Genomic DNA, 227305 nt, shown 5'->3' on the forward strand with positions numbered 1-227305 from the left:
AAAGTCATGAACCGGACCCTGACAAGGAGAAAAGCACGCGGGAAAACACTGCCCGCCCACTCGGATGAACCAAGGGGGCGGGCCGTCCGCGGAGGATACGAGATTCGAACTCGTGAGGGCGTGAACCCAACCCGCTTTCCAAGCGAGCGCCATAGGCCTCTAGGCGAATCCTCCGCGGAGTAACATACATGGACTTCGCGCGCGGCGCCAATCCGGGGAGCGGGGTGGCCCTAGTAGTGAGAGTCACGGCCTCGAAGCCGATCAATCTGGCGACGGTCCTTCTTGGTGGGTCGTCCAGCTCCACGGTCACGACGAGCGAGGGGAGCGGACAGGTAGGCGGGCCGAGGAACTGACAAGTCCTCGTAGGCCTCGACGGCCAGCTTCGCGCCGACGCGCTTCGAGATCGGGTCAACGACCTTGAGCACCCGATCCCATCCTGGGGTGCGGATCGTGACGACGTCACCAGGCTTGACGTCATGGGAAGGCTTGACCGGATCGCCGTTGAGACGGATGTGTCCTCCTTTGACGGCGTCGGTGGCCAGCGACCTCGACTTGTACGCGCGCACCGACCACAGCCAGACGTCGATCCTCGTCATGATGCCTCCTTGTGATCCGATACCGTCGTTGCCCAGGGTCGAGGTCCTCGTCGGGAGATCTGGGTGGAAAAGGTGGTGGCAATGCTATGACCCGTCATCGGTCCTTGCAGCCGGTGCCGTCCGACGCGATCCCACCACACCGTGGACTGCGGTTCGGAGCCGGGGCCAGTTGTCCCTGCAGCCAGTCGTTGGTTAGACTTGAACTTGGTTCCCCGTGCGGCGGCACCTGACTGAACTCCCCCAGGACCGAGAGGTAGCAAGGGTAGGTTGGCTCTACCGGGTGCGCGGGGAGCCCTTTTCATGTCCGCGGCAGCCGCGCCCCCGTCAGGCGTTCGTCAATGTCCGGAAGGAGGGTCGTCATGAACGATCAGCAACGCATCATCACGACCGACCGAGCCGGCTCCATTTGGGCAGGCATCACCTGGTGCTCGCTACTGCTGTTCATCGTTGCGGGCATCGTGGGGATGATGGCCCAGACGATGCTGCCAGCCAATCTCGGTTACCCCCAACTCCACGACAGCGGGGTCCCGGCATGGCTGACCTGGACAGTTATCGGGCTGTACATTGTCGCCTTCTTTATCCCTCCGCTGGTGACGACCTCGTGCGGCCGCAAGGCCAAGCGGTTGGGGCATCCGGTGCGCTCTGCGGTGCAGATCGCGTGGACCACCTTCGCCGTCGTCACGGTCATCAGCCTCCTGCTGGTCTTCTTCGGCTGAAGGCTGTTCCACGCAGAGCTCGTCGGACTGATGAGACTGTGTCGCGGTCGTCAACTAGGGTTCTTCCCGTGGATGAGAGGGTGCCTGAACCGGGCATGGAGGACGAGGTCGTCGAGCCTGAAGCCTTCGAACAGGACGGTCCGGATCTTTTCGGCGACGAGGAGCCGCCGCGCCCCGTCATGCCCCCTGACGAAGCCACCCCTGACGACGACCTTCCCCCGGATTCGCGTGATCCGGGTCTGCTGGACGGTCCTGAGACTCCCGACGAGCCCGACGGTCTGGAGACCGACGAGGACGAGGGTGACGTCGACGATGCCGACACCATCGAACGGATTCAGGAGTTGACCGTGGAGGACCCCGACATCGACATCCTCGACAGCCGTCCTGACGACGATCCGCTCGAACCTCCGTTGGCCCTCTATCGGCGTTACCGCCCGGAGACCTTCGATGAGGTCATCGGTGAGGACCATGTCATCGAGCCGCTCAAGCGGGCCATCCTCAACAACCGCGTCAACCACGCCTACCTCTTCTCCGGGCCGCGCGGCTGCGGCAAGACGACGACCGCCCGCATTCTGGCCCGAGCGCTCAACTGCGAGCAGGGCCCCACGCCAACCCCGTGCGGGAAGTGCCAGTCATGTCGCGACCTGGCCTGCGGCGGCCCCGGATCGATCGACGTCATCGAGATTGACGCGGCCTCCCACGGTGGCGTGGATGACGCTCGGGACCTGAGGGAGCGCGCCTTTTTCGCCCCAGTGCATTCGCGCTACAAGATTTACATCATCGACGAGGCCCACATGGTCACCCCGCAGGGCTTCAACGCCCTGCTGAAACTCGTGGAGGAGCCCCCGCCGCACGTCAAGTTCATCTTCGCGACGACCGAGCCGGAGAAGGTCATCGGGACGATCCGTTCCCGGACCCACCACTATCCCTTCCGCCTGGTGCCGCCGAAGGTTGTCGTCGATTACTTGGCTGAGCTGTGCGTCAAGGAGGGGATCGACGTCGACCACGCCGTCCTGCCCCTCGTGGTGCGCGCTGGTGGCGGATCGGTGCGAGACAGCCTGTCGGTGCTGGATCAGTTACTCGGCGGCGCCGCCGATGGCCACGTCAGCTACGAGCAGGCGGCAGCCCTGCTCGGTTACACCCCCGAAGCCCTCCTCGACGAGATCGTTGACGCCTTCGCAGCCGGGGACGCCCACGAGGTCTTCGCCACCATTGACAAGATCATCGAGGTGGGGCAAGATCCGCGCCGCTTTGCCGAGGACCTGCTGCGCCGGATGCGTGATCTCGTCATCATCTCGGCCGTCCCAGACGCGTGCCGGACCGGCCTCATCGACGTCTCTCCTGAGCAGGCCACCCGGTTGACCCACCAGGTAGCCGGCTTCGGCGCCGGCGAGCTCACCCGTGCCGCGGAGGTTCTGGCCACCGGGCTGACGAACATGCGCGGCACCACTGCTCCCAGGCTTCACCTGGAGCTGATGTGCTCGCGGATCCTGCTCCCTGCGGCTGACACCGGCGGCCGCGGCATCCATGCCCGTCTGGAGCGCTTGGAGCGCAGGATCGGCGTCTCGGGTCCTGTGGACGAGGCCGACCGCGTCGAGAGCCCTACCGCCAGCCAGCCTGTCTCCCGCCCCGCCGAACGTCCTCAGCAGTTCGGACCTCCCCAACAGTCGGTCGCGCCTCGTGGCGGTTCCCAGCCGGCACAGCGTTCGTCCGGGCGCCCGCGCCCCAGCCGTAGGGATTACCAACCCGGCAACGAACCGGGCGGTCAGCCATACCCCGCCCAGAAAGGCCCCCAAAGTCATGTCCAGGGACCGCAGGGGACGGCTGATGGCGGCCCGGCGACCGAACAGCGCCAACAGCCCAGGTCTCAGGACCAGCAGACCTCTGACCAGACCCGCCGTGATCGTCCCTCCCCGGCTGCGCCGCAGCAGCCCGCTGGGGGTCAGAGTGATCGTGCCGAGGGTGCCATCGACATCACGACCTTGCGTCGCGAGTGGCCGCAGGTGCTCGAGGCCGTGAAGGACGGCGGACGTGTCGCGTGGATGGTCCTCAGCAGCTACGCCCAGGTACTGGAGGTCCACGGGAACCAAGCCACCCTGGGGTTCTCCAACCTTGGAGCGCGGGAACGGTTCGCCAACGGCAACTACCCCAAGATCCTCCACGACGCCGTCGTCAAGGTGCTGGGAGCGGACCTGACCTTCACCGCAGTGATCGGGGAACCTCCGGCGGCGGTACGTCCTCAGTTCCATGAGGAACCGGGTGCCCAGGAACCCCCGACGGAGGATTCCTGGGCTCCGGAACCTCCCGATCATGGGGCCACCCGTGAGAGTCCGACACATCAGGGCCCGGGGCGGGGTGACGGTCAGCCGGACCCTACTCGTCCCGGTCGGGCTCCCCGGGACCGACCGGGTGACCGTCAGTCGAGTTTCGTTGATGCCTCGGAGGAGCCCTCGAACTCGCCGATCGACAGTTCCCATCCCACCGACTCGGGTGACGACAACTCGGCCCCGGGTTCCACCGCCGAGGATCAGTCCGGAGACGTCCGCGATGAGATCGTCGAGTCCGGCCCGGTGGCGGGCGCTCCCAATCCCGACAGTGGTGAGGCCGCCGATCCCGAGCCTGACCTCGTGCCCGCCGAGGATCACGTCGAGGCAGCACAGGGCGGTGAGTCCCATGACGCAGGCCGGGGGCAGAACACCTCCACGGCATCCTCACAGGACGCTGCAGCGCAGGCGCCCCACAGCCTCACCCACCGCTGGAGTGAGCGTGCCAAGGGGAGTGTGCGCCCCCTCGAGACAGCTCATCATCGTCCAGCTCAGATCGAGGAGCCTCCTGAGGAGGATGGCGTGTGGGACGACACCGTCCTGGAGGAGTCCAACGAGAGCCCGGTGGACCTCATCATGCGTGAGCTGGGCGGGATCGTCATCGACACCTCGGACGACCGTGACTCAGCTGCCAGGTGATTGCGCTCACGGCACGTACTGACTCGCGAACTCGTCGTTATCAGCGGCTACTGTGGTTGACGACACCAGGCCGCCCCACCGACGAGGATCAGGGGCCACACACATGGGAGACATCATGACCACTGGAGGATTCGACCTCAGCGGAATCGACATGGGCGCCTTGCTCGCCCAGGCCCAGTCCGTCCAGGGCCAGCTCGAGGCGGCCCAGAACCAGCTCGCGGAGAGCAGCTTCGAGGGTACTGCCGGCGGCGGACTTGTCCGTGCCACCGTCACCGGAACTGGCGATCTCGATGCCCTGACGATCACTCCCGAGGCCCTCGAGGGCACCGATGCCGAGACCCTCGCCGATCTCGTCGTGGCTGCCGTCAAGGACGCCACCGAGCAGGCCCACACCATGCAGCAGTCCCTTATGCCACAGATGCCGGGCCTCGGGCTCTGATCCACCCCCACATGTCAGACAGGAGAATTGATGTACGACGGTCCGCTGCAGGAACTCATTGACGCCCTTTCCCGGCTGCCCGGGATTGGGCCGAAGGGTGCACAGCGGATTGCCTTCCACATCCTCGACGCCCCGGCAGAGGAGGTCAACGAACTGGCCGACGCCCTGCGCGAGGTCAAGGAGAAGGCCAAGTTCTGCAAGATCTGCTTCAACGTCTCCTCCGACGAGGTGTGCCAGTACTGCCGCGACCCGCGCCGGGACCAGGCAATGATCTGCGTCGTCGAGGAGTCCAAGGACGTCATCGCGGTGGAGCGCACCCGGCAGTTCCGTGGCCTCTATCACGTCCTGGGTGGGGCCATCTCCCCGCTGGACGGCAAGGGTCCTGCTGATCTTCACATCCGCGAGCTGTGCCAACGTCTGGCCGACGAGGCGGTGACCGAGGTCATCCTGGCCACGAACCCGAACCTCGAGGGGGAGGCGACGGCGACCTACCTGTCCCGTCTCATCAGCCCCATGGGTGTGACGGTGTCGCGTCTGGCCTCCGGTCTGCCCGTCGGCGGCGACCTGGAGTACGCCGATGAGGTGACCTTGGGGCGCGCTTTCGAGGGGCGTCTCCACGTCGGTGTCGGCGCCTGATCTGCACTATGTCTCACTATGTGGTCAAAACCGATGATTCCTTGACTGGTGGATATCGCGTATGCGAGTCTTGGCCAAGATTCCACCACGGCACCCGGAGGTCACATGTCCATAAGGTTCGCCATCCTCGCATTGCTGGCTGAGAAGCCCCGTCATGGGTATGAGATCAAAAATGAGTTTGATCGCCGCACAAATCACACCTGGCCCCTAAATATTGGACAGGTTTACACAACGTTGGACCGCCTCGAGCGTGATCGGCTGTGCTTCCGGGGCGACGAGACCCCCGATGGTCGGGTCATCGCCACCATCACCCCCGAGGGCCGCGAAGAGGTGCGCAAGTGGTTCGCCACCCCGATCACCCCGGCAAATCCGCCGCGTAACGAGCTGGCCATCAAGATTGCCCTTGCGGCCACCTCGAAGGAGGTCGACGTCGCTGCCCTCATCCAGGATCAGCGCCGCGCCACCATGCACCAGTTGCAGGAATACCGTCAGGCCCGCCGTGGTGTCGCCGAGGAAGACCTCGCCGGTCAGCTCCTCGTTGAGGGAATGATCTTCGTCGCCGAGGCCGAGATCCGCTGGCTCGACCACTGTGAGTCCAAGGCCATCCAGACCTCTCGCCGTCGCCGTGACGAGTCCGTGACGGAGGAGTCCAAGGTCGCCCAGGAGGCCTGAACCGCATGACGTCGACCCCGCCGCGCGCCGCTGACGAGATCACCCTTCCGACGCCTCGTACCGTCCTGTCCCTAGATCACGTGAGTCGCTCCTTCGGTGATGGCGAGCGACGGGTCGACGCCATCAAAGACGTCAGTCTGGGCGTCAATCCCGGTATCTTCGCAGCCGTCATGGGGCCATCAGGTTCGGGCAAGTCCACCCTGCTCGGCCTCGCCGGAGGGCTGGATCAGCCCACCTCCGGCACGGTCTCCGTGTGCGGAGAGCCGCTGGGGGGCATGTCCCGTGACGACCTGGCACGAGTCCGACGCCGTCAGCTCGGCTTCGTCTTCCAGGACTACAACCTCGTCCCCACCCTCACCGCGGTCGAGAACGTCTCCCTGCCCCTTGAACTCGACGGGGTCTCCGCCAAGCGTGCCCGCAATGCGGCCGAGATCGCCCTGGAACGTGTCGGTCTGCCCGGACTTGCCGATCGTCACATTGAGAAGATGTCGGGGGGACAACGTCAGCGGGTCGCCATCGCGCGCGGCATCGTCGGGGACCGCCGGGTCCTCCTCGCCGACGAGCCCACCGGTGCCCTTGATTCTGCGACGGGTGACGACATCATGACCCTTATCCGGGCACTTGCTGACGAGGGGGTTGCCGTCGTCCTGGTGACCCATGAGGCACGCCACGCAGCCTGGGCAGACCGCGTGGTCTTCCTGCGTGACGGCAAGATTGTCGACGAGTCCCAGGTCGTCAGCGACCCCATGGAACTCCTCAGCGACAACCCGAAGCGCGGGGAGTGGTGATGGGATCCGGGAACACCCCCGACAGCCCTTTCGGCGGTGCCGTCGTCCGACTCTCCGGAGAGGCTGTCGCACGTGGACGATCCCACCGCCGGCTCATCACCCGGCTGGCTGCCCGGGACATCCGCAGACACAAGGCGCGTTCCCTGCTCATCGTGCTGCTGATAGCTCTGCCCGTGGCCATCATGTCCGGGCTGGGCACGATCCTCGACGCCGACGGAACCACTACGGACAGTGAGACCGTCTCGAAGTATGGCGACGCCGACATGCTCATCATGCCGATTGAGGACTGGGATGGTCACTGCTCCCAGGACAGTCCGGATTTCGCTTACTGCGACATCCAGGGATCGCCGACTCCCGAGCTGCGCGCCCGCCAGCGGCAGGCCATGGAGAACCTCCACGTCGCGGGTCACGAGCTGTATCCGCTGCGGGTCAGGACTGTTGACGTGGCATGGCGATCCGCCACCCTCGAGGGCGCTGTCAAGGGGATTGACCTGACAGCCGTGCGCCCTGATCGTATGGAACTCCCGAGTGGACCGATGCCTCGTGGCAACAATGTCTGGGCCTCCGGGAGCGCTGCAAAGAAGTATGGCTGGTCAACCGGCTCACACGTCACCATCGACGGCCGTCAACGCACCATCACAGGGCTGACGCGAGAGCGGTCGTCCAGCTACGAACCGACTTTCTGGGTGGGCCCCGAGGACCCACTCGTCATGAATGGGGATCTCATCTATTACGTCAGAGGTCCGCAGCTCGCCAAGGAACAGATCGCGAAACTCAACGCGTCGGGCCTGGGCGTCGAGGAGCGGCAACTCGACAGTGATTCTGACAATGCCGGTGTCGTCGCGGGCCAGATGTTCGCCCTGGTTCTGGCCGCTGTCGTTCTCTCCTCGGTCGTCACCGCCACCATCGCCTCCGCCGCCTTCTCCATCGGGGCTCGCCAGCAGCGGCGCATGCTCGCTCTGCTGGGAACCACGGGTGCCGCCCGCCGGGACCTCATGGGTGTGATGATCGGTCAAGGACTGTTGCTCGGTTCGACCGGCGCGGTGCTAGGAGTGGTGCTCGGCATCGGAGCGGCCAATGTCTTCGTGGTCATCGGACGTCGCGCCAATCCCGGATACCTCCTGACCTACAGTGTCAACTGGGAGTACGCCATCGTCGGTCTGGTCATCGGTCTGTTGGCGGCGGTGGTCGCATGTTGGCTCCCGGCGCGGGAGGTGGCTCGCCAGGACGTCCTCATGGGGGTTCGACACGCTGAGGCAGCGGCCTCACCAGTGCGTCGTCCCATGGCAGCCATCGTCGTGGCGATCATCGGGGCACTCGTCGGGATCGGGTGGGTCGTCCTCGACCGTGTCAACACGTCCGACCCCTACGACGTCGTTCCTCTCAACATCGGCATTGTCGTCACCATCGTCATCTTGTACCTGGCTGCCGTCCTGGCTCTGCCATGGCTCGTCAACAAAGCGTCCATACCACCGTCGTCGCGGCTGGCGATCCGCTTTGCGCTGCGCGATCTCAACCGGAACCGGGGGAGAGCAGTCGCGGGAGCCGCGGCGTCCATGGCCATCACCGTCTTGGCCGGTGTCTTCGTGACCCTGGCGGATGGCAGCGCGATACAGGATCGAAACAGCTACCAGCCCAGCTACGCCGCCAACGTGGCGAGGTTGACCGGGGATGACGGTCACGACCACCTTGCTTCTGAAAAACGCATGAGCAAGGAGGTCGAGCAGGTTGAGGCAGTCTTTGGGCCATCCGTGAAGTACCAGCGTGCGCTGGAACCCGTCACCTGCGACAAGGACGGACAGAACTGCAAGAACGGTCTCAGTGTGGATGCGCCGAGTTCTGCTCCTCGTGACAACGAGATGGCGCGCAGCCTGTCCGTCCCCTCGGCGGTCATTGACGATGGCACCCTCTACGAGCTACTGACCGGTCAGAAGGCAGATGGCAAGGTCATGAAGGCCCTTGACAAGGGCATCATCCTCTTCCAGCCCGATGCACGGGGACGATCCCAGGTATCAGTCTTCCGGGACGACGAACCGAATGGGTCCCATGAGCTCGAGGTGACGGCGATCAAGGCCCCTGATAGCTCTCTCGGTCTCCAAATGCCAGCCCTCATCGGGCGCAACACCGCTGCCAAGGCGCTGGGAGTCGGTCCCGACGCCATGAAGACCCAGACGACGGACATGTGGCTTCGTCTGCCACACCCCCCGACCTCGGAAGAGGGAGACCGTCTGCAGAACTCCCTCATGGACATCACCGGAAGCACCTCCGACTTCCAGTGGGAAGAGGGGTTCTCGGACTCCTCGGGAACCGTCGTGCGCTGGGCGGCGATCATTGGGGCACTCCTGGCCACCTTCGTGGGTGCCGTGGTACTTGCCCTGACCTTGTCGGACTCGAACGCCTCGCGTACTGCCATCGCATCGGTGGGAGCATCCACCGCGACGCTGCGACGCATCGTTGCGGCTCAGGCCTTCGTCACGACAGGTATCGGCCAGGTGCTCGGATTGATCGTGGGATTCGTGCCCGTCGTCATCATGATTGGGTGTGCCGACACGATGCAGCCTGTTCCGTGGCCAGTTGGCTGGCTGGCACTCATCGTGGTCGCCCCGCCGGTACTGCTGGCCATCGTGGCCAGGTGGTGTGTCCCGGTGCCCAAGGCCCGGATGACCCGGGTGGACTGACGACGGCACCCGCGGGGGCGCGCTACCGCGCCCAGGTTCCCGTCATGGACGGGTCGTTGTCGGGATTGTTGAGGGCCGGATGATGCGGATCAGCCGGGGGCTGGGACCGACGACGGCGCCGCTCGCGCGGGACGGCCTGGCCAGCACCCCAGGAGGCCAGGGTCGCCAGCCGGGAGCGCAGATCCTTCGGCAAGGTGAACGGGCGAGCGATGAGGGCTCCGAAGCTGCCGCCCACGGCCAGCGCCACTCCCACCAGCAGGGCCTCCAGGAAGAGGGTCCAGCCGTCGCCCGTGGCGACGCCGGTCCCGTTCTGGGCGTTGACGATCATGTACAGCGCTCGGTACATCATGACGCCAGGCATCAGGGGGACGATGGCGATCGTCACCAGACCGAGTTGCGGCACCCTCCAACGTCGGGCACCCAGGGCGGCGATGATGCCAGCGACCATGGCGCCGAGTCCCGAGGCAGCAGACACCGATCCCGTCAGCTGCATGCCAATGATGTAGCCGCCCCACGCGGCAGCTCCCAGTACCGCGCAGATGGCCAGGGTGCGGTAACCAGCGTGGGAGGAGATACCGAAGGTGACGGCGATGACAGCTGCGCAGACCATCTGCAGGATGGGATCGGTCGAGAATCCCAGGGATGGCGAGATGTATCCCGGTACGCCTAGTCGCAGTCCGACCCACATGACGGTGATGACACCGAGGATGATCCCGCCGGTCTGCACGAACCCCTCCAGGAATCGTCCCGAACTGGTGACGACGTAGCCATCGAGAGCGTCCTGGGAAGCAGCGACGAAGGAACCTCCCGCCAGCAGGGAGACCATTCCGGATGCGACGATGAGAGAGGGGGACAGCGGAATGGTGTGGTGGGAGGCCGCCATGTACACCATGACGAGCAGGGCGAAAGCAGTGGCGATGCCCGCGCCGGCAGCTTGGGTGAAGAAGTTGGTGATCCTCCTGCGCGCCATGGCCTGCACGGTGGCGTCGACGATGCACGTGGAGAAGAAGCTCAGTACACCGTCCATCGGGGCGCCACCGAAGAGAGTCGACAACCCGGCCCCCATGAGGCCCACATTCAGGGTGACGAACCACTGCCGGTACAGACGCGGGCTGCGGGTGATGGCGGCAAGGCGATCAGCGGCCTCCTCCAGCCCGACGGTCCTGGCGCAGATGTCGTCGACGAGGAGTTGGAGCTCACCGAGGCGCTGGTAGTCGTTGCTGCGGGAACGCACGACCCGCAGCGCGGTGATGGGGTCCTCCTCCAGGCCGCGATGCTGGGTGACGATGACGGAGGTGTTGGTGATGTCGATGTGAACCGTCACCCCGTAGGTCGCGGTGATGCGCAGGGCCATCGCGATGGCCTCCGAGACCGAACCTCCGACCGAGATCGCCATGACGGAGACCCTCGTCACGAGATCGACGACCCGTCGAGCCTGCCGCGTCGCCATATCGGAGTTGCCCGGGTTGAGGGCGAGGGTGGTCTCCATCGGGGTCGCGGCTCGAAAGAACCGCTCCAGGGGGACGCGACGGGCACGGTGAACCTTGGGAGGCCCGGATCGACGGCTCTGCGGAGCGGTCGTCTCCGGCGAGGTCGTCGCCGACGGCGGCAGGGTCCACGACGTCGAGGCGGTGCGCACCGGGCCGAGCCGGGTCGGGCTGTCATCCTCGACCGGAGGTTCCGGCGGAGTCGGATGGGTTTGGGACGTCGGCTGAGCGGATGCCTGGCCGGGGCGGAAGATGCGAGCGTCGATACCGTCAGCGGTGAGCGGGATGGGCTCGTCCCCGTGCCAACGACGAGACGACGCGGACCCGCTACGAGCGCCCTCCTGCTTCCTCGCCATCGGCCAGTACCCCCTCCGCACAAAACGCCCCGCAGAAACCATTGTGATGGTCCCCACCGACGGTACCCAAACCGTGCGGGTGACCGGGCGGGTTCAGCACGGGCAGATAGGGTTGGGAATGTGCTCATCGCCACTGATCTCGACGGAACATTCTTACGCCCGGACGCCACCGTTTCTGCCCGGAATCTCGCGGCTCTCGAGGCTGCCGAAGCAGCCGGGGTCCACGTCGTCCCGGTGACGGGGCGAGCCATCGGCGGGCTACGAATCCTCGGTCCGGTTTTCCGTCAGTACGCCTTGGTCAGCAACGGTGCCGTTGGGGTGGACCTGTCCACCGGTGCGACCCTCTTCACCAAGACGATGTCGGCCTCGACCGTCAGGGCTTACGTCGATCGGCTCACCGCCGAGATCCCGGGTACAGTCTTCTGCGCGGAGATCGGGGACTCCTCGGTCTTCCTCGTTGAGGACGGGTATGACGACATCGTCCCGCCGTTCGAGTCCAAGAACGACCCCGCCGAGCATGTCCTCGTCAGTCGCGACGAGCTGTGTTCCACCGAGGCCGTCAAGCTCATGATCGTGCACCCGAGCGTCCCCGCAGCCGAGGTCTACGAGCGGTCCAGGCTCCTCGACACCCTTGGAGTCCACTCCACCTGGGCGGGATTCACGGTGACCGAGGCCGGACCCGCCGGCGTCACCAAAGCCAGTGGCCTGGAGCACATCTGCAAGGTCCTCGGACAGGACCGCGCCGACGTCGTCGCCCTGGGCGATGGTGCCAATGATGTCGAGATGCTGCAGTGGGCTGGGACTTCCTACGCGATGGGTGGTGCGAAGCCGGAGGCCGTCGCCGTTGCCGATCTGCGGGCACCTTCGTGCGTCGACGACGGATTCGCCGTTGTCGTCGAGAAGATCTTGGCATCCCGATAACCTCGCAGTGTGTTCATCGCGACAGATCTCGACGGGACCCTGCTGACCCCTGAGGGCACCATCAGCCCTCGTACCCGTGATGCCATCCGTGCTGCCGAGAAGGTCGGGGTGCCGGTGGTGCCGGTCACCGCCCGGCAGATCTACGGCATTGAGAAATGGCGGGACGACCTGGGCCGGTGGGCACTGTGCTCCAACGGCGCCATTTGTTGGGATCTCCAGGCCCACACGGTGCTCTTCCGCCAGCTGATGTCGGCTGCCGTGGCGAATGAGTTTGCCCACCGTCTCCTTGCTGCTGCTCCCGGCACCCGCTTCTTGACGATTAAGGACGACGGTCTCACATTTGCGTCCCAGCGTGGCTACGCAGAGTTGACGACCTTCGCCGACCACTCTCGCGACCCCTCCGACATGCCGGCCCTGGACCTCGACGAGGTCCTCGACGGGGACTGCCTCAAGATGGTGGCTCGTCACCCCAGCCTGCCCATTGAGGAGCTTGCCGCCCGTGCCACCGGTGTCGGGATGACCGACGAGGTCCACGTCACCACCTCCGGCAAGCCGATGCTGGAGATCAGTGCCAAGGGGGTCACCAAGGACTCTGGTCTGGCGATGCTGTGCGATCACCTGGGAATCGATCAGCGCGATACCGTCGCCTTCGGGGATGGGGCCAACGACGTCGAGATGCTGGAGTGGGCAGGAGACTCCTACGCGATGGCCAACGCGGTCCCGCTCGCGGCCGCAGCAGCGCGTCACCAGGCGCCCTCGAACGCCGAGGATGGGGTTGCCCAGGTCGTCGAGGAGCTGCTGGCGGTGAGAGAACAGTCACCGACCCTCCATCGTGGCTGACCTACACCGTTTCGCGGGGAAAATGAGGTGAGGCACGGTCCCTCGTACGCGGAAACCCATGAGCGTCGTCATCGTCTTGACCGCAACCAAAATCTGCAAATACGCTGACCCGGCGATGACCCCCCCGAGTGGCGGCGGGCACTGGGCTACGAGGCTAGCCTCATGAAGAATCGAACGGTTGCAGGCGTGACACTAGCGGCTACTTGTCGCGGTGTAATTGGGTGCGCCACGGCACGGGGCTTCAAACCAAACGTAAACTTCGGTGAAAGGATGCTGTCGTGCGCGAAGACAGGTTCCACTTACTATCGGCGCATGCCTGCCGGAACTTACAGATTCCGGCTAGTTGGCCCGATGAAGGATCAACTATGTGGTTGAAGCTTTCTGTTCGTGATTTCCGGATCCGATGATGACCCGGACCCTACAGCTTGAAGGGGTTCATTTCTCCTATCCGCGACGCAGATCCCGGCTTTTTACTGAACTGAACTTGATTCTGGGTGATATGGGGCCGACGGTTCTCTTGGACCTTAATGGAGCGGGGAAGACCACCCTGCTGCGGTTATGTGCGGGCGAACTTCGGCCCTCTGCGGGGTTAATTGCTGTGGATGGAGGCAAGGATCCCCGCTCCGTTGTGTCTCTGATGCCCCAGCAGATCAGGCCAATTCCTGGATTCCGGGTGGTTGAGCAAGTCGCATATTCAGCTTGGCTTGGCGGGTGTAGTTCATCCCAGAGCGAGAAGCGGGCAGTTATGGCGCTAGAGGCAGTCCAATTGGAGACTGCCTGAAGGACAAGCCCAATCAGTTGTCCGGAGGACAGCTGCGTCGAGTTGGTCTGGCTTAAGCCCTGGTAGGAGGACAGCCGATTGTATTGCTCGATGAGCCGACCGCTGGCCTTGATCCAGCGCAGAAACACGTATTTCGGAATCTGCTCACGGAACTCGGCGCTACTCGTAGTTTTGTGGTGTCCACTCACGATTCTTCCGACATTGACTCAATGTACAACAGGGTCGTGATATTGCATGAGGGGCATATTGTCTACGACGGATCGACCGATGAGTTCCTGATGCATGGTGCGGGATCTTCTCATGCAGCAGAGGCGGCGTTTCTTGGTGTCGTGGGTGCATCGGAGCAGACATCATGACGTGGTGTCTCCTGCTCCGGCGATCTTATGGTGTGCGTCTTTTGCCGGTAATGCTGATCATGTGGTGGTATGGAGCATTTGGGAATCTTCCGGCACACTCAACTATTGAGCGAGCTTCCAGCATACTTTACGCATTCATGATGATTGCGGAGCCCTTCGCACTGAGCGCTTGCTTGGAAATTCGAAGATTTACCGAAGGCCAGATTTTAAAGAGACTATACAAGCGGTCTCGGTTGAGAATTGTGGCGCCGTGGTGGGCAATTGCTGTTGTTCCCTCCGCAATGGCTGTAGGTGTTTCAGTTCTGCTTTCAGGATCTGGGGATCAAATTGTAAGAATGTCATTGATTGGTGTTGTCTGGATGTTCGCGTAGGGCGTCTTTGGCGCCGTGATCAGAATGTCATGGCCATTGGCATTGGCAGCACCGACAGCTCTTGTGGTCCCATTTGTGCTCGTTTTTTATGGCCCGGCCGTATCGGTACTGGAATTGAGGTATCTGGTTGGCTATTACATGAGCTGCTGCAATGTGGGGGAGATGCTAGATCCGCGAGTCCTTGTGGCCGATATGACGATGGCATGCGGCGTTCTTGTCGTGTCGATGATGGCGCTCATTGCGAGTAGAGAGCGCCGTCACCCAAATGCCATCGTGACCGGGTCTTGATTATCGGGTTGGTCTCAACAGTGTTAATTGGGTTCCGTGAGGTGGAGGGTGTGGGCGCTCTCCCTGCCGTGCCTCGAACTGGAACACAGACGTGTTTGAAGGATCCCATGGTGTGTACCTGGGGGCCGCAGGACCTCCAACTCCTGGGTCCCATAGTGCAGAAGGCAGATGCTGCGTGGAGGGCTAACGGGATTCATGTTCCAAGGGAATATCGGCAGGGCACTGGACAATCGACTCAAACAACCGTTTGGTGGTCGGCGTCAGCAGAGAATGCGTCTGAATCGGCAGGACCCACACTGTCAGCAGTCGCAGATGGCATGGCTGTTGCTCCATGCCAAGCTCGTAAAGACCAAGTGGAGATCTGGGTGGAAGATATCCAGGAGCGTGTTGTCGCTTGGTTGGTGGAACATTCCGGCATCGAGGCGCGAGACGCGACATTGTCCCCAGAGGCTCGTGAGTGGTTGAAATCCATCGATCGATTGCCGATCGAGAAACAGGCCAGCATTCTTGAACAAGATCGAGCCCGGCTTCGGACATGTTGAGCCGTAATGTGGTGCTGGGCTGGAGGGCATGGGCGCGAAATCGGTCCCTGTTATCTTTGCTTGCAGCTACTGTGGTTTGTTGTGTCCTCATCGGGCTCACTTCCGAGGTCATGGTCGCGATCCCCCCGTTTTTGACCGGGAGGGGTGTTGACGTTCCTAATGCCGCCGTAGTTCCCTTGTGCGTGGTCATCGTGCAAGGTTGGTGTCTTTCGCGGCGTGACACGCGGCTGGAAGTAGGATCGGGGCGGCGGACTGCACTTGCCGATTGTCTCTTGTCAATGACGTCGGCCGTGCTTCTTGGAACCGTGGCATATGTGGGAGATCTTCCCGTCGGAATGGTTGCCACGCGAAATATTGTCGGATTGTCTGGGGTGACCCTTTTCGCCAACGCACTTGGTGTCAAGAGGCTGTCAGCCCTACCTGCCACTATCTGGGTCCTCATGAGTCTTGTGGCGGGGAGCACCACGAGTCTCGAAGCTCTGTGGTCTTGGCCGGTGAAGGATCGCACAGATGCATTGTCTGCAGTGTTCTCAGGGACCCTTTGCCTTCTGGGGATCTCTACTTCGCTGGTGAGGTCTCGCCATGTGGTGTAGCCGTGGGTGATCCGCTTGGACGGGGCCAACTGGCCGGTATGGGCAGGTGGGGTTCCTCCGGGGTCCGTGGCTGACTCTGAAACCTGCGTGCCACCGGCGCTTGTGGTACGACGCCTCGATCACGTGTCTACGTGCGGGCAGGCGGATATCCCGGGTGTGTGGCATTTCGGTACATGATGGTCGTTCGTGGCGTCGGTGGTGGCAAAGACGCCGTGGAGCGACGTCATTGCCACCGTGCCCGGAGACCCGCCACAATTCTCTCCAGTTGGAGTAGGATGCTTGCGACCGCAAGGCAGTGATGGGGCGATCACCCCGGAGCCGCCGGAAGAACGGGTACGTGCACACACCACCTCAGTAGAACCGGCAGCGGTCGACGAACCGAGAGGCCGACGTCGTCGACGTCGCGCAAGGAGGGTGGTACCGCGGGTACCCGGAGAATCCGGTGTGCTCGTCCCTCGGTGACCCGAGACGAAGGATCCACCCACCGCGATGACCGATGTGAACTCAGTCCGCCCTGACGACTGCCGGCAGTACAACAGCGTGCCGCCGCAGATTGACCTTCCCGCGATGGACCACGAGATCATGGATCTGTGGGCCCGGGAACACACTTTCGAGAAGACCCTGGAGGCCACCAAGGACGGCCAGCCGTGGACCTTCTTCGAGGGTCCACCGACCGCCAACGGTCAGCCTGGTACCCACCACGTCGAGGCTCGCGTCTTCAAGGACGTCTTCCCCCGCTTCAAGACCATGCAGGGATTCCGCGTCGACCGCAAGGCCGGCTGGGATTGCCACGGCCTACCGGTCGAGCTGGCCGTCGAGAAGGAGCTGGGGTTCTCCGGCAAGCCCGACATCGAGAAGTACGGCGTCGAGCCCTTCAACGCCAAGTGCCGTGAATCCGTCACCCGCCACGTCGACGCCTTCAGCGAGCTCACCGAGCGAATGGGCTACTGGGTCAACATGGACGAGGCGTACTGGACGATGAACCCGTCCTACGTCGAGTCGGTGTGGTGGGGCCTCAAGCGGATCTGGGACAAGGGTCTGCTCGGCGAGGACCACCGCGTCGCACCGTACTGCCCGCGGTGTGGCACGACCCTGTCCGACCACGAGCTGGCCCAGGGCTACCAGGACGACCGCGACCCGTCGATCTTCGTCCGCTTCCCGGTGACCTCGGGCCCACTGGCCGGTCGCGCCAAGCTGCTGGTGTGGACGACCACCCCGTGGACCCTCATCTCGAACACCGCCGTCGCGGTGCATCCCGAGGTGCGTTACGTCGTCGCCCACCAGAATCCGGTTCCCGAAGGTTCCGACGCCGTCGCCACCACCTCCGGGGACGACCCGGTCTCCGAGGACCTCGTCATCGCCGAGCCGCTTTTTGAGAAGGTGCTGGGTGAGGGGTGGAGCCTGACCGGCGAGTCCTTCATGGGTACCGAGATGGAGTTCTGGGCCTATGAGCGTCCCTATGACTTCCTGGAGTGGCCCAGGACCGAGCGCGTCACCACCGACGGTCGTCCAACCCCTGCTGACGCCAACTTCGTCGTCCTCGCCGACTACGTCACCACCGAGGACGGTACCGGTCTGGTCCACCAGGCCCCGGCCTTCGGTGCCGACGACCTGCTGACCTGCCGTCGCTACGGCCTGCCGCTGGTCAACCCGATCCGTCCCGACGGCACCTTCGACGAGTCGGTCCCGATGGTTGGTGGGCAGTTCTTCAAGACTGCTGACAAGCCGCTGTGCGACGACCTCGACAAGCGCGGAATCCTGTTCCGACTCGAGATGCACTGGCACTCCTATCCGCACTGCTGGCGCTGTGACACCCACCTCATCTATTACGCCCAACCGTCGTGGTACATCCGCACCACCCGCGTCAAGGAGCAGCTGCTCGAGCAGAACGAGGGCACCACCTGGTACCCCGAGACGATCAAGCACGGCCGCTTCGGCGACTGGCTCGAGAACAACATCGACTGGGCCGTCAGCCGCTCGCGTTACTGGGGCACCCCGCTGCCACTGTGGCGCAACGACGACGATCCCTCCGACGTCATCTGCGTTGAGTCCCTGGCTGAACTGTCCCAGTACGCCGGACGCGACCTCACCGGAATGGACCCGCACCGTCCGTTCATCGACGAGGTGACCCTCACTCGTGACGGTCACACCTACCACCGCGTCCCCGAGGTGGCCGACGCCTGGCTGGACTCGGGCTCGATGCCCTTCGCCCAGTGGGGTTACCCGCACGTTCCCGGTTCCAAGGAGAAGTTCGAGGCCCACTACCCGGGCGACTTCATCTGTGAGGCCATCGACCAGACCCGTGGCTGGTTCTACACCATGATGGCCGTCGGAACCCTCGTCCTTGACGAGTCCTCGTATCGCAACGTGCTGTGCCTGGGCCACATCCTCGCCGAGGACGGCCGCAAGATGAGCAAGCACCTGGGCAACATCCTGCTGCCCATCCCTCTCATGGACAAGCACGGTGCCGACGCGGTGCGCTGGTTCATGGCCGCTGACGGTTCCCCATGGAGCGCTCGTCGCGTCGGTGACGAGACCATCCAGGAGACAGTCCGCAAGGTCCTGCTGACCTACTGGAACACCGTCAGCTTCCATGCCCTGTACGCCCGCGCCAATGGCTGGTCCCCGGCCACCGCTCCCGCGGCTCCGGCCGTCGCCGGGCGCCACGTTCTGGACCGCTGGCTGGTTAGCGCCACCAACGTCCTCGTCCGTGAGGTCACCGAAGCACTGAACAACTTCGACACTCAGCGCACCGGAACCCTCATCGCCCAGTTCGTCGCCGAGATGTCCAACTGGTATGTGCGTCGCTCCCGGCGTCGCTTCTGGGACGGCGATCAGAGCGCCCTGTGGACCTTGCACGAGACCCTCGAGACGCTCACCCGTCTGATGGCCCCGATGGTCCCGTTCATCACTGAGCGCGTCTGGCAGGACCTCTTCGTGACGACGAATCCTGGGGGCCCGACGTCGGTGCACCTGTCGACCTGGCCGGTTGCCGACGAGTCCGTCATCGACGAGTCCTTGACCGAGTCGATGGATCTGGCCCGACGTATCGTCGAGTTGGGTCGTGGCGCTCGTGCCGAGGCCAGGGCCAAGATTCGTCAACCGCTGTCGCGTGCCCTCATCTCGGGTGCTGCCCTGGCCAAGCTGGATGAGGATCTGCAGGCCGAGATCCGTTCCGAGCTCAACGTCATGGCCTTGGATTCCTTCACCGCGGCCGGCGACCTCGTCGACCACTCCGCGAAGGGCAACTTCCGGGCACTCGGCAAGAAGTACGCCAAGGCCACCCCGAAGGTCGCTGCCGCCATCGCCGCTGCCGATCCAGAATGGCTGACCTCCGAGCTGGCCTCCCACGGCTCGGTCGAGCTGGAGGTGCCCGAGGTCGAGGGCGGCAGGGCGGTCGTGACTGCTGACGAGGTCATTGTCTCCGAGCGTCCGCGTGAGGGGTGGAGCGTCCTCAACGAGCAGGGTGAGACGGTGGCCCTGGATCTGGAGATCACCCCGGAGCTGGCCCGCGCCGGTCAGGCTCGTGAGGTCATCCGGTTCATCCAGGACAGCCGCAAGAAGGCCGGCCTGGACGTCTCCGACCGCATCTGCCTGTCCTGGCAGGCTGACGGTGAGCTGGCGGTGGCAATCGAGGAGCACCTCGACGAGATCACCGGCGAGGTGCTGGCCACCTCGGCCAACCGCGGCGAGGCTGACGAGCAGTGGTCCCGCGACGAGGAGCTCGGCCTCGCCGTGAAGGTCGAGAAGGTTTGATGGACCCATAACATCGGGCGGCCACCCTTCAAAGGTGGCCGCCCGATGCACGTTGTCAGGGGGAGAATCGGGGTCAGGATCAGGACGGCAACTCGGTGTCGTCGTGATTCTCGACGCCGAGCTGGTCGAGGATGTTGGCCATCGTGCGAGCCACTGCCAGGGTGGCATTCAGCGGCATCGTCTGGCTCTCGGTACGCCCAGCCCGCAGGCATTCGCAGACCTCGATGAGCTCGTGGGCATAACCACGTCCCAGGGCAGGAGTGTTGTGGACCTCCGGGATGACCCCGCGACGATGGATGAGGATGCGGCTGGGATGGTGGAACCGGGGCTCCACCTCGATCCATCCGTCAGTGCCCTGGATCGTCATGCGTCCCGGGCCGTCGGAGGTCAGGGAGATCGCCAGTGTGGCGAACTTGTCCTTCGGGAAGGTCAGCAGCATGGAGGCATCGGAGTCGACGCCATTCGGGAAGTGCTTGCCACGAGCGATGACCTCGGTGGGTTCACCGAGGAGCCGGATGGCGAAATCGAGGGCGTAGACACCGAGGTCGAGGGTCACTCCGCCACCCAGCGCAGGCGAGAAGAGACGGTCCTCCGGGTCATAATCGCGCAGGGCGAACAAGTCCCCCTGAACACCTGTCGGCTCCCCGATCGCACCGCTGTTGACGGCGTCGATCATCTCGGTGACGACGGGGAGGAATCGGGTCCACATCCCCTCCATCGCGAAGACCTCGTGGGCCCGAGCAGCCTCGGCCATTTCGGTCGCTGCCTCGGCGGTGGCGGCGAAGGACTTCTCGACCAGAACGGCCTTGCCTGCCTCGATGGCAGCCAGGGCGATCGGGCGGTGCTGAGGGTGTGGAGTTGCCACATAAATGACGTCAACGGCGGGGTTGGCGATCATTTCGGCATACGAGTCATGGGCGTTGGGACGTGGTGTGCCGAGGCTCTGGGAGACCAGATCGGCGAAGGCATCGGCGCGCGCGATCGACCTCGACGCGACGGCGGAAATGCGTGCTCCAGGGACGTGTGCGAAGTCGTCGAGAACCGTGCGGGCGATGCGTCCAGTGCCCGCGATTCCCCAACCAATGGTGGCCGTGGTGTCCATGACACAACTCTAGACGTCGGCGTGAGCAGTACCACGATTTGTCCCGATGCGCAGTCGATTCGTAGGCGCCGTGCCTTGTCAAAAGGCATCCGTACCGCGTACCGTGAGGCTCGTGGGAAGCAACGAAGCTGACGATTGGACACTCCTCGCGAACTGCCGCGGTATGGCAGATGCCCTCTTCCCGGACGGGAAGGAGCAGCGCCGAGCCAGGCGGATCTGCACTGGTTGCCGCGTGCGTCCCGAGTGCCTTGCCGAAGCCCTGGACAACCGCCTCGAGTGGGGAGTTTGGGGAGGCATGACCGAGCGCGAGAGGCGACGCCTGTTGCGCGAGCGTCCGGACGTGACGAGCTGGCGCGACGTGTTGCTCGCCGATCAGGGCTCTCAACCGAAAACCGCTAGGGTGAAGTTATGACTCGATGGGAGTACTTCACGGCACCGATTCTGGTGCACACCTCGCAGCAGATCCTCAACAACTTCGGAGCCGACGGCTGGGAACTCGTCCAGATCGTCGCCGGCCCCAATCCGGAATCACTGGTGGGCTACTTCAAGCGCCCGCTGCCTGACCAGGAGCAGTCCCGATGAGTGCCACGACGAAGTGCGCTGAACTGGGAATCACCCTCCCGTCGGTTGCGGCTCCGGTGGCCGACTACGTGCCGGCCATCCAGACTGGGTCACAGATCCTGACCTCTGGTCAGCTGCCCTTCGTCGACGGCGAGCTCACCGCCGTCGGCAAGGTGGGGGACACCGTCTCCGCGGAGCAGGCCACCGAGGCTGCACGTACTGCGGTCCTCAACGCGATCGCGGCTGCCGCTGACGTTGCCGGTGGGCTCGATGCCATCAAGCGCGTCGTCCGGGTTGTCGTCTTCGTCAACTCCGCTTCGGACTTCACCGGCCAGGCCGGTGTCGCCAACGGCGCCTCCCAGCTGCTCGGACAGATCTTCGGTGAGCACGGCCGTCACGCCCGCAGCGCCGTCGGTGTGGCCACCCTGCCGCTCGGATCGGCCGTCGAGGTTGAGCTGACCGTCGAGGTCTGATCGCCCAAGGATCACCACAGCGTCCGGGTCCAGGTTTCGTACTTGGCCCCGGACGTTTTTCGTCGGTCTGGGATCCTCTTGGGGTGCGGCCTTTTTGGGACTCAGTTGGCGCGCGCCGCGAGCTTCTCCGGCTCCATGATCGTGACGACCTTGGGACGTGCGGCGATCCAGCCGTGAGCGGTGAAGTCGGTGAGAGCCTTGTTGACGGTCTCACGGGAGGAACCAACGGCCTGGGCGAGCTCGTGCTGGGTGAGGTCATGACGGACCACGATGTGACCTGTCGACGGGTTCGCGGTGCCGAACCGGCGTGCCAGGTCGAGCAAGGTGTAGGCCAGACGGCTGGGAACGTCACCGGAGACGAAGTGGGCGGTGTTGTCGTCGGCCCGACGCAGTCGCTCCGAGAGTCGACCCAGCATGGCCAGGGCGACATCGTGGCGGGTCTCGACGAGTTCGCGCATCTGCATGCCAGGTGCCTTGAGCAAGCTGCAGCGGGTGAGGGTGGTGGCCGTCGTGGAGCGCATGCCGCCGTCGACCAGTGACAGTTCCCCGAACATGTCACCGGGGCCCATGAGCCACAGCAGCGAGTCTCGAGGGGTGAGGTCTTCGGCAGTGGTGGAACGGGTGAGTTTCACCTTGCCCTCGACGACGAGGTAGAGGTTGTCGGCTGGGTCGCCGGCCTCGAAGATCACCGTATTTCGCGGACAGACCAAGGCCTCACACATCGCCATGATCCGGGCGGCCGAGGCGGGGCCGAGAGCTGCGAAGAACGGTTGGGTCGCCGCTGTTGCCACCACATTTGCCATCCGAACATCTCCCCTCATGAGCACCTGCATCGTCCGACCATCGACGGTCGAGTCACCGTATGCATATCCCCATATTGTGGCAGGTGTCACATTTTGTGATGGCACGGGGGTTATTTTCTCCTTCTATGCTTGGAATCATGGCAGCCACATCCACCACCTCAGTGCGTCGGGATCAGTGTAGGGAGCACGCTGACGAGGTGGCCAGGTTGCTGGCCGAGGCCTATCCGGATGCGCGCTGCGAATTGGACCACGACGGCCCCTATCAGCTCCTCGTCGCCACCGTGCTGTCAGCCCAGACGACCGACCGACGGGTGAACACCGTCACTCCCACCTTGTTCTCCCGCTGGCCCGACCCACAGACCCTCGCGAACGCTGACGTCAGCGAGGTCGAGACGGTCGTGGCACCCCTGGGATTCGGGCCGACCCGAGCGGTGCGGCTGGTCTCGATGGCCGCAAAACTCGTTGACGAGTTCGACGGCGACGTCCCGGAAGGCCTCGACTCCCTGGTGACCCTGCCAGGCGTCGGCCGCAAGACCGCCAATGTCGTCCTCGGCAATGCCTTCGGAGTCCCCGGGATCACCCCGGACACCCACGTCATGAGGGTGTCGCGCCGGCTCGGCTGGACCGACGCGACCACCCCGGCGAAGGTGGAAACCGATCTCGCCGACCTCTTCGACCCGAACGACTGGGTGATGCTGTGCCACCGCCTCATCTGGCACGGTCGTCGTCGCTGCCATTCCCGACGCCCAGCATGTGGGGTCTGCCCAGTGGCCGAATGGTGTCCCTCCTATGGTGAGGGACCGACCGACCCCGAGGAGGCCGCCACCCTCGTCAGGGAGCCGCGACGATGAAGAAGACGGTCACTCTCGGCGCGGTGATGGCCGTCGCCATGCTGGCTGGTTGCGGTGGAGACGCCGATATGGCCCATCAACGCAACAAGGTCGGCGTCCCAGACTGCTCCCATCTGTCCTCAGGGCCCATCTCCAAGACCTCGGGGACGGCCGCGGAAGGTCGGCCGATGCCTGACGTCGGCCTGCAATGCCTCGGCGAGGGACCGACGGTCTCGATGGCCAGGGCAACCTCCAAGGGAGTAACCCTGGTGACGGTGTGGGCGTCGTGGTGCCGACCCTGCCGCAGCGAGTCCCCTCTCATCGCAGACGCCTACCGTCGTTATCACGACCGGGTCGCCTTCCTCGGGGTCGACTACGCCGAGTCCGACGCATCCGAGGCCATCTCCTTCGCCGGCGAGGTCGGCCTGGCCTTCCCGCAGCTTCAAGATCCTGACAGCACCATCCGAGGCGCATGGCAGGTCAGCGGGGTCCCCGTCACCTTCATCGTCAGGGACGGCACCATCGTCACCCGCCACAGCGGTCAGTGGCGCTCCCAGCAGGAGCTCAACTCCGCGATCGACAAGGCTCTCGAAAGGCCGTCATGAGTCATCTGAGTACCCTCATCGCCAGCCTGGGCCGCAACGATCCCGATTTCTCGGTGGGACGTCGTCCTGGTGGTGGACAGTCCTCAGCAGTACTCGCCCTCATCAGCGAGACCGACAATGACATCATCCTGACGCGACGCCCGCTGTCCTTGCGTCACCACGCCGGCCAAGTCGCCCTGCCGGGGGGACGCGCGGAGGAGACTGATGACACCATCGTCGACACAGCTCTGCGGGAGGCTCGTGAGGAGGTCGGGCTGGACCGAGGCCTCGTCACCGTCAGGGGAGTGCTCCCGACGGCCCACGTAGCAGCCAGCCAGTCCGACGTCGCCACCGTTGTGGCGACCTGGGGAGGAGAAGGGGCCGTCGGGGTCGTCGATCCCGCCGAGGTCGCCCTGGTGCAGCGCGTCAGGCTGGCAGACCTGGCCAATCCGGCCGCTCGGGCCACGACCCGTCACCCGTCGGGGTATCGCGGGCCGGCTTTCGTGCTGCCGGACCTCTTCGTCTGGGGATTCACCGCTCACGTCCTCGAGTCCTTGCTCGACCGCGGTGGCTGGTCGCGTCCGTGGGACCGAGAGCGCGTGGTGGAGATTCCGGAGGGCTATCTGGGGGCTCGTCGTCTGCCGGAGGGCACCACTCCCGACGACATCCCCTGATCCTCGAGGTCAGAGCACGAGATCAAGGTGCACAAAACGACGCTGGCCCTCCCACAGTGCCGTGGGAGGGCCAGCGTCAAACTTTGAGTTCAGTGGCGGGTAGCCGTGGCGCCGCTGGCGCGGCGAGGAGCGGCAACACCAGTGGCTGCCGACGCGGCATGCGAGGACACCTCGCTGGCATCAACACTGCTGCGAGCAGTGGCGTTGTACTTGCCACGGGCAACGGCCGACTTGACAGCCGCGAGGGTCGACTTGGCCTCGTCGACGACGCCGGTAGGGGCCTTGACCTGGGAGATCTGGCCCTTGCCGACCAGGGCAAGGATGCCGGCCAGGATGAACATGACGACGGCCATTGTCGCGAAACCAACGACCAGGGACAGCAGGATGCTCCAGTCACCGATGTGCTGCCACATGAGGGAGAAGGCGAAGGCGCCGCACAGCCAGAGCAGCAGTGCGCCGACGATGCCGAAGTAGCCAGCACCGCCGAACATGCCGGCACCAATCCCGGCGTGCTTGGCTGCAGGCTTGATCTCCGCCGTCACCAAGGCCTTGGAGTCCTGGACGAACTTCTGGCCGTCCGTCTTGAGGTTGTCGATCGTGTCGCCAACCGGGAGCTTGTCTGCCATGGGATGCCTCCGCGTCATGAATATGGTGATCTCAGCCTAACGGGAATCGGTTCGATCTGCTGTATTCGGGTCGAGTTGTCGTCGAGGGAACAGGGTCAGTCGGTGTTGTTCGAGGTACCGGCAGCCACCGGAACCTCGTGAGGATGCTTCTCCTCCCACAAGCTGTGCCTCTTGCCGCGATGATGGAGCAGGGCACCTCCGAGGATGGCTGCCAGGAAGGAGGCCACGAGCACGGAGGCCTTGGCCTCGTCGGCGAAATTGTGGTTCTTCGGGAAGGACAGGTCGGTCATGAGCATCGAGACGGTGAATCCGATGCCGGCCAGCATGGCGACCGCGATGATATCGCGCCACACGACGCCTCGACCCAGCTCGGCAGAGGTGAATCGGGCAGTCAGCCAGGAGCCCAACGTGATGCCGATGACCTTGCCGCCGATGAGGCCGCAGATGATGCCCAGGGAGATGGGGTGGGCCCACAGACCGAGGAAGGTCTCCTTGTTAACCTGCACTCCGGCGCTCATGAGGGCGAAGAAGGGGACGACGGCACCAGCGGACCACGGCTCAACCTTGTGCTGCCAACGGTCGACGGGGTCGTCGAGGACGTCCTCCTCGGTGCGGGTGAGCAGACCGAAAGCGACACCGGCGATGGTGGCGTGGACACCGGAGTGCAGCATGCACCACCACCCGACGATGAAGATCGGGACGTACCACCAGCCGTTGTCGACGTGGAAGCGCTGCATGACTCCCCACAGGGCGATACAGACGATCGCGCCCAGGAGCCACCAGATGTCGATTCCGTTGGAGAAGAAGACCGCGATGACGATGATGGAACCGAGGTCGTCGGCGATGGCCAGTGTGAGTAGGAATGCTCGCACGGCCTGTGGTAGTCCAGATCCCACGATGGCCAGTACTGCCAGGGCGAAGGCGATGTCAGTGGCCATCGGGATGGCCCAACCTGCTGGATGTCCCTCGGCGGACAGTAGGTTGAACAACGTGTAGATGCCGGCCGGGAACACCATTCCGCAGACGGCGGCGACGATGGGAACCAGGGCGTCGGCGGGTCGTGACAGTGAACCCTCGACGAACTCTCGTTTGAGTTCGAGGCCTGCGATGAAGAAAAAGATCGTCAGCAGACCGTCAGCTGCCCACCCCTCGATCGTGAGAGGACCAACGGTCAACTCGCGGAAGAAGTGGTACGAATGCTGACCGAAATTGGCCCACAAGAGGGCTGCGACCGTGGCTGCCAGCATGAGCATGCCGCCGGTGGTCTCGTTTCGGAAGATGTCGGACAGGTGAAGGGCGTTGGGGCCCGTCACTGGCCGCAGGATGCTCATGTGAGGTCGCTTGTTCTTGTGGGAATCTGTCATAAATGCCTTTCGCGTACCCGCGCCACAGGCTCAGCGGGGATAGGGGACAGGGTCACGCCGACCAGACTTCCCGGCACACCTCGTTGAAAATGGTACCAAGTGGGTGTGACGTCACCCATCGATGTTCATTTCGTGGACTGACGGTGTCGTTACGCCATGGGCCGGCGTCAGAGAGTGATGGTGAGCCCGTTGTCGTCAGGACGGATGGGGGTGGTGAGTTCGTCGTGATCGACCCAAGCCCGCCAGCATTCCAGCTGGTAGGGCAATCTCAGACCACTCATGCCGGCGGAATCGTCAGCAAGGGCAGCGACCTTGGTCAGCAGCTCGGAGCGAGAGTCGGTGTCGAGGTCCTGGACAGCAGGAAGATTGGCCGCCATGGCGATGAGGGAATCCCGATCGACCGGAACCCAGAGGCGCTTCGTGGTGTGCTCGTCGTCGGGGAAGTACTTGCTGGAGACGAGTTCCTGTACCGACTCAGTGCCGTAATCGCCACTCATGGCGCTTTCGTCAACAGTGCGCAACAGGGCTGCCAGCCTCTTGACCCACGGGACGGTGTCGTCACGCACCAGCCAGGAGACACCGAGGACGCTACTGGGTCGCAGGACGCGGGCGACCTCGGGCAGCACGAGTCCGGGAGCGAGCTCGTGGAATCGCTGATGTACCAGGACGGCGTCGAAGCTACAGGGGTTGAGGGGTAAGGACTCGGGCGATCCGCAGACAGCCATGACGCCGGGAGTCCGGTTGAGCTTTGCTGCCGTCTCAGGGTCGCGATGGACGGCCAGCACGTCGACCCCGTGAGAGGCCACGGCCCGGCAATAGGTGACAGTCGGGCACAGCACGATGACCCGACTACCCGGCTCCAGGCGCCCAGCAGTCAGCCATTCGAGCGTGCCGCTGGGGAAACGCGGGGTGGAGGTGACTGCCATGGGCCCGATTGTAGGGGGAACTGCTGAGGCCGGGTTGCCCACAGGGGTTCCTCGGCGGTTCGCCACGGTTTTCCACAGAACCAGGATTCGGTGACAGATTTCGCGTCCTGTGACGACAACTGAAGGTATGAGGATTCTTGGAGAAAGACGGGACCTGGCGCCGCGCCAGCCCGCCGAGGACGCTGCCCCGGACGCCAACTCCGTGGCCTTGGTGAGTCGAGACAGCCGGTTGTCCGAAGTCGTCGGGTCGGTGGCGGCCAGTGGCGGGGTGGTCGTCGAGGTCGTGGCAGATCGGGACGCCGTGGCGCGGGCATGGTCGCGTCACGGCCCCCTGCTCGTGGGTGCCGACATGGCCGGGACAGTGATGGCCTGGGGCCTGTCGGCTCGGCCGGGAACCCATGTCGTCGGTTTCGACGCCGAGGAGGCTGCACGGTGGTCGGCAGGACTGTCGGCCAGCGTCATCGTCGTGCCGCGGGCCAACCAGGTGCTCACCGAGATCCTCCATGACGAAATGGCCGCGACCGCGAAGGCCACGGTGGTGCAGGTGGACTCGAGTGGTGGCGGCACCGGGGTGAGCACCCTGGCGGTCGGACTGGCATGGGCTGCCGCGAGATCAGGGATGAAGGTCGGGCTGGTCGAGCTCGATCCTCACGCCGGCGGGATCGATCTGTTGTTGGGTATCGAGAGGACGGACGGGTGGCGGTGGCCTGAGTTGGCCTCGGCGCGTGGAGTGACCACCGATCTGGGGTCCCACCTGCCGTCGATTGACGGCGTCGAGGTGGTCAGCGCGGGAAGGGTGGGTGCCCAGGTGCCTCCAGCGGCGCGCCGGGCCGTGGTGGATTCCCTGTCGGGGGATCACGATCTCGTCGTGGTGGATCCAGGACACGTGTCGGCCCCGGAGGTGTCGGTTGACGTCAGGGTCGGTGTGGTCGCCGCCGATCTCAGGTCTGTCATGACCGCGCGAGGCCAGGACCTGCCCAACCTGCTGGTGGTCAGGCGTGGCCCTGGGCGATCGATGTGTGACGAGGACATCGAGTCGGTACTGGGAGTCCGACCGGACGTCGTGGTGAGGGATGACCGCCGTCTGGTTCGTGGGCAGGGCGACGCCGAGGCACCGTGGGTGGTGGCATCTCGACGATGGCGTCGCCGGTGCCAGGATCTGGCTGAGATGGTGATGTGCGCATGAGCGGCGACGAGCCAGACCGTCAGCTGGTCGAGCCGGTGCGTCGTCGGCTGGCAGGTCTTGGCCGTGACTGGACGCCGATGGACGTCGCCCACGCCATCCTCGACTGCGGTCGGGTGGCCTCCGACAAGACGGTATTGGCAGTCGTCGAGGAGCTGCGTCGGACCAGTACCGGGGCGGGCCGTCTGGAGCCTCTCCTGGTGACCGATGGGGTCACGGATGTCCTGGTCAACGGCCCGGACCAAGTGTTCATCGACCGCGGCAAGGGGCTGGAACTGACCGACGTCACCTTCAGTGGACCAGAGGAAGTGCGGGCGTTGGCGGTGCGCCTGGCAGCTGCGGTGGGACGTCGTCTTGATGACGGCAACCCGTGGGTGGATGCCCGGTTGCCTGACGGCACCCGAGTTCATGCCGTCCTCGACGTCCTGGCCCGACCGGGAACCTGTCTCAGCCTGCGCGTGCCATCGCGACGTAACCTGTCCCTCGACGACTGGGTGGCCTGGGGATCGATGACCCCGGGGTGCCGACAGATTATCGACGAGATCCTCATCCGCAAGCTGGCCTTCCTGGTGACTGGAGGCACCGGAACCGGCAAGACGACCCTGCTGTCGGCAATGCTGACGAGTCTGCCAGCGGATCAGCGGCTGATCATCGTCGAAGATTCCCGGGAGATCTGGATAGACCATCCGCACTGGGTGTCGATGGAGGCCCGGGCCGCCAATTCCGAGGGCAAAGGTTCCGTCACCCTCACGGACCTGGTGCGGCAGTGCCTGCGCATGAGGCCCGATCGGATCGTCCTGGGAGAGGTGCGAGGTGCCGAACTGCGGGACCTCCTCATGGCTCTCAACACGGGTCATGAGGGCGGATGCGGGACGGTGCACGCCAACGGTGTGGCCGAGGTGCCAGCTCGTCTGGAGGCCCTTGCCGCCCTGGGCGGCCTGTCGCGAGACGCGGCTTCGGCCCAGATCACCGCAGCCCTGCATACCGTCATCCACCTGGAACGGGGATCGTCAGGGCGACGGGTGGCCGAGATCGGCGTCTTCACTGACGTCGACGGTCGAGCAGTTGTGCTGCCAGCCGTGCGATGGGACGCGGATGGTGCAACGAGCCTCGGTGCGGGTGCCGGGAGATTGTCCGAGCTGCTGGGGACGGAGGTGGCCCCATGATGATCGTGGCGGCCGCGGCCCTCATGGGTGTGGCGGTGTGGATGGTGGTCCCGCCTCCCATGAGACGACAAGAGGGACGACGCCCGCCAGCCTGGTCAGTGGTGCCGGCCGGGATTGTGGCCGTCGGGTTGGTGTGTGGCATCAGCGGTGTGGTGTGGGCCGTCATGGCCACTGCAGTGGGAGGGACGGTGTTCATCGTCGTGCGGAGACAGCGACGACGAACCCAGACTCTCAGAGGCGGACAGGAAGTGGCTCGGGCGACGAGAGCCCTGGCAGGCCGAGTGTCGGTCGGGGAGATCCCGGCCATGGCCTTGGACCACGTTGCTGACGATGTCGAGGTGCTGGCCCGGGCCAAGAGGGCCCAAGCGGTGGGAGGAAGTGTTCCCGACGCCCTCATCGCGACCGCCCGTCAACCGGGAATGGCGGGTTTGGTGCCCCTGGCCCATGCCTGGCAGTTGGCCGCGACGACGGGTGCTCCACTCGCCCCAGCTGCCAAGTCAGTGGCGGAAGGAACCGCTCGGCGGGCTCGCCTGGAAGCCACCTTGGACTCCGAACTCGCCGCGGCCAGGGCGTCTGGACGGATCATGGGCCTGCTGCCCTTCGTCGGGTTGCTCATGGGACATCTCGTCGGGGCGCGCCCGACGGTCTTCCTGACGACCACCTGGTTGGGGAGGGCCTGCCTGGTGGGTGCGACCCTGCTGGCCTGTGTCGGGGTGCTGTGGAGCGAGTCCCTGGCGGATCGTGTGGCGAGGGAGGCCCTGCCATGACGGACATCGATGTGGACAGAACGCTGATTCCAGCGATGGTGATGGCTGCAGTAGCGGCCTGGCTGATCGTCCTACCAGCGGGGGAATCTCGAACGAAATCTCGCAAACGTTCTCCGGCCTGGCTTGCCCCTCGCAGCGGTGCCCCCGCTCCCGAGGTTCGGGTCGTGGCGGGCCTGGCGGCCGGGTGCGGGGTCATGGCCGCAGTTTCCTGGTCCTTCCCGGTGGCAGTAGTGGTCGCCGGGGCTGCCGGAGCCGTGGTGTGGTGGGGATCTGGGCGGCTGGAGTCTTCTGCGCATCGGCGGGAGGAGCAGCGGAGGGCGGCCCAACTGCCAGAAACCCTCATGATGCTCTCCAGCGCGATGGAGGCCGGCCTGCCCTTGCGATCGGCGGTGACGACGGTGGCGGAATCCTTGGACGGGCCCTGTGCTGAGGACTTGCGCCGGTTGGCGTCATCCCTGGCTGCTGGGGTTCCGGATTCCAAGGCCTGGAGCGTCCTCGCGTCGGCGCCGGTGTGGAGAGATCCGGCTCAGGACGTCTCACGAGCCGTTGATTCGGGCGAGGGTGTCAGTGAGCTGTTGACGGCCCACGCCGCGCAATTGCAGATCGCTGCTGCCGAGCAGGCGGGGAAGAAGGCACGCAAGGCCGGCGTCGACGCCATCGGCCCGCTGGTCTGCTGTCACCTCCCAGCCTTCCTGCTGGTTGGGGTGGTGCCGATTATCGCCGGGATGGTGCTCGGGGTGGTGTGACGAGGGTGACGGCCGTGCTTGAGGGTGCGGCCGGCATCGTCATGTCCATGGCAAAAGTGGTTATCCACAAGGGGTTGAGACGGTCGTGCGGGGGTTGTCCACAGAAATGAAAAAGGTGACGGATCTCGAGGGTCCAGACGACAACTGAAGGTGTGAGGCGTGGGCCTCACCTCGGCCGGGAGTGGTCCGGCCGCAAGAACAGACAGGAGACGACAGTGTCTGAGAAGAACCCAACGACTGAACCCGTCATCTCTGCAAGGTCCCTCGACCTGGTTGGTTCAACCGAAGCTGCGGTGGAACCATCAGCTCGGGGACGATACCGAGCAGCCCGCAACAAACTCATCGATCGCGGCATGGCCACCGCAGAGTACGCCGTCGGCATTCTTGCTGCCGTCGCCCTCGCCCTGGTGATGTTGAAGATCGTCACTCACCAGGAGGTCTTCACTAAGTTGCTCAAGCTGGTCGTCGGCATCATCGGCAAGGCCGGAGGCATGCTGCCGTGATCAGGCTGACTCGTCGTGGTGGGCGTCAACGGGCGTCCGCCACGCCGGGTCGCTCCTCGCGGCGATCCGGACAGAACGCGTCGCGGGGAATGGTGACGGTCGAGATGGCCGTCAGTCTCATCACGGCAGCCCTGGTCGTGGTGGCCAGCTGCTGGGTGGTGGGGCTGGTGGTCGTCGAGGATGCCTGTCGCACGACGGCTGCCCAGGTGGCCCGCCAAGTGGCTCGTGGCGACACAGCCTCGGCACGTCAGGCCGAGAGACACGCCCCGACCGGGGCGCAGGTGTCAACCAGGTCCTCGGGTGGCTGGGTTGAGGTGACGGTCCAGGTTGATCGGTCCCTGGGACGGCTCGGACCGGTTCATCTGCGCGGTCAGGCGCGCTCGCCGATGGAACCGGGGGAGTCATGAGGAGGTGGTGTCATCGCTGCTCGTCCGGTGGTCGCGATGCGCGCCGGGAACGAGGCTCGGGAACCGTGATACTGGCGGCTGCCGGGGTGGGATTCGTCGCGGCGGTCTGGCTGTCCATCCTGGTGACGGGATGGTGGTCGGCCGGTCATCGCGCTGAGGAGGTGGCCGACATGGCTTCCTTGGCGGCCGGACGAGCTGAAGCCCTCGGTGAGTCGGGATGTCCGGTCGCGTATCAGACGGTGCGGGCGAACGGAGCTCAGCTGATGGCTTGTGAGGTGCGTGGTGGACCGACGGGGTTCACCGTCATCGTCGATGTGGGGATGAGGCTCCACCGCGGATGGGAGTTGCCTGGCATGCCCACGACGGTGGTGAAAACCTCTCGAGCCGGCCCGGTCGAGTGAGCCGGAAACAGGAGGTTGGCAAGGAAGAACACGTGTGACGTCGAGACCGTCAGTGATCCGTCCCCAGCGTCGCGGTCATGATCAGCCAGGTGATCGTGCACGGATACCGCAGTAATTCGTGACCTCGTCATGGAGCTGGGGCGGATCACCGTCGTCACTGGGTGCCATTCTCAGTAGGTAATTCGCTCATGCGGAGGAAGGGTCGAAGACCCTGGGGGATTACTCCATCGCCGCACCGGCGGTCATCGTCCAGCGATCCGACAGGTATTGCCGGGGTGGCAGGCGACGTCTGAACTGAGATCAGGTTCCCAGCGGATCCATCTCCGCTGTCAACGCGGCCGCCGATGCCTTGTCGAGCATCTGATTGGCGTTACCGCACTTGGGCGAGACGACGCAGGCAGGACACCCCGACTCGCACTCACACTGGGCCAGCCGCAGAGCGGTCGCATGCCACCACTCCTCGGCCTTGTCGAAACCGGCCTGCGCGAAACCAGCCCCACCGGCCTGGCCATCGTGGATGACGATGGTGCACACCTCGGTATCGGGCAGCATGACCGTCGACACCCCGCCGACATCCCACCGATCGCACGGCGAGAACATCGGCAACAGCCCGATCGCGGTGTGCTCGCAACCATGAGCCGCCCCCGCCAGATGAACCGCATCCAGTCCCAGCTTGTCGACGACCTCGTCAGGGATGACCCACCAGCACGCCTGGGTGATCATGGTGTGGGTGGGCATCTCCAGGGCTGTGGAGTCCCAGACGTCATTGGTGATCTCGTCGCGACGCAGATATCCGACGACCTGTTCGGTCAGTTCCACCTGCCCGCATGCCACATAGCCCGGCCCAAAATCTCGGCGCTTCTCCTCCTGGATGATGCGTACCGTTGACGCCGATTGTGGCTGGGTCCAGTAGCCCGGCAGACCCTGGTGCACCAGGGCGTGGTGCTCGGCGGGGTCATACTCGTCGATCAACCACTGGTCGCCCTGGTGCAGGTACACCGCTCCCGGATGAACCGTTCGATCCCCGGCGGCCTCGTCGACCACCCCGATGACTCGACCGGTGGACCGATCGATGATGTCAATCCCCTTGCCAGCTGCCGATCTCAGGTCGATGGCGTCGACAGCTCGCCCCGGGCGGGTCCAGAACAGCCGATTCCCACGTCGTCGCAGCACCTTCTGGGCTGCCAACATCTCGCACATTCCGGCGAAGGCTGACCCGTAGAACTCCTCGTCGGCAGGGGAGAGGTAGGCCTCCTGGGCGGCCGCAGCCAGATGCGGACCGAGGACATAAGGGTTGTCTGGATGCAGGACTGTCGACTCCACCGACGAGGAGAACAACAGTTCTGGGTGGTTGAAGAGGTACTGATCCAGCGGATTCTCCCGGGCCATGAGGACGACGAGGGCGTCACGTCCGGACCGGCCGGCGCGACCGGCCTGCTGCCACAGGGACGACAGTCGTCCGGGATATCCGGCGATGACGACGGCGTCCATCCCCGAGACGTCCACCCCCAGCTCCAGGGCGTTCGTCGCCACCACGGCTCGCACGGATCCGTTTTGCAACCCGGCTTCGATGGCTCGACGATCCTCGGGCAGGTATCCGGCGCGATAGGAGGCGATCCACGCCCCACCGGTCACCCGGTCCTGGGCGTGGGCAGAGATGACCTCTGCCAGTGACCGTGAGGCGACGAAACAGATCGTCTGCATCCCGGCGTCGGCAAGGTCCGCCACCAACCCGGTGGCGTCGCTGGACACCGACTCGGCCGGCTGCCACAGCACGACGTCGCGTCCCGGATGGGGAGAGCAGTCTTCGTCGACGACATCGACCTTCTCCACTCCGAGCAGACGCGCCCCGGCCTCAGCCGCATTCGTTGACGTCGCACTCGACAGCAGGAAGACCGGATCAGCCCCGTGCATCCGGCAGAGCCTGCGAAGCCGACGGATGACCTGGGCCACGTGGGCCCCGAAGACCCCGCGGTACCGATGTGCCTCGTCGATGACGACATACCTCAGACTTCCCAGTAGGGAGGCCCACCGAGAGTGGGAGGGCAACACTGTGTGGTGCAGCATGTCTGGATTGGTGAGGACGTACCGGGCCTGCTCCCGGGCGAATCGACGCTCGGCGTCGTCGGAGTCACCGTCGAGGGTGGAAACCAACCAGTTGCGCGGCCCGATCTCGCGACAGACCCGGTCCTGGTCGTGGGCCAGGGCCTTCGTCGGGGCCAGATACAAGGCGCTGTTGCGTTTCAGGGAATCGCGCAGGGAGGCCGACAGATTCGGGGTGGGCGGGTCAGGCAGCACCGGAGTCGTCGACGCCGTCGCCGCCATGATGGGCAACAGGTAGGCCAAGGTCTTGCCAGATGCCGTTGCGGTGCAGATGGCGGTGTGGTGTCCGGCTTTCGCCAACTCTGCTAGCAGCGCTTGATGCTCCCACGGGTGTGAGATGCCGGCCTTCTCCACGGCTTTGCGACAATCCTCGGGCAGCCATGACGGCCACTCACAGGTGCGCCCAGACGCAGCGTCACGATGATCGACGTGCACCACTTGGGGGCTGGCCAGCAGTCGTGACACAGTCCTGCCGTCGGGTATCGACGGGACAGATGGAACGGCCACGCGCCAAGATTGCCACCATGGGCAGACACCTCACCGCCGACGAGATCGAACAGCTGCGGAACACCTTCATTGATATCGGCTTCCTCACGGACCCCGTTATGGCCGCCATCGGGGACCCCGGGCAGCTCGGACTGACGAGAAACAGCACCACCCCGGCCGCCCGGGCCCTCGTGGGTCGCACCGATCCGCTGGCTGGGGCCATCCGGCTCTGGCTGCTTCAACAGCAGGTCCCCGCCGAGCAGCTCTCGCCACTGCCACTGGAGACCCTCGCCGAGGCAGGAATCGTGAGCGTCGACGGGCCGACGGTCCGTGCCCTGGTCGACCTGCGTCCCTACGGTTCTCCCGACGACGGCGCCTCCGGCTGGACTGTCTCCGACCTCACCCCGGGATTGGACAGGGTCATCACCAAAACCCGCTCCGACTACGTGTTGGGCGTCTCGCCGGCATCGGTGTCCCTGACCCAGATGGCCGTTCCCACCCATGTCGGGAGCGCCCTGGACATGGGTTGTGGATGTGGCGTGCAATCCCTGCACCTGTCTCGCCACGCTGACCGTGTCGTTGCCACTGACATCAATCCACGAGCCCTTCAGATGGCCGAACTCACGTGCCGTCTCTCCCATGCGGACGTGGACATTCGGGAAGGGTCCCTCTACGACCCTGCTGGAGATGACACTTTCGACCTCATCGTCACCAATCCGCCATACGTCATGGCCCCTCCCAGCCCGGACGGTCAGCGTCTGGTCTACCGAGAAGGCGGATTCTCCGGCGACGGCCTGGTGGAAGCCGTCGTCCGTGGCGCCCCTGCCCGCCTCAACGACGGCGGCATGCTTCAGGTTCTCGCCAACTGGGCCCACATCGGAGATCAGCCGTGGTCCGAGCGACTGGCCACCTGGGTCGAGGGGACTGGCTGTGACCTGTGGGCTGTCGAGCGGGAACACCTCGACGTCTGCGAATACATCGAGACGTGGCTCACTGATGCCGGCCTCGACGGATCCCCTCAATGGCGTCCTCGCTACGACGAGTGGCTGTCCTACTTCGACACCCTCGACGTCACCGGTGTCTCCCTGGGTTGGATCACGCTGACGAAGGCTGGTCGCGACGAGCCGGATCTGTCCTTCGAGGAATGGCCCTGGCAGGTCGCACAACCCATCGGAGGGACGATGGCCCAGCGAGCCCAGGCCGTCACCTGGGCTCGTCTGAGTGACGAGGACCTGGTGGCCCGGCGCTGGCGTATTGCCTCTGACGTCGACAACGAGACCACCGGACGCCCCGGGGCCACCGATCCGGAGCACATCGTGCTGCGTCAGCGTCGAGGGTTGTGCCGTGCCGTGGAGATGACGACGGCCTCCGGTGGGGTGCTGGGAGCCTGCGACGGGGAACTCACCCTGGGACAGATCACCGGCGCCGTCTCGGCGATCCTCGAGGTCGACCATGAGGACGTCCTCGCCGAGGTGCTCCCGCTGGTCCGCGAGTGCCTGCGTCACGGCATCCTCGAGGCTGCCTGAGTCCTTCAGAACCGGTGGACGATGACCACTCTAGCCCCGGTGGCAGGGGTGTTCCTCGGTGCGCTATTTTTGGTGAGTAAATCATCAAAAAGGAGAACTGATGACCGATCACCAGGAGATCCCCCTCACCGAGACCCATCACTGCAGCTGTGGCGAAAGCAATGCCGGACTGCCCGAGCTCGACGTGCGCACCATTCCGCACGCCATACGCCACGGTGCCGTCATCGGTGCCTTCGCCCAGCTGCAGCCGGGCGCCTCGATGGTTCTCATTGCCCCACACAATCCGCTGCCCCTGCTGAGCCAGCTCGAGCAGATCAATGGATCCCTCGGCATCGAGTACCTCACCGAGGGCCCGGAGGAGTGGCACATCAAGCTCACCAAGCAGGCCTGAGGCTTTCTCGCAGGATGTGAACGCGCCCTGCCCTCGACCTCCTGCCGTCCAGCCCGAAACAGGCTGGCCGAACAGGCTCGTCGGGGGCAGGGTGTTCTCGTTGCGAGCGAACTCGAGGTGCTCGATGCGACGGCTGTTGTTACGGTTGACGCGCGACCACCGGCGACGGTGCCGCTACATTGGGTCGCGGACCGTCCTCCTCGGGGCAGCCCACATCACGTCAACGGAGAAGGCAGGAATGTCACCGACCAAGAGCCTCGTCATCGTCGAGTCACCCCACAAGGCCACGATGATTGCCGGGTACCTGGGGCCCAAGTACACCGTGCGAGCCAGCCAGGGTCACGTGCGAGATCTGCCCACCAGCGCCTCCGAGGTGCCCGCCAAGTACAAGGGTCAGTCCTGGGCGCGCACCGGCGTCAATGTTGACGACGAGTTCACTCCCATCTACGTCGTCTCCCCGGAGAAGCGGTCGACGATCCGTGAGCTCAAGGGCCTGCTCAAGGAGTCCGACGAACTTCTGCTCGCCACCGATGGTGACCGCGAGGGAGAGGCCATTGCCTGGCATCTGCTCGACGAACTCAAGCCCAAGGTTCCGGTGCGCCGGATGGTCTTCAACGAGATCACCGAGAAGGCTATCAACGAGGCCGTCGCCAACACCCGTGAACTTGACACCGACCTCGTCGACGCTCAGGAGACCCGACGCATCCTTGACCGTCTCTATGGCTACGAGGTCTCCCCAGTGCTGTGGAAGAAAGTGCTTCCGCGGCTGTCCGCCGGTCGTGTGCAGTCGGTGGCGACCCGTCTGGTCGTCGACCGTGAGCGTGAGAGGATAGCCTTCACCAGCGCCAATTACTGGGACATGGAGGCCGTTCTGGCCGCCAAGTCCGATGAGTTCAACGCTCGTCTCGTCGCCCTGGACGACACCAAGATCGCTGCCGGACGCGACTTCGACTCCCACGGCGACCTCACCTCCAAGGTGTGCCGCCTCGACGAGGCCACCGCGACCACCATCGCGAAGGCCCTGGAGAAGGCCTCGTTCTCCGTCACCAAGGTCGAGTCCAAGCCGTACACCCGTCGTCCGTACGCTCCTTTCCGCACCACGACCCTGCAGCAGGAGGCCGGCCGTAAACTCGGCTTCACCTCCCAGCGCACCATGTCGGTGGCCCAGGAGCTTTACGAGGGCGGCTACATCACCTACATGCGTACCGACTCGGTGGCCCTGTCCCAGGAGGCCATCCGTGCGGCCCGCAGCCAGGCCGCTGAGCTCTACGGTTCCGACCACATCCCGGACAAGCCGCGCATCTACGCCTCCAAGGTCAAGAACGCTCAGGAGGCCCACGAGGCCATCCGTCCCGCCGGCGAGCACTTCCGCACCCCGGCCGAGACCGGCCTGACCGGCGACAAGTTCAAGCTCTACGAGCTCGTCTGGATGCGTACCCTGGCCTCCCAGATGGCTGACGCCAAGGGCGAGACTCTCTCGGTGACGATCGGCGCCACCCCGTCCTCCCCGATCAGCGTTGCCGACGGTCACGTCAGGACTGCCACCTTCACGGCATCCGGTCGTACCATCACCTTCCACGGCTTCCTGCGCGCCTACGTCGAGTCGGTCGACGAGGGAGCCTCCGACGACGCCCAGAAGCGCCTGCCCCAGCTCTCGCAGGGCCAGGACCTGGATCCGCGCGAGGTGACGGCCAACGGTCACGACACACGTCCGCCGGCCCGCTACACCGAGCCCAGTCTGGTGGCGAAACTCGAGGAGCTGGAGATCGGCCGTCCGTCGACCTACGCCTCGATCATCCGCACCATTACCAGCCGTGACTACGTCTTCAAGAAGGGATCGGCCCTCGTTCCGACCTGGCTGGCCTTCGCCGTCACCAGGCTGCTCGAGGAACACTTCTCCAACCTCGTCGACTACCAGTTCACCGCCGACATGGAGGAGACCCTCGATCAGATTGCGCGCGGCAACGCTGACCGCGTCGCGGTGCTCTCGACCTTCTACTTCGGCCAGACCAAGTCCGACGACGGTGACGTCCCGACGCCCGCCGAGGGCCACGAGGGACTGCACCAGCTCGTCACCGAGCTCGGGGACATCGACGCCCGGTCCATCTGCACCTTCCCGATCGGAGACTCCGTCGTCGTCCGGGTGGGTCGCTATGGCACCTACGTCGAGGACTCCGAGGGCAACCGGGCCAACGTCGACGACGCCCTTCCCCCCGACGAACTCACCATCAAGGCTGCCAAGGAGCTGCTGGCAAGCCCGAACGGTCAGGATCGCGAGCTCGGGCTGGACCCGCACAGCCACCGTCCGATCGTGGCCCGCAATGGCCGTTTCGGTCCCTACGTCACCGAGGTGCTCGACGACGACGAGGCCACCGAGGTCGTCGAGACGACCACCAAGGACGGCAAGAAGCGTCGCACCAAGCGCAAGGTGAAGCCGCGCACCGCCAGCCTGTTCAAGTCGATGAATCTCGAGACCGTCACCCTCGACGATGCTCTCAAGCTGCTCTCCCTGCCACGCGTGGTGGGCACGGCCGCCGACGGCGCCGAGATCACCGCTCAGAACGGACGCTATGGGCCGTACCTCAAGAAGGGCACCGACTCGCGCTCCCTGGGCAGCGAAGAGGAGATCTTCTCCATCACTCTGGAGCAGGCCGAGGCCATCTACGCCCAGCCCAAACAACGCGGTCGCGCGGCCGCAAAGCCGCCGCTGCGTGAGCTCGGCGAGGACCCGACCTCCGGGCGTCCGATCGTCGTCAAGGACGGCCGTTTCGGCCCTTACGTCACCGACGGCGAGACCAACGCGACCCTGCGCAGGGACGACTCGGTCGAGGCCATCACCCCCGAGCGCGCACAGGAGTTGCTGGCCGAGAAGAGGGCCAAGGGCCCGGCCAAGAAGAGGACGACGCGGAAGACGACCACCCGCAAGACCACTGCGAGGAAGTCGACGACCAAGTCCACCTCGAGGTCCACGTCTTCCAAGTCGACCACGACGAAGAAGGCAGCTGCGAAGTCGTCGTCAGGAAGCTGAGATGACCACGGCGTGGCATTCGGGAAGCACCGAACCGTTGTACTTCGAGTTGGCGTGGACGGCTGCTCGACCGGTTCCGCCCGACCTGCACACCACCGTCGCCACTGTCGGGGCGCGTCGCACCATCGAGTGCGAGGTCACCCTGCTCGATTCCTCGGACCACCGACTGCTGAGATCGGGAATCGTCATCGCTCACCGCGTCGTCGGCGGGCTGGGAGAGTGGTACATGGACGCTCCGGAATGGTCGTCATGGCTTCCGGTTGCTCGGTCGGTGGCCCTCGACGCGGCCGGTGAGCTGCCCCGGGACTTCGCCTGCCTGGCTCGTCCGTTCCTGCGTGGGGCGACCCTGTGTCCGGTGGCGGCCCTGTCCTGGGAGCGCAACGAGACCATGCTGGAGGCCCCTGACTCCACCAAGTTGGCCCTCATCCGCGACGACCGGATTGCCGTCGTCCAATCCGGGGTGACGACGTCGAGGGTTCGCGAGCTGACCATCAACCCGCGTCGGGGTCTCACGGAGGGTCAGCGGGAATGGCTCACCAACCGCATCTTCGCTCTGGGTGGGGTGCCCGTCACCCGTCATCCCTCGGTGCTGCGCCGCCTGGGCCCGGGTGCCGGAGCCCTGACCGATTACCCACGTCCTCATCTGCATGACGGCGCCGGTACGCAGGCGTGGGTGTCGGCTCAGCTGGCCGGGCGACTGCGCGACGTCGTCGAGGCGGACCTGGCCGCGCGGTGCCAGGGAATGGACCTCGGGTCGACTGAGACGAAACGTACCGAGCCGCGCGTCCTTCCCGAGTCCCCGGACCGCACTGACCTGGTTGGCATGGGGTACGACCCGGTGACGACCTCGGCTCCCAGCATCCACGACGGCACTCATGGGTCCATTCGGCCTCTCCAGAAGGAGATTCATGCGCTGTCGGAGACCCTTGACGCGATGTCGGGTCTGCTCGATCCGCCATGGGTCGATCGTGCCCGGGATCTGTGTCTGCGGATGATGAAGCTGGACCCCAGCCACATCAGCATCCACAGCCTGCCCCGTGAGTACTACCAGTTGCTCGAGGAGATAACGGCGGCGGCGCGGTCGCCGCGTGTGACTGTTGATCCCGATCTGCCCGCCCGTTCGACGATGAAGCGCATGCTCAAGGAGTCGGTCGCGCATGCGGTGGCAGTCTGCGACGACATCGAGGACTCCCAGGGATGGGCGGCCGCCGAGACGTCTGCCCGTCATGCTGCCGCAGTCGCCGGCATCCTTGACACCGGTCGAGCCGAGAAGGTGGCCAAGCGGCTGCGCGCGGTCGTCAAGGAACTGGCCCGGACCAAGAACAACGTGACCGAGGACGTCGACGTCTCCGGGATGTCTCCCGAGCAGGCTTTCGAGGCTGGACGTCAGGTGGAGCGGGCTCGGGCGGCCATGTCCGCATCCCGGCAATCGTTCCGGGACGACTGGCCACAGCATCGTCGCAAGATTCTGAAGGCTCTCCATGACTGATCAGCAGACTCGCACCGGACGCGATCTGGGCGGCCTCTTCATCGTCCTCGAGGGTGGGGACGGTGCCGGCAAGACGACTCAGTCCCGGCTACTCGACCAATGGCTGACGAGTCAGCGCATTTCGCATCTCATGACCCGTGAGCCCGGTGGCTCCGGGCTCGGGCAGAGGATCCGGGAACTGGTGCTGTTCCCCGACTCGGCGGAGATCTGCCCGCGTGCCGAGGCCCTGCTCTACAACGCTGACAAGGCTCAACATGTCGAGCAGGTGATCATGCCGGCTCTACGTGAGGGCAAGGTCGTCGTCTGTGATCGCTACATCGACTCGACGATCGCCTATCAGGGGGCCGGGCGCGTCCTCGACCCTGAGGAGGTGGCCCAACTCGCGAGTTGGGCGACGGCTGGCCTCGTCCCCGATCTGACGGTGTTGCTCGACGTTGATCCCTCCGAGGGGGCCGGAAAGATTGCTGCCAAGGATCGTATGGAGGCGGCCGGTGAGGAGTTCCACCGGCGGGTTCGCCAACACTTCCTCGACCTTGCGGATACTCACCCGGAGCGCTATCTCGTCCTCAACGCTCGGAAGCGTCGTGAGGAGATCCGCGATGCCGTCAGCAAGCAGGTGAGCGAACTCCTCGACCGGTGAGCAATCGAACGCCGTCACTACGAAGGTGTCGGCATGATCTGCAACGATGATCCCGTGAGCGATGTGTTGACCGGTGTGTGGGCCGATCTCGTGGGTCAGGAGAAGGCCGTCGAGGTGCTGCGCCGTGCGGCGGAGTCGCAACCGGGTCGCTCCTCCCACGCCATGAGCCATGCCTGGCTCATCACCGGACCGCCAGGATCGGGCCGGTCCAACGCGGCGAAGGCCTTCGCGGCTGCATTGCAGTGCGCCGAGCACGGCTGCGGACAATGCAATGCCTGCCGAACCACCTTGTCAGGCGCTCATCCGGACGTCACCCTGGTCCGCACCGAGGCGCTGTCCATCGGTGTCGACGAAGTGCGTGAATTGGTGCGAAGAGCGGCGATGAACCCGGCGCACGGTCGTCATCAGGTGGTCGCCATCGAGGACGCGGATCGCATTACCGAACGAGGCGCGGATGCCTTGCTCAAGGCCATCGAGGAGCCAGCGCCGAAGACCGTCTGGCTGCTGTGCGCGCCCACTCCTGAGGACGTCATCGTGACGATCAGGTCTCGGTGTCGACGTCTCCATCTGGCCACCCCGCGCGACGAAGCTGTGGCAGACCTACTGACTCGACGTGACGGGATCCCCCCTGAGATGGCCGCCGAGGCTGCTCGAGCTGGCCAGGGCCACATCGGCCGGGCACGCCGTCTGGCTCGCGATGAGGAGGCTCGAGCGCGCCGCAACGCCATCGGTGAGCTCCCTACCCGGCTGCGGAGCCTGGGGGATTGCCTGCAAGCAGCCGAGGACCTCGTCAACCAGGCCAGCGAGGAGGCCGCCGCTGCCACCGCTGAGTCCGATGCCTCCGAGCGCGCCGAGCTGGAGAAGGCCCTGGGATTTGGTTCCGCAGGGGCTCGTCCGCGCAATGCACAGGCTGCGATCCGGGATCTGGAGAAGCAGCAGGCCGCGCGGTCGAAGCGACTTCAGCGGGACGCCTTGGATCGCGTCCTGACGGAGCTGACCGCCTATCACCGCGATGTGTTGGCCATCCAGACCGGGGCAGTACGTCCGGAGGAGGAGAACGCTCTGCGAGGGGCTCGGCTGGTCAATGCCGGCTGGTCAGCCTCCTTGCACCGGGTGGCGCATTCCCAGAGCCCCGAACACACCGTTGCCACCATCGACGCCATCTTGGACGCGAGGAACTCCCTCGAGCACGGCGTCACCCCGTTGCTCGTGATGGAAACTCTCCTCATCGCCATGACGGGAGCAGCTCGCTCTCTGGCGAATCCCACTTGTCAAGGCCTGACGAAGTGAATGACAACGGTGTGTTGCACCGCTGCCGGAGCCATTTTCGTGGCACAGTGTGAATGTGCCGTGCCGTATCCTCGGTGCGGTTCCCAAGTCGTGAGGATTGAGCGTGAGCAAGGCGATCAAGAGGACTGCAGCGGACTCCACCGACGCCGAGACCACCCGGGTCATCCAGACGGGGGCCTCCCGCGTGGATGCCGATGCCAACCGTACTGAGGTCATCAAGCCTAGCGATTCGGCGGACTCGGAGCGCACCAGCGTCATCGACGACGACGTATTCCGTCCCGACACCGAGAAGACCCGCGTCGTTGATGATCGTGAGTTCGAGGAGGAGCGTCGCCGCCGTGAGCTGGCTGATCAGCGTGCCCGTGAGCGTGCTGATCGTCAGGCGATCGAGGCTGAGCGTCAGCGTCGTGCCGCCCATGCCGAGCCCGAGCCGGAGCCAGTGGCTGAGCCGACCCCCAAACGCACCACCGACAAGGCCATGGCCTCCTTAGGCATGTTCCTGTTCCGCATCGTCGTCGGCGGTATCCTGGGCATCCACGGGTTCCAGCACCTCACCCAGCGTGATCTGACCCTGCGCGCCGTGCAGACCCTCCCGTTGCCCAGCGGATACGCCCAGACCGGCGTATGGGTGCTCGGCATCTGCGAGTGCATTGCTGCCGTGTGCATCATCCTCGGCCTGTTCACCCGCATCGCCGGAGTCGGCGTCATCATCATCATGGTGTTGGCGTTGACCTTCATCTTCTGGGGCAGTTTCGCCATCTTCAAGACCATGGGCTTCAAGGGAGAACTGGAGCTCCTGCTAGCCGGATGCGGTGTTCTGCTGCTCTTCCTGGGCGCCGGTGGCTGGTCGATTGACGCCGCCTACCGGCGCAGCCGTGCCGCTGCGAAGGCTGAGGAGGCCGGCTACTGAGCCGAGTCGTAGCGGTCGCCTTCCGCGAATACGGACAACTTTTTCACCTCGACGTCGGGACTCTCGACGTCGAGGTGGGTTCATGGCTGCTCTACCCCACCCCTGACGGCCCGCTGGTGTGTCGGTGTGTGTGGGGGCCGGAAGAGGTTGTTCCTGATGGGACCCTGCCGGTCTGCGCAGGTGTCGCCGATGACGAGGCCGTCGCCGCCGCGGCCCAGGACCGACACCACCGGGACGAGATCTTGCAGACCGCTCGGCGCACCGTCAAGGACCTCGGCGTCGAGATGGAGGTCCTGGCGATCGACCTGGTGGAGTCCGACGATGATCGCCTCATCGCGGTGTACTTCCGCGCTCCCCACCGGGTTGAGTTCGCCACCATCGTCGGGCCACTGGCGCGACGGCTGCACGCACGCATAGACCTGCGTCAGCTGCGCGGCCGAGACACCGCCCGAGCCGTCGGCGGGGTAGGGGCGTGTGGCCGTCCGCTGTGTTGCGCGACCTTCCTGCCCGAGCCGTTGTCGGTGCCGAATCGTCTCGTCACCGAGCAGGGGATGGCGTCCAATCCCTTGGCAGTGACCGGGGCATGCGGCAAACTCATGTGCTGCCTGCGTTACGAGTCTCCCTATTACGCCGATTTCGAGGCTGCCCTGGGAGAAGCCAGCGGCCCGGACGGTCCGGGTTGTCCGCTGGTGTCGGCCTGCTCGACAGCTGGACGACGCCGGCTGCAAGAGGAGCGCAAAGATGCCAGACCCAGGAGGTCCCCATGACTCGACGCGATCCGCGACGACGCACGATTGCCGCGGCCTTGGTCGCCTGCTCCCTGTTCTCGGTTACAGCCTGCACCACTGAGGAGCCCACCTCGGGGCCGACGATCACTCAATCCGCCTCGCCGACCCAGCAGTCCGCCACCCCGAGCCCCATGCCCTCGCCGTCCGTGACGGCGTCAGTCAAGCCGGCCCAGGGGAAAACTGACCCGAACCCTCCGGTCGCTTCGTTCGATCCCAAGGCCCATGCCCACTTGGAGGGTCCGGAGAGCCCGGACCGCCAGACCATGCACCCCGCATCGCAGGACGACAAGCAGTTCAGCAAGCCGCCAGCCGGTAAGGGGATGAACCGATACCTGTCGCGCAAGATTTCGTGGCATGCGTGCGGGAACTTCCAGTGTTCCAAGGTTCTCGTGCCGTTGGACTGGGATGATCCGAATGGTCCGGCGATTACCTTGGCCCTCAAGCGCAAGCCAGCGGAGTCGTCGTCGAAGGCGACCCTCTTCGTCAATCCCGGTGGCCCTGGCGGTTCCGGCCAGGAGATGGTGGACAGCTTCAAGTCCTCCGCCTTCCCGAACCACGACGTCATCGGGTGGGATCCGCGCGGAACCGGCCAGTCCACCCACGTTGACTGCGGCCCGGCGAAGACGATGGACGCCTTCTTCAACCTTGACGCGTCCCCCGACGATGAGGCCGAGTGGAAGGCGCTCGGCCGCGGCACGAGGGATTTCGCACGCAGTTGCAGGGCGCACTCCGGCGAGCTGCTGGATCATGTCTCGACGATCGACACCGCTCGGGACCTGGACTACCTGCGGTATCTCGTGGGCGACAAGAAGCTCGATTACCTCGGCATTTCGTACGGTACCTTCCTCGGTGCGACTTATGCCGAGCTGTACCCGGGGCGAGTCGGGCAGATGGTGCTGGACTCTACGGTCAACATCACCAACCACGACACCGTCAGCCAGAGCGTCGGGTTCGACCGAGCCTTCGGCGACTTCGCCAAGTGGTGCGCCAAACAGGGGCAGCGCTGCACGCTGGGGAAGAACGAGGCCGAGGTCCGCAAGACCACCCTGAACTTCCTCAACCATCTGGACTCCCACCCGTTGAAGGTCGAGAACCGAACCCTGACGCAAAGTCTGGCAGCGACTGGCATCGCCTTGTTCCTGTACTCGGGTAAGGAGGCATATCCCTACCTGGCGGGTTCCTTGCGTGGTGCCATGAAGGACGGGAACGGCAGCTACCTGCTGACAGCCTCCGATTTCTTGAACGGGCGTGGCAAGGATGGCCAGTGGGAGACGATCGTCTCTGCCTTCCCAGCGATCTCCTGCCTGGATCAGGCTGACTTCGGTCTGAACCACGTCCGGAAGGAGTGGCCCAAGGAGGCAGCCAAGGCGCCGACCCTCGGCAAGGCTCTGGGGATGACGCCGACCTGTGAGGTCTGGACGGCCCACCCGGCTCACCAGCTGTACCTGACGGCTCAGGGGGCGGCACCCATCTTGGTTCTGGGTGCCACGGGTGATCCTGCCACCCCCTACGAGCAGGCCGAGTGGATGGCTGACCAGCTCAAGTCCGGTGTGTTGCTGACCTGGCGGGGTGCCGGGCACTCGGCGTGGGAGCTTGGTAACCAATGCGTCAAGAAGGCCGTCGAGAGTTACGTCAATGACGCGAAGGTCCCCAGAGACAAGACAGTCTGCTGACGTTGGGGTGTGGCGGCAGGCCGTCCTGGTGCGACGGTATCCGCTGTTCGTGACGGCTGTCAGCACAGACGTGCGAGCCCGGCGGGAGGTTTGGGAGACGTCGTTACCCTTGTCGTCATGAGGAGGGATCGCTCATGACGTTGGGTCAGCGCCATGTCATTGGCATCGTGTTGCGTGTCACGGGCTTGGCCCTGCTCGCAGGCGCACTCCTTGCCCTGGAGTGGGCGTGGCGGTCCCACGCATGGAACGATCTGGAAGCCGTTGACGGGCACTGCGTCATGGTCGGGGCACGGGTCGACGACGGACGTGTCCCGAGGGTGGCATGCGAGGAGGACGGTGCCCGTTACGTCAAGGACGTCGTCAAGCCCGGTACGAATTGTCCGCAAGGATTGACGCGGGTGTCAGTGCGACATGAGCTCAGCCACGACACCGGGTACGTCGGCGCCCTGTGCCTGCGACATCCTTGATGTGAGGCCCCGATCCCGCCAGCCACCTCGTGGCCAGCTGGCGGGATCTCAGGCATGAGTCCTCAGGAGAGCACCGCTCGACGCAGTACGTCCAGCGGCAGAGCACCCATGCGCAGGACGTTGGTGTGGTACTCCTTCAGGTCGAAGTTCGGGTTCTTGGCCTTCGCAGCCTCCCGCAGCTCCAGCCAGGTGCGCTCACCGAGTTTGTACGACGGGGCCTGGCCGGGCCAGCCGAAGTAGCGGTTGACCTCGTAGCGAGCCGATCCCTCGTCCATGGAGACGTGGTTGTTGAAGAAGGTCCAGGCCTTGTCCCAGTCCCACTCGCCGCTGCCGACTTCCTCGGGGGCCTCGAACTGGCAGTGCAGGCCGATGTCGAGGACGACGCGGGCAGCGCGCATGGACTGCCCGTCGAGCAGGCCCATGAAGTGACCGGGATCGTCCATGTAGCCCAGATCAGCCATGAGCCACTCAGCATAGAGGGCCCAGCCCTCCCCGTAACCAGACGTCCAGTAATTGCGTCGCCACGAGTTGAGCTCGTCACGAGCAGCGATGGCCGATGAGGTCTGCAGGTGGTGACCCGGGGCGCCCTCGTGGTAGACGGTCGTCAATTCTCGCCAGGTCGTGAAGGTGTCGACGCCTTCTGGCACCGACCACCACATCCGGCCGGGACGGGAGAAGTCTTCAGACGGAGGCGTGTAGTAGACGCCTCCGTCGTGGGTCGGGGCGATCATGCCCTCGATGTGACGGGCCTGCTCGGGAACCTCGAAGTGGGTGCCGTCCAGGGAAGAGATGGCTTCGTCGGCGCGCTCCTGCATCCATGTCCTGAGGGACTCGATGCCGGAGATCTGGTAAGTCGGATCGGCGTCGAGGACCGCCATGGCCTCCTTGACGCTGGCTCCTGGACGGATGCGTTCGGCGGTCTCGCGCTGCAACTGCTCGATGCGGGCGAGTTCCTGCTTGCCCCACTCGTAGGTCTCGGCGAGGTCGACAGTGGTGCCGACGAACTGACGAGAAGCGAGACGGTAACGGTCGATGCCGACGGCGTCGGTCTCGGTGGCGAGCGGAGCGATCTCGGCGGCGAGGGTCTCTGCGGTGCGACGGAAGTTGGCCTTGGCGGCGTCGATGCCCTCAGCAAGTTCCGACTTCACGGAGTCGGGCAGGTCGTCGGAGGCGGTCCGCTTGAGGTAGTCGTCAAAGAATCCACCGTCGCCGGTCCAGGAGGTGATCTGCTCGACGAGAAGGTTCACCTGACGGATGGCGGGCGCGACACCGGCATCGATCGAGGCGCGCTGGGTCTGCAGCCAGCCGTCGAGAGCCGCGCCGGTGGCCTGCAGACGACGTGCGACCGTCGACACCTGATCGGGGGTCTCGGTGGGCATCGCGTCGTAAACCTCGCGGATCTCGTGGACGCCCGAGGCAATGCCGTTGAGGGTGAGGAGGTCGTATCCCTTGTCGTGGCTCTCGGCCTCCAGACCCAGGCTGGAGCGCATGGCGGAGACGGTGACCCTGTCGGTGTCGTCGGCAGGCATGGCCTGGTCGAGACGGTCCAAGGTGTCCATGACGAGCTGGTACCGGGTCTCCATTCCGGCGGGGGTCAGGTCGTCGTACTCATCCTGGTTGAGGTCCAGGCCGAGGGCGGTGGCCAGGATGGGGCTAGACGCCACGAGGGAGTCCCAGTGGTGGTCGGCAACCTCGTCGACCTCTGACCCCATCTGGTGGGTGGTGTGTGCGTTGTCGTTGGTCACGAGGATGACGCTATCGCGAGTCGTGGACAGGCGGGAGTCGCGTGGTGTTCCAGAAAGAAGCGTACCGGTTTCGCGACGAGGTCATCATGCCGGTATAGTCTTGTGAGCCTGCCATGGCAGGCGTGCCAACTTAGCTCAGTCGGTAGAGCGACGCTCTCGTAAAGCGTAGGTCACGGGTTCGATTCCCGTAGTTGGCTCCATGAGCGCCCGGCCAGGAATGCTCGCATGGGTCGTCAGGAATTGACGACGGCTCCCTGTCTTGCCGATGGATCCCCGTGGTGATCTACGGTCGCGGTGGTGACCGCTGCGAACACGCGAGGGCCACTGACGACCTTGGTCAGGTGAGTGATCGCTGCGGGCTTCTTGGCGTGGTCAGTGGGGATCATCCGACAGGCCAGGATTGTGGGGGTACTGGCCTCAAGGTCACTAGGGGTGGTCGTCCGGTGCTCGGTATCGGGTAGAGCGATGGTCCTCTTGATCGCACTCTGGCGAGTGGAAATTGAGCAGTCGTTTGAGGTGCGACCCGCTGATAAAGTGACGTGTAAGTCACCATGCGCCCGGATAAGTACTCCATTTATCTGCGATTTTGTTCTGGGCAGGCTGCGGTGACCCTGTGGATGGCATGATGGCACTGCTCACGCTGGGTGGGTCACCAATCTTTGGTTGGTGAGTACTCGAAGAAGGGATATCCACTATGCAGAACACTCTGACTCAGTCCAGGTCATCTCGAGGCGCTGTTGGCATTGCTGCGTTGGTTGCAGTTGTCGGCGTTATGCTGTCGACCTTCACTGGCGCTTACATTGCCGGTATGTTCGGTCTTTCCACCTCCGCAGCCAGCCAGATCGTGAACGCGGTCTCGGTTGGCGGTGCTGCGCTGTCCATCGCCATGGCTGTCGCTTCTGGTGGCATTGCTGCGGCCGCCGTGGCCACTGCCAAGTGGGCCATCAAGAAGTGGGGCAAGAAGGTCGCAATCGCCTGATGGCCGTCTTCTTTCGAAGGTGGGTGCACATGAGGAACCGCAGTTTCATCGCATCCTTCCTCTGTGCGCTCGCCATCTTCGCGGTGTCGGCAGTAGTCGCGTTCGGTACGCTCGACGGAGCGACACGAGGAGGTGGGGGCATGCTCGGCAAGCCCCTCGGGAGCTCCGGAGAATCTCTCTTCATTTCGATTCTTGTGCGAAATACCTCGGTTGTCCTGAGCTTGTTTGCAGGCGTCGTCTCAATCGGAATCATTGCGATGGTCGGCATTGCCTCTCTCGGTTTTCTGATAGGGGCGAGCACTGCGGCAGCTGCCAATGAGGTAGGGCTGACGATGGCATTGTGGTCCGTGAGTGGTTATGCCATCGTCGAGATCCTGGCATATCTGTTGGCTGCGACGGCTGGATTACTGCCAGTCGGCACCGCGGTGCTGACTTCGGGATCTCTCGCGGAAGAGAAGGTTGTCACCCGTTACTTCGCCCCATTGCGCCAGTCATTGGTCCTTCTGGCTGTCTCGTTGGTCCTCATCGTCGTGGGGGCTGGGCTCGAGGCGGCGATCATCCAGTCAAGAAATGGTTGACGTCATGAGTTCCGCATCAGCGAACCATGGTTCCGATACTGTCGGGCATCTCAAAACGGATAGAGCGGTCGTGTGGACCGCGGTAGTGATGACAGGTCTTCTCATTGCCATTCGCCTCTGGATCCAGTTGGCTGATCGCATCAGCCAGGTCGGCTGGACACGAGGCCACACGTCGGGTCTCGAGGACCCGGCGCTTGCTCAGCTTGCCGTCCGTCTCGGAATAGTCTTTGCAATGATTCTCTCGACCGTATTCCAAGGGCTGTATCTCTTTCTGTGTGCAGTGGTGGACGAGAAGATTCTTCAGGGCACCATGGTGCCCGTCAGAGAGGACAAGGGCGCCGACGGAAAGACCGGGTTGGGTCCTGCGGTTTTCGTCGGGCTGTGCGCCACGGTCCCGGTGCAGTTGGTTGCCTTGATTGCCAATGTGTCCGCGCCGAAAGAGTATCCGGCAACGTTCGTCTGGCTTTTCGCGGTCGCGGTTGCCACCATAGTGTGGACGTGGAGGCGGCCCGCAATGGGCCGGGCTGGAACACGTGGAAAAGTAACCTCAGCCGCGTTGTTGCTTGCGGTTGGTGCGATTTCTCTCGTGCTGTGAGGAAATGAGGAGCATTTATGCAGGTTTTGTACATGCGTTCCCGGCGGATTCTTGCGGGAATTCTGGCCGTCACCCTCGGCGTGTTTGCGGTGATGACGCTGGTCAGGGATCCGCAAGTCGTGGGCGTCATAGTGGGCATCGTCGGCATTGTCGTTGCGGCGTTGCTGGTATTGGTGGTCATCCGCCCGGGGACACACCTTCGACTTGATGTTTCCGCGTTCCTCAGCGGAGCGATCTGTCTTGGTGCCTGCCAAGGGACATTGGGGAGGAAACTCAGCGCTGCTGGGTACATGGTGGTTCCCGCTGTCGTCATCGCTGTTTGCTGTGCAACGGTCGCGGTCATGGCTCAGGCGGAAATTGATTCTCAGAGGACCAGGGATCGCCTGTGAACGCACCGACCTTCCGGGCGGCGCATGATATCTGTGATGCCTCCTCCCTCGATGCCCTTGGGTGGGGGTTCTCTCTCAAGGGTTATCGAGTGATGCGCATTCTCATCGCCTTCCTCGCATTCGCGCTGGCAGTGGCGGTCGCGGTCGTGGGATTCGACTGGCTTGTCGGTCGGCTTGCCCAAGGCGGTGTTGTTGTCGGAGTCACACTGCCGCTGGTCATTGGCTTGTACGTCCTCATCCTTCATGCCTTCAGGGAGACGCTGACCTCCCGCCGAATACGGCTGACGAACCATCCATGTGCTGAGTTCTTCCGTGCCCTGGACATCTCGAGGTTCAGTGTCGTTGTGGCGGAAATGTTGGAAAGGCTCGTGATCACGACCGCGGTCGTCGCGGGGCTCTCCTGGGGTGCCGGATTGCGAGCTTCGCTGTCGGGGATGCCGCCTACCACAGTAGGGGCTCTGGTGGTGATTCCGGTCGCCACCACCTTGGGCATGGTGGCCATCACGGCATGGGTTGCCGCGAAACTCAACGACTCTCATCGTTCCAGCCAGGTGATGGCTGCCTGCAGCGGCGCTGCTACTGGAGTCATCCTTGCTCTGGTCGTCAGATGGGTTGCTGAGGCCAGTCTTCAGCATCCTCGCGCCATGCGGGGGCCCACCTGGACATGGGTCGCTGTCGGTGTCGCTGTGGTGACGGTCGCAACTGGCGCCGCGGCGGTCACCGGATGCGTCACCCTGCGATCTGCCCCTTTCCTGGTGCGAAACAGTGTGTCTCAGGAAAAGGCCAGGGTCCACCTGCGCCGGTCGAGAGGAATCAGCCCGTGGGTGCGCGTGGTCATGAGCGACCTGTCACCAGTTCCGGTTGCGGCCGCACTTGCTCGCCTTGTCTTTCTTGTGTGGAGCGTTGGTGTATTGGTCATGGCCATCGCTGTTATGGCGCTGGGCGGCGTGGGTGTGAATCTGCCGGCGCGGATCGTCAATCAGCTCTCGGCCATTTTGCTGTTGATCCTTGGTCTGGTGGTTTCGGACCTGCTGTCCATACGCATCGGGCCCGCGGCACTGGCGCCACGCTGGAGGATGGCGTGGGAGCTGGGAGCCAACCCGATGCACCTGGCAATCGCACCCCTGGGCGTTGCCGTCCTCTTTGGTCTCTTCCTCGTCGCACCTGTCGCAGCGGCAGCTGGCATGCTGGGCGGTGACGCCCTCATCCCGCTGCTCGTCGTCTGGGCATCGATCGCGTGCGCCTGGGTTGCTGCTGCTGTCGTGGCCAGTGACGCGGCTCTTCCAGACGGTACGGTTCCGGCCTCGACGTCCGTCGGCTTGCTCAGTGTCCTGGCGTCCACAGCGATGATGGTCGTCATCCTCATGACGGCCATGCATGGGGTGGGTTGGATCGGCTTCATTCTGACCTTCGTCCTTCTGGGAGGTGCAACATGGTTGACGAGACAACGCGTTCTCGCCCTGCCATCGAGGCCATTGGCCTGACCCTCGGGTATTCCCCGGATCGGTCGGTTATCCACGATCTGTCGTTCCATGTCCAAGGTCCCGCGACAGTGCGGCTCGATGCACCAAACGGGACCGGCAAGTCGACCCTCATCGAGGGGATCTCCGGCTACCTCCGTCCCACTCAGGGCGACCTGATCGTCTGTGGCAAGAAGGCGTCGGACCCTGCACTGCGGACGCGACGACGAGTGTGTCGCGCCAAACCGTCACTACATCCCAGTCTGAGCATGGTTGATCACCTGACTCTCGCCGCTCGATTGGCAGGTTGCGACAGGGCTGAACCGGTGGCGCGCGCCAAGGACCTCGGCCTCGACGAGTGGTTCGACTACCGCACATCCACCTTGTCGACGGGAACCGCGAAACGGCTGTGGTACGTCATGTGCACGACGGGGGAGTTCGACGTCGTCGTCCTCGACGAGCCGTTCAATGGGGTCGATGAGGAGTCGAGTCGTGTGATGGTCTCTGACATCAACGAGTGGCGCAAGAACAGTCTCGTCCTGCTGGTGGCCCACGTCTTGCCGGACGGTCTCACCGTTGATGAGACCTTGGGCCTGCCTCGGACGACGGACAATTCGCGCCCCATGTCAACCCGTTGACGATGCCGCGACCGGCTTGGCGCGACTCGGGTCTCAAGACGGTCGGCATGTGTCGCTTCCCCACCAGGACAGGATTCGAGTGGGCGCGCAAGGCCGTGTTGAGCAGGTCTCAGAGGCGCTGGCGAGTGACGTCGACGGGGATGACTCTCCTGCGAGTACCGGTAGGACTGAGTTCGTGGTTTTGTGGATCGTCGGCAGTGCTGCCCTCCTGACGTGCCCGCAGCTTCTCCGAACGGCGTGCGGCTCGCGTCCGCAACATGTTCTGCACCTGCGATGACGACAACTGCAGGGTCCACTCCGAATTCTGGGGCAATACCCACCGACGACGATGTGCCAAGGCTGTGAATCCCAGTCCAACGAGGGTCGCGATGACCATTCCGAAGGAGGGGAATCCGCACTTCTGTGCCACGACCATGACGATGGCCGAGGCCAGCGCCGGCGTCGCGTAGAGGTGGTTGCCGCCGAAGACCTGCGGCACATTGCCTGCGCAGACGTCACGGATCATGCCACCGCCGACGGCCGTCATGAGCCCCAGCAGTAGGGCGGGCATGATGCCGAAACCAGCAGCCAGGGTCTTGAGGGCGCCGGTGGCGGCCCAACAACCCAACACCATGCCGTCGGCGAGAATGAGGGCGATCCTCCAGGGTCGGGAATCCAGCTTCCACAGCATCGCCACCCCGGCGCCGACGAGCGCGACCGTCAAGTAGCGCGGGTCGGTCAGGGCAACTGGGGGAGCGGCTCCCAGCAGGACGTCGCGGACCATCCCGCCACCCAACGCACTCGTGATCGCCAACACACAGAAACCCACAGCATCGAAACGCTTGATGCGTGCCAACCTGCCACCCAACACTCCGTTGAGGAGCACGCCGGTGAGGTCAATGGCGCGGAACAGTTCGGGCAACAGGGAGTTGAACTGGGAGAGCATCGCGGACAAGGTACCGCACGAACTCGCTCAACTCAGATTTGCGTTCACCGACTCGGGAAGGGCGAACCGGGGTGTCGAACAGGGTCTACGCGCAATGCGTCAGGGTGGCCCGGTACGATCGAGGCACCACGATTCGTAGGTCGCGGCCTGACTCCTCGGTTCGGCCGTACAGCGGAATTGCAAGGGGACCCATGTACGACAGCATCATTATCGGCGCAGGCCTTGCCGGACTGACGGCCGCCGAAGAACTCGCATCCGCAGGGCACTCGGTGGTGGTTCTGGAGGCTCGCTCCCGAGTGGGTGGGCGCCTCGAGAACGCCGAGTTGTCCAATGGGCAGGTCATCGAGTTGGGTGGCCAATGGGTCGGTGAGGGCCATGAAGAGCTTCGCTCCCTCATCGCCTCCCAAGGCCTTGAACTGGTCGACTCCACCGAGGGCGACGTCGTCGTCAAGGCTCGCGGACGGGTCTCCCACGTCACTAATTCCTCCAGCTCTGCCCACACCCTCAGCCCCTTCGAACTGTCTGACCTCGGTCAGGGCCTGCTGAGGTTCCGCCGTCTGGCCGATCGCGTTGCCAACAACAAGGGTTGGACGACGGCGAACGGTACGTGGCTGAATCAGTCCCTGAGTCAGTGGGTGGTCTCGAATGTGCGTACCGACGCCGGACGTGAATACATCACCAATCTTTTCCGGCGTGCCTTCGGGGTCTCTCCCGACGACACCACCCTTCTTGATGGTCTGACGAAGGCCAACTCCGGGGTGGACCTGGAATCCCTCGTTGCCGTCAACGGTGGGCTCAAGCAGCAGCGCGTCAAGGGCGGTGTCGCCCAGGTCGCTCGCAACCTCGCGGAGCGTCTCGGCGATGACCTCAAGCTCTCCTGCCCGGTCCGCTCCATCCACGCAGACGACGACACCGTCACCGTCGCGACGTCCGCCGGCACCGAGTACCAGGGGCGCAGCGTCATCGTCACCGTCCCTCCGCGTCTTCTCAAGGAGATCGAGTTCGATCCCGCTCTTCCGGCAGAGCGTCTCGAGATGGCCGAGAAGGTACCCGCAGGCAATGTCATCAAGGCCTACCTCGTCTACGACAGCCCGTGGTGGCGCACCTCCGGAGCCTCCGGCCAGATGGGTGCCGACGAGGGTGCCGTTCGCGTCATCTTCGACACCTCCGACGACGAGACCGGCCGGGGAGTCCTGATGGGCTTCTTCGAGGGCACCGAAGCGTCGGGCTACGGCAAACTCTCGGTGAGTCTGCGTCAGCGCGCCTTCGAGGAGGTCGTCGAGTCCGCCTTCGGTGAGGCTCCCCGCTCCGCGATCGAATACCTCGACCGCGACTGGCTCTCCGAGCCCTACACCGGTGGCTGCCACGGCGCCCACTTCGCTCCCAGTCTCTGGACTGCCACCGGCCCGATCCTCGCCCAGCCGTTGGGCAGGGTGCTCTTCGCCGGCGCCGAGTACGCCTCCTCCTTCAACGGCTACATGGAAGGCGCGCTGCGAGCCGGTGCTCGCGCGGCTCAGGAGGCTGTCGACCTGCTCTGATCCGTCTGACGCTGGCCTCGGCGGCGGACCTTGCCACGAGGTCAGCAGCGGTGATGGTGTTCTCCGCGGCGACGTCATCAGCTGCCGAAATGAGGTCTGGCAAGGCCAGACCGTGACCGGACCAGTCCTGCGCCGCCTTCAGAAGGACGGCGCAGCGGGTACTGCTCGAAATTGATCTGTTGTTCCAGCCTGGGTTACGAATCAGATGGCGGCAGGGCCTCGTTCCCCGGTGCGGATCCGAATGACATCCTGGACGTCGCTGGACCACACCTTTCCGTCACCGATCTCCCCGGTACGAGCCGCGTCACAGATCGTCTCAACGACGTTCTCGAACTCCTCGTCGGTGCACAGCACCTCGACGCGGACCTTCTCAAGGAAGTCGATGGTGAACTCCGCGCCTCGGTAGACCTCGGTGTGACCCTTCTGGCGGGCGTACCCGGCGGCCTCGGAGATCGTCAGACCAGAGATTCCGGCCTTGGCGAGTTCGAGTCGGACGGTGTCGAGTGCCGATGGCTGGATGATGGCGGTGATGAGCTTCATGCCGAGATCTCTTCCTTGTCGGCGGTGGTGTCGACGGCGCGGGCGGGCTTGCCGTCAGGGCGAGGGGCGTCCTCGTGGTGGGCGTGGGCCTTGGGCAGCACCAGGGAGGAGTAGCGGACGCTGGAGAAGTCGTACCCGGACTCGGCGTGCTCGACCAGGTCGATGCCGCGCAGCTCCTCGGCGGTGGAAACACGGATGCCCATCGTCTTCTTGATGACCAGACCGATGAGGCCGCTGACGACGAAGGAGTAGGTCATCATCGCGAGGGCACAGATGACCTGGACCCCCAGCAGCTTGCCGTTGCCGCCGAGGAACAGGCCGGCTCCATTGGCCTCGAGGGAGGCGGGGGCGCCTTCAGCCATGGCGTGCGGGTCCGCGAGGAATCCGACGAGGACGGTGCCCAGGAAGCCACCGACCATGTGGACGCCGACGACGTCGAGGGAGTCGTCGTAGCCGAAGCGGTACTTCAGGCTGACGGCCAGGGCACAGACGGCGCCGCAGACGATGCCGATGATGACGGCGCCCCACGGGGAGACCGACGCGCAGGCCGGGGTGATGCCGACCAGGCCGGCGACGATGCCCGAGGCGGCGCCAAGGGTGGTGGGCTGACCGTCGCGGATGCGCTCGACGCAGATCCGGCGTTGAATCCGAACCAACCGAACCACAGGCCGCCGGCACCGAGCATGACGAGGGTGGTGTTGTGTGGACGCATCGGCCTGGAACCAAATCCGACGCGTGGGCCGAGGATGAGGGCCAGGGCAAGGGCGGCAGCGCCGGCGTTGATGTGGATCGCGGTGCCACCGGCAAAGTCGACGGCGTGCATGGTGTTGAGGATCCAGCCGGTGCCGAACACCCAGTTGGCGGCCGGGAAGTAGACCAGTAGGCCCCACAGGATGGTGAATACGACCCAGGCGGAGAACTTCATACGGTCAGCGACGGCGCCGCTGATGAGGGCAGTTGCGATGATGGCGAAGGCAGACTGGAAGGCGACGAAGACGAATCCGGGAATGGTCCCGACCTCGGTTCCCATGACCCCGTGGAGTCCGAAGTACTGGGCGGGGTTGCCGATAAAGCCTCCCCACTGCGGGTCACCGAAGGCCATCGAGTAACCGCAGACCACCCAGAGGACGCCGATGGTCCCCATCGCAACGACGTTCATCATGAGCATGTTGAGCACGCCCTTGGCTCGCACCATACCGCCGTAGAAGAAGGCGAGCATCGGTGTCATGAACAGCACCAAGGACGCGCTGGCGAGCACCCAGGCGGTGTCGCCGGCATTGATCTCAAGCAGTGGTGTCATGGTGTCAATCGTCATCTGGCAGCGTTGCGGAACCGTTTGGTCGGCGTTACTGACATGTGAAGAATCGCGCTCTTGTGTGACGACGGTGTTACGTCGGTGACAGGAACGTGACGCGGAGGCCGTGAAAACATGCCATATCCTTGACGAGCTACTCATGGACGGAGATGAGACTATGTTTTGTGCGCGATGCGGCACCCAGGTGGGTGCGCACGATGCCGCCTGCAGACAGTGTGGGCTGGACCTGCACCTGCCCGGTGCCGTGCGCATGACAGACCCTGGCTCCTTCGACGAGACGGTCGTGCAGAGCCCCGTGGGCGTTGATGAAGCTCCGACGCGGGAGATTCCTCGGGTGCAGATCCCGCCGAAGCCGCGAGATCAGCAGGACGTGACACCAACCCAGCAGTGGCAGCGGCAGGAGTCCACGCCGACCCAACAGTGGAGCACCAACGAGCAGTGGTCCAACAGCCGCCAGCCCTGGTCGGGTCAGCAGCAGCCTCCGCAAGGTCAGGGTCAGGAGGCCGGGGATTCCCAGCTGCCCGACGACTGGTTCCGTGACCCCGAGGCAGAGCGGACTCGCGCGATGGCGACGGTCCCGGATAACCCTGTCTTCACCCCACCCCCGCCGCCGTCTTCCCCTGCCACGTCGCACCCGCAGCCTCCGGATGACTCGTCCCGCCACCGGAACGTGCTCATTGGCTTGGTGATCGGGCTACTCGTGCTCGTCATCCTGGGTGCGATCCTGCTCTTCGCCGGTGGTCGGAAGGGGCGCTCAAGCGGGGAACCCGTTCCGGCGGCGACGCCATCGGCCAGCACTCATGCCGAGCAATCCACCTCGCAGGAGCCCCACGCCTCAGAGGAGCCCCACGAGGGCGCGACATCCATCGGCGCCACCCCAAGCTTCCTCGAGTCCTCGCCTGCGCCCGCGGCAAGTTCGGTTCCTTCCACCCCGAAATCCCCGACGTCGAGTGCTCGCCAGGTTGCCGACAAGCTTCCTGACGGCGACACTGTCTGCTCCTCGACTGTCGGCGCCGTGGGCACGACGTCATGCCCGTTCGCGCTCGAAGTCGCCAATGCAATTCCCGACGACGCCCAGGGCGGCTACGAGGTGAACGCCCACAGCCCGGTCACCGGCAAGGACTACACCATGAAGTGCAGGACGGAGGAGACGTATACGACCTGCACCGGCGGCGTCGCTGCCGAGGTTCACATCCTGCGTTGAGCGAGGACCAAGGCAGCTCGTCACATCGGCCGCTGAACTCCGACGAGCCGCACCTTGTCGAAGTATTCGTCGGTGAGATCGGCCCAGCTGCCGGCGACCTCGACCTCGGTGAGGGTCGCCGGCGGGTACCAGCAGCCGATCTCTTCCTCCGCACCGCCCATCGCGGCCAGTTGTGCTGCCAAGCCAGGAATCGTCGGGGCGTGAGCGATGACGAGCAGATTGTCGACGTCGTCGTCGATCTCTCCAATGCGCTGACGCATGGTGTCTGTGCCGCAGTAGTACAGGGCGCGCATGAATTCCACGAGGCAATCCAGCTGAAGGCAGTCCCACGTCTGTCGGGTGCGCAAGGCGTCGGAGACCAGCGCATGGCCGACATTACGCAGTCCAAGACGCATTCCGACCTCGCGTGCCTGACGGCGTCCCACGTCGGTGAGCGGACGCTCTCGGTCGCCACCAGCGGCATGGGAAACGGGCTGTGCATGTCTCATGAGAAACAGGGTATGCATGATTCCATGGTTGCACCCCGTGGGCGAGGTGGTCCTACGATGTTGGCATGCCGCTCACGGATATGGGCATTGACGAGGCGCGCAACTACCGCCCGGTTGTCCCTGAACCCGACGGTTTCGACTCCTTCTGGACCGAAACCCTCGACGAGCACGCCGACGTCCCACTCGATCTGACGGCAGCTCCGTTCGACAATCGCCAGGCCCTCATCGACACCTGGGATCTGTCATGGGCGGGATATCACGGCTCTCGGGTGAGCGGTTGGTTGCATGCCCCAGCCGGGGCGAATGGGCCGTTGCCCCTTGTCATCGAGTATCTCGGCTACTCGGGTTCGCGCGGGGTCCCGATCGGGTCGGCCTTCGCGGCAGCCGGGTACGCGCACATCGTCGTCGACCCGCGCGGTCAGGGATGGGGCCACCCCGCTCTGACCGAGAACTCGCCGGACGTCCACGAGGGCTCCGGTGCTCCCGGATTCATGACTCAATCCCTGTCGGACCCGCATGGCCACTACTACCGCCGGTTGTTCACCGACGCCTTCCGGTGCCTGCAGACCGCCCGGGAGATGGAGATCGTCGATCCCACCAGAATTGTCGTCCACGGTCACTCCCAGGGAGCTGGTCAGACGATCGCGGTGTGCGGGTTGGCAGCCATGCGTGGCATCAAGCTGGCTGGTGCTTTCGTCGATGCCCCCTTCCTGTGTCACATGAGGCGCAGCTGTGACATCGCCACGGCTGGTCCGTATCTCGAGGTCGTCAAGTACCTGGCGGCTCATCCGTCCCTGTGTGGCAAGGCCTTCCAGACGCTGGGTTACTTCGACGGTCTGCACTTCGCTCGTCGCGCCCGTACTGCCACCTGGTTCTCCGTGGCGATGATGGACCAGTTAGTGCCGCCATCATCGGTGTGGGCGGCTTACAACGCCTGGGGCGACGGGATGGTTGCGGACAAGCAGATTGCCGTCTATCCCTTCGCAGGGCATTCGGCCGGGGAGGACGTGCAGCGCTGGAACCAGCTCGGTGTGCTGGCTCAGCTCTTCTCCTGAACCTTTGCTCAGCTCTTGACAGCGACGACGAGGTCGCGGTGGATCGACGAGTCGACGCGGTGGCTGAATTGACGCCAAGGGTTGTCATCGAGGGTAGTCAGGCCAGCGCCGGACAGGATCGCCACAAGATCCTCACGGGACAGACCAAGGGTGTTCCACGACATTCCCAGCGCACCGCCGTGGCGCAACTGGCCAGCCCACACCGGAACGGCCTCGCGCAACAGGTCAGCGGGGGAGCGACGTCGCGACGACCCACTGTGGGATCCGTGCACGACGCCGTAAGGGGCGTCGGTGACGACGGCGTCGAAGGCCTTGCGTCCCCATAGGTTCGCCGAGTTGACGGCGTCCCCCGTGAACACCCCCATCGTCAGGGGCTCGGCTCCTGGGAGCCGCACCTCGGCGTCAAACCGCTTGCCGATGGAGTGGCCGTCGCGGCGCACCGGATGGGTGCCGCAGCTGTGCTTGAGACGCTTGCGACGCAGCCAGGTGGTGACGTGGGCGGCCATCGCCTCGACGGCCTTGGCGTCCTGTTCCACCCCGAATCCGTCATGACCCGCCATCCATGCGCACTCCAGGGTGGTACCACGCCCGGCCAACGGATCGAGAATGGCCAGTCTCTGGCCCTCGTCGCGACGAGTCGCGCAGCGGCCGCCGAGGCTTGCGACCGTGAGGTTGAGCAGCAGCCGGGTGAATTGCTCATTGGTCTTGCCCCGGTACTTGGGGATGGTGACAAGATCCTCATCGACGACGTCGACTCGCGGCAGTTCCAGGGGAGCCAACAGGTCGCCATGACGTTCGAAGCAGGCGAGAGCTGCCGAGGATCGCGCCAACGCAGCCAAGTCCGCAGGTCCGAGGGGCTCGTCGCCATTGACGGTGAGGTACTCGACCCCAGCCACCGTCACCGGTGAGATCGTCGTGGCATTCGGGCAGGTGAGGGCCAACTCCGCAGCGCACAGACGCCCTGCCTGCCCGGCATAGACGTGGTTGGCGGCAGGGGCGAGCAGGACGAGGGTCTCGGACATGGCTGACATTGTGTCATGACCCGTCCGACATGCCGAGGAAATAGCAATCGGCGGCCGCTGCGTCGCGACCGCCGATTGCGGTGTGCTGGTGAGCCTCGCCTCCCGGTATCGGGGCGGTGCCGGGAGGCGAGGTCGAGCCGTCAGGCCAGGTTGACCTGCAGGTGCTCGTAGGAGGTGCCCTTGGCGCGCTCGATCGAGGCCTTGATCTCGGCCTCGGCCTCTTCGCGGCCGGTCCAGGTGGCGCCCTCGACCGACTTCCCGGGCTCGAGGTCCTTGTAGACGGTGAAGAAGTGCTCGATCTCCATGAGGGTCATGCTGCCGACATCGTCAAGGTCGAGGAGGTTGGCACGACGGGGGTCGTCAGCGGGGACGCACAGCACCTTGTCGTCGCCACCCATCTCGTCCTGCATCTGGAACATGGCCAGTGCGCGGCACTCGATGAGGCAGCCGGGGAAGGTGGGCTCAGGGAGGAGGACCAGGGCGTCCAGCGGATCGCCGTCCTCGCCGAGGGTTCCCTCGATGTACCCGTAGTCGTACGGGTACTGGGTAGAGGTGAACAGCGTACGGTCAAGACGGATACGACCGGTCTCGTGGTCCATCTCGTACTTGTTTTTGGTGCCGCGCGGAATCTCGATGGTCACATCAAAGTGCAAGCTATCGGGCTGTTCTCCCTGGAATGGGTTGGTGAAATCGTCAGTCACGAGGGGCCCCTCTTCTTGTATTGGACACGGTGATGGTCGACACTGTATCCGTTTGCAGGAGGGATTTTTCGTGCCACACCCAGATCAACCTAAGCCGAAACGTGCTGTGCCCGAGCCGCGACGCCGTATGCCGGCATGGGTTCCAGTAGCTGTCGGTGTCGCCGTGACCGGCATTGTCGTGCTCGTGGTGATCGTCAGTTCTCTGCGGACCGGTACGTCGACGAACGAGGCCGAGCGTGGACTGCTCCCCCGTCGTCACGAGAACACCGCACCTGCGGTGCAGCCGGGACGGGGGGTCGTCGCTGCGGTGGCCCCGAATACTCCGTCAGCTAAGCCACTGGCAGCAAGCGTGGCCAATCGTGTGAAAGCTGCCGGTGCGGCTCCAGGCGTGCTTGGTGCCGACATCATGGATGCTGTGACTGGTGAAACCCTCTATCAATCCGGGCAGAGCACTCTCTTGACTCCTGCTTCGAACCTCAAGGTGATGACCGCGGTTGCGCTGCTGGATTGCACGGATGCCGGGCACCGCTACACGACGAAGGTCGTCGCTGACGGGTCGGCGTTGACCCTGGTCGGCGGCGGCGATCCCTACCTGCGTTCCTCGGTCTCCGACAAGCGTCCTGAGTACCCGTCGACGGAGCAGCTTGCCAAGCGCACCGCGGCGGCCCTCAAGAAGGCTGGCACGAAGTCGGTCACCGTCAGATTTGACGACACCTTGTTCTCCGGTCCCACGTGGAACAGTGCATGGCCGATCGACAACTACTCCGATGAGGTCACCCCGATCACCTCGCTGTGGGTTGACGAAGGAATGATCAACAACAACCCGTGGGATCGAAGCAAGACTCCTGCGGTCTTGGCGACGAATACCTTCGTCGGACAGCTCCGCAGCGCCGGTATCACGGTCACGGGATCGGTGGTTCGACACAAGGCGGGCGAGTCCGACAAACAGATTGCTGCCGTGCAGTCGATTCCGGTGGAAGACCTCGTCACCCGCACCTTGGAGGAGTCCGACAACTCTGCAGCCGAGGTGCTGAGCCGTCAGATGGCCCTTGCGAGCGGCAAGCCGGGATCCTTCGCCGGCGCCTCCCAGGCCCTCGAGGAGCACCTCAAGAACATGGGCGCCTGGCAGGACGGCGCTGTCGTTCAGGATGGGTCGGGCCTGTCTCGAGGCAACCGGATCACGGCGTCGATGCTTTCCCACGCCTGGCGGAAGGTTCTGACGACGCCGAAGCTGCAACCGGTGGCCAATGCGGTTCCCGTCAGTCGGGTCTCGGGAACCTTGCACAAGCGCTTCTCCGAGCCGAGCACGGCAGCGGCGCGTGGCGTGGTCCACGCCAAGACCGGCAGCCTCCAAGGGGTTATCTCGATGTCGGGATGGCTGCGTGACGCCGACGGGCGCATCCTCGTGACCTCCTTCATCGTCAACCAGACCGACGGCTCCGCTCGATCCTGGCTTGACGTCGTCTACGGCAACCTGGCCGGGTGCGGCTGCACCCGCTGATGGCACGACGTGAGCTGGGTCCGGCAGCCCTGACGGTTGCCCAGGCCGTCGAGCGCGAGGTCCGCGGAATCGACCGGTTCGTCGTCGGGTGTTCTGGCGGGCCAGACTCCCTCGCCCTGGCATTGGGGTCGGAGTGGGCATCTCGACGCCGTGGAGCCGAGGTGATGGTCGTCATCGTCGACCATCAGCTGCAGGATGGGTCGGACGAGGTGGCAGCGCGCACTCGAGACCTGCTGGCCGACCGTGGGATGGACGCCTGTGTGCGCCGCGTCGAGATCGATCCGAATGACCCTGACGGCCCGGAGGCAGCGGCTCGAACCGCTCGTCGAGCAGCGCTGGTTGACGTCGCCGGGAAGACGCCGATCCTGCTCGGCCACACCCTCGACGACCAGGCCGAACAGGTCTTGCTGTCCTTGGCCCGTGGCTCCGGGACGACGTCGCTCGCCGGTATTCGGCCGCGGGCAGGCCAGTTCTGGCACCCGCTATTGGGGGTGCGTCGGGCTCAGACCCTGCAGGCATGCCAGGAATGGGACGTCGAGCCATGGCATGATCCCCACAACAGTGATTCGCGATTCCTGCGCTCCAGGGTGCGCACCGAGCTCATGCCGGTTCTCGAGGACGTCCTCGGATCGGGGGTGGCGGAATCTCTGGCCCGCAGCGCGTCCCTGTTGGCCGGAGAAGACGTCGTCGTCACGGCTGTGGCTGACCAGTGGGCACGAGACCACGAGGTGACGGACGACGTTCTGCCCGGGCTGCGAGGTGTGGAATCCGGGGTGGCCCGACGGGTCGTCAAGAATTGGCTGCCCGAGGCGGCAATGGTTCACGTCGACGCCGTCCTGGGGCTTCTGGACGGTCCCGGAGGCGCGGGGGTAGACGTTCCTGGCGGCCGCGTCGAGATGAGGCGCGGGACTCTGTACCTCACTCGGCGCCTGCGGCAGATCCGGGATCGGTAAGCTGGATCCGTGCGAGCTTCTGACATTCCCGAAGATTTCGACCGCGTTCTGTACACCGATGAGCAGGTGGCCTCTCGTGTCCGCGAGGTTGCTGCCCAGATCGACGCCGACTATGCGGGGCGGGAGATCCTCATGGTCGGTGTGCTCAACGGTGCTGTCATGACCATGGCGGACCTGTGCCGCGCGATGAAGTCCCACATGTCCATGGACTGGATGGCCGTGTCGTCCTACGGTGCCGGTACGAAGTCCAGCGGCGTGGTGCGCATCCTCAAGGACCTCACCAAGGACATCGAGGGCCGCGACATCCTCATCGTCGAGGACATCATCGACACCGGCCTGACACTGAGCTACCTGGTGCAGAACCTGCGCAGCCGCAACCCCAACTCCATCGAGATCATGGCGATGTTCCGCAAGCCGGAGGCCGTGACCTGCCCGTTGGACGTCAAGTACGTCGGTTTTGACATCCCCAACGAGTTCGTCGTGGGATACGGCCTGGATTACGCCGACAAGTACCGCAACCTCACGGATGTGGCGACGCTAGCGCCGCACGTCTACAACTCCTGAGGGATCGACGTCGAAGGGCGGACCGCCATCGGGTTGGAATGATCGCGATGCGGTACAGCGTTCGTCAACACTGCGATGTTGTCATGCGCTGGTATCGTGACGCTTTGAGTCCCACCCACCCATGCCCCTAGGTAGTACATGAAAAACGTGTCCCGCATCTTCAAAGGTCCTCTGATCTGGATCCTGTTGTGCATCGGCTTGATCATTGTGTTCCTGCAGTTCACCGGGTCGGGGAACGGGTACAAGGACATTCCGACTTCTGAGGCCGTCAGCATCATCAACAGTGACAAGAAGTTGGATAGCGTCACGCTGACTGACGGCGATCAGGTCATCAAGATCACTGAGAACGACGACAAGAAGTATCGCTCATACTGGGTTGGTAACCAGTCCGACCAACTCGTTGACAAGCTCAACGCCCGGGTCCAGGACAAGACGCTGAAGTCGTGGCAGGGGGAGAACCCTGGGCAGAGCATCTGGAAGGCTCTGCTCATCAACTTCCTGCCTTTCGTCATCATCCTGCTGTTCTTCTTGTGGGCTATGAACGCAGCACAGGGCATGGGCGGCCGTGGCGGCGTCATGGGGTTCGGCAAGTCCAAGGCCAAGGTCGGCAGTAAGGACACCCCCAAGTCGACTTTCGCTGATGTCGCGGGCTGCCAGGAGGCGATCGACGAGCTGCAGGAGATCCGTGAGTTCCTCGCTGAGCCGGCGAAGTTCCAGCGGGTCGGCGCCAAGATCCCCAAGGGCGTCCTGCTGTATGGCCCTCCTGGTACCGGTAAGACGCTGCTGGCTCGTGCCGTGGCAGGTGAGGCTGGAGTGCCCTTCTTCTCGATCTCGGGTTCGGACTTCGTCGAGATGTTCGTCGGCGTCGGCGCCTCCAGAGTCCGCGACCTCTTCGAGCAGGCCAAGGAGGCCGCTCCGGCAATCATCTTCATCGATGAGATTGACGCTGTCGGCCGGCACCGTGGTGCTGGTATGGGCGGCGGCCACGACGAACGTGAGCAGACGTTGAACCAGTTGCTCGTCGAGATGGACGGCTTCGACGTCCACGGTGGCGTCATCCTCATCGCCGCAACGAACCGTCCCGACGTCCTCGACCCGGCCTTGCTGCGTCCCGGTCGTTTCGACCGTCAGATCGCGGTGGAGGCCCCGGACCTCGACGGCCGCCTCAAGATCCTCCAGGTCCATGCCCACGGCAAGCCGATGGCTGACAATGTCGACCTGGCGTCGATTGCTCGTCGCACCCCCGGTATGACGGGCGCTGACCTCGCCAACGTCCTCAACGAAGCTGCATTGCTGACGGCACGAGCCAATCTGCCGGTGATCGGTGACGCGGAGCTGGACGAGGCGATCGATCGTGTGATCGCGGGGCCGCAGAAGAAGACTCGACTCATGAACGAGCACGAGCGCTTGGTAACTGCGTACCACGAAGGTGGTCACGCCCTGGTGGCAGCGGCCATGCCGGGTACCGACCCGGTACAGAAGATTACGATTCTGCCGCGTGGTAGGGCGCTGGGCTACACGATGGTCATGCCAGACTCTGACAAGTACTCCCAGACGCGCGGCGAATTGCTGGATTCGATGGCGTACATGATGGGTGGTCGTGCGGCCGAGGAGCTCATCTTCCACGACCCGTCGACGGGTGCTTCCAACGACATCGAGAAGGCCACCAAGGTGGCCCGCGCTCTCGTCACTCAGTACGGTTTGTCGGCTCGCGTCGGCACGGTGCAACTGGGGTCAGGGGACAGCGAGCCATTCCTCGGCATGACGACTGGGCAACAGCGCGACTACTCCGACGAGACCGCCAAGATCATTGACGACGAGGTGCGTGAACTTCTCGAAAATGCGCACCAGGAAGCATTCGACTGCTTGGACGCCAACCGTGAGGTGCTTGACGAGTTGGTGTGCCAGCTTTTCGCCAAGGAGACATTGAGCAAGGCTGAGGTCGCCGAGATCTTCAAGCCGCTCAAGCGGTGGCCCGAGCGCGGTGCCTTCACCGGTTCTGACAAGCGTGTGCCGTCGTCCATCCCGCCGGTCAAGCCCCCACAGGTTGTCGGTGTGGACGAGGATGCTCCCGAGGTTGGTGCTCCGCGTCGTGGCGTCATAGCCCCGCCGACTCCTGAGCCTGGTGGAGATCTTCCGGGGGACAACCCCGGTGAGTGGCAGCCGCCGTCCGACTGGCAGCCACCGAGCGTCGGGGGAGGAAAGTCGCCTCAGCCCCCGAGCCCCGGGCCAGCCCAGCCGGGTGAGGGCCCCCAGCCGCCGTCGGGCGGTAACCCCTGGGGTCCGCGTAGGTCCTGACGATCGCTACGGCCTGCTGCGTGTGACGCGGTGGGCCGTCGTCCCAGGCTGGCCGGTGGCAACATTCTTTTGCTCGGCTGGTGCGAGAACGTCACGCTCGTCATTGCCGCGGCGCTGGCCAATGGACGTTTGCGGCGGGAGTCGAGGCGCACCGGCGAGCCAATTCCGGTCGATCCGTCAGCTTTGCCGGTGCGTTGGCCTTATTCCTCGGGGCGCTGGTGCTCTACGCCGCTGCCAAGATCATCGTCGAGGTGTTGATTGCCTGGGCGCGGGACCACGTGACGCCGACGTCGAGCCTGTCGGCTGCGGCCTGAGGCGGCCCTCGGCGCTGCCCTAGAATCGTTCGGGTGAGTGAGTCCATGCCAGAGCTACCAGTCGACCTGCGTCGGGCCCGGGCCGCGGTGCGCGAGTTCCTTCTGGCGATCGGAGAGGACCCCGATCGGGAGGGCTTGCGCGAGACTCCCGAGCGGGTCGCTCGGGCCGCCGCCGAGATCTTCCGGGGCCTGGCCCAGGATCCCGCCGAGATCCTCTCCAAGACCTTCGACATCTCCCATGACGAGCTGGTCCTCGTGCGCGACATCGAGGTGCAGTCGTGCTGCGAGCACCACCTGCTGCCGTTCACCGGCGTCGCCCATGTTGGCTACATCCCGGCCAAGGACGGCCGCGTCACGGGCCTGAGCAAGATCGCCCGACTCGTCGACGTCTACTCCCGACGCCCCCAGGTCCAAGAGCGGCTCACGACCCAGGTCGCTGACGCCATGGTCGAGTACCTGCATGCCCGCGGGGTGATCGTCGTCATCGAGTGCGAGCACATGTGCATGACAATGCGCGGCGTGCGCAAGCCGGGGTCGCGGACGGTGACCTCGGCTGTGCGAGGCATCCTTCGTGACTCCGCCACCCGTGCCGAGGCGATGGGGTTGATCACCGGGAGGTGAGGTGTGGCGGGGGATGCTAGCTCGCTTTGGCAATTCCGAAGCGCTATCGGCGCCCGAGATATTTCCTGAGCAGATCAGGGACCTTCTTGTTGGCGATCACAGGGCGTCTTTGGCCAAGTGAGTCGACATGCATATCGGATTCGATTCGCGTCGTAGTGCGGACATTTGATGGAAGTTGGCCGGGTATCACCGCAACGGTTGTTCCCGCGAGGGCTTTTCGTTCTGGTGCGGTATGGACGTGACCTGGCCTCTACCGTAGCGTCATAATCGTGCGTAACTTGAAGGCCCGGGCAACTGGGCTCCTCTGCGGACTCACCATGGCGGTGGTGTCGGCGACAGCGCTGGCACACGCCGACAACAATTCGCCGGCGCCAGGGCAAACGGCGGTACCGGTGCCGATCGTTGATGCGGTGGCCGTGAGCCTCAATGACCGGGCCAAGAGGCAGAAGGCGAAGCCGGGCTCGGTCATCCTGGCGCTGCACGCCGTACGACGTCTGGAACAGACTACCGTCGTGTACTACTCGGTGACGATCGACGCGTCGGCGTCGGGGCCCGCCGACCCGGGGTACTTCGTCGGTTCCGAGGGCGCCCAGGCGCACTACAGCAAGACCCTCAGCGCCGATGGCGGCATCATTGACGTCCGCAATCGGAAGCTCTACCGGACGATCGGCGACTTCCAGGGTTGCAAGATGTGCGGGAACGCGTGATGGAACGGATCGCCGGCCCTGACTCAGCCCGGGCATTCCGTGGTCGGTTGGTTCAGCACCCCTCCGGTGCCGTCCGACGTCCAGCGAGCCGACGTCGCGGTCGGCAACCGCATCTTCCATGACGTGCCGGTGGACGATGGTGCACTCACCCCCACTATCGACAAGGACACGGCGACCCGGCAGTGGAACGACGGCCTGCCGCTGGGGGCAGCCTGGCCTGCCTTGGACCCGAACGATCTTTCGGGTGTCGATGTGGCCTCGTACGTCAGCCCACTCATCCTCACGACGGGCGAGGTCTCCGATGCCCGGCGGGAGCGGGTGACCAAGGAGGCCACGAACATCGATCTGGACTCCTCAGTCCTCTTCGGCAAGGACTCTGACGTCATCAAGCCCGCCAGACGCGCCGTCATCGATCGGGCGGCCAAGGAACTCGTGGCGCGCAAGGCGGCGGGCAGGGTCGAGGTCACCGGGTACACCGACAACCTCGGTACCGCCGAGCACGGCCTCGATCCCTCGCGGCGTCGCGCGGCGGCGGTGGCCAAGGTCCTGGGGCCGCAGCTGCCCAAGGGGGTCACCCTGGTGACCGCCGGCAAGGGCGAGGCCGACCCGGTGGCCAGCAATGACACGGAGGCGGGACGACGCCTCAACCGTCGCGTGACGATCACGGTCAGGGAGGGATGATGAAAGCTCATGCTGTCGCCGTCGGCCTCGCCGCGGCCCTGCTCCTGACCGCCTGCGGGGGCTCCGACAAGTCCGACGGGACGCACACCCCGACGCCGACCGTGGCTGCCACGACGACATCCGGGACGAGCACCACCGCCCCGCCGAGCCCCATGAGCTCGGCCGAGGTGGCCTTCCATGAGTCGGTGGCGGCCCAGCAGGTGATGGGCAAGCTCAAGGATGCGGGCGGGCCCGTCCCCAAGGAAGTGGTCAAGGTCTCGTTCCAACCCCCTCGCTACAAAGTCGCCGTGACACTGCACGTCGCCTCGGTCAAGACGGGCGTCACGGGCACCGTCCTCACCTTCTGGCTCACCTCGAGCGGAATCGACCATGCGATGGCTGTCGCCAATCCGGAGGACTTCCCGTCCCTCGTCGACACCGCTGGGGGAGTGAAGTACTCGGTAGACTCCTTGAGCACGGGAAAGGACACGCCCCTCGTTGTCGGCAGCGAGGACCCCGAGATCGGTCCCGATGGCGTGTACCTCATGCAGGCGGCGTACCCGCCGCTGCCCGACTCGGTGAAGAAGGTCAAGATATCGGTCGGGTCGGCGAAGACCTCCCCCGATGTGCCCGTGACTCGCTGATCACTGCCAGCTGTGAGTTCGCCCTAGACTTCACCCCATGATCTCCGTGGACCCTGTGAACACCAATCCGCATCCTGCCCGCACCCTCGTTATGGGAGTCGTCAACGTCACCCCCAACTCCTTCTCCGATGGAGGCATGTGGGCCGATCCCGAGGTGGCCATCCGGCACGCCCGCGACCTCGTCGCCCACGGGGCTGACATCATTGATGTCGGCGGCGAGTCCACTCGCCCTGGCACCGAGCGCACCCCCGAGGACGAGGAACTGCGTCGCGTTCTCCCGGTCGTCAAGGCCTTGGTTGCCGACGGGGTCACCGTCTCCGTCGACACCATGCGTGCCTGTGTCGCCAAGGCCGTCGTTGAGGCCGGAGCCACGATCGTCAACGACGTCTCCGGGGGCAAGGCCGATCCGGCCGTCCTTGACGTCGTCGCCGACGCCGGAGTCGACTACGTGCTCATGCACTGGCGTGGTCAGTCGGCCACCATGCAGGATCTCATCCACTACGATGACGTCATCGCCGACGTCATCAGCGAAACCTCCCAGCAGGTTGACGCCGCCATCGCCGCCGGTATCGACCGTGAGCGCATCATCGTCGACCCGGGTATCGGTTTCTCCAAGACCACTGAGCACAATTGGCAGCTCATCGACGCCGTCGACGCCTTCCAGGACGGCTTCAAGGATCTGCGCGTGCTGTGGGGAGTCAGCCGCAAGCGCTTCCTCGGCGAACTACTTGCTGACAACGGCCAGGACCGCCCTGCCCTGGAACGCGATGCCAGCACGATGGCCCTGTCGACCTACCTCGCCCTCCATCGTGCCTGGTGTGTGCGCACCCACGAGGTCCGTGCCAACCGCGACGCCATGGAGACCGTCGCCCGCCTCCTCGCCTGAGCCTGCGCTTCTTGCTGATTGACGCTGTGCCTCTCCTCGCAGACGTCGTCGACAAGCCCAATTGCGGTGTACAGGTAACCTTCCGACATGACCGATGGACAGATCACCCTGACGGGCATCCGCGCCCACGCGAACCACGGCGTCCTCGCCAGCGAGCGTGAGCTCGGCCAGCCCTTCAGCGCTGACGTCACCCTCGACGTCGACATGGACACCGACTCTGACGACATCACCAAAGCCGTCAATTATGCGACAGTCGCACAGCAGGTGCTCAACGTTCTCGCAGGGGAACCGGTGAATCTCATCGAAACCTTGGCTGGCAGGATTGCCGACACCGTTCTCGCGATCAGTCCGCGAGTACGTCATGTCCAGGTGACCGTCCACAAGCCGCACGCCCCGGTAGGAGTAGCCCTCGACGACGTGGCCGTCACGTGCCGAAAGGATGCCGAGTGAAAGCTGTATTCAGCCTGGGTTCCAACATGGGAAACCCCTTTGCTCATCTGCGAGACGCCGTCCGCCTCATCTCCGAAACCCCCGGTCTTCACGACGTCGTCGTCTCGCCCGTCTACGTCACTGCCCCTGTTGGGGGAGTGCAGCAGGACGACTTCCTCAATCTGGTCGTCGTCGCAACCAGTGACCTTCCACCATCAGTCTTGTTGGAGCGTGCTCACGTCATCGAAGACGCCCACGGGCGTGAGCGCACCATCCCAAATGGTCCTCGTACCCTCGACGTTGACCTCATTTGCGTCGGTGATGAAACCGTCACTACTGACGAATTGACGCTTCCGCACCCCCGAGCACATGAGCGCGCATTCGTCCTCGTGCCGTGGTCCGATACCGACCCTGAGGCCGAATTGCCCGGGTACGGACGGGTTGTCGATCTGCTGGCCCGCTTCGACGCCGACGACGTAGCCAACGCCGTCAAGCCGTATTCACGCCAGATTGACGTGGCTGGTGTCACCGTTGCGAGAGGATGGGACGAGAGGCGCGACGAGGAGGATCTATGACACGGAGCCTGTCACCGGACTGGGATGACGATCGACGCCCCGACGGCGGCGATGATCCCCACGGCAATCTCGCTCCGACCGACTGGAAGGTCGTCATCGTGGCAGCTCTGTGTGGAGCTGCCCTGGGATGGTTCACGCTGAGCATCTACAAGGTCAGTGACAACACCGTTCCGATCCTGCCCTGGTCGCTCCCGGTGGTCATCCTTGTCGTCGCCGTCGCGACATGGGGATATGCCAGGGCCTTTCGCGCCAAGGTCGTCGACCCCAAGCGAGAGGTCGAGGCGAACCAAGGCCTCGTGTCACTGGCACTGGGAAAGGCCATCACCTTGTCGGGTGCTGCTCTCGTCGGGGCGTGCATCGTGTACGTCCTCACCTACGTCTGGCACCTCAACATCCCCTACCCCCGGCAGCGGACCATCGTCGGGGCGGTGACAGCCATCACCTGCGCGGTCATGGCATGGGCCGGGTGGTTCCTCGAGAACGCCTGCAAGGTGCCGAAGGGCCCGGAGGATCCGGACGAGCGCTCCAAGAGGTGACAGCGACCACAAGATCGCGACTCGCCAGTGTTCAGTGCTTGACGCGAGGCCCAACGGACTGTACTTGAGGACGCCTCACGCGATATGATTGATTGCGTGAGCGGCGTGCATGATCTCAAACGGGTTGAAAAGGACACTGGCGAGCGCAAGGGTGTGCTCGTCATTCTCATCGCGGCAACGGTTGTTGCCATTGCGTGTGGACTGATTCCCTCCATCTGGGCGGTCCGGGCTGGCGTGCTCGTAGCCCTCGTCGGAGCGTGGGTCTCGGTCTTCATGGCGTGGCGTCAGGTCGATGCCATTCGCCAGATGCATTACGACACCATCAAGGAACTTCGTCACGCTGCATCCGAGCAGGAGAAGCGTCACCATGCTGAGTCCATGGAGATGATCGACACCTTCTCGCGTCGTGTCGGCTCCATCTCGAAGACCCTCGCCGACACTCGCGCCAAGCTGGATCACGCCGAGAGCGAGTTGTCGACCCTCCGTGGCGACAAGGCTGCTTTGCAGTACAAGGTCACGGTCGGTAATAAGAAGGTCGCCTCCCTCGAGATGCGTATCACCGAGCTGGAGACTGAGCTTGACGCCCTGCTGGCTGACGGTCGTTCGGGACGCCTGGGAACCCTGCGCACCGTCACCGACGCGGGCGTCCCCACCGCTGACGAGATCTGGGAGCGCGGCAACGACGCGACCATCGCTGATCTCTCTCGCGTCGCCTTCCCCCGTCTGTCTGACGAGACTCGCGTGGCTCGCCGCCAGGCCTGACACTCAGCCGCCGAAGACCTCATGTGGGGCCCAGCCATGTGGCTGGGCCCCATGCTTGTTCGTCTGAGGGGGCTGTGGGCGGTGCCCCCGTCCTCACTTGTCCAGATCTCCCAAGGTCCATCCCAGGGATGCTATGGCGGCCTCGACATCGTCCGTCCGAGTACCGGGCAGAATGGCTTCCAGGGCCTGGACGTTGGCAAAGGTGGGAGTGCGCAGCGCCATTCTCCACGGCGTCGTGCCGCCGCGAGATTCCAGCAGGTACCCGGCTCGTCCCCAAGGGGCCTCCATGGCCGTCCAGGTGCGTCCACGGGGAACCTTGATGGCCGTCGGCAGGCGCGTCGCCAGCGGCCCGTCGAGAGTCGGCAGCCGATCCAGGACCTGACGGCACAGGCTTGACGACACCGTCACGTCGTCGCACAGGGCTGTCAGCCGGGAGTAGGCGTCTCCCAGGGGCTCTGCAGCCGTCTCAGGCCAGCTCAGCTCGTCGTAAACCGGCAAACCCTTGCGAATGTCCATGTCGACGCCGCTCGTCCGTGAGACGGGCCCGGAGAGGCCGTAGGCGTCGACCATCTCTGTGGGAATGACGGCGACCTCGCGAATCCCCTCGGCGGCCTCGAGATCGGCGCGCAGCCGGGGGAGGAGGGCGTCTGCCTCGTCGAGCCATTCCCGTAATCCGGGGCACCACTCCTGCCCCGGATGGATCTCGAGCCCTCCGATCCGCGTGATCATGGGATGAATGCGATTTCCTGAACACGACTGCCAGATCGTTCGTGATCTTTCAATCGTGGAAGCAATCTCACTCTCGAGGTCTGGGTCATCACAGTGATGACCCACCCATGACAAAAATGTGAGGTGTGAGGTGATTCTGCTGAACTCTGCGAGCAACGTTCGTATCCATGTCACCCGAATCGGCACAGTAATACCCATCGCCTCTTCGACGACATGTGCTGCACCAGTCTCACCGATGAAAGGTGACGTCCAGTCATGACGTGATGCAAGCATGGGAATCTGTCGGTAATCACGAACCTCGAAGAGTTTTTCATCCCCGCGATGAAGGTTGCCGGCATTTACCTGTGCCGAGGTGATGAGACCATCCTCGACAGTTGTGGCAATACGTACCAGACCTGGCCTCGTCGGGTGCAGCCGCCCGAGATCAAGCCGGATCACCTCATATTCGCCATCTGAAGTTTCTGCAGGGGTTGCCAACATCATCGCTCCGACGACGAACAAGATCTTTCGCGTGGAACTGAACACACTTCAAGGATGCCTCATTACGCGCCCAGATGCACCTTCGGGACAACCTTTCGATGAAAGAGGAACAGAAGTTGCCTTGTGTTTTTCTGTGTCATCAACATAAACTGTCAGTTGAAAAGCCGAAGTTGTATCTACGGCGCAAGTCTGAAAGGAATACCATGGCACAGCGTGTGCGTGTTGATCTTGTCGACGATGTGGACGGAAGCCCTGCCGAGGAATCCGTCAATTTCGCCCTTGATGGTGTCAGCTATGTGATTGACCTGTCCGCGGAGAACGCCTCCAAGCTGCGCGATGATCTGTCCAGGTGGACCGCCAATGCTCGTCGCACCGGTGGTCGCCGTACCCGTGGTCGTCGGCCCACCGGAGGCCCGACCGCAAACGAGGTTCGTCAGTGGGCCAAGGAGCAGGGTTACGAGGTCTCGGAGCGCGGACGCGTCGCCAACGAGATTCGTGAGGCCTATGATCGCGCTCACTGATCCCAGTCATGTGATCCTTGACAGGGCGTGTCGGTGGCGACGCCGGAGCAGGAAGGCTCCGGCGTCGCGCTGTTCCACCCGGGTTGTGCCAGCGGCGTAAGTGGGTGTCTCAGATCTGTCGTCAGCGGTTATTAGACTGACTACACAGGCCGGCGGTCCAGTGCTGTCGGTTGGTTGCATGAAAGTTTCACGCGACCGCGAGTGGATCCGTACACCGGTGTTTTTCGGTGGTTGATCTGCTCCACATACGAGGAGAGTTCATGTTCGAACGGTTCACCGATCGGGCCCGCCGGGTCGTCGTCCTGGCCCAGGATGAGGCCAAGGCCCTGAACCACAATTACATCGGTACCGAGCACCTGCTGCTCGGGCTCATCAGTGAGGGCGAGGGCGTTGCCGCCAAGGCCCTCGAGTCCCTTGACATTTCCCTGGAGGCAGTCCGCGCCCAGGTGGAGGAGATCATAGGTCACGGCACCTCGACACCGACTGGCCACATCCCCTTCACCCCGCGCGCCAAGAAGGTCCTCGAGCTGAGTTTGCGCGAGGCCCTCCAGATGAATCACTCCTACATCGGTACCGAGCACATCCTGCTCGGCCTCATCCGTGAGGGAGAAGGCATCGCCGCGCAGGTGCTGATCCGCCTTGGCGCTGACCTCAACACAGTGCGCAACAGCGTCCTGCAATTGCTGCAGGGCTACCAGGGTGACGAGCGTCAGGCTGCCACCTCGGGCGCGCCTGAGGCTGGCCCGCAGCAGTCCTCGGCGACGATCCTCGATCAGTTCGGTCGTAACCTCACCGACGCCGCCCGTGACGGCGAGCTCGACCCGGTCATCGGGCGTGAGAAGGAGATCGAGCGGGTCATGGTGGTGTTGAGCCGCCGTACCAAGAACAACCCGGTTCTCATTGGTGAGCCTGGCGTCGGCAAGTCCGCCTGCGTGGAGGGTCTGGCCCAGGCCATTGTGCGTGGAGATGTCCCCGAGACCCTGCGCGACAAGAAGATCTACTCCCTGGACCTCGGCTCCATGGTCGCCGGATCGCGTTACCGCGGCGATTTCGAGGAGAGGATGAAGAAGGTCCTCAAGGAGATCAAGAACCGCGGCGACATCATCCTGTTCATCGACGAGATCCACACCCTCGTCGGTGCCGGCGCTGCCGAAGGCGCCATCGACGCCGCCAGCATGCTGAAGCCGATGCTGGCCCGCGGCGAGTTGCAGACCATCGGTGCGACGACCCTCGACGAGTACCGCAAGTACATCGAAAAGGATGCCGCCCTGGAGCGTCGTTTCCAGCCGATCCAGGTGGCTGAGCCGTCGATCCCGCTGGCCATCGAGATCCTCAAGGGCCTGCGCGACCGCTACGAGGCTCACCACAAGATCACCATCACGGACGAGGCCATCACCTCGGCGGCCAACCTTGCGGCCCGTTACATCCAGGACCGCTTCCTGCCTGATAAGGCCATTGATCTCATCGACGAGGCTGGCGCCCGGATGAACATCCGCCGTATGACGGCCCCGCCGGACCTGCGCGAGTTCGACGAGCGGATTGCCCACGTGCGCGTGGAGAAGGAAGCCGCCATCGACGCCCAGGACTTTGAACGTGCTGCCGGGCTGCGCGACGACGAGAAGAAGCTACTCGCCGAGCGTGAGGCCAAGGAGGAGGAGTGGAAGCAGGGAGACGAGTCGGTTCCGGCCGTCGTCGGTCCTGACGAGATCGCCGAGGTGCTCTCCGGAGCCACCGGCATCCCGGTCTTCAAGCTCACCGAGGAGGAGTCCCAGCGACTGCTTCACATGGAGGACGAGATCGGCAAGCGTTACGTCGGACAGGAGGACGCTGTCAAGGCGCTGTGTCGCTCCATCCGTCGTACCCGCGCCGGCCTCAAGGATCCGAAGCGTCCGGCTGGTTCGTTCATTTTCGCCGGCCCGTCCGGTGTCGGCAAGACCGAGCTCACCAAGGCGCTCACCGAGTTCCTCTTCGGTGACGAGGATGCCCTCATCACCCTGGACATGAGCGAGTACTCCGAGAAGCACACCGCATCCCGGATGTTCGGTTCCCCGCCGGGATTCGTCGGTTATGAGGAGGGCGGCCAGCTCACCGAGAAGGTGCGCCGCAAGCCATTCAGCGTCATCCTCTTCGACGAGATCGAAAAGGCCCACCCCGACATCTTCAACTCCCTGTTGCAGATCCTCGACGAGGGACGTCTCACCGACGCCCAGGGTCGTGTGGTGGACTTCAAGAACACCGTCATCGTGCTGACGACCAACCTCGGTACCCGTGACATCTCCAAGTCGGTCAACCTTGGCTTCTCCAAGGCCAACGACGCCGAGTCCAGTTACGAGAAGATGAAGGCCAAGGTCACCGAGGAGCTCAAGGGACACTTCCGCCCCGAGTTCCTCAACCGTCTCGACGAGATCATCGTCTTCCACCAGCTCACCCAGTCTGACATCCTGCGGATTGTCGACCTCATGGTGGACCAGTTGGAGGAGCGTCTGGGCGACAAGGACATGGGCATCGAGGTCACCCCGGCCGCCAAGGAGCTGCTGTCCAAGCGTGGCTTCGACCCGCTGCTGGGTGCCCGTCCACTGCGTCGCACCATCCAGCGCGACATTGAGGACGTCCTGGCCGAGAAGATCCTCTTCGGCGAGGTCAAGCCCGGTCAGATCGTGGTTGTCGACGCCGCTCCGGAGGGTTCCGAGGAGCCGTTCGTGTTCAAGGGCACGGAGCGCTCCGAGCTTCCGGATGAGGTCCCTGAGGAGCTCACCTCGTCGGCAGGGGACAACAACGGTCAGCAGGACTGATCATTCGATCACAACACTGCGGCCCGGCGCTCGATGCGCCGGGCCGCAGTGTTGTGTGTGTGGGTCTCAGAGCTTGGCGAGTACCGCCTGGAGGGCGAAGGACACCAGCCAGTGGGTGGACATGAAGTCGCCGTCAGTGATTTGGGAGGCCACCTCGCTGATCTGACGATTAGTGGCCACCTCGATGCGGCGACGAGCGTCGTCGTCGAGCCATGGTGTCAGCACCCGCAGCTGCCAGGCCCGCGACAGGCTCAGCCCATACAGGTGGGCGAGCTTGCCGTCGGTGCCGTCGGTCACCTCGGCGACGTCCAACAGGTTGTCGTCAGCCTGTCCCAGATGCGGTAGGAAGGCATGCAGCCAGGTGCCAAACTCATCGGAGCGACCTTCGGCCCGGTAGACCCGCGCCATGAGGTGGGCTTCGCTCAACGCCGCCGACAAGAAGTCATTGCCGCTGGGCTCCCAGGACGACGGGTAGTCGGTGTCGGCGTCGAAGAAACGGTGGGAGTGCTTGACAATGGCATCGACGACGTCGCTACGTCCCAGGGCCTGGGCGGCATCGAGGCACAGGCCAATACCGAAAGCGGTGTTGTCGTGGGTTCCGGTGCGGACGGGGAAGGTCATCGTCGGCAGCCATGCCAGCAGGTTGTCGAAGATCTGGCGTCCGACGATCCGAGTCGCGGACGCCCACTCCGGCGAATTGCTCGCCATGGTGGCCAGCGCTGAACACTTGGCGGACAACAGTGCCGCCCATCCCCAGCCATAGGGACGCTCGTACCCGCGATGAACCCGCAGGTACTCCGCCTCCACCTGGGCATTCTCATTGGTCAGACGCGCATTGAGAAGGCCAACCAGCTCGTCAATGGTTGCGCAATCGATCGTCTGGTTTGCGTGCTCGAGCAAGGTGAGGGCCGACCACTGCATGTGTGCCGAGGAATGCCAGTCCAGACACCCATGAAAACACGGATGGAGACGCCATGGCGTGACGTCGACGTCGTCCGGCCCTTGGGACTGGTGGGCTGAACCCCATGGGAAGGGCCGATTCAGGCCGTCAATGATCGTCGTGGCCCATCCTTGGGCGTAATCGTCAACGCTCACAGCAAACCTCCTGGGAAGCAGCACAGATACATGATGAGAATGTTGCAGAACAGCAGTGGAACAGCGGTGGGGATCTGCGCCTTGATAGGACCATAACTGTCATCAAGCTCAAGCAAAGCTGCCGGGACCAGATTGAAGTTCGCGGCCATCGGGGTGCACAAGGTGCCGCAGAATCCGGCCAACATACCCATCGCGAAGATGGCAGCCATATTGCCGTCGAAGTGCTGGATGAGTAGCGGCCACCCGACGGCAGCCGTCATCACCGGGAAGGCCGCGAAGGCGTTGCCCATGACGAGGGTGAACAAGGCCATGCCGATGCAGTAAACACAGACCGCTGCGAAGAGACTTCCGGACGGCAGGATCCACGACGTGATGCGTCCCACTGCGTCACCGACGCCGGCATTATTGAACAGGGTGCCCAGGGTCGCCAGGAACTGGGGCAGGATCGCCGCCCAACCGATGTGGCCGAGCAGCCGGTCGCCTTCCTTGAAGGGCACCATGGGGGAGCGCACCTTGAACATGATCATGGCGACGACGAGGGAGATCAGCGAAGCAGCTCCAAGACCGATGATGGTCGCCATGCCGGTTTCCAACACCGGATTTCCGCCGAAGGACAGGTCACGCATGCCGGCCACCGCGAAGATCGCGGCGACGATCGGAATGATGAGGGCGGGCACGAACAGTTTGTTGCCGAACCTCTCGGAGAGCTCCTCCCGCTCGGCGTCAGTAGTGGTCTCGTTGGAGCCGCGGCCCGGGAAGCCGCATGTCGCCAGTACTACCAGGAGGAGGACAGCGACGCCCTCCACGAGTGCCGGTGCCGTCTTGTCGACGACGAAGGTGCCGTAGCCGAAGCAGAAGGCCAGGATCGCCCAGAAGGCTGCTGATCCGAACCGCTTCCTGTCATCGCGATCGCGCATCCGGACGACGGCGATGATGAGGAAGAGAATTCCGCACAGCCAGTAGAACCATTCCACCTTGATCATTAGCGGACCCCCTGCTCAGGATTGCCGCCCGAAGGCAGACTGACGGTGTGGCCAGGCTCAGGAGTGGTGTCGACGCCGACGTCATCCCCTCCCTCGGCGGCCATCTTGGCGAGCTTGCGATCCAGCAGCCACATCCGTGGGGCATGGATGAGGAAGGCGCAGATAGCCGTCGGGATGGCCCACAGGGCGATCTGGAGGGCTTCGAGCTTGAGGTTGTAGGTGGCATCGACGAAGCCGGTGATGAGCAGGATCGACCCGATGGCGATGAAGACATCCTCACCGAAGAACAGCCCGATGGTGTCCGCCGAGGAGGCGTAGGAGCGCAGCTTCTCACGCATCTTGCGGGTGTAACGAGGGTGGTTGCGTCGCGCGGCGGCCTCAGCCATCGGCACGACGAGCGGGCGCACCGCCTGGGCTGGTCCACCGATGGACGACAGCCCCACTGCAGCGGTGATCTGGCGAACGGCGAGGTAGACGGTGAGGAGCTTCCCGGCCGTCATGGACTTCATCTTCGACATCAGACGGCCGGCCTGCTGCATGAGGCCGTGGCGCTCGAGCAATCCGATGACGGGCAGGACGACGATGAAGACCGTCACGGATCGAGAACTGGCAAATCCGGTGCCGAAGGTCTCAATGATCTTGACCGGCGACATGCCGGCAATGAGGCCGGCAGCGACACCGGCGACTGCGACCACGAGCATGGCGTTGAGCCGCAGCGCGAAGCCGACGACGACGATCGCCACGGCAAGCAGAACCCACATGGTTCGCTCCTCTCCTGGGTGTTTCTGGGGATTTTGTCGCGTCACTCTAGAGAGCGTGTCGGGAGTATGTCACGTCTCCATTGCCAGATCTGTCACGACGGCCAGGCAGATTGCGGCAATCTTGGGTCATGACAACTGTTGATCTCAATGCAGACATGGGGGAGTCCTTCGGGTCGTGGAAGATGGGTGACGACGAGTCTCTGCTGGGAATCGTCACCTCGGCAAACGTGGCCTGCGGGTTCCATGCCGGCGACGCCGTCGTCATGGGGCGGACTTGTGAGGCCGCCGCAGAACACGGGGTGTGCGTGGGAGCCCATGTCGCCTACCGGGACCTCGCCGGGTTCGGTCGCAATTTCATCGACGTCGACCCCGGACGGTTGCGGGACGAGGTCATCTACCAGTTGTCGGCGCTGCGCGGGGTTGCCGCGGTTCACGGCGCGTCGGTGCGCTACGTCAAGCCTCATGGCGCCTTGTACAACACGATCGTCCACCACGAGGCGCAGGCCAGAGCTGTCGTCGAGGCGATCGTCGCCGTCAATTCCGCCACGGATTCTGACGTGGCCATCCTCGGTCTGCCCGGCGCCCTCGTCCTCGACCTTGCCGAGCAGCAGGGGGTGCGAACCCTGCGTGAGGCCTTTGCTGATCGCGCCTACAACCCGGACGGCACCCTGGTGTCGCGTAGCCAGGAGGGATCGGTGTTGCACGACCCCGACGAGGTCGCCGAGCGGGTCGTCAAGCTCGTGACCCAGGGAGCGGTGACCGCCATCGATGGCACCGAGGTGAGTATCCAGGCCGATTCGGTGTGCGTCCACGGTGACACCCCGGGGGCTGTCGCGATGGCCACGGCGGTGCGCGATTGTCTTGCTGCTGCCGGTGTCGAGCTGCGGGCTGTCGCATGAGACTGCTGCCGGCCGGGCGGACGGCGGTTCTCGTCGAACTGGACGACGCCGGTCAGCGGCGGCGTCTGCATCGCGCCCTGAGCGACCACCCGGCTGAAGGGACGGTGGATCTCGTACCGGCCCAGACGACGGTGCTCGTCCAGGTGGAGTCCGCTGACCTGTTGCCGGGAGCCGTCGCCCATGTCCAAGACCTGCTCGCCGGGGGATTGGACGCTGTCGAGGAGGGATCGCGGGAGCCCCTCCCAGTGCCCGTGCGTTACGACGGACTCGATATGTCGGACGTGGCAGATCTGCTCGACATGACGACCGACGAGCTGGTGAAGCACCACAGCGACCAGCTGTGGACGGTGGAGTTCGCGGGATTCATGCCTGGGTTCGGGTATATGTCCGGGGTGGACTGGCCCTACCGGATTCCACGTCGCTCCAGCCCCCGAACCCGGATCCCACCGGGCAGTATCGCCCTGGCCGACGGATTCACCGGGGCTTATCCGCAAGCGTCACCGGGCGGTTGGCAGATCATCGGGACGACGGAGATGACGCTGTGGGACGAGAACGCTGACCCGCCGGCCCTGCTGTTGCCGGGTGCCGTCATCAAGTTCGAGGCGGTGACCTCATGACTCACTTCGTCGTGGAGATGGCCGGGCCCAGAACCCTCGTCGAGGATGCTGGACGTCGAGGATGGGCCGATCTGGGGATCAGTGGCTGCGGGGCGTGGGATCGTCGCGCCTATCGGGAGGGAGCTCGTCTCGTCGGTAACGCAGCCGGTCTCGGGTGCCTGGAAGTTCTGCTCGGTCCAGTGCGTCTGACGTGCATCGGAGAGCCTGTTCTTGTTGCTGCGACAGGGGCAGACGTCGAGATTGATCTGGATGGATCACCACGTCCCAATGGCCGTGGATTCCTCGTCGCCGATGGTCAGACGCTGACGGTCGGTGCGCCGGAAACGGGATTACGGAGTTATCTGTCCGTCACCGGAGGCATCAGTGCGACGCCGACCTTCGCCAGCGTCTCGGCCGACCCGACCCGAGGGATGGGACCAGCCCCGCTCAAGACGGGAGACGTCGTCACCGTTGGGGATGGGCCAGCCGGCGTCATCACTACGAAGCCTGTCAACGTCGGTCCCGCGCCACAAGAACTCATCCTCCACGGCGTATGGGGCCCGCGCGACGACTGGTTCACTGACGCTGGCCGACGCGCGCTCGAGGAGACGACATGGCGGGTCGGAGAGGCGAGCGACCGCGTCGGGACGCGGCTGGAAGGGCCGTCCCTGGAGCGAGCAGTGACGGGGGAGTTGACGAGTGAGCCGGTGGTGCGAGGAGCGATCCAGGTGCCCACCTCGGGTGTGCCCCTGGTCTTCGGCCCGGATCATCCGACGACCGGTGGGTACCCAGTCATCGGGGTTGTCGACCCCGACGACGCAGACCGTCTTGCCCAGGCTCGAGCCGGGGTCGTCGTGAGGTTTCGGATGTCATCGCAGCCGTGGCGATGACACGTTCCCGGGGTAATCCGCCGGGGTATCATCGGCCCTTGCCCTAACCTCTTCGCCCCCTAGGAGACCTCTTGTCGTCCGAGCAATCGCCAGTCGTGGACGTCGATCGCCTTGCCCGGGACCGGGATGGAAATGTCGTCACCGAGAAGCAGGCATGGAGCGCTCTGTGGGCCCTCCTCGTGGGCTTCTTCATGATCCTCGTTGACACGTCTATCGTCACGACCGCACTGCCAGCGACCATCCGCGCCCTCAACGCCAATCTCAACCACGGCGTGTGGATCACCAGTGTCTATCTGCTCACCTACGCCGTCCCGCTGCTGATCACCGGACGTATGGGCGACCGGTGGGGCCCGCGTCGCATGTACCTCATTGGCATGCTCGTCTTCGGAGTTTCCTCGCTGGCTTGTGGTCTCTCCCCGACGATCGAGGCTCTCATCGCCGCTCGTGCGGTTCAGGGAATCGGTGCTGCCCTCATGACCCCGCAGTCCCTGTCGATGATCACCCGACTCTTCCCACCGGAAAAGCGCGGCGCCGCCATGGGCCTGTGGGGAGCCACGGCAGGTGTGGCCAGCTTCGTCGGCCCGGTCCTCGGCGGCATTCTCGTCGACACCCTGGGATGGGAGTGGATCTTCTTCGTCAACGTCCCGGTCACCATCATCGGGCTGTGGCTGGCCATCCGGAACGTCCCCGCCCTGGAGACTCATGGTCACGCCTTCGACTGGTTGGGCGTCATCCTGTCGGGTATCGGCATGACCCTGCTCGTCTTCGGTATTCAGGAGGGTGAGCAGTACAACTGGGGGACGATTACCGGCATCATTTCCGTACCCTTGCTCGTCATCCTCGGCGTGGTTTTCATGGTGCTCTTCGTGGTCTCCCAGACCGAATGGGCGCAGGCCCATCTGCATGCTCACGCCAGCGACTTCGAACCACTGGTTCCGCTGCGTCTGTTCACCAAGCGCAACTTCACCCTCGCCAATATCGCGATCTTCCTGGTCGGCATGCTCGTGACTGCCTACTTCATGCCGACCACTGTGTACCTGCAGAACGTGCGTGGCAAGTCCCCGACGATCGCCGCCCTGCTGCTCATCCCCACCGCCGTCTTCTCCGGTGCGCTGTCTCCGGTGGTTGGACGGGTGCTCCAGCGCCGCTCGTCGGGGCGAATGGCCACCATCGGCGTGGCTCTCTACGTGATTGCCTCGATTGGATGGTGGCTGTTCATGGTGCCGTCAACTGGGGTGTGGGTCTTCCTGCTGCTGTCGGTCGTCGCCGGTATCGGTTCGGCCATGATGTGGAGCCCGATCTCGCTGGTGGGCACTGACGATCTCGGTCAGGCTGACGCCGGAGCCGGTTCAGGAGTCTTCAATACGACTCGTCAGGTCGGTTCGGCCCTTGGCTCGGCCCTCATTGCCATGATGATGGACGCCCGAATCATGGCCCGCCATGACCTGGGGCGAGGGCTCGGCGAGTCGATGTTCATCACCATCATCGCCGGCATGATCTGCGTCATCGTCTGTGCCTTCTTCGCGAACTTCCAGCGTTCATCTCAGCACAATTCCTGACGACAATCCTGTGTGAGGCAGGTGGACGTCGCCGGGGTGCCTTTCGCCCGCCCCGTAGGATGACCACATGAAGATTGCCATCGGAGGGTTTGCCGGTCTCATCGGCACAGCGCTGGTTCAGCGGCTGCGCAAGGAAGGCCACGACGTCGTCACACTGACTCGTCACGAACCCATCCAACCCTCCGACCGCAGGTGGGACCTCGACACCTTGTCCATCGCCCCGCCATTCCTCGACGACGTCGACGCTGTGGTGAATCTGGCTGGAGCTCCCATCGCCGGGGGACGCTGGACCGATGAACGCAAGACCCGCATCTTGGCCTCACGCATCGACTCCACTCGTCTCATCGTGCGAGCCCTGGCATCCTCGCCACGCTGCCGGATTTTCATCAACGGATCGGCCGTTGGCTATTACGGCCCTCGTGGCGATGAATGGCTCGACGAGGATGACCCCGCTGGCGAAGGATTCCTGGCCGAGGTCTGCCAGCGGTGGGAAGCGGCCGCGAATTCCGCTCCCGAAGGAGTGCGCGTGGCAACCCTGCGTACCGGTCACGTCATGAGCTCGTTCGGCGGCATCCTCGGCAAGGAGCGCCCACTCTTCCGGCTCGGATTGGGCGGCAAGATCGGTGACGGCAGCCAGTACATGTCGTGGATCAGCCTTCATGACCATGTGTCGGCCATGGTGCGGATCCTCACTGACGATTCCATCAGTGGACCGGTCAACCTCGTCGGACCGAATCCATGCACCAATGCCGAGTTCACGAAAACCCTGGCCAAGGCGATGCACCGGCCGTCAGTGCTGCCTTTCCCGACCCCGGCGGCGAAGATGATCTTCGGGTCCCAGCTCGTCGATGAGGCGCTGTGCTCCGGACAGAGGGTCAAGCCCGCCAAACTCCTTGATCACGGATTCGAGTTCCGCGACACCTCAATCACCGAGTCAATCACCTCAGCACTTGCAGGACGCCGATGAGCCATAACAACCAACGTCCCGACAATTTTTCCCGCCCAGACGAGTGGGGTTCATGGGCGGACGAGCCGAAACATGACGAGTCCTCCTGGGCACCTTCGCAGCCAGATTCCGGGCAGGCAGAAAGGACGTCGAGACCGGAGTCCGAGCCGTATCGCTCGGCGGAGGTCGATCCCTCGTGGGAAGCGCCCTCGGCGTCGTACCAGCAGGCAGCTCCCAGGCCTGTTGCCCGCGTGAAACGACGCAGTGACCTCCCGGTGGTGACGTGGACCCTCATCGGCGTCTGTTTCCTGGTGTGGGCCGGGGAGTGGGTCAGCCCTCAGATCCGCGACGCCGTCGTCCTGGCGCCCATCCAGGGGTTCCACGAGCCCTGGCGATTCGTCACATCGATGTTCGGGCACGCGCTGAGCATCCTCCACATCGGCTTCAACATGTACGCCCTGTGGGCCTTGGGGCGGTCGCTGGAGCCCTTCCTGGGACGAGCCCGGTTTCTCGCCGCCTACCTGATGTCCGGTCTGGGCGGGGGAGTGTTGTTCTGCCTGATGGCCTCCCCACATGGTGACGGGAGGTTCCTGCCGAACATGAATGACGGCGTCGTCGGCGCATCCGGCGCGATTTTCGGCCTGTTCGGAGTGCTGCTCATCGTGCAGCGCAGGCTCGGGGCGTCGACCCGAGACCTGTGGATCGTGCTGGCCATCAACGCGGCACTGCTGTTGTTCATCTCCGGGATCGCATGGCAGGCCCACCTGGGCGGATTCGTCGTCGGGCTGGCGTGCGGAGTCATCTTCTTCGAGGACCCCAAGCGCATTCAGGCCGGTAAGTCCCCGCAGACGTGGCCGAGGATGGCAATGCTTCTGGGTGTGCTCGTCATCCTGGTACTGCTGAAGTACTACGTGTTTTGAGCTAATCGAGTAGGCCGGCTCGCTCTACGAGGACGGCTATTTGGACCCTGTTCGACATGTCAAGTTTGGTTTGGATGTTTGCCAAGTGGGACTTGACGGTGCCTGCAGCCAGATAGAGGCGTTCGCCGATCTCAGCGTTCGACAACCCTCTGGCCGCTTCAATGGCGATGTCGCGCTCCCGGTCGGTCAGTTGGGAGAGCTGTTTGGCGGCCGCACGACGCCGGCGACGGGACGGATCGGTGCGCACGGTGTCGAGAAGTTGCTTGGTGCTGCGCGCTGACAGAACAGCGTCTCCCGCGGCAGCAGCCTTGATGGCCGTGGTGATCTCCTGTGGAGAGGCGGACTTGAGAAGGAATCCTGAGGCTCCGGCATTGATCGACGACATGACGGCATTGTCGACATCCCAGGTCGTCAGGACAACAATCTGAGGAGGCTGCGGATCGGCGCGGAGTGTTGCCGTGGCCGTCACGCCGTCCATTCCGGGCATACGCAGATCCATGAGGACGACATCTGGTCGTAATTCACGTGCCATGCGGATGGCGTCCCGGCCGTCTCCCGCTTGCCCCAGGATCGTGATGGCGTCGTCATGGCCGACGATTGTCGACACAGCACTGCGTGCCAACGGATCGTCATCGGCGAGGAGAACGGTAACCACTCAATGCATGGTATTGCAGGAACTCCCACGTCAGGCGTCGCAGGGTCAAGAAGCGTTGCGCCACGGGATCGTAACGGTGACTGAAAACATCCCGTTTTCCTCAGTTCGACACACGGTGCCGTCGAGCAACTTGACCCGTTCACTGATGCCAGAGAGTCCACGTCCAGAGCCTTCGCCGCGCCCGCCTTCTACGATCGGGTTCGAGCATTCGATGCGGACTCCGTCGGCCGGTGAAGCGTGCACCTTGAGAGCGGCAGTCGTTCCTGGCGCGTGGTTGGCGGTGTTTGTCAGCAGCTCCTGGACGGTCCGGTACACAGCCCGAGAGAGGGCAGGATCAGCAGAGTCTCCCTCGGAAACGTAAATTGATGCCGTGATCGGCTGACCGGCGCCAAAAGTGTCCTCGACGACCTCGGCGAGTTTTGACAACGGAAGATCCGGCGCCGGCGTCATGGGCTCGGAGAGCAAGGACCTCAGCTCAGACATCGCCTTGCCCGCCGATTCGCGCAGCGTCTTGGCGCTCTCCACGTGGTCAGTGCCGTCAAGCTTGGTCTCCAAAGATGCGGCCTGCAGTGAGATGAGGGACAGCGAATGCCCCAGTGAGTCGTGAACTTCTTGGGCAATCTTTTCCCGCTCTTGACGGCGTGAAACCTCATCATCGAGCCGGGCCACGCGTTGGTGAGCTGCAGACAAGTCCCGGCCCGTGACGATGACTTCACGACGCGAACGGCGGATGAGCCCAGCACCTATCCCGATGATGAGAAACGTCGCTGCACCAAGAAGGGCCGTCAGGATAGAAGTTGTGTTGCGGGCCTCCAGTGAGTTGTTCGCCTGAAATATCGACGCCGTCACTGACGCCCCGATGGGTTGGGCTCGACCGTCAACAATGACGTCGATGACGGTTGTCACAGCGACCAGAGCGGTGCACCACCATGTCGCGGGACCACGCCGTCGGCCGAGCAGGGCTGCCAGGGCAATGAGAGCAGGTACCGTCCCAATGGGCAGGATCACGGCGCCGAGCGCAGCAGCGATCGTCAATCCGAAGGGGATGCGGTGACGCCAGACCAAGGCCGTTGCCAGGGCGATGTCCAGGATCAGCGCAACGATGACCACTGCGGCGTCAATGTCGGTTCCCGCCGGAGTCCCAGCCCGAAACCCTGCCGGTGAGAACACGATGCAGATCAGGCCACCAAAGGCACTGATCAGGGCCAGAAGAATGGTCCGCCATACCGCTGGACGGCTGTCGCGGCCGACCTTCTGGAATTTGAACACGGCAGCTATGTTACGGAGTTGGGCTCTACTCGTGGCACCGCCGTTCGGGAGAGGCGATGGGGCCGATCGACAGAGGCGGTCCTGGCCGTCCGGGTGATGTGGGGACGGGGCCTGCGGCGGTGGACTTGATGCATCAATCGAAAACACCTCAGGAGTGATCGTGACCGACACCAATTGGCCGAACCAGTCTCAACCCCAGCCACCGCAGGCCCCACAGCCCAAGCCGAAGAAGCCGATCTACAAGCGCGTGTGGTTCTGGCTGCTCGTCATCGTCGCTCTCTTGCTCGCCTTTGGCGCGATGGGCGGCGGTGACGACGGTTCCGATGCCAAGACGGATACCGCCGCGTCCAGTGAAGCCAAGTCGACCGACAAGGCAGCGAAGAAGGCGGACGAGAAGAAGGCCGAGGAGGAGCCTGCCGAGGATGCGAGGCCGACCGAACGTCTCGTCCTGGAGAAGGACTACAAGTTCACGACTGATGACTTCTCCCCAATGGTGAAGGGCACAGTTACGAACAATTCAGACAAGCCTGTGAAGGTCGCCGTGATGATTACCTTCAACGCCTATGACGACTCGGGGGCCAACGTCGGAACCTGCACGGATTCGACGGAGAGTATCGACGCCAACGGAAAGTGGAAGTTCAAGGCCTTGTGCGACACCGACGACGTCGCAAAGGTCAAGTTCAAGGACCTGTCGGGATTCTGATCCCGTCCTCGTGGTGCCGGTGGCGGCCTCTCGCAAGAGAGGCCGCCACCGCCATTCCGCCAGATCCACAATGACACTGGCCAGAGGTCAACCATCCACAACCGTCACCTCGCCGTAAAGGCGTGTGGTGTGCAGTGCGATGTAGTTGACCTCGGCTTTCGTCAGGTCGTCGCCGATCGCCGTCGAGATGTGCTCGGCCACCGTAAGAGCCGCCGAGGTGGCCTCCGGGTAGTGATCCGACATGAGACCCATGATGTCCAGGTCGATGTGGGAGAGCTGCTTGTTGTCTGCGGCTCGCGCGAATAGGTAACGAAGATGCGTGACGAACCGTGATGCGCTCATGGAGGACCGGTCAATCTGGACCTGCCAGAGATTCTCGAGTTCGGTGAAGACCTCGGAGATCGCTTGAGTCATCGTCACGGTGCGCGACACACTCTTGCCATCCCACTGGTGGTTGATGAAGTGCAGCGCGAACGCCGCCCATTCCTCGGGTTGCAGATGGATGCCGAGAGCACCGTCGACGATCTCGACGGCCCGGTGACCCAGGCGCGCCTCGTCGGGGTACAGCTGCTGAACCTCCCAAGTCAGGGGAAAGTCGATGACGCTTCCCTGCTCTGCTCGGTGTACTGCCGCGACGAGGTGATCGAGCACCGGCAGCATCATGCGTTGGGCGTTCGGGATCCCCAGTTCCTCCTGAGCCAGCTCGACGATCGCCTGCGCCACCCGCACCTGGGTGTGAGTGGCGTTGGATAGGAGTGAGGCGATCGCAGCCGTTCGGTAGGTGCCCTCCGCCAGGTATCGCTGGGCCGACGAGGCGTCGACGACCTCCCCGCGGTGCCGACCGAAGCCGATACCGCGGGCGTTGACGACCATCTCCGTGCCGGAGCGGTCGATGCCGAGAAGAACATTGTTGTTGTAAACCTTCTTGACGACGACCTGCTCGGGACCGAGCTCGGTCAGGGAGTGTTCCAGGGGAGACACTGCGTCATCCTGTGGTGATGGTCAGCACCGCCGCCGGATCGTCGCTGCGCTCGGAGACGGTGAAGTCGGACCCATTCGTGATGACCACCGGAGAGACCATTGACGGCACCCGCGGCTTGACGGCGTCAAGGTCGACGGTCAGGAGCGGGGCGCCAGCGGTGACGGCATCACCTTCCTTGACATGGGCGGTGAACCCCTCACCCTTGAGCTCGACGGTGTCGATGCCGATGTGGACGAGGACCTCGGCGCCATTGTCGGCTTTGAGACCGACGGCGTGCAGAGTCGGGGCCACCAGCGTGACCTCGCCGTCGATGGGAGAGGTGAACTCTCCCGAGGTCGGGTCAACCGCGAACCCGGGGCCCATGTGCTGGCCGGCGAAGACTGGGTCTGGAACGTCCGTGATGTCCAGAATGGTTCCCGAGACGGGCACTGCGACCTTCAGGGTTTCGTCCTTGTGGCGCTTGTGGAAGAGGGACATGTTGATGCCTTTCAGTCGTCGATTCCGAGCTGGGCGTTGATGGCGTTCTTGTAAAGGATGGCCTTCGCACCATAGACAGCTTGGACGCCTCCGCCGACCTCGAAGACCTCGGTCGCTCCCAAATTCTTGAGCTTAGCCTTGTCGACCTGATCAGCCGCCTTCACCGAGACGCGCAGGCGTGTGATGCATGCATCGACATCCTCGATGTTCTCAGGGCCACCCAGGGCGGCGATGACCTGCGTCGCCCCCTCCTCAATACCGTCATTTCGTCTCTCGGACTTCTCGGCGGGATCGTCGGTCGACTTGCCGCCGGTCGGTGCCGCGGCCGCCATGGTGTCCTCGAGGTGTCCCGGGGTCGCGATCTTGAACTTCTTGATGAAGAACATGAACGAGAAGTAGTAGATGGCGAACCAGATGGCTCCGATCGGCAGGACGTACAACCAGTGTGTCTTGGACTCGCCCTGCAGGACGCCGAACAGCAGGTAGTCGATTGCGCCACCGGAGAAGGTGTTGCCGATGCGGATGTTCATGAGGTCGGCGACGAGGAAGGAGATGCCATCCAGGACGGAGTGGAACACGTAGAGCAGGGGAGCCACGAAGAGGAACATGTACTCGATCGGCTCCGTGATTCCCGTCAGGAAGGAGGTGAAGGCCACCGAGGCGAACAGGCCGGTGTACTTGGCGCGGCGCCCCTTCGGCACGCACTGCCACATCGCCAGGCAGGCGCCCGGCAGGCCGAACATCATGGTGGCGAAGCGGCCGGCGAAATACTTGGTCGAGTGGGTGAACAGTCCGACGTGGTTCGGGTCAGCAAGCTGCGCGAAGAAGATCTTCTGCGCGCCGGCGACGGTATGTCCGGCGACGACCTCAGAACCACCTAGAGGGGTGTACCAGAACATCGGGTAGATCATGTGGTGCAGACCGACGGCGCCCGCCAGTCGCATCAGGAATCCGTAGAAGAAGGTGCCGATGACTCCCCAGCCGGCGATCGCGGTGCCGGCAGACACCATGCCAGCCTGGATCGGCGGCCACACCAGGAAGAACAACGCTCCGATGACGATCCCCGCGAAGGCCGTGACGATCGGGACGAAGCGCGAGCCGCCGAAGAAGCCGAGGAAGGCTGGCAGCTCAATGTTGTGGTAACGGTTGTGAAGCCACACGGCGACGGCACCGATGACAAGCGAACCGACGACGCCGGTGTCAATCGGCCGGTCGGGGTTGCTGGAGAGGGAGACGAGCGCTTTGGTGGTGGCCGTCATGACGAGGAAGCCGGTGATACCGGCGAGGGCTGCGGTTCCCTTGTCTCGTTTCGCCAAGCCGATACACAAGCCGATCGACAGCAGCAGAGCGAGGTTCTCGAAGATGACACTTCCAGCAGCGCTCATCACCTGGAAGATGTCTTGGAGGATCGGATTGCCGAGAGCGGGGTAACTCTTGACGGTGGTGGGGTTGGACAACGCACCACCAATACCCAGCAACAGACCTGCCGCTGGGAGGATGGCGATCGGCAGCATGAAGGCCTTGCCGATCTTCTGCAGGGTCTTGAACATGTCAGTTCTCCGTGGGTGTGTGGGCGACGCGGGCACGGATCGCGTCGACGAAGCGGGCACAGATTTGGGCGGGACGGGTGATCGCGCCGCCGACGACGACAGCGTGGGCTCCGCAGTTGAGGGCGTCGACCGCCAGGTCAGGGGTTGAGATGTTGCCCTCCGCGATGACGGGGATGGACAGGTCCGCAGCGAGACGACGCACCAGCTCGAGGTTGGGCGCGGGTGAGTTCGCAGAGGCGGCGGTGTAACCGGAGAGGGTGGTTCCGACCAGGTCGACTCCGCACTTCGCGGCCATGACTGCTTCGTCATAGGTGGAGATGTCGGCCATCAGGACGGCGGTGGGATGGGCCTTGCGAATCTGAGCGATGAGGTCGGGCGTGGAGACATCATTTGGATGGACGCGGTCGGTGGCGTCGAAGGCGAGGATGTCGGCTCCGGCGGACAGGACCGCCTCGACGTCGTCAAGGGTCGGGGTGATGTAGGGCTCGTAACCGTCGTATTCCCTCTTTAGCAGGCCGATCACCGGCAATGGGACGGCTGCCCGGATCTCCTTGATGTCGCGGACCGAATTGGCGCGAATACCGACGGCTCCCGACTGAGCAGCTGCCCTTGCGAACAGAGGCATGACGCCACCGTCCTCGCAATACATGGGTTCGCCAGGTAACGCCTGGCAGGAGACGACGAGCCCCTTTTCCAGGGCCTGCACCACTGGATTCATGAATACCTCCGGCAATGTGAGATACCGGCGTGGACACACTCGTGCCCGCCGGTGGATCAGGTATTGCCGAAAGTCACAAGCCTGAGATCCATGAAATGTTGCTGGAACCCTAACACAGCCCTGGTGGAGCGCTGCGGGGTGGGGTGAGTCACTGGGCGACGGCTGTCAGATCCACCACGACGTCAGCGAGCTGCTCGGGGTGGTGACGGACTTGATGCAGCCTCTCCTGGACGGCCCACATCGCCCACGAGTCGACGAAGAATTCGTCACGACCTAGGGCGCGGTCGCGTCGGGTTTTGTAGGGGCAGGAACACCACACCGTCATCGAGGCGTGCTTGGCGTTCGCCGGGGTGAGAACCCCACACCCCTCAATGACAAGGGGACTACGAGCGTCGAGGATGATCTCTTCGGCAAAGCGATGCTGGTACCAGTCCCACTGTTGATAGCGATTCTTGACGATGAGTTCGCTCAAATCCCACGCCGCTGACAACCCGGTCCAGCCGGGGTAGAGGTCGTCGCCATGGACGATCTGGGCCTGCGGGCAGAGCCTCGTGACGCGCTCGCCAAGGGTCGTCTTCCCCGAACCCGACCCGCCGTCAATGAGCACGACCGCCCGCCCCGATGCGGCGTCGATGTGTTCGGCAATGGCCTGGGCGGCGGCAGCACTTCTCGCGATCGTATTCACAGCGTCACCAACTCCCCGCTGCGGTGCACCAGACCGTCGTCAAGCAAAGATGTCAGGCAACGTGACGCCTGGTCAGATTCCGGCCAGGCTGACAGGGCCACATCAACCCTGACGCCGTGCGGACTGTTGCGGACGACGTCCATGATCACCCCGCGACACTGACGGTCCGTCCCCTTCCACGGCTGTCCGCGACGGGCCGGGGCGTTGTCGGGCTTGCCGTCAGCCACCCACCGGCATCGGGCATTGATCGGGCAGACCTCGCACTGTGGTGAACGAGCCGTGCACACCAGCGCTCCCAGCTCCATGGAGGCCACTGCCCACTTCGCGGCTGTGCCGTCCTCCTCGGGAACCAGTGCGTCGGCGACGACCCGTTCGGCCTTCGTCACCGAGGTCGGACAGTTCGCGATTCCGGACTCCGCGCGTGCAATGACGCGACGCACGTTGGTGTCCAGCACGGTTGCGCGCCCTCTGAAGGCGAAAGACACCACCGCGGCAGCCGTGTAGTCGCCGATACCCGGCAGGGCGATGAGCTCGTCGTAGGTGCTGGGCACGACCCCGCCGTGCTCGGTGGCGATGGCAACCGCGCAGGCGTGCAGACGGAGCGCGCGACGGGGGTACCCCAAACGTCCCCACGCGGCGACGGCGGCACCGGACTCCTCCTCGGCCAGATCGTCCGGAGTCGGCCAACGATTCATCCACTCATGCCACGGACCAATGACTCGCGACACAGGTGTTTGCTGGCTCATCACCTCGCTGACGAGCACTCCCCACGGCGAGGTCTCCGGTCGACGCCACGGCAGGTCCCGTCCCTGCACGTCGAACCAGTCGCAGACCGTCTCGACGGCCCGCGGAGTCAGCCCGGTTTCAGGCACGGATCAGCCGATCTCAGCCGATGACCTTGGCTGCGGCCTCGGCAGCCTTCGGCAGGGCCTTGCAAAAAACCTCGAAGGCCTCGTCGTCATGGGCGTCGGAGAGGAACCAAGCCTCGAAGCAGGACGGCGGCAGGTTGACCCCGGCGTTCAACATGGCGTGGAAGAAGGCGGTGTAGGCATCGGCGTTCTGGGACTTGGAATCCTCGTAGTCGCGTACCGGTTCCTCGACCCCGAGGAACACGCTGAAGAGGTTCCCGGCGGTCTGCAGACGGTAGGAGACGCCAGCCGCGTCGAGGGCAGCAGCCAGCTCGCCTCGCCACTGCTCGGAGCGCGCATCGAGACGCTGGTACACCCCGGCGTCAGCCAGTTGCAGGGTCTTGACGCCGGCGACGGTGGCCAGCGGGTTACCTGACAGGGTCCCGGCCTGGTAGACGGGGCCGGTCGGCGCCAGCAGGTCCATGATCTCGGCGCGCCCGCCCAAGGCAGCCAGCGGCATCCCGCCGCCGACAACCTTGCCGAAGGTGAAGATGTCGGGGGCGAAGTTCTCGCCGGACTGCTGCTGCAAACCCCAGAATCCCGACGCGCTGCACCGGAATCCGGTGAGCACCTCGTCGACGATCATGAGGGCGCCGTGCTCCTTGGTGAGGCGACGGATCGTCGCATTGAAGCCGGGCTCGGGCGGGACGACGCCCATGTTGGCCGGGCAGGACTCGACGATCACCGCAGCGATCTGGTCGCCACGCTCGGAGAACACGTCCTCAAGGGCTTTGACGTCGTTGTAGCTCACCACGATGGTGTCGGCAGTCGAGGCGGCCGGAACACCCGCCGAACCGGGCAGACCGGCCGTCGCCACCCCCGAACCCGCTGCGGCGAGCAGGGCGTCGGAGTGACCGTGGTAGTTGCCGGCGAACTTGATGATGATGTCGCGGCCGGTGGCACCACGCGCCAGTCGAGCCGCAGTCATCGTCGCTTCAGTACCTGTCGAGACGAAGCGCACCTTCTCCACCGGGGCCATCCGCTCGATGATCGCATCGGCCAGTTCGGTCTCGGTACGGGTTGGCGCGCCAAAGGACAGTCCCTTCGACGCGGCGTCCTGGACGGCAGAGACGACCTCGGGACGGGCATGCCCCAACAGGGCCGGACCCCAGGTGCACACCAGGTCCACGTATCGGGTGTCTTCGGCGTCCCAGATCCACGGGCCCTGGGCCCTCTCGATGAAGCGGGGAACCCCGCCCACCGATCCGTAAGCCCGCACCGGGGAATCCACCCCGCCGGGAATGACGGCCTGGGCGGCGGAGAACAGTTCGGCGTTGGAGGTCATTTCTTCCTTCCGGTGTTTGGGCTTGTGGCGGGCTTGATCACCAAGGATCAGAAGGCCTCGCGGAACATTTGTGCGGCCTCGATGGCCCAGTAGGTCAGGACGAGATCGGCACCCGCGCGCACGATCGATGTCAGGGATTCGTTGATGCAGCGGCGACGGTCGATCCAACCGTTGGCGGCAGCGGCCTCGAGCATCGCGTACTCGCCGGACACCTGGTAGGCGGCCACCGGCACCTGGGAGACTTCGGCGACGTCGGCCAGCACGTCCAGGTAGTGAGAGGCGGGTTTGACCATGACGAGATCGGCACCCTCGGCCAGGTCGAGCAGGGTCTCGCGCATGCCTTCACGACGGTTCGACGGGTCCTGTTGGTAGGACTTGCGGTCACCCTGGAGGGAGCAGTCCACGGCGTCGCGGAAGGGCCCGAAGAAGGCAGATGCGTACTTGGCCGAGTAGGCCATGATCGACACGTCGGTGAACCCCTCGCGGTCCAGGGCGTCGCGGATGACGGCGATCTGGCCGTCCATCATTCCCGACGGGGACACCATGTGCGCTCCGGCGCGGGCCTGGGACACCGCCATCGCGGCGTAGAGCGGCAGGGTGGAGTCGTTGTCGACGCGGCCGTCAGGAGTCAGCGCACCACAATGGCCATGATCGGTGAACTCATCCAGACAGGTGTCGGCACAGATGACGAGGTCGTCACCAACAGCCTCGCGCACCGCAGAGATACCGGCATTGAGGATTCCGTTGGGGTCCCAGGCATGGGAACCGATCTCGTCCTTGTGCTCGGGAATACCGAACAGGTCGATACCGCCGATGCCGGCCTCGGCGGCCTTGGTGGCGAGTTCCTTGATGGACTCGATGGAGTGCTGGTATTGGCCAGGTAGACTTGTGATCTCGACAGGGGAGTCGATGCCCTCCTTGACGAAGACCGGCAGCATGAGCTGGGCCGGGGCGACCCGAGTCTCCGCGACCATGCGTCGCATCGCAGGGGTGGTACGCAGCCGACGCGGGCGGGAAACCGGGCGAAGGCCCTCGGGCAGCGGCTTGACGTCGGCCATGCGGGGATCGCTGGAATCAGGCAGGTACAGGTTCATGATCATCTTCCTTCTTAAACAGGTCGTCGATCAGGCGACCAGGGACTCGACCGCCTCGAGGACGGCCTCCGGGGTGGGGGAGGAGGCCACCGCGTCTGCCGGGTGGCCGAGGTCCTCGAGTGTCTTTGCGGTGGGCTTGCCCAGCGCGATGAGCTTCTGACGGCGCCATCCCAACGGTTCGACGAGGTCGATCAGGGCACGTCCCACCGAGGATGCAGTGACGACGACGAACCCGACCGACGGCCAGGACTGGGCGATCACCTGGGGCAGTTCCTCAACGGCAGCGGTGGTGTACACCTCGAGCCGGTTGACGGTGCAACCGGCCCTCGTCAGTCCTTCGGGGACGGTGTCGGCGGCCAGTTTCGAGACCGGGAGTAGGACGTTCGTGGCACCACCCGGCCATTCGGCGACCAGACCGGCTCCGCTGTGGTCCTCCGGCACGAAGTCGACGCCAGTACTGCGCTTCTCCAGGGCCCTCGCAGTAGCTGCGCCCACGGCTGCCACCTTGATGTCAGGGTTCGGCAGTGGATCGGGCAGCAGCCCGACGGTGGTCTTCGAGGTGACGACCAGCCAGTCGGCCTGCCACAGGTCGGCCTCGGAGAGCCTATCGGCGTCCGGGAGCTCGACGGTCCGGGTCAGCGCCTTGTGGATGACCCCGTAACCGGCCTGCTTCAAGGTCGTCACGAATTTGTCGTGGGAGTCGTCACGGGGGACGACGACTGGGGGTTTGATGAGATCAGCAGGGTTCGTGGTCATCGAGTGCTTCCTGAGGCCTTGAGGTCTGCGACATCGGCGGCGCCGTCGTCCAGCAGCTCCTCGGCGGCCGTCACTCCCAGGGTATGCGCCGCGGCCAGTGCCGGCTCGACCTCCTCAGGCAATTCGACGCTCACCTGTTCCCGAATGGTGCGCGACCCGTTGACCGCAGCCACAACGACGTCCAGGGTCAACACGTCTGGGGACCTCCCGGGGGTCGGCGTGAGATGGGCCAACGCGCCGATCGGGGCGGCGCACCCGGCCCCCAGATGGGACAGCACGGCTCGCTCGGCGGTGGCCGACAGTCGCGTGCCGTGGTCGTCGATTCTGGCGAGGGCCTTGGCGAGCTTGCCGTGATGCACATCGGCGGTCCGACACTCGACGGCCAGGGCTCCCTGGGCCGGAGCCGGCAGCACGACCGACGGGTCGAGAAGCTCGGTGATGACGTCACTGTGACCCAGACGAGCAAGCCCTGAGGCAGCCAGCACGACGGCGTCGAGGTCCTCCTTGCCGCTGTCCTTGGCGTAGTGACCCAGACCCTTGACCCGGCCCAGACGGGTATCGACGTTGCCGCGGATGTCGACGATCGTCAGGTCCGGTCGCACCGCCAACAGCTGGGCCACTCGCCGCGGCGAACCGGTTCCGACGCTGGCCCGCTGCGGCAACTCACCGAGGGTGAGACCGTCACGAGCCACCAGGGCGTCGCGCGGATCCTCGCGAACAGGGACGGCACCAATCGCCAGTCCGAGTGGGCGTCCGGTCGGCAGGTCCTTGAAGGAGTGGACGGCGATGTCGGCTGAGCCCTCCAGCAGGGCAGTGCGGATCGCCGAGGCGAACACCCCGATGCCACCCATCGACGCCAGGGAGGCCGTCGAGGTGTCACCGTGGGTGGTGATCGTCGCCAGATCGACGTCGAGCCCCTGTGATCTCAGCAGCTCTGCGACCATCTCGGATTGAGTGGTTGCCAGGGTGCTGGCACGGGTTCCCAGACGGATTGAAGACATGTCCTCCATTGTGGCACTCGGTTCCGACGCCTGTTCCCTTGCTCTCAGACCAGTTGACGGGCCGTGTGGCGGGCTTGAGGCACCAGAGCTGCGATGCCGGAACCCGACGCCCATGCCCCGACCAGACCGATGCGGCCTCGTCCGGACTGGTTCAACTCCTCGAGCTGGCGGTGCAGACCGTCACGCCACGCCCTGGTCTCCGGAGTCGTCGGGGCCAGCGCCCCCGTCCAGTGGATGATCTGGGAGTCCACCACCTGATTGGACGACAATTCCACACCGAGCAGGATCGAGGCATCCTCCAGCGCCCGCTCGACGCTGAGCGCGACATCCGTCTCCCCGGATCGCCCGTAGGAGACCCGTAGCAAGTGCAGTCCGTCGGGGCAGGACTGCCCCAGGCTCGGCCACTTGGCAGACATGTGCGTCAGGGCCTTCGCCTTGACGCTCGTCGTCCCGGGAGCCACCAGCATGCCGTTTCCACGCGGGCTGTCGTCCAGCTCCGGAGCCTGCAGGGCCAGATTGACGTGGCCAATGGGCGCACCGGGAACCATCTCGGGTCCGGAGACGTCGATGACACTGCTCAGCAGGTCGGTGGCAGGACCGGCAGAGCAGGCGACGACGACCCGCGGGGTCAGGAAGGTGCGCACCTCGCCGTCAGGGACAGGAGGCAGGGACGGATTCGGGTTGCGCGAGGTGCCGGCGGTCTCGACGAGCCACTGGTCACCATGGCGGGTCAACTTTCGAGCCCCCACCCGGGTCATGATCCTTGCACCGGCCTCCTCGGCCTGACGACGCAACTCGGCCGGCATGGTGAACATGCCGCCGGCCACTGATGCGACGGCCGGCCCCTCCGGCAGCCGGGAACGGCACAGGGCCACGCCGGCAGCCAAGGACCCGGTGGACTGGGCGGCAGCCCGCAGACCGGGGGAGACGACGTCGGCCGAGAGCAGGTGCGGATCGGCGGCATGGATACCACCGGCGATCGGGGTGACGAGTCGCCTCAGCACCTCCGGTCCCATCCGTGACTCCACCAGGGTTCCCAGATCCCGTGGGAGTTCGTCGGGCATCGGGGCGCGGTCGAGTGCGGCGGTGCGGGCGGCCTCCTGGGCTCCCAGCGCAATGACGACCGCCGGGTCCGACAGATCGGCAGGAATGCCCAGGATGGCATTGCCGGGCATCGCGAAGCAGGCGTCGTCGAAGTACACCCAGGACGGAGCGGTCCTCGGCTTCTCGACCGTCATCCCCAGTTCGCGGGCCAGCTCGGCGGTGTCGGGAAGACGAATGGCCCACCCCTCGGCGCCGATGTCGTAGCTGATCCCCGCCAGTTTCGACCCGGCCACCAGGCCTCCGGTGTACCCGCGGGACTCCACCAGCACAGGGTGCAGCCCTTCCTGGGTGAGCTGCCAGGCCGCAACGAGCCCGGCCATGCCACCGCCGATGACGACGGCGTCCACGGTGTGCGGATCAGGGGTGTTCATCGTCACGTCCTCGGAATTGTGGTTCACAGTGAGTGCACCAGCTTCACCAGTCGCGTCAGCACATCGGGGTCGGTGTCGGCGGGCACACCATGGCCCAGATTGACGACGTGGCCGGGGGCCTGACGTCCAGCCGCGACGACTTCGCGGGTGGCGCTCTCTAGCGGTTCCCAACCGGCGAGGAGCAGGGCCGGGTCGATGTTGCCCTGGACCGGCATGTCCATCCCGGAGACCATGAGGGTGGCGCAGGCCTCGTCGAGGCTGATGCGGTGGTCGACGCCGAGGACCGGGTAGCGGGACGCCGTCGCGGCCACCTGGGCCAGCTCGGAGAGCAGATGGCTGGCATTGACGCCGAAGTGCACCACAGGGGTGTTCGGGTCGAGCTCGGCGAGAGCACGCTGGGAGAAAGGGGCAACGCTGGCGCGGTAGTCGACGGCGCTCAGCGACCCGGCCCAGGAGTCGAAGAGCTGGACGGCACGAGCTCCACCGCGCAACTGGGCGGCCAGGAATGCGGCGTCCAGGTCGGCCACCCACTCCATGAGCCTGGCCCAGGCTTGCGGATCCGAGTGCATCATCGCGCGGGCGGCCAGGTGGTCACGAGAGGGCCCGCCCTGCACCAGGTAGGCGGCAATCGTGAACGGGGCGCCGGCGAAACCAATCAGTGGCGTGGTGTCACCGAGTTCTTCCGTCACCAGGCGGGCAGCCTCTTCGATGGCAGAGGCATCGCCGGGCTCGCGCTGGGTGATCCGGTCGACGTCGTCCTCGGTGCGAACAGGCTCGTCGAGAACTGGTCCGACTCCCGGCTCGATCCGCACCCCGATCTCGGCCATGGCCAACGGCACCATGATGTCGGAGTAGAGGACGGCCCCATCGACATGGTGACGTCGCACCGGCTGGCAGGTGATCTCAGCTGCCAGCTGAGGGTTGAGGCAGGAGTCGAGCATCGTCGTGCCCTCGCGGGCCTTGCGGTACTCCGGGAGCGAACGGCCCGCCTGACGCATGAACCAAACCGGGGTGACGGCAGGGCGATGCCCGGTCATGGCCTGCAGAAGCGGTGAGTCGGCTGTGGAAGTGGTGGTTTCAGTCATCACCTCGATTGTGCCTCACTTCGTCGAGAGGCCGTTCATGGGGCAGTTGTCGACTGCGGCGAAAGGCTCGCGGCTACTGGGGACCGTCGGAACCACATGGTTCAATAGCATCTCGTGGGATTGTGTGTCTTGACCGTGGATCATGCCGAGCAAGGACTCGGCGTCGTTTCCGAGGCTGCCGCGCAGGTCGATGGGCTCGGCCTGGCGCTGACTGACCATCCCCAGATCCGTGGCGCTCTCGTGTTGTCAACGTGCAACCGAGTGTGCCTGATCGTGGAGACTTCTCCCGACTCTGCCGCTCAAGGATTCGGCGAGACCGCGCTGCGCGCCTGTCTCGCCGACCAGGGGGCGACGGTGTTGGCTGACTCGGCCCAGATCTTCTGTGAGAACGACGCCGTCTGGCGTGTGTTCCGGGTGGCTGCTGGCCTGGAGTCGATGGTCGTCGGTGAGCGCGAGGTCGCCGGACAGATGAAGCGTGCTTTGAATGAGGCGCGCAAGGAACAGACGGTTTCGTACATCATCGGCCACGTCGTTGAGGAGGCGCTCAAGACCTCCCGCCATGTCGCCACTGAGACGGCACTGGCTGCCGAAGGGCGCACCGTGGTGGCCGTCGGACTGGACCTCGTTTCCCAGCGGATGGACCTCGACGGGGTTCGTGTTCTCGTCATGGGAACTGGTTCCTACGCCGGCGCGTCGTGCGCCCAGCTGAACTCCCGCGGGGTGACCGACATTCAGGTTCATTCCGCTTCCGGACGTGCCGCCGGCTTCGCACGCCGTCACCGTGTGGCCGAGGCCGTCGATCTGGACGCCGCGTTGGCACAGGCTGACCTCGTCGTCACCTGCCGTGGATCGGGCGTGCCCGCCCTCTCCGCACAGGCCGCCCGACGCGCAGTGGATGCTCGCGCCGGACGAGACCTGCTGGTCCTTGATCTGGCCGTCAGCGGTGATGTCGAGGATCCGGTGCCCGCTGGGGTTGAGGTCATCGACCTGGAGACCATTCGTCATGCCGTTCCCGCCTCTGCCGAGGCCGAACGTGCCGCCGCCGAGCACATCGTCGCTGCCGGGGTCCGGCACCTTGCCATCGACCTCGAGCGTCGTCGGATGGCTCCGGCCGTCGTCGCCCTGCGCGACGTCATCTCAGATCTCGTCACCGCCGAGCTTGAGCGCCTGCCCGAAGAGGGATCGGTGCCGGTCGACGAGGTGGCAGCTTCTTTGCGTCGGCTTGCTGCGTCCATGGCGCACATCCCGTCGGCGCGAGCCAGGATGGCCTCTGAGAAGGGCCTGGGGGATCGCTGGCTCAACTCGTTGTCGGACGTGTTGGGGATCGACGTCGAGATCGCCGCGCCCGTCATCGACATGTCAACCTTCACGAACGCTGACTGCATGGCCTGCCCGGTGACCGGCCTGCGGGTGGAGGACCTTGCCGCGGATGCGGCGCCCCGAGGTGAGGAGAAGAATTCGTGACCGCCAACCCGTATGCAGCCCCCAAGGATCCGTTGGCTCCCTATGACGCGGTGCTCGTCGCATCTTTCGGTGGGCCGCGGTCCCCGGAGGAGGTCAGGCCCTTCCTGAGGAGGGTTTCCAACGGTCGCATTCCGGATGAGCGATTGGCCGAGGTCGCTCACCACTATGACCAGTTTGGTGGGGTGAGCCCCATCAACGCGGCGACGGACGCCTTCGTCAACGCCTTGAAGAATGAGCTTCACCAGCACGGAGTCCGAGTCCCGATCCTGCTGGGGAACCGCAACGGCTCACCGTTCCTTGATGACGTCCTGCCCGAGATGCACCAGCACGGTGTGCGTCGAGTGCTTGCCGTCGTCACCTCCGCATATGCCTGCTACTCCGGTTGCCGTCAGTACCGCGAGGAGATTGCTGCGGCCCTCGACCAGGCCGGCATCACGGACATGCAGATCGACAAGGTGCCTCCCTTCAACGAGGCCCCCGGTTTCATTCGCGCCAATGCGGAAGCCCTCATGCAGTCCTTCATGCGCATCCCGCCGACTCCGCTCGAGGCCACCCGAGTCGTTTTCGTCACCCACTCCATCCCCGGCCCCATGCAGGAGGCGTCGGGGGCTGGGCAGCCAGGGACTGACTACATCTCCCAGCACAAGGCGGTGTGCGAGAAGATTGCTGACCAGGTGCGTCATGCCTTCGGCAACATGCCGCAGTGGGATCTGGCCTACTGCTCGCGGTCGGGACGCCCTACTGACCCCTGGCTGGAGCCTGACATCAGTGACCACCTGCGCACCCTTCCGGAGCAGGGGATCAAGTCCGTCGTGGTTGCGCCGATCGGTTTCGTCGCTGATCACATGGAGGTCGTCAATGACCTCGATCACGAGGCAGCTGAGACGGCGGCTGAAATCGGGCTGGCCTTTGCCCGTGCTGCGACCGCTGGCGCTCATCCGGCCTTCGTCGCCGACATGGCGGGCCTGATCATGACCCAGGCAGCGGCTGCCCGAGGAGAGGGCGGAAATCTGACCTCCTGGCCCACCCCCTGTGCTCCCGGATGCTGCCGACGCTGCCCGGACGCCAAGGACATTCCGGCCATTTCCGGAAGTGACGTCGTCGAGCCTGACGAGACACAGGCCTCCGAGCCGGTGGCCGCAGCCGTGGCATCGACTGGTACGGCAACGGCGGCGGAAGCCGCGCACCCAGAACCTGAGGTCCTGTCCGGTCCCAGACCTGCTACCGTTCCTGGACCTGACGCCATTCCTGAGGCCGTCGGACCGGAGCCAGAAGCTCCTTCCCCCTACGACCTTCTGACCAAGGAGATCCCCATGACTGACCATTCGAGCAGCAATTCAGTGATTGAGGGACCTCGCGACGACGAGGCCCCCGCCGGTTCCTACATCGCACCGACTGATCCGCGTGATCATGCCGTCGTCCCGGAGGAGGTCAATGCCTCCAGCAAGTGGGCAATGTACTCGGTATTCAGCGTTGCCACTCCGCTTCCCGCCGACGATGTGGCGCGCCGTCAGCTCATCGAGGGCTCCGACGAGTGGGTCGGACAGTCCGGCGTCGAGACCCGTGGCTGGTATGACCTGTCGGGTCTGCGCGCGGACGCCGACCTGCTGGTGTGGTGGCTGAGCGACAATCCGACGGCCCTGCAGGACGCCTACCATCGGTTCCGCGGATCCGGTCTGGGACGCCATCTCGATCCGGTGTGGTCGAATGTGGGCGTTCACCGTCCGGCAGAGTTCAACAAGTCTCACCTGCCCTCCTGCTTCGCCGGAGTCGCCCCGCGGCGCTGGGCTGCCTTCTACCCCTTCGTCCGTTCCAAGGGGTGGTACCTGCTCCCGGCTGCTGACCGTTCCCGCATGCTGCGCGAGCACGGCATGGTCGGTGCTGCCAGCTCTGACGTCAAGGCGTCCACCTTGGCCGCATTCGCCCTGGGAGACTACGAGTGGATTCTCGCCCTGGAGGGTGACGACCTCGCTCGCGTCGTCGACGTCATGAAGGACCTGCGCTACGTCGAGGCTCGTCGTCATGTTGACGTCGACACCCCCTTCTTCACTGGCGAGCGCGTCTCCCCGGTGACTTGGGCCGACCGCCAGATGAGAGCTTGATGGCGCCCTTGCGTGGCCTGACCGACCCGGTGGGACCGGAATCGCCGCAGACCTACTGGGTGCGGCGTCTGGTCCTGCTCATCGCAGTGGTGATTGTCGTTGCCCTGGTGGTCACGGGTGTTTCCAAGCTCATGGGCGGTTCGAAGAAGTCGGCGGCGCCGGCGGCGTCGTCCTTCACCCCGAACCCGTCATGGACTGACACCGCCTGGGGCCCGGAGACTCCGACTCCCTCGGGTTCGGCCAGTTCCGGCAAGTCCGCTTCCTCCTCGAAATCCCCGTTGGCGACGTCGTCCGCATCAGCGTCGTCATCTCCATCCGCATCGACCGCTGGCGAACTCTGCGAAGGGTCCCAGCTGACGGTCAAGATCACGGGAGACAGCAAGAAGCCCAAGGTGGGTGACACCGAGACCTTCACCGTGGAGGTGAAGAGCTCGTCTGACTGTCGCTGGGACACCCAGAAGGTGAAGCAGACCCTCACCGTCACCTCCGGATCAGACCGCATCTGGTCGACCGAGGGCTGCGGCTCTTGGGGGCCAAAGGGCATCCGTGAGATCAGGTCTAAGGATCCTTGGACCTATAAGGTCTCATGGCCGACCAAACGGTCCACCGACAAGTGCAAGCTGTCGAAGGAAACCCTGGGGAGTGGCTACTACATCGCCACCGTCAACATTGATGGCGGTTCGAGCGATCGGTTCATCATGCAGATGAGTGAGTGACCCTCCATCCACACCCCCTGCCCCATGACATGTTTCGGCTCCCAGCTCTCGAGCTGGGAGCCGAAATCGTTGTCAGTGGAAGTGATGGGTGCGCTGGTCGTTCTCGAAGATTGACTCCAAACCCTGCCGGATCTCGCGGGCCCGCTTCAGCCCCACTCCCTTGACGTCGCCAAGTTCTGACGTGGAGGCCGACACCAAGGTCTGCAGGTTCGAGAAGTGATCGATGATCGCTTGAATCGCCCGGGACGACAAATCGGTGATCGATGCCAGCTGACGGTGTCCACGTGGCTGCATGGGAGCGTCGAGGGGGTGCTCGACAGGATCGAGATCGATGGCCCCAGCCACTTTGGCAACGTCGAGAAGGTCCTCCCAGGGAAGCTTCTGCAGACCGGACAGGGAGAACTCGCCCGGGGCGACGGAGTCCGGCCGGTAATCCTCGGTGAGCAGACGTCCCAGGTCCTCCACCCCGAGGGACAGCTCGTTGCGCTGCAACTGGACCAGACGCCCCTCGACACCAAGTGCGGAGACATAGCCGCGGACCTCGGCGTCGATCCGACGCCACATCTCGACGCGCTGGGCGACGGCTGCGACGTCACGGACCTGGACCTGGTCGCGGACCTCCAGCATGGTGAGGTTGTCAGCTTCCTCAACCAGACGAGCACGGTAACTCGACAGGGTCGCCAGTGCCTGGTTGGCGCGAGCCAGTAGCTGCTCCGGCCTCTCAATCGGGTAACGGCGGCCATTGAGGAACAGGGACATCACTGACATCGACGCCGAGACGACGACCACCGGTGCGCCAGTTTGTTGGGAGAGGCGGTCACCGGTGCGGTGACGGGTACCGGTCTCCATCGTCGGCAGGTTGCCGTCCGGGACGAAGTGGACCGCAGCCGCGGTGATTCGCTCGTGGTCGCTCGAGACGACCAGCCCACCGTCCATCTTCGACAGCTCGCGAAGAGCCTGTGGAGTGAGCCGGACGTCGAGTGAAAAACCGCCGGAACACACCTCATCGATCTCCGGGCCATTACCGAGCACGATGAGGCCACCGGTACGTCCATTGATGATCCGGTTGAGTCCTTCCCGGATAGGTGTGCCGGGGGCGAGCAGGGCCATCAGGTGACGGACCCGTGCGGCCTCCGTCTCCCGATCGCTCTCGGGGGTCGGCTGGGCGTCGGTCATGAGACGACTCTAGTTCTACCCATCGAAGTTCTCACCTCGGATGTGCTCATCATGACTGGTCCGCCTTGCGCTGCCGACGCAGGTTGAGCACCGACAGTGCCTCGGCCACACTGCCGACCTCGATGACATGGAGGCCGTGCATGGACGGGACCTTGGTGTGCGCCTCGCGGGAATTGCGTGGCACGACGGCGAGGTCAAAGCCGAGGCGTGCTGCCTCTCCCACGCGTCTCTCCAAACCAGGGACACGTCGCAGATCACCAGCGAGTCCGACCTCTCCCAGGGCCACGACTCGCGTCGGGAAGTTGGCGTCGAGAACAGCCGAGGCTGCCGCCACTGCGATCGCCAGATCGGCCGACGGGTCCGACACCCTGGCCCCACCCACCGTCGAGACGTAGACATCCCGGTTGCTCAGTGGCATGCCTGCCTTGCGTTCCAGGACGGCCAGAATCATGGCGACCCTGCTGCCCTCGACCCCATGGGTGGTGCGCCGCGGGTACTTCTCGGATGCTGATGGGGCCACCAGCGCCTGCACCTCCGAGAGCAGGGGACGGCGACCCTCCATCGTCACCGTCACGCAGGTGCCCGGTTGGGGATCGGCATTGTCCGAGGTGAACAGTCCCGACGGATCGGGTACCTCCATGATTCCGCTGTCGGTCATCTCGAAGCAGCCCACCTCGTCGGCCGGGCCGTAACGGTTCTTGGCGGCGCGAACCATGCGGAATCCGGAGTGACGGTCACCCTCGAAGTTGAGGACGACGTCGACCAGGTGCTCCATGGTGCGCGGACCGGCGATCGACCCCTCCTTGGTGACGTGACCGACGATGATGACGGCCATGCCACGCCGCTTGGCCACCCGTACCAGCGCACCGGTGACCTCCCTCACCTGGGAGACCCCGCCCGGGGAGCCGTCAGCCTGACTCGTCCCCACCGTCTGAACCGAGTCCAGCACCATGAGGGAAGGCTCGGTCTGCTCGATGTGTCCCAGTACCGTCCCCAGGTCGGTCTCGGAGGCCAGATAGAGTTCGTCAGCAAGTGAATTCGTACGACCCGCCCGCAGTCTCACCTGTGCCGCCGACTCCTCACCCGTGACGTAGAGGGTGCGTCGTCCGGCCTTGGCCCATTTGGCAGCGACGTCGAGGAGCAGGGTCGATTTTCCGACTCCTGGTTCTCCGGCGAGCAGCACGACGGCCCCGGGCACCAGACCACCTCCGAGCACCCGGTCCAACTCGCTGATCCCGGTGAGGTGACGGTTGGCGGCCTGCTCACTCACCTCGCCGATGGGCACCGCCTTGGAGGTGGGTGTCGACGAGGCAACCGCAGTGAGCTTCGGTGCTCCCCTCTCGACCACCGAACCCCAGGTCTGGCACTCCCCGCAGCGACCGACCCACTTGGACGTCGTCCAGCCGCACTCGGTGCACACCCATGTCGGAGCCTGCATCTTCTTCGCCATGGCTCATACCCTGTCAGCAGGGGCCGACAGGTTCGACGATGGTGGTGTTCCGGTGGTGTCCTCCTCAGGCCACCGGCGGGTAGTGCGGCCACCACATGGCGTCCTGAACTGCCTGCACGACGTTGTCGGGATGTTTCGTGGCGATTCCCTCCTCGATGGCGGCCTGGACGACCGCCACTGCGACCGTCGCCGAGGAAGCCCGCAGATTCTCCACGGCGGGGAGAAGGGATGCTCCCGCCGGACGCGGGTCCACCTGGGAGGCGACGGCCTCGGCCGCGGCGAGGATCATGCCGGCGCTCACTCGCTCGGCTCCCGAGACAATGACCCCCAGCCCCAGGCCCGGGTAGAGGAGGGCGTTGTTGCCCTGTCCGATCTCATAGCGCACACCGTCATACTCAAAGGGCTCAATCGGGATGCCGGTGGAGACCAGGGCCTTTCCCCTCGACCATGAGATGACGTCTGCCGGCACCGCCTCGATCTTCTCGGTGGGGTTCGACAACGGCAGGATGATGGGACGCTCGACCCCCTTGCACATCTCCTCGACGACCTGCTGGGTGAAGGCGTCGTGGTCGGTGGAGGTGCCGATGAGGATCGTCGGGTGAACCTGCCGGACCGTCTCCACCAGACCGATATGCCCGTTTGAATGAGCCCAACGACGCGTCTTACCGGCTGGCTTGGCGTAAGGCTCCTGGTAATCGGGCAAATTCTCCATGTCGTCGGTGACCAGCCCTTTGCGGTCGATGAGCCAGATTCGATCAATAGCCTCCTGCTGACCCAGGCCATCACTGATCATGGCCTCTCGGATCTGGTCGGCAATTCCGGTACCGGCGGTACCTGCCCCGTACACCAGCAGACGCTGACTGGCGAAGGTCTGTCGGGTGACCTTGAGACCGGAGATAACGGCGGCCAGGACGATGGCTGCCGTACCCTGCATGTCGTCATTGAAGATGCGATGGCTCCCGGCATTCTGCACCAGAATCCGACGGGCACTGGAGGCCCCGAAGTCCTCGAAGTGCAGCAGGGCATGCGGGTACAGCTCGCTGGCGACCTCGAGGTATTCGTGGATGAGTTCGGCATAGCGTTCCCCGCGCACTCGGGCATGACGATTGCCGAGGTACGACGGGTCGTTGAGCAGGTATGCGTTGTCGGTGCCGACGTCGAGGTTGACGGCGATGGTCCGCTCCGGACGGATGCCCGCGGCTGCCGTGTAGAGAGCGAGCTTGCCTATGGAGATGTCGGTCCCGTTGACTCCCCAGTCCCCGATTCCGAGTATCTGCTCGGAATCGGAGACAACGAGGAGGTCGACGTCGTCAGGCCCCAACTCGAGGGTCTCGAAGGAGGGACGGACATCCTCGATGTGGTCGACGGACAGGTAGACCGCGCGGGAGCGTCGGTAGGCGTGACTCCACTTCTTGATGGCCTCGCCGACGGTGGGGTCGTAGATCACCGGCAGCAATTCGACGAGGTGATCGACCAGCAGCTTGTAGTAAAGGGTCTCGTTACGGTTCTGCAGTTCTTCCAGGAATACGTAACGGTCAATGTTGCGGTCGAATCCCTGGAGCTGGCGGTAGCAGCGCTGGGCCTGCTGCTCGAGAGTCTCGACGGCTGCCGGAAGCCGTCCGATCATCCCGTGCTCCAGCCGTTCGGCGCGAGTGAAAGCCGTTCCCCGATTCGTGATCGGGTTCGTCATGGGTTCGGGTTTCCTGGACACGACAACCTCCCGGTAATGACTTCGTTTCTTACACTACCGGGAGGTTCTGTCAGTTTTTTAACGTCAGATGCGAACTCGTCCGTGGGACGGGGTGTCGAAGGTCACGGCGTCAATGCCGGGGTGGCCATTCGGGCTGGTGAAGTCGAAGGTGATGCCCTCGACCTCGTCGGGAATGGTTTCTCCCAGCCAGTTCTCGACGCGCTGACGCGATCCGGACACCTCGACCGAGGCGAGGGTGACGTTGCCGCTCAGGCTGGAGGGCAGCAGCTCGGCCGGGGAGGTCCACTTGATGAAGAAAGGAAGCTGCGGGTCAGCCATCAGGCCCTTGATGCCGATCTGGCGCCACTCGAGGTGACGACCATCGGGGAAGGTACGGTTACCGGGCACCGACTCACGCTCGAGGCGCTTCTCGTAGGGGGCGAGATCGTCGACGGAGACGGCCCACCCCATCCATCCGCCGCCCTGTTCCTGACGTGCGCGCACGGCCTGGCCGAAGACGGCCTTCTCGGCTGCGGGGTGGTCCAGCACCTCCACAACCTCGATGTAACGCGGCCCGACCAGCGGCAGAATGCGGTTGCGGGTTCCAAAGCTCGGATGGACTCCGCCGTTGATGAATGAGGTCCCCAGGATTTCGCCAAGGCGAGCGGCATCCTCATCGAGACCTGCAGGGCCAGCGGCGAACATGAGATGGTCGACGTGCATGGCAGTATTGTCCCCTTTGTGCTTTCCATGATGAAATCCGACCCCCGGTTGACTGCAATGAAGCGGGTCCGAGCGAGGTCTTGAGGGGATGTGGACGGGGCGCGCATTCCTTGGCTCGTGGCACGCCGTCGACCCCGACAAGGTAGGTTGAGCGTGTGCCTGACAGTGCCGGACCTGACAAACCCTCGACCACGGCTGCTTCCAGTGCTCCCCGCGTGACGTTGTCGACGACCTCGGTCTATCCCGAGTCGACGGTCGATGCCTTCGCCCGCGCCAAGGCCATTGGTTATGACGGGGTGGAACTCATGGTCGGCATCGACCCGGTTGCCGCTGATGTCGACCGAATCGTCGACTTGTCGGCAGAACACGACGTCAAGGTGTGGTCGATTCACGCTCCATGCCTGCTCGTCACTCCGAATGTGTGGGGAGGCGACTCCTGGGGCAAGCTGGACAAGGCCGCCGAGGCTGCAGGACGACTTGGCTCCGAGCTCATCGTTGTCCATCCGCCCTTCCGCTGGCAGCGCGACTATGCGAGCCAGTTCGAGGAAGGCATCGCCGAGCTCAACGAGAAATACGCCCCACTGGTTTTTGCCGTGGAGAACATGTACCCGTGGCGTACCCCGGCGGGCCGTTTCGCCGCATACCTGCCGGGATTCGACCCCACCAAACTCAGCTACGACCACCTCGTCCTGGACCTCTCCCACGCCGCCACGGCCCAGATGGACTCGCGAAAGCTCGTGGACCTGTGGGGGCCGCGACTGCGTCACATCCACCTCACCGACGGTTCGGGCACCTTCAAGGACGAGCATCTTCTGCCCGGCCGGGGAAATCAGCATGCCTGGGAGGTCGTCGAGCGTGCCGTGGCCGGCGGGTTCAACGGTGACATCGTCCTCGAGGTCAACACCCGTAAGCTCTCCGGGCAGGGAGCTGGGCAAGGTGCCCGGTTCGAGGCGCTCTCCGAAGTCCTGATGCAGACCCGTATGGCCGTTGACCGTGGCATCTTCGCGCGTCGTGACATCGAGGCGCAGCAGGAGGCCCATCAGTGACCGAGAATCGACACGATTTCCGTGGCGGGGCTCTGCTTGCATCGGGTCGACGTCTAGCGATGCAACTGGCGATGGATCCGACCATTGCCGACGAGGTTTCCCAGTCACGTTTGGCCCGTGAGATCGCCGCGACCTATGTCGCTGGTGAGGACGTCGGGACAGCCATCGAAAAGGCTGCCGACCAGGTGTTCAAGGGTCTGGACGTCAGCCTGCATCCCCTCGCCCCCGCCGCCGTCGACGTCGCCCAGGCTCGCCGGGCGACAGTCGGGCTGTGCGAAGTGATCGAGAGGCTCGGTGCCGATCCGGCGTTTGGTGGCCACAGCGAGGTCTCCATCAGCCTCGCGGCTCTGGGACTGCGAGTTGACGACGAGCTCGCCCGGGAAAACGCCAGGCAGATCTGCGATATCGCTCGCGACAACCACGTCGCCGTGACGGTGGACGACGAAGGCCCGGACATCCATGATCGTTCCCACCGCATCGGCATGGACCTGCTGGAGGACTACGAGAACACCGGCATCGTCATCCAGGCGGCCCGCCACGATTCCCTCACCCAGGTGAGGGAACTGGCCGCTCCGGGGAGGCGCATCAGGCTGTGCAAGGGTTCCTACACTGGCCCTCGTTCGGTCACCCTGATCCATCCCCATGACGTCGATCTGAGGATGGCGGCATGCCTGCGTGCCCTCATGACCGGCCCCTCGACGGTGATGCTGGCCAGCCATGATCCGGTCTTCGTCGCCCTCGGCGAGCAGCTCATGGCTAGTTTGGATCGACCCCTGGAATTTCAGATGCTGCAAGGAATTCGTCCCCTCGAGCAGCGCAGGCTGGTGGACATTGGCCACCGGGTGAGGGTTTATCTGCCCTATGGACATGATTGGTACCGGTACTGCACTCGACGGATCGTCGAGAGACCGGGCAATATTTGGCTGTTCGGAAGGTCGCTGGTGGAGAGGCGTTGACGATGTGGAATGGCACGAGCACCGTCTCCCCTCGCCGGTGCCTGGACGAAACCCCTCGCCGGGGAATCATAGGGGACCACTGGGCGGATCGGCGCCTGCTGTGGGAGACGATTTTCCTCCTGGCCGTCAGCCTGGGGCAGTCCGCGTGGTACTCAATTCTGCGAATGATCGAGAGACTCACCCGCGGTGTGCCGATGGATCAACAGACCTCGAAGCTCAACTCATCGGTGACACCCGGGCGTCCCTGGCTTGATCTGCTCTACCAGTTATCTGACATTGTCTTCGGTGTCGCACCGGCCCTGCTGGCTCTGCTCCTGCTCGCCCAGGTCAAGCCCCCTCGCAAGGGTGTTCGTCACGCCCTCGGTCTGCAAGGGCCGGGGTGGGGGCAGGATGTCGGCGCCGGAGTGATTCTGGCCGTCATCATTGGCATTCCCGGGCTTGGTTTCTACCTCGCCGCTCGCGCACTGGGGCTGAACACGACGGTTCAGGCCTCCCAACTGCAGCATGTGTGGTGGATGGTCCCGGTACTCATCGGTCTGGCCCTCATGAATGCGGTCCTGGAGGAGACCGTCATGGTCGGCTACCTGTTCACGCGGTGGCGTCAGATCGGGTGGTCGACGACGATGGTCATCGTCGTCTCGGCCGTCATTCGCGGCACCTATCACCTGTACCAGGGCTGGGGTGGTTTCCTCGGCAACATCATCATGGGTCTTTTCCTGGGATGGGTCTTCTCCAAGAGACGTCGACTTCTGCCCCTCATCGTGGCCCACGTCTTCCTCGACATCGGCTCCTTCATCGGATACGCCTATCTGGTCGGTCACGTCAGCTGGTTGTGAGTCCATTCGGACACTGCCCGGACCTGTCGTGACATGCCCCTACCATGGGCGGCATGAAGCTTGGAGTCTTCGGAGCCACTGGACAGGTCGGTCGGGTCATGCGCACCTTGCTGGCGGAGCGTCATTTCCCAGCTGACGACGTGAGGTTCTTCGCCTCTGCCCGTTCGGCCGGCCAGAAGTTGCCATGGGAAAACGGTGAGGTCGTCGTCGAGGACACTGCGACGGCTGATTTCTCAGGCCTTGATATCGCGATCTTCTCCGCGGGTGGCGGTACCTCTCGCGAGTTCGCCCCCAAGGTGGCTGCTGCCGGGGCCGTCGTCATCGACAACTCCTCGGCCTGGCGACGCGACCCTGACGTCCCGTTGGTCGTCAGCGAGGTCAACCCGGAGGACATCGCCAAGCGTCCCAAGGGGATCATCGCCAACCCGAACTGCACGACGATGGCGGCCATGCCGGTGCTCAAGCCGCTTCATGACGCTGCCGGACTGACCCGCCTCGTCGTGGCCACCTATCAGGCGGTCTCCGGATCGGGCGTCGCCGGAGTGCGCGCCCTCACCGAGCAGACCGCAGCCATCGACGGCCCCTCTGCCCTGGCCCTGGACGGACGGGGAGTACCGGTCGATGATTTCGGGCCCTACGTCGCGCCGATCGCCTTCAACGCCGTCCCGGTCGCTGGCAACTTCGTTGATGACGGAACCGGCGAGACCGACGAGGAGCAGAAGCTGCGCAACGAGTCGCGCAAGATCCTCCATATCCCGGATCTGCTGGTCGCCGGAACCTGCGTTCGGGTGCCGGTGTACAGCGGCCACGGGCTGGTGGTGCACGCGGAATTCCGTGACGATCTGAGCCCCGAGAAGGCTACCGAGCTGTTGGTGAAGGCTCCGGGTGTCAAGGTCGTCGACGTCCCGGATCCTCGCTCTGCCGCCGGAACCGATCCGTCCCTGGTCGGGCGTATCCGCCCTGATCAGTCCGCCCCGGCAGGCAAGGGGCTGGTGTTCTTCTGTTCCGCGGACAACCTGCGAAAAGGTGCCGCCCTCAATGCCGTGCAACTGGCCGAACTGGTGGCTGCCGAATGAGCGGGAAGGTTGCGGTTCTGGGCTGCGGGACGATGGCCGGAGCCCTCATCGGTGGGCTCATCGACGCCGACACGATCAAGGCTGACGATGTCGTGGCGACGGCGCGGTCGGAGTCACATCGCGAGGAGATCGCCAGGGCTCTGGGCGTGAAGACGACAGCGGTCAACGCCCAGGCTGCCCGTGATGCTGACCTCGTCATTCTCGGCGTCAAGCCCTATGCGGCCGCCGGAGTGCTGGAGGAGGTCGCGGATTCCCTCAAGGATGACGCGATCATCATCTCCATCGCCGCCGGTGTCACCACCGAGAAGTTGCTCGCTGCCTGGCAGGGCAATGTTGTCCGCGTCATGCCCAACACCCCCGTCCGAGTGGGCAAGGGCGCGTTTATCGTCAGCCCTGCGCCAGGCGCTGAGGAGGCCGGCGAGAAGATCGTCGAGATCTTGGGGACGGTCGGGAGGGTCGTCGAGGTGCCCGAGAAGCTGCATGATGCGGCCACGGCCGTGTCGGGCTCCGGCCCGGCCTACGTCTTCCTGGTGGCCGAGGCAATGATTGACGCTGCCGTCGCCATGGGACTGCCGCGCGACCAGGCGAGCCAGCTCACCGTCGCCACCCTGGCCGGCTCGGCCGAGCTGTTGTCCGGAGACGAGCACCCGGCAGTGCTGCGTTCCGAGGTGACGAGCCCCGGCGGGACCACCGCGGCGGCCCTGGCTGAGTTGGAAGCTGGGGGGCTGCGCGCCACTTTCGCCGATGCGATGATGGCATGTCGAGACCGTGCGGCGGGCGTGTCCTGACGGGTCAGCGCGGCGTTTTTGGCTCGATTGCAGATCACAGCGTAAAGTAATCCTTTGTCCGCCTTGTCGGTGGGCCGAGAACTTCGCACCCACCCGGGTGCACCAAACTTCCAGTTCCAACGAAAGAGGTTGACCGTGGGATCCGTGATCAAGAAGCGTCGCAAGCGCATGGCGAAGAAGAAGCACCGCAAGCTGCTCAAGAAGACGCGTATTCAGCGTCGTCGCGCCGGCAAGTGACGCTTCGGGCGGTTGTGCATGTGGCGACGACATCGGCATGACACGACTGCCCCTCGCAGCGGTGAATCACGGCCCCTCGACCCGCCGGTCGAGGGGCGCGTCGTTGTTGTCACCCGCCAGGGGTGTCATCTGTGCGATGAGGCCATCGAACTCGTTGCACAGATGAGAGAGGATCACCGCGATCTCGTGCCCGAACCGACGATCGTCGACGTCGACACCGATGAGGACCTACGCTCCCGCTGGGGCGACCACGTCCCGGTCACCTTCGTCGACGGCACCCTCATTGCCTACTGGACCCTTGACGCCGACACCTTCATGTCGGCCTTGTGTGATGGCCCCACTCTTCCGGCGGTGCTGCCCTGACAGTCGGAACGTCCAGCGGGCGGGCAGGTTTGCACGTTGCCCCGCAGACCAGCACTATTGACCTCAATGCCCAATGTTGGAGCACACCGCCCGGCATGGCGGCAGACACCGGAAGGACTCCAGATGACTGACGAGGCTCTCCAGCCGATGCCACAGTCGGCCGGTGATCTGGGCACCGCGTCGGCCCAGGCCAGGGTGCAGTTCGTGGGCACTGGCCCAGGAGATCCGAATTTGTTGACCCTGGGGGCCGTCGACGCCATCAATCGCGCCCAGGTCATCGTCATTTCGTGCCCGGGACACCGCATTCTGCTCGGCAACGACTTCCTGGAGCTCCATTCCGACGTCAGGATCGTCTCGGCTGGTAGCCCCGACGAAGAGGCAGCCGTCCTGCCCAGCCAGCCTGGAACGGGGGCACCTACCCCGGTCAAGGTCGCGGAGTACTGCGCCGACGTCACCGCCACCATCATTGATGCGGCCTCCCAGGGACTTGAGGTCGTCCGTCTCGTTAGCGGGGACCCATTCCTCGATGGCGACATCGGCGCCGAGGCCGCTGCCGTGGCCCGCGCCGACCATGATGTCGACGTCGTCCCCGGTGTCACCGGGATGACGGCAGTTCCGGAGTACGCCGGTCTGGCCCTCCATGGCCATGACGTCCAGCTCATCGGTGACGCCGCCTGTCAGCGAGACATCGCGGGCAGGGGATCGACCTGGTCGGCCAACGGACTCGTCGTCGTCAACACTTCGGCCGGCCGGATCAAGGAGGTCGTCAAGCATGCGATGGCCTCTGGTCGCAGCGAGGACGAGCCGGCAGCCCTCATCTGCCACGGCGCAACGACCCAGCAGACCACCCACACCACCACCCTCGGCGAGCTGCCGCAGACCGCCAAGTCCGCTCGGCTGACCGACGCCGAGCTGATTCACATTGCCATCGGCAAGGTCGTCGAGGCTCCGGAGCGCGAACAGCTTGACTGGTACGAGTCCAAGCCGCTGTTCGGCTGGAGGATCCTCATCCCGCGCACCCGCGACCACTCCGCGACCCTGCCCTCACGTCTGCAGAGCTACGGCGCTCACTCCCTCGACGTCCCGACGATCTCGATGGAACCTCCGCGCACCCCGCAGCAAATGGACAAGGCCATCCGCGGTCTCGTCGAGGGACGCTACGAGTGGGTTGTCTTCACCTCCGCCAATGCCGTGCGGGCCGTCTCCGAGAAGCTGGAGCAGATTGGTTTGGACGCCCGCGCTTATTCGGGTCTGCGCATCGCCGCCATCTTCGAGTCGACGATCAACGCCCTGGCCGAGTGGGGAGTGCGACCTGACTTGGTGCCGTCCGGGGAGCAGTCCACCCGCGCCCTGGCCGCAGTATTCCCGGCCTTCGACGATGCCCTTGACCCCATCAACCGGGTCTTCGTGCCGCGTGCCGACATCGCCACCGAGTCCCTGTCGGCCGACCTGTCCGAACTGGGCTGGGAGGTCGAGGATGTCGTCGGATACCGCACTGTTCGTGCCGCCCCGCCGCCAGCCGAGACACGCGAGGCCATCAAGACCGGCAAGTTCGACGCCGTCGTCTTCACCTCCTCGACGACGGTGCGCAACCTCGTCGGTATCGCCGGCAAGCCGCACAAGCACACCGTCGTCGCTGCCGTGGGCATGCGCACTGCCGAGACCTGCCGGGAGCACGGTCTGACGGTCGACGTCATCGCCCCGGAGCCGACTGCGTTGAGCCTTGCTGACGCCCTCGCCGATTTCGCCGCGAAGCGTCGTGACGACATGGTCGCCAAGGGCCTGCCGGTCGTTCGGCCTTCCCAGCGCAAGCGTCGGGGCCGTCACCCATCACGCTAACGCTGACACAGCCCTATGACGTAGGGTCATGGGCAGAGGCGGGCTCTGCGACCCGCGAGGTATCGGAAGGGGAGACGATGGGCGCCACGACGACCGTCCACCTGCTGCGCCACGGTGAGGTCGACAACCCGACCGGGGTCTTGTACGGGTGTATGCCCGGATACCACCTGTCACCACTGGGACGACGAATGGCCGCCCGCGCTGCCGAGCATTTCGCTGGTGTTGAGTTGTCCGCCCTGGTGAGCTCCCCGCTGGAGCGCGCCCGGGAGACGATGGCCCCCATCGCCGCTGTGCACCCAGAGCTCGAGGTGCGTGTCGATTCCGACGTCATCGAGGCGGCCAATGTCTTCGAGGGGCAGGTCTTCGGCAAGGGCAACAAGGCTTTGCGCAATCCTCGTAACTGGCGTCATCTGTCGAACCCGTTCACCCCAAGCTGGGGAGAGCCCTACGTCGAGATCGCCGAGCGAATGACCCGGGCGATCATGCGTGCCGCCGAGGAGATTCCTGAGGGCGGACAGGCCCTCATCGTCTCCCATCAGCTGCCGATCTGGATTGCCCGTTGCGCAGCCGAGGGGCGACATCTTCCCCACGATCCGCGTTCCCGTCAGTGCACCCTCGCCTCCGTGACGAGTTTCGGTGTGCTCAACGGTCGCATCGTGCGCGTCGATTACTGCGAACCGGCTCGCGACCTCATCCCGGCCAAGGATCGTCGGGCCAACATCTCCGCAGGTGGTGCACGGGAGTGAGGACTCGGCTCATCACCGTCCTCGCGGCGACAACCCTCATGGTGACCGGGGTCTCGGCGTGCTCGTCGACCTCAGCCAGTGACGACAAGGGATTTGCGGCCGGTGACGGATCCTGGTCGAGGGTTCCGGCCGACAAACGTGAGCCTGCCCCCGTCCTCACCGGCAAGAACCTGGACGGCAAGGAGATCAGCACCGCTGACGCCAAGGGCAAGGTCATCGTCCTCAACGTGTGGGGATCATGGTGCGCCCCTTGCCGTCACGAGGCCCCAGCCCTGGTGAAGGCTACCGGTCGCACCAAAGATGTCGCCGTCTTCTACGGCATCAACACCCGAGACCTGGATCCAGGTCCGGCCCAGGCCTTCTCCCGAGCTTTCGACATCACGTACCCGAGCTTCTACGACCCGGACGGGGCGATGCTTCTCAAGTTCAGCGAGCTGCCTCCCAAAGCCATCCCGTCCACCCTCGTCATCGACCGCAAGGGCCGTGCAGCCGCTCGATTCCTGGGAGAGGTGAGCACCGCCACCCTCGTCCAGGCGATCAATGACGTTGCCAAGGAGAGCCAGTGACGCCCCTTGACCTGGGGTCCTGGGCCGCTGAGGCACTGACGGGATCGATGGCCGGAGCGATCCCGGTGGCGGTCTTCGCTGGTGTGTTGTCCTTCTTCTCACCGTGCGTCCTGCCCCTCGTCCCCGGCTACCTCAGCTATGTGACGGGTTTGGGCGCGGCCGACGTCATCGAGGGCCGACGTCGGGCCCGCACCGTGGCGGGCACGATTCTCTTCGTCATCGGTTTCACGGTTGTCTTCGTCGCGACCGGCACGGTCATCGGTACCCTCGGCCGGGCACTCATGGGTCATCGGCGAACCATTGAGATCATCGTCGGAGCTTTGACGATCCTGCTTGGCGCCATGTTCGCCGGCCTTGTACCGCTGGGACGACGCGAACTGCGAATCCATCGCCTTCCCCGAGCGGGACTGGCTGCTGCGCCGATCCTGGGAGTCGTCTTCGGGCTGGGCTGGACCCCGTGCATCGGACCGGCCCTCTCGGTGGTCTACGGACTGTCATTGACCCAAGGATCCGCTGTTCGTGGGGCAGTACTGGCCACCTGTTATTCGTTGGGGCTGGGTATCCCGTTCATCGCTGCCGCTGCGGCTCTGGTGTGGATCGGTCGCACGGTCGACGCGGTACGTGCCCACCAACACGTCGTGCAGCGTGTCGGAGGAGTGCTCATGATGGCCATAGGCGTGCTGTTGGTCACCGGGTGGTGGGAGTCGATAATGGCGATGCTGAGAACCTGGGCGGCCAAGTTCGGGGCGGTGATCTGATGGGTGATTCCGTGAAGGACGCGAAAGTGACGGATCCGAGGAGCTCGACCTCGGCTCGTGGGAGCGGCGGACTCGGTTTCGGCGCATCCATGCGGTGGTTGTGGGGTCAGCTGACGAGCATGAGGACGGCCCTCATCCTGCTGTTCCTGCTGGCCCTGGCAGCCATCCCGGGGTCGATGGTGCCGCAGACCGCAAACAGCGCGATCAAGGTCTCCGACTTTGCCGCCAACCACCCCACCCTGGATCGCATCTACCGGCCGCTGGGGATGTACCACGTCTACACCTCGGTGTGGTTCTCGGCGATCTACCTGCTGCTGTTCATCAGCCTCATCGGCTGCATCATTCCGCGCATCATCAGTCACGTGAAGGCCTTGCGCCGGCAGCCTCCTCGCGTGCCCGCCAGGCTGGACCGGTTGGCAGCCCATGCCTCGACGACCACCTCTGACTCGGCCGAGGAGGTCGACAAGCGAGCCCGGGAGTGGTTGAAAGTCCGACGGTACCGGTTCGTCGTTGACGACGATGGCTCCATTCGTGCCGAGGCCGGACGCCACCGCGAGACGGGCAACCTGATCTTCCACGTCTTTCTGGTTCTCCTGCTCGTTGGTGTCGGTTGGAACACCCTGTGGGGATTCAAGGGAACCTCGGTTGTCGTCGAGGGTCAGGGATTCTCCAACAACATCACCCAGTACGACGAGTTCAAGGCAGGGTCGATGGTCGACACCGACGATCTGGCCCCGTTCTCCATGAAGCTGCGCAAGTTCACAGCATCCTTCGAGACCGGCACGGTTCAGCGTGGTGCTGCTCGCAGCTTCGACGCCACCGTCGACCTCACCGTGGACGGCACGACCGAGACTCGAGACTTGCAGGTCAATCACCCGCTGCGGATCGGCTCGACCAAGGTCCATCTGCTGGGCCATGGCTACGCCGCAGACGTTCTCGTCCGCGACGGAAATGGCAAGGTCGCCTATTCGGGTCCTGTGGTCTTCCTGCCTCAGGACGGCAACTTCAAGTCCGTCGGTGTCATCAAGGCCCCCGACGCCCGCCCGGATCGTCTGGCCTTCCAGGGATTCTTCCTACCGACCGGCACGATCACGGCTGGTGGCCCGACCTCCCTCTTCCCAGATGCCCTCAACCCGCAGCTGTACCTGACCGCCTGGTACGGCAAACCGGCCGGCGAGACGGGTGTTCCGTCGAACATCTACACCCTTGACACGACCGGCATGACCCAGGTGACGAACGGCAAGGAGAAGTCCCGATTCGTGCTGTCGCCGGGGCAGGGATACAAGCTGCCCGACGGCAGAGGATCGATCCAGTTCAACGGCTGGCAGCGCTGGGCCAAGATCCAGGTGTCCCAGACCCCTGGTCTACCGCTGACCTTCCTGTCCGTGCTGCTCTCAGTGGCCGGTCTGTGCTTGAGTCTGTTCTCACGGTCGCGACGGGTGTGGATGAGAATGACGCCCATCGAGGAGGGCTTGAAGGTGGAGATCGGTGGCCTGGACCGCAGTGACTCCCGATCCGGTGCGGTGGACGATGTAAACTCTCTGCTGGCTGCGGTACACGGAGATAGCATGTCAGGCGACATCAAGGAGGCCCAGTCGTGAGTGTGGAGAATCTGTCGGCCGTCGGTATCGTCACCGCGGCGGTGCTCTACATGCTTGCCTTCCTGACTCACGTCGTGGAATGGGCCAGTGTTCGCGGGGTCGAGCACCCCAGCCACAAGGCGCGGCTGAGATCCGAGACGTGGGGGAGGATGGGCCTCAACCTCACCGTCCTGGGTGCCATCTGCGCGACCATCGGCGTCGTCTGCCGTGGTATCGCGGCACATCGGCTGCCCTGGGGCAACATGTACGAGTTCGTCACCTCGGCGCTGCTCTTCGTCGTCATCGCGTACCTCGTCCTCGTCGCCGTCCGCCAGGTCAGGTGGATGGGCATTGCCGTCACCCTGTTGCTGGCCGTTGGTAATGGCCTGGCAGCCACCGTGTTCTACGTGGCCGTCGCGCCGCTGGTCCCGGCCCTGCACTCGGTGTGGTTCGTCATCCACATTGTCGCGGCTTGTATTGCTGCTGCTGCGCTCAACGTCGGTGCCATTGCCTCGATCATGTATCTCATCTCGATGAACGCCCGGGCGAAGGCTGAGCGGACTGGAATTCCCGTCAGGGGATTGCTCGCCAAGCTTCCTTCCCCGGAGTCCATGGACACCCTGGCCTACCGTGCACATGCCATCGGCTTTCCGATCTGGACCTTCACCATCGCGGCCGGCTCAATCTGGGCTGACTACGCATGGGGTCGGTTCTGGGGATGGGACCCCAAGGAGACCTGGTCCCTGGTGACCTGGGTGGTCTACGCGGCCTACCTGCACGCCCGCTCCACAGCCGGATGGCGCGGACGCCCGGCTGCCATCATCGCGATCATCGGTGTGGCCTGTTTCTGGTTCAACTTCATCGGCGTCAACCTGATCTTCAACGGCTTGCATTCGTATGCCGGCATCTGACATGAAGGGTTCCTTCTCCGAATCCCATGATGATTGGCTTCCCCAGCTCTACCAAGAGGAGTGGGACGCCTTCGTCAGGTTGGCCACCCTGTTGCTGGCAGACCAGCGGGTGGCCGAGGCTGCCGTCATCGCAGCCTTTGTCACCAGTTACCGGCGCGATCCGCGGTTGCATTCCCATCAGCATGCCGTGTCGTATCTGCGCACCGCCGTCGTGAACAAGGCCAGGGGCCGGCAACCGGCAGAACGAGACACAACTCCTCCCCAAGCCCCCGACGAGTTGGCGTACTGGTGTCTGTGGGGGCTGCCGGCCCGACAGCGTGAGGTGCTGGTCCTCAAATTCGCGACAGCAGATCTGTCAGACGACGAGATCGCCGAGACCCTGGGCATGAGCGTCAATGGCGTTCACAACAACGAGACGAAGGGTCTGACTGCCATCGGTGAGACGTTGCGTCCTGATTCCCACACGAATCCCGGCCACGCCGATCCCAGGGTCGAGGCGGTCGTGCGCTCGGCCCTGGAAACCATCATGGAGTCGATCCGTCCGAACTCCGGCTATGACGCCATCACCTCTCAGATTTCCCGGAAACCGCGTCGTGGCCTTCCCGCCAACTGGATCGTCGCCCTGGCCTGTCTGGTGGCACTGGGGCTTGGCATTCTGTCCCCCCTGCTGGGCTCGAATCACGGTTCGACGACGAGCGATTCGGAAGCGGCACCTGCTGCCCGAACTCCGCAGGCCAGCGACCAGTCCCTGCCGACCGTTCAGACTGGGTTGGATGTCTTCTACCTGGGTCGTGACGACGGGCTCATCCACCGTGAGCTGCGTGACCTGCCGACCCTCGGCGACCTGTTGGGAACGGCAGTTGGGGCGGTTCTCAACGTCGCGCCCCTCGACCCGAATTACACATCCGGGTGGGCAGCTGGCCAGGTGAACCGGGCATCGGTCAAGGGAAAACGCATCACCATCGACCTGTCGGCGTCCGCCTTCAGCCAGTTCAAGAATGGTGAACAGGTGCAAAGGGCCATCCAGCAGCTCGTCGTGACCGCCACGGCGGCCGTCGGTGACCGCACCGGTGACAAATCGGTGCGAATCCTCGTTGATGGTTCGCCGAACCTACCGATCATTGGCAAGCCCGCCACGGATTTCGTCGACGAAGGTCTTGCTCAGTGCGCCCGGGTGTGGGTTGACACGCCACAGGCCGGTGCTGATGTGCCGTCCGGCAAGATCACCATCAGCGGTCTCGCCCAGCCGACGGTTTCCGTCATGACGTACGAAGTGAGGTCCCCCCAGGGCAATCAGATGGTCACCAGCGGGCAGATCAACATCTCGGCCACTGACGGTGACAGGTGGCGCCCGTGGAGCGCCACCGTCACCATACCCAAGGGGGAGTATGACGTGGTGATCCGGGAAGGAAACCGCATCGCTGACGAGAAGGTTGTGACGGCGAAGTAGTCGTCAGATCTTGAGGTATTTCTCCGCCTCAGTCATCACCAGACGCGGTGGCAGGTGTGGAGCCAACCGTGCGACGGCGCGGTTGATGAATCCGTCGATGGCGTAGGGACGATGACGGGCCAGAGCGTCGAAGGCAGTACGCACCACATCGTCGGGCTGACGACGCATTCCAGCTCCCATCCTCGGCACACCGGCGACGTCGAAGAATCCGGTCTCCGTCGGGCCAGGACAGACCGCCGTGACCCGCACCCCGGTGCCATTGGTCTCGGCCCACAGCGCCTTCGTGAAGGACAGCACGAAAGACTTCGACGCCGCATAGGTGGCGAACTGGGGGATGGGCTGGAAGGCAGCGGTGGAGGCGACATTGATGATCGACCCCTGCTTGGCCGCGATCATGCCCGGCAGCAGCAGACCGCACAGATGGACGACGGCCTCACAGTTGACCTCCACCTGAGAGGTCTGACGAACCGGGTCGGTCTCGGCGATCCGGCCAGCTGCACCGAACCCAGCGTTGTTGACGAGGGTGTCGACGATGATGCCGCGCCCGGCGATGTCCTCCACCAGGGTCAACCGCTCGGATGCCGAGGCGATGTCGCAGGGACGGACGATGGTGCGGATCCCGTATCGGGTGGTGAGTTTGGTGGCAAGGTCGTCGAGGACGTCTTGACGGCGTCCGGTCAGGACGAGATTGGCTCCGCAGCTGGCCAGATGACGGCTGAATGCCTGCCCCAGACCACCACTGGCCCCGCTCACCAGTGCCCACGGGCGTTCGTCGCGAGTCGCATCCTTCTCAGTCATGTCACAAGTCTTCCACGTAGCTCTCAACGCTCCCGGAGGAACATCTGATACGAGGGGGAGTCCGAGACGTCACTCCACGGATACCCGATGTCGTCGAGGTGAGACGACAGGTCCGGGTCGTCAGCCGCACCCTCGAACCCGGCCAGCACCCGACCGGTGTCCATTGCGAAGGAACGGTAGTGGAACAGGGAGATGTTCCACCGGGTGCCCAGGGTGGTGAGGAAGTGGGTCAGCGCTCCCGGCGACTCGGGGAAGACGAAGGAGACGACCTTCTCCCCGACGGAACGTGACGGGTGCCCACCGACCATGTAACGGACATGGGTCTTGGCCGCCTCGTCGTCGGACAGATCGACGACGAGGTGCCCGGCACTGCTCAAGATCTCGACGATCTCGGAACGTTCGTCGCGATGGGCCAACTGCACGCCGACGAAGATGGCAGCGGAGTCATCGTCAGCAAGTCGATAATTGAACTCGGTGACCATGCGGCCACCCAACAGTCGGCAGAAGTCCAGGAAGGCTCCCGGACGCTCGTCGATGATGACTCCGAACATCCCCTCGCGACGCCCACCGATCTCGGCGCGTTCTGCGATGTGACGCAGCGACCCGAAGTTGAGGTTCGCCCCGCTGAGGACGGTAGCGAGCTGCTCTCCGTGGACGTCGTGGGCGCGGACGTACTTCTTGAGCCCGGCCAGCGCGACGGCACCGGCCGGCTCGGCGACGGCACGCACGTCGTCGAAGAGATCCTTGACGGCAGCACTGATCTCGTCGGAGTCGACGGTGACGACGTCGTCGAGATGGTCCTTGAGGATGCGGAAAGTCTCGTCACCGATCCGGGCAACGGCAACACCCTCGGCGAACAGCGAGACCCGATCCAGGGTGACGGGTTCACCGGCCTCCATTGCGGCTGCCAGACAAGCCGACTCAGCCGGCTCCACACCGATGATCTTGACCTGGGGCATGAGCTGCTTGACGAGGACGGTGATCCCCGCGGCAAGACCACCACCACCGACCGGTACGAAGATCCGGTTGACGTCCGCTGCGTCCTGGATGAGCTCCAGGCCGATGGTTCCCTGACCAGCGATGACCATCGGGTCGTCGAAGGGGGCGACGTAGGTCAGTCCCTCGTTCTCGGCCAGTTCGAGGGCGTGAGCCTTGGCCTCGTCGAAGGAATCCCCGGCCAGGACCACCTCGCCGCCGAGCTGGCGCACCGCGTCAACCTTGATCGTCGGAGTGGGTCTCGGCATGACGATCTTGGCCTTGACCGCGAGCCGGGCACCCGAGAGGGCGACGCCCTGGGCGTGGTTGCCGGCCGAAGCCGTCACCACCCCGGCGCAACGCTCCCCCTCGGTGAGGTTGCGCATCCGGTTGTAGGCGCCGCGGATCTTGAAGGAGTGGACTGCCTGACGGTCCTCCCTCTTCACCAGCACGGTGTTGTCGAGGCGTTTGGAAACGTTGGGCATCGGTTCGAGCGGGGTCTTCTCGGCCACCTCGTAGACCGGTGCTCGCAGGACGGCTCGCAGATATTCCTGGTCACTCCTGACGGACATTGACGATCCCCTCAGTCAGCCACCGGACGGACCTGGGACAGGTCACGTACTCCACCGCGATCGGCGGAGGAGGCGAGCATCCCGTAGGCGCTCAGGGCGGTGGAAACGTGACGCGAACGGGCAGCGTGTGGCGTCCAGGCGTCGATTCCGCGGGCTTCCTCCTCCTCGCGACGACGGGCCAGCTCGGAGTCATCGACGTCAAGGCTGATGGTGCGGTTGGGGATGTCGATGCTGATGGTGTCCCCGTCGCGGGCCAGGCCGATGAGACCACCGGAGGCGGCCTCGGGGGAGACGTGACCGATCGACAGGCCCGACGTGCCACCGGAGAACCGGCCGTCGGTGAGCAGGGCGCACTCCCTGCCCAGGTGCATCGACTTCAGGTAGCTCGTCGGGTACAACATCTCCTGCATACCGGGGCCACCCTTGGGGCCCTCGTGGCGGATGATGACGACGTCCCCGGCCCTGACCTCCTTGCCCAGGATGCCGGTGACGGCGTCGTCTTGGGACTCGTAGACGACGGCAGGCCCGGAGAAGGTGAGGATTGACTCGTCGACGCCGGCGGTCTTGACGATGCAGCCGCGCTCGGCGATGTTGCCGAACAGCACTGCCAGGCCGCCGTCGGCGGAGTAGGCGTGCTCGATGTCGCGGATGCAGCCGTTCGTACGGTCGGTGTCGAGGCTCTCCCAGCGCGAGGACTGGGAGAACATCTCGGTGGTGCGCACCCCACCCGGGGCGGCCGCGTAGAGCGTGCGGACGTCCTCGCCGGGGTCGGACATGAGGTCGTGACTGGCAATCTCGACGGCCATCGTCGTCGGGTTGCCGTCGGGGGACCACACCGTCGAGGTGGCGGTGTCGAGCAGGCCGCCACGATCCAGCTCGGCGAGAATGCTGAGCACACCGCCGGCGCGGTGGACGTCCTCCACGTGGAACACGGTGGTCGACGGCGCCACCTTGCACAGGTGGGGAACCTTGCGCGACAGGGAGTCGATGTCAGCCATGGTGAAGTCGACCTCGCCTTCTTGGGCGGCCGCCAGCAGGTGCAGGACGGTGTTCGTCGAACCTCCCATCGCGATGTCAAGGCTCATGGCGTTGTGGAACGCCGCCTTGGTGGCGATGGAACGTGGGAGGACGGAGGCGTCGTCCTCGTCGTACCAGCACTTGGCCAGGGAGACGACGGTGCGTCCGGCCGTCTCGAAGAGTTTGCGACGATCCGAGTGGGTGGCCAGCAGGGAACCGTTGCCGGGCAGGGAGAGGCCGAGGGCCTCCGTCAGGCAGTTCATCGAGTTGGCAGTGAACATGCCTGAACACGACCCGCAGGTCGGGCAGGCATTGGTCTCCATGATCTCGACGTCGGAGTCGGCCGCGGTCTCGTCACCGGCGGCGATCATGGCGTCGATGAGGTCGAGCTTGTGCTCCCCGTCGGTCAATGTGGCCTTCCCAGCCTCCATCGGGCCACCGGAGACGAAGATGGTCGGAATGTTGAGGCGCATGGCGGCCATCAACATGCCGGGGGTGATCTTGTCGCAGTTGGAGATGCACACGAGGGCGTCGGCACAGTGAGCGTTGACCATGTACTCCACGGAGTCGGCGATGAGCTCACGGCTGGGCAGGGAGTAGAGCATGCCGTCGTGGCCCATGGCGATGCCGTCATCGACGGCAATGGTATTGAACTCCTTGGGGACGCCACCGGCGGCGCGGACCTGCTCGGCGACGATCTTGCCGACGTCACGCAGTCCGACGTGTCCGGGGACGAACTGGGTGAAGGAGTTCGCGATCGCCACGATGGGATGTCCGAATTCATCGTCCTTGGTACCGGTGGCACGCCAGAGAGCACGGGCTCCGGCCATGGCGCGTCCGGTGGTGCTGGTGGCAGATCTCAGCGTGGGCATCGTGTTCCCCCCTCGGCAATTGCGTACACATGACGACGCCCTCCATCCGGAAGTGGAAGGAGGGCGCGCTGTTGGATTCCGGTGCGTGGTCAGACCGCGCGCCGGGTAATGAGACTCCAACCGTTCATCATGGGTGTGACGCTAGCAATGATCAGAAAGATGAAACGCCGGCCCATATCCTGAGACGCTGCTCAGGGGTGCAGATGCTCCATGAACGGCATGATCGGTGTGAGCAGACCGGTGCTCATCCAGAACATACCGAAGGCCATCGCGAAATCACCCAGGCCGGAGAGGCGAATCGCCAGTGGTTCGGTGGCCACCACATGGCAGGTGGGAACCTTGCGTGGGTTCTCGGCCTCGCCGCTGATGGCTCGCCACAGGCCGGCAATGGCCAGGGCCAGCAGGGCGACCATGAGAGGGATCCCGACGACGGCGAAGTCATGCATCGCGGCATTCATGGTCGTCTGCATTCCATGGTCCATGCCGCCGTTCATACCGTGACCCATACCGCCATGGTTCATGCCGTGGTCCATTCCGCCGTGATTCATGGTTCCCATGCCGGAGTGCTTGGACGCCGTCATGAGGGAGGACATCTTGCGCATCGCGGCGAGGTGCCAGACCATCGCGGCGAACATGGCGGCATGACCCCATGACGACCACGAGGATCGCCAGGCGGCCATGAAGACCATCCAGGCCGTACAGATGGCGAAGACGACGACCGGAGTGGTTGGTCCGCCAATGGCGGAGACGAGAGGTTTCCACCATGACTTGGGCACCATGAGGATCATGGTGACCGCCATCACGACGTGGACCCATGTGGAGACCTTCGTGACGACGGTGGGCGCCTTGATAGCGTCCCGCACCGACCACACGAGTGACCATGCAAAGAGGATGAGAAGCCCGACGAAGGTGACGGGCGTTGAGGTGAGGGTGAACATTCCGCTCCTGGGTTGGGATCCGGCATCGTGCCGAATCGCGGCATGTCACCGGACCCGCAGGGGAGTCAGTGGGCAGCCCCGGGGTGGGTTCTACGAACATGTCCCCGAGGGGACGGGACCGCGGGGGATGGTCCGGTGAATCCGGCGGATCCTGGGTGCGGTCTGGCGATCACCATACATGCCAGATGCGAGAATCAGGGATCCGTAAGGTTGTCATGTGACGCCGGCGGCGGGTTGAGGCGATCTGTCATAGCTCGGGATGACAGACTGGGGGTATGGAGCACTACGACATCGTCGTCATTGGTTCGGGCTCAGGAAACACGATCCTGGACGAGGAATTTGCCGACCGACGCGCCGCCATCATCGACTCGGGCACTTTCGGGGGTACCTGCCTCAATGTCGGCTGCATACCGACGAAGATGTTCGTGCTCCCGGCGGACCTTGCGACCTCGCCGTCCGAGGCAGCCAAGCTGGGGGTCAGGCTGCAGTTCCGCGGGGCATCCTTCACCTCCATTCGTGACCGAATCTTCGGACGCATTGATCCCATTTCTCGAAGTGGGCTTGAGTACCGCCAGGGGCTGGAGAACATCGACGTCTACACCGACGAGGCGAAGTTCGTCGATCCCCACACCATCGAGGTCGGGGACACTCGCATCACTGCTGACCAGATCGTCCTGGCGGCAGGGTCGCGCCCGCGCGTCCCTGATGTCCTCGGTCTCGACGACCCGAGCCTGGCGGGGTCGATCCACACCTCCGACACCATCATGAGGTTGGAGGAGTTGCCCCACCGTCTGGTGATTCTCGGTGGTGGATTCATTGCCGCCGAGTTCGCCCATATCTTCTCCGCGCTGGGATCCAGCGTCACTGTCATCAATCGGTCCGGGAGGATGCTGCGTCATGAGGACCAGGAGATCTCGCAGCGGTTCACCGATCAGATTGGTCACCGCGTGAGGCTGCGGATGTCCGAGGGCTTGGTGGGCATCGATCGTGATCCGGGTGGTCACCTCGTGGTCTTGACGGTTGACGGTGACGGGGTCGACTACGACTATCCGGCCGACGTCGTCCTCAATGCCATGGGTCGGGTGCCCAACGGTGACCGTCTCAACCTTCCAGCTGCCGGGGTTGACGTCGATGACGATGGATTCGTGGTCGTCGATGAGCACCAGCGGACCAATGTTGAACACATCTGGGCCCTCGGCGACGTCTGCTCGCACTGGGAGCTCAAGCACGTCGCCAACCACGAGGCCCGAGTGGTGCGCCACAATCTGCTACACCCTGACGACCTGGCCAGTTCTGATCATCGATTCGTGCCTCATGCGGTGTTCTCGAACCCGCAGGTCGCCTCGGTGGGTGCGAGCGAACAGAGTCTGTTGCAGTCCGAGATCCCGTACACCAAGTACGTCCAGGAGTACGCGGACGTCGCCTATGGCTGGGCGATGGAGGACGAGGGACACTGTGTCAAGCTGTTGGGTGACCCGGGGACGAGGACGCTGCTGGGCGCCCACATCATCGGCCCGCAGGCATCGACCCTCATCCAGACCTGCATTCAGGGGATGAGCGCCGGCCAGACAGTCGGGGAGATGGCGCGGGGACAGTACTGGATACACCCGGCACTGCCTGAGGTCGTGGAGAACGCCCTGCTTGGCCTTGACAAGGAGTTTGACCGACTCGGGTGATGCTGAGGGTGACATTGGGTGCGGTTCTTGGTCAGCCCCGGGATGGGAGCGAGGGCGACAGTAACGCTTGACCAGAGCAGAACGGTGGGCGGGGGGTACCCCCCGCCCACCTCCAGCGTCACATCGGCATCCGCCCTATCAGGATCCGGTCGTCGAACCACTGCCAGACCTGAGCAGTCTCGGTGAATCCGGCCGCGCGCATCGAGGCGAAATGGAACTCGGCGCTGACCTTCCGAGAGATGTCCTTGTCCGCCCAACGACGTCGGAACTCCTCGGCCTCGGACTCCCATCCAGGCATGGCCAAGGCTGCGTCCCACCATTCCTGCCAGGACATTGCCCCGTCGTCTCGCATCTGAGCCTCGGTGCGGTCTCGTTCTGCCGGGGCCAATTCAGCCAGGAAAGGCTCAGTGGCCTTGTCGAAGAAGAGATGATCGGCATTGAGCAGGATCCCGCCAGGGGTCAGCACCGAGGCGATGTCCTGGTGCACCCTCGCCAACTCATCGGGCTCGAACCAGTGCAGGGCCGTCGCGCTGACAGCGGCATCAAAGGGTTCCTCAGCCCACCGGGCCGCCCATCCAGGCTCCCGTAGGTCGACATCGACGATCTCAATTCGATCCGGGTGTGGCGTCGTTTCGCGGAACAGCCGCATGAGCACCGGGTCGCGATCGATCCCCACACAGCTGGCGTCACCAAATCTCTGCGTGACGGCGTTTGACAAGGATCCAGGTCCACAGCACACGTCGAGGACGCGCAATGGGTGATCGGGTTGCAGGACCTCCCCACAAGGGCCGGACGCGACGAGGCGGCCTTGATCAAGCAACACCAGTCGGTCGCATGCTCGAGCTGCCAGGTTGAGGTTATGGAGCACGATCACGGTGGTGGCGTCAATGGTTTTGACGAGGTCGAGCAGGGCGAACTGATGGCCGATGTCGAGGTGATTGGTGGGCTCGTCGAGCAGCAGATGGCCGGCCTGCTGGGCGATGGCTCGGGCGACGAGAACCCTCTGACGTTCCCCGCCGGACAACTGGGTGACGAGTCGATCCGCGAGACCTGTCAGGTCCGTTCTCGTCAGGGCATTGTCGACGATGTCACGATCGGTCGCATCCCCGTATCCCATGAGGGATCGGTGGGGGAGTCGTCCCAGGGAGACGGTGTCGCGAACCGTCAGCGGCAGGGCTTGATCGGGAATCTGAGAGACGACGGCGACCTCGCGCGCAATCTCGCGGCGATTCATGGCTGAGAGATCATGGTCGCTGACGGTGACTCGTCCGGAGGCAATCGCGACGTTGCGGTACAGCGCAGACAACAAGGTTGACTTTCCTGCGCCATTGGGGCCGACGACCCCGATGGTCACGCCCTGATCCGCTGAAAGATCGACGCCGTCGAGGACAACCCGCTGTCCTCGGTGAATGACTAAGTCGGAAGCGGTGATCATGCCATCGCCTCCCGTCGCACCAACACGAGGAGGAACGGCGCGCCGAGCAGACCCGTGATGACTCCGATGGGCAGTTCGGCTGGGCTGAACACGGTGCGTGAGAAGGTGTCGGCCCACATCAGGAAGATGGCTCCGGCCATAGCCGAGGAGACCACCAACCGACGGTGGCCATGACCGATGAAGGATCGCATGAGGTGGGGGATGACCAGTCCGACGAAACCGATGCCGCCGGAGATAGCCACCGCCATGGCCACCCCAGCCGATACGGGGACGAGAAGCAGCACATGGATGACGGTCGGGTCGATCCCGACCGCGGTGGCCGTGGAATCCCCGGACGCCAACGCGTCGAGCCATGGGGCACATGCCCACAGCAGTACAGTCAGAACGATCGCCACGGCAACGTTCGTCCATCCCTGCCCCCAGCTGGCTCGAGACAGGTCACCGAGGGTCCAGAACATCACCGCGCGTGCAGTCTCGGCCGAGTCGGAGGAGATGATGATGAAATTGGTGACGGCTTGAAAGATGAATCCCACCGCGAGACCGGCGAGGACGAGACGCAGCGTCGACGAGTTCCGGCCGCCGCCCATGAACAGCACGATCGCGGTCGACAGCAGCGCTCCCAGGAAGGCCATGCCGGCTACTGCGAATGACGAGGTGACGCCGACGATGATGATCGCCGCGGCAGCTCCCGAGGAGGCTCCCGCGCTCACGCCAAGTACGTAGGGCTCTGCGAGGGGGTTGCGAACCACGGCTCGGAGTGCGACTCCGGCGACACCGAGGGTCGCGCCGACGCCGAGCCCGGTGACGATGCGAGGCATGCGGTTCTGCCAGACGATCGCGTCGGTAATGGAGTCCCAGGTCACGTGAATGGGAATGTCACAATGGTCGGCGAGTACCCCCAAGACCTGACCGATGGGTACCGGTGCGGCACCAAAGGCAATCGAGAGTACCGGCATGAGCACGAGGAGAGTCACGAGTAGGAAGAAGCGAGTCGGGGTACGGCGGTGAAGGAGTCGAGCCAAGGGAAAGCCGTCCTCGTCAGGGCCGAATCGCGCGGCCGTCGGTCAGATACGGTCCAGGAGGTTTTCGGACTTGGCCTCAACCGAACGGGCGCCTTCCCGGTTTCCCAGTGGCTTGTCTGCCCGTTCGTCCGCCTTACCGCTGCGCGTCAGCCCCCGATTCACACGGGGTTCCCTACGCCGGACGCAGTCATCTTAGCCGTGCCTCACAAATGGAATTCGGTTACCCTCACATCGCAGCGTTGTCCTGTCTCCAGTACCTCATGAAGGCGATGTGGCGACGGTCGATGCCATACCCATCGGCGAGGGCCCGACGTCAGTGACGCACCATGGAGGGCTTCTCGCGAGTCAGCCGTCATCGACCCCCACGGTGTCGATCGGGATGACGATGGGCGTCCCGACATCCGGGGCATGGATGATGTGCGTGTGCAGGCCAAAGACTTCTCGCATGACGTCGGCGGTGATGACCTCGGTGGGGGTTCCGTTCGCTCGAATCTCCCCGTCACGCATGGCCACTAACCAGTCGCAGTAGCGCGCCGCCATGTTGATGTCATGGAGCACCATGACGATCGTCACCCCGTCACGGCGGTTGAGGTCACGCAACAAGCTGAGAACGTCGATCTGATGGGCCAGATCAAGGTAGGTCGTCGGTTCGTCGAGGAAGAGCACGTCGGTGTTCTGGGCCAAGGCCATGGCGATCCACACTCGCTGGCGCTGACCTCCGGACAGCTCGTCAACCGGTCGTCGGGCCAGCTCGACGATTCCAGTGCGTTCCAGCGCCGACGCCACCGCCTGCTCATCGGCGGTGGTCCATCGTCCGAAAATTCCTTGGTGAGGAGCGCGTCCGCGCGCCACCAGATCTGCGACGGTGATCGTCGTCGGAGCTGTCGGGGACTGCGGCAACAACCCGACGACACGGGCGAGTTGCCGGGTCGGCACAGTGGGGAGCTCCTGACCGTCCAGGACGACCTGACCGCTGCTGGGGCGGATCAAGCGTGTCATCGTCCGTAACAGGGTGGATTTGCCACAACCGTTCGGGCCAATGATTGCCCCGATCCTTCCGGTCGGGATGCTGAGGTCGAGGTGGTCCAGGACGGCGCGGTCTCCGTACCCAACCGATACCGCGTCGGCCTTCAGATGATGACTGGTTCTCACGCACTCTCCTTTCGAGACTGACGAGCCATGACGATGAGCAGGTACACCCCGCCCAGAATCCCGGTGACCAGCCCCACCGGATAGGTGTGTGACATGAGGTTGGCGCCGACGAAGTCGCACACCAGTACCAGGACCGATCCAGTGAGCGCGGAGGCCATGAGTGGGGCATCTCCTGGGCCACACAGTCGAAATGCAATCGGTCCGCACATCAGCGACACGAAGGCGATCGGTCCTGCAACGGCAGTGGCGCAGGCCAGCACGATGACCCCGACGATCATGAGCAGAGCACGAGTCCGCTCCACGTGTACCCCCAGCCCGGTGGCCAGGTCATCCCCCACGTCCATGGTCCCGAGGTGGCGAGAGTTGGCCAGCAGCACCGGTAGGCCGATGACAAGGACGACGGCGAGAGTGGCGGATTGGTCAGCGGAAGCCACGGCAAGGTTGCCCGCGAGCCAACGAGCAGCCCCAGCCGCATCATTGGGATCGGCGCGGACCATCAGCCACATCGTCCCTGCGGTCGCCATAGCCCCCGTCGCAATGCCCATGAGGATGAGCCGCTCGCCACCTGATGTGTCGTGGCGCGCAAGCCCGACGACGATGCCGGCCGTTACGATCGCTCCCGCGACGGCCAGACACGTCAGCTGCAGGCCGGACCATCCGAGCACGATGATTCCAGCTACCGCGGCAGTGTTGGCCCCGGCCGTGATCCCGATGACGTCAGGGCTTGCCAACGTGTTGCGCAGCAGGGCCTGGAACAATGCTCCGACAAGGCCAAATGCAGCGCCACAGAGAAGTCCGGCAATGGTGCGTGGGAGACGGAGGTCACCGATGATGAAGGATGCCGGGCCGACCTGCCCGCGGAGAGCGTCGACGACTTGTGACGGCGAGTACATCTGCTCGCCAAGGCACAGGCTGGCAATGAAAGCGGCGACAGTTGCCACCGACAAGATGGTCACGACCAGACCACGACGCAGGCGGCGGTGCCGTCGCCCCTGCCGCACGAGAGCAAGCGCGCTCATCGTTGTCTCACCTCCCGGCAACGGATCAGGGCGATGAACACCGGAGCTCCGATGATTGCGGTGACGATTCCCACCGCGACGTCGGCAGGCCGAGTGATGACGCGTCCCAGGACGTCGGACGCCAGCACCAGAACGGGTCCGCAGATGGCACACCATGCCAGCACCCGCCGATTGTCCGGGCCGACGACGGCCCGCACGGCGTGAGGGGCGATGAGCCCCACGAACCCGATGGGACCCGTCAGCGCCGTGGTTCCAGCTGCCAGCAGGACGGCGGCCACCGATGACGTCACCCGGACGACAGTCACTCGCGTCCCCAGGCCCGCTGCCAGGTCTTCTCCCAGCGCGAGGGTGTTCAGGCCTGGGGCGCTGATGGCAGCCAGCACCACTCCGACGAGGAGCAGAGGAGACACCGTCGCGATCTGTCCCAGATTGGGTCCGCTGAGGGATCCTGCCTGCCAGGTTCGGAAGGATTGCAGCAGGTTCGGGTGAGGTAACAACACCATCTGAATGAAACCGGTGAGGACGGCGGTGACGATGGCTCCGGCCAGTGCCAGTCGGACGGGAGTTGGCCGGCTGCGGCTTCCGGCTCCGATGAGCCAGACCAGGGCGGCAGCTGCGGTAGCCCCGGCAACGGCCAGCCAGACGTACTGGATTGGTGCCGTCAGGCCCAGGTGGGCGATACCGACGAGGACAGCGAGAGCGGCCCCGGAGTTGATGCCGAGAATTCCTGGATCGGCCAGGGGATTGCGGGTCAGCGCCTGCATGAGGGCGCCGGAGAGTGCGAGGGCGGCTCCGGACACCAGGCCGAGAACCGTGCGTGGAACGCGTGAGCGGATGACCTCGGCGACAAAGGGGTCAGCGGACGGCTGTCTCAGGGTCGTCCACAGATCATGGAGCGGGATGGATCGTGAACCCACCATCACCGAGGCCGCGCACAGACAGGCGAGCAGGACGGTGACGACGAGCAGGGTCCATCCCCTCCGTGGTGTCACGCCTTCGCCTTCGTGGCCGCTTCGGCCAGTCGCTCGACGAGCGGTCCCACCTGACCGGGGATGGACAAGGCACTGGCAGACATCGATGCCGCGAGCGGGGAGTTGTCCTCGAGAACGGCCACTGCTCCCTTGCGCACAGCGGTGATCTTCGAGAGCAACGGGTGCTTGGCGAGCAGACCGGGAAGGGTTTTGGGATCTCCGTAGCAGACGATGAGGTCGACGTCATTGAACATGTCGGCCTTCTCCGCCGAAGCCGTGGTGTAGAACTGCTTCGACTCCGCCGACAGCTTCTGGATTGATGACGGCGCCTTGAAGCCGAGGTCGGTGAGGTAGTCAGCACGAGAGTCGCCCTTGGTGTAAACCGAGATCTCCGAGAGCTTCTTGACGTCGAAATAGAACATTCCAGCGGTGAGTCCCTTGACGTCGGGGTGCGCAGCCAAGGCGTCAGCGATCGACTTCTCGCAGGACATGATGACCTCTTCGGCCTTGTCGGCCTTTCCGACGACCTCGGCGATGGTGCGCAGGTGGGTACGCCAGTCGATGCTCCACGCCTTTTCGAGGTAGGGAAGGGTGGGGGCGATCTTGGAGAGCTTGTCGTACTGCTCCTTGGTCATCCCGGAGTTGAGGCCGCTGACGAGATCAGGTTGGGTCGCTGCGATGGCGGCGGCGTCGGTGTCGCTGGTCTCGTCGTAGAGCTTGGGCGCCTTGTCGCCGGTCGCATTGAGCTTGGCCAGGGCATCAGCCACCCATGTGTGCATCCCCTTTCCGGAGGGATCGCCATAAGTGGCTTTCGGCATGCCGACGGGAACCAGTCCGATGGCCAGGACGGCATCCTGACCAGCCCACCCAGTGGTGGCAATGCGGGTTGCAGGAGACTTCACCACAGTCTCGCCCCAGGCATGCTTGATCCTCACCGGGAACCCCTTGGTGGCTGACGAGTGCTGGTTCGCGCCACTGGGCGAGGTGTCAGTGTCCTTGCTACAACCGGCCAGAGCTGCGGCGGCACCGAGGCCGAGAGACGATGCGAGGATGGTGCGCCTCGATATGGGGGACGGGAACATGAATTCTCCTTGGTACCGTGACAATGCCTTGTTAGGTTAGTCAACCCTGAGAAGGAAAATCCAGCAACGTAAGGACCATGTGTCATTGGGCGTACAACCCCTTGCCAGCAGGAGGAAGACGACGAAGCCCCGGGGCGTGTTGCCTCGGGGCTTCGAGATGACGGGTGGGTCGACTCAGCCGAAACGACCGGAGATGTAATCCTCGGTGGCCTTCTCCTTCGGGTTGGAGAAGATCTTGTCGGTGCGGTCGATCTCGACGAGGCGGCCAGGTTCTCCCTGGGCCTTGAGGTTGAAGAAGGCGGTCTGGTCGGAGACACGAGCGGCCTGCTGCATGTTGTGGGTCACGATGACCACGGTGAAGCGCTCCTTGAGCTCTCCGACAAGGTCCTCGATGGCCAGGGTCGAGATCGGGTCCAGGGCCGAGCAGGGCTCGTCCATGAGTAGAACCTCCGGCTCGACGGCGATGGCGCGGGCGATGCACAGACGCTGCTGCTGACCACCAGACAGGGAGGCACCGGAGCGCTCCAGGCGATCCTTGACCTCGTCCCACAGGTTGGCGCCGCGCAGTGACTTCTCGCAGGCCTCGTCGAGCAGCTTGTTGTCGCGTACGCCATTGAGCTTCAGACCGGCCACGACGTTGTCGCGAATTGACATCGCCGGGAACGGGTTCGCTCGCTGGAAAACCATGCCGATATTGCGTCGCACGGCCACCGGGTCGACGCCCTTGCCGTAGAGATCGACGCCGTCGAGCTCCACCTTGCCGGTGCAGTAGGCACCGGGGATGACCTCGTGCATGCGGTTGAGGGTCCGCAGCACGGTCGACTTGCCACAACCGGACGGGCCGATGAAAGCCGTCACGGTACGGGGCTCGACGGTCAGGTTCACCGACTCAACGGCGTGGAAGGAGCCGTAGTAGATGTTGAGGTCCTTGACCTCGATCCGCTTTGCCATATTCAGCTCTCTTTCGTGTCACTTGCCCATGCGACGCATGTAGCGGCGGGAGATGCCACGGGCAATGAGGTTGAGTCCCATGACGAGGATGATCAGGGTGATCGCAGCGCCCCATACGACCGGGGTGTCCACGCCGCCCTGGGTGTAGGCGTTCGTGATGACGGTTGGCAGGGTTGCGAAGTTCGGGGTCGACGGGTTGAAGGTCAACTCAGTGTTGAACTGCAGCAACACGATGAGCGGTGCCGTCTCTCCCATGACTCGGGCCAGGCCGAGCACGACGCCGGTAAGAATGCCGGTCATCGAGGTCGGCAGAACGACCTTCATGATCGTCTTCCACTTGGAGACGCCCAGGGCGAAGGAGGCCTCGCGCAACGAGTCCGGCACCAGCTTGAGCATCTCCTCGGTGGATCGCAGCACCGTCGGCACCATGAGGATCATGAGGGCCAGGGAGGATGCCCAGGCCGACTGAGTTCCGCCGAGGGTGGTGACGACCATGGCGAAGATGAACAGGGCCGCGACGATGGACGGTACACCCGTCAGGACGTCGACGGCGAAGCTGACGACCTTGGCGATCTTGGTGCCCCGCGCGTACTCCACCAGGAAGATGGCGGTCAGCAGAGCGATCGGCACGGAGATGATCGAGGTGATGAGACCGATCTCGATGGTTCCGACGAGGGCGTGGATGGCCCCCTGCTCGACGAGGTCCCAGGCCGGGTCCATCGAGTGGGTCCACCAGGAGGCATGGAAGAGGGAGCCGATACCGCGTCGGACGGCCGCGAACAACAACCAGACCAGCGGGATGACGGCAAGCAGGGTGGCGACGATCATGAAGACCGAGGCGCAACCGCTCTTCGTGGTCCGCTTGCCGGACGGACGGGAGAGGTCCAGCTTGCCGACCTCGGGCACCCCCTCGGAGTGTGCGGGGATGTGATCAGGGGTGGTGGCGCTCATCGCTTGACTCCCTTCGCCGCGATCAGGCGGGCAGCCGCGTTGACCACGAAGGTGATGACGAACAGGGCCAGGGCCGACGCCACCAGGGCACCCAACGAGGTGGGGTCGCTGATGGCCTCGGAGAAGTTACCGGCGATCTTCGAGGCGAAGGTCTCGCCGCCGACGAAGATCGACAGGTTGAGCTTCTGCTTGAGGGCCATGGGGCTGATCGTCTGCAGGATCAGGGTGACGGCCAGTGTCTCGCCGAGGGCACGTCCCAGACCGAGCATGGCTCCAGAGATGATTCCGGAGCGGGAGTGGGGGAGCACTGCGAGCTTGATGACTTCCCAGCGCGTCGACCCCAGGGCCAGCGCAGCCTCGATCTGATCGTGCGGGGTCTGGGCCATGACGTCGCGGCTGACGGCGGTGATGATCGGCAGGATCATGATGGCCAGCACCAGGCTGGCGAGGTAGACCGTGCCGGTGGCGGAGGACCAGGCCGGGTCCTCCGAGAAGATCGGGATCCAGCCGAGTACTGCGATGATGGCGTGACGCAGACCGTTGACGATGCCCGACGACCCGAAGACGATGCCGCCCCACAGGCCGAAGACGATCGAGGGCACAGCGGCCAGCAGATCGACGACGAAGGCGACGGGGCTGGCGAGCTTCTTGGGCGCCAGCTGGGTGATGAACAGGGCGATGCCCACCGAGAGGGGAACAGCAATGAGCAGTGCGAGCAGGGACGAGATGACCGTCGTCCACAGCAGGGCCTGAATACCAAAGGCCGGCGGATTCCGGTCGGTCGTCCAGGCACGAGAGGTGAAGAAGTTGTCGGTGTTGGCCGACAGGGTCGGTGCCGCCGTCTTGATGAGGAAGATGAACATCAGGATGACGATGATGGCCAGCGCAATGGCGATGACCGACGAGGCGCCGGCGAAAATCCTGTCCCCGACCCTGGACACCGGCTTCATGCGAGACGCGGCTGTTGGCTTCCGCTGCGCCGTCGATGTGGTTTCAGCCATGGGCTTCCTTCGTCGCGTTCATGGTTGTTTTCGTGGGTTGGGGCGGGAGGGCGTCGTGCGTCCTCCCGCCCCAGAGCACCGGGACCAAATTACCCGGCGAAGTCGATCAGGAGAGAGCCTGAGCGGCGGTCAGAACCTTCGAGGCAACATCGGAAGGTAGCGGAGCGTAACCGAGGTCCTGGATCTTCTTCTGCTCCTTCTCGGAAGCGTAGAAGGAGAGGAAGTCCTTCAGGAGGGCGGTCTTTCCGGCATCCTGGCCCTTGGAGCAAGCGATCTCGTAGGTCACCAGAACGGCGGGGTACACGCCAGCCGGGGTGTCCTTGTACTGGAGCTCGAGCTGCAGGTCGTTGCCCTGGCCAGCGACCTTGGCGGCCGAGATGGCCTTACCAGCGGACTCACCGGTCAGCTTGACCGGGCCGTTGCCGTTGTCGATGGCAGCCATGTCGAGCTTGTTCTTGGTGGCGTAGGACCACTCGTCGTAGGAGATCGAGTTCTTGGTCTCCTTGACAGCCTGAGCGATGCCGGCCGACTTGTCAGCACCCTTGCCAGCGCCCTTCCAGGTCTTGGAGTGCTTCTCGGTCCAGATGTCACCAGCGGCCTTGTTGAGGAACTTGGTGAAGTTGTCAGTGGTGCCCGACTCGTCCTTGCGGTAGAAGACCTCGATTTGGGCGGACGGCAGCTTGGCGGAGGGATTCTCCTTCTTGATGGCCGGGTCGTCCCACTTCTTGATGGCGCCGGAGAAGATCTTGGCGAGGGTCGGGGTCGAGAGGGTCAGATCCTTGACCCCGTCAACGTTGTAGACCACGGCAATCGGGCCGGCAGCCATCGGGAGGTGCCACGGATCGGCGTTGCAGCGCTGCTTGGCCTTGTCAGGCTCGCCCTTGTCCTTGTTGAGGACGGAGTCGGAGCCGGCCCAGTCGGTCTGCTTGCCGATGAAGGACTTCACACCGGCGCCGGAGCCGGTGGGGGAGTAGTTGATGGTGGCCGAGGAGCAAGCGGCCTTGTAGTCAGAGATGACCTGGTTGATGGCGTTCAGCTGAGCCGAGGAGCCAGCGCCGGAAATGTTGCCACCGGGGCAGGCCGGCTTGAACGAGGCGGCGTCAGCGTTGTTCGCCGAGCTGGCGGAGGAAGCAGCAGCCGAAGTGGCCTCGGATGACGAGGCGGAGCTGGAGCCCTTGTCGCCGTTGGCGCCACAAGCGGTGAGGGAGATGGCGCCAATAGCAGCCAGGGCAGTGATTTTGGCGAGACGGTTCGTCACGGCACATCCTTTTCGAGTGATCTCCTAGAGCCGCCGTTGCGGTCCTTGGTACAGGGATGACGCTAGGGTTTGAAAATGTCGCAACAACCGCGTCAAGGTGAACGCAAGATGAATACCGGCGGCATCCCGATTGAAGGGAGTCACTCAGGGGCCCGAAGGTGACCTCCTGTGTCAGTATTTTGAGGAGTACCACTCCTGGCTGATTGTGTGTCCCGCCTCATCCAGGTGAACGATCAGGCATTCTGCGGTTGACATGGGGTGATTCGCCCCACCGAGGGCGTCCCGCATGGTCGGTAGGACTGGTCGGTGGCCGCACACCGCGACTGGACGTGACGGGTCGGAGAGGGCACGACCAGCGATTTTTCTCATGGCGGACACGGTCTTGGCTGAATCGGCCGCGTGAGCCTCCTCGCTCAGCGCGTCGATCGCGACGATGTCGGCCCCAATGTTCTCGGCGTACGGCTTGAGGGTTTGCATGCATCGAGTGGACGACGAGCTGACAAGGTGAGACACCCCAAAGGCGCCGAGCAGGTCAATCAACGCCCTGGCCTGACGACGGCCACGCCTTTCCAACGGACGCTTGGCGTCCGTGGCCGTCTTCTTCTTGCGAGAACTCCATTCCTTGCGCGACACGGCCTTGCCATGGCGCACCAGGATGATCGTCGAGGTCGACGGTAGCTCGAGGGCTTCCTCGAGGACTTGGACGTCAGTGGGATAACTGAGTTGTTCCAGAGCTTGGTCCGTGGGCATCCAAAAAGCACCGTCAATCTCTTCCGGGCTGGCGGTTGCCTCCTCGATTGATCCGCCGACGGCAACCCCAAGCCACCATGACACCACCTTTGCGCGTCTCTTCGGTTTGCCGCTGGCGGTGGAGTACTTGACGGTGTACTCGGTGGGTTGCAGGGGCATCGACAACCGAATGTCGATTCCGGTTTCCTCGGCCACCTCGCGGACGGCGGTGATGGGGAGATCCTCTCCCCGTTCGACCTTTCCCTTGGGCAGGGAGAAGTCGTCATAGTCGGGACGATGGACGACGAGCACCTCGCGGGCGCCCTCGGTGCCGTCGACGTCACGAAACACGACGGCACCAGCGGCCTGGATAGGCCCCTTGTGTCCTCCCATCTCGGCTCATCGCCTCCTGTCGCGGGTTCGTCGGATGAGTTCTTCCTGAAGGTCGGCCAGCACCGTGCCGTCGGGCCCGCGGGAGACCTCGGTCCAGGTGCGGTCCTGCAGGTGCCAGGACACCGTCCCCGGGTCGAAGGCCCTCTCGAACAACTCTTCGACCTCTGCCACGTGTTGCTTGTTCGACAACCCGACGAGGGCTTCCACGCGGCGGTCGAGGTTGCGGTGCATGAGATCGGCCGACCCAATGGCGACCATCGGACGACCACCGTTGGCGAACCAGAAGACACGAGAGTGTTCGAGGAACCGTCCCAACACCGAGACGACGCGAATGTTCTCGCTCAAACCGGGCACCCCAGGACGGATGGCGCAGATGCCGCGTACCCACAGGTCCACCGGCACCCCGGCGCGAGAGGCCCGGTAGAGGGCGTCAATGACGCGCTCGTCGACGATCGAGTTGACCTTGATCTTCACACCGGCAGGCAGACCAGCCTTCTTGTTCTCGATTTCGTGCTCGATGGCGTCGATGATGCCGCTGCGGATGCTCTCGGGGGCCACCAGCAGTCGGCGGTAACGCTTCTCGGCGGTCATCCCGGACAGGTGGTTGAAGAGCCTCGCGACGTCCTCGGTAATGATCGGATTGGACGTCAGCAGTCCCAGGTCCTCGTACTGACGAGCGGTCTTGGGGTTGTAGTTGCCAGTGCCGATGTGGGCGTAACGACGCAGTCCCTCGCCCTCGTCACGGATGGCCATAGCCAGCTTGCAATGGGTCTTGAGGCCGACCATGCCGTAGACGACGTGGACTCCGGCACGTTCCAGTACCCGCGCCCAGGTGATGTTGGCCTGCTCGTCGAATCTGGCCTTGATCTCCACGACGGCCAACACCTGCTTGCCGGCCTCAGCGGCGTCAACGAGGGCGTCGATGATGGGGGAGTCGCCAGAGGTGCGGTACAGGGTCTGCTTGATGGCCAAGACCTGAGGATCGTGGGCGGCCTGCTCGATGAACCTCTGCACGCTGGTGGCGAAGGAGTCGTACGGGTGGTGCACCAGGACGTCACGACGACGAATGGCCGCAAACATGTCTGCCGGGCGAGCTGTCTCGACCTCGGCCAGGTGCGGATGGGTGATGGGCAGGAAGTTCGGGTAGGACAGGTCGTCACGGTCGACGTCGGCCAGGGAGAACAGGCCGGTGAGATCAAGTGGGGAAGGAAGCCGGAAGACCTCCTTGTCCTTGATGTCGAGCTCACGGGTGAGCAGGGTGAGCATCTCGTCGGTGATGTCGTCCTGCACCTCGAGGCGTACCGGGGGACGTCCCACCTTGCGGCGCAGCAGCTCCTTCTCGAGGGCGAAGAGCAGGTTTTCGGCGTCGTCCTCCTCGACCTCGAGGTCCTCGTTGCGTGTGACGCGGAAGGTGGTGTGCTGCAGCACATGCATGCCGGTGAACAACTGGTCCAGGTGACGGCTGATGATCTCCTCGAGGGGGAGGAATCGTCCTGCACCCAGGTTGACCAGACGAGGTAGCACCGACGGCACCTTGACCCGGGCGAACTGCTCGGCCCCGGTGATGGGGTTGGCCAGCATGACGGCCAGGTTGATCGACAGGCCGCGGATGTAGGGGAAGGGGTGCGACGGATCGACGGCCAGCGGGGTGAGAATCGGGAAGATCCGCTCCGAGAAGAGGGTGCGCATCCGGCCCTTCTCGTCGTCGGTCAGCTCCGACCAGCGCAGGATCTCGATGCCCTCGGCGGCCAGGCCTGGACGGACTTCCTCGGCGAAGACGCGGGATTGCTCGGCGACAAGCTCGTGGGTCCGAGCGAGGATCGCGTCATGGAGTTCGCGCGGCAGCAGACCGGCAACTGATGGGACGGCGACCCCGGCGTCGATACGGCGTTTGAGGCCAGCGACGCGCACCATGAAGAACTCGTCAAGATTGGACGAGAAGATGGCCAGAAACTTCGCCCGTTCCAGCAGTGGAATGCGCTCGGCATCTCGGGCAAGATCCAGCACCCGCTCGTTGAAGGCGAGCCATGACAGCTCGCGATCGCTGTAGCGATCCTCCGGCAGCTCGTCGGTAGGAGTCGGGGACACTCCGGGGTTGGACTTCTTGGCCATGGACACACTCCTTGGAGACCTGTCCGCCCGCGACGTGGTGGGCGTAGCAGGACACAATCTATCTGACGATAGCTGTCCACGGCGGATGCAACCCGGCGTCCGCTCCGAGAACATGCGAATGAACTCAGCGTTCAGCCTGGAATCGGTACCCGACAGATCGCACCGTCTGGATGTGTCCCTCGTACTCCGGGCCGACCTTGGCTCGCAGACGACGGATGTGTACGTCAACAGTTCGGGTGCCGCCGTAATAGTCGTATCCCCACACGTCCGACAGCAAGATGTCGCGAGTGAGCACTCTCCCGGGGTGACCGACGAGGTATTTCAAGAGCTCGAACTCGGTATAGGTGAGGTCGAGATCCTTGCCTCCGACGGTGGCGGTGTAACCGTCCTCGTCAACGGTGAACGGTCCCGCGACAAGCTGGTTGGTCACCTGGACGGTGAACAGGCAGCGCAGTCGGGTCTCTGCCTCGAGTGGGGTGGCCGAGTCACAGAGGAAATCGTCCATCCCCCAGTCGGGACTGATGACCGACAGGGTGTCCGGGGCAGCCAGCAAGAGGATCGGGACTCGTCTCTCATGACATGACAGCCGCAGGCACGCCTCCCGGGCCTTGGCAGGTTCGTCATGGCAGTCGACCAGGACGATGTCGACTCCCTCCAGATGGGACAGACATTCCTGTATGTCGTCGTAGCGGATGATGCTGTGTGGAAGCAGTTCCAGGGCCTGGGGAAGCGGGGCGTCCAGGGGACCAAGCAGGGACAGTCGTGCCATCCGGATGCCCTCCATGTCGTCTAAGAGCCAGAGCCGTGATGCACCCCATCATCCCACGGCCATCTAGGCCGTCTCATGATGTCAGCACTACCATAGCTGGAGTGACGAGGATGCCTGACGAGTGGTTCCGTCCGGACGAGGAGAAGTCCGGACCGGATGAGCCCCGCCGTGCGGACGAGTCCGAACCGTCGTCCGAGTCGTCAGATTCAGCCCCGCGGCACGCTGCCACAGGGGACAGTTCTGCCAGCACGACGACAAGTGGGTCGGTTCGTGTCATCAACGATGACACTGGACCAAGCGTCGTCGTCGGTCACGCCCGCGTCACCGGAGCGGCCGCAGCTGTACGGCGGCATCGGTTCCCCGTCTGGACATTGATGGTCGCGGCAGCCCTCGTCGTCGGTTTGGTGCTGGGCACCTTCATCACCCAGTCCCGCGACGGTACCGGCGCGGTCAAGGCGGCGACGACCCAGTCCTCGCCTGCGGCGACGATCTCGGCAGCGATGCCCTACCAGGGTCCGGGCAGGCCCATTCGTGGTCTCAAGGCGACGGCCTCGTGTGTGTCCGATCCGGCCGTCGACTCCGAACATCACCTGGTGAGGTACGACTCCGAGTACGTGGTCGACGACAAACCGCAGACGGCCTGGCGATGCAATGGATCCGGCGAAGGTCAACAGATCACCCTGACCATGCCGCGGCCGTCCCGGATAGTGGGGGTCGGATTGATCAACGGCTATGCCAAGGTCTACGGCGACGTCAACCTGTATCCGCAGTACCGGCGGGTGCGGACGGTGCGCTGGAAGCTGCCGGACGGCACGTGGTTCGACCAGGATTTCACCGATGACGATGAGTCGATCCAGAAGGTCATGATCCCCCCACACGCCGTCAAGGGGGACATCACTCTGACCATCATTGCCACGACCGAGCCGGGGCTGCTTGGGGAGCCAACTCGCGACTCCGTCCTCATCTCCTCAGTCCAGGTTTACGAGGAGGGCTGACAGGCAGGTTCAGCGCCAGTCGTCGGTGTCGATGAGGATCGTCATCGGGCCGTCGTTGACCAGGTTGACCTTCATGTCGGCGCCGAAAACACCGGTCTCGACATGCGCACCCAGCCCGCGCAAGTGGGAAACGAAGTGGTCGATCAGAGGCTCCGAGACGGGGCCGGGCGCGGCCGCGTTCCACGACGGCCGACGCCCCTTCCGCGTGCTTGCATAGAGGGTGAACTGGCTGACGACAAGGACCGGAGCATCGATGTCGCTGGCTGACTTCTCGTCATCAAGGATGCGCAGACCCCAGATCTTCTCGGCGAGTTTCTCGGCGTCGGCAGCGGTGTCGGTGCCGGTCACTCCCACCAGCACGACGAGTCCGGGACTGGGCAGGGTTCCGACCGCTTGACCCTCGACGGTGACCTCTGCACTGTTTGCTCTCTGAATGACGACTCGCACGGAATCGAGTCTACGGAGCGAACCTCGTAGAATCAGTGTGTGGCTGTAGCTGATCTCGTGGTTCTGGTGACTGTCGCCGTGATAGGCGCCGTGTTGCCGCTCGTTGCTGTGACGCGAGTTCTCGTTGCAGTCTGGCGCGGCTGAATCCGCAGCTTTCAGTTCCTGACGAAACTCCTACCCGACACGAGGACCCATGCCCTTCCAGATTCCTGACGACCTGAATCGTGATCTCATGCCCGTGGCCTGGATGATCGGCCACTGGGAAGGTGAAGGACACGGCAGCACCCCCGAGGACGGTGAGTTCAGCTTCGGGTGTCAGGTCGACTTCACCGAGAACGGCGGGGATTACCTGCACTACATCTGCCAGACCTTCACCATGAACCCCGACGGCACCCCGGCTGCTCCGCTGCGTATGGAGACCGGTTTCTGGCGTCCCAACGTCGACACCCGCAAGATTGACGTCCTGATGGTCGCCCCGGAGGGCTGGGCCGAGGTCTGGACCGGAAACATCGACGGAGCCAAGATCGAGCTCGTCACCGACGCCGTCGCCCGCACCGAGGACGCCCTGGTGCCCTACACCGGTGGTCAGCGTCTCTACGGCCAGGTCGAGGGAGACCTGCTGTGGACCTTCGATCGTGCAACCACGGAAGCTCCGCTGCAGCCCTACATGTGGGCTCGCCTCAAGAGGGCCTGAGATGGCTGCCCCCGTGCTGCTGACCGACGGACCCGACGCCGGTCTGGTCTCTCACGTTGCCAATCCAGTCGCCGAGCAGCGGTTGATGACTGACGGTGGCGGATGGTTGGAGCTGTCCAACCGTGAGGTATTCACGGTCACTGGAGCTGACCGACTGGGATGGTTGCACTCGTTGACCTCCCAATACCTCGACGGTCTGGAGCCTGGGCTCACGACGACGAGTCTGGTGCTGTCACCGACCGGTCACGTTGAGCATGTCATGCACGGTGTTGACGACGGCGAAACCTTCTGGGGTTGGACCGAGCCTGGACGGGGAGCCGATCTGGTCGCCTGGCTGGACTCGATGCGTTTCATGATGCGCGTCGAGGTGGCTCTGCGACCGGACATGACCGTTCGCTGGTTCGCCTCGCGGGTTACGACGCCGACGGATGCCGTCATCCTTGATTCCGAGGTGGCTGGTGGACACGAAGTCATCCTCCCGTCTGATACTCCCGCCCCCGACGAGGTCGAACAGGTCGGTGTGCTGGCATGGGAGGCGCTGCGCATCGCCGCTGGGATTCCTCGTATCGGCATCGACACGGACGAGCGCACCATCCCCAACGAGATCGGCCTGTACGGTACCCATCTCGACAAGGGGTGTTACCGCGGTCAGGAGACCGTCGCCCGGGTGTACAACCTGGGACGTCCGCCGCGGCGGCTGACCTTGCTGCAGCTTGACGGCTCCCGCGCCGAGCTTCCGGCCATCGGCTCTGAGGTCCACGCCGGTGGGCGTCGTGTCGGTGTCATGGGATCGTCTGCAACTCATCATGTTGACGGCCCCATTGGCCTTGCCCTGGTGCGTCGCGGAGTCGACGTGAACCTGGATATGGAGATTGACGGGATCGCTGCTGGTCAGGAACCACTTGTCGACCCGGAGGTCGGCTTGCATGTTCGCCCGGTAGTGTGAGCCCGTGCCCCTGTAATCAGCAGGGTCGAGGAGGAAATACGTGAAGACGGATTATTTCAACCGCACGCAGAAATTGGTGACGGTCCTTGTTGACGTCATCGTCTTCGTGGCTGGAATTTTCCTGTCGTTCTGGATGCGTTTCGGGATGGTTATTCCGCAGCGTAATTTGGACGACGGAAAAGCTGCACTGATGGCGTCGGTGATCGCATTCCTCATTGTCAACGTTCTGTCTGGCGTTTATGTTCTGTACAACAAGACGCTCCTTGACATTGGGATCATCACTGTCGTGGACCAGGTCATGGTGACGATCATCATCATGGCGCTGACCTTCTTCGGGCGCTGGTTCGCCTTCCCGCGCTCGGTCCTCCTCATCAACCTGCTGGTCGGGATAGTTCTGCTGTTCCTGTGGCGCAGCATCGAGTTTGTTGCCTATCGCCGCTTGCGAGGGGCTAAACGGGTGATGCTGCTCGGTCCGCCGGAGATGCTCAATCGGGCCGTCATGAACTACATGGCCAACAAGGCGACCCGTCATCGCCTCACCCATGTGGTGCGTGGTCACTACCTGGGGCAGATTCGGACTCATATTGATGAATTCGACACCGCCCATGTCTCCGATGACATTCCTGCTTCCGAGCGAGTTGCCATTTACGACTTGCTGCTGAGCGAGGATAAAGAGATCTTCATGTCGACCTCGTTCGAGCACATGATGCTCATCAATCCGACGATCATGTCGATCGAGGACGAGACGATTATTGCTGCCAGTCCGTTCAAGATCCCGGCAGAAATGGACATCGTCAAGCGGTTCTTCGACATCGTTCTGTCGCTGATCGCCCTGGTGATCCTCTCTCCCCTCATGCTCATCACGGCGGTCCTGGTGAAGGCCAGCTCTCCCGGCCCGGTGTTCTACCGTCAGACCCGTATCACCAAGGACGGCAAGGAATTCAAGATCCTCAAGTTCCGCTCCATGGGGGTGACGGCCGAGAAGGAGTCCGGCCCGATGCTGGCCACCTCCGATGACCCACGCGTCACCCCGGTCGGCAAGTACCTGCGCAGCCTGCGTATCGACGAGATCCCGCAGCTCATCAACGTGCTCATCGGCGACATGTCGATCGTCGGACCGCGCCCGGAGCGCCCTTTCTTCGTCGATCAGTTCCAGGAGCAGAACGCCCACTACAAGTTGCGCCACAACGTGCGTGCCGGCATCACCGGTTACGCGCAGGTCTACGGCAAGTACGCCTCGGACTTCGCAGCCAAGCTCAACTTCGACCTCATCTACATCAAGCAGTACTCACTCATCCTTGACATCAAGATCATGATCCAGACGATCAAGATCCTCTTCGACAAGGTGTCCTCGCGAGGCGTTGACGAGACGGCCGAGCCGGACGAGAACATTCACCTGCCCGCCGAGGTTCAGCAGCTCGACTGACGGGCAGGGAATGCTTCCCCCCCGAATCAGGACTTGCGGGCAACCTTGTACTGGGCAGCCTGAGCGCGAGGCCGGACGATCATGCGGTCGATGTTGACGTGGCTGGGAAGCCCGGAAATCCACCGCACGCACTCGGCAATGTCCTCGGCCCTCAGGGGAGAGTCGACGCCTTGGTAGACCTTGTCGGCCATGGCCTGATCGCCGTGGAAACGGACGAGGGAGAATTCCTCGGTGCGTACCATGCCGGGGCTCACCTCGCAGACCCGCACCGGGTGGCCACACAGCTCCAGCCGTAGCGCCTCGACGACGGCGCGCTCACCGGACTTCGCTGCACAGTATCCGGCGCCACCCTCATAGCCCCACTCAGCAGCGGTGGAGGTAATCGTGACGATGGTTCCCTCAGCGACCTCGAGAGCCGGTAGAAGAGCCTTGGTGACCCGTCCCATGCCCAGCACGTTGGTTTGATACATCGTCATCCAGGCGTCGAGGTCGGCCTCGGTGACCGGCTCCTGTCCGACGGCGCCTCCGGCATTGTTAACGAGGAGGTCGAGCTTGCCGCCAATGGTCTCGAGGAGATTGGCGACCGACTCGTCGCTGGTGACATCGCAGACCACTGCCTTTCCGCCGATCTCGGCGGCAAGGGCCTCGATGCGTTCGACGCGGCGAGCCGCACAGATGACATGCCAGCCATCCTTGGCCAAGGCGCGTGCCGTGGCCGCGCCGATTCCCGAACTTGCTCCTGTGACCACTGCAGTCTTTGTCATGGCCCCATTGTCCCTGCCGGACAAGGGCATGCGAAAGCCCCTGTCCACCGTGAACTGTTCCTCAGAAGAAGGAATTGACTCCTCAGTCCAACTTCTGGAGGACAAGTTCAACGGGACAGGGGCTTCACGACAACAGACAACGTCAGCTGACGAGGACCTCGACGCTCGGGTCTGCCAGCTCCAGAGCAGCCTTGCGGGCCTCCTCGGGGCTGGACGCAGCCAGCGCGGCCTCGGCGATCTGGCGGCACTGATCCAGGCTGTGGCGTGACAGGGTGGCCTTGACAGCGGTGATCTTGCCGGCGGCCATCGACAACGAACGCACGCCAACGCCGACGAGAACCAGAGCCAACAGGGGATCGCCGGCAGCCTCGCCGCACACTCCGATGAGACGCTCGCCCGCTCCATCACAAGTGGCCTTGACCAACTGGATGACGGCAGGCTGCCACGGCGTCAGGAGCTCGGCCAACTCGCCCTGCAGGCGGTCAGCCGCCATGGCGTACTGGGTGAGGTCATTGGTGCCGATGGACGCGAAGTCCACCGTCTCCAGCACCTGGGCCGAACGCAGGGCCGTCGAGGGCACCTCGACCATGATGCCGACCGTCTTGATCCCGGCGGCGCGGGCACGCGAGGAGAACCACTCGGCCTCAGCCTTCGTGGCGACCATCGGAGCCATGACGTGGGGATCACGACCAGTCTGCTCAGCAGCCTTGGCCAGAGCCTCGAGCTGTGCGTCGATGAGGTCGGTGCGCACCTGGGACAGGCGTAGACCACGGCGTCCCAAGGCCGGGTTCTCCTCCGGGCCGAGGTCGGCGAAGGCCAGCGGCTTGTCGGCGCCAGCGTCGAGGGTGCGGAAGACAACCTTGGCTCCCTCGTCGAAGGTCTTGAGCACGGTGGCATAGGCCTCCGTCTGTTCGTTGACGGTCGGAGCATCTTGACGGTCGAGGAAGAGGAACTCGGTGCGGAACAGACCAACTCCCTCGGCGCCCTTCTTCTTTGCCGTGGGGGCATCGGACGGGTTGCCGATGTTGGCCAGGACCAGGACGCGCTCACCGTCGGATAGCGTGGCGTCGCCCTCAGGAGCGGATGCAAGTATCTCAGCGCGACGATTCGCCCGTGAGGTCAGCTCGGCGACGGCGGCCTCGTCGGGCTCGACGAGAACGGTTCCGGTGACTCCGTCGAGGGCCAGCGGGGTGCCGTCCTCGATCTCGCGAGCATCGCTGCAGCGGACGACGGCTGGGATGCCGATCTGGGAGGCCAGGATCGCGGTGTGGCTCGTCGGCCCGCCAGCGGCAGTGATGAGACCGCGGACCAGATCAGGATTGAGCGTCGCGGTGTCAGCCGGGGCGAGGTCCTCGGCGACGAGGATCACGGGCGAGTCAAACGACGGGACGCCGGGCTCAGGCAAACCTTGCATGACCGCGACGGCGCGGTCACGGACGTTGCGCAGGTCGGTGACGCGCTCGGCGAGGTAGCCGCCGGCAGCACTCAGTTGGGCGCAGAAGTCGTCGAAGGCGGCCCAGAGAGCGTGGGCAGGTCCATGTCCGTCAGTCAGGTGGGACTTGACGCTGGTGAGCAGTCCTGGGTCGCGGGCCATCATCGCGGTGGCCTGCAGGACGGCGAGAGCCGATGGATCGGCGTGCAGGGAGCGCTCGTCGAGACGATCGGCGACCTTGTTCAGCGCCGACTCGATTCGGGTCATGTCGGCCTCGGTGCCCTGACTGGGATCAGAAGTGGGCAGTCCTGGGGCGGGGGAGACGAGAAGGGCATGTGCTTGTCCGACTCCGGCCGAGACCCCGAGCCCCGAGAGGGTCCGCATAGGTATCAGGCCTCCGGGTCGATCTGCAGGTTGGCGACGAGGGCGTCGAGCACCTCATCGGCATTGTCGCCCTCGGCGGTGAGCTCGACGGTCTCGCCGTGCTTGGCGCCAAGACCCATCACGGACAGGATCGAGCGAGCATCCACCGGCTCCTCGCCAGGGCGGCCGATCTTGACGGCCAGGCCGGACTTCGAGGCGGCCTGGACGAACATGGCGGCGGGACGGGCGTGCAGGCCACTCTCGGCTGCAATGGTGGTGGTGCGACTCGGCATGGTGTGCCTCCTTGGTGGGGTGAAACGTCAGGGTCGACGATAGCCGACGACAGGAACGCATTTTAAGCCGCCCTCGGCGCGTGTGTGCGGGAGTTGTGACGAGATGGCTGACGCCGTGATCGGCGAACCTGCATCTCACTCGGGTAAAATTGCGCAATTTATCTCGAAAGGTATTGCTCGAGCTCGTGCGCTGTGGCACGATGGCAGTAATGCAAAACGAACCGGTATAGCTGCAAATTATTGCAGTTCCTTGAGACGAAGGAGTCTCCAGATGGTAACGACGGCAGGGGCTGGTGTACTCGCGCACGGTGCCCTGTTGGTGCCATTAGATGCTGGATCCAATCCGGTAATGAAGGGCATCACTTGGGCTGCCACTCACTTCATAGGTCTGTTCAACGCGTCGGCAAAGAGCTTCGTGGACATGGCCACGGGGATCATTCCGCTGCTCCTTGTCCTGCTCACGTTCATGTATGCGGTGACAACGTGGATTGGTGAGGAGAGAGTCACCCATGCGGTCCAGTGGGCCGGCAAACATGCCGTGACGCGGTACACGATCATTCCCTTGATCGCGACGATCATGCTGACCAATCCAATGTGTTACACGTTTGGGCGCTTTCTTCCAGAGCGGTACAAGCCTGCGTACTACGACGCCACCGTGTCATTTGTGCATCCAGTAACAGCATTCTTCCCGCATGCAAACGGCGGAGAACTCTTTGTCTGGACAGGAGTTGCCGCTGGAGTCATGAAGGTGGACAACGGCGCCTACGCGCGCCTGGCAGCCCTTTACTTCCTCGTTGGTCTTGTGGTCATCTGCATCCGCGGAATGGTTACCCAATGGATCACCAACATTCTCATCAAGAGAGGTGGTCACACCGAGACGTTCAAGCGATATGACGTCGAATACGCAGCTGGCCACGTCCAGGGCCCTGAGGGGAGCCCGGCATGAGTACCGAACAGGCTGTCCGTGTCAACAAGGGACCGGGAGGTTGGGGTCCCGGACTGACACTCCAGGTCAACGGTGAGCGCAGTGTCGTGCTGTCCGTGACCGGTGGTGAGATCCACCCGGTGGCCCGCAAGATCGCTGAACTCACCGGCGCGGAGGCCATCAACGGCTTCAACACGTCGGTGCCAGAGGATCGCATCATGTGCGCCGTCATCAACTGTGGCGGCACCGCAAGGTCGGGGATATACCCCAAGAAGCGGATCCCGACCGTCAATGTCTTTGCCGGGTCCCCAGGTGGGCCACTGGCCACGTTCATGACCGAGGACATCTTCGTGTCGGCAGTCGGGCTCAACCAGGTTCAGCCCATCGATCCGACGTCCGTTGTCAACAGTCACGAGGAGTCGACCGAGAAGGGAGCCACGGCAGCGGCCTCCACCGCTGTCGTCGCGGACACCACGACGCGGACGAGTGGAGGGCCCAGCGCCGAGGCGACGCCCAAGAAAAAGGGGTTCTCTGCGTGGGTGGTTCGCTTTGGCACCGCCATCGGAAGCATCATCACGACCCTCCTCAACTCCGGTCGCGAGTCCATCAAACTGTGCCTCAACACAGTGTTGCCCTTCATCTGTTACGTGGCGCTCCTCATCGGGTTCGTCAACTACACCGGGCTGGCGAACTGGATTGCCCGGGGCGTCTCACCGCTCGCGGCGAATCCCTTGGGCCTGATCCTCCTGGGACTTATCACGGCCCTGCCGTTCCTGTCACCATTCCTTGGGCCGGGAGCAGCCATCGCCCAGATCATCGGCGTCCTCATGGGGACGCAGATCGCGCAAGGAGCCCTGCCAGTTCAGTATGCGCTGCCGACGCTCTTCGCGATCGACGGCCAGGTCGGATGCGACTTCGTCCCGGTCGGTCTGGGACTGGGAGAGGCGCAGACGGAAACCGTCGACGTCGGTGTCCCGGCGGTCCTGTTCTCCCGGCTCATCACTTCACCCGTGGCGGTCGCCCTGGCATATGTCGTCAGCTTCCTCATCTGAGGCGGCCAGAACGACCAACGCCAATCCTGACAACACCAACGATGACAAGGAGGTCAATCATGTCGACAACGCTGTGGAACTCGACCGTCGACAGTATCGGCGCTGATGCGGCCGAGATGCTGGAAGCAGGAGTCGTCATCCTGTTCGGATCGCCGGTCCCTGATGAGCTCGCAGAGGTGAGCCTGGTGCATGGCCTGGGGGGTGACCGGGCGGTGCCACCATCGGAGGATGTGGTCCCCGGTGACCGGGTCAGGCTCGGGGCCGCCGAGTACGTGATCGACGAGGTCGGGTCGGAGGCCAATCCGAACTTGGCGAGCTTGGGACACGTCGTCGTCTACGTCAACAGTCCGGATCAGCCCCTGTTGCCTGGAGCCGTCAAGGCCTCGGGCCCGGAGCTGCCCACGATGTCTGTGGGCAACCCGATCGCTTTCGTGCGTGGGTGAGGTGACGACCGTGGAATGGCAGTTCGCACTGTTCCTGGGTGTCGCACTCATGCTCTGCGGCGTGATGTCGGTGCATCAATCACGTACTTTCCAACGGGCGGTCCGACGTGCCGCCGCCGAGTACTCAACTGGGGATCACGTCCTCGTGACCGGGAGGGGCAGGGGAAGGCTGCGTGGAGCCATCGTCCTACTCGTCGTGGAGCGGGCTACCAAGCGTGTCGTCTCGGCCAAGGTCATGTCGGGATCGACGGTGCTGGCGCGACTGCGAGGAGTGGACCAGCTCCTGGGACCACTTGACGACATCGCCACGAGGACACGTGACAAGCAGGTGAGGCGAGCCCTGGCTCAGGCGACCGAGCAGTTCGACAACGTCGCTGGCACCTCGTCGCCCAAGATGATCCAACGCATTTCGGTCCCCGTCGTGGCTTGAGACACCGACGCACCACACACATCCGTCATCAACACACCTTGTTCGGAGAGGAAGATAGTTATGGGATACACCACAAGACTGCTGGACAGGCAGGCCAAGCTGGGACGACCGGTGAGGGTCGGTATCGTCGGCGCCGGGCAGATGGGGCGAGGTCTCATCGCGCAGGTGCACTTGGCCGAGGGCCTGGAAGTCGTCGCGGTGGCGGACATCGACGTCGACCGGGCGACTGGCGCCCTCAAGGCTGCCGGGTGCGACGACGTCGTGGTCGCTCAGAACGTTGATGAGGCTGCGCAGCTCATCGAGGATGGTCGGTCGGTTGCCATCGACGACGGCCTCACTATGCCGAAGCTGCCGGTCGACTTCGTACTCGAGGTCTCCGGCGTCCCCGAGGTCGCGGCCCAGGTCGCTTACGCCGCCATCGTCAACGGCAAGGACGTCGGTCTGATGACCGTCGAGGCGGACGTCACTGTCGGCCTGCTGCTGTCCTCGATGGCCAACTCCGGGAACTCGGTGTACACCGTCTGCCGCGGTGACGAGCCCATCGAGTGCGTCAAACTCATCGAATACGCCGAGGACCTCGGTTTGGACGTCGTCGCCGCGGGCAAGGGCAAGAACAATCCGAACCGTCCCACCGATGTGCCCGAGGACGTCATGGACGAGGCGCATCGCAAGAAGATGAATCCCAAGATGTTGTGCTCGTTCACTGACGGCACCAAGACGCAGATCGAGATGTGCGCTCTTTCCAATGCTTCGGGTTTCAAGGTCGAGGTACCGGGCATGCACGGAATTAAGTGTGACGTCGACGACCTCGCCAAGAAGCTCGTCCCGGCCACGGACGGGGGCATCATCGAGGGCAAGGAGAAGGTCGTTGAGTACGTCACCGGTGACGTCGCCCCCGGCGTGTTCGCCATCGTGAGGTCCGACAGCCCGGTGGTCACCGAGGAGCTGCAGTACCTCCACCTCGGCGACGGCCCGTACTTCGCCCTTTATCGTCCGTTCCACCTCGCGTCGATCGAGGCCGACCTGTCCATCGGCGAGGCCGTGCTGGATCGCAGCGCGTCGTTCCAGTCAAAGACGTGGACCTCCGAGGTCACGGCCCGGGCCAAGACCGATCTCAAGGCCGGTACGACGCTGGAAGGTATCGGTGGGCACCACGTCCATGGGTGGACGATCGACGCAGCGGATGCGCGGGACAAGCACGCGGTTCCGATTGGTGTCGTGGCCGGATGTGTGCTCAAGCGTGACGTTCCGGCTGGAACGATCCTGACCGAGGACGACGTTGAGATCGACGAGACCCGTCCCATCGTGGCAATGCGCCGTCTGCAGGACGCCCTGTTGGACAACGGCACGATCGGCTGACCAGCGGTCTGGCTGGCGGGGCAGGGGAGAGTCGGCCCCTGCCCCGCCCTTGAGCGACTGGGAGCGAAAGAGCTCAGGAATGCTCTCCATCCATTGTCACGCCCCCGATGACATCAGCCTGGAAGAGGTCTGGGAGTCGATGACCCGAGTGATGACGATGGGACACGAAGATCGTAGGCAGGGTGGTTGGCGGCTGTTCGACTGACGAACGAGATCTCCAGGGAGGTATGGGGCACCTCGTGATGGGGGAGGGGCTATTCTCCAGTCACAACAAGAGGGCGATGATGAGTGACGGGAGAAACCATGGCTGGCAGGCGTGACCTGGGTACCCTCGTCGAGGTTGCCAAGATGTACTACCTCGACGGTATCAACCAGTCCCGTATCGCCAAGACACTGGGGATCTCCACCTCGTCGGTGTCCCGAATGCTCAACCAGGCCCGTGAGACCGGTCTGGTGACAGTCGCGATCAATGACCCTCGTGAGGGAGTGGGCCGTAGGGAGGACCTCGAGGAGGCCCTCGCAGCCCGCTTCTGCCTGGAGTCGGCGTACGTCGCAGCCCACCGTCCCGGGGTCGCTCCGATGGATCTCGTGGCTCGGCTCGCCGCGGAGGTCGTCAACGGACGGCTCTCCCAGGTCAGTTCAATCGGGCTCAGTTGGGGCCGGACGGTCAGCGCCTTCGCCCACTGCTTCGAGCGGCCACGCTCCATGACCCCGTTGGACATTTACCCGCTTTCCGGTGGCATGTCAGTCAAGGACTCTGACGTCTCGGGGAACGCCTCGGTGCAGGCCCTGGCCCGACGCTGCGGTGGTAAGGCCCACCGGATCGACGCCCCGGTCATCGTTTCGTCGGCGCAGGTCTGTGCGGCCATGCTGGCCGAGCCGATTGTGTTGGAGGCCCTGCGTGACGCGGCGTCGTGTGAACTTGCTGTTGTCGGTATCGGCAGCATGGGTGTTCACTGGTCGGCGACGCTGTCACTGGCTGCCGTGCTGTCACCGGCAGAGATGGCCGAGGTGAGGGCCGCTGGAATAGCTGGCGACGTGTGCGGACGAACACTCAATGATGACGGCGAGGCGGTCCGCACGCCGGTCGACGACCACCTCATCGGCCTGACTCTCGACGAGTTGCGGGACATACCAGAGGTCATCGGGATTGCTGCGGGCGCCGAGAAGTCACGAGGCGTTGCCGGGATCCTGCGGTCCGGGATTGTGCAGTCGGTCGTCGTCGACGAGCAGCTTGCGGATGTGGTCCTGTCGACCTGACCACACCAGGACGTGAGCGTGGGCCGGAACCCATCAGGGCACCGACCCACGTACGGTGAATGGCCTCAGCTCGCGGTCAGGGCGGTGGCGAACGCCTCGACGTCCTTCTCGATCGCATGGGACGCACGGGCGGCGACGTCGGAGAAGACGAGGACCTCCGGATCGTCTGTGAGCATCGTCCTCGTGGCATCCAAGGCTGCCTTGACCGAGTACGTGTAGTAGTTGATCTTGCGAACACCGTGCCGGATCGACTGCTGGTACTCCTCGATCGACAGGCCCGACCCGCCGTGCATGACGATCGGGACGCCTGTGATCTCGCGAAGTTGTGTGATGAGACCGAGGTTCAGGTGGGGTTCGCGGTGGTACAGGCCGTGAACTGTGCCGAAGGCCGCTGCGAGGGCGGTGACCCCGGTGCGTTTCACGAATTCGCCGGCTACCGCAGGGTCGGTGAAGAGTGCGGAGTCCGCCACCCCTTGGCTGGGATCGCCGTTCTCATTGCCCGTCATGACCCCGAGTTCACCCTCCACACCGTGCGGGCCCACAAGTTCTACGGCTGCGCTGGTGATCGCGATGTTTTCCTCGAACGAGAGACGGGACCCGTCCAGCATGAATGAGTTGAAGCCGACGTCGAGTCCCTTCTGGAGGTAGTCGAGGTCTTCACCGTGGTCGACGTGGACCACGCAGGGCACACTGGACCGTCGGGCCAGTGCGACCATGGCTGGGCCGATGTCCTCGATCCGGTTGATGCCCTCGTGACTTTGCGCGTGGGCGAGGATGATCGGGGTGTCGTGGCGTTCGGCGACGCGTATCGCCGCGGTGAGCGACTCGAAGATGGGTGTGTTCACCGCTGCGACAGCGAGGTGGTGCTGTTCGGCCCACGTCAGGGCCTCTGACAGTTCGACGAGCATGGTGTCACTCCCCGATCACGGCCACCTTGATCTTGCGATCACGCTCTCGGTTGGGGTCCCAGTCCACGAAGTAGATGTAACCGACGGCGCCGATCTGGGGCTCGCCATCCTCGATGACGAAGGTCTGCGACGCGCCTATGAGGGTTCCTCGCAGGTGTGCCTCGGTGTTGAGGAGGCTCCCGAGGTCCGGGACGAGAATGGTGTCACCGGTGGCATGGCCGGCATCGGTCATCGCCTCGACGGCCTCCACGTGGGCTGGACCAGGATGGTAATACTGGTTGTTCGTCATGCACCGGGGGAAGATTTTGTCCAGCCCCTCGTTGAGGTCGGCCTGGAGGTACTCGTCGCCCGCGAAGTCGACGTCGTGGCAGTACTCCTCGAAGAAGACCGAGCACGTCGTGTGGGTCGATGCAACGGTGCAGATGCCGTTCTTGATGCCCGACTCGGTGATGATCCTGCGGACGTCATTGGTGATCTCGAAGTAGGTCGGGCGTCCGGCCTTGGAACGGACCTGGATGGTGTCTGTGTGGACTGTCATGATGGTACCTTTCTAGTTGTGAAGGTGTGGATCAGCTGTTGCGGCGGTTCTTCTCGGCCTTGAGCGGGATGAGCATGTCGGTGATGCGTTCTCGCCAATCGGGTGCGCAGACGATTCCCGACGTTCCGCCCGATGCATCTGCGCCCAGTGACAGCACTCGGGCGACATCGTGCCCGGAAGAAACTCCAGCGCCCTGGAGAACCATGATGGATGGATTGACCTTCTTGACTGCGAGAGTCGAGTCTGCGATGTAGTCGTCTGCCGTAAGTGCGCCTTTACCGATCTGCGCAGTGGGTTCACAGATCATGACGTCGGGGCCCATTTCTGCGACGACGCGACACTGCACGAGGGTGTCTGCGCAGACAACCGTGAGAAGCCCGACTTCGCGGGCGCGCGTGATACTGGCATCCAGGTCCGCCAGGGTCAGCGGGTGCTCAGCGTGATTCAGTACGACCGCCTTGGCACCTGCTGCCACCAAGGACTCGGGAAGGACATGTCCCATTCCCCGGCCCGGCGTGATCGGGTCCATGTGTTGGGCTGCCACGATGATGTGGTTCGTCTTCTCGGCGATAAGACGGAGGTCGGTGTGCTGGGCGGTCACCATGATGTCAACACCGTGGGTGGCTGACAGTTCGTCTGCCAACATCGCCATGCGAAGCATCTCGTCGCCGAAGAGGTATGCCTTGGGGTTGATGATGAGGAAAGGTGCCTGTCGGATCATGACGCGCCTCCGTTGGTGCATAAACTTGCAGTTGCAGTGGGCAAAATTGCTACATGGCAATTTTGACATGCTCGGATCCAAGGTGCAAGAGGTTGCGCAACAGATGGTGATGATCCCGTACTGTGGGTCGGGCGGAGAACTCGCGTGCGTTGGTGGTCCGAGAAGGTCACACATCTGATCCGGTGACGTCGCGACCGCCACCCTTCCCGGTCGTCGCGACCGCTATTGTTCGACCCATGACACCTACACAATCCGTCGCCGCTACGCACCCACGAGTGGCGGTTGTTGTTGCAGCCGGTCTGGGAACACGGTTCGGCGGTCCTGTTCCCAAGCAGGTGACGTCGCTGACTGGAAAGGCCGTCGTCGCCGTCGCGGTGGAATCCCTAGCTGCAGGCGGTTGCGACGAGGTCGTCGTGGTGGTGAAGGAGGGTATGCACAACCATCTGCAACTGGCTTTGGCTGCCTCTCCCATCCCTGTTCACTTCGTGACCGGAGGGGACACTCGTCAGGATTCGGTGCGCAATGGGCTGCGATACATCGCCGACGATGAGCATCTCAGTCAGGCCACCACTGTTCTCATTCATGATGCCGTCCGCCCGTTGGTTCCCGCATACATCGTCGAGGATGTCATTGGTGCGGTAGAGGCCGGGGCTGTCGCGGTGACACCTGTCGTCGAGGTCACCGACACCATTCGGCAGATCGACGGTGAGGGTTCCCGCGTCATTGACCGTTCCGCTCTTCGCGCGGTCCAGACTCCGCAAGGGTTTGATCGCGCCGTCATCACGGAGTGTCATGAGCAGTTGTCCCGTGATGGTGGGACGGTTACCGATGACATTTCGTGTTGTGAGCGTTACGGCCATCGCGCCACCTTGGTGGAAGGATCCCGAATGTCGCTCAAGATCACCGAGCCGGTCGATCTCGACATTGCTGAGGTCCTGGCCAAGGCTGCGGCTGGAGCCGGTCACCACTCCGGTCGTCGAGTTGGCCGGATGTTGCGGGCTGTCACCCCGAGCAACGTCGCCGACAAGTTGGGTCACGGGGGCAAGGAATGATGGAGATCCGGACCGGTATTGGGGCCGATGTCCATCAGCTGAGTGAAGGCGTGCCGATGCACATTGCTGGCCTTCACTTCCCCGACGAGAAGGTCGGTTTGGCTGGCCATTCCGACGGTGACGTCGCCTGCCACGCCATTTGTGACGCCTTGCTCTCCGCGACCGGCCTGGGGGATGTTGGCTCCGTCTTCGGAACCTCGGACCCGCAATGGGCCGGAGCTGCCGGAGTGGCGCTACTGGGCCATGTCGTTGAGCTCGTCACTGCCGAGGGATGGGCGGTCCAGAACGCAGCGGTGCAGATCGTGGGGCAGCGTCCGCGCATGGCGGCCCGGCGCGCTGAGGCGGTAGCCACGCTGACGCAGACCGTCGGTGCTCCAGTGTCAGTGTCCGCGACGACGACCGATCATCTCGGATTCACCGGCCGCGGTGAAGGGGTGGCAGCGATCGCGTCAGCCCTTGTCACTCGGCAGGCTCGATCGTGAGGATCGCGCCCTGGCTGGGCAGCTGCGGCTGCGGCCCGGAAACCTTGATGGCTCCGGCGAGCAGCGACTGGTCGGGGGAGTTGAAGTACAACACGACATGGCCGAGGTCACCGAGGTTTGAGGTGGCTGACTCTCCGACCTCATCGATCGTGTAACGGGTACCAGCGATGTTGAGGACGTCGCCAGGAACGATTTCGCGCTTGGGCGTCATGGGGGAGCGGCCGCCGCGGTTGTGGAGCACGCAGATGTCGGACAGAGCATCAGGTACAGGTTCGCCGAACAGGACGATGACGCCGGTGTCCAGCATGTCCTGAGCTCCCTTGCCGACGCGGAGCACCACGGCATTCCACAGTGTGCTGGACGTAGTCGCCATGGCGGACCCTCCTCGAGACGGGCGCTGTGCCCTTGACGGCACGGTACCATCCCGTCCAGTCTCCCAAAGACCCGTGATCACCACGGGGCCCACCCCCACCGAAGGGGCATGGACGGGATACGTTTAACATCGTGGAGGAATCCCTTGGTGGGCCACATCCAAGGGCAACGAGGTTTCCCTGAGGGAGGGGTGGTCACCATGATCGAGAAGAAGATTCTCGTCTGCTGTGGCACCGGTATCGCGACGTCGGTACAGGTCGCCAACAAGCTTCAGCGGCTGCTGCGTGAGCGTGGAGTCAATGCCAAGATGGAGCACTGTCGCGTCGCAGAAGTGCCGAGGGTCATCGAGGAATTCACCCCTGACGCAATCGTCTCGACGACTGCAGTGAAGCAGCCCAACGAGAATGTCAAGATGTTTCGCGGTGTTGCATTCCTGACCGGCGTTGATGAAGGACGGCTGGCTGACGAGATTGCAGACGCGCTGAAGTCGTCGTGATCCTGCGGTGACACTTCGTGACATGAGCAATAGGGGTTCACCAAATTTCTGGTGAACCCCCATTTCACGATTAAGGTGAACAGCTTCAGGAGGCGAGAACCTCGTCGAGCATCTCTTCGGCCTTGTCGTCCTCCACCTTCTTGGCGAGGGCAAGCTCGGAGACCAAGATCTGACGAGCCTTCGAGAGCATCCGCTTCTCGCCAGCCGACAGGCCGCGGTCGCGCTCGCGGCGCCACAAGTCGCGAACAACCTCGGCGACCTTGAGGACGTTGCCGGAGTGGAGCTTCTCGAGGTTGGCCTTGTAGCGACGAGACCAGTTGGACGGCTCCTCGACGTTGGTCTTGCGAAGAACCTCGAAAACCTTCTCAAGGCCCTCGTCGTCGACGACGTCACGAACGCCGACAAGATCAAGATTGCTGGCTGGCACTCGCACAACCAAATCGTTCTGTCCAAGAATTCTCAGAACGAGGTAGAGCTTTTCCTCGCCCTTGATAGTGCGAGTCTCGACGTCCTCGATCACAGCAGCGCCATGATTCGGGTAGACAACGGTTTCACCAACGTTGAAAGTCATTTGTGCGGCCCCTTTCGGGGATTAATTCTATCACATAATAATTGTTGAAGTCAATTATTAATTCGCGTGGGCGTCCGAAATGGTGCTACGGTCTGCCTCTCACTGTCGGGCCGTCGGGATTGCGGAAGTCCCTCGGATCTGGCCTTGGGAAGCGGGAACGGTCTGGTCCCGCTTCGCCGTGTGGGGATGAGATGCGATGATCGTGGAAAAGAGACCGGCCAACGCCCGATCGCTGACGCCGTGGCCCTCCTGCCCTGGAAATGTTCGCAATGACGAGGCGATCTACGCATTCACCACAGCGGCCGGAATTACGAAATTGTCACATGAGATCAATATTGACATTGACAAGAGTATTCGCATTCTCATGTCCGAGATCTTGAATGTCTCTAGTGCCCCGTGTTTGAAGTTGTTGGACGGTTGGCTTTGGTGAGGATTTCGTTGGCGGTTTTGGTCCAGACGAAGGGGTGGCAGCGGTCGTTCCAGCCGTTGACGAAGGCCCGGATCTTCGCGTTGAGGTCCTTGACCGACGGGAACACTCCGCGGCGGATGGCTTGCTTGTCGATGATCCCGAACCAGACCTCGACCAGGTTCAGCCATGAGCCGCTGGTGGGGGTGAAGTGGACGTGGATCCGCGGGTTGGCGGCGAGCCAGTCACGGACCTCGACGCGTTTGTGGGTGGCGTAGTTGTCCATCACCAAGTGCAGCTGCTGGTCGGGATAGGCACGGGCGACTTGCTTCAAGAACGCCAGGAACTCTTGGTGTCGGTGGCGGGGTTTGCAGGCACCGGTCACGTGCCCGGTGGCGATGTCCAACGCCGCGAACAAGGTGGTCGTGCCGTGGCGCACGTAGTCATGGGTGCGACGCTCGATCTGGGTGGGCTGCATCGGCAAGGTCTTCTGGGTGCGGTCCAGGGCCTGGATCTGGGACTTCTCGTCCACGCACAACACCACAGCATTCTCCGGTGGCGCCAGATAGAGCCCGACGACGTCGGTGACCTTGGCCACCAACTCAGGGTCAGTGGAGAACTTGAACGTGCCGCTGCGCCACGGCTGGACCCCGTATTCGCGCCATGCACGGGCGATCGTCGCATTCCCCACCCCCAGATGAGCAGCGAGCAGCCGGCTCGACCAGTGCGTCACCCCGTACTTCTTCGGCGGGGGCTTCAATGTCGTGGCCACGATCTGGCGGTGGTCCAGCTGCCGGGGCCTGCCCGAGCGGGGCGCATCGGCCAACCCGGCCATGCCCCGCTCGCCATAACGACGCCGCCAGGCCAGCACCGTGTTCTTCGACACCTGTAGCTGCTCGGCGATCCGGTCGTTCGCAACGCCGTCCGCGGCAGCGAGCACGATCCTGGCCCGCAGCACCGCACCCGCCTCCGCCGTTCGCGACCGCGTCAACGACTCCAGACGCTCACGATCACCCACACGAAGACCCAACGCCGGGGCAGGAGAATTGGCCATGACCGATTCTCCCAAACCACAACCATTCAAGAACTAACGACACGCCGCACTAGGGTGTTCTCCAAGGAGGTCCTCGACGCCGTCGACTGAAATAGTGATTTCGAGAAGTCTGCTCACTCGTCGACTGTGCTGGAACCGATCGGCACCCCCGGTGACGCCAGTTCAGCTAAACTCAGCAGCGATCATGCACCCCGGAAGAGGAGATTCCACGATGATCGACCGTCGCCGGACGACTGCTGCCCTTGCTGCCGTCGGGGTTCTTGGGTTGGCGGCTTGTGGCGCCGATCCCAAGGTCCTCACCAGTTACACCCCTGCGGCCGGTGTCAGCGGCGAGTCCGACACCGTCAAGGTGCAGAACCTGTTGCTCATCAATGGTGACGGTCAGGCTCGTGTCTCCGCCGCCGTCATTTCCAGCAAGAACGACAAGGTTGTCGGAATCACTGGTCAGCCGCTCAAGTCGGACAACTCCCTGGCAGGGCAGTCCTTCACCGTGACTCCGGTCGGTGTCGATCTTCCGGCTCACGCCTCGGTCAATCTCACCAAGTCCGATCTTCAGGCTCCCGTCGAGGGACTCTCGGACGGCTTGTTGGCCAAGGTGACGATCAAGTTCGCGAACTCTGCACCGATCACCCTGGATGCACCGGTCGTGCCGTCCACCCACCCGGATTTCGAGAAGTATGCTCCCTCGGGGTCCCCGTCGGCCCAGTCCTGACGGGTTCTTTGAACATACGACGCGGCCCCCGGTCAAAACCGGGGGCCGCGCTTGTCGTTTCGTGGAAACCGTGTCAGGCCTGGAACTTGTAGCCGAGTCCACGCACGGTGATGATCCGCGCCGGATGCGAGGGATCCTCCTCGATCTTCGCGCGCAACCTCTTGACGTGGACGTCTAGGGTCTTGGTGTCGCCGACGTAGTCGACTCCCCAGACTCGGTCGATGAGGGACGCGCGGGTCATGACACGCCCGGCATTGCGCAGCAGCACCTCGAGCAGGTCGAACTCCTTGAGGGCGAGGCGCACGGTCTTTCCGTTGACGCTGACCTCGTGGCGCTCGACGTCCATCCGCACTCCGTTCTCCTCGAGGACGTCGGGGGAGACCTCGATCTCCGGGCCTCCTCGGCGAGTGACGGCGCGGATGCGTGCTACCAGCTCGCGGTGACTGAAGGGTTTGGTGACGTAGTCGTCAGCTCCCAGCTCCAGACCGACGACCTTGTCGATCTCGGAATCCCTGGCCGTCACCATGATGATCCCGACGTTGCCACGCTGACGCAGCTGCCGGCAGACCTCGGTCCCCGGGATTCCCGGCATCATGAGGTCAAGCAGGACGATGTCGGCGCCATTGCGGGAGTAGCTTTCCAGTCCGTCGGCACCATTGGCCGCGGTGTCGACCTCAAATCCCTCCTTGCGCAGCATGAAGGCGGTGGCCTCGCGGTAGGACTCCTCGTCCTCGATGATGAGTACGCGGGTCATGACTCCTCCTGATCGGATTCGTTGTAGTGGTCGGCGTCAAGGGTGGGTAGTCGAAGGGTGAACGTGGACCCCTGGCCCAGTTTGCTCCACACGTCGACGGATCCCCCGTGCGCCTGGCAGGTGTGCTTGACCAGCGACAACCCCAGGCCGGTTCCACCGTTTTCCCGGGATCGGGAGTAGTCAACCCGGTAAAACCGTTCGAAGATGCGTTCCTGGTCGGCCTCGCCGATGCCAATTCCGTTGTCGGCAACCGCAATCTCAATGACGTCGGTGTCGACGTCATGGACTCGTCTGGCCGAGACCGCCACCCGCGCCTTCGGCTCGGAGTACACGATCGCATTTTGAACGAGATTGGCGATGGCCTCGGTGAGCTGACTCTGGTCCCCGAGAACCCACAGGTCGTCGTCGCAGCGGGCCACCAGGGAGACCTCCCGGGTGGTCGCGAGCTCACGATGACGAGAGACGGCCTCGTCGATGATGTCGGCAACGGGCACTGGTTCGGCGCGAAGCAGGGGTTCGTCCGCCTGCAATCGGGACAAGTCGATGATCTGTGTCACGAGGGCGGACAGCCTCGTTGACTCCGCGGTCAGGCGCTGGGAGAAATGGCGGACGGCATCGGGGTCATCGGCGGCACCCTCGATGGCTTCGGCGAGGATGGAGACGGCGCCGATGGGGGTCTTCAATTCATGAGAGACGTTGGCGACGAAGTCCCTGCGGGTTTCGGCAAGCCTGATGTGTCGGGAGCTGTCCTCCGCAGAGATGATCGCGTTGCCGTGCCCGTCAAGAGGTCCCACGCGCACGGTGAGGATGAGGTTGGCTCCGGTGGATGCCCGCTTCAACTCCATGGTGTCGACAATGTCGCGGTCCTCTCGTCGCGCGGTGCGGACCAAATTGAGGAGGGCGGCGTCGGCGATTCGTGAGCCGCGCACGAGTTCCATTGACCGGGCGCCCACGGTGGTGTGTAGCACCTCGTCATGGGGGCCGACGATGACGGCCGCTTCAGTGGCCAGGTCGAGTGCTCGGGCGAGAGTTGGATCGACCTCAAGGGCCTCAACGTCGGTGGCGAGGGTGTCAACGGGGTGACGAGATGATTCCACCGCTTGAATGATGAGGACCGTCAATCCGGCGCCGACAACTGCACCAATGATCGCTGCCAGAACCATGCCCACGTTTTGCATAATAGGGGGAAGGTCGTCATCCTCGTCACCCGCACGTCTCAAAGTGATGCCGTGATCACTGGTCGTTCACCCAAGGTTCACTGTCTTGCCACTCGGGGGAAATGTCGTGGTCGATAGGGTCGATAGGCTTGACGAGACCCCACTACGGAAGGACACCGGCATGCGTGAGAGCTACCACGACGAGCTCAATGCCACCAGCGGCAGGATCTTGACGATGGCCGAGTTGGTTCGGGTTGCCGTCAAGGACGCCACTGAGGCTCTCATTGGTGCGGACCTGACCACCGCTGAGCGCGTCATCTCCGATGACTCGAAGGTCGACGCCCTGAACGAGGAGATCGAACGTCGTTGCTTCGACCTGCTTGCCCGTCAGGCTCCGGTCGCCGGCGAGCTGCGCACGGTCGTCGCGGTCCTGCGGATGTGCTACGAGCTGGCCCGCATGGGAGATCTTGCTGCCCACGTCGCGAAGATCGCCCGTCTTCGCTTCCCCGAGGTCGCGGTGCCTCCGCAGGTCGCCGATCAGTTCGTCGAGATGTCGAGGATCGCGAATTCCATGATCGCGAAAGCCGAGAAGACGCTGGCGGATCGTGACGCGCAGGCCGCGGAGCTCTTGGCGTCCGAGGACTCCAAGATGGATGAGTTGCGGCGCGACCAGTTCCGCCTGCTCCTGGGCGATGACTGGACCTACGGCGTCGAGAGCGCGGTCGACACGGCGTTGCTCGGTCGCTACTACGAACGCATCGCCGATCACGCGGTTGCCGTCGGCTCCCGAGTCATCTACATCGTCACCGGCAAGGCGCCGGCTGGCGAGGACTGGCCCAGCGCATACTGATCACATCGACACGTCACGACCCCCACGCCGGTGTGTTCCGTCGGCGAAATGGGGGTGTCGTGTTTCGAATTGGGATCGATTGTACTCAGTACGTACAATCGAGGGGCCCAACTCGCCGTGGTACACGGCTGATTATTGTCAGTGAGGTCTTGTCACATGGCTTTTGCCTTCCGCAGAAAAACGATGGCTGGAGCTGTCGTTCTCGTCACCACCGTTTCGATGGCCATCGCCGGATGTGCCACGAACGATCCGGAGTCTGGCAACTCCCCGTCGAAGTCGGCTGCCAGCGCGGCCCAGCCCTCGAAGGCGCCGGCATCCAAGTCTCCCGCGGCCAAGCCTAGCGTCTCGAGTGGCGCGAGTGCGCCAGCGGGAATGCCGAGTGGTCCGGTGCCTGCCGGCAAGTACGGCGTCGGTGCCGCTGTGACGAAGCCGGATTGCACGGAGCCCCCGTCGAGCTACTCGTCCCTCAAGGCCCCCGGCGCCGTCGTCAAGGACATTGACGGTCTGGAGCCCGGCACGAACCATGGAACGGCTGCCGACAAGTACGCCTACCCGGCTGCTGTTGTGAATCAGTGGCTGAAGAAGCCCTCCACCCAGCCGAAGAACAAGAAGATCGTCTTCGTGACCTTCGACGACGGTCCGACGGCCAAGTTCACCGGTGAGCAGCTCGACAACCTTGAGAAGGCCGGTGCCCGCGCGACCTTCTTCATGATCGCCCCGCAGCTGCGTGACGTGAACAAGGAGATGCTCAGCCGTTCGCTCAAGATGGGCAACGCCCTAGCTGTGCACTCCTACTCGCACGACTACAATTACCTCTACCCCGGCCACGCCGCCAACGCCAAGCACATCAGCTGTGACTGGGACTGGGCCGCTGCCCAGTCGCGGGCAATCCTGGGATCGAGCTATTTCTCCTCGGCCTTCCGCTACCCGGGCGGTCACATGTCCTGGACCAAGCTGTCCCAGGCTGACCAGGCTCTGGCCAAGCGCGGCGTTGCCTGGATCGACTGGAACGCCATGAGCGGCGACGCTGACGTCCAGCGTCCCAAGACCGTCGACGGTTACCTGAAGATGGTCAAGAAGACCATCAACGAGTCTGGTGACCCGAATGTCGTCGTCATCCTCAACCACGACACCTACGGAAAGCAGATGACGGCCGAAGCCATGCCGTCCATTCTCAAGTGGCTCAAGAGCGAGGGCTACGAGTTCGGTGTGATCTCCTGATCCCACCTTCATCTGCACATGGAGCGGCGCCCCAGAGATCATCTCCGGGGCGCCGCTCCATGTGGTTCCAGGACTTGGATGCCGTCACGAACTCACTTGTTTCCCTGGTTGGCGACGGCCTTGGCGCCGGCGGCAGCAGCTTCCGGGTCGAGGTAACGGCCGCCCTTGGTGACGGGCTTGAGGTTGTCGTCAAGCTCGTAGAGCAGCGGGATACCGGTTGGAATGTTGAGTCCGGCGATGTCCTCGTCGCTGATCTCGTCGAGGTGCTTGACGAGGGCGCGCAGGGAGTTGCCGTGGGCAGCCACCAGCACTGTCTTACCGGCCTTGAGGTCAGCAGCGATGTCGGAGGTGAAGTACGGCACCATGCGGGCTACGACGTCCTTGAGGCACTCGGCGACGGGCCGCTCGGCCTCCGGGATGTCGGCATAGCGCGGGTCATTGAACTGGCTGTACTCACCATCGTGCTCGAGGTCCGGCGGACGGACGTCGTAGGAACGGCGCCAGGCCATGAACTGGTCGTTGCCGTACTTATCCTTGGTCTCGGCCTTGTTCAGGCCCTGCAGAGCGCCGTAGTGACGCTCGTTGAGGCGCCAGGAGCGACGCACCGGGATCCAGTGACGATCACAGCCGTCCAGGGCCAGGTAGGCGGTGTGGATGGCGCGACGCAGCAGAGAGGTGTGGACGACGTTGGGAAGAAGGTTCTCCTCCTTGAGCAGGTCAGCGGCGTGACAGGCCTCGCCCTCGCCCTTCTCGTTGAGATCGACGTCCACCCAGCCGGTGAAGAGGTTCTTGGAGTTCCACTCGCTCTCGCCGTGGCGGAGCAGGATGAGCTTTGCAGTCATGTTTCCACCATAGTGCGCGTCGGTGACGTAGCGTCAGTCGGCTGGCTCGATGGAGTCCAACACCTTCTGCAGAGCAGATCTGACATCGGCCTCGTCGCCGTCCAGGAGGAGCTGGCAGTACGACGGTTCCTGCAGCAGGTCGATCACAGCGCCGAGCATCCGGACCTGGTTGTGCGGGGCGGTCACCAGAGGCCAGATGCTCAGCCGGGCGTCGAGCGCTCGTTCGGGGTCGTCCATGGCGTGGAACACGGTCTTGTGAGCGTTGCGGCACAGGAGGAGACCGGGAGCTACGACATGGTCCGGGTCGACGTGGGGGATCGCGACCTGTATGTGCCCGAAATCCAACCCAGTGGGATAAGTGGCCTCCCGGGCCTCGGCCGCGGACAGGAATGACGCCTTCACAAGCCCTTCATCGGCAAGCCGGGAACTGATAGCGGCGAACAGTTCGTGGGACGTCTCGACGCCCAAGTTCGCGATGATGAGACGTGGCTCAGTCATTCAGCGCCTTGAGATCGTCGGCGATCTGGTCGGCGAGTTCGTCGGCACCCACCCCGGTCAGCAGAGGGGTGCCTCGGTACACCTTGACCCCCTCGTCAGGGGGATTGATCGCAGTGGTGACGACGATGGCGTCCGGCTGGAAGGTCTCCACCTGGGCCGGGACGTTGGCCGTCTTGCACTCCTTCATCGTCGCGGCCACGCCTCGATCACGCAGCATCCGCTGCAACTTGTTGGCCACCTGGACGGAGGTGGCGATGCCAGTGCCGCAGCAGACCAGAACCTTCTTGTTGATGACCATCAACACCTCTCCTCGCGTAGATGATGAGTTTGCCTCGTCAGTCATTGTGGAATGTGGTGGTGGAGGGCAACGATGCCTTCGCTACCACCTGTGATGAGTCCATCATTGTTCACGGGGGAGAGCACTGGCCAGCCGCAGCGTGAAATTTCACATCAATTCGCGACGAACGTGCAGTCGTCTGCGGTGTTGATGGGAAAGTGCGGTTCACATACTGATCTCCCCGGCTATGTCCGTCTCGACCCACCGTCCCAACTCCTTACCACGCAGTCCCTGGGACAGCAGGAAGACGAGTTTGGCATAGAGAGCTTCGAGGGTCATGTCATGGGCGCTGATGGCTCCCCCCTCGGCCAGGGCATGACTCGACTGGTAATGCCCCAGCAGGACGTCGGCCTGCATGCACTGGGAAGCGACGACGACGGGGGTGCCGGCGGAGATGACGTCAAGGATGACGTCGACCAAGCCGGGCTCATCGCTGGGGACGTTCCCGACGCCGAAGGCTCGCAGGATGACGGCCTCAGGCAACGGATCGAGGACGGCCCGGAGGCGTGCGGCGCTGAGGCCCGGGGAGAGGTCGACGACGAGGACGTCATGGCGGCGGTACGGTCTTGGATCCAGCCAACCACAGCCGGTCGAGTCATTCTCGATCCATTGCCACGGAGCCCCGGTGCGTGCCAGTTGGGGGGCAGCGGGGGAGTCGAAGCCGTTGTAGGCCCACGAGGACGACTTCGTGACGCGGTTTCCGCGCAGCAGTTTGTGGCCGAAGAACACCGCCACGCCGTGGAGACGTCCGCTGGTGACAGCTCTCAGCGCGCCCGTGACGTTGGGGGCGGCGTCGGTCCCGACGACTCCTAGCGAGTATTGCGACCCGGTGACGACGACCGGCTTGCCGAAATCTGTCAGGGCGTAGGACAGGGCGGCTGAGGTGTAGGCCAGGGTGTCGGTGCCGTGCAGGACGACGAAGGAGTCGGCCTCTTCCCGATGTGCCCACAGATTGTCAACGATTCGACCCCAGTCGGCCGGAGTCGCATTGGCTGAGTCGATGAGATGCTCAAAGCTCAGGGTCTCAAACGTTCCGGCGAGTTCTGTGCCCGAGAGCAGCTGATCGAGCCATCCCGTCAGGTCGGCCCCCGGTGCCAGTCCGTCCGGAGTGGGGACCATGCCGAGAGTCCCCCCGGTGTAGAGGATGTGGGTACGCATGGCTCAATCCCCTGGAGAGTCCTTGACAGCGTTGTCAGACATAACATCGTCTCGCACGGCATACCAGCCTATGACCATCGCTATCGCTACGAGGGCGAACAGAAGAAGTGTCCAGCGCCCCGACTCCGACGTGACGTTCGACAGGACGACGATGATGAGGAAGGCCAGGGAGACGTAATTCGTCATTGGCGCACCCGGCATGTGGTACTCGGGTCGCACTTCTTCTCCCCTCTTGACGAGGCGCAGGAACCGGGTATGGGTGAGGAGCACCATGCACCACGTCCCGGCGATACCGACGCCGGCCAGGTTCATGACGATTTCGAATGCGCTCTCAGGCAGGAAGGCACTGAGAGCCACGCCAATGAGACCCAGCGACGCCGTAATGATGATCCCGCCGGCAGGAACCTGATGTCGGTTGAGTTTCGCGGCGATCTTCGGAGCCTCACCAGCCATTGCGAGGGACCGCAACGTGCGTCCGGTGGAGTAGAGGCCAGCGTTGAGCGAACTCAGGGCCGCGGTGAGCACGATGATCTGAATGACGTCGCCGGCGTGGGGAATACCGATCCCGGTGAAGAACGTCACGAATGGTGACTCATTGGCCGAGTAGGCGGTGTAGGGGAGGACGAGGGCCATGAGGACGACCGAGCCGACGTAGAAGACGAAGATTCGCAAGATCATCGAGTTGATCGCCTTGGGCAAGATTATTTCGGCGTCCTTCGTCTCGCCGGCGGCGACGCCGACCATCTCCGTGCCGCCGAAAGCAAAGATCACGCCAAGGGTCAGGGCGACGACTGGCGTCATGCCTCCGGGTAAGAACCCGCCATGGCTGGAGATGTTGTGGAATCCTGCAGTGTCGTGGCCGACCGGCGCTTCGGTGACGACGGCCCAGATCGCCGCGATCATGAACAGGACGATGGCCGTCACCTTGATGGCGGCAAACCAGAATTCCGCCTCGCCGAACATTTTGACGCTGAGCATGTTCAGGGTGAATACCACCGCCAGTGCTATGAGCGCGAGAACCCATTGTGGAACAGGCCGTAGCGCTTCCCAGTAGTGAAGGTACAAGGCCACCGCGGTGATGTCTGCCATGACGGTGACCGACCAATTGAGGAAGAAGAACCATCCCGTGACGTAAGCGCCCTTCTCGCCCAGGAATTCACGGGCGTATGAGACGAAGGCGCCCGAGGATGGACGCCGAATAGCCATCTCACCCAATGCTCGAACCATGAGGAAGGCGAATATGCCGCAGACAGCGTAGCTGAGGGCCAGCCCAGGACCTCCCTGAGCCAGACGTCCACCTGCTCCCAGGAAGAGTCCGGTGCCGATGGAACCGCCGATGGCGATCATCTGCAGGTGCCTGTTCCTCAGGGCCTTGTCGTAGCCAGCGTCACCCATGTCAACGGTGGTGCCGGTTGGCTTGGCGCTGGGATCACCTTCCTGCATAAAGAACCTCCCCGTGACGGGACCGTCTGGTCCGGTACGGGAATGTTAACGCCGGGACGGGGCGACTCATCATCTGGGGAGAAGTGGCTCCACAACGGGTCAGAAAGGCATGGGGCGGTGGAATAGTCGACGTAACCGTGTGGTAAGACCCCGCCTCAGAGGTACTCCCGGTCCTCCGGGGATGGGTCCACACGGGGGCAGTTTCGGAGAGTCCTTTCAATCTCCGACGAACCCAGTGTCCTGATGTCTTTTGCTCCATCAGAAGGCATCGACAAGAACTCGACGGCCCGTGTTCTTCTCGTGGAACACGGGCCGTCGAAAGATCGATATCACATTGTGTGACAACTCCGTTGGGGGAAAATTCTGCCCAAAACTCCGGTGAGAGGAGGTCAAAACCCTCAGGCCAGATCCAGCCCCGGATAGAGCGGGAAGTTCCCGAGCAGTTCGTCGGCGGCATCATGGACCTTCTGGGCCACGCCGTCGGCGATCTGGTACTTGGCCTTGCCCGGCTTGCCACTGGAAGCCGTCACCGGGGTGGTGGCCTTCAGAGCGGTGACGATGAGCTCAGCAACCTGATCGAATTCATCGGCCCCGAACCCACGCGAGGTCAGGGCCGGGGTGCCGATGCGCACGCCCGAGGTGTACCAGGCGCCATTCGGGTCGGCCGGGATGGAGTTGCGGTTGGTCACGACGCCGGAATCCAGCAGGGCAGCTTCGGCCTGCCGACCGGTCAGTCCGAAGCTCGTGGTGACGTCGAGCAGGTTGATGTGGTTGTCAGTGCCGTCGGTGACGAGTTTGACGCCGCGCTTCATAAGTCCCTCAGCCAGGGCCTTGGCATTGTCGGCGACACGTTGGGCGTAGTCGCGGAATGCCTGGGTACGAGCCTCGGCCAGGGCGACGGCCTTGGCTGCCATGACGTGGGAGAGCGGGCCACCGAGGACCATCGGGCAGCCACGATCGACGTCGGCGGCATACTCCTTGGTCGTCAGCACCATGCCGCCACGCGGGCCGCGCAAGGACTTGTGAGTCGTCGTCGTCACCACTTGGGCGTGGGGGACCGGGTCCTCGTCACCGGTGAAGACCTTGCCGGCCACCAGGCCGGCGAAGTGAGCCATGTCGACCATGAGGACGGCTCCGACCTCGTCGGCGATCTCGCGCATCTTCGCGAAGTTCACCCGGCGAGGGTAGGCGGAGTACCCGGCGACGACGACGAGGGGCTTGAACTCGCGGGCCAGCTCGGCGACCTTGTCGTAATCGAGCAGACCGGTCTGCGGGTCCGTTCCGTAGGAGCGCTGGTCGAACATCTTGCCCGAGATGTTCGGACGGAAACCGTGGGTGAGGTGGCCGCCGGTGTCCAGGCTCATGCCGATGGCGCGCTGGTCGTTGAAGCGGTGGCGCAGGGTGTCCCAGTCGGCCTGGGTGAGGTCGTTGACGGTGCGCGCTCCGAACTCCTCGAGGGCCGGGGTCTCGACGTGATGGGCGAGGATCGTCCAGTAGGCAGTGAGGTTGGCGTCAATACCGGAGTGCGGCTGCACGTAGGCATGCTCAGCGCCGAAGAGGGTGCAGGCGTGCTCGGCAGCAATCGCCTCAACGGTGTCGACGTTCTGGCAGCCGGCGTAGAAGCGGTGACCGGCGGTGCCCTCGGCGTACTTGTCGGAGAACCAGGTACCCATGGTCGCAAGGACTGGCAGGGATGCGTAGTTCTCGGAGGCGATGAGCTTGAGGGAATGACGCTGGTCGGTCAGTTCGGCTCGGGTGGCCTCCGCAATCCGGGGCTCAACTTGTGCGATCGCGTTGAGCATGGTGCGGTAGGCCGGGGCCAGCTTCTCGGCGATGTCGCGGGCTGTGGGATCGACGGCACTGGGCTCACTCACGGATGGCTCCTGTCATGACGGGATGGTGAGCACGAATCTACCCGTCCCAGGACCTGCTCGTGGCTGGGGGCCAAAAAGAACGGCGAGCCCTTCGGGCTCGCCGTCCGATATGAGTCCGGTGCCAGTCAGCGCTTCACTCGGGCAGAACCTCCGGCAGCGAGATTCTCCACCTCGGAGCGGGTGGCCATGGAGGTGTCGCCAGGGGTGGTCATGGCCAGAGCGCCGTGGGCAGCCCCCCACTCGACGGCCTTCTGCAGGTCTCCAGTCTCCATGATTCCGGCCACCAGGCCAGCAGCGAAAGAGTCGCCGCCGCCAACACGGTCGAGGATCTCCAAGTCGGGACGTTCGACCGAGCGCACCAGGCCGGTGTCCTTCGACCACGCGATGGCCGACCAGTCGTTGCGGCTGGCAGTGCGCACCTGACGCAGAGTGGTGGCGACGACGGAGATGTTCGAGAACTCCTCGACCACCTTGTCGATCATGTTGGCGTAGGAATCGACGTCGAGATTGGAGAGGTTCTCGTCGTTCCCCCCGACCTCGAAGCCGAGGCCGGCCGTGAAGTCCTCCTCGTTGCCGATCATGACGTCGACCAGGCTGGCCAGCTCGCGATTGACGCGGCGGGCCTCCTCCTGACCGCCGATCGACTTCCACAGGCTGGGTCGGTAGTTGAGGTCGTAGGAGATGATCGTCCCGTTTGCGTGGGCGGCCTCCATGACGGCCTTGGCAGTCTGGGCACTGGTCTCCGACAGGGCGGTGTAGATGCCGCCGGTGTGCAGCCAGCGCACTCCCAATTCCCCGAAGAGGCGGTCGAGGTCGATGTCCTCGGCGCGCAGCTGGCTGGCAGCGGTGTGGCCGCGGTCCGAGACGCCGACGGCCCCGCGAACACCGAAGCCACGCTCGGTGAAGTTGAGCCCGGTGTGCACCGTGCGACCGACTCCGTCGGAAGGCACCCAAGTGATGAACTGGTCGTCGACTCCGCCGGCGGTGATGCGGTCGCCAACGAGGTGGCCGACCGGGTCGTCGACGAGACCGGTGATGACGGCGGCACGCTTGCCGAAGACCCGGGACAGGCCACGGCCGACGTTGTACTCGCCGCCGCCCTCCCAGACATCGAAGGACGTGGCGGTGCGGATGCGACGCTCACCCGGATCGAGGCGGAGCATCACCTCGCCGAGAGAGACGATGTCGTAACGGCACTGGTCTGCGGAACGAAGTGTGATGCTCATGACTGCTCCTCGAGGATGCTGTGGGCACTGCGGGCGGCCTCGCGTGCCAAGTTGGCGATGGTTTGACTGTCCCGGGCAGCGACGGCGTCGGCTGGGGTGAGCCAGGTGCCACCGACCGCAGGGATGTTGGGGCGGGAGAGGAAGTCCGCCAGGTTGTGCGGCTTGACTCCGCCAGTGGGGACAAAACGTAGGTTCGGGAAGGGGCCGCCCAGGGAAGAAATCGTGGCAGCACCGCCGTAGTTTCCGGCCGGGAAGAACTTGAAGGTGTCCAGCCCCATGTCGACACCGGCCATGATCTCAGTGGGGGTGATGACTCCCGGCAGGATCGGGATGTCATGGTGTCGGCAGCGGTCGACGACCTCACGGGACAGGCCGGGAGAGACGACGAAGGTCGCTCCCGCGCTCACCGCCTCGTCGACCTGACGGGCATTGATAACGGTTCCGGCTCCGACCATGACGCGCCCGTCCTCGGCCATCGACTCGATGGCGGCGGGTGCGGCGTCGGTGCGGAAGGTCACCTCGGCGACGGGGAGCCCGCCGTCGACGAGACCGTCGGTGACGGCCGGGGTGGTGGCGGCCTCATGGATGACGACCACCGGGATGACGAGATTCGTCAGGACTTTGTCGAGTGCTTCGTTGCTCACTTGTGATCTCCGACGTTGGGGGTTTGTCAGTTAACTATCCCTGAAGCATCGATGTCTCGAGGACTTGCCACGGTTTCCCGTGGAATGGCGTCTGGCTCCTTCAGCTCTCTGACGCACTCCCGCGTACCCTTGACGCCTCGTACAGCGCGATCGATGCTGCCACCGAGGCGTTGAGGGACTCGACGTCACTACTGATCGGGATCGACGCCAGCACGTCACAGGACTGCCGGGTGAGACGGGCCAAGCCCTCACCTTCGGAACCGACAACGAGCACCAGTGGACCATCCAGACCGGGAGCGGCAGCGATGTCGGAGTCGGCCTCGCCAGCCAGCCCGACGATCATCCAGCCGGCCTCGGCGAACTTGCCGAGGGCCTGGTTGAGGTTCGACGCCATCGCCACCGGGATGCGTGCGGCAGCCCCGGCGGAGGTCTTCCACGCCGCAGCGGTCATCGAGGCCGAGCGGCGAGACGGGATGAGCACGCCCTGGGCGCCGAAAGCGGCAGCCGAGCGGATGATCGCTCCCAGATTGCGTGGATCGGTGATCTTGTCCAGTGCCACGACGAGACCGCCGCGATAGGCCTGAGTGCCGGCATCGATGATGTCGTCGACCGTGGCGTACTCGTACTCGGGAAGGCGCAGGGCCACACCCTGGTGATTGGACCCACCCGTCATGCGGTCGAGCTCACCACGAGTGGCCTGCATCAACACGATGCCGTTGTCAGCGGCGAAGGAGAGGATCTCTCGCAGCCGGGAGTCGTGTTCGGCTCCTTTCGCGACGTAGGCGGTGCGCACCGGAAGACCGGCGTGCAGGGCCTCCAACACCGGATTACGACCGATCACCCACTCCGGGCCGGCACCCTTGGCCTGCTTCTCGGCTGGCTTGCGGTTGCCGCCGCGAGCCAGCTTCTCCTGCTTGGCCTTGTACGCCTTGTGGTAAGTGCGATCCTCGGCCTTGGGGGTGGGTCCGCGGCCCTTGAGGCCCCTGCGACCTCGGCCACCGGATCCGGAAGCGGAACTTTTGCCCTTGTGTCCTGCGCCGCGGCGCTTGGAATTTCCTGCCATGTCGGTCTCCTCGTCAGCTCAGCGACCAGTGGGCGCCGGTGGGGGTGTCCTCGATCGTCAGTCCGAGGTTGGTCAAGGTGTCACGAATCGCGTCGGCAGTCGCCCAGTCCTTGCGGGAACGGGCCTCGGCACGCTGATCAAGCATGGCCTGGACCAAGCCGTCGACGACTGGTTCGAGACGGGCCTCGTTTCCGGCGGTATCCGCCCATTCCGGGGCCTGCGGATCGAGCCCGAAGACCGCGAGCATGGCACGTACCCGAGCCATGTGCTCGCGGGTGGCGTCGACGTCGTGGGCAGAGACGGACTTGTTGCCCTCGGTGATCTCGCTGAACAGGGCCGCAACCGCTTGCGGGGTTCCCAAGTCATCGTCCATCGCCGTGACGAAGGCCGCCGGCAGATCCTTCGACGGCGCGGCCTCCTCGCCGACGAGGTCGCGGGCGCGATCCAGGAAGGAATCAATGCGCTCGATGGCCTTGGTGGCCTCGTCGAGGGATCCCTTGGTGTCTTCGTCGGATGGGCTGAACTCGATCATGGAGCGGTAGTGGGGGGCGAGCAGGAAGTACCTGACGGCTCGTGGGCTGTAGGTCTTGGTGACCTCGGTTACCTGGGCGGTATTGCCCAGGGACTTGCTCATCTTCTCCCCGGACATCGTCACCCAGGCGTTGTGCATCCAGTAATGGGCAAACGCACGTCCGGCCGCCGCCGACTGCGCCAACTCGTTCTCGTGGTGGGGGAATCGCAGGTCGATGCCGCCGCCATGGATGTCGAAGGCATCACCCAGGTACTTCCCGGACATGGCCGAGCACTCCAGGTGCCAACCGGGACGACCACGTCCCCAGGGGGAGGCCCAGGATGCCGTCTCCGGTTCATCATCCTTGTGCCCCTTCCACAGTGCGAAGTCGCGTGGGTCACGCTTGCCACGCGGGTCGGAGTCCTCGGCCGGGGCCATCTCGTCGACGCGCATCCCGGACAACTCCCCGTATCGCGGCCAGGACCGGACGTCGAAGTAGACGTCACCGGAGCCGTCCGGGGCGGGGTAGGCGTGGCCCTTCTCGATGAGGTTTCTGATGAGCTCGATCATCTCCGGGATGTGGCCGGTGGCGCGCGGCTCGTAGGATGGTGGACGACATCCTAGAGCCTTGTAGGCCGCGTGCAGCTCGTTCTCGTAGTGGTAGGCGTGGGCCCACCAGGGCACGCCGGCAGCAGCGGACTTGGCGAGGATCTTGTCGTCAATATCGGTGACGTTGGCGACGACTGTCACCTGGTAGCCAGAACACTCCAACCAGCGCCGCAGGACGTCGAAGACGACCTCCTTGCGGATGTGGCCCAGGTGCGGACTGGACTGCACCGTCATGCCACAGTGGTAGATCGACACTTGACCCTCGTGCAGGGGTTCGAAGGTCTCGATGCCATGGGTAGCGGTGTTGTAGAGCTTGAACGTCACGCCTCAAGGCTACCGGGGGACCCCGACACATCGCCTACCATGGCCGCATGGCCGAGATTCGCAAGCACAAGCCGTCGTCCAGCCCCATCTCCCGGGCCCTGGAGGCCGCGATGGGTGAATCCATCAAGCCGGTCGTCCCCGGATCGCGTCCTGACAAGGACGCTGAGGAGCCCAGGACTCAGCCTGAGGCCGGCCCTTCGGTGGCAGCAGCTCCCACACAGTGGGGATCGTTCAGCGGTGGATCTTCCAAGGGTGGGTCGTTCACGGTGCCGATACCGCCGAAGTCCTCGGAGTGACGAGGTTTTCCTAGCCCTTCCCGCGGGCGCGCAAGGCGTCGATGTCGAGACGAGATGCCGATTCCACGTCTACGGATTCGGCATCGGCCTCCCACGGGTCATAGGGGGCGTCATCCTCCTCGTCCTCGACATATCCCAGGGACGGGTCGTACACATTGATCAGCTCGTGACCGCTGCGTGGTTGCGATCCGTCGACGGAGACAACCGATTCCGCACTTATGGCCTCGTCAGGAAGCTGGGCCAGGATGTCGCGAACATATCCCTGGGCCGCCTCGATGTGCGGAACCTCGCGCTGCTGGCGCTGGGACTCGTACCAGCGGTAGTCGAGCACCTCGTGGTAGAACTGCGCGAGCTCGCGCTTGCGGGACAGTTCCGGGGGAATCTGCTGGACGACGGGCTCGAAGCACTCGGTGAGCCAGCGATGGGCAGCCACCGCCTCGTCAACTCCCTGCAGGCCATTGCGGGCCCGGAAGGTGTCGAGGTCGTTGAGGAGACGACGCGCCTGGAACTCTTCGGTGTCCAGACCAGTCAGACGCAGCAGACGACGCTGGTGGTGCCCGGCGTCGACGACTTTGGGCTGGATGCGCAGCCGCTGACCGTCCGACGAGGTCTGGATGTCTAGCTCGGCGACGTCGAAACCCAGGGCATTGAGACGACGCACCCGCGACTCCACCTGGGAGTAGTCACTGCCGGCGTACTCCTCGGCAGCGGTGAGCTCGTTCCACAGCTCGTGGTACCGGTCCTCAATCGTCGTCACCAGGCCCAGCGGATCGAGGGCGGCGTCGAGCATGTCGCCCTCCTCCAGGTCGAGGAACTCTCCGTAAAGGTTGGTGCGGGCGATCTGCAGATCGTGTTCCCGCTGTCCGGTGGTGAGGCGGTCATGGAACTCGCCGGTCTCGGCGTCGACTAGATAGGCCGCGAAGGCCTCGGCGTCGCGTCGGAACAACACGTTCGACAGCGAGATGTCTCCCCAGAGGAATCCCACCAGGTGCAGCCGTACCAACAGGACGACGAGGGCATCGAGCAGCCGCATGACGGTCCCCTGACGCACACCGGAATGGAACAGGGACCGGTACGGCAGTGAGAACCGCAGGTGGCGGGTGAGGATGATCGGTTCGAGTGGTTCCCCATCGGTGGAGTAACGGTCGGTGATGACTCCGATGGGCTCGACGGACGGGGTGTCCAGACGCATGAGGTCGTGCAGCAGCCGGTACTCGTGGATCGCCAGGTGCTCGACGACCTCCTTTGCGGCGTAGACGTCGTCGCCAACGGTGATGAATCGCACCACGTGGCGGGAGATGCCTCGGGGCAGCGCGACCAGGAGCTCCTGCGGCCACTGTGCCAGCGGTGTGCTCCACGGTAACGGAAGCAGGCGGGAGTCGGGCTTCGCGCTGAGGAAACGGGTCACGGGGGACAGTCTGCCACCCCAATGACCTGTTCATGGGCGTGGGTCCTAGTCAGCAGGTCATTGGGTACGCGAGGACTCAGACGGCAGCGGCTCGGTCGAGAGCCTCGTTCAGGCAGGTGGCGAGGTCATCGACGGGGTCGATTCCTGGACTCATCCGGATCATGGAGTCGTTGACCCCAGCGGCGTCCCGGGCCTCCTGGCTCATGGCTGCATGGGTCATCGTCGCAGGATGGCAGACCAGGGATTCCACACCTCCCAGGGACTCGGCGAGGATGAACCCTTCCACTCCGGTCATGAATGCCTCGACAGCGGGTAGTCCGCCGGCCAGCTCAAAGCTGAGCAGGGATCCGAAGTCCTTCTGCTGACGAGCGGCCAGGTCGTGACCGGGGTGATCGGGCAGCCCAGGCCAGTGCACCGCCGCGACGGCAGCGTGGGAGGAAAGGATTTCGACCATCCGGGCAGCGTTGGTGCAGTGGGCCTTCATCCTCACCCTGAGGGTGCGCAGGCCACGCAGCGTCAGCCAGGAATCCAGCGGAGATGCCGTCACCCCTAGCATGTTGGCGTGGAAGGCCATCAGGTCGACATCCTCCGGGACAGCGGCGACGACGGAGCCGCCGATGACATCGGAGTGGCCGTTGAGGAACTTGGTATCGGAAGCGATGACGAGGTCTGCGCCGAGATTCAGCGGCTGCTGCAGGGTCGGCGAGCAGAAGGTGTTGTCGACGGCCACGACAGTGCGCTCGCCCTTCGAGGAATGAGCCAGCTCAGCCGCGGCAGCGATGTCGGTGATGCGGAGCAGTGGGTTGGACGGGGTCTCCACCAGGAGTAGGTCGGTGGGGGATTCCAGGGCGGTGCGCAGGGCGTCAAGGTCGGTCTCGTCGACCCAGTCGACCGTCAGACGTCCGGCGGTGGCCCAGGTGTCGAGGATGCGCCAGGTACCGCCGTAACAATCGTGCGGCGCGATGACGTGGCCACCAATCGGCACGAAGGCCTGCAGCACGACCATGATGGCCGACATTCCCGACGAGGTGACGACCGCCCCCGTGCCAGCCTCGAGGGTCGTGAGGGCGTCGGCAAGCAGGGCTCGGGTGGGGTTGCCTCCGCGGCCGTAGTCAAAGGTTGGGCGCTCCCCGAAGGTGTCGTAGAAGTAGTTCGAGGAGAGGAAGGCGGGAGGGGCGACGCTGGAGTGGGCATGATCCGAACACAGCCCGGTCGTCAATCCCTGCATGGTGGTGGACGTCGGCATGGTCCCTCCTGTCATCGGGTGGTTTCGAGGGTAGCCGAGGACGCGGAGGATATTTTTTTCGCCCAATTCTCGGATTCGGCGTGACGATTCGGTTCGCTGAACATCTGAACATGTGAAAGTCGCCACAGATCGAATGGAGATGAGCCGACATGGCTGACAACAAGACTGCTTCCGCCAAGACTGACGAGACCAAGACCGAGAATCTTCCGGACACCACCAAGGAGGCCGTGGCCCCGTCGCCGCTTCACACCGACCACGGCTCGACCCTTATTGCCGAGCAGGTCGTCCAGAAGATCGCCGGTATTGCGTGCCGCGAGGTTCCTGGCGTTCACGCCATGGGCTCCACCGGACGTCGCATGCTGAGCTCCATCACTGACCGCATCCCGGGCTCCACCACCAACGTCTCTAATGGCGTTCAGGTTGAGAAGGGTGAGCGTCAGTGCGCCATCGATCTCTCCGTCGTCATCGATTACGGCTACTCGGTCGTCGAGGTCGCCAACAAGCTTCGCGAGACCATCATTGACGCTGTCGAGTATGGCACCGGCCTCGAGGTCGTCGAGGTCAACGTCCAGGTCACCGATGTGTACATCCAGGGTGAGGACGAGGGCGAGGACGACGACCAGCCGACCCAGGTCGCCCCTCAGCGTAAGAACACCGAGCTCTCCTGAAAGGCCGCAGTATGAATGCATCGCGCATCGGAGCACTCGTCGGTCTGTTGCTGGGCGTCATCGCGGTCTGCGTTGGCGTGTGGCAGGCCATCGTTGTGCTGGTACTGGGCCTGCTCGGCCTGATCGTGGGGCGGATCATTGATGGTCAGCTCGACGTGCACGACATCTTCGGCAAGCCAAGTCAGCGGAACCGTTGATGTCTGTCGGCACCACCCGCGTACGTTCGGTGCCGTCGCTGGCGGTCCACAACCGTGAGAAGGCCAGCCGTGGAGCCTTGACGGTGTCCACGGCGGTTGTCGAGAAGGTGGCTGCCCGCGTGGCGGCCCAGAGCGAGGGTTTTGGGGCTCCCACCTCGTCGTTGTTCGGATCGGGGTCGCGTGCCGACTTCGACCGAGGCCCGAAGGTGGGTGCGGTTCTCACCGGTCGTACTGCTGATCTCGAGGTGGAAGTTGCCATCAGCTATCCCGCCCCCATCCAGGCTCAGTGCGACGACCTGAGAGCCCGTTTGACCGAACAGGTTCCGAAACTGTCCGGGGTTGAGATCGGCACCATCGACATTCTGGTGAGCCGAGTTGTCAACAAGGCATCGACGACGAAGGAGCTGAACTGAGATGAGTCATCAATACATGTCTCCGCCACTCGTTCGTCGTCCCTCTCGGACGACCCCAGTGACGATCCTCGGTGTCCTGCTGGTGGCAGCCGGAGTGGTGGCCATCATCGCTGCCATTCACCGTCTCCAGCACGGATCCTTGCCACAGTGGTTGGGCTGGGGCCGTGGTCACATGACCACCGCCTCATGGCTCAACGACACCGCGCTGACGGTTGCCATCGTCATCGGCGTCATCGCCCTGATGCTGGTGATCTGGGCTTTCAAGCCGGGACGCACTTCTGGTGTTTTCCTCAAGCCGGCTGAGGGTGCCCCGGACGACCGCGAGATCGTCATGGACAACTCCGACCTGACGGGCTGGCTTTCTCGTTGGCTTGACGAGGAGGACGGTGTCGCATCTTCGTCAGTGAAGCGTCGCGGCAACGCGCTCAAGATCGACGTCGAGACCGACGTCAATGATCCTGAGGTGATGCGGGAACAGCTCACCAGGAGGATTGCTGATCGCGTCGACTCGCTTGGCCTGGAACAGTCCCCGAACGTGAAAGTGAGGTTGCGATGAGGGGCCGCGCAAACAGAACACGACTTGCCGTCGTCGGGATCATCTTGTTGCTGGTGGTCGCGTGGTTCATGCTGGTGCGGTTCAACGTCGCCTCGTCGTGGGGATGGTGGCAACCTGAACCCGACGCGCCCATTGCCGACGTGCCGAAGGCATGGCGCACGGACCACGCCTCCTGGGCCCTGCTCATCGTGGGCGTCCTGGCTGCCGTGATTGGGCTGATCTGGCTGCTTCGGCAGTTCTCGTCGAGCAATCGCGCTCACAGCTACAGCATCAGCCACGAGACGAACCATGGATCCACGGTGCTGTCCACCGATGCTCTGGGACGAGCCATCGAGGAGCAGATCGAGGAATTCCCCGGGGTGAGCAGTGCCAATGTCAGATTCTTCGGAGCACGTGTCGCTCCTGAGATGATCGTTCAGATCGATCTTGACGACCGCGCAGACGTCCGTGAGCTCGTCACGTGGCTGGAAGCTGAGGTGGTTCCCGACGTCGAGACCGCTCTGGATGCCAAGCTGATCCGTTTCGGGACGAAGTTGCGGACGGGGGCACACGTCACCGGAATGGGTGTGAGTCACGTCGGCGTGACCGAAGTGTCCAATGTCGACGAGTCCGGAGACAACCTCCCCGCCAATCCGATGCCCAAGCCCACCTTCCTCAACGAGAAGTCCGAACGGGCCAAGCCGCGTACACGTGACGGAAAGGTGCTCGCCTGAGCTGCGCGCTAGCGGTCGAGGACTCAGTAGTTGTCCTCGACCGCTGCTAGCGTCGAATCCATGGTCAGAGGGGTCGAAGGTGACGACGGCGACGAGATCGTTTTTGCGGACATAAGTGCTGCTCAGGACGGAGATGCTGCGGCATACGCTCGCGTTGTTGAGTCATGGGGCGGGCCGCTCCTGAGGTTCTGTCACAACCACTTGCCGGCCACGATTGACGCGGAGGACGTCGTCCAGGACGTTTTGCTGACCGCCTGGCAGAAGCTGCCCGATCTCGACGATAGGTCCCGGTTCAGGGCGTGGATGTACACCATTGCTCGGAATCGTTGCCGGGAAGTCGTCCGGACCGCCGGGCGACGCGCAACCGATCCGGTAGCTCCTGACGACGTTCCGGTGAGGATCGACACCCTTCAGGACCCAGCAAGGGCACACACCAGGGATGCCGCGATGAAGGCGTTGAGGAAGAGTGTTGTCCGGCTGCCGGACAACCAGAGGCGTATCTGGGCCATGGCTCAGATCGACGGTCTCGGATACGCCGAGATTGCTGAGATTGAAGAATTACCGGTGTCCACCGTTCGTGGCCGTTTGGCCCGGGCGAGGGCCACCATTGCGGAGGAGATGGAACCATGGAGGTGAATCTCGCGTGTGGCGCGGACATGAACCACGTCTGGGACAACGCGACACAGCCTCCCACCGAGCACGAGGTCGAGTGCCCAGCCTGCCAGGCGGTGCGCACCGTGGCCGTTCGTGCCGGTCAACTGCGTGACGACGCGGTTGCCGAGGATGCCAAGACCAAGGTAGTCGTTGATCCACCGAAGCTGTCGTCGGTGTGGAGGTCCTACAGCGCTGATCTCTCGCCGCGTCATTGCATCGTCAGTGACGACGATGGCGACATCGAGGTCAGAGAGACCGTGCTGACCACCATCGTGCGCGAGACCCTGGCTGATTGCGAGGATGGCAGGTTGAGCCGAGTTCGTTTCTCGGTGCCGCATGCCCCGTTGAGATTGCGCATTGACCTGTCGGTTGCCCAAGGCATTCGGATCCCGGAATGCGCCGACCGGGTGCGTCAGCAGGTGGCGTCGGAAATGTATCTCCAGCTGGGCGGACGCCCAGAAGCCATTGACATCATTGTGGAGGACATCCATGCCTGAGCCCGAAAACGACGTTATCGTCTCCGGAACTGTCCTGACGGGCGACGAAACCAGTGATGATCTGGAAGGGGTCATCGTCACCACTGTTCTCAACACCCCCGGCGTGACTCGACTCGTCCGGCCGTGGTGGCGTCGGGTCGGCACATCCGACGATCGCTGCGCAATCCGAGTGAGTGAGGAGGATGGGCATACCGACGTGGGAATTGAGGTCACTGTCGATCTGACGGTGCCTATCGTGCGGCTCACCCAAGATCTTCGTCACCGGGTTGCCACGGCCATAACCGCTTCCGGACGCATCCCGGGGAAGATCGACGTCACCGTCTCCAAGGTTGAGCGCAAGGACGGGTGACGGCGGGCTGAACCGGCCCTGCGCCCTGGATTATGAAGCGTCGCTTTGGCTCCTAAGAGAGACGCGGTAGCCATGGTTTCAAACTGGTGGCGAAGAGCAAATACCCATGAGCCAGGACTACCACCTGCTCACGGACCCGCTGCGCCTGGCGCTGCCGACCAGACACGACGTTGCGTGACTACGGCGACCAGCTGGTGAGGGGGCGCGTGAAACTTCCGCTGAAGCGCATCCTGGCCGTCGAACTGCAGTGAATTCGTTGCGATTATCCGAGCGGATGATGAGAGACTCGGCCGGTAAGGTTCACTGGTACAAAAACAAGCAGGAAGCTTTCATTTACTGTGTGTGATGCGATGAAGGTAAGATATCTCTTAGTTCGGGTGGGATGTACTGGATTGACTCCCTGAGGCGGGGCAAGTAGTCGCGCAAATGACTCGAATATAAGATTTCCGACACGGAAAGTTTGCGCTTGACTTTTGCGTCCTCGCGTCGGGACTGCAGACTACAGTTCATGCAGTAGAAGAGTGGAAATGGTTTGGCTTCGCTGCGGTTGGGCTCGGGGAAATCCTTGCCGCAACGAGGACACCGATAAAAAGCTATCCAGTATTCCACCCCTTCGTTCTCTCTGATGTTGGGAATGTTTGACCGGGAAGTTTCGCGAACTACGATCCCTATCGCCTCGAAGAGGCGTTTCTGGGCTTGGCGCAGTTTCTTGAGGGTCTCCGGGATCTCCTCGGCAGCTGGTTTTGAGAAGGTGATCCCGTTGACGGGGAGGGCCTCTCCCAAGCCTGTTCGGTAGGAGCTGCCAAGGGGCCGGTGGTGGATAATCTGATCCCGGATCTTCGTGACTTCGCGGACAGGGTAGTCGCGAACGAGGCGCTTGACGTCATCCAACCATGTTCCTCGCGCAAACTTCTTGTCGGTCTTGCTGAAGAACCTGTCTGCTCGAGCTCCAACCTGTACGTAGTCGAGCTCCTGGCGACGGCGTCGAATATCACGGACTGCCTGTTGTATCTCGCGTGGTGTGTATTGGACCTTGGTCCCGGTGGGGCCTGGAATGAATTCCACGTCGTAGGAAGAGAGGCCGAGTATGGCGTTGTAGTCCGCCTTGGTTGCTGCGACTTCTTCCTGGAGCGACAGGATATAGGTGAGCATCTGGAAGAGATATTCCCACGCACAACAATGGCGCGTGATGGCAGATTCAAGGAGGTAATACTGTTGATCTATAGGGGCATTTTTTGAGCGGCACCACTCCAGCTCTGCCATGCTGATGGCAAGCTGATGATTCGCATATTTGCAGACGAGGTCGTGCAGTGAATGATATGTGACGGCGAGCGCGAAATCCAGCTGCATGCCATCGTCGGTGCAGTCATAACGTTTCATGTTCTTTCCGAGAAACTTCTGGAATCTCCCGTCGCGCTCCACGGTAAGCCATTCCATGGATTCAGTATCGGTTCGCGGCTGTGTCGGGCTGAGATATTTTCCGAGTCTCATGCTTGGAAATCCGGTGCGATTGCCTCCATCTGTTCGAGCACCAGTTTTACCGCTTCGGGCTGTTTGCTGGGCGGATACTTGTGCCGGCGCAAAAGGCGTTTCACCGAGCTGCGGAGCTTGGCCTGTACGTCGTCGCGCCTGGTCCAGTCGGTGCGGGAGTCCTTGCGCACGATGGCGAGCAGATCGCGGGCCATGGCTGCCAGCACATCGTCGCCCATGGTCTCCAACGCTCCTGGGTCATTGGCGAGCGCGTCGTAGAAGGCGATCTCCTCGTGGTTGAGCGGCGGGTCGAACTTCGCGCCGCGAGCGTTCTCCTCGCTGATGCTCTTGGCTAGCTCGGCAAGTTCGCTGATCACCTGGGCCGAGGTGAGTTGCTGGTTGGTGTAGCGCAGCATCAGTTCGTTGATGCGCTCGCTGAAGTCGCGGTTGCGCACTAGGTTCTTGCGGGTGGCCTTGTCGGCTTCCTCGACGAGCAGATCGCGCAGGGCCTCGATAGCCAGGTGCGGGTTGGTGGCATCCTTGAACTGCTGCACCATTGCCGGCGTGAGGTTCTGCAGGCTGGGCTTGGGGATGCCTGCGGCCTCATAGATGTCGGTGATGCCGCTGCTGACAGTGGCGTCGGCGACCAGACCGCGCAGCAGTCGCAGGACTTCGTCGGGGACGGGCTGGCCGTTGGCCTCGCGTTCCTTGGCGTCATACTTGGCCATCCAGACCCGCACCTCCTCGTAGAAATTGACGTCGATGCGCTTGTCGTCGAGGGTCTGGCTGCCCGCGGACAGCGCCCACATGCGGGCGAGCCTGGCCGACAGTTTGCGGTAACGATCGGCCAGGGTCTCCTCGCCGTCGTCGACGCGGTTACCCGGTGTGCTGGGCGAGCGGAGGTACTCCACTGCGCCGGCTACGGCGTCGCGTCGGGCGCTTTTGGTTCCGGAGCGGAGCACGCCCATCCAGTCGTAGCCGGACAGTAGCCGGTCAAGGGCATTGAGGAGGTCGCGGGTGGCCCCGGCGGCCTCGTCGACGTCACGACCGACGGGGCGGGTGGTCTTGTCGGTCTCGGTGTACTCGTCGAGTGCCTCGCGCAGGTTCTCGGCCAGGGGTGCGTAACCGACGAGCAGGCCGTCTTGTTTGCCGCGGAAGGTGCGGTTGACCCGGGCGAGGGTCTGCATGAGCAGGGCACCCTTGAGCGGCCGGTCGAGGTAAAGGGTGTGCAGGGGCGGGGCGTCGAAGCCGGTAAGCATCATGTCCTTGACGATCACCAGCTCGATCTCATCATTGACGTCGGTGAGGCGTTTCTTAATTACCTGGTTTTCGGAGTCGCGGCGCACGTGGTTGCGGATCGGCTCCGTGTCGGTGGCATTGCCGGAATAGACGACCTTGATGCGCCCCTTGGTGATGTCGTCGTTGTGCCACTCGGGTCGCAGCCGAGTGATCTCGGTGTAGAGGTTTGCGCAAATCTCGCGGGTTGCGCCGACGATCATCGCCTTGCCGTGCGGGGTGGTCGCGGAGTCGCCGTCGCGTAGGGCGGGCTCGACGGTGGCGCGTCGGGCCTCCCAGTGTGCGACGATGTCGGCGGCCAAGGCGTGCAGGCGCTCGGGGGCGCCGTAGATGGCGTTGATGACCAGCACGGATTTCTCGATGCGGCTGCGTTCGGCGTCGTCGAGGCCTTCGGTGGTCTCGTCAGCGATGCGGTCGAGGTCCTCGGAGGTCATGTCGGGGGTGAGTCCGACGTTGATTAACCGTTGCTCGAAGTAGACGGGCACGGTGGCACCGTCGTCGACGGCTCGGCTGAGGTCGTAGACGTCAATGTATTCGCCGAAGACCGCGCGGGTGTCATGGTCGGCGGTGCTGATGGGGGTGCCGGTGAAGGCAATCAGGGTGGCGTTGGGTAGGGCGTCCTTGAGGTGTCGGGCGTAGCCGTCGAGGTCGTCGTAGTGGCTACGGTGGGCCTCGTCGACCATGACGATGACATTGCGCCGGTCGGTGAGCATGGGGTGGTCGAGGCCGGAGTCACGTTCGGCTGCGGAGCGGCCGAACTTTTGCAGGGTGGTGAAGTAGATGCCGCCAGAAGCGGTGTTGGCGAGCCGTTCGCGCAGCTCGGACCGGCGGGTGACCTGCACGGGCGTCTCGGGTAACAGGGTGGAGCGACGGAAGCCGGCGAACAGCTGTCCGTCGAGCTCAGTGCGATCGGTGATGACGACGATCGTGGGGTTGAGTAGCTCGGGGTGGGTCATCACCAGGTTGGCGTAGAGCTCCATTTCCATGCTCTTGCCGGACCCCTGGGTGTGCCAGACGACGCCGGCCTTGCCGGTGGAGTCGATGGCCTTGAGGGTGGAGTCGACGGCCTTGCGCACGGCGAAGTACTGGTGGGGTTTGGCAATGCGCTTCGTGATGTGGCCGGAGTCCTCGTCGAATGCGGTGAAGTTGAGGACCATGTCGAGGAATCGGCGCAGGTCGAACAAGCCGTAGGTGAGGGTCTCCAGCTCGGGGGTGTTAGGGCCGGTCTCGACGGGGGTGCCGAAGTCGTCCACCTTCCACGGCGAGTAGTGGTTCAGCGGGGTGAACGGCGTGCCGTACTGAGCGCTGATCCCGTCGCTGATGACGGTGGTGACCACGCTACGGAAGGCGGTGCCGAACTCTGCCAGGTAGGTTCCGATCTGGGCGTGGGCCTTGGCGATGGTGGCATTGGCTGCGCCGGCTTGCTTGAGCTCGACGACGGCCAGCGGCAGACCGTTGACGTAGAGGACGACGTCGAAGCGACGGCTGTTTTGGCCGTGCACGATGCGGACTTGTTGCACCGCATGGAAGGCGTTCTCGTCGGGGTTGGGGCTGACCAGGCGCAGGGTGGGGGTCTGTTCGGCACCTGAGGAGTCGACATAGGCGAGCCCGTGGAAGCCGTGCGCGAGCAGGGCGTGGAAGGCCTTGTTCTCGGCCAGTGCATCCTGGCTCTTCGGGGTAAGCATCTCGGCTTGCGCCTGGGCGAGGAAGGTGTCGGGTACCCCCGGGTTGAGGCGGCGCAGGGCGTGCAGGAAGACGTCGCTCAGCACCAGGTCGTCGAGGCCCTTCCGCCCGGCCTCGACGGCGGACCCGGTGGTCGGCTCCCAGCCGAGCTCACCGAGCCAGTCAAGCATGGTGGTCTCCCACTCGGATTCCAGGATCATGGGTTGTGCCTTTCATGTGCGGGGGTGGTGCGGGAATGACGCCGGCGTGTAGCCAGATCGATGATGTCGGCTCCGGAATCGGCGGGATTGGTGGGCGGGTCCAAACGGGCCCAGTGACGGACTAGGTGTGGAGGCAGGCCTGTGTAGGTGCCCAGTGCCGGGCCGCCGGTGAGGGTGGCGCGTTTCAGGGCCTGTTTGAGTAGTAGGGGGCGTTCGTCGGCTACGGGGACGGGTTCGATGTCTGGATCCCGCCATCCCAGGGAGGAGAGCTGGATCTGGAGGCTTCGCGCGCGGTTACTGCTGATGATCCCGAGGTTTCGGCAGCGCATGATGATTGCACCGACGCTGACTCCGTAATCGGCCTTGACCGGGAGGTATCCGCGCAGCGTGGTCTGCTCTGTGATGCGGGCAATAACCTGCTGTTTGGGGAGTAGGAACGCTCCGGCGAAGTGGTGGGCGCGTAGTTCGCGGTGGTCTTTGGTACTGGTGATCGGACTGGGCAGGTCCTGGTCCCAGATGTGGTGGGCAGCCTCGTGGGCGAGCGTGAAGCGGGCGACGGCACCGGGCAGGTTGCTGACCAGGGCGACGAGCGGCCGCTGGTCGTGGCGGGTTGGCAGGCTGATGCCGGACAGGTCGAGGGTTCGTTCGGTGTTTGGGTCGAGGCCGTTGATGACGGCGATGCCCTGGCGTTCGAGGGCTCGTGTGACATTGGGAACAGGGGCGTCGTCGGCAATACCAGCGGCACGTCGTACTTCGAGGGCGACTTGTTCGACGTCGTCGAGGAGATCTTTGTCGTCGGTGAAGACAAAGGGCTTGTAGCCGGTCTGTGTTGAAGCCTGGGTGAAGACCCGGGCTGCTTCGCGGGCAAGGCGGGTGATGCGCTTCTGGTCGAGTGCGGAGGCGCGGGCTTTTTTGCGGAAAGTGGGCACGGCCGCCTCGTGTGCGGGGTCGTTCTGGGTGAAGAAGGCGAGTGGGACGCCGTGCTTCTCGGCCATGGCGGCAGCGAGGTCGAGCGGGAAGCGTTGAATGCCGCTCTCGATCTTGGACAGCTGTGCCGGGGTGGCGCCGACGCTCTCGGCGAGCCGCGTGCGCGACATGCCGAGTAGCTCGGCGAGCGCCCGGATGCGCTGGCCGACGAGATCTTGGTCGGTCACTGTCCTGCGAGCCCTTCGGTGTCGTTTTCGTCGGGGATGTCGAAAATGAAAAGGTCGCTGTCCTCGTCCGAGCCAACGAAGCGAAGACCGTCCTCATTGACGAGGCCACCGCGGGGGATGACAAGGTCGAGGTCACACGGGGTGGCCTTGCCGAATGCGCCGGGGGCGCGGGTGTGGACGATTCGCAGGTCGTATCCGCTCTCCCGGTCTGACGGGTCCTTCCAGGCCCAGATCAGCAGGAAGGTCTCGCCGTGCAGGCCGTCGGTGCGCTTGGCGAGCGTGCCGGCATCGCCGAGCGAGGGCAGGGCGGTTTGCAGGCTGGTGTCGAGCGGTTCATTGCTCCATGTCTCGCGACGGGCAGGGTTGTAGCCGGCATGAGGTACGTGGTCAGGCTGGGTGTAGGGCGCCTTGAGGAATCGCACGGTCATCCCAGTCTCGCTGTCAACGAGCAGCAGCTGGCCCATCTTTCGTGGGTCGCCCTCGACCCGCCAGCCGCCGGGAAGAGGCTCTGCTTCGAGAGAGAGGCGGACGTCTTGGCGGATGTTGAGCGGCCGGATGTGCGGAAAGCGATCCTGCTCGAAACCCTGGGCGCGGGTCTCGGCCTGGACGATGGCACTGGCCATGGCCTCGTCGATCCGCGGGGCGATAAGTTGGACGCGGTTCAGCACGAGGCTGGTTACGGGGCTCATGGGCAACTCCAATCAGAGGATTTAAAGAAAGTTTTGCATACAAATGAAAGGAGTTCTAGAGAGCCTCGCTGACTGTCCTCTCAGCATCCTTAACGCGCAGCGTTCCGTCCATGAGAGCGGGTAGCAGGGTGTCACGGAGTGCGGCGAGGGTGGCGGACTCAACTTCCGCCGCGAGTGCCATCTGCCAAAGCCCACCCATCAGGGGATCGAGCGGTACTGTCTGGCTGGTTGTTGGGATAGGGACTTTCGCGTCCAGGTGGTGCCGTTGGATGTGCCCCATCGTGGTGGCTTTGTCGGCTGCGATGGCCTTGAAATCAGGAAGGGCATGCCGAATCGCTTGATAAACCAGCCACTGAGGCACGTCACTGTTTGGGATCACTTTGAAGATGTGTTGGTTTACTAGCCCTTCCTCGGCAGTCCACCGCTTTAGCGTTAGTGAGCCACTCCACGCGAACAAGATGTCTCCGGGGCCTGCCACATTCTGTGGTAGTGCTCCGACGTCGTTGAAAACAGTCGAATCGCCAATCCCCGAGTTGAGCTCGGCGATGCGAATAACAGCTCGTCCAGTCCCAGATGCGTCCTTGGTGAAGTTGCGTCCATTGACGAACTTCGCGAGAGAAGACAGGGGCGCTGTGGTGCTAGATTCACGACGGTAGATGGCGGTCGCAAGATCATCGGCTGTGGCGACAAGAGCGCGGTTGGCGGCGATCTTGTCGTCTAGGGCACCTAAGACCTCCGCGATTGCCTGTTGCTCGGGGAGTGGCGGAAGAGGAACTTCTAAGTTCTCGAGCATCGACTTGGTCAGCGCATTGCGCGTTCCTCCGGATGAGATGGTTAGAAGATGATTCTTCATTTCTGGATTCACGAGAGCCCGCTGGAGGAATCGTGGGTCGAGTTGTGATTCAGTCCTAATAATTGAAACGTGCTGGTTCACGCGTGCAGGCAGGAAAGCTTCTTCCATTACGCAACAACGCGCTACGGAGTCCCCAGTGATATTGAGAAGAACATCGTCTTTTTCGACTGAAGCGTTTGCCAACTTCATGGCGGCTTCGTCGCTGATATGGGCGAGACCTTCATGTGTCATCGAGTTATCGAGCACATTCTGTGACCGGATCAAGGCGATTCGCGAGTTTGTGTAGCCGGAGGCCCCTCCCCTCGGGGTAGCGCCAGAACGAATTTTGGTTGTGACGTCTCCAAGTCGGACAGCCGGCCACATCACAGCCTCCCCAGTTGCTCACGCACAACCGCTTGCAGGCGGTCGGACTCGGCGAACTGTTCCTGGAGCTGGGCGGTGAGGCGGGCGATCTTCTCGTCGAGCGGCTCGTCGTCAGCCTCGGCCTCGGCCATGCCGACATAACGACCCGGGGTCAGCGCGTAGCCGGCCTCCTTGATCTCGGCGAGGCTCACCGAGCGGCAGAAGCCCGGGATGTCGCGGTAGGCTCCGTCCGGGAAAGTGGTCTCGACAGGCTCAGTACCTGTTCCCGTCCCCTCGGCGGACTCAGGAGCCGGGGAGGAAGACTCGGTCGCCGTGGCGTCCTTGGTGCCCAGATCGAGGATCTCCATGCCGCGCCACAGGTGGTAGGCGTCGGCGATCTGCTTGATGTCGGCGTCGCTGAAGGCGCGCTCGGCACGACTCACCATGTGGCCCAGGCTGCGGGCATCGATAAACAGCACCTCGCCACGGCGGTCCACGGAACCACCCCGACCGGCCGACTTGTCCTTGGCGAAGAACCAGATGCACACCGGAATGCCGGTGGAGCGAAAGAGCTTCTCGGGCAACGCCACCATGCAGCTCACCAGGTCGTTTTCCACCAGCTGGGCGCGGATCTCACCTTCGCCGCCCGACTTCGATGTCATCGACCCATTGGCCATCACCACGCCCGCCGTGCCAGTGGGCTTCAACTTCGAGATGATGTGCTGAAGCCAGGCGTAGTTCGCGTTCTTAGCCGGTGGTACGCCGTAGGTCCAGCGGCTGTCCGACTCCACCCGGTTCCAGTCCTTGATGTTGAACGGCGGGTTGGCCATGACGTAGTCCATCTGTACGCCCTGGTGCAGGTCCAGCGAGAAGGTATCGCCCCAGCGCGGCCCCAAGTTGCCGTTCAGGCCGTGAATGGCGAGGTTCATCTTCGCCATCCGCCAGGTGCTCTCCACGTTCTCCTGCCCGTAGACCGACAGCTTCATCGGGTCGTCATCGTGCGCGGCCAGGAACTTCTCCGCCTGCACGAACATGCCGCCCGAACCACAGCACGGGTCGTAGACCCGGCCTTCGCGGGGCTGCAACACCTCGACGATGGTGCGCACAACGCTGGCCGGTGTGTAGAACTCGCCACCCCGGCGTCCCTCCGACAAGGCGAACTTCGCCAGAAAATACTCGTACACCTCCCCCAGCAGATCCCGCGCCCGGCTAGCACCCTGCCCGCTGAACCGCAGCGAGTTCAGCAGGTCCAGCAGTTCTGCCAGCCGACGCTGGTCGACGCTGGAGTTGTTGAAGACCCGCGGCAGCGTGCCCGCCAACGACGGATTGTCTGACATCAACAGGTCCATCGCCTCGTTGAGACGCTGGCCGATCGTCTTGACATCGTTCACCTTCGCCATCTGCACCAGATGGGGCCAGCGGGCATCCTCGTCCACCCAGAAGACGTTCGAGGCGGTGTACTCGTCACGGTCTTCCAGAGTCTCGGCGATTGCCTCGGCGTCATAGCCTTCCTCGGTCAGCTCGGCGGTCAGCGCGCTAGCCCGCGCCGTGAACGCATCCGAGACGTACTTGAGGAAGACCAGCCCCAGCACCACGTCCTTGTACTGAGAAGCATCCATCGAGCCGCGCAGCTTGTCGGCAGCCTTCCACAGGGTGTCCTTCAGCTCCTTGTCGGTGCTGGGTAACAGTGCGTCCTGTTTCTTCCTGGGTGCCATCACTGGCCCTCCTTCTTCTCGGTCGTGGTGAGCGTCACTGCACCACAGGGCACGCAACGCATCACCACGCGGCGGAGCTCGTCCACCACATTCTGTCGGTCCTGCAACTGGCGCTCGCACCGCTCCAGCAAAGCCAGCGTGTCGTCGGTAGCCCTGCGGTCCCGGGCTATGGGGACCTGCCAAGTACGCCACGCACCGCATCCGGCAGGAAGCTCATTGATGACGGCCGCGACGGACCGCGGTGAGATGGGCGCACGGGAATCGAGACGGAGTACCCGCGCTGGATAAGCGACGACTGCGCTACCTTCGTCGTCCACCTGGGCGACCGGCTTCCCGGTCGAGCAGAAGACCACGTCGCCAGGCTGGGTCACCTTCGCCTCGGGAGCCTGCCGGGTCAGCTGCAGCATGTCGACGGGTTGCGGTGCGCGGCGGGCTAACCCGGCAGCGGTCCACAGCCTGGACGACCCCTCGGGGAGCGCCTCGACGTTGAGGCGCGTACCGGACACCACCTTCGCCAGCCGCTGCTGGGCCAGCTCACCCAGCACCACCAACGATGGTGTGCGGCCGGTGGCCACCCGCGCCGTGATGCCCTCCATCGGACTCGGCTCGGAAACCGTGAGCCTGGTGAGCAGTTGCTGGATTTTGGCCGCGTCATCACCGGGGGCACTGGGCAGCCCCACCGGCACGGTCTGGCCCAGCGTTACCAGCGACCTGGAGCGCGTTAGGAGGGAGGGGAGTGCCACCGGGTGCAGCAACTCGATGCAGCGGCGACTGTCTTGCTGGGCCACAGCCACCAGATCATCCAATAGCCGCTGGCGTAAGGCGCTGTTCAACGGGGTGCCACTGAGGTCACCGACGAAGGGGCGGGCATCCGCCGTTCCATCCATCAGCCACAACGCCAGATGCCCCCGCGCCCCATCGGCCAAGAGACCCTGGGGGAGTCGCACCACAGCGCGCACCAAGTGGTCACGCAGGACAGCGTCGCGACGGCTCGTGGAGCTGCCCAGCGGGTCGACGAGGATCTGGGCTGGACCAATCACGAGGGCCCGTGTGCCCGGCGCGAGTTGGAGCGAGAGCTGGTCGAGGTCATCTAGTGCTGCGTGCACGTCGGACTCCAAGCGGGCGAGGATGACGCTGCCTTCGGCTAGCTGCCAGTCGTCGTCGAACGAGGGTGTGCGCGCGACGAGGTGGCGCACCGCCAGACGCTGTCGCGCCATCCGATGACCGGCACCCTCGCCGGGCAGGACTAGCCCGACATCCTGGAGGTCCTCGTCGCGCATCAGGTTCACCAGCACGTCGTTGGCGGTCCCGTTAACGTCCACGAGCTCCCCGCCCGGGGACAGCAAGGCCTTGGCGGCTGTGCTAACCAGGGCGACGAAGTCTTCGGCGAGGCGGGGTGTGTTCGCGGTCCGACGCGTCACCTCCTGCACCAGCCGGTCGTGGGCGTCGGAGGTTGTCCAGGCTGCCTCGACTAGCGCGTCAGCCTCATGAGAGAGCCTCTCGACGTCGAGCGCCTCGACCTCCGACCAGAGCCAGTCATCGTCGGGGTCGGCCTCCTCGACGGCATCGAGGAGATCCTCGGTGTCCATGCTCGCCAGCGGGCAGTCGACGATGCTCCGGGCAGCCACCATCGCGGTCAGGGCTTGCATTTCCTTCGTGCCACGGCCCGCGTTGAAGGTGGTTTCGAGGGCGAGGTCGAGTCGGGGCTGGGGATTGTTGCCCCGGCCGGTCCGCTCCAGCCAGTCGAGCACCTCGTCGGCTGCATAGCGGCCCGTGGGGGACGGGGAGGGAAACGGGGCGCCGGCGACAGGGCGCTTGAGCCACATCGTCGCCACGGCGCGCTTGACGTGGCACAGCCGGGCGATCTGCCCCAGAGACAGCGTCTGCTGAGTTGTCATGGTTCCTCCTTCCGCTGCAAGCAGCTTACTGGAGTAGCCGCCTTTGATATATGAAGTAGCTGATAAGGCGACTTATCAAAGTGATGTAAATTGAAATAAGCACAGGCTGCATCGACGTTCGGACATAGCCGCAGCAGCTCGCTGAGGGGCCGTGTCACACAAGCAGAGATGAAAGAGTTCGCTGCGTTCGACGGCGAGAATCAGGGCACGCCCCCCATGGCCACACAGAACACGACGAGGCCCTCGGAAGAACCGGGGGCCTCGTCGTGTCTGCGGAAACCGAGGATCAGGAGATGCGCTCAGTGGTCTCCTGGCTGAAGACGTGCACGGCGGCCGGGTCGACACCCAGGCGCACCTGCTCGCCCCGCTGCGGAGGACGACGAGACGAGATACGAGCGACGACCTGGTGGGCCTCACCATCCTCGATCGAGGCTTCCTTGCCGGAACCGACGAGGGAGCCGTAGAGGTAGGCGTCAGCGCCGAGTTCCTCGACGACGGCAACGTCGAGTCCGACGCCTTCGCTGGCGAGGGTGAAGGACTCCGGGCGGATACCGAGGGTGAGCTTGGTCTCGTTCGGGGCCTTGGCTAGGACCTCGCGGGAAACCGGAACGACGTAGTCACCGAGCTTGACGCCACCATCAACGACGTTGCCCTCCATGAGGTTCATGGCAGGGGAGCCGATGAAGCCGGCGACGAAGAGGTTCTTCGGGGTGTCGTAGAGGGCCAGCGGGGAGTCGACCTGCTGCAGGATGCCGTCCTTCATGACGGCAACGCGGTCGCCCATCGTCATGGCCTCGACCTGGTCGTGGGTCACGTAGACGGTGGTGACACCGAGGCGCTGCTGCAGGGCAGCGATCTGGGTGCGGGTCTGGACACGGAGCTTGGCGTCGAGGTTCGACAGCGGCTCGTCCATGAGGAAGACCTGAGGGTTACGAACGATGGCGCGACCCATGGCGACACGCTGACGCTGACCACCGGAGAGAGCCTTCGGCTTGCGGTTGAGGAAGTCCTCGAGACCGAGGAGCTTGGCAGCCTCGAGAACGCGCTGCTGACGCTCAGCCTTCGGCACGTTCTGCATCTTGAGGGCGAAGCCCATGTTGTCGGCCACGGTCATGTGGGGGTACAGGGCGTAGTTCTGGAAGACCATGGCGATGTCACGGTCCTTCGGGGGCAGATCGGTGACGTCGCGGTCTCCGATCCAGATGGAACCGGCATTGACCTCTTCGAGGCCGGCCAGCATTCGCAGGGAGGTGGACTTACCACAGCCAGACGGCCCGACGAGGACCATGAACTCACCATCGCCGATCTCCAGGTTGAGCTTGCTGACGGCTGCGCGATCGGTGCCCGGGTAAACCCGAGTCGCCTCCTTGTACTGCACGGTTGCCATAACCGTTAATCCTTTCCACGGGCAGGTACGTGCCCGACGATCCGTTGTGGAAATCCGACGACCAAGGGTGCCGCCGGGATCCCCGCGGATATTGCGAGGACCTGGTGTCGATCATAAGGGACATTGCCCGCGATGGTGGCAAGAGGCTGGCTGAAAGAAGTGTTTTGCCTTGTCGGCTGGTGCACCTTGTGGCTGAGCCGTGAGCCGCCCTTCGTGTGGGTGCGGCCCACGGACCGGTGGGCGTCATCGCACCGGCCTACAAGCTGGGGTTCAGGGCTGCTCCCACGGGGGACCCTGTAATTGAGTCCCGTAATGATCGTGGCTTTGTATCACCAGCACATCACCACTAGAACGATGACTTCGACGATCAAAACGATAATACGAACAAGATCATGATGGCATTTTCGATGTTCATGCGAGGATGGGCAAAGTTTACGTTTTTCTTCATCCGAGCATAAACGTGGCTTGACATAATGATCTTATGGAACGCCAGTCCATTGCAAACGGTCATATGGCCATACAATGTGTTGTCTTTGCAGCCGTGAATGATTCCCTTCATCTTGAAGGTGTTAGTGAAATTTGAAAATACCGTTCCGTCAGAGTCTCTGAGAGTGAGGTGCGTTCTCTGGTGAGGGCGATGACGTTTCTGGCGCATGTGCCGCCCCGTGATGCCTCAATCACGGGTATGGGCACTGTGTGCATGGATCTGGTTTCCATGTTTCTCATCGCTGGTGATATCGGCAAAGCAGATACGGTTGCCTATGTCGGCAGGTGAAAATACTCTCTCGCGCCGGCTTGATTTTGTTGAATTATTTCCTCGTTCTTTGGATAGTCAAGCCGTCCTTCTTAGAGGGGGATCCCCGGGGAGATGATCCGTCGAGCTGCTAGCACTCGACGATGTTCACCGCGAGTCCGCCTCGCGCCGTCTCCTTGTATTTCACCTTCATGTCGCGTCCGGTTTCCATCATGGTTTTCATGACCTGATCAAGGCTGACGATTTGGGAGCCGTCGCCTGCCATGGCCAGACGGGCAGCCGTCACGGCCTTAATGGCACCCAGGGCATTGCGCTCGATGCACGGAATCTGAACCAGACCACCGACGGGATCGCAGGTGAGCCCGAGGTGGTGCTCGAGGCCGATCTCGGCCGCGTTGCAGACCTGGGCAGGTGTCCCGCCCATGACCTGGGCCAAACCGGCTGCGGCCATCGAACATGCCACGCCGACCTCGCCCTGGCAGCCGACCTCAGCCCCAGAGATGGACGCTGACTGCTGGTAGATCTCGCCGACGGCGCCGGCGGCCAGCAAGAAGTCGACGATGAGGTCGTCGTCACCGGTGTTGACTCCGGGAGTACCCGAGTCGATGTCGGAGCCAGGGGAGAGGAACTTCACCGCGAAGTGCAGGCAGGACGGGATGATGCCGGCCGCACCGTTGGTGGGGGCGGTGACGATACGTCCACCTGCTGCGTTCTCCTCATTGACCGCCAGGGCCCACACCGTCAGCCAGTCGACCGATCCGAAGGGTTCTGGCTTGCCTGGGGTGATGCGCTCCCGGGTAGCGAGATCGCGGTGCATCTTCATGGCACGGCGACGCACGTGCAGTCCACCTGGGAGAACGCCGGAGCGGGAACAACCACGCTCGACGCAGGCGTGCATGACGGCCCAGATGTCCAGGAGTTCGCCGCGCACGTGTTCCTCGTCGCGGACAGTCATCTCATTGGCCATGGTGACCTCGGGGATGCTCATCCGGTAATCAGAGCACTGTTCCAGCAGTTCCTTGCCTGTCTTGAAGGGGTAGGGGACCGGAGCCGAGTCACGGACGATGGCGGGATGCTCGTCCTCACCGTGTTCGACGACGAAGCCACCGCCGATGGAGTAGAAGGTGCGCTCGGCGACGACCTCCTGACCCGACCAGGCCGTGAATGTCATGCCGTTGGGATGGAAGGGCAAGGACCGGTTGCGATGCAGGATGAGGTCCGTCGTGACGTCGAAGGAAATCTCCCGACCACCATGGACGGCATTGAGGGTGATGCGTCCTCTGTTGGCGATGGTGGCGGCTCGAGCTGGGGTCTGGTCGGTGTCGACGGTGGCGGGATCCTCTCCCTCCAGGCCCAACAGGACGGCGGCTTCGGAGCCATGTCCGTGTCCGGTCGCCCCCAGTGAGCCGAAGAGTTCGGCGCGCACCCGGGTGACGTCGGGCCACGCCGGTGATTGAGCCAGATCAGTCACGAAGATCTGTGCGGCTCGCATGGGGCCGACGGTATGGGAACTGGATGGGCCGATGCCTACCTTGAAGATATCGAAAACACTGACTGCCACGGCATCGATTTTGCCAAAGATCGAGGCGCAATGTCAGTGAAGCGCAATGACGGCCGGCACTGGGTTGTCCGCCGCTGAAGGGGCCACCGCAAGGCATCGTGATGACGAGTTCCGACAAACCCCTTGACCAACTCGCCGTGGTGGTTCATTCTCTTTCCAACAAGAATTGAAACCGTGTTTTGAAATATGCCTTTACAAGGATCGTGAGGGCATGGACCCACGGTGACCTTGGTCGCGGAGAAGGAGTGGTGACGGTGGCGAAGCGTGATCGACGCAGTGAGAGAGCCGACGACATCCTGCTCGAACTGCGTGCCGGAGAGGCCATGAGCGCGGCCGATCTCGTCGAGGGCACCGGGTTGTCACGTCCGACCGTCATCTCAATCCTCAATGACCTCGAGTCGTCCGGATGGGTGGTCCGTGGCACCTCCGATGGTGGCGGTCTGGGGCGCCCTGCCTCGGTGTGGTCGTTGGGTGAGGACGTCGGAATCGTCATCGGGGCCGACATCCTCGTCGACTCGATGCTCCTGGTGGCGGCCACTTTCGGCGGGACGATCCTCGACGCCCGTAGTTCTCGGCTCGACCAGCACCGACCCGAAGCCCGTCTCGACACCGTCGTGAGCGCGATCGAGTCATTGCGAGATGCGTGCGGGGACAAGGGGCCGTTGCTGCACCTGGCGGTCTCGACGACGGGCGTCATCGACGGCGATGGTCGCATCGTGCGAAGCGACCTCGTGCCGCAGTGGACCGGGTTGGACTTGGGCCGAACGCTCTCCCGGCGCCTTGATGTCCCGGTCACCGTCGACAACGACATCAACATGGCTGCTTATGGCGAGTTCTGCCAGCGTCGTCAGCGCGGTCGCCTCGACACCGATGCTGACATGCTCCTGGTGCGGATGACCCGCGGACTGCACACCGGACTGGTCCTCGACGGACAACTGCATCGCGGACGTACCTGGAACGCCGGTGAGATCAGCGACGTGCTCGATCTTCGCCTGGACGGCGACGAGATGCCCGACGACGACTGGATCGATCGAGCAGCCCTGACGACCGGTTCGGTCGCGGCCGTCATCGACCCGGACGTCATCGTCATGTCTGGACCCACGAATGCGTCGGTCACGGTGATTCGCCGCATCATCGCTCGGCTCATGGCTCGGCGTCCTCTCGACTCGGAGGCGATGACCGCCGAGGTCGAGGAATTGGGGCAGGCTGCATCGGTCGTCGGGGCCCTCAACACCGCACTGGAACTGGTGACGAGGAAGGCCCTCGGTACCGGACACCCGCATCCCGTGGCCTTGCGTGGCATGGCCAAAGTCGTTTCCGAAGTCGAGAAAGGACAGCACAGCGTCATGACGACAACCCATCGAGAAGGACACACTGGCGATCGCATGAGGGTGGGCGTCGTCGGCGTCGGCGCGCGCTCGCGCCTGGCCCTCAACGCCGAGCTGGAGGGCAACGACGGCCTCGTGACCGCTGTCTGCGAGCCCCATCACCTGGCCCGCGAGCGGGTGGCCGACCGGCTCGGGAAGGACCCCGACTCCATCACGATCACCTCTGACGTTGCCGGGCTCATCGCATCGGGAATCGACGTCGCTTTCGTCACCTCCCCTGACGACACCCACGCCGAGGTCACCTGTCAGCTGTTGGAGGCGGGGATCCCGGTGTACCTGGAGAAGCCCCTGGCCATCACGATGGATTCGGCGACCAAGGTTCTCACCACCGCCTACGAGACCGGGACGAGGCTCTACGTCGGTCACAACATGCGCCACATGAACGTCGTGCGGTCGATGCGCGATCTCATCCGCTCTGGCCGGATCGGCGAGGTCAAGGCCATCTGGTGTCGTCACTTCGTCGGGTCGGGCGGTGACTTCTACTTCAAGGACTGGCATGCCACTCGCGAGCATGGCACGGGTTTGCTGCTGCAGAAGGCTGCCCACGACATCGACGTCATGCACTGGTTCGCCGATTCCCACACCACTGACGTCGTCGGGATGGGCGGGCTCACCCTCTACGACCGGATCACTGATCGTCGCGACAATTCTGACCAGCTCATGGGCGACTGGTACTCCCTCGACAACTGGCCTCCGCTGACCCAGAAGGGACTCAACCCGGTCATCGACGTCGAGGACATCTCGATGATGCTCATGCGGATGGAGTCCGGCGTCTTCGCGTCCTACCAGCAGTGCCACTACACCCCGGACTACTGGCGCAACTACACCGTCATCGGCACGGAGGGGCGCATCGAGAACTTCGGTGACGGTGAGGGAGGTGTCATTCGACTGTGGAACAAGCGAACCCACTACAACGCCGACGGTGATGAGACCGTCCCGATCATCGGGGACGCCAATGGACACGGTGACGCCGACGTGTTGACCGTCACCGAGTTCCTCAACTTCGTGAGGAACGGAACCCGTACGGATACCTCGCCGTTGGGCGCCTGGTATGCGGTCGCAGCGGGGATCGAGGCCACTGAGTCGTTGCGTCAAGGGTCGACGCCGCGCCAGGTGCCGACGCTGGACGAGGGGATCGTCCAATACTTCAACAACAACCAGGTCAAGTGATCACAACGAGACAGAGAGGTCAATCATGGATCGCAGAGGTTTCATCATGGGAGGGGCGGCCCTCGCCACCCTGACCATCGCCGGATGCTCGTCGTCGAGCAAGAACGACAAGACGGACGTCTCGCCAAGCGTCGACTCGAACACGTCCGCTGAGCTGACCCTGGCCTACTGGGACAAGAACCAGACGAAGACGATCGAGGAGAACCTCAAGTCCTTCGCCAAAAAGTACCCGAACATCAAGGTCAAGACGAACCTGGCCGGGTTCAAGGATTACTGGAACAAGCTGCGCACCCAGGCCCAGGGCAACGAGCTTCCCGACGTGTTCTGGATGAACGGTCCCAACATCCAGCTGTACGCCGCCAACGGTATGCTCGCCCCGATCGACAAGATCACGGATGCCGGCGTGAAGTGGTCGGACTACCCGAAAGCCCTTGTCGACCTCTACACCTACGAGGGCAAGCATTACGGAGTGCCGAAGGACTTCGACACCATTGGCGTCTTCTACAACAAGAAGATCTTCAAGGAGGCCGGAGTCGACTTCCCGACCGCTGACTGGACCTGGGACGACTTCCACAACAAGGCCAAGAAGATCTCCGACTGGGGCAAACCCAGGGGCATCTACGGATGTGCGACCACCATCAACGGCGACGGACAGGGCACTTATTACAACACGATCGCCCAGGCCGGTGGTTACGTCATCAAGGACAACAAATCCGGATTCGACGATTCCAAGAGCATCGAAGGGCTGCAGTGCTGGGCCGACTGGGTCAAGGATGGATCGGTCGCTTCCCCGAAGGTCGTCACTGACACCAAGCCGTCCCAGATGTTCAAGAGCGGCAAGTCCGCCATGTTCTGGACCGGTGACTGGACGGCCTCCGAGCTAGCCGAGGAGTTCAAGGGCAAGGAGGACGACTACGACGTCATCGACCTGCCCAAGAAGGAAAAGAAAGGCACCATCATCCACGGTCTCGGATGGGTTGCCTCCGCCAAGAGCGAGAACAAGGCAGCAGCCCTAGCCCTCATTGCTCACATGTCAGGCAAAGGGAGCCAGGAGGTCGAGGCGAAGAACGGCACCGCCATCCCGGCCTTTAACGGAACTCAGGACGCGTGGATCAAGAGCTACCCGAAGTGGAACTGCAAGATGTTCGTCGCCGCCGCGACGAGCTACGCCGTGACCTACCCGGTTAGCCGTAACACCGACGCCTGGGTCAACCGTGAGGCTGATTTCCTCAACCCGGCCTTTGCCGGCGAGACCCCGGTGCCTCAGGCTGCCAAGAAGCTGGCAGCCTTCATGAACAACGCTCTGAGCAAGGAGAAGTGATGCCACGGCCCGGTGTGCGAGGCAGTCAGGCGGCTGCCTCGCCCTCCGGGTCGGGATCCCACCGGCCCGGACGACCAAATCCGACGAGCGTCGGAGCATGGCCCATCCCCTTCATCGGTCCACTCATGCTCGGCATCGCGGTGTTCTACTACTGGCCCATCGTCAAGAACATCGTCGCCTCGTTGCAGCAGACCAATGCGTTCGGAGGAAATCCCGAGTTCGTCGGACTGCAGAACTACAACGACCTGTTCTCGAGTCCTGATCTGGGCTCGGCGATGCTCAACACTTTGCTGTATACGCTCATCGTCCTGCTGGGGATCCCACTGTCGGTCATCATCGCGTCGATGATTGAACTGCCAGGCCTGAAGTTCAAGGGGTTGTATCGAGCACTGTACTTCATGCCTTATCTGGCCATGCCGATGGCTGTCGCCCAGGTCTGGAAGATCGTGTACAACGGCCAGTTCGGTCTCCTCAACCAGATACTCCGTGGACTTGGTGCAAGCAATCCTCCCTATTGGCTCGTCACCCCGGGATGGGCGCTGTTCGCGGTTGCCCTGTTCGGGCTGTGGGCATCCATTGGTTTCAACGTCATCATCTTGTCGGCAGGTCTGAAATCGATTCCTCGAGAGTTGTACGAGGCCGCATCCATTGACGGTGCCTCGAGATGGCGCCAGTTCTGGTCGATCACGGTTCCGCTGTTGTCACCGTCGATCTTCTTCCTGGTGATCATGACGACGATCAGCGGATTCCAGCTCTTCGATGCCTTATACGCCATGATCGGTACCGGCAATCCGGCTGAGCCCAGAACGAGGTCCTTGGTGTCCCTGTTCTACCGGGAGGCCTTCGTCAACAACGACCAAGGGGTAGGCGCTGCGATCGCCATTGTCATCTTCCTCTTGGTCGCCATCGTCACCTTCATTCAGTTCCTGGGTCAGAAGAAGTGGGTCAACTATGTCTGAGATCACGCAGGCTGGCGAGGGCTTGAGTGAGCAGGAGATCGACCAGCTCGTCAAGAAGGGCGACCGAAACTCCCAGAAAGGCCTGGTTGGCGTCCACATATTACTGATCATTGGCGGCATCTTCATGGTGTTCCCGTTCGTCTACCAGGTGCTCATGTCCTTGTCGACGAACGCTGAGATTCAGGCCGTTCCGCCCAAGTTCATCCCGGACGAGTGGCAGTTCAAGAACTATGCCGACGTTTTCACGAGGTTGCCATTCCTCAAGCAGTTCGGTGTCTCGGTGACGATCACCGTCCTGCGAACCGTCGCGCAGTTGATCCTGTGCGCCATGGGTGGATACGCCTTCGCCCGGATGAAATTCGGAGGCAAGTCCATCCTTTTCGGGTTCGTGCTGGCCATCCTCATGGTGCCCGGACAGTCCTATCTCATTGGCCAGTACCAGATCATTCGTGACCTTGGCCTGCTGGAGACCCCGTGGGGCATCGTGTTGCCAGGTTTCTTCTCGGCCTTCGGCGTCTTCCTGATGCGGCAGTCGTTCATGAGCCTGCCCGTCGAGTTGGAGGAAGCAGCCCGCCTTGACGGGTGCAATCCGTGGCAGACCTTCTGGCGAGTCATGGTTCCCGTCGTCAAGCCAGGCTTGTTTGCCGTCATGATCACGACTGTGTTGTGGTCCTGGAATGACCTGCTGTGGCCACTCATCGTAACCACGCGGGAGGAATCCATGCCGTTGAGCGTAGGTATAGCCACCTTGGCCGGACAGCACTCCAGCGAGTTCGCCCTCATGATGGCCGCCTCCGTGATGGCCATGGCACCGATCTTCCTGCTGTTCTTCTCGATGCAGAAGAGGGTCATCGAAGGGCTGGCCAGCTCGGGTTTGAAGGGCTGAGCCCCGGAGTTCACCACCCGACGTGCAGCACTGTTCGGGTAGTGGCACAGTTGTGTCGTCACAAAGATGTGGTTGAGGGGGTCATGCCCCGGAAAGGTGAGGGGCCATGAAGGCCTTGGCGAAGACCCGGCCGGAACCGGGGCTTGAACTCATTGACATTCCCGACCCGACCCCGGGCCCGAACGATGTCGTAGTCAAGGTGCTGCGCAGTGGGATCTGCGGCACCGACGTCCACATCGACACGTGGGACGGATGGGCTTCCAAGACGGTGCACACCCCGCTGGTCCTCGGACACGAGTTCTGCGGTGAGATCGTCGAGCTCGGTTCCGAGGTCAATGATCTGGAGGTCGGCCAGCTCGTCTCTGGTGAGGGCCACTACGTCTGCGGCCGCTGCCGGGCCTGCCTGGCCGGTAAGCGACACCTGTGCCGCAATACCCAAGGCATCGGATACGCGGTTGACGGGGCCTACTGCCAGTACTTCGTCATGCCGGCCAGCAACATCTGGGTCCACCACATCCCGAACCTCGACCCCGATGTCGCGGCAATCTTCGACCCCTTCGGCAATGCCGTTCACACGGCGCTGCAGTTCCCCTGCCTGGCCGAGGACGTCCTCGTGTCGGGAGCCGGACCCATCGGGATCATGGCGGCCCTCGTCGCCCAGTTCCAGGGGGCGCGCAACGTCGTCGTCACCGACCTGTCCGACGAGAGGCTCGAACTGGCCCAGAGGCTCGGCCTGGACAACACCGTCAATGTCTCCCGGGAGGGTCTGGAGACGGTGTGGAACCGCTTCGACATGAAGGAGGGCTTCGACATCGGTCTGGAGATGTCCGGGTCGGGTGCCGCCCTGACCTCCATGATCGACAACATGACCCATGGCGGTCGTATCGCCCTGCTGGGAACCCCGAGCAAGGCCATCACCCTCGACATGTCCAAGATCATCTTCAACATGATCACGATCCAGGGAGTCACCGGCCGTCAGATCTTCGAGACCTGGTACACCATGGCCTCCCTCATCCGCTCCGGTCTGGACATCTCCGGGGTCATCACCGACAGGTTCCCCATCACGGAATTCCGTGAGGCATTCGACGTCGCCGGCTCGGGCCATGGCGGCAAGGTCGTCATGAACTGGGAATGCCTCGACTGATCGACGAAGGAAGGACAATCACCATGTACGGATCCATGAAGGACGAACTCAGCGCCAAGATCGCAGCCCTCAAGGAGGAAGGGCTGTACAAGGCCGAGGCCCCGTTGACCAGCCCCCAGTCAGGCGAGATCACCGTCGACGACGGACGCGAGGTCATCAACCTGTGCGCCAATAACTACCTCGGTCTGGCTGACTCACCGGTGCTCGTCGACGCCGCCAAGAAGGCCCTCGACGAGTGGGGCTTCGGCATGGCCTCGGTGCGATTCATCTGCGGCACCCAGACCCTGCACCAGAAGCTGGAGCGGGCCATCACCGAGTTCCTGCACCCCGATGACCCCGACAACTGGGACACCATCCTGTACTCGTCCTGCTTCGACGCCAACGGTGGTCTCTTCGAGGTGCTGTTGGGGCCCGACGACGCCATCATCTCCGACGAGCTCAACCATGCCTCGATCATCGACGGCGTCCGGCTGTGCAAGGCACAGCGTTTCCGCTACCACAACCAGGACATGGCCGACCTGGAGACCCAGCTCAAGGACGCCCAGGCCAAGGGCTGCAAGCACATCATGGTCGCCACCGATGGCGTCTTCTCCATGGACGGTTTCGTCGCACCGCTGCCGCAGATCTGTGATCTTGCCGAAAGGTACGGTGCGATGGTCATGGTCGACGACTCCCATGCCGTCGGATTCGTGGGCAAGACTGGTGCCGGCACGCCCGAGCGCTGGGGAGTGCGTGACCGTGTCGACGTCCTGACCGGCACCCTCGGCAAGGCCCTGGGCGGAGCCTCTGGCGGCTACACCTGCTCCCACCGCGAAGTCGTCGAGATACTGCGTCAGAACTCACGCCCCTATCTGTTCTCGAACTCGCTCGCCCCGTCCATCGCCGGTGCCGCCCTGGCGACCCTAGAACTGCTCAAGTCGAGCTCGGACCTTCTGGATCGTCTGCGCGACAACACCGCGTACTTCCGTGCCGAGATGACCGCACGCGGATTCGACATCCCGGAGTCGGATCATCCGATCTGCCCCGTCATGATCGGCGACGCCGTCAAGGCCGCGAAGATGGCCGACGCCATGCTCGCCAAGGGGATCTACGTGCGCGCCTTCAGCTACCCAGTGGTGCCCCGAGGCAAGGCCCGCATCCGTACCCAGATGTCTGCCGGACTGACCCGTGAACAGCTCGACAGGGCCATCAAGGCCTTCGAGGAGGCTCGCGAGGAGATCGGCTGAGATTTCTGGTGAGGGGCTGGTGATCAGGCCAGCCCCTTCCTTCCCAGCCAATCCTTGGCAATGGTTGACGCCGAAGCCTTCTCGTCCCCCTGGGCTCGTTGGTTCATGGCGATGAGGTCGTCGGTGGTCAGGGCCCTCGAGACCTTGGCCAGTTGGTCGCGGGCCTTGTCGTCAACCTTTGTGTTCATCAGCGGGACGACGTTCTGAGGCACGACGAGGTGCTTGGGGTCCTCCAGGACGACGAGGTTCTGCTCCTTGATCGCGGGAGTCGTCGTGTAGAGATCTACGAGGTCGACCGTCCCTGACGTCAACGCCTTGACGGTGAGCGGACCGGAGGAGTCCGACAGCGCGGTGAACTTGATCCTGGATGCCGGGACCCCGTACACCTTCGTCAATCCCCTGGGCCCGTAGGGACGTTCCTTGAGCTCAGGATTTCCGCCCACCTTGACGGCGTCCAGCTTGGCCAGATCTGCCAGGGAAGTGACCTTGTGGGCCTTGGAGAACTCGGAGGTGACGCACCAGGAGTCGGCGTCCTGGGCTGCTGACGGTTCCCCCACGGACATGCCCGACGGCACTGCCTTGCGCAGAGCGTCCATGACCGACTTCTCGTCAGAGGCCGTCGAGGATCCCTGGAAGAACTGCAGCAGGTTCCCGGAATATTCCGGGACGAGGTCGATCGAGCCGTCCTTGAGGGCCTTGACGTAGACATCGCGGGCGCCGATCTGCATCCGACGCTTGACGCTGACGCCAGCCTTTTCGAGAGCCTGGGCGTAGACCTCGGCGATGATCTCGGACTCGGTGAAATTCGCCGATCCGACGGTCACACCTGTGCCACCGGAGCCGGAGTCGTTCGAGTCGAGGGGATCATGGGAGGAACACGCCGCCAGGCCGGTCAGCAATGCGGCTCCGAGCAGTGTTCGGCGAGTCGTCGTGGTCATTCTTGCTCCATTCGATGGGTGATCACTGTGGGGCGAGGGCTAGGGCGTGTCGCACACCCGGACCGGTGAGTAGGCGCGTTGTCAGGGCGAGTAGGCCATCGATGGCGAGGGCCAACACGATGATGACGATGGACCCGGCGAGCATCTGCGGGTAATCGGAGACTGCCAGACCATCAAGGATGAAACGTCCCAGGCCACCCATGCCCAGGTAGGAGCAGATGGTCGTCGTCGCGATGACCTGCAGGGTGGCTGACCTCAACCCTCCCAGCAGCAGGGGAGCAGCCAGCGGCAGCTCGACGCGGCGTAGGACCTGCATCCCCGTCATGCCGCAGGCTCGAGCTCCGTCAGTCACCTCGTCGTCGACGGCTTCAATCCCGGAGTAGCTGCCGGCCAGCAGTGGCGGGATCGCCAGGATCGCCAGCACGATGGTGGCCGGGACGACGGGATGCTCGATTCCCATCGTCGTCGAGATGGCCAGCAAGGTGAGCAGCCCGAGGGACGGCAGTGCGCGCAGAGCCCCCGAACAGGCCACTGCGACGGTCCTTCCACGGCCGGTGTGGCCAATCGCCAGACCAGCGGGGATCGCAATGACCGAGGCGAGGAGGATGGCCAACAGGGTGTACCAGAGATGCTCGCCGATGCGGACCCCGATGGCTCCGGGACCACTCCAGTGCGATGAGGTCGCCAACCAGGTGAAAGCAGATGCAATCTGGGTCATGCCGACTCCCCCTTGCGACGCTGCCAGGGCGTGAGGAGACGGCCGACCGCGACGATGACGAGGTCGAAGATGATTGCCAGGACCAAGGTCCCGATGATCCCGACCCAGATCTCGGTCGGGAAGGAACGCTGATAACCGTCCGTGAAGAAGTAGCCCAGGGAGGGGACGCCAATGAGGGCACCGACGCTGACCAAGGACAACGTGGATGCCGAGACCACCCGCATTCCCGCAGTGATGGCGGGGACTGCCAGCGGCAGGGCCACCCGCCAGAACACCTGGGGATTGGAGTAACCCATGGCGACGGCGTCACGACGTACCGATCGCCCCACCGAGTCGAAGGCATCGGTGGCCGTCCTCACCAACAGGGCGATGCCGTAGAGGGTGAGGGCGGCGATGACATTGATCGGATCGAGGATTTTCGTGCCGAGGATGAGCGGCAACAGGACGAACAGTGGCAAGGAGGGAAGGGCGTACAGGATGGAGGCGCCGGGTACCAGGAGGCGGCGTGCGGTCCGAGAACGGTGCGCCCACCACCCCAGCGGGACTGACAGCACGAGGCTCACGACCACCGGAATGATGCCGAGCACGGCATGGTGGCTCGTCAATTGCCAGATTTGGTCCCGGTTCTCGTCGATCCACCGGGTGTTCACGAGTTCTCCTCGGGAGTTCCGGTGAGACGACCGACGAGTCGGCCACCGGCGTCGACGACGGTGGCCGACTCGTCGCGCCGTTCGACGTGGAGACTGCGACGATCTCCGCCGATGAAAGAGGAGACGAAGTCGTCGACGGGGTGGAGCAGGATCTCGTCGGGACGGCCCCGCTGGGCGACCTGGGCACCGCGTCTCAGCACGAGGACCTCGTCGCCGAGCAGGAAGGCCTCGTCGACGTCATGGGTGACGAATACGATCGTCTTGGCGAGATCCTTCTGGATACGTAGAAGACCCTGCTGCAACTCGGCACGCACCACCGGATCGACGGCGCCGAAGGGTTCGTCCATGAGGAGGATGTCGGGGTTGGCGGCAAGTGCCCGGGCCACTCCGACCCGCTGGCGCTGACCGCCGGACAGCTGGGTGGGGTAGCGCCGGGCCAACGAGGAGTCCAGGCCGACCCTTTCCAACAGATCCATGGCTCGGGAGCGGGCAGCGCTCCGGGAAGCACCGGAGAGAAGCGGCACTGTGGCGATGTTGTCGACCACGGTTCGGTGGGGGAGCAACCCACCCGATTGCATGACGTATCCGATCTGACGACGCAGCTTGACCGGATCAACCGTGGCGACGTCGGTGTCGTCGATGAGTACTCGGCCCTCGGACGGATCGACCATTCGGTTGACCATCCTCAGCAGGGTGGTCTTTCCGCATCCGGATGACCCCAGCAAGACGACCAGGTGGTGGGATTCCACCTCCAGGTCAAAATTCTCGACGGCGACAGTGCCCTCGTCGAAACGCTTGCTGACGTGGTCGAAACGGATCATGCGGTCCTTCCCCGCCCGGCCGGTTCGCGTGTGCTGTGGGTGACGCCGGTTGAGAGGTCACGCTACCGTCCGTACGAGGTCAGGAGAAGTGCGTTCCCCTCTCGGCAGACATCGCAGCTGCAGGACTGTCACCTGCACTGGGTATCCTCGACGGCGTGCAGGACGAGATGAGTACTGCGGCTGCGGGGGAGAAGGATTCCTTCGCCGTTGCCGCCACCGCCCTTGCCGCGGTCGAGGATGAACTGGAGAGGTCCGCCGTCGGCGACGACTCCGCCGAGGACGAGGAGGAGTGGTGGAAGGCCGAGGGCATGCCCTGGAACCACAAGCCAGGCCGCTCCGACTACTGGTGCATGGGGTGGATCGGCTTCCTCGGCATCTTCTCGTTGGCCATGCTCCCGCTGCGTGGTTGGCTGCTCGGCCTTGACCCGCCGATCCTCGTGGGGCTCACGGGATCCCGTACCGGTGCAGCAGCGACCGGAGCGCTGGCATCGGTCAATCAGGCCCCGCACTGGCTGTGGTGGTTGCTGTTGGGCTCGATCATGTCGATCAAACTTGACTGGGTCTACTGGTGGGCCGGAAAACTGTGGGGCCGAGGGATGATCGAGGTCTGGGCCGGACGATCCGAGCGGTCCCGACGCCGTTACGACCAGGCGGAGAGATGGGCTCGTAAGCTCGGCTGGCTGGGAGTTCTCGTCGCCTATGTGCCGATTCCGTTGCCGATCATGCCGGTGGTCTTCGTCCTGACGGGTGCCTCCGGGATGAGGGTGAAGTGGTTCGTCGCGCTGGACTTCGTCGCCGCCACAGTCTGGAACCTGGGCTACTTCGCACTGGGGTGGGGGGTCGGTGATCCCATCGTTGATGCCCTGAAATACTACGCGAAGATTGCGAACTGGGTGGCCATCGTCCTGCTCGTCGTCATCCTTGCCCCCCTCTTCTTCAAGTCCAAGAAGAAGGCTTGACCCCGGCGTGACACAGTGGAAGGCGTGACAACCTTCCGCGCAGTGAATATCCGTGACGACCTCAAGGCGGGCCCGGCCAAGGGGTATCGGGTTCTCGTTGATCGCATGTGGCCGCGAGGGGTCAAGAAGGACGATGCCGAGCTCGATGAGCGTCGCACCGATCTGGCCCCTTCCTCGGAACTGCGCACCTGGTGGAACCACGATGCTGACCGGTTCGACGAGTTCGCAGGCCGTTACGAGGCTGATCTCGACGAGTCGGGAGCAGCGAAGAAATTCGTTGACGAGTGCGCCGACCACGACGAGGTGATCCTGCTCTTCGGTGCCGGCGACCGCGAGGTCAATCACGCCGTCGTGCTGGAGCGAATCCTCAACGATCTGGCTGGATAAGAATTCCGATCATTCGTTTTCGAGGGCGGAGCGGTACCCGGCTTCGGCCTCGGCGTTGAAGGCGACGAGGTAGATCGTCTCCACCGAGGTGTCGGTCTGCTTGCATGTTTCGACGGCGATACGGGTGGCCTCATCCATGGGATAGCCGTACACCCCTGCCGAAATCGTCGGGAAGGCAACGGTTCTCGCGCCGATCTCGTCAGCCACCTGCAGGGACGTGCGGTAGCAGGAGGCGAGTTGGTCAGACTTGTCGATGGTCTTCGCCCAGACCGGACCGACGGTGTGGATGACCCACTTGGCAGGCATCTTTCCCGCGGTGGTGGCCACCGACTGCCCCGTGGGCAGGCCGTCGGGCAGGGTGGTCTCGCGGAGTTTGCGACAAGCCGCCGACAACTCAGACCCTGCAGCCCGGTGGATGGCCCCATCGACCCCTCCGCCACCAGCCAGCCGACGGTTCGCCGCATTGACGACGGCGTCGACGTCGAGAGCGGTGATGTCAGTGCGAAGGATCGTGATCTCGGCCATGGCCCCATTGTGCATGACCTGCGATCACCCTCCGCGGAATCCGCTGGTCTGGTGGCATGAGGCGTGCGATGGTCGAGATGTTGATCGGCGTCGAGAGAGGAACACTCCCATGAGCACCACCCATCTGACTTCCACCCGCGCTGTCCACCTCGCATCCCGACCACACGGTGCACCGACCGAGGACAATTTCCGCATCGAGGAGATCACCCTTCCCGAACTGGCCGACGGGCAGATCCTCGTCGCCAATGAGGTGATGTCGGTCGACCCGTACATGCGCGGCCGGATGAACGACGTCAAGTCCTACGTGCCACCATTCCAGGTCGGCCAGCCCCTCGACGGTGGAGCGGTAGGCACCGTCATCGCGTCGCGCAGCGAAGGCATTCCAGAAGGAAGGCACGTCGTCCACCAGCTCGGATGGCGTGAACACGCGGTTCTCGACGCCTCCGATGCGAGGGTCATTGACGTTGACATCGCACCCGCCTCGGCCTACCTCGGTGTTCTGGGCATGACCGGCCTCACCGCTTACGCGGGTCTGACACGCGCCGCGGAGATGAAGGCCGGAGATGCCGTCTTCGTCTCCGGTGCCGCCGGGGCCGTCGGCTCGATGGTCGGCCAGTTGGCAGGCCTGCTCGGGGCGACGCGGGTCATCGGCTCTGCCGGCACCGATGCCAAGGTTGCCCGATTGCGTGACCTTGGTTTCGACGCTGCCTTCAACTACCACGACGGTCCGGTGAGCGACCTGCTCGGACAGGTCGCTCCCGACGGCATCGACGTCTACTACGACAACGTCGGTGGAGACCACCTGGAGGCCGCCATCAACCACCTCAACACCGATGGTCGCGTGGCCATGTGCGGGGCGATCTCCCAGTACAACTCGGTCGAGCCGCCGTGTGCCCCGCGCAACCTGGGGCTGGCTATCGGCAAGCGGCTGACACTGCGGGGTTTCGTCATCGCCAAGTACGCCGAGGAAGTCCGTCCGGAGTTCCAGCAGAAGATGGCCCAGTGGTTGGCGAACGACGAGATCCACTGGGACGAGACCTACCGGGATGGCCTCGACGCGGCGCCCAAGGCCTTCATCGACATGCTCGAGGGTGCCAACACCGGGAAGATGCTCGTGAGGCTGTGAGATTCCCCAGCACGGAATCTCACAGGTCCGGAAGGCTCTCCACCAGCTCGTGCAAGTCGAGATCCCGGTACATGACGATCCCATTCGTCAGCGCGAGGGAGTAGTCGCAGTCACGGTGGGTGCCTCCGGACAGGGCCGACAGCATGACGCGCAGGGTGTCCCCGTGACTGACCATGACGACGGCCTCGGGGGGATTCTGGGCAAGATCGTCCAACAGATCGCGACAGCGTCGCCAGACGTCGAGAAGCGACTCCCCGCCACCCCAGCCGACCTCGGCAACGTCGGCATCCTCGGGGACCGGCATCTCGTGCAGTTCACTGGACAGCCTGCCCTCCATGTCACCCAAGTACTGCTCCCGCAGCCGGGTGTCAGGCTGAGGTGTCGACCCAATCGCGCGACCCACACGTTGAGCGGTCTGCAGGGCACGTTTCTGGTCCGAACTCAGCAGTGCGGTGTGACGAGGCACCAGCACGGCGACCTTCCGTCCGGCCTCACCGGCCTGACGATGGCCTCTCCTGGTCAGAGGGACCTCCATCGTCTGCCCCTGGACGCGGTGCTCCAGGTTCCAGGTGGACTGGCCGTGGCGTACCAGGACGATTCGAGTCATTGCCGTAGCCTAACCCCCATGACGAATGTCATGGCGAATTCGTGACGCCGGACCATGGGCGGAACCACGCCTGGTGGGGTGTCATGGAGGCATGAACGAAACAGCGGTGGTCGTCGAGGATCTCGTCAAGGCCTTCCCTGCCAAGGGAGGACACCTGACGGCCGTCGACCACATCAATTTCACCATCAAGCAAGGGGAGGTCGTCGCCTTCCTCGGCCCCAACGGCGCCGGCAAGACGACAACCATCGACATGTTGTTGGGGATCACCGACCCGACCTCCGGCCGCGTCGAGTTGATGGGCCGGAACGCCGAGGAGGGGGCCCGATCCGGTCGGGTCTCGGCGGTACAACAGACCCGTGGCCTGCTCGACAACTTCACCGTCCACGAGACCCTGCGAGTCATCGGATCGACCTTCAAGCTCCCGCGCTCCCGGATCGATGAGCAGATGCGGGTCTGGGAGCTGGAAGATTTCGCCTCCCGGAAGGTCGGAAAGTGTTCAGGCGGTCAGCAACAGCGGCTGCGCTTCGCCCTGGCGATGCTGCCCGATCCGGATCTCCTGGTTCTGGATGAGCCGACGATGGGTCTCGACGTCGATGGACGGCGTCACTTCTGGGCCCAGATGCACAAGGCCGCTGACGACGGCCGCACCATCATCTTCGCCACCCACTACATTGCCGAGGCGGACGAGTTCGCCGACCGGGTCATCCTCATCAACCACGGCCGCATCATCGCAGACGGACCGATCGCCGAGATCCGTGCCTCGGTCTCCGGTTCGACGGTCACCGTCGTCTGGCCCGACGTGGATCCCGCGACCCTCGATCGCCTGCCCCACGTCAACCACTACGACATCAAGTCCGACACCGTCACCTTCACCACCGACGACTCCGACGAGTTGGTGCGCCATCTGCTCAACCACACCGAGGCCCACGACGTGCTGGTCGCCCGCACCACTCTGGAGGACGCATTCCTCTCACTCACCAGCGAGAGCATCGACCGGACGGAGAGTGCATCATGAACATCACCTACTCCCTTCTCGACATCCGGCGGATGGTTCGCACCCCGTCGATCATCATCTTCGCCTTCGTCATGCCGGTCGCGATGTACGTGCTCTTCGGTGCAATCCAGGACTACGGCACCATCTCGGTGGCACATGGAAACGTCAATGCCGCGGTGATGGCGTCGATGGCCCTCTACGGCACTGCCACCGCCGCCTCAGGTCTGGGGTCGTCGTCGGCCCTGGAGCAACAGGCGGGATGGGGACGGCAGCTGGCGACCACCCCGATGACCCAGTGGAACTACCTCGTCACCAAGATCGTCTCGATCCAGGTCGTCGCGGCCGTGCCGGTGGCCCTCGTGCTGCTCGTCGGCGCCCTCTCGGGTGCGCGTATCGATGGCATCGGATGGCTGTGGACCTTCCTCCTGGCATGGGTGTGCTGCGTTCCTTACACCATCTTCGGTCTTGGAATGGCGATACTTATCCGTAACGAGAACGCTGCCTCCCTGGTGTCCTTCTTCGTGCTGGCCTTCGCTTTTCTCGGCAATGTCTTCATGCCCTTGGGCGGGTTCATGCTTAAGCTCTCCCGCTTCACCCCGCTGTGGGGCGTCAACCTGCTGCCGCGGTGGCCGATCATGGGAGGATACGAGATGACGACCCAGGGGCCGGTCGAGGTCGACCTCTCCCGTGCCATCATCAGCGCAGTGGCGTGGGCTGCTGTCTTCGTCGTGTTGGCATGGCTGGTCTCCCGCCGTCACAGGGACCGCTGAGAGGCCAGCTGGGAGGAGAACAGGCCGATGCGCAAACGCTCCAGACGCTCGCTGTCGGCATGGGGCGCGCGCGGGACGCAGACCTTGTATGCCGGGATTTGGACGATCTTCCTTGCTTATCCCATCGAGCACATAGCTGCCAACCCCGAGCTCGTGAGGTCCCAGCGGGTCACCGGGTTCGTCCTCATCGGCCTCTTCGTGCTGGTCTACCTGTTCGGATTCTGGCTGGGGGTCGACACGCTGGAGACCTGGCTCTCGCGACGTTGGATGCCTCGCTGGCCCTGGGCATTTCTGGCCGTGATATGCCTGCTCAACGGCGGGGTGGCCCTCGTCGATCCGTCGGCGGCCGTCGAGATGTTCGCCTTTCCGTTGGCCTTCACCCTCTTCCTAATGTCGACATCCGCAGTCCTGATGGTCCTCGTGCTCGAGGTCGCCGCGCTGTTGGTGGCCCGGATCGTCGACGACCAGCGACAGTGGTGGCTCATCGGGCTGCCGTCGATGGCCATGATTCTGCTGGCCGGATGTATCAGTCGGGTGTGGAGCAACAACCGGCTCGAGCAGAACAAGCAGCACAAGATCGAGGCCACCTATGCCGAGCGGGAGAGGATCGCCTCCGACGTCCATGACCTTCTCGGCCAGAGCCTGACGGTGATCTCCATGAAAGCCGAACTCATCGGCAAACTCATCGACATCAACCCGGAGGCTGCCAAGGAACAGGCAGCGGACACGCACAACCTGACTCGCGAGGCCCTGGCGCAGGTTCGAGGCCTGGTCAGTGACCTCAACGAGGCTGACCTGGACTCCCAACTCGCCACCGCGGCGACAGCCCTGACGACAGCTGGCATCTCCCTTCGGGTCCGCGACGAGCGGACCGGTGAGTCCGACCATGACGCCGTGTGGGGATGGGTGGTGCGTGAGGCCGTCACCAACATCATCCGCCACTCTCAGGCCAGGTGCTGTTGGATCGATCTGTCCGACGACCGGATGTGCATCATCGATGACGGCATCGGTGTCGGCGACGCCGAGGAAGGTTCCGGTCGGGCGGGGATGAGGCGTCGGGTCGAGGGCGTCGGTGGGCAGCTGGACATCGGTTCGGGGGACAATGGTCGGGGAACCAAGGTGGTGGTGTTATGACCGACGAGTCGATCAAACTCGTTCTCGCCGATGATCAGGCCTTGGTACGCGGTGCCCTTGTCGCTCTGCTCTCCCTGGAACCCGACATCGAGGTGGTCGGCCAGTGCAGTCGTGGCGACGAGGTCGTCCTGACGGTTGAGAAGACCCGTCCCGATGTGCTGCTGCTCGACATCGAGATGCCCGGAATGGACGGCATCGAGGTGGCGGACCGCTTGGCTGGGGCTGACGTCAAGATTCTCATCGTTACCACCTTCGGACGCCCCGGGTACCTGCGCCGGGCGATGGATGCCGGGGCGGCGGGATTCGTCGTCAAGGACACCCCGGCCTCCGAACTGGCCCAGGCAGTGCGCAAGGTTCATCAGGGAGGCCGCGTCATCGACCCATCCTTGGCCGCGGAGTCCCTGCTGGAGGGGTACAACCCGTTGACGGAGAGGGAGCGAGGTGTGTTGCGGGAGGCGGAGTCGGGGGAGCCGATCGCCGTCATCGCGAGGAAGCTCTCCCTGTCGACCGGAACGGTCCGTAACCACGTGTCCTCAGCGATCGCGAAGACCAACAGCGTCAATCGGGCCCAGGCAGTTGCCGAGGCCAGGAGACGCGGCTGGTTGTGAAGGCGGAGGTGCTCCCAGCTTTTGGAACCACCGATTGTCCAGGTCCGTGGCAGGCAGTTCAAGGAGGCACCGTGAAAGCGCCCGACACCCACTCCCCGCGTCGAACCAACACCAAACCTCCGACTCGTGGCTGCTCGTGTGGTGCGGTCCCGGTGCCCGTCACCACATGCCGTCAACCCAGAGCCCCGCATGAGGTGTCGGTCGGCTCCTGCTGGATTGGGCCGCACTGGTCGGTCCTTTCGTGGGGCGGGTACCAATCCCCTCTGGACCCTTCATCAGCGACTCCTCTCCTCATCAGTCCGGGCCGCTGCTCTAGGGTGTGGGCATGCTGTGTCATCGTGACCGTCGTCGTGGGCTCGGGTTGGCCGCCCGGGCAGTGGGGCTGGGAGTAGGTGTCGTCGCCGATCGGTTGTTCGGTGATCCGCAGGAACACCACCCGGTGGCGGTCTTTGGCAATGCCGCCGCTGCCCTCGAGAAGCGTGACTGGGCCGACTCCGTCGCGCGTGGCGGTGCTCATGTGGCTGCATGTCTCGTCCCTCTGGCCCTGTTGGGGGCAGGGGTCGAGAAGGTCACCGCGAAACACCCGATGCTGCGCGTGATCACGACGGCTGCGACGACCTGGGCGGTCATCGGGGCGACCTCGCTGGCCGACGAAGGTCAGCGAATGTACGTCCGGCTCGACGAGGACGACCTGGCCGGGGCCCGCGAGCAGCTGTCCCACCTGTGCTCCCGTGACGCCGACCAGCTCGACGAGCCGGAACTGGCTCGGGCGACCGTGGAGTCCATGGCCGAGAACACCGCCGACGCCGCCGTGGCATCCCTGTGGTGGGGAGCCGTGGCCGGAGTACCGGGAATGCTGGTACATCGAGGGGCGAACACCCTCGATGCCATGATCGGACACCACAACGAGCGTTACGAGAACTTCGGGAAGGTTGCCGCCCACCTTGACGATCTGCTGGATCTCCCTGCCGCCCGGCTGACCGGACTGTTCGCCTGCCTGCTGGCGCCCACCGTCGGGGGAGACCGGCGTCGGGCAGTGCAGATCATGATGCGTGATCATGGCCATCACCCCAGTCCGAACGGGGGATGGTGCGAGTCGGCCTGGGCGGGCGCCCTCGGGGTGCAACTGGGCGGACGCAATGTCTACTACGGCAATCGTCACGAGGATCGTCCCCTGCTGGGAGACGGCGCACGCCCGGACGGTCGGAAGGTCGCGGACGCTGCCGACCTCGTCACCGGGGTCACCGGGATGGCGACGGCTGCCGCCTGCCTCGGCGTAGCGGCCATCGCCCACCTCAGGTTCTACGGCGGCATCCTGCCTCGTCGTTACGACTCGAGCGCGAAGGAGAAGTGAGATGAGTGGAATCCTCGTCGCCGGAACGTCTTCTGACGCCGGGAAGTCGCTGGTCGTCACTGCCCTCTGCCGGGCCGCGTGGCGTCGCGGGATCGACGTCGTTCCTTACAAGGCCCAGAACATGTCGAACAATTCGATGGTCTGCCCCGACGGGTCCGAGATCGGCCGGGCGCAGTACCTGCAGGCCAGCGCCGCCAGGGTGACTCCGGAATCAGCCATGAATCCGGTGCTGCTCAAACCTGGCACCGATCGTCGCTCCTTCATCGTGCTGCGTGGCACGCCGGGAGGCGTGCTGGAAGCGGGACAGTACGCCACCGGACGACGTCACCTCGCGGAAGCCGCATGGGCCGCCTACGACGAGCTCTCCGCCGCCCACGACATGGTCATCTGCGAGGGTGCGGGCTCCCCGGCCGAGATCAACCTGCGTGCCGGTGACTACACGAACATGGGACTGGCAAGGGAGAAGAGCCTGCCGGTGGTGCTCGTCGGGGACATTGACCGCGGCGGGGTGCTCGCCAGCCTCTTCGGCACCTGGGCGCTGCTCGACGACGCGGACCGTTCCCTGCTGGCCGGGTACGTCATCAACAAATTCCGCGGTGATGAGTCCGTTCTCGCTCCTGGTCTGGAAGAGATCACTCGTCGCACCGGAATGCCGAGTTTTGGGGTGCTGCCCTGGGTCCCCGAGGTGTGGCTCGACGGTGAGGATGCGTTGGAGGTGGGACGCTGGCGTCACGACGGGAACTCCGTTTCCACCGACGATCTGCGGGTTGCCGTCGTCCGGCTGCCGAGAATCTCCAACGCCACCGATGTCGACGCCATGGCCGCCGAGGCCGGGGTCGACGTCCAGGTGACGACCAACCCCAACACCTGCGAACTGGCCGACGTGCTCGTCCTGCCCGGATCGCGGTCCACCGTGCGTGATCTGGAGTGGCTGAGGTCCACCGGAATCGCTGAGGTCGTGGCCCGCCGTGCCCGTCAAGGTCGCACTGTGCTGGGCATTTGTGGCGGCTACCAGATGCTCACCCGCCTCATCCTCGACCCCGAGGGTCAGGAATCGCCGACCGAGCGAACCGAGGGACTCGGGCTACTGCCGGTCGAGGTGACCTTCGGTGCCGACAAGACCCTGGCCATCCCGAGCGGATCCTGGCGGGGGATCGAGGTCGGCGGCTACGAGATCCATCACGGCCGAATGGATGTCGACCTGTCGGCGGGGGAGCCCTTCCTCGACGGAGTCCGCGTCGGAAGTGTCTGGGGGACGATGTGGCATGGTGCCTTCGAATGTGACGATTTCCGGCGCGCCTGGCTGGCCGAAGCTGCCGAGCATGCCGGATCGGCGTGGCGCCCGGTGGAGGGTGCCATCGGGTATGGGCAGCGCCGCGAGCAGATGATCGACGTGCTGGCCGACGCCGTTGAGGAGCATCTCGGTCTTGACCGTCTGTTCTCCCTGGCAGGCGGGAGCTGACCCCGGCCGTGTCGTGGTGTGGTGCCACGATGTGGGAGGATCGATACAACGACCGATCTCGAGGAAGCCGGTGTGAGTCCGGCGCGGTCCCGCCACTGTGACCATCGCCGCGGTGATGGCAGCCAGACACTCGAACGGTTCGTTGCGCACGTCATCGGGCGAGGACACCTGAGGAGGCCGTCATGAGCTATGCCCCTGTACATCCTGACCACAAGTCGGGACGAACCCTCATCGGGGTCGGAGTGGGGCCGGGTGACCCAGAGCTGGTCACCCTGAGAACCGTGCGCATCCTGCGCGAGGCTGATGTCATCCTCGTGCCCTACACCGAGGCCACCACCGACGGTCCCGGACGTGCCGAGACCATCATCACTGCCGTCGCCCCGGAGATCGTCGAGCGCATCAAGCGCATCCCCTTCTCCATGCGGGAGAGGTCTGGTGTCGGCGAGAAGCGCAGGGCCTCCTGGCAGGTATCCGCCGATGCGGCGATCACGGCCTTCGACGAAGGGGCTCGCACTGTCGCCCTGGCCACCGTCGGAGATCCGACGGTCTTCTCCACCTTCACCTACCTGCGCGCCAATGTCGAGGAGAGACTCCCCGACGTCAGCGTCGAGCTGAGCCCAGGTATCACCGCCATGCAGGCCCTGTCGGCGGCGTCCGGGCGCCCGCTGGTGGAGGGCAAGGAGGTCCTGGCCCTCGTCCCGGCCACCGTCGGGATGGAAAAACTTGGCCAGGTCCTCGACCTCGTCGACTCAGTGGCGATTTACAAGGGGGGACGCAAACTCCCAGACGTTGTCGAGCAGCTGCGGCAGCGGGATCGTCAGGCTGTCATCGGCACCGACGTCACGCTGGAGTCCGAGCAGATCGTCACCCTCGGTGAGGTCGCTGATACTCAGGCTCTGCCGTACTTCTCGACCGTCCTCACCACTCCAGAGCGCACCATCACGGGAGGAAAACTGTGAACGAACCTCAAGCTGCACGACCCACTCAGCACGCCTCTGAGAGGGTCCTGGAGGATCTGGACCACAACGCCATCGAGCCGCCTCCGGTACCGCGGCGGGAGATCCCCGAGGGAGCAGGCAAGGTCGTTTTCGTCGGTGCCGGACCGGGCGCTCCGGACCTGGTGAGCCTGCGCGGAGCCCGTGTCATCGAGACCGCTGACATCATCATCTGGGCCTCCAGCCTCGTTCACCCCGACATGGTGGCCCGTCACAAGGCGGGAGCCGAGCTCATTGACTCCGCCTCCATCCCGCTGGAGGACCTCGAGCCCCTCTACACCCGCGCTCGCGACGAGGGGCTGGTGGTGGCGAGGGTCCACACCGGTGACCCGTCCATCTATGGCGCCACCGCCGAGCAGCGCGACCTGTGTCGTCGCATCGGTATTGACTTCGAGACCATCCCGGGCATTTCGGCTTTCTCGGCCGCCGCGGCCCGGATGGACGTCGAGATCACCGTCCCAGAGGTGTCCCAGTCACTCGTCCTCACCCGACTGGAGGGCGGGCGGACCCCCATGCCCGATGGGGAGACCGTCGCCTCATTCGCCCGTCACGGTGCGACGATGGCGATCTACCTTTCGGCGGCCCGTAACAAGGCTCTTCAGGATGCCCTGCTGGAGGGAGGCTACCTGCCCGAGACTCCCTGCATCATCGGGTACGCGGTCAGCTGGCCCGAGGAAATCATGTTCCGCTGCGACCTGGCCCACCTCTCGGAGACGATGCGCAACCACAAGCTGTGGAAGCACGCCGTCGTCCTCGTCGGACCGGCCCTGGCAGAGGGTCCGATCAAGACTCGCAGCCACCTCTACCACCCCGGTTTCCGTCACGAATACCGCGGAGCTGACGCCCAGGCCCGCGCTGACCTCAAGGCCCACGGCACTCGCGGCGTCTACGACCAGAACCCCACGAACTCCGACACGAAGGACAATTCATGATTCGCGTCCACGGATATCTCGGTACCATTTCCGACTCCTTGCGCCAGGAGGCCGCCGATGCTGACCTCGTCGTCGGAGGTCAGCGTCACCTTGACGCCCTCAACGTTCCCGACGAGAAGCGTCAGAAGCTCGGCCTCATCGGCCCTGCCGTCGAGCGAGTTCAGTCCCTGCCCGACGACGCCAACGTCGTTGTCATCGCCTCCGGTGACCCGCTCTTCTTCGGTGTGGTGCGACGTATCCGCCAGGCCGGTCTCAAGGTCGAGGTCGTGACGGCCCCGACCTCCTTGCAGGCTGCTTTCGCCGCCGTGGCCTTGCCCTGGGACGACGCCCAGTTCGTCTCCTCACACTCCAAGGACATCGAGACCGCCATCCGGCTTGCCAAGATCCATCCCAAGGTGGGCGTGCTGACAGCCCCCAACCGAGGCCTGGCGGAATTGGTCGACGGGCTCGCGGGTCGCGGCAAGACCTTCGTCCTCGCTGAGAAGATCGGTGAGGAGGGCCAGCGGGTGCGTGTCCTCGACGAGGAAGCAGCCAGGGCCGTCATTGCTGACGCGGACATCCTCAGCCCCAACGTCGTGCTGGTCCTCGAGCATCATCCGGACTCCCCGGCGGCCCTGGGCATCAACCCGGAGCTGGCCGGTGACGTCAACGTCAATGCTCCCGAGGCCCCCCAGCCCGGCGCCGACACCAACCCGGACGGCTCGGACCGTGACCCGATCATCGGACAGATCATCAATTCCGACGCCGCGGCGGCCCACGCCGAGGCCATCGACCACGTGCTCAAGCGCGAGACCAAGAAGTACGTCGGACCGTCCCGCACCGGGCTGGCGGCGGCCTGGGGCGAGTGCGACCTCATCGTCTCCCACCTGGCCCTGGGTGCCACGACGCGCATCATCGCCCCGCTGCTGGAGTCCAAGAAGACCGACCCGGGTGTGGTCGTCGTCGACGAGGCCGGCCGTTTCGCCATCCCATTGGTGGGTGGCCACGTCGGTGGGGCCAACGAGCTCTCCCGCACCATCGCCGAGGCTCTCGGCGGCACCGCCGTCGTGTCCACCGCCACCGACTCCCTCGGTGTCCCGGCCCTCGATCAGCTCGGTTGGGCCTACGAGGGTGACGTCGCCGGGGTGACCGGATCGATCATCGCCGGACTCCCGGTGCTGGTCATCCGCGAACAGCCCTGGCCGCTGCCCCCACTGCCCAAGAACGTCACCGAGGATGCTGAATCCCCGGTCGCCCGAATCATCGTCTCCGAGCGGGTCGCAGAGCGAATTCGGACTGACCATGGTGACGAC

Annotated in this window: 220 protein-coding genes, 2 tRNA genes, 1 other RNA gene, 4 pseudogenes and 2 riboswitches (1 of these 229 only partly in view); of the genes and pseudogenes, 131 read left to right on the top strand and 96 right to left on the bottom strand. The window is 64.0% G+C overall.

Annotated features, from left to right (window positions below; all coding sequences use genetic code 11):
• Positions 1-89 precede the first annotated feature (89 nt).
• Both AC6I1W_RS03855 and AC6I1W_RS03860 read right to left on the bottom strand, forming a co-directional pair.
• Positions 90-174, bottom strand: a tRNA-Ser gene (locus AC6I1W_RS03855).
• Positions 175-230: 56 nt separating this feature from the next.
• Positions 231-596: an RNA-binding S4 domain-containing protein gene (locus AC6I1W_RS03860; protein ID WP_004810351.1), complete on the bottom strand. Its 366-nt coding sequence runs from the start codon at positions 594-596 to the stop codon at positions 231-233.
• 203 nt (positions 597-799) lie between these two features.
• Between AC6I1W_RS03860 and ffs the strand changes: the two genes are divergently transcribed.
• The 8 genes from ffs to AC6I1W_RS03900 all read left to right on the top strand — a co-directional run bounded on the left by ffs (position 800) and on the right by AC6I1W_RS03900 (position 9488).
• Positions 800-896: signal recognition particle sRNA small type (gene ffs / locus AC6I1W_RS03865), an RNA gene on the top strand.
• 38 nt (positions 897-934) lie between these two features.
• On the top strand, positions 935-1312 hold the full coding sequence (locus AC6I1W_RS03870; RefSeq protein WP_284950341.1) for a hypothetical protein: 378 nt from the start codon (positions 935-937) through the stop codon (positions 1310-1312).
• Positions 1313-1407: 95 nt separating this feature from the next.
• Positions 1408-4275 (top strand): DNA polymerase III subunit gamma and tau, encoded by a 2868-nt coding sequence (locus AC6I1W_RS03875; RefSeq protein WP_284950349.1) that lies wholly within the window; start codon positions 1408-1410, stop codon positions 4273-4275.
• 115 nt (positions 4276-4390) lie between these two features.
• Complete coding sequence (locus AC6I1W_RS03880) at positions 4391-4714, top strand: YbaB/EbfC family nucleoid-associated protein (protein WP_081302640.1); 324 nt, start codon at positions 4391-4393, stop codon at positions 4712-4714.
• Between the two features lie 30 nt (positions 4715-4744).
• On the top strand, positions 4745-5350 hold the full coding sequence (gene recR, locus AC6I1W_RS03885) for a recombination mediator RecR (RefSeq protein WP_004810355.1): 606 nt from the start codon (positions 4745-4747) through the stop codon (positions 5348-5350).
• Positions 5351-5455: 105 nt separating this feature from the next.
• Positions 5456-6022, top strand: coding sequence for a PadR family transcriptional regulator (locus AC6I1W_RS03890; RefSeq protein WP_202726378.1), 567 nt, complete (start codon positions 5456-5458; stop codon positions 6020-6022).
• A 5-nt stretch (positions 6023-6027) separates the two neighbouring features.
• Entirely contained in the window at positions 6028-6810 is a 783-nt protein-coding gene (locus AC6I1W_RS03895; protein ID WP_284950342.1) for an ABC transporter ATP-binding protein, read from the top strand.
• The gene (locus tag AC6I1W_RS03900; protein WP_284950343.1) at positions 6810-9488 is read left to right on the top strand and encodes an FtsX-like permease family protein; all 2679 of its coding nucleotides are present in this window, start codon (positions 6810-6812) and stop codon (positions 9486-9488) included. Before AC6I1W_RS03895 ends, AC6I1W_RS03900 begins: the two co-directional genes overlap by 1 nt.
• 22 nt (positions 9489-9510) lie before the next feature.
• Here the strand turns inward: AC6I1W_RS03900 and AC6I1W_RS03905 are convergent, their stop codons facing one another.
• Positions 9511-10977 carry a threonine/serine exporter family protein gene (locus AC6I1W_RS03905; RefSeq protein ID WP_041710324.1) on the bottom strand — a complete coding sequence of 489 codons (1467 nt, stop codon included), beginning with the start codon at positions 10975-10977 and terminating at the stop codon, positions 9511-9513.
• A 474-nt stretch (positions 10978-11451) separates the two neighbouring features.
• Between AC6I1W_RS03905 and AC6I1W_RS03910 the strand changes: the two genes are divergently transcribed.
• The 6 genes and pseudogenes from AC6I1W_RS03910 to ileS all read left to right on the top strand — a co-directional run bounded on the left by AC6I1W_RS03910 (position 11452) and on the right by ileS (position 19779).
• Entirely contained in the window at positions 11452-12252 is an 801-nt protein-coding gene (locus AC6I1W_RS03910; RefSeq protein ID WP_284950344.1) for an HAD hydrolase family protein, read from the top strand.
• Between the two features lie 9 nt (positions 12253-12261).
• Positions 12262-13092 carry a Cof-type HAD-IIB family hydrolase gene (locus tag AC6I1W_RS03915; protein ID WP_284950345.1) on the top strand — a complete coding sequence of 277 codons (831 nt, stop codon included), beginning with the start codon at positions 12262-12264 and terminating at the stop codon, positions 13090-13092.
• A gap of 403 nt (positions 13093-13495) precedes the next feature.
• Entirely contained in the window at positions 13496-13873 is a 378-nt protein-coding gene (locus tag AC6I1W_RS03920) for an ATP-binding cassette domain-containing protein (RefSeq protein WP_493536903.1), read from the top strand.
• 406 nt (positions 13874-14279) lie between these two features.
• Positions 14280-15430 (top strand): annotated as a pseudogene (locus AC6I1W_RS03925) (hypothetical protein).
• A gap of 11 nt (positions 15431-15441) precedes the next feature.
• Positions 15442-16023: a hypothetical protein gene (locus tag AC6I1W_RS03930; RefSeq protein ID WP_081302641.1), complete on the top strand. Its 582-nt coding sequence runs from the start codon at positions 15442-15444 to the stop codon at positions 16021-16023.
• Between the two features lie 489 nt (positions 16024-16512).
• Positions 16513-19779 carry an isoleucine--tRNA ligase gene (gene ileS / locus AC6I1W_RS03935; RefSeq protein ID WP_284950724.1) on the top strand — a complete coding sequence of 1089 codons (3267 nt, stop codon included), beginning with the start codon at positions 16513-16515 and terminating at the stop codon, positions 19777-19779.
• Between the two features lie 79 nt (positions 19780-19858).
• Here the strand turns inward: ileS and AC6I1W_RS03940 are convergent, their stop codons facing one another.
• Entirely contained in the window at positions 19859-20881 is a 1023-nt protein-coding gene (locus AC6I1W_RS03940; protein ID WP_202726385.1) for a Gfo/Idh/MocA family protein, read from the bottom strand.
• 112 nt (positions 20882-20993) lie between these two features.
• Between AC6I1W_RS03940 and AC6I1W_RS03945 the strand changes: the two genes are divergently transcribed.
• From AC6I1W_RS03945 to AC6I1W_RS03955, 3 genes are read left to right on the top strand one after another with little or no spacing between them, the layout of a single operon-like run.
• Positions 20994-21293 carry a WhiB family transcriptional regulator gene (locus AC6I1W_RS03945; RefSeq protein ID WP_081302637.1) on the top strand — a complete coding sequence of 100 codons (300 nt, stop codon included), beginning with the start codon at positions 20994-20996 and terminating at the stop codon, positions 21291-21293.
• Positions 21290-21463, top strand: coding sequence for a Sp36 family protein (gene sp36, locus AC6I1W_RS03950; RefSeq protein WP_016666842.1), 174 nt, complete (start codon positions 21290-21292; stop codon positions 21461-21463). The genes AC6I1W_RS03945 and sp36 overlap by 4 nt, the downstream gene beginning before the upstream one ends.
• A complete protein-coding gene (locus tag AC6I1W_RS03955; protein WP_065673333.1) occupies positions 21460-21915 on the top strand; it encodes a RidA family protein in 456 nt (151 codons plus the stop codon). The genes sp36 and AC6I1W_RS03955 overlap by 4 nt, the downstream gene beginning before the upstream one ends.
• Positions 21916-22016: 101 nt before the next feature.
• Here the strand turns inward: AC6I1W_RS03955 and AC6I1W_RS03960 are convergent, their stop codons facing one another.
• Positions 22017-22748 carry a Crp/Fnr family transcriptional regulator gene (locus tag AC6I1W_RS03960; protein ID WP_036975711.1) on the bottom strand — a complete coding sequence of 244 codons (732 nt, stop codon included), beginning with the start codon at positions 22746-22748 and terminating at the stop codon, positions 22017-22019.
• 95 nt (positions 22749-22843) lie between these two features.
• Between AC6I1W_RS03960 and nth the strand changes: the two genes are divergently transcribed.
• The 3 genes from nth to AC6I1W_RS03975 are packed head-to-tail and all read left to right on the top strand — an operon-like array spanning position 22844 to position 24806.
• Positions 22844-23569 (top strand): endonuclease III, encoded by a 726-nt coding sequence (gene nth, locus AC6I1W_RS03965; RefSeq protein ID WP_081302638.1) that lies wholly within the window; start codon positions 22844-22846, stop codon positions 23567-23569.
• On the top strand, positions 23566-24153 hold the full coding sequence (locus AC6I1W_RS03970) for a TlpA family protein disulfide reductase (RefSeq protein WP_016666845.1): 588 nt from the start codon (positions 23566-23568) through the stop codon (positions 24151-24153). Before nth ends, AC6I1W_RS03970 begins: the two co-directional genes overlap by 4 nt.
• Entirely contained in the window at positions 24150-24806 is a 657-nt protein-coding gene (locus AC6I1W_RS03975) for an NUDIX hydrolase (protein ID WP_065673334.1), read from the top strand. Before AC6I1W_RS03970 ends, AC6I1W_RS03975 begins: the two co-directional genes overlap by 4 nt.
• Positions 24807-24895: 89 nt before the next feature.
• On the opposite strand, the gene AC6I1W_RS03980 is transcribed toward AC6I1W_RS03975, so the two are convergent.
• From AC6I1W_RS03980 to AC6I1W_RS03990, 3 genes are all read right to left on the bottom strand, one after another.
• Complete coding sequence (locus AC6I1W_RS03980; protein WP_016666847.1) at positions 24896-25432, bottom strand: phage holin family protein; 537 nt, start codon at positions 25430-25432, stop codon at positions 24896-24898.
• 95 nt (positions 25433-25527) lie between these two features.
• Positions 25528-26796 (bottom strand): Na+/H+ antiporter NhaA, encoded by a 1269-nt coding sequence (nhaA, locus tag AC6I1W_RS03985; protein WP_065673335.1) that lies wholly within the window; start codon positions 26794-26796, stop codon positions 25528-25530.
• A gap of 167 nt (positions 26797-26963) precedes the next feature.
• A complete protein-coding gene (locus AC6I1W_RS03990; protein WP_231097143.1) occupies positions 26964-27578 on the bottom strand; it encodes a methyltransferase domain-containing protein in 615 nt (204 codons plus the stop codon).
• A gap of 271 nt (positions 27579-27849) precedes the next feature.
• On the opposite strand from AC6I1W_RS03990, the gene ssd reads away from it, so the two are divergent.
• The 7 genes from ssd (at position 27850) to AC6I1W_RS04025 (ending at position 32895) form a co-directional block, all read left to right on the top strand.
• The gene (ssd, locus tag AC6I1W_RS03995; protein ID WP_065673336.1) at positions 27850-28908 is read left to right on the top strand and encodes a septum site-determining protein Ssd; all 1059 of its coding nucleotides are present in this window, start codon (positions 27850-27852) and stop codon (positions 28906-28908) included.
• Positions 28905-30071: a TadA family conjugal transfer-associated ATPase gene (locus AC6I1W_RS04000; protein WP_117189786.1), complete on the top strand. Its 1167-nt coding sequence runs from the start codon at positions 28905-28907 to the stop codon at positions 30069-30071. The genes ssd and AC6I1W_RS04000 overlap by 4 nt, the downstream gene beginning before the upstream one ends.
• Entirely contained in the window at positions 30068-30838 is a 771-nt protein-coding gene (locus AC6I1W_RS04005; protein WP_016666852.1) for a type II secretion system F family protein, read from the top strand. Before AC6I1W_RS04000 ends, AC6I1W_RS04005 begins: the two co-directional genes overlap by 4 nt.
• Positions 30835-31584: a type II secretion system F family protein gene (locus AC6I1W_RS04010; protein WP_336620879.1), complete on the top strand. Its 750-nt coding sequence runs from the start codon at positions 30835-30837 to the stop codon at positions 31582-31584. The genes AC6I1W_RS04005 and AC6I1W_RS04010 overlap by 4 nt, the downstream gene beginning before the upstream one ends.
• A gap of 215 nt (positions 31585-31799) precedes the next feature.
• Positions 31800-32087, top strand: a complete 288-nt coding sequence (locus tag AC6I1W_RS04015) for a DUF4244 domain-containing protein (RefSeq protein ID WP_004810383.1) — start codon at positions 31800-31802, stop codon at positions 32085-32087.
• An 89-nt stretch (positions 32088-32176) separates the two neighbouring features.
• Positions 32177-32494, top strand: coding sequence for a TadE family type IV pilus minor pilin (locus AC6I1W_RS04020; protein ID WP_021108247.1), 318 nt, complete (start codon positions 32177-32179; stop codon positions 32492-32494).
• Positions 32491-32895, top strand: a complete 405-nt coding sequence (locus tag AC6I1W_RS04025; RefSeq protein WP_081302639.1) for an Rv3654c family TadE-like protein — start codon at positions 32491-32493, stop codon at positions 32893-32895. The genes AC6I1W_RS04020 and AC6I1W_RS04025 overlap by 4 nt, the downstream gene beginning before the upstream one ends.
• Positions 32896-33195: 300 nt before the next feature.
• Here AC6I1W_RS04025 and AC6I1W_RS04030 read toward each other — a convergent pair whose 3' ends face one another.
• The gene (locus AC6I1W_RS04030; protein WP_270236842.1) at positions 33196-35505 is read right to left on the bottom strand and encodes a DEAD/DEAH box helicase; all 2310 of its coding nucleotides are present in this window, start codon (positions 35503-35505) and stop codon (positions 33196-33198) included.
• Here AC6I1W_RS04030 and AC6I1W_RS04035 point away from each other — a divergent pair.
• From AC6I1W_RS04035 to AC6I1W_RS04080, 10 genes are all read left to right on the top strand, one after another.
• Complete coding sequence (locus AC6I1W_RS04035; RefSeq protein ID WP_016666856.1) at positions 35493-37010, top strand: methyltransferase; 1518 nt, start codon at positions 35493-35495, stop codon at positions 37008-37010. The genes AC6I1W_RS04030 and AC6I1W_RS04035 overlap by 13 nt on opposite strands.
• A 100-nt stretch (positions 37011-37110) precedes the next feature.
• A complete protein-coding gene (locus tag AC6I1W_RS04040; protein ID WP_004810388.1) occupies positions 37111-37401 on the top strand; it encodes a DUF2249 domain-containing protein in 291 nt (96 codons plus the stop codon).
• Positions 37402-37639: 238 nt separating this feature from the next.
• On the top strand, positions 37640-40429 hold the full coding sequence (gene topA, locus AC6I1W_RS04045) for a type I DNA topoisomerase (protein ID WP_117189770.1): 2790 nt from the start codon (positions 37640-37642) through the stop codon (positions 40427-40429).
• 1 nt (position 40430) lies between these two features.
• Positions 40431-41918 carry a hypothetical protein gene (locus tag AC6I1W_RS04050; RefSeq protein ID WP_065673342.1) on the top strand — a complete coding sequence of 496 codons (1488 nt, stop codon included), beginning with the start codon at positions 40431-40433 and terminating at the stop codon, positions 41916-41918.
• A complete protein-coding gene (gene tmk, locus AC6I1W_RS04055; protein ID WP_016666859.1) occupies positions 41911-42558 on the top strand; it encodes a dTMP kinase in 648 nt (215 codons plus the stop codon). Before AC6I1W_RS04050 ends, tmk begins: the two co-directional genes overlap by 8 nt.
• A 54-nt stretch (positions 42559-42612) precedes the next feature.
• On the top strand, positions 42613-43848 hold the full coding sequence (locus AC6I1W_RS04060; protein ID WP_171048672.1) for a DNA polymerase III subunit delta': 1236 nt from the start codon (positions 42613-42615) through the stop codon (positions 43846-43848).
• Between the two features lie 103 nt (positions 43849-43951).
• Positions 43952-44758 (top strand): DoxX family protein, encoded by an 807-nt coding sequence (locus tag AC6I1W_RS04065; RefSeq protein ID WP_016666861.1) that lies wholly within the window; start codon positions 43952-43954, stop codon positions 44756-44758.
• A gap of 74 nt (positions 44759-44832) precedes the next feature.
• Complete coding sequence (gene ricT / locus AC6I1W_RS04070) at positions 44833-45525, top strand: regulatory iron-sulfur-containing complex subunit RicT (RefSeq protein WP_117189769.1); 693 nt, start codon at positions 44833-44835, stop codon at positions 45523-45525.
• 251 nt (positions 45526-45776) lie between these two features.
• Positions 45777-47219 (top strand): alpha/beta hydrolase, encoded by a 1443-nt coding sequence (locus tag AC6I1W_RS04075; RefSeq protein WP_171048673.1) that lies wholly within the window; start codon positions 45777-45779, stop codon positions 47217-47219.
• A 134-nt stretch (positions 47220-47353) separates the two neighbouring features.
• Positions 47354-47686, top strand: a complete 333-nt coding sequence (locus AC6I1W_RS04080) for a hypothetical protein (RefSeq protein WP_016666864.1) — start codon at positions 47354-47356, stop codon at positions 47684-47686.
• A gap of 62 nt (positions 47687-47748) precedes the next feature.
• Here AC6I1W_RS04080 and AC6I1W_RS04085 read toward each other — a convergent pair whose 3' ends face one another.
• Positions 47749-49398: a DUF885 domain-containing protein gene (locus AC6I1W_RS04085; RefSeq protein WP_117189785.1), complete on the bottom strand. Its 1650-nt coding sequence runs from the start codon at positions 49396-49398 to the stop codon at positions 47749-47751.
• Positions 49399-49555: 157 nt separating this feature from the next.
• Here AC6I1W_RS04085 and AC6I1W_RS04090 point away from each other — a divergent pair.
• Positions 49556-49631 (top strand) — tRNA-Thr (locus AC6I1W_RS04090).
• A gap of 33 nt (positions 49632-49664) precedes the next feature.
• Here AC6I1W_RS04090 and AC6I1W_RS04095 read toward each other — a convergent pair.
• Positions 49665-49817, bottom strand: a complete 153-nt coding sequence (locus AC6I1W_RS04095; protein ID WP_004810398.1) for a hypothetical protein — start codon at positions 49815-49817, stop codon at positions 49665-49667.
• Positions 49818-50125: 308 nt separating this feature from the next.
• Between AC6I1W_RS04095 and AC6I1W_RS04100 the strand changes: the two genes are divergently transcribed.
• Genes AC6I1W_RS04100 through AC6I1W_RS04125 form a run of 6 tightly spaced genes read left to right on the top strand, consistent with a single transcriptional unit; the run spans position 50126 to position 54070 of the window.
• Entirely contained in the window at positions 50126-50410 is a 285-nt protein-coding gene (locus tag AC6I1W_RS04100; RefSeq protein ID WP_023032303.1) for an uberolysin/carnocyclin family circular bacteriocin, read from the top strand.
• A gap of 29 nt (positions 50411-50439) precedes the next feature.
• Positions 50440-50988 (top strand): stage II sporulation protein M, encoded by a 549-nt coding sequence (locus AC6I1W_RS04105; protein ID WP_117189783.1) that lies wholly within the window; start codon positions 50440-50442, stop codon positions 50986-50988.
• Between the two features lie 4 nt (positions 50989-50992).
• On the top strand, positions 50993-51583 hold the full coding sequence (locus AC6I1W_RS04110) for a hypothetical protein (RefSeq protein WP_249361340.1): 591 nt from the start codon (positions 50993-50995) through the stop codon (positions 51581-51583).
• Positions 51584-51600: 17 nt separating this feature from the next.
• Positions 51601-51972: a hypothetical protein gene (locus tag AC6I1W_RS04115; protein ID WP_117189768.1), complete on the top strand. Its 372-nt coding sequence runs from the start codon at positions 51601-51603 to the stop codon at positions 51970-51972.
• On the top strand, positions 51969-53456 hold the full coding sequence (locus AC6I1W_RS04120) for a beta-carotene 15,15'-monooxygenase (RefSeq protein ID WP_117189767.1): 1488 nt from the start codon (positions 51969-51971) through the stop codon (positions 53454-53456). The genes AC6I1W_RS04115 and AC6I1W_RS04120 overlap by 4 nt, the downstream gene beginning before the upstream one ends.
• Positions 53405-54070 (top strand): ATP-binding cassette domain-containing protein, encoded by a 666-nt coding sequence (locus AC6I1W_RS04125; RefSeq protein ID WP_117189766.1) that lies wholly within the window; start codon positions 53405-53407, stop codon positions 54068-54070. The genes AC6I1W_RS04120 and AC6I1W_RS04125 overlap by 52 nt, the downstream gene beginning before the upstream one ends.
• 109 nt (positions 54071-54179) lie before the next feature.
• On the opposite strand, the gene AC6I1W_RS04130 is transcribed toward AC6I1W_RS04125, so the two are convergent.
• Positions 54180-54995, bottom strand: coding sequence for a trimeric intracellular cation channel family protein (locus AC6I1W_RS04130; RefSeq protein WP_249361339.1), 816 nt, complete (start codon positions 54993-54995; stop codon positions 54180-54182).
• A 191-nt stretch (positions 54996-55186) separates the two neighbouring features.
• On the opposite strand from AC6I1W_RS04130, the gene AC6I1W_RS04135 reads away from it, so the two are divergent.
• Positions 55187-56533 carry a flavin monoamine oxidase family protein gene (locus AC6I1W_RS04135; protein ID WP_065673349.1) on the top strand — a complete coding sequence of 449 codons (1347 nt, stop codon included), beginning with the start codon at positions 55187-55189 and terminating at the stop codon, positions 56531-56533.
• 201 nt (positions 56534-56734) lie between these two features.
• Here the strand turns inward: AC6I1W_RS04135 and AC6I1W_RS04140 are convergent, their stop codons facing one another.
• Positions 56735-57073, bottom strand: a complete 339-nt coding sequence (locus tag AC6I1W_RS04140) for a P-II family nitrogen regulator (protein WP_069101975.1) — start codon at positions 57071-57073, stop codon at positions 56735-56737.
• A pseudogene (locus AC6I1W_RS04145) lies at positions 57070-58529 on the bottom strand (ammonium transporter). The gene AC6I1W_RS04140 and the pseudogene AC6I1W_RS04145 overlap by 4 nt, the downstream one beginning before the upstream one ends.
• A gap of 109 nt (positions 58530-58638) precedes the next feature.
• On the opposite strand from AC6I1W_RS04145, the gene AC6I1W_RS04150 reads away from it, so the two are divergent.
• The gene (locus AC6I1W_RS04150; RefSeq protein ID WP_117189782.1) at positions 58639-59592 is read left to right on the top strand and encodes a hypothetical protein; all 954 of its coding nucleotides are present in this window, start codon (positions 58639-58641) and stop codon (positions 59590-59592) included.
• Positions 59593-59612: 20 nt separating this feature from the next.
• On the opposite strand, the gene AC6I1W_RS04155 is transcribed toward AC6I1W_RS04150, so the two are convergent.
• A complete protein-coding gene (locus tag AC6I1W_RS04155; protein WP_117189765.1) occupies positions 59613-60098 on the bottom strand; it encodes a SixA phosphatase family protein in 486 nt (161 codons plus the stop codon).
• Between the two features lie 47 nt (positions 60099-60145).
• Between AC6I1W_RS04155 and AC6I1W_RS04160 the strand changes: the two genes are divergently transcribed.
• On the top strand, positions 60146-61135 hold the full coding sequence (locus AC6I1W_RS04160) for an acetylxylan esterase (RefSeq protein ID WP_065673714.1): 990 nt from the start codon (positions 60146-60148) through the stop codon (positions 61133-61135).
• 8 nt (positions 61136-61143) lie between these two features.
• Here AC6I1W_RS04160 and AC6I1W_RS04165 read toward each other — a convergent pair whose 3' ends face one another.
• Together AC6I1W_RS04165 and AC6I1W_RS04170 are read right to left on the bottom strand one after the other, a co-directional pair.
• On the bottom strand, positions 61144-62157 hold the full coding sequence (locus tag AC6I1W_RS04165) for a TRM11 family SAM-dependent methyltransferase (RefSeq protein ID WP_462553188.1): 1014 nt from the start codon (positions 62155-62157) through the stop codon (positions 61144-61146).
• A 140-nt stretch (positions 62158-62297) separates the two neighbouring features.
• Positions 62298-62858 (bottom strand): inorganic diphosphatase, encoded by a 561-nt coding sequence (locus AC6I1W_RS04170; RefSeq protein WP_065673715.1) that lies wholly within the window; start codon positions 62856-62858, stop codon positions 62298-62300.
• Positions 62859-62985: 127 nt separating this feature from the next.
• Between AC6I1W_RS04170 and dacB the strand changes: the two genes are divergently transcribed.
• The 13 genes and pseudogenes from dacB to AC6I1W_RS04235 all read left to right on the top strand — a co-directional run bounded on the left by dacB (position 62986) and on the right by AC6I1W_RS04235 (position 74308).
• The gene (dacB, locus tag AC6I1W_RS04175) at positions 62986-64359 is read left to right on the top strand and encodes a D-alanyl-D-alanine carboxypeptidase/D-alanyl-D-alanine endopeptidase (RefSeq protein ID WP_462553244.1); all 1374 of its coding nucleotides are present in this window, start codon (positions 62986-62988) and stop codon (positions 64357-64359) included.
• A complete protein-coding gene (gene tilS, locus AC6I1W_RS04180) occupies positions 64359-65312 on the top strand; it encodes a tRNA lysidine(34) synthetase TilS (protein WP_462553191.1) in 954 nt (317 codons plus the stop codon). Before dacB ends, tilS begins: the two co-directional genes overlap by 1 nt.
• Positions 65313-65321: 9 nt before the next feature.
• On the top strand, positions 65322-65876 hold the full coding sequence (gene hpt / locus AC6I1W_RS04185; RefSeq protein ID WP_004810421.1) for a hypoxanthine phosphoribosyltransferase: 555 nt from the start codon (positions 65322-65324) through the stop codon (positions 65874-65876).
• A 138-nt stretch (positions 65877-66014) separates the two neighbouring features.
• Positions 66015-68174 carry an ATP-dependent zinc metalloprotease FtsH gene (ftsH, locus tag AC6I1W_RS04190; RefSeq protein ID WP_284950706.1) on the top strand — a complete coding sequence of 720 codons (2160 nt, stop codon included), beginning with the start codon at positions 66015-66017 and terminating at the stop codon, positions 68172-68174.
• 80 nt (positions 68175-68254) lie between these two features.
• A complete protein-coding gene (locus tag AC6I1W_RS04195; protein ID WP_284950705.1) occupies positions 68255-68488 on the top strand; it encodes a hypothetical protein in 234 nt (77 codons plus the stop codon).
• 45 nt (positions 68489-68533) lie between these two features.
• Positions 68534-69109, top strand: a complete 576-nt coding sequence (gene folE / locus AC6I1W_RS04200) for a GTP cyclohydrolase I FolE (protein WP_069101968.1) — start codon at positions 68534-68536, stop codon at positions 69107-69109.
• Positions 69110-69378: 269 nt separating this feature from the next.
• Positions 69379-70497 (top strand): annotated as a pseudogene (locus AC6I1W_RS04205) (OmpA family protein).
• A gap of 152 nt (positions 70498-70649) precedes the next feature.
• On the top strand, positions 70650-71120 hold the full coding sequence (locus AC6I1W_RS04210) for a hypothetical protein (RefSeq protein ID WP_117189779.1): 471 nt from the start codon (positions 70650-70652) through the stop codon (positions 71118-71120).
• A gap of 37 nt (positions 71121-71157) precedes the next feature.
• A complete protein-coding gene (folP, locus tag AC6I1W_RS04215) occupies positions 71158-72006 on the top strand; it encodes a dihydropteroate synthase (protein ID WP_270236821.1) in 849 nt (282 codons plus the stop codon).
• Between the two features lie 87 nt (positions 72007-72093).
• A complete protein-coding gene (folB, locus tag AC6I1W_RS04220; RefSeq protein WP_016666893.1) occupies positions 72094-72456 on the top strand; it encodes a dihydroneopterin aldolase in 363 nt (120 codons plus the stop codon).
• Complete coding sequence (folK, locus tag AC6I1W_RS04225; RefSeq protein ID WP_270236819.1) at positions 72453-73010, top strand: 2-amino-4-hydroxy-6-hydroxymethyldihydropteridine diphosphokinase; 558 nt, start codon at positions 72453-72455, stop codon at positions 73008-73010. Before folB ends, folK begins: the two co-directional genes overlap by 4 nt.
• The gene (locus tag AC6I1W_RS04230) at positions 73007-73546 is read left to right on the top strand and encodes a DUF3180 domain-containing protein (protein ID WP_270236817.1); all 540 of its coding nucleotides are present in this window, start codon (positions 73007-73009) and stop codon (positions 73544-73546) included. Before folK ends, AC6I1W_RS04230 begins: the two co-directional genes overlap by 4 nt.
• Positions 73547-73630: 84 nt before the next feature.
• Positions 73631-74308, top strand: a complete 678-nt coding sequence (locus tag AC6I1W_RS04235; RefSeq protein ID WP_065674232.1) for a cell division topological specificity factor MinE — start codon at positions 73631-73633, stop codon at positions 74306-74308.
• A gap of 93 nt (positions 74309-74401) precedes the next feature.
• Here AC6I1W_RS04235 and AC6I1W_RS04240 read toward each other — a convergent pair whose 3' ends face one another.
• Positions 74402-75520: an NADH-quinone oxidoreductase subunit D-related protein gene (locus AC6I1W_RS04240; protein WP_270236880.1), complete on the bottom strand. Its 1119-nt coding sequence runs from the start codon at positions 75518-75520 to the stop codon at positions 74402-74404.
• A 200-nt stretch (positions 75521-75720) separates the two neighbouring features.
• Here AC6I1W_RS04240 and AC6I1W_RS04245 point away from each other — a divergent pair, with 200 nt between their 5' ends.
• A complete protein-coding gene (locus AC6I1W_RS04245; protein WP_004810449.1) occupies positions 75721-76038 on the top strand; it encodes a histone-like nucleoid-structuring protein Lsr2 in 318 nt (105 codons plus the stop codon).
• A 260-nt stretch (positions 76039-76298) separates the two neighbouring features.
• Positions 76299-78830, top strand: coding sequence for an ATP-dependent Clp protease ATP-binding subunit (locus AC6I1W_RS04250; RefSeq protein WP_065674233.1), 2532 nt, complete (start codon positions 76299-76301; stop codon positions 78828-78830).
• A 66-nt stretch (positions 78831-78896) separates the two neighbouring features.
• Here the strand turns inward: AC6I1W_RS04250 and AC6I1W_RS04255 are convergent, their stop codons facing one another.
• Genes AC6I1W_RS04255 through AC6I1W_RS04265 form a run of 3 tightly spaced genes read right to left on the bottom strand, consistent with a single transcriptional unit; the run spans position 78897 to position 81669 of the window.
• Complete coding sequence (locus AC6I1W_RS04255; RefSeq protein ID WP_065674234.1) at positions 78897-79925, bottom strand: DUF2891 family protein; 1029 nt, start codon at positions 79923-79925, stop codon at positions 78897-78899.
• A complete protein-coding gene (locus tag AC6I1W_RS04260) occupies positions 79922-80908 on the bottom strand; it encodes a DUF979 domain-containing protein (RefSeq protein ID WP_270236813.1) in 987 nt (328 codons plus the stop codon). The genes AC6I1W_RS04255 and AC6I1W_RS04260 overlap by 4 nt, the downstream gene beginning before the upstream one ends.
• Complete coding sequence (locus AC6I1W_RS04265; RefSeq protein WP_065674236.1) at positions 80908-81669, bottom strand: DUF969 domain-containing protein; 762 nt, start codon at positions 81667-81669, stop codon at positions 80908-80910. The genes AC6I1W_RS04260 and AC6I1W_RS04265 overlap by 1 nt, the downstream gene beginning before the upstream one ends.
• Before the next feature lie 128 nt (positions 81670-81797).
• On the opposite strand from AC6I1W_RS04265, the gene AC6I1W_RS04270 reads away from it, so the two are divergent.
• From AC6I1W_RS04270 to AC6I1W_RS04295, 6 genes are all read left to right on the top strand, one after another.
• On the top strand, positions 81798-82568 hold the full coding sequence (locus AC6I1W_RS04270; RefSeq protein WP_065674237.1) for a LamB/YcsF family protein: 771 nt from the start codon (positions 81798-81800) through the stop codon (positions 82566-82568).
• The gene (locus tag AC6I1W_RS04275; protein WP_252908273.1) at positions 82565-83185 is read left to right on the top strand and encodes a 5-oxoprolinase subunit B family protein; all 621 of its coding nucleotides are present in this window, start codon (positions 82565-82567) and stop codon (positions 83183-83185) included. Before AC6I1W_RS04270 ends, AC6I1W_RS04275 begins: the two co-directional genes overlap by 4 nt.
• Complete coding sequence (locus tag AC6I1W_RS04280) at positions 83182-84054, top strand: 5-oxoprolinase subunit C family protein (RefSeq protein WP_016666905.1); 873 nt, start codon at positions 83182-83184, stop codon at positions 84052-84054. Before AC6I1W_RS04275 ends, AC6I1W_RS04280 begins: the two co-directional genes overlap by 4 nt.
• Positions 84055-84125: 71 nt before the next feature.
• The gene (locus tag AC6I1W_RS04285; protein ID WP_065674240.1) at positions 84126-85613 is read left to right on the top strand and encodes a DHA2 family efflux MFS transporter permease subunit; all 1488 of its coding nucleotides are present in this window, start codon (positions 84126-84128) and stop codon (positions 85611-85613) included.
• 67 nt (positions 85614-85680) lie between these two features.
• Entirely contained in the window at positions 85681-86580 is a 900-nt protein-coding gene (locus AC6I1W_RS04290; protein ID WP_065674241.1) for a TIGR01777 family oxidoreductase, read from the top strand.
• Positions 86577-87479: a rhomboid family intramembrane serine protease gene (locus AC6I1W_RS04295; RefSeq protein WP_065674242.1), complete on the top strand. Its 903-nt coding sequence runs from the start codon at positions 86577-86579 to the stop codon at positions 87477-87479. Before AC6I1W_RS04290 ends, AC6I1W_RS04295 begins: the two co-directional genes overlap by 4 nt.
• A 1-nt stretch (position 87480) precedes the next feature.
• Here the strand turns inward: AC6I1W_RS04295 and AC6I1W_RS04300 are convergent, their stop codons facing one another.
• Together AC6I1W_RS04300 and AC6I1W_RS04305 are read right to left on the bottom strand one after the other, a co-directional pair.
• Positions 87481-88134 carry a response regulator gene (locus tag AC6I1W_RS04300; RefSeq protein WP_016666909.1) on the bottom strand — a complete coding sequence of 218 codons (654 nt, stop codon included), beginning with the start codon at positions 88132-88134 and terminating at the stop codon, positions 87481-87483.
• Between the two features lie 45 nt (positions 88135-88179).
• The gene (locus tag AC6I1W_RS04305) at positions 88180-89403 is read right to left on the bottom strand and encodes a sensor histidine kinase (RefSeq protein ID WP_270236809.1); all 1224 of its coding nucleotides are present in this window, start codon (positions 89401-89403) and stop codon (positions 88180-88182) included.
• Positions 89404-89563: 160 nt separating this feature from the next.
• Between AC6I1W_RS04305 and AC6I1W_RS04310 the strand changes: the two genes are divergently transcribed.
• Positions 89564-90106 carry an FxLYD domain-containing protein gene (locus AC6I1W_RS04310; protein WP_117188965.1) on the top strand — a complete coding sequence of 181 codons (543 nt, stop codon included), beginning with the start codon at positions 89564-89566 and terminating at the stop codon, positions 90104-90106.
• Between the two features lie 87 nt (positions 90107-90193).
• Here AC6I1W_RS04310 and AC6I1W_RS04315 read toward each other — a convergent pair whose 3' ends face one another.
• The 12 genes from AC6I1W_RS04315 to hemE all read right to left on the bottom strand — a co-directional run bounded on the left by AC6I1W_RS04315 (position 90194) and on the right by hemE (position 102122).
• Positions 90194-91087 carry a PRD domain-containing protein gene (locus AC6I1W_RS04315; RefSeq protein WP_493536880.1) on the bottom strand — a complete coding sequence of 298 codons (894 nt, stop codon included), beginning with the start codon at positions 91085-91087 and terminating at the stop codon, positions 90194-90196.
• Positions 91088-91091: 4 nt separating this feature from the next.
• Entirely contained in the window at positions 91092-91565 is a 474-nt protein-coding gene (locus AC6I1W_RS04320; RefSeq protein ID WP_117188961.1) for a PTS sugar transporter subunit IIA, read from the bottom strand.
• Positions 91566-91576: 11 nt separating this feature from the next.
• On the bottom strand, positions 91577-93115 hold the full coding sequence (locus tag AC6I1W_RS04325) for a PTS transporter subunit EIIC (protein WP_117188959.1): 1539 nt from the start codon (positions 93113-93115) through the stop codon (positions 91577-91579).
• A 1-nt stretch (position 93116) separates the two neighbouring features.
• Entirely contained in the window at positions 93117-93833 is a 717-nt protein-coding gene (locus AC6I1W_RS04330; RefSeq protein ID WP_065674247.1) for an N-acetylmannosamine-6-phosphate 2-epimerase, read from the bottom strand.
• Positions 93834-93981: 148 nt separating this feature from the next.
• On the bottom strand, positions 93982-94509 hold the full coding sequence (locus tag AC6I1W_RS04335; protein ID WP_249361263.1) for a nucleoside/nucleotide kinase family protein: 528 nt from the start codon (positions 94507-94509) through the stop codon (positions 93982-93984).
• Between the two features lie 5 nt (positions 94510-94514).
• Positions 94515-95390 carry an iron-sulfur binding domain-containing protein gene (locus AC6I1W_RS04340; RefSeq protein ID WP_065674249.1) on the bottom strand — a complete coding sequence of 292 codons (876 nt, stop codon included), beginning with the start codon at positions 95388-95390 and terminating at the stop codon, positions 94515-94517.
• Positions 95391-95403: 13 nt separating this feature from the next.
• On the bottom strand, positions 95404-96711 hold the full coding sequence (gene hemL / locus AC6I1W_RS04345; protein WP_117188957.1) for a glutamate-1-semialdehyde 2,1-aminomutase: 1308 nt from the start codon (positions 96709-96711) through the stop codon (positions 95404-95406).
• A 47-nt stretch (positions 96712-96758) separates the two neighbouring features.
• The gene (hemB, locus tag AC6I1W_RS04350) at positions 96759-97805 is read right to left on the bottom strand and encodes a porphobilinogen synthase (protein WP_081302744.1); all 1047 of its coding nucleotides are present in this window, start codon (positions 97803-97805) and stop codon (positions 96759-96761) included.
• 30 nt (positions 97806-97835) lie between these two features.
• The gene (locus AC6I1W_RS04355; RefSeq protein WP_016666919.1) at positions 97836-98561 is read right to left on the bottom strand and encodes a uroporphyrinogen-III synthase; all 726 of its coding nucleotides are present in this window, start codon (positions 98559-98561) and stop codon (positions 97836-97838) included.
• Positions 98558-99562 carry a hydroxymethylbilane synthase gene (gene hemC, locus AC6I1W_RS04360; protein ID WP_171048612.1) on the bottom strand — a complete coding sequence of 335 codons (1005 nt, stop codon included), beginning with the start codon at positions 99560-99562 and terminating at the stop codon, positions 98558-98560. The genes AC6I1W_RS04355 and hemC overlap by 4 nt, the downstream gene beginning before the upstream one ends.
• A 44-nt stretch (positions 99563-99606) precedes the next feature.
• Positions 99607-101037, bottom strand: a complete 1431-nt coding sequence (locus AC6I1W_RS04365) for a protoporphyrinogen/coproporphyrinogen oxidase (RefSeq protein ID WP_117189024.1) — start codon at positions 101035-101037, stop codon at positions 99607-99609.
• Positions 101038-101060: 23 nt separating this feature from the next.
• On the bottom strand, positions 101061-102122 hold the full coding sequence (gene hemE / locus AC6I1W_RS04370) for a uroporphyrinogen decarboxylase (protein ID WP_065674252.1): 1062 nt from the start codon (positions 102120-102122) through the stop codon (positions 101061-101063).
• 129 nt (positions 102123-102251) lie between these two features.
• Here hemE and AC6I1W_RS04375 point away from each other — a divergent pair, with 129 nt between their 5' ends.
• From AC6I1W_RS04375 to AC6I1W_RS04385, 3 genes are all read left to right on the top strand, one after another.
• Complete coding sequence (locus tag AC6I1W_RS04375) at positions 102252-103586, top strand: glutamyl-tRNA reductase (RefSeq protein WP_065674288.1); 1335 nt, start codon at positions 102252-102254, stop codon at positions 103584-103586.
• 50 nt (positions 103587-103636) lie between these two features.
• Positions 103637-105688: a hydrogen peroxide-dependent heme synthase gene (gene hemQ / locus AC6I1W_RS04380; protein ID WP_171048618.1), complete on the top strand. Its 2052-nt coding sequence runs from the start codon at positions 103637-103639 to the stop codon at positions 105686-105688.
• 353 nt (positions 105689-106041) lie between these two features.
• A complete protein-coding gene (locus AC6I1W_RS04385) occupies positions 106042-106404 on the top strand; it encodes a hypothetical protein (RefSeq protein ID WP_171048619.1) in 363 nt (120 codons plus the stop codon).
• A 72-nt stretch (positions 106405-106476) separates the two neighbouring features.
• Here the strand turns inward: AC6I1W_RS04385 and disA are convergent, their stop codons facing one another.
• The 4 genes from disA to AC6I1W_RS04405 all read right to left on the bottom strand — a co-directional run bounded on the left by disA (position 106477) and on the right by AC6I1W_RS04405 (position 111443).
• Positions 106477-107580, bottom strand: a complete 1104-nt coding sequence (disA, locus tag AC6I1W_RS04390) for a DNA integrity scanning diadenylate cyclase DisA (RefSeq protein ID WP_065674255.1) — start codon at positions 107578-107580, stop codon at positions 106477-106479.
• 49 nt (positions 107581-107629) lie between these two features.
• A complete protein-coding gene (gene radA, locus AC6I1W_RS04395; protein ID WP_117188951.1) occupies positions 107630-109030 on the bottom strand; it encodes a DNA repair protein RadA in 1401 nt (466 codons plus the stop codon).
• Positions 109031-109094: 64 nt separating this feature from the next.
• A complete protein-coding gene (locus tag AC6I1W_RS04400; protein WP_117188949.1) occupies positions 109095-110741 on the bottom strand; it encodes an NAD-dependent malic enzyme in 1647 nt (548 codons plus the stop codon).
• A gap of 63 nt (positions 110742-110804) precedes the next feature.
• The gene (locus tag AC6I1W_RS04405; RefSeq protein ID WP_016666929.1) at positions 110805-111443 is read right to left on the bottom strand and encodes a VOC family protein; all 639 of its coding nucleotides are present in this window, start codon (positions 111441-111443) and stop codon (positions 110805-110807) included.
• 215 nt (positions 111444-111658) lie between these two features.
• Here AC6I1W_RS04405 and AC6I1W_RS04410 point away from each other — a divergent pair, with 215 nt between their 5' ends.
• The 14 genes from AC6I1W_RS04410 (at position 111659) to AC6I1W_RS04475 (ending at position 124595) form a co-directional block, all read left to right on the top strand.
• Positions 111659-112489 (top strand): sugar phosphate isomerase/epimerase family protein, encoded by an 831-nt coding sequence (locus tag AC6I1W_RS04410; protein WP_117189022.1) that lies wholly within the window; start codon positions 111659-111661, stop codon positions 112487-112489.
• A gap of 59 nt (positions 112490-112548) precedes the next feature.
• A complete protein-coding gene (locus AC6I1W_RS04415; protein WP_117189020.1) occupies positions 112549-113445 on the top strand; it encodes a proline dehydrogenase family protein in 897 nt (298 codons plus the stop codon).
• A 2-nt stretch (positions 113446-113447) separates the two neighbouring features.
• On the top strand, positions 113448-114281 hold the full coding sequence (locus AC6I1W_RS04420) for a CPBP family intramembrane glutamic endopeptidase (protein WP_117188947.1): 834 nt from the start codon (positions 113448-113450) through the stop codon (positions 114279-114281).
• Positions 114282-114325: 44 nt separating this feature from the next.
• The gene (locus tag AC6I1W_RS04425; RefSeq protein WP_117188945.1) at positions 114326-115357 is read left to right on the top strand and encodes an aspartate-semialdehyde dehydrogenase; all 1032 of its coding nucleotides are present in this window, start codon (positions 114326-114328) and stop codon (positions 115355-115357) included.
• Complete coding sequence (gene proC / locus AC6I1W_RS04430; protein WP_117188943.1) at positions 115354-116145, top strand: pyrroline-5-carboxylate reductase; 792 nt, start codon at positions 115354-115356, stop codon at positions 116143-116145. Before AC6I1W_RS04425 ends, proC begins: the two co-directional genes overlap by 4 nt.
• A gap of 135 nt (positions 116146-116280) precedes the next feature.
• Positions 116281-116382 carry a 30S ribosomal protein bS22 gene (locus AC6I1W_RS04435; protein WP_002550589.1) on the top strand — a complete coding sequence of 34 codons (102 nt, stop codon included), beginning with the start codon at positions 116281-116283 and terminating at the stop codon, positions 116380-116382.
• An 18-nt stretch (positions 116383-116400) separates the two neighbouring features.
• Entirely contained in the window at positions 116401-116745 is a 345-nt protein-coding gene (locus AC6I1W_RS04440) for a glutaredoxin family protein (protein ID WP_016666935.1), read from the top strand.
• 123 nt (positions 116746-116868) lie between these two features.
• Positions 116869-118584: a bifunctional uroporphyrinogen-III C-methyltransferase/uroporphyrinogen-III synthase gene (locus AC6I1W_RS04445; protein WP_016666936.1), complete on the top strand. Its 1716-nt coding sequence runs from the start codon at positions 116869-116871 to the stop codon at positions 118582-118584.
• A gap of 77 nt (positions 118585-118661) precedes the next feature.
• Positions 118662-119330: a histidine phosphatase family protein gene (locus AC6I1W_RS04450; protein ID WP_016666937.1), complete on the top strand. Its 669-nt coding sequence runs from the start codon at positions 118662-118664 to the stop codon at positions 119328-119330.
• Positions 119327-119896 (top strand): TlpA family protein disulfide reductase, encoded by a 570-nt coding sequence (locus tag AC6I1W_RS04455; protein WP_117188941.1) that lies wholly within the window; start codon positions 119327-119329, stop codon positions 119894-119896. The genes AC6I1W_RS04450 and AC6I1W_RS04455 overlap by 4 nt, the downstream gene beginning before the upstream one ends.
• Positions 119897-119943: 47 nt before the next feature.
• Positions 119944-120654, top strand: a complete 711-nt coding sequence (locus AC6I1W_RS04460; RefSeq protein ID WP_050796916.1) for a cytochrome c biogenesis CcdA family protein — start codon at positions 119944-119946, stop codon at positions 120652-120654.
• Positions 120654-122255, top strand: a complete 1602-nt coding sequence (gene resB / locus AC6I1W_RS04465; RefSeq protein WP_117188939.1) for a cytochrome c biogenesis protein ResB — start codon at positions 120654-120656, stop codon at positions 122253-122255. Before AC6I1W_RS04460 ends, resB begins: the two co-directional genes overlap by 1 nt.
• A complete protein-coding gene (ccsB, locus tag AC6I1W_RS04470; protein WP_015583280.1) occupies positions 122252-123145 on the top strand; it encodes a c-type cytochrome biogenesis protein CcsB in 894 nt (297 codons plus the stop codon). Before resB ends, ccsB begins: the two co-directional genes overlap by 4 nt.
• On the top strand, positions 123132-124595 hold the full coding sequence (locus AC6I1W_RS04475) for a GerMN domain-containing protein (protein WP_117188937.1): 1464 nt from the start codon (positions 123132-123134) through the stop codon (positions 124593-124595). Before ccsB ends, AC6I1W_RS04475 begins: the two co-directional genes overlap by 14 nt.
• A gap of 3 nt (positions 124596-124598) precedes the next feature.
• On the opposite strand, the gene AC6I1W_RS04480 is transcribed toward AC6I1W_RS04475, so the two are convergent.
• The 4 genes from AC6I1W_RS04480 to AC6I1W_RS04495 all read right to left on the bottom strand — a co-directional run bounded on the left by AC6I1W_RS04480 (position 124599) and on the right by AC6I1W_RS04495 (position 129464).
• On the bottom strand, positions 124599-125393 hold the full coding sequence (locus tag AC6I1W_RS04480; RefSeq protein WP_117188935.1) for an SDR family NAD(P)-dependent oxidoreductase: 795 nt from the start codon (positions 125391-125393) through the stop codon (positions 124599-124601).
• Between the two features lie 23 nt (positions 125394-125416).
• Positions 125417-126940, bottom strand: coding sequence for a threonine ammonia-lyase, biosynthetic (gene ilvA, locus AC6I1W_RS04485; RefSeq protein ID WP_117188932.1), 1524 nt, complete (start codon positions 126938-126940; stop codon positions 125417-125419).
• 11 nt (positions 126941-126951) lie between these two features.
• Complete coding sequence (gene ilvD, locus AC6I1W_RS04490; RefSeq protein ID WP_117188930.1) at positions 126952-128829, bottom strand: dihydroxy-acid dehydratase; 1878 nt, start codon at positions 128827-128829, stop codon at positions 126952-126954.
• A gap of 191 nt (positions 128830-129020) precedes the next feature.
• Entirely contained in the window at positions 129021-129464 is a 444-nt protein-coding gene (locus tag AC6I1W_RS04495; RefSeq protein WP_050796917.1) for a hypothetical protein, read from the bottom strand.
• Positions 129465-130042: 578 nt separating this feature from the next.
• On the opposite strand from AC6I1W_RS04495, the gene AC6I1W_RS04500 reads away from it, so the two are divergent.
• Complete coding sequence (locus tag AC6I1W_RS04500; protein ID WP_065674270.1) at positions 130043-131443, top strand: mycothione reductase; 1401 nt, start codon at positions 130043-130045, stop codon at positions 131441-131443.
• A gap of 118 nt (positions 131444-131561) precedes the next feature.
• Here AC6I1W_RS04500 and AC6I1W_RS04505 read toward each other — a convergent pair whose 3' ends face one another.
• The 13 genes from AC6I1W_RS04505 to AC6I1W_RS04565 form a co-directional block, all read right to left on the bottom strand.
• A complete protein-coding gene (locus tag AC6I1W_RS04505; RefSeq protein WP_270236789.1) occupies positions 131562-132878 on the bottom strand; it encodes an ATP-binding cassette domain-containing protein in 1317 nt (438 codons plus the stop codon).
• Complete coding sequence (locus AC6I1W_RS04510) at positions 132875-133900, bottom strand: FecCD family ABC transporter permease (RefSeq protein ID WP_416241599.1); 1026 nt, start codon at positions 133898-133900, stop codon at positions 132875-132877. The genes AC6I1W_RS04505 and AC6I1W_RS04510 overlap by 4 nt, the downstream gene beginning before the upstream one ends.
• Before the next feature lie 38 nt (positions 133901-133938).
• A riboswitch (cobalamin riboswitch) is annotated at positions 133939-134097 on the bottom strand.
• A 148-nt stretch (positions 134098-134245) separates the two neighbouring features.
• Positions 134246-135052 (bottom strand): ABC transporter ATP-binding protein, encoded by an 807-nt coding sequence (locus AC6I1W_RS04515; RefSeq protein WP_016666950.1) that lies wholly within the window; start codon positions 135050-135052, stop codon positions 134246-134248.
• Positions 135049-136071 (bottom strand): FecCD family ABC transporter permease, encoded by a 1023-nt coding sequence (locus AC6I1W_RS04520; protein ID WP_065674273.1) that lies wholly within the window; start codon positions 136069-136071, stop codon positions 135049-135051. The genes AC6I1W_RS04515 and AC6I1W_RS04520 overlap by 4 nt, the downstream gene beginning before the upstream one ends.
• A complete protein-coding gene (locus tag AC6I1W_RS04525) occupies positions 136068-137063 on the bottom strand; it encodes a FecCD family ABC transporter permease (protein WP_065674274.1) in 996 nt (331 codons plus the stop codon). Before AC6I1W_RS04525 ends, AC6I1W_RS04520 begins: the two co-directional genes overlap by 4 nt.
• Complete coding sequence (locus tag AC6I1W_RS04530) at positions 137060-138124, bottom strand: ABC transporter substrate-binding protein (RefSeq protein WP_117189018.1); 1065 nt, start codon at positions 138122-138124, stop codon at positions 137060-137062. Before AC6I1W_RS04530 ends, AC6I1W_RS04525 begins: the two co-directional genes overlap by 4 nt.
• Positions 138125-138298: 174 nt before the next feature.
• On the bottom strand, positions 138299-139075 hold the full coding sequence (gene pstB, locus AC6I1W_RS04535) for a phosphate ABC transporter ATP-binding protein PstB (RefSeq protein ID WP_016666954.1): 777 nt from the start codon (positions 139073-139075) through the stop codon (positions 138299-138301).
• A gap of 18 nt (positions 139076-139093) precedes the next feature.
• A complete protein-coding gene (gene pstA, locus AC6I1W_RS04540; protein WP_016666955.1) occupies positions 139094-140026 on the bottom strand; it encodes a phosphate ABC transporter permease PstA in 933 nt (310 codons plus the stop codon).
• Entirely contained in the window at positions 140023-141027 is a 1005-nt protein-coding gene (pstC, locus tag AC6I1W_RS04545; RefSeq protein WP_270236787.1) for a phosphate ABC transporter permease subunit PstC, read from the bottom strand. Before pstC ends, pstA begins: the two co-directional genes overlap by 4 nt.
• A gap of 106 nt (positions 141028-141133) precedes the next feature.
• Positions 141134-142285: a phosphate ABC transporter substrate-binding protein PstS gene (gene pstS / locus AC6I1W_RS04550; protein WP_063279217.1), complete on the bottom strand. Its 1152-nt coding sequence runs from the start codon at positions 142283-142285 to the stop codon at positions 141134-141136.
• A 171-nt stretch (positions 142286-142456) separates the two neighbouring features.
• On the bottom strand, positions 142457-143407 hold the full coding sequence (locus AC6I1W_RS04555) for an NUDIX hydrolase (protein WP_065674277.1): 951 nt from the start codon (positions 143405-143407) through the stop codon (positions 142457-142459).
• A gap of 6 nt (positions 143408-143413) precedes the next feature.
• Positions 143414-145519, bottom strand: a complete 2106-nt coding sequence (locus AC6I1W_RS04560; RefSeq protein WP_065674278.1) for an RNA degradosome polyphosphate kinase — start codon at positions 145517-145519, stop codon at positions 143414-143416.
• A gap of 124 nt (positions 145520-145643) precedes the next feature.
• Positions 145644-146288 carry a winged helix-turn-helix transcriptional regulator gene (locus AC6I1W_RS04565; protein ID WP_249361252.1) on the bottom strand — a complete coding sequence of 215 codons (645 nt, stop codon included), beginning with the start codon at positions 146286-146288 and terminating at the stop codon, positions 145644-145646.
• Positions 146289-146389: 101 nt separating this feature from the next.
• Here AC6I1W_RS04565 and AC6I1W_RS04570 point away from each other — a divergent pair, with 101 nt between their 5' ends.
• Positions 146390-147283: an NADase-type glycan-binding domain-containing protein gene (locus tag AC6I1W_RS04570; protein WP_371258439.1), complete on the top strand. Its 894-nt coding sequence runs from the start codon at positions 146390-146392 to the stop codon at positions 147281-147283.
• 9 nt (positions 147284-147292) lie between these two features.
• Here AC6I1W_RS04570 and dtd read toward each other — a convergent pair whose 3' ends face one another.
• The gene (gene dtd, locus AC6I1W_RS04575; protein WP_117188915.1) at positions 147293-147730 is read right to left on the bottom strand and encodes a D-aminoacyl-tRNA deacylase; all 438 of its coding nucleotides are present in this window, start codon (positions 147728-147730) and stop codon (positions 147293-147295) included.
• A 193-nt stretch (positions 147731-147923) separates the two neighbouring features.
• Between dtd and AC6I1W_RS04580 the strand changes: the two genes are divergently transcribed.
• Genes AC6I1W_RS04580 through AC6I1W_RS04590 form a run of 3 tightly spaced genes read left to right on the top strand, consistent with a single transcriptional unit; the run spans position 147924 to position 150796 of the window.
• Complete coding sequence (locus tag AC6I1W_RS04580) at positions 147924-148424, top strand: nitrobindin family protein (protein WP_270236783.1); 501 nt, start codon at positions 147924-147926, stop codon at positions 148422-148424.
• 1 nt (position 148425) lies between these two features.
• A complete protein-coding gene (ygfZ, locus tag AC6I1W_RS04585) occupies positions 148426-149370 on the top strand; it encodes a CAF17-like 4Fe-4S cluster assembly/insertion protein YgfZ (protein ID WP_270236781.1) in 945 nt (314 codons plus the stop codon).
• A gap of 40 nt (positions 149371-149410) precedes the next feature.
• Positions 149411-150796 carry a sugar transferase gene (locus tag AC6I1W_RS04590; protein WP_270236779.1) on the top strand — a complete coding sequence of 462 codons (1386 nt, stop codon included), beginning with the start codon at positions 149411-149413 and terminating at the stop codon, positions 150794-150796.
• Positions 150797-150822: 26 nt separating this feature from the next.
• On the opposite strand, the gene AC6I1W_RS04595 is transcribed toward AC6I1W_RS04590, so the two are convergent.
• The 3 genes from AC6I1W_RS04595 to AC6I1W_RS04605 form a co-directional block, all read right to left on the bottom strand.
• Positions 150823-151560 (bottom strand): SDR family NAD(P)-dependent oxidoreductase, encoded by a 738-nt coding sequence (locus tag AC6I1W_RS04595; protein ID WP_270236777.1) that lies wholly within the window; start codon positions 151558-151560, stop codon positions 150823-150825.
• A 142-nt stretch (positions 151561-151702) separates the two neighbouring features.
• A complete protein-coding gene (gene ptsP / locus AC6I1W_RS04600) occupies positions 151703-153376 on the bottom strand; it encodes a phosphoenolpyruvate--protein phosphotransferase (protein WP_270236774.1) in 1674 nt (557 codons plus the stop codon).
• 5 nt (positions 153377-153381) lie between these two features.
• Positions 153382-153648, bottom strand: coding sequence for an HPr family phosphocarrier protein (locus AC6I1W_RS04605; RefSeq protein ID WP_004810592.1), 267 nt, complete (start codon positions 153646-153648; stop codon positions 153382-153384).
• Positions 153649-153751: 103 nt separating this feature from the next.
• Between AC6I1W_RS04605 and srlA the strand changes: the two genes are divergently transcribed.
• The 6 genes from srlA to AC6I1W_RS04635 all read left to right on the top strand — a co-directional run bounded on the left by srlA (position 153752) and on the right by AC6I1W_RS04635 (position 159117).
• Complete coding sequence (srlA, locus tag AC6I1W_RS04610; protein ID WP_270236772.1) at positions 153752-154594, top strand: PTS glucitol/sorbitol transporter subunit IIC; 843 nt, start codon at positions 153752-153754, stop codon at positions 154592-154594.
• Positions 154591-155625 carry a PTS glucitol/sorbitol transporter subunit IIB gene (srlE, locus tag AC6I1W_RS04615; protein WP_270236771.1) on the top strand — a complete coding sequence of 345 codons (1035 nt, stop codon included), beginning with the start codon at positions 154591-154593 and terminating at the stop codon, positions 155623-155625. Before srlA ends, srlE begins: the two co-directional genes overlap by 4 nt.
• Positions 155626-155684: 59 nt before the next feature.
• Complete coding sequence (locus AC6I1W_RS04620; RefSeq protein ID WP_016666971.1) at positions 155685-156068, top strand: PTS glucitol/sorbitol transporter subunit IIA; 384 nt, start codon at positions 155685-155687, stop codon at positions 156066-156068.
• 10 nt (positions 156069-156078) lie between these two features.
• A complete protein-coding gene (locus AC6I1W_RS04625) occupies positions 156079-156498 on the top strand; it encodes a transcriptional regulator GutM (RefSeq protein ID WP_016666972.1) in 420 nt (139 codons plus the stop codon).
• A gap of 60 nt (positions 156499-156558) precedes the next feature.
• Positions 156559-157857, top strand: a complete 1299-nt coding sequence (locus AC6I1W_RS04630) for an NAD(P)H-dependent oxidoreductase (protein ID WP_270236769.1) — start codon at positions 156559-156561, stop codon at positions 157855-157857.
• Between the two features lie 303 nt (positions 157858-158160).
• Positions 158161-159117: a sugar-binding transcriptional regulator gene (locus tag AC6I1W_RS04635; RefSeq protein ID WP_270236767.1), complete on the top strand. Its 957-nt coding sequence runs from the start codon at positions 158161-158163 to the stop codon at positions 159115-159117.
• A 65-nt stretch (positions 159118-159182) separates the two neighbouring features.
• Here AC6I1W_RS04635 and AC6I1W_RS04640 read toward each other — a convergent pair whose 3' ends face one another.
• Genes AC6I1W_RS04640 through AC6I1W_RS04650 form a run of 3 tightly spaced genes read right to left on the bottom strand, consistent with a single transcriptional unit; the run spans position 159183 to position 161284 of the window.
• Positions 159183-160025, bottom strand: coding sequence for a class II fructose-bisphosphate aldolase (locus AC6I1W_RS04640; RefSeq protein ID WP_016666976.1), 843 nt, complete (start codon positions 160023-160025; stop codon positions 159183-159185).
• Between the two features lie 4 nt (positions 160026-160029).
• Complete coding sequence (locus tag AC6I1W_RS04645) at positions 160030-160563, bottom strand: YjbQ family protein (RefSeq protein WP_270236766.1); 534 nt, start codon at positions 160561-160563, stop codon at positions 160030-160032.
• Between the two features lie 31 nt (positions 160564-160594).
• Entirely contained in the window at positions 160595-161284 is a 690-nt protein-coding gene (locus tag AC6I1W_RS04650; RefSeq protein WP_270236765.1) for a triose-phosphate isomerase, read from the bottom strand.
• Between the two features lie 236 nt (positions 161285-161520).
• Here AC6I1W_RS04650 and ispD point away from each other — a divergent pair, with 236 nt between their 5' ends.
• Both ispD and ispF read left to right on the top strand, forming a co-directional pair.
• Complete coding sequence (ispD, locus tag AC6I1W_RS04655; RefSeq protein WP_270236763.1) at positions 161521-162336, top strand: 2-C-methyl-D-erythritol 4-phosphate cytidylyltransferase; 816 nt, start codon at positions 161521-161523, stop codon at positions 162334-162336.
• Positions 162336-162818: a 2-C-methyl-D-erythritol 2,4-cyclodiphosphate synthase gene (gene ispF / locus AC6I1W_RS04660; protein ID WP_015583259.1), complete on the top strand. Its 483-nt coding sequence runs from the start codon at positions 162336-162338 to the stop codon at positions 162816-162818. The genes ispD and ispF overlap by 1 nt, the downstream gene beginning before the upstream one ends.
• Here ispF and AC6I1W_RS04665 read toward each other — a convergent pair.
• Positions 162796-163191, bottom strand: a complete 396-nt coding sequence (locus AC6I1W_RS04665; protein ID WP_065674297.1) for a PTS glucitol/sorbitol transporter subunit IIA — start codon at positions 163189-163191, stop codon at positions 162796-162798. The two genes, ispF and AC6I1W_RS04665, sit on opposite strands and share 23 nt — an antisense overlap.
• A 198-nt stretch (positions 163192-163389) precedes the next feature.
• On the opposite strand from AC6I1W_RS04665, the gene AC6I1W_RS04670 reads away from it, so the two are divergent.
• The gene (locus tag AC6I1W_RS04670) at positions 163390-163686 is read left to right on the top strand and encodes a PTS sugar transporter subunit IIB (RefSeq protein WP_065674346.1); all 297 of its coding nucleotides are present in this window, start codon (positions 163390-163392) and stop codon (positions 163684-163686) included.
• An 85-nt stretch (positions 163687-163771) separates the two neighbouring features.
• Here AC6I1W_RS04670 and AC6I1W_RS04675 read toward each other — a convergent pair whose 3' ends face one another.
• Positions 163772-164257 (bottom strand): CarD family transcriptional regulator, encoded by a 486-nt coding sequence (locus AC6I1W_RS04675; protein WP_004810600.1) that lies wholly within the window; start codon positions 164255-164257, stop codon positions 163772-163774.
• Between the two features lie 386 nt (positions 164258-164643).
• A complete protein-coding gene (locus tag AC6I1W_RS04680; protein WP_081314554.1) occupies positions 164644-165717 on the bottom strand; it encodes an IS630 family transposase in 1074 nt (357 codons plus the stop codon).
• Between the two features lie 126 nt (positions 165718-165843).
• Here AC6I1W_RS04680 and AC6I1W_RS04685 point away from each other — a divergent pair.
• Positions 165844-166429, top strand: a pseudogene (locus AC6I1W_RS04685) (hypothetical protein).
• Between the two features lie 73 nt (positions 166430-166502).
• On the opposite strand, the gene AC6I1W_RS04690 reads toward AC6I1W_RS04685, so the two are convergent.
• Both AC6I1W_RS04690 and AC6I1W_RS04695 read right to left on the bottom strand, forming a co-directional pair.
• Positions 166503-167183: a response regulator transcription factor gene (locus tag AC6I1W_RS04690; RefSeq protein ID WP_016666983.1), complete on the bottom strand. Its 681-nt coding sequence runs from the start codon at positions 167181-167183 to the stop codon at positions 166503-166505.
• Positions 167180-168361 (bottom strand): sensor histidine kinase, encoded by a 1182-nt coding sequence (locus AC6I1W_RS04695; RefSeq protein WP_065674299.1) that lies wholly within the window; start codon positions 168359-168361, stop codon positions 167180-167182. Before AC6I1W_RS04695 ends, AC6I1W_RS04690 begins: the two co-directional genes overlap by 4 nt.
• Positions 168362-168521: 160 nt before the next feature.
• Here AC6I1W_RS04695 and phoU point away from each other — a divergent pair, with 160 nt between their 5' ends.
• Positions 168522-169190 carry a phosphate signaling complex protein PhoU gene (phoU, locus tag AC6I1W_RS04700; protein WP_065674300.1) on the top strand — a complete coding sequence of 223 codons (669 nt, stop codon included), beginning with the start codon at positions 168522-168524 and terminating at the stop codon, positions 169188-169190.
• 152 nt (positions 169191-169342) lie between these two features.
• Here the strand turns inward: phoU and AC6I1W_RS04705 are convergent, their stop codons facing one another.
• Positions 169343-169564, bottom strand: a complete 222-nt coding sequence (locus AC6I1W_RS04705) for a hypothetical protein (RefSeq protein WP_081302746.1) — start codon at positions 169562-169564, stop codon at positions 169343-169345.
• Between the two features lie 13 nt (positions 169565-169577).
• On the opposite strand from AC6I1W_RS04705, the gene AC6I1W_RS04710 reads away from it, so the two are divergent.
• Complete coding sequence (locus AC6I1W_RS04710) at positions 169578-170411, top strand: polysaccharide deacetylase family protein (RefSeq protein WP_284950353.1); 834 nt, start codon at positions 169578-169580, stop codon at positions 170409-170411.
• A 92-nt stretch (positions 170412-170503) separates the two neighbouring features.
• Here the strand turns inward: AC6I1W_RS04710 and AC6I1W_RS04715 are convergent, their stop codons facing one another.
• From AC6I1W_RS04715 to cysS, 10 genes are all read right to left on the bottom strand, one after another.
• The gene (locus tag AC6I1W_RS04715; RefSeq protein ID WP_284950354.1) at positions 170504-171253 is read right to left on the bottom strand and encodes a phosphoglyceromutase; all 750 of its coding nucleotides are present in this window, start codon (positions 171251-171253) and stop codon (positions 170504-170506) included.
• 33 nt (positions 171254-171286) lie between these two features.
• On the bottom strand, positions 171287-171751 hold the full coding sequence (locus AC6I1W_RS04720; protein WP_016666987.1) for a PTS sugar transporter subunit IIA: 465 nt from the start codon (positions 171749-171751) through the stop codon (positions 171287-171289).
• Entirely contained in the window at positions 171744-172049 is a 306-nt protein-coding gene (locus AC6I1W_RS04725; RefSeq protein ID WP_015583254.1) for a PTS sugar transporter subunit IIB, read from the bottom strand. Before AC6I1W_RS04725 ends, AC6I1W_RS04720 begins: the two co-directional genes overlap by 8 nt.
• Positions 172050-172253: 204 nt before the next feature.
• On the bottom strand, positions 172254-173246 hold the full coding sequence (locus tag AC6I1W_RS04730; RefSeq protein ID WP_065674303.1) for an asparaginase: 993 nt from the start codon (positions 173244-173246) through the stop codon (positions 172254-172256).
• A gap of 3 nt (positions 173247-173249) precedes the next feature.
• On the bottom strand, positions 173250-174689 hold the full coding sequence (locus AC6I1W_RS04735) for an amino acid permease (RefSeq protein WP_284950356.1): 1440 nt from the start codon (positions 174687-174689) through the stop codon (positions 173250-173252).
• A 398-nt stretch (positions 174690-175087) separates the two neighbouring features.
• Positions 175088-176563 carry a glycine hydroxymethyltransferase gene (locus tag AC6I1W_RS04740; RefSeq protein WP_065674305.1) on the bottom strand — a complete coding sequence of 492 codons (1476 nt, stop codon included), beginning with the start codon at positions 176561-176563 and terminating at the stop codon, positions 175088-175090.
• A gap of 125 nt (positions 176564-176688) precedes the next feature.
• Complete coding sequence (locus AC6I1W_RS04745) at positions 176689-177789, bottom strand: sugar kinase (protein ID WP_284950358.1); 1101 nt, start codon at positions 177787-177789, stop codon at positions 176689-176691.
• Positions 177786-178433 (bottom strand): bifunctional 4-hydroxy-2-oxoglutarate aldolase/2-dehydro-3-deoxy-phosphogluconate aldolase, encoded by a 648-nt coding sequence (locus tag AC6I1W_RS04750; RefSeq protein WP_270237214.1) that lies wholly within the window; start codon positions 178431-178433, stop codon positions 177786-177788. Before AC6I1W_RS04750 ends, AC6I1W_RS04745 begins: the two co-directional genes overlap by 4 nt.
• Positions 178434-178533: 100 nt before the next feature.
• A complete protein-coding gene (rlmB, locus tag AC6I1W_RS04755; RefSeq protein ID WP_462553483.1) occupies positions 178534-179496 on the bottom strand; it encodes a 23S rRNA (guanosine(2251)-2'-O)-methyltransferase RlmB in 963 nt (320 codons plus the stop codon).
• Positions 179497-179509: 13 nt separating this feature from the next.
• Positions 179510-180940, bottom strand: coding sequence for a cysteine--tRNA ligase (gene cysS, locus AC6I1W_RS04760; protein ID WP_065674309.1), 1431 nt, complete (start codon positions 180938-180940; stop codon positions 179510-179512).
• A 47-nt stretch (positions 180941-180987) separates the two neighbouring features.
• Here cysS and AC6I1W_RS04765 point away from each other — a divergent pair, with 47 nt between their 5' ends.
• On the top strand, positions 180988-181236 hold the full coding sequence (locus AC6I1W_RS04765) for a hypothetical protein (protein ID WP_065674310.1): 249 nt from the start codon (positions 180988-180990) through the stop codon (positions 181234-181236).
• 10 nt (positions 181237-181246) lie between these two features.
• Here AC6I1W_RS04765 and AC6I1W_RS04770 read toward each other — a convergent pair whose 3' ends face one another.
• Together AC6I1W_RS04770 and AC6I1W_RS04775 are read right to left on the bottom strand one after the other, a co-directional pair.
• Positions 181247-182644 carry a DUF4032 domain-containing protein gene (locus AC6I1W_RS04770; RefSeq protein ID WP_270237216.1) on the bottom strand — a complete coding sequence of 466 codons (1398 nt, stop codon included), beginning with the start codon at positions 182642-182644 and terminating at the stop codon, positions 181247-181249.
• Between the two features lie 76 nt (positions 182645-182720).
• Positions 182721-183890 carry a trans-sulfuration enzyme family protein gene (locus AC6I1W_RS04775; protein WP_270237217.1) on the bottom strand — a complete coding sequence of 390 codons (1170 nt, stop codon included), beginning with the start codon at positions 183888-183890 and terminating at the stop codon, positions 182721-182723.
• A gap of 149 nt (positions 183891-184039) precedes the next feature.
• On the opposite strand from AC6I1W_RS04775, the gene AC6I1W_RS04780 reads away from it, so the two are divergent.
• Genes AC6I1W_RS04780 through AC6I1W_RS04815 form a run of 8 tightly spaced genes read left to right on the top strand, consistent with a single transcriptional unit; the run spans position 184040 to position 187937 of the window.
• Entirely contained in the window at positions 184040-184558 is a 519-nt protein-coding gene (locus AC6I1W_RS04780; protein ID WP_065674312.1) for an Asp23/Gls24 family envelope stress response protein, read from the top strand.
• 11 nt (positions 184559-184569) lie between these two features.
• Positions 184570-184755, top strand: a complete 186-nt coding sequence (locus tag AC6I1W_RS04785; protein ID WP_004810640.1) for a DUF2273 domain-containing protein — start codon at positions 184570-184572, stop codon at positions 184753-184755.
• Positions 184755-185168, top strand: a complete 414-nt coding sequence (locus tag AC6I1W_RS04790; protein WP_065674313.1) for an Asp23/Gls24 family envelope stress response protein — start codon at positions 184755-184757, stop codon at positions 185166-185168. Before AC6I1W_RS04785 ends, AC6I1W_RS04790 begins: the two co-directional genes overlap by 1 nt.
• A gap of 1 nt (position 185169) precedes the next feature.
• The gene (locus AC6I1W_RS04795; protein WP_117188868.1) at positions 185170-185724 is read left to right on the top strand and encodes a DUF6286 domain-containing protein; all 555 of its coding nucleotides are present in this window, start codon (positions 185170-185172) and stop codon (positions 185722-185724) included.
• Positions 185721-186437 carry an alkaline shock response membrane anchor protein AmaP gene (gene amaP / locus AC6I1W_RS04800; RefSeq protein WP_284950364.1) on the top strand — a complete coding sequence of 239 codons (717 nt, stop codon included), beginning with the start codon at positions 185721-185723 and terminating at the stop codon, positions 186435-186437. The genes AC6I1W_RS04795 and amaP overlap by 4 nt, the downstream gene beginning before the upstream one ends.
• 60 nt (positions 186438-186497) lie before the next feature.
• On the top strand, positions 186498-187073 hold the full coding sequence (locus tag AC6I1W_RS04805; protein WP_284950365.1) for an RNA polymerase sigma factor: 576 nt from the start codon (positions 186498-186500) through the stop codon (positions 187071-187073).
• Positions 187064-187588 (top strand): Asp23/Gls24 family envelope stress response protein, encoded by a 525-nt coding sequence (locus AC6I1W_RS04810; protein WP_065674317.1) that lies wholly within the window; start codon positions 187064-187066, stop codon positions 187586-187588. The genes AC6I1W_RS04805 and AC6I1W_RS04810 overlap by 10 nt, the downstream gene beginning before the upstream one ends.
• Complete coding sequence (locus tag AC6I1W_RS04815; RefSeq protein WP_270237222.1) at positions 187581-187937, top strand: hypothetical protein; 357 nt, start codon at positions 187581-187583, stop codon at positions 187935-187937. The genes AC6I1W_RS04810 and AC6I1W_RS04815 overlap by 8 nt, the downstream gene beginning before the upstream one ends.
• A gap of 333 nt (positions 187938-188270) precedes the next feature.
• Here AC6I1W_RS04815 and AC6I1W_RS04820 read toward each other — a convergent pair whose 3' ends face one another.
• The 8 genes from AC6I1W_RS04820 to AC6I1W_RS04855 form a co-directional block, all read right to left on the bottom strand.
• Positions 188271-189374, bottom strand: a complete 1104-nt coding sequence (locus AC6I1W_RS04820; RefSeq protein WP_284950366.1) for a hypothetical protein — start codon at positions 189372-189374, stop codon at positions 188271-188273.
• Positions 189375-189424: 50 nt separating this feature from the next.
• Positions 189425-192586, bottom strand: a complete 3162-nt coding sequence (locus AC6I1W_RS04825) for a type I restriction endonuclease subunit R (RefSeq protein WP_117188856.1) — start codon at positions 192584-192586, stop codon at positions 189425-189427.
• Entirely contained in the window at positions 192583-193740 is a 1158-nt protein-coding gene (locus AC6I1W_RS04830; protein WP_016667008.1) for a helix-turn-helix domain-containing protein, read from the bottom strand. Before AC6I1W_RS04830 ends, AC6I1W_RS04825 begins: the two co-directional genes overlap by 4 nt.
• Positions 193737-194429 carry a hypothetical protein gene (locus tag AC6I1W_RS04835; RefSeq protein WP_117188854.1) on the bottom strand — a complete coding sequence of 231 codons (693 nt, stop codon included), beginning with the start codon at positions 194427-194429 and terminating at the stop codon, positions 193737-193739. Before AC6I1W_RS04835 ends, AC6I1W_RS04830 begins: the two co-directional genes overlap by 4 nt.
• 55 nt (positions 194430-194484) lie before the next feature.
• The gene (locus AC6I1W_RS04840; protein WP_284950368.1) at positions 194485-195645 is read right to left on the bottom strand and encodes a restriction endonuclease subunit S; all 1161 of its coding nucleotides are present in this window, start codon (positions 195643-195645) and stop codon (positions 194485-194487) included.
• Positions 195645-197339: a class I SAM-dependent DNA methyltransferase gene (locus tag AC6I1W_RS04845; protein ID WP_117188850.1), complete on the bottom strand. Its 1695-nt coding sequence runs from the start codon at positions 197337-197339 to the stop codon at positions 195645-195647. Before AC6I1W_RS04845 ends, AC6I1W_RS04840 begins: the two co-directional genes overlap by 1 nt.
• The gene (locus AC6I1W_RS04850; RefSeq protein ID WP_069101844.1) at positions 197339-199237 is read right to left on the bottom strand and encodes a hypothetical protein; all 1899 of its coding nucleotides are present in this window, start codon (positions 199235-199237) and stop codon (positions 197339-197341) included. Before AC6I1W_RS04850 ends, AC6I1W_RS04845 begins: the two co-directional genes overlap by 1 nt.
• A 286-nt stretch (positions 199238-199523) precedes the next feature.
• Entirely contained in the window at positions 199524-200624 is a 1101-nt protein-coding gene (locus AC6I1W_RS04855) for an ABC transporter ATP-binding protein (protein WP_063279371.1), read from the bottom strand.
• A 637-nt stretch (positions 200625-201261) separates the two neighbouring features.
• On the opposite strand from AC6I1W_RS04855, the gene AC6I1W_RS04860 reads away from it, so the two are divergent.
• A complete protein-coding gene (locus tag AC6I1W_RS04860; protein WP_270577005.1) occupies positions 201262-201399 on the top strand; it encodes a hypothetical protein in 138 nt (45 codons plus the stop codon).
• 109 nt (positions 201400-201508) lie between these two features.
• Here AC6I1W_RS04860 and AC6I1W_RS04865 read toward each other — a convergent pair whose 3' ends face one another.
• Complete coding sequence (locus tag AC6I1W_RS04865) at positions 201509-202939, bottom strand: L-serine ammonia-lyase (RefSeq protein ID WP_069101842.1); 1431 nt, start codon at positions 202937-202939, stop codon at positions 201509-201511.
• Between the two features lie 254 nt (positions 202940-203193).
• On the opposite strand from AC6I1W_RS04865, the gene AC6I1W_RS04870 reads away from it, so the two are divergent.
• From AC6I1W_RS04870 to AC6I1W_RS04895, 6 genes are all read left to right on the top strand, one after another.
• Positions 203194-205497, top strand: a complete 2304-nt coding sequence (locus AC6I1W_RS04870) for an ROK family protein (protein ID WP_016667016.1) — start codon at positions 203194-203196, stop codon at positions 205495-205497.
• Between the two features lie 25 nt (positions 205498-205522).
• Positions 205523-206818: an ABC transporter substrate-binding protein gene (locus tag AC6I1W_RS04875; protein WP_023032380.1), complete on the top strand. Its 1296-nt coding sequence runs from the start codon at positions 205523-205525 to the stop codon at positions 206816-206818.
• Positions 206818-207777 carry a carbohydrate ABC transporter permease gene (locus tag AC6I1W_RS04880; protein WP_023032381.1) on the top strand — a complete coding sequence of 320 codons (960 nt, stop codon included), beginning with the start codon at positions 206818-206820 and terminating at the stop codon, positions 207775-207777. Before AC6I1W_RS04875 ends, AC6I1W_RS04880 begins: the two co-directional genes overlap by 1 nt.
• Positions 207770-208663, top strand: a complete 894-nt coding sequence (locus tag AC6I1W_RS04885; RefSeq protein ID WP_004810671.1) for a carbohydrate ABC transporter permease — start codon at positions 207770-207772, stop codon at positions 208661-208663. The genes AC6I1W_RS04880 and AC6I1W_RS04885 overlap by 8 nt, the downstream gene beginning before the upstream one ends.
• 106 nt (positions 208664-208769) lie before the next feature.
• Positions 208770-209807: an L-threonine 3-dehydrogenase gene (tdh, locus tag AC6I1W_RS04890; RefSeq protein WP_004810672.1), complete on the top strand. Its 1038-nt coding sequence runs from the start codon at positions 208770-208772 to the stop codon at positions 209805-209807.
• 35 nt (positions 209808-209842) lie between these two features.
• Complete coding sequence (locus AC6I1W_RS04895; RefSeq protein ID WP_138237642.1) at positions 209843-211033, top strand: glycine C-acetyltransferase; 1191 nt, start codon at positions 209843-209845, stop codon at positions 211031-211033.
• A 23-nt stretch (positions 211034-211056) separates the two neighbouring features.
• On the opposite strand, the gene AC6I1W_RS04900 is transcribed toward AC6I1W_RS04895, so the two are convergent.
• The 4 genes from AC6I1W_RS04900 to AC6I1W_RS04915 are packed head-to-tail and all read right to left on the bottom strand — an operon-like array spanning position 211057 to position 214160.
• On the bottom strand, positions 211057-211971 hold the full coding sequence (locus AC6I1W_RS04900; RefSeq protein WP_023032382.1) for an ABC transporter substrate-binding protein: 915 nt from the start codon (positions 211969-211971) through the stop codon (positions 211057-211059).
• A 22-nt stretch (positions 211972-211993) separates the two neighbouring features.
• On the bottom strand, positions 211994-212689 hold the full coding sequence (locus AC6I1W_RS04905) for an ABC transporter permease (protein ID WP_021108318.1): 696 nt from the start codon (positions 212687-212689) through the stop codon (positions 211994-211996).
• Entirely contained in the window at positions 212686-213339 is a 654-nt protein-coding gene (locus tag AC6I1W_RS04910; RefSeq protein WP_015583234.1) for an ABC transporter permease, read from the bottom strand. Before AC6I1W_RS04910 ends, AC6I1W_RS04905 begins: the two co-directional genes overlap by 4 nt.
• Positions 213336-214160: an ABC transporter ATP-binding protein gene (locus AC6I1W_RS04915; protein WP_138237636.1), complete on the bottom strand. Its 825-nt coding sequence runs from the start codon at positions 214158-214160 to the stop codon at positions 213336-213338. Before AC6I1W_RS04915 ends, AC6I1W_RS04910 begins: the two co-directional genes overlap by 4 nt.
• 125 nt (positions 214161-214285) lie before the next feature.
• On the opposite strand from AC6I1W_RS04915, the gene AC6I1W_RS04920 reads away from it, so the two are divergent.
• Together AC6I1W_RS04920 and AC6I1W_RS04925 are read left to right on the top strand one after the other, a co-directional pair.
• Positions 214286-215119 (top strand): DedA family protein, encoded by an 834-nt coding sequence (locus tag AC6I1W_RS04920; protein WP_036901647.1) that lies wholly within the window; start codon positions 214286-214288, stop codon positions 215117-215119.
• 24 nt (positions 215120-215143) lie between these two features.
• Positions 215144-215506 (top strand): DUF488 domain-containing protein, encoded by a 363-nt coding sequence (locus tag AC6I1W_RS04925; protein ID WP_016667025.1) that lies wholly within the window; start codon positions 215144-215146, stop codon positions 215504-215506.
• A 9-nt stretch (positions 215507-215515) separates the two neighbouring features.
• On the opposite strand, the gene AC6I1W_RS04930 is transcribed toward AC6I1W_RS04925, so the two are convergent.
• On the bottom strand, positions 215516-216031 hold the full coding sequence (locus AC6I1W_RS04930; RefSeq protein ID WP_021108322.1) for an O-acetyl-ADP-ribose deacetylase: 516 nt from the start codon (positions 216029-216031) through the stop codon (positions 215516-215518).
• Between the two features lie 109 nt (positions 216032-216140).
• Between AC6I1W_RS04930 and AC6I1W_RS04935 the strand changes: the two genes are divergently transcribed.
• Entirely contained in the window at positions 216141-217157 is a 1017-nt protein-coding gene (locus tag AC6I1W_RS04935) for an NADP-dependent oxidoreductase (RefSeq protein WP_021108323.1), read from the top strand.
• Positions 217158-217176: 19 nt separating this feature from the next.
• Here the strand turns inward: AC6I1W_RS04935 and AC6I1W_RS04940 are convergent, their stop codons facing one another.
• A complete protein-coding gene (locus AC6I1W_RS04940) occupies positions 217177-217764 on the bottom strand; it encodes a histidine phosphatase family protein (protein WP_071348764.1) in 588 nt (195 codons plus the stop codon).
• Between the two features lie 91 nt (positions 217765-217855).
• Between AC6I1W_RS04940 and AC6I1W_RS04945 the strand changes: the two genes are divergently transcribed.
• The 9 genes from AC6I1W_RS04945 to cobJ form a co-directional block, all read left to right on the top strand.
• On the top strand, positions 217856-218779 hold the full coding sequence (locus tag AC6I1W_RS04945) for an ABC transporter ATP-binding protein (protein ID WP_004810699.1): 924 nt from the start codon (positions 217856-217858) through the stop codon (positions 218777-218779).
• Positions 218776-219528, top strand: a complete 753-nt coding sequence (locus AC6I1W_RS04950; RefSeq protein ID WP_004810702.1) for an ABC transporter permease — start codon at positions 218776-218778, stop codon at positions 219526-219528. Before AC6I1W_RS04945 ends, AC6I1W_RS04950 begins: the two co-directional genes overlap by 4 nt.
• Positions 219529-219555: 27 nt before the next feature.
• On the top strand, positions 219556-220662 hold the full coding sequence (locus tag AC6I1W_RS04955) for a sensor histidine kinase (protein ID WP_138237635.1): 1107 nt from the start codon (positions 219556-219558) through the stop codon (positions 220660-220662).
• Positions 220659-221270 carry a response regulator transcription factor gene (locus AC6I1W_RS04960; protein ID WP_002549688.1) on the top strand — a complete coding sequence of 204 codons (612 nt, stop codon included), beginning with the start codon at positions 220659-220661 and terminating at the stop codon, positions 221268-221270. Before AC6I1W_RS04955 ends, AC6I1W_RS04960 begins: the two co-directional genes overlap by 4 nt.
• A gap of 325 nt (positions 221271-221595) precedes the next feature.
• Positions 221596-222624, top strand: a complete 1029-nt coding sequence (gene cbiB / locus AC6I1W_RS04965; protein ID WP_016667029.1) for an adenosylcobinamide-phosphate synthase CbiB — start codon at positions 221596-221598, stop codon at positions 222622-222624.
• A gap of 1 nt (position 222625) precedes the next feature.
• Complete coding sequence (locus AC6I1W_RS04970; RefSeq protein WP_002549709.1) at positions 222626-224086, top strand: cobyric acid synthase; 1461 nt, start codon at positions 222626-222628, stop codon at positions 224084-224086.
• A gap of 16 nt (positions 224087-224102) precedes the next feature.
• Positions 224103-224330, top strand: a riboswitch (cobalamin riboswitch).
• On the top strand, positions 224317-225045 hold the full coding sequence (cobI, locus tag AC6I1W_RS04975) for a precorrin-2 C(20)-methyltransferase (RefSeq protein WP_428991949.1): 729 nt from the start codon (positions 224317-224319) through the stop codon (positions 225043-225045). It overlaps the preceding riboswitch by 14 nt.
• Positions 225042-226013, top strand: coding sequence for a precorrin-4 C(11)-methyltransferase (gene cobM, locus AC6I1W_RS04980; protein ID WP_138237634.1), 972 nt, complete (start codon positions 225042-225044; stop codon positions 226011-226013). Before cobI ends, cobM begins: the two co-directional genes overlap by 4 nt.
• A protein-coding gene (gene cobJ, locus AC6I1W_RS04985) for a precorrin-3B C(17)-methyltransferase (protein ID WP_497743523.1) crosses the window boundary here: on the top strand, positions 226010-227305 show its 5' portion. 1281 nt of this gene lie beyond the right edge of the window; only the first 1296 of its 2577 coding nucleotides appear in the window; its start codon is at positions 226010-226012; its stop codon lies beyond the right edge, outside the window. Before cobM ends, cobJ begins: the two co-directional genes overlap by 4 nt.

It is taken from the genome of Cutibacterium sp. KB22876, assembly GCF_059728865.1.

Excerpts from the sequence above, each read along its gene's own strand:
- AC6I1W_RS03860 (WP_004810351.1), bottom strand. The coding sequence starts at position 596 with ATGACGAGGATCGACGTCTGGCTGTGGTCGGTGCGCGCGTACAAGTCG.
- AC6I1W_RS03870 (WP_284950341.1), top strand. The coding sequence starts at position 935 with ATGTCCGGAAGGAGGGTCGTCATGAACGATCAGCAACGCATCATCACG.
- AC6I1W_RS03875 (WP_284950349.1), top strand. The coding sequence starts at position 1,408 with ATGGAGGACGAGGTCGTCGAGCCTGAAGCCTTCGAACAGGACGGTCCG.
- AC6I1W_RS03880 (WP_081302640.1), top strand. The coding sequence starts at position 4,391 with ATGACCACTGGAGGATTCGACCTCAGCGGAATCGACATGGGCGCCTTG.
- recR (WP_004810355.1), top strand. The coding sequence starts at position 4,745 with ATGTACGACGGTCCGCTGCAGGAACTCATTGACGCCCTTTCCCGGCTG.
- AC6I1W_RS03890 (WP_202726378.1), top strand. The coding sequence starts at position 5,456 with ATGTCCATAAGGTTCGCCATCCTCGCATTGCTGGCTGAGAAGCCCCGT.
- AC6I1W_RS03895 (WP_284950342.1), top strand. The coding sequence starts at position 6,028 with ATGACGTCGACCCCGCCGCGCGCCGCTGACGAGATCACCCTTCCGACG.
- AC6I1W_RS03900 (WP_284950343.1), top strand. The coding sequence starts at position 6,810 with ATGGGATCCGGGAACACCCCCGACAGCCCTTTCGGCGGTGCCGTCGTC.
- AC6I1W_RS03905 (WP_041710324.1), bottom strand. The coding sequence starts at position 10,977 with ATGGAGACCACCCTCGCCCTCAACCCGGGCAACTCCGATATGGCGACG.
- AC6I1W_RS03920 (WP_493536903.1), top strand. The coding sequence starts at position 13,496 with ATGATGACCCGGACCCTACAGCTTGAAGGGGTTCATTTCTCCTATCCG.
- ileS (WP_284950724.1), top strand. The coding sequence starts at position 16,513 with ATGACCGATGTGAACTCAGTCCGCCCTGACGACTGCCGGCAGTACAAC.
- AC6I1W_RS03940 (WP_202726385.1), bottom strand. The coding sequence starts at position 20,881 with ATGGACACCACGGCCACCATTGGTTGGGGAATCGCGGGCACTGGACGC.
- sp36 (WP_016666842.1), top strand. The coding sequence starts at position 21,290 with ATGACTCGATGGGAGTACTTCACGGCACCGATTCTGGTGCACACCTCG.
- AC6I1W_RS03955 (WP_065673333.1), top strand. The coding sequence starts at position 21,460 with ATGAGTGCCACGACGAAGTGCGCTGAACTGGGAATCACCCTCCCGTCG.
- AC6I1W_RS03960 (WP_036975711.1), bottom strand. The coding sequence starts at position 22,748 with ATGCAGGTGCTCATGAGGGGAGATGTTCGGATGGCAAATGTGGTGGCA.
- nth (WP_081302638.1), top strand. The coding sequence starts at position 22,844 with ATGCTTGGAATCATGGCAGCCACATCCACCACCTCAGTGCGTCGGGAT.
- AC6I1W_RS03970 (WP_016666845.1), top strand. The coding sequence starts at position 23,566 with ATGAAGAAGACGGTCACTCTCGGCGCGGTGATGGCCGTCGCCATGCTG.
- AC6I1W_RS03975 (WP_065673334.1), top strand. The coding sequence starts at position 24,150 with ATGAGTCATCTGAGTACCCTCATCGCCAGCCTGGGCCGCAACGATCCC.
- AC6I1W_RS03980 (WP_016666847.1), bottom strand. The coding sequence starts at position 25,432 with ATGGCAGACAAGCTCCCGGTTGGCGACACGATCGACAACCTCAAGACG.
- nhaA (WP_065673335.1), bottom strand. The coding sequence starts at position 26,796 with ATGACAGATTCCCACAAGAACAAGCGACCTCACATGAGCATCCTGCGG.
- ssd (WP_065673336.1), top strand. The coding sequence starts at position 27,850 with ATGAGGATTCTTGGAGAAAGACGGGACCTGGCGCCGCGCCAGCCCGCC.
- AC6I1W_RS04000 (WP_117189786.1), top strand. The coding sequence starts at position 28,905 with ATGAGCGGCGACGAGCCAGACCGTCAGCTGGTCGAGCCGGTGCGTCGT.
- AC6I1W_RS04005 (WP_016666852.1), top strand. The coding sequence starts at position 30,068 with ATGATGATCGTGGCGGCCGCGGCCCTCATGGGTGTGGCGGTGTGGATG.
- AC6I1W_RS04010 (WP_336620879.1), top strand. The coding sequence starts at position 30,835 with ATGACGGACATCGATGTGGACAGAACGCTGATTCCAGCGATGGTGATG.
- AC6I1W_RS04020 (WP_021108247.1), top strand. The coding sequence starts at position 32,177 with ATGGTGACGGTCGAGATGGCCGTCAGTCTCATCACGGCAGCCCTGGTC.
- AC6I1W_RS04025 (WP_081302639.1), top strand. The coding sequence starts at position 32,491 with ATGAGGAGGTGGTGTCATCGCTGCTCGTCCGGTGGTCGCGATGCGCGC.
- AC6I1W_RS04035 (WP_016666856.1), top strand. The coding sequence starts at position 35,493 with ATGGAACGGCCACGCGCCAAGATTGCCACCATGGGCAGACACCTCACC.
- AC6I1W_RS04040 (WP_004810388.1), top strand. The coding sequence starts at position 37,111 with ATGACCGATCACCAGGAGATCCCCCTCACCGAGACCCATCACTGCAGC.
- topA (WP_117189770.1), top strand. The coding sequence starts at position 37,640 with ATGTCACCGACCAAGAGCCTCGTCATCGTCGAGTCACCCCACAAGGCC.
- AC6I1W_RS04050 (WP_065673342.1), top strand. The coding sequence starts at position 40,431 with ATGACCACGGCGTGGCATTCGGGAAGCACCGAACCGTTGTACTTCGAG.
- tmk (WP_016666859.1), top strand. The coding sequence starts at position 41,911 with ATGACTGATCAGCAGACTCGCACCGGACGCGATCTGGGCGGCCTCTTC.
- AC6I1W_RS04080 (WP_016666864.1), top strand. The coding sequence starts at position 47,354 with ATGACGTTGGGTCAGCGCCATGTCATTGGCATCGTGTTGCGTGTCACG.
- AC6I1W_RS04085 (WP_117189785.1), bottom strand. The coding sequence starts at position 49,398 with ATGGGGTCAGAGGTCGACGAGGTTGCCGACCACCACTGGGACTCCCTC.
- AC6I1W_RS04095 (WP_004810398.1), bottom strand. The coding sequence starts at position 49,817 with ATGATCCCCACTGACCACGCCAAGAAGCCCGCAGCGATCACTCACCTG.
- AC6I1W_RS04100 (WP_023032303.1), top strand. The coding sequence starts at position 50,126 with ATGCAGAACACTCTGACTCAGTCCAGGTCATCTCGAGGCGCTGTTGGC.
- AC6I1W_RS04105 (WP_117189783.1), top strand. The coding sequence starts at position 50,440 with ATGAGGAACCGCAGTTTCATCGCATCCTTCCTCTGTGCGCTCGCCATC.
- AC6I1W_RS04110 (WP_249361340.1), top strand. The coding sequence starts at position 50,993 with ATGAGTTCCGCATCAGCGAACCATGGTTCCGATACTGTCGGGCATCTC.
- AC6I1W_RS04115 (WP_117189768.1), top strand. The coding sequence starts at position 51,601 with ATGCAGGTTTTGTACATGCGTTCCCGGCGGATTCTTGCGGGAATTCTG.
- AC6I1W_RS04125 (WP_117189766.1), top strand. The coding sequence starts at position 53,405 with ATGGTTGACGAGACAACGCGTTCTCGCCCTGCCATCGAGGCCATTGGC.
- AC6I1W_RS04130 (WP_249361339.1), bottom strand. The coding sequence starts at position 54,995 with ATGCTCTCCCAGTTCAACTCCCTGTTGCCCGAACTGTTCCGCGCCATT.
- AC6I1W_RS04135 (WP_065673349.1), top strand. The coding sequence starts at position 55,187 with ATGTACGACAGCATCATTATCGGCGCAGGCCTTGCCGGACTGACGGCC.
- AC6I1W_RS04140 (WP_069101975.1), bottom strand. The coding sequence starts at position 57,073 with ATGAAGCTCATCACCGCCATCATCCAGCCATCGGCACTCGACACCGTC.
- AC6I1W_RS04150 (WP_117189782.1), top strand. The coding sequence starts at position 58,639 with ATGACAGACCCTGGCTCCTTCGACGAGACGGTCGTGCAGAGCCCCGTG.
- AC6I1W_RS04155 (WP_117189765.1), bottom strand. The coding sequence starts at position 60,098 with ATGCATACCCTGTTTCTCATGAGACATGCACAGCCCGTTTCCCATGCC.
- AC6I1W_RS04160 (WP_065673714.1), top strand. The coding sequence starts at position 60,146 with ATGCCGCTCACGGATATGGGCATTGACGAGGCGCGCAACTACCGCCCG.
- AC6I1W_RS04165 (WP_462553188.1), bottom strand. The coding sequence starts at position 62,157 with ATGTCCGAGACCCTCGTCCTGCTCGCCCCTGCCGCCAACCACGTCTAT.
- dacB (WP_462553244.1), top strand. The coding sequence starts at position 62,986 with ATGCCGGCATGGGTTCCAGTAGCTGTCGGTGTCGCCGTGACCGGCATT.
- tilS (WP_462553191.1), top strand. The coding sequence starts at position 64,359 with ATGGCACGACGTGAGCTGGGTCCGGCAGCCCTGACGGTTGCCCAGGCC.
- ftsH (WP_284950706.1), top strand. The coding sequence starts at position 66,015 with ATGAAAAACGTGTCCCGCATCTTCAAAGGTCCTCTGATCTGGATCCTG.
- folE (WP_069101968.1), top strand. The coding sequence starts at position 68,534 with ATGCCAGAGCTACCAGTCGACCTGCGTCGGGCCCGGGCCGCGGTGCGC.
- AC6I1W_RS04210 (WP_117189779.1), top strand. The coding sequence starts at position 70,650 with ATGAGCTCGGCCGAGGTGGCCTTCCATGAGTCGGTGGCGGCCCAGCAG.
- folP (WP_270236821.1), top strand. The coding sequence starts at position 71,158 with ATGATCTCCGTGGACCCTGTGAACACCAATCCGCATCCTGCCCGCACC.
- folB (WP_016666893.1), top strand. The coding sequence starts at position 72,094 with ATGACCGATGGACAGATCACCCTGACGGGCATCCGCGCCCACGCGAAC.
- AC6I1W_RS04230 (WP_270236817.1), top strand. The coding sequence starts at position 73,007 with ATGACACGGAGCCTGTCACCGGACTGGGATGACGATCGACGCCCCGAC.
- AC6I1W_RS04235 (WP_065674232.1), top strand. The coding sequence starts at position 73,631 with ATGATTGATTGCGTGAGCGGCGTGCATGATCTCAAACGGGTTGAAAAG.
- AC6I1W_RS04240 (WP_270236880.1), bottom strand. The coding sequence starts at position 75,520 with ATGATGTTGGCAACCCCTGCAGAAACTTCAGATGGCGAATATGAGGTG.
- AC6I1W_RS04245 (WP_004810449.1), top strand. The coding sequence starts at position 75,721 with ATGGCACAGCGTGTGCGTGTTGATCTTGTCGACGATGTGGACGGAAGC.
- AC6I1W_RS04250 (WP_065674233.1), top strand. The coding sequence starts at position 76,299 with ATGTTCGAACGGTTCACCGATCGGGCCCGCCGGGTCGTCGTCCTGGCC.
- AC6I1W_RS04260 (WP_270236813.1), bottom strand. The coding sequence starts at position 80,908 with ATGATCAAGGTGGAATGGTTCTACTGGCTGTGCGGAATTCTCTTCCTC.
- AC6I1W_RS04265 (WP_065674236.1), bottom strand. The coding sequence starts at position 81,669 with ATGTGGGTTCTGCTTGCCGTGGCGATCGTCGTCGTCGGCTTCGCGCTG.
- AC6I1W_RS04270 (WP_065674237.1), top strand. The coding sequence starts at position 81,798 with ATGACAACTGTTGATCTCAATGCAGACATGGGGGAGTCCTTCGGGTCG.
- AC6I1W_RS04275 (WP_252908273.1), top strand. The coding sequence starts at position 82,565 with ATGAGACTGCTGCCGGCCGGGCGGACGGCGGTTCTCGTCGAACTGGAC.
- AC6I1W_RS04280 (WP_016666905.1), top strand. The coding sequence starts at position 83,182 with ATGACTCACTTCGTCGTGGAGATGGCCGGGCCCAGAACCCTCGTCGAG.
- AC6I1W_RS04290 (WP_065674241.1), top strand. The coding sequence starts at position 85,681 with ATGAAGATTGCCATCGGAGGGTTTGCCGGTCTCATCGGCACAGCGCTG.
- AC6I1W_RS04295 (WP_065674242.1), top strand. The coding sequence starts at position 86,577 with ATGAGCCATAACAACCAACGTCCCGACAATTTTTCCCGCCCAGACGAG.
- AC6I1W_RS04320 (WP_117188961.1), bottom strand. The coding sequence starts at position 91,565 with ATGTCCCTCTTCCACAAGCGCCACAAGGACGAAACCCTGAAGGTCGCA.
- AC6I1W_RS04325 (WP_117188959.1), bottom strand. The coding sequence starts at position 93,115 with ATGTTCAAGACCCTGCAGAAGATCGGCAAGGCCTTCATGCTGCCGATC.
- AC6I1W_RS04330 (WP_065674247.1), bottom strand. The coding sequence starts at position 93,833 with ATGAATCCAGTGGTGCAGGCCCTGGAAAAGGGGCTCGTCGTCTCCTGC.
- hemL (WP_117188957.1), bottom strand. The coding sequence starts at position 96,711 with ATGACCTCCAACGCCGAACTGTTCTCCGCCGCCCAGGCCGTCATTCCC.
- hemB (WP_081302744.1), bottom strand. The coding sequence starts at position 97,805 with ATGAACCTGTACCTGCCTGATTCCAGCGATCCCCGCATGGCCGACGTC.
- AC6I1W_RS04355 (WP_016666919.1), bottom strand. The coding sequence starts at position 98,561 with ATGACCACGAACCCTGCTGATCTCATCAAACCCCCAGTCGTCGTCCCC.
- hemC (WP_171048612.1), bottom strand. The coding sequence starts at position 99,562 with ATGTCTTCAATCCGTCTGGGAACCCGTGCCAGCACCCTGGCAACCACT.
- AC6I1W_RS04365 (WP_117189024.1), bottom strand. The coding sequence starts at position 101,037 with ATGAACACCCCTGATCCGCACACCGTGGACGCCGTCGTCATCGGCGGT.
- hemE (WP_065674252.1), bottom strand. The coding sequence starts at position 102,122 with ATGACTGAAACCACCACTTCCACAGCCGACTCACCGCTTCTGCAGGCC.
- disA (WP_065674255.1), bottom strand. The coding sequence starts at position 107,580 with ATGACCGACGCCCAGCCGACCCCCGAGAGCGATCGGGAGACGGAGGCC.
- radA (WP_117188951.1), bottom strand. The coding sequence starts at position 109,030 with ATGGCGAAGAAGATGCAGGCTCCGACATGGGTGTGCACCGAGTGCGGC.
- AC6I1W_RS04405 (WP_016666929.1), bottom strand. The coding sequence starts at position 111,443 with ATGCACGTCGACCATCTCATGTTCGCCGCTGGCCCTGCAGGTCTCGAT.
- AC6I1W_RS04415 (WP_117189020.1), top strand. The coding sequence starts at position 112,549 with ATGCAACTGGCGATGGATCCGACCATTGCCGACGAGGTTTCCCAGTCA.
- AC6I1W_RS04420 (WP_117188947.1), top strand. The coding sequence starts at position 113,448 with ATGTGGAATGGCACGAGCACCGTCTCCCCTCGCCGGTGCCTGGACGAA.
- AC6I1W_RS04425 (WP_117188945.1), top strand. The coding sequence starts at position 114,326 with ATGGGCGGCATGAAGCTTGGAGTCTTCGGAGCCACTGGACAGGTCGGT.
- proC (WP_117188943.1), top strand. The coding sequence starts at position 115,354 with ATGAGCGGGAAGGTTGCGGTTCTGGGCTGCGGGACGATGGCCGGAGCC.
- AC6I1W_RS04440 (WP_016666935.1), top strand. The coding sequence starts at position 116,401 with ATGTGGCGACGACATCGGCATGACACGACTGCCCCTCGCAGCGGTGAA.
- AC6I1W_RS04445 (WP_016666936.1), top strand. The coding sequence starts at position 116,869 with ATGACTGACGAGGCTCTCCAGCCGATGCCACAGTCGGCCGGTGATCTG.
- AC6I1W_RS04450 (WP_016666937.1), top strand. The coding sequence starts at position 118,662 with ATGGGCGCCACGACGACCGTCCACCTGCTGCGCCACGGTGAGGTCGAC.
- AC6I1W_RS04460 (WP_050796916.1), top strand. The coding sequence starts at position 119,944 with ATGGCCGGAGCGATCCCGGTGGCGGTCTTCGCTGGTGTGTTGTCCTTC.
- resB (WP_117188939.1), top strand. The coding sequence starts at position 120,654 with ATGGGTGATTCCGTGAAGGACGCGAAAGTGACGGATCCGAGGAGCTCG.
- AC6I1W_RS04475 (WP_117188937.1), top strand. The coding sequence starts at position 123,132 with ATGCCGGCATCTGACATGAAGGGTTCCTTCTCCGAATCCCATGATGAT.
- AC6I1W_RS04480 (WP_117188935.1), bottom strand. The coding sequence starts at position 125,393 with ATGACTGAGAAGGATGCGACTCGCGACGAACGCCCGTGGGCACTGGTG.
- ilvA (WP_117188932.1), bottom strand. The coding sequence starts at position 126,940 with ATGTCCGTCAGGAGTGACCAGGAATATCTGCGAGCCGTCCTGCGAGCA.
- ilvD (WP_117188930.1), bottom strand. The coding sequence starts at position 128,829 with ATGCCCACGCTGAGATCTGCCACCAGCACCACCGGACGCGCCATGGCC.
- AC6I1W_RS04495 (WP_050796917.1), bottom strand. The coding sequence starts at position 129,464 with ATGTTCGCCGCGATGGTCTGGCACCTCGCCGCGATGCGCAAGATGTCC.
- AC6I1W_RS04500 (WP_065674270.1), top strand. The coding sequence starts at position 130,043 with ATGGAGCACTACGACATCGTCGTCATTGGTTCGGGCTCAGGAAACACG.
- AC6I1W_RS04505 (WP_270236789.1), bottom strand. The coding sequence starts at position 132,878 with ATGATCACCGCTTCCGACTTAGTCATTCACCGAGGACAGCGGGTTGTC.
- AC6I1W_RS04520 (WP_065674273.1), bottom strand. The coding sequence starts at position 136,071 with ATGAGCGCGCTTGCTCTCGTGCGGCAGGGGCGACGGCACCGCCGCCTG.
- AC6I1W_RS04530 (WP_117189018.1), bottom strand. The coding sequence starts at position 138,124 with ATGTTCCCGTCCCCCATATCGAGGCGCACCATCCTCGCATCGTCTCTC.
- pstB (WP_016666954.1), bottom strand. The coding sequence starts at position 139,075 with ATGGCAAAGCGGATCGAGGTCAAGGACCTCAACATCTACTACGGCTCC.
- pstA (WP_016666955.1), bottom strand. The coding sequence starts at position 140,026 with ATGAGCGCCACCACCCCTGATCACATCCCCGCACACTCCGAGGGGGTG.
- pstC (WP_270236787.1), bottom strand. The coding sequence starts at position 141,027 with ATGGCTGAAACCACATCGACGGCGCAGCGGAAGCCAACAGCCGCGTCT.
- AC6I1W_RS04555 (WP_065674277.1), bottom strand. The coding sequence starts at position 143,407 with ATGGGAGGACACAAGGGGCCTATCCAGGCCGCTGGTGCCGTCGTGTTT.
- AC6I1W_RS04560 (WP_065674278.1), bottom strand. The coding sequence starts at position 145,519 with ATGGCCAAGAAGTCCAACCCCGGAGTGTCCCCGACTCCTACCGACGAG.
- AC6I1W_RS04565 (WP_249361252.1), bottom strand. The coding sequence starts at position 146,288 with ATGGCACGACTGTCCCTGCTTGGTCCCCTGGACGCCCCGCTTCCCCAG.
- AC6I1W_RS04580 (WP_270236783.1), top strand. The coding sequence starts at position 147,924 with ATGCCCTTCCAGATTCCTGACGACCTGAATCGTGATCTCATGCCCGTG.
- ygfZ (WP_270236781.1), top strand. The coding sequence starts at position 148,426 with ATGGCTGCCCCCGTGCTGCTGACCGACGGACCCGACGCCGGTCTGGTC.
- AC6I1W_RS04595 (WP_270236777.1), bottom strand. The coding sequence starts at position 151,560 with ATGACAAAGACTGCAGTGGTCACAGGAGCAAGTTCGGGAATCGGCGCG.
- ptsP (WP_270236774.1), bottom strand. The coding sequence starts at position 153,376 with ATGCGGACCCTCTCGGGGCTCGGGGTCTCGGCCGGAGTCGGACAAGCA.
- AC6I1W_RS04605 (WP_004810592.1), bottom strand. The coding sequence starts at position 153,648 with ATGCCGAGTCGCACCACCACCATTGCAGCCGAGAGTGGCCTGCACGCC.
- srlA (WP_270236772.1), top strand. The coding sequence starts at position 153,752 with ATGGCTGACGCCGTGATCGGCGAACCTGCATCTCACTCGGGTAAAATT.
- srlE (WP_270236771.1), top strand. The coding sequence starts at position 154,591 with ATGAGTACCGAACAGGCTGTCCGTGTCAACAAGGGACCGGGAGGTTGG.
- AC6I1W_RS04620 (WP_016666971.1), top strand. The coding sequence starts at position 155,685 with ATGTCGACAACGCTGTGGAACTCGACCGTCGACAGTATCGGCGCTGAT.
- AC6I1W_RS04630 (WP_270236769.1), top strand. The coding sequence starts at position 156,559 with ATGGGATACACCACAAGACTGCTGGACAGGCAGGCCAAGCTGGGACGA.
- AC6I1W_RS04635 (WP_270236767.1), top strand. The coding sequence starts at position 158,161 with ATGGCTGGCAGGCGTGACCTGGGTACCCTCGTCGAGGTTGCCAAGATG.
- AC6I1W_RS04640 (WP_016666976.1), bottom strand. The coding sequence starts at position 160,025 with ATGCTCGTCGAACTGTCAGAGGCCCTGACGTGGGCCGAACAGCACCAC.
- AC6I1W_RS04645 (WP_270236766.1), bottom strand. The coding sequence starts at position 160,563 with ATGACAGTCCACACAGACACCATCCAGGTCCGTTCCAAGGCCGGACGC.
- AC6I1W_RS04650 (WP_270236765.1), bottom strand. The coding sequence starts at position 161,284 with ATGATCCGACAGGCACCTTTCCTCATCATCAACCCCAAGGCATACCTC.
- ispD (WP_270236763.1), top strand. The coding sequence starts at position 161,521 with ATGACACCTACACAATCCGTCGCCGCTACGCACCCACGAGTGGCGGTT.
- ispF (WP_015583259.1), top strand. The coding sequence starts at position 162,336 with ATGGAGATCCGGACCGGTATTGGGGCCGATGTCCATCAGCTGAGTGAA.
- AC6I1W_RS04665 (WP_065674297.1), bottom strand. The coding sequence starts at position 163,191 with ATGGCGACTACGTCCAGCACACTGTGGAATGCCGTGGTGCTCCGCGTC.
- AC6I1W_RS04670 (WP_065674346.1), top strand. The coding sequence starts at position 163,390 with ATGATCGAGAAGAAGATTCTCGTCTGCTGTGGCACCGGTATCGCGACG.
- AC6I1W_RS04675 (WP_004810600.1), bottom strand. The coding sequence starts at position 164,257 with ATGACTTTCAACGTTGGTGAAACCGTTGTCTACCCGAATCATGGCGCT.
- AC6I1W_RS04680 (WP_081314554.1), bottom strand. The coding sequence starts at position 165,717 with ATGGCCAATTCTCCTGCCCCGGCGTTGGGTCTTCGTGTGGGTGATCGT.
- AC6I1W_RS04690 (WP_016666983.1), bottom strand. The coding sequence starts at position 167,183 with ATGACCCGCGTACTCATCATCGAGGACGAGGAGTCCTACCGCGAGGCC.
- AC6I1W_RS04695 (WP_065674299.1), bottom strand. The coding sequence starts at position 168,361 with ATGCAAAACGTGGGCATGGTTCTGGCAGCGATCATTGGTGCAGTTGTC.
- phoU (WP_065674300.1), top strand. The coding sequence starts at position 168,522 with ATGCGTGAGAGCTACCACGACGAGCTCAATGCCACCAGCGGCAGGATC.
- AC6I1W_RS04715 (WP_284950354.1), bottom strand. The coding sequence starts at position 171,253 with ATGACTGCAAAGCTCATCCTGCTCCGCCACGGCGAGAGCGAGTGGAAC.
- AC6I1W_RS04720 (WP_016666987.1), bottom strand. The coding sequence starts at position 171,751 with ATGACTGAGCCACGTCTCATCATCGCGAACTTGGGCGTCGAGACGTCC.
- AC6I1W_RS04725 (WP_015583254.1), bottom strand. The coding sequence starts at position 172,049 with ATGGTCATCAACAAGAAGGTTCTGGTCTGCTGCGGCACTGGCATCGCC.
- AC6I1W_RS04730 (WP_065674303.1), bottom strand. The coding sequence starts at position 173,246 with ATGCGTACCCACATCCTCTACACCGGGGGGACTCTCGGCATGGTCCCC.
- AC6I1W_RS04735 (WP_284950356.1), bottom strand. The coding sequence starts at position 174,689 with ATGCAGGAAGGTGATCCCAGCGCCAAGCCAACCGGCACCACCGTTGAC.
- AC6I1W_RS04745 (WP_284950358.1), bottom strand. The coding sequence starts at position 177,789 with ATGAGCATCACACTTCGTTCCGCAGACCAGTGCCGTTACGACATCGTC.
- rlmB (WP_462553483.1), bottom strand. The coding sequence starts at position 179,496 with ATGGCAGGAAATTCCAAGCGCCGCGGCGCAGGACACAAGGGCAAAAGT.
- AC6I1W_RS04765 (WP_065674310.1), top strand. The coding sequence starts at position 180,988 with ATGGCCGAGATTCGCAAGCACAAGCCGTCGTCCAGCCCCATCTCCCGG.
- AC6I1W_RS04775 (WP_270237217.1), bottom strand. The coding sequence starts at position 183,890 with ATGCCGACGTCCACCACCATGCAGGGATTGACGACCGGGCTGTGTTCG.
- AC6I1W_RS04780 (WP_065674312.1), top strand. The coding sequence starts at position 184,040 with ATGGCTGACAACAAGACTGCTTCCGCCAAGACTGACGAGACCAAGACC.
- AC6I1W_RS04785 (WP_004810640.1), top strand. The coding sequence starts at position 184,570 with ATGAATGCATCGCGCATCGGAGCACTCGTCGGTCTGTTGCTGGGCGTC.
- AC6I1W_RS04790 (WP_065674313.1), top strand. The coding sequence starts at position 184,755 with ATGTCTGTCGGCACCACCCGCGTACGTTCGGTGCCGTCGCTGGCGGTC.
- AC6I1W_RS04795 (WP_117188868.1), top strand. The coding sequence starts at position 185,170 with ATGAGTCATCAATACATGTCTCCGCCACTCGTTCGTCGTCCCTCTCGG.
- amaP (WP_284950364.1), top strand. The coding sequence starts at position 185,721 with ATGAGGGGCCGCGCAAACAGAACACGACTTGCCGTCGTCGGGATCATC.
- AC6I1W_RS04805 (WP_284950365.1), top strand. The coding sequence starts at position 186,498 with ATGGTCAGAGGGGTCGAAGGTGACGACGGCGACGAGATCGTTTTTGCG.
- AC6I1W_RS04810 (WP_065674317.1), top strand. The coding sequence starts at position 187,064 with ATGGAGGTGAATCTCGCGTGTGGCGCGGACATGAACCACGTCTGGGAC.
- AC6I1W_RS04815 (WP_270237222.1), top strand. The coding sequence starts at position 187,581 with ATGCCTGAGCCCGAAAACGACGTTATCGTCTCCGGAACTGTCCTGACG.
- AC6I1W_RS04820 (WP_284950366.1), bottom strand. The coding sequence starts at position 189,374 with ATGGAATGGCTTACCGTGGAGCGCGACGGGAGATTCCAGAAGTTTCTC.
- AC6I1W_RS04825 (WP_117188856.1), bottom strand. The coding sequence starts at position 192,586 with ATGATCCTGGAATCCGAGTGGGAGACCACCATGCTTGACTGGCTCGGT.
- AC6I1W_RS04835 (WP_117188854.1), bottom strand. The coding sequence starts at position 194,429 with ATGAGCCCCGTAACCAGCCTCGTGCTGAACCGCGTCCAACTTATCGCC.
- AC6I1W_RS04840 (WP_284950368.1), bottom strand. The coding sequence starts at position 195,645 with ATGTGGCCGGCTGTCCGACTTGGAGACGTCACAACCAAAATTCGTTCT.
- AC6I1W_RS04845 (WP_117188850.1), bottom strand. The coding sequence starts at position 197,339 with ATGGCACCCAGGAAGAAACAGGACGCACTGTTACCCAGCACCGACAAG.
- AC6I1W_RS04850 (WP_069101844.1), bottom strand. The coding sequence starts at position 199,237 with ATGACAACTCAGCAGACGCTGTCTCTGGGGCAGATCGCCCGGCTGTGC.
- AC6I1W_RS04855 (WP_063279371.1), bottom strand. The coding sequence starts at position 200,624 with ATGGCAACCGTGCAGTACAAGGAGGCGACTCGGGTTTACCCGGGCACC.
- AC6I1W_RS04860 (WP_270577005.1), top strand. The coding sequence starts at position 201,262 with ATGACGTTTCTGGCGCATGTGCCGCCCCGTGATGCCTCAATCACGGGT.
- AC6I1W_RS04875 (WP_023032380.1), top strand. The coding sequence starts at position 205,523 with ATGGATCGCAGAGGTTTCATCATGGGAGGGGCGGCCCTCGCCACCCTG.
- AC6I1W_RS04880 (WP_023032381.1), top strand. The coding sequence starts at position 206,818 with ATGCCACGGCCCGGTGTGCGAGGCAGTCAGGCGGCTGCCTCGCCCTCC.
- AC6I1W_RS04885 (WP_004810671.1), top strand. The coding sequence starts at position 207,770 with ATGTCTGAGATCACGCAGGCTGGCGAGGGCTTGAGTGAGCAGGAGATC.
- tdh (WP_004810672.1), top strand. The coding sequence starts at position 208,770 with ATGAAGGCCTTGGCGAAGACCCGGCCGGAACCGGGGCTTGAACTCATT.
- AC6I1W_RS04895 (WP_138237642.1), top strand. The coding sequence starts at position 209,843 with ATGAAGGACGAACTCAGCGCCAAGATCGCAGCCCTCAAGGAGGAAGGG.
- AC6I1W_RS04900 (WP_023032382.1), bottom strand. The coding sequence starts at position 211,971 with ATGACCACGACGACTCGCCGAACACTGCTCGGAGCCGCATTGCTGACC.
- AC6I1W_RS04905 (WP_021108318.1), bottom strand. The coding sequence starts at position 212,689 with ATGACCCAGATTGCATCTGCTTTCACCTGGTTGGCGACCTCATCGCAC.
- AC6I1W_RS04915 (WP_138237636.1), bottom strand. The coding sequence starts at position 214,160 with ATGATCCGTTTCGACCACGTCAGCAAGCGTTTCGACGAGGGCACTGTC.
- AC6I1W_RS04930 (WP_021108322.1), bottom strand. The coding sequence starts at position 216,031 with ATGGCCGAGATCACGATCCTTCGCACTGACATCACCGCTCTCGACGTC.
- AC6I1W_RS04935 (WP_021108323.1), top strand. The coding sequence starts at position 216,141 with ATGAGCACCACCCATCTGACTTCCACCCGCGCTGTCCACCTCGCATCC.
- AC6I1W_RS04940 (WP_071348764.1), bottom strand. The coding sequence starts at position 217,764 with ATGACTCGAATCGTCCTGGTACGCCACGGCCAGTCCACCTGGAACCTG.
- AC6I1W_RS04945 (WP_004810699.1), top strand. The coding sequence starts at position 217,856 with ATGAACGAAACAGCGGTGGTCGTCGAGGATCTCGTCAAGGCCTTCCCT.
- AC6I1W_RS04950 (WP_004810702.1), top strand. The coding sequence starts at position 218,776 with ATGAACATCACCTACTCCCTTCTCGACATCCGGCGGATGGTTCGCACC.
- AC6I1W_RS04955 (WP_138237635.1), top strand. The coding sequence starts at position 219,556 with ATGCGCAAACGCTCCAGACGCTCGCTGTCGGCATGGGGCGCGCGCGGG.
- AC6I1W_RS04960 (WP_002549688.1), top strand. The coding sequence starts at position 220,659 with ATGACCGACGAGTCGATCAAACTCGTTCTCGCCGATGATCAGGCCTTG.
- cbiB (WP_016667029.1), top strand. The coding sequence starts at position 221,596 with ATGCTGTGTCATCGTGACCGTCGTCGTGGGCTCGGGTTGGCCGCCCGG.
- AC6I1W_RS04970 (WP_002549709.1), top strand. The coding sequence starts at position 222,626 with ATGAGTGGAATCCTCGTCGCCGGAACGTCTTCTGACGCCGGGAAGTCG.